Source organism: Brevibacterium sp. UCMA 11754 (assembly GCF_021532275.1).
In the GTDB taxonomy this organism is placed as follows: Bacteria; Actinomycetota; Actinomycetes; order Actinomycetales; family Brevibacteriaceae; genus Brevibacterium.
Genome location: NZ_JACBOT010000023.1, coordinates 1 through 216334 on the forward strand (window position 1 = coordinate 1; position 216334 = coordinate 216334).

The 216334-nt window shown below is 63.3% G+C and carries 190 protein-coding genes and 1 pseudogene; 108 read left to right on the forward strand and 83 right to left on the reverse strand.

From position 1 onward, the window contains the following. Both HX613_RS11145 and HX613_RS11150 read left to right on the forward strand, forming a co-directional pair. A pseudogene (locus HX613_RS11145) lies at nt 1-298 on the forward strand (type 1 glutamine amidotransferase); the annotation flags it as partial. Between the two features lie 160 nt (nt 299-458). After that, nucleotides 459-2189 (forward strand): alanine/glycine:cation symporter family protein, encoded by a 1731-nt coding sequence (locus HX613_RS11150; protein ID WP_235343916.1) that lies wholly within the window; start codon nt 459-461, stop codon nt 2187-2189. Nucleotides 2190-2337: 148 nt separating this feature from the next. On the opposite strand, the gene HX613_RS11155 is transcribed toward HX613_RS11150, so the two are convergent. The 8 genes from HX613_RS11155 to HX613_RS11190 form a co-directional block, all read right to left on the reverse strand. Next, entirely contained in the window at nt 2338-3183 is an 846-nt protein-coding gene (locus HX613_RS11155; protein ID WP_235343917.1) for a hypothetical protein, read from the reverse strand. Then, entirely contained in the window at nt 3180-3845 is a 666-nt protein-coding gene (locus HX613_RS11160) for a DUF6114 domain-containing protein (RefSeq protein WP_235343918.1), read from the reverse strand. Before HX613_RS11160 ends, HX613_RS11155 begins: the two co-directional genes overlap by 4 nt. Continuing rightward, on the reverse strand, nt 3845-4462 hold the full coding sequence (locus HX613_RS11165; protein WP_235343908.1) for a DUF6230 family protein: 618 nt from the start codon (nt 4460-4462) through the stop codon (nt 3845-3847). The genes HX613_RS11160 and HX613_RS11165 overlap by 1 nt, the downstream gene beginning before the upstream one ends. Nucleotides 4463-4723: 261 nt before the next feature. Further along, a complete protein-coding gene (locus HX613_RS11170) occupies nt 4724-6256 on the reverse strand; it encodes an AbgT family transporter (RefSeq protein ID WP_235345388.1) in 1533 nt (510 codons plus the stop codon). A gap of 173 nt (nt 6257-6429) precedes the next feature. Then, nucleotides 6430-7278 carry a creatininase family protein gene (locus HX613_RS11175; RefSeq protein ID WP_235345389.1) on the reverse strand — a complete coding sequence of 283 codons (849 nt, stop codon included), beginning with the start codon at nt 7276-7278 and terminating at the stop codon, nt 6430-6432. Then, nucleotides 7275-8021, reverse strand: coding sequence for a FadR/GntR family transcriptional regulator (locus HX613_RS11180; RefSeq protein ID WP_235345390.1), 747 nt, complete (start codon nt 8019-8021; stop codon nt 7275-7277). The genes HX613_RS11175 and HX613_RS11180 overlap by 4 nt, the downstream gene beginning before the upstream one ends. Before the next feature lie 58 nt (nt 8022-8079). Next, nucleotides 8080-9039 carry an alpha/beta hydrolase family esterase gene (locus HX613_RS11185; RefSeq protein ID WP_235345391.1) on the reverse strand — a complete coding sequence of 320 codons (960 nt, stop codon included), beginning with the start codon at nt 9037-9039 and terminating at the stop codon, nt 8080-8082. 119 nt (nt 9040-9158) lie between these two features. Beyond that, complete coding sequence (locus tag HX613_RS11190) at nt 9159-9812, reverse strand: GntR family transcriptional regulator (protein WP_235345392.1); 654 nt, start codon at nt 9810-9812, stop codon at nt 9159-9161. A 204-nt stretch (nt 9813-10016) separates the two neighbouring features. Here HX613_RS11190 and HX613_RS11195 point away from each other — a divergent pair, with 204 nt between their 5' ends. The 3 genes from HX613_RS11195 (at nt 10017) to HX613_RS11205 (ending at nt 14396) form a co-directional block, all read left to right on the forward strand. After that, nucleotides 10017-11033, forward strand: coding sequence for a 1-aminocyclopropane-1-carboxylate deaminase (locus tag HX613_RS11195; RefSeq protein WP_235345393.1), 1017 nt, complete (start codon nt 10017-10019; stop codon nt 11031-11033). 364 nt (nt 11034-11397) lie between these two features. Continuing rightward, complete coding sequence (locus tag HX613_RS11200; RefSeq protein ID WP_235345394.1) at nt 11398-12792, forward strand: NAD-dependent succinate-semialdehyde dehydrogenase; 1395 nt, start codon at nt 11398-11400, stop codon at nt 12790-12792. Nucleotides 12793-13049: 257 nt separating this feature from the next. After that, entirely contained in the window at nt 13050-14396 is a 1347-nt protein-coding gene (locus HX613_RS11205) for an MFS transporter (RefSeq protein WP_235345395.1), read from the forward strand. A 49-nt stretch (nt 14397-14445) separates the two neighbouring features. Here the strand turns inward: HX613_RS11205 and HX613_RS11210 are convergent, their stop codons facing one another. Next, nucleotides 14446-15858: an MFS transporter gene (locus HX613_RS11210; protein WP_235345396.1), complete on the reverse strand. Its 1413-nt coding sequence runs from the start codon at nt 15856-15858 to the stop codon at nt 14446-14448. A 463-nt stretch (nt 15859-16321) separates the two neighbouring features. Between HX613_RS11210 and HX613_RS11215 the strand changes: the two genes are divergently transcribed. From HX613_RS11215 to HX613_RS11230, 4 genes are all read left to right on the forward strand, one after another. Beyond that, complete coding sequence (locus HX613_RS11215) at nt 16322-17830, forward strand: AMP-binding protein (protein ID WP_235345397.1); 1509 nt, start codon at nt 16322-16324, stop codon at nt 17828-17830. Nucleotides 17831-17895: 65 nt separating this feature from the next. Then, a complete protein-coding gene (locus tag HX613_RS11220; RefSeq protein WP_235345556.1) occupies nt 17896-19191 on the forward strand; it encodes a beta-ketoacyl-[acyl-carrier-protein] synthase family protein in 1296 nt (431 codons plus the stop codon). A gap of 77 nt (nt 19192-19268) precedes the next feature. Next, nucleotides 19269-20474 carry an acyl-CoA dehydrogenase family protein gene (locus tag HX613_RS11225; protein ID WP_235345557.1) on the forward strand — a complete coding sequence of 402 codons (1206 nt, stop codon included), beginning with the start codon at nt 19269-19271 and terminating at the stop codon, nt 20472-20474. 191 nt (nt 20475-20665) lie between these two features. Further along, nucleotides 20666-22279, forward strand: a complete 1614-nt coding sequence (locus HX613_RS11230) for an amidohydrolase (protein WP_235345398.1) — start codon at nt 20666-20668, stop codon at nt 22277-22279. A gap of 39 nt (nt 22280-22318) precedes the next feature. On the opposite strand, the gene HX613_RS11235 is transcribed toward HX613_RS11230, so the two are convergent. Continuing rightward, nucleotides 22319-23821 (reverse strand): sodium:solute symporter family protein, encoded by a 1503-nt coding sequence (locus HX613_RS11235; protein WP_235345399.1) that lies wholly within the window; start codon nt 23819-23821, stop codon nt 22319-22321. Next, nucleotides 23818-24120: a DUF3311 domain-containing protein gene (locus HX613_RS11240; protein WP_235345400.1), complete on the reverse strand. Its 303-nt coding sequence runs from the start codon at nt 24118-24120 to the stop codon at nt 23818-23820. The genes HX613_RS11235 and HX613_RS11240 overlap by 4 nt, the downstream gene beginning before the upstream one ends. Before the next feature lie 338 nt (nt 24121-24458). Between HX613_RS11240 and HX613_RS11245 the strand changes: the two genes are divergently transcribed. Next, nucleotides 24459-26093, forward strand: coding sequence for an ABC-F family ATP-binding cassette domain-containing protein (locus HX613_RS11245; RefSeq protein ID WP_235345401.1), 1635 nt, complete (start codon nt 24459-24461; stop codon nt 26091-26093). A 103-nt stretch (nt 26094-26196) separates the two neighbouring features. On the opposite strand, the gene HX613_RS11250 is transcribed toward HX613_RS11245, so the two are convergent. The 4 genes from HX613_RS11250 to HX613_RS11265 form a co-directional block, all read right to left on the reverse strand. Further along, nucleotides 26197-27735, reverse strand: coding sequence for a dihydrolipoamide acetyltransferase family protein (locus HX613_RS11250; RefSeq protein WP_235345402.1), 1539 nt, complete (start codon nt 27733-27735; stop codon nt 26197-26199). Next, complete coding sequence (locus HX613_RS11255; protein WP_235345403.1) at nt 27735-28754, reverse strand: alpha-ketoacid dehydrogenase subunit beta; 1020 nt, start codon at nt 28752-28754, stop codon at nt 27735-27737. Before HX613_RS11255 ends, HX613_RS11250 begins: the two co-directional genes overlap by 1 nt. Beyond that, on the reverse strand, nt 28751-29863 hold the full coding sequence (gene pdhA / locus HX613_RS11260; RefSeq protein ID WP_235345404.1) for a pyruvate dehydrogenase (acetyl-transferring) E1 component subunit alpha: 1113 nt from the start codon (nt 29861-29863) through the stop codon (nt 28751-28753). The genes HX613_RS11255 and pdhA overlap by 4 nt, the downstream gene beginning before the upstream one ends. Before the next feature lie 133 nt (nt 29864-29996). Beyond that, nucleotides 29997-30572 (reverse strand): YqeB family protein, encoded by a 576-nt coding sequence (locus HX613_RS11265; protein WP_235345405.1) that lies wholly within the window; start codon nt 30570-30572, stop codon nt 29997-29999. Nucleotides 30573-30751: 179 nt separating this feature from the next. Here HX613_RS11265 and HX613_RS11270 point away from each other — a divergent pair, with 179 nt between their 5' ends. The 3 genes from HX613_RS11270 (at nt 30752) to HX613_RS11280 (ending at nt 34645) form a co-directional block, all read left to right on the forward strand. Continuing rightward, nucleotides 30752-31402 carry a TetR/AcrR family transcriptional regulator gene (locus HX613_RS11270; protein WP_235345406.1) on the forward strand — a complete coding sequence of 217 codons (651 nt, stop codon included), beginning with the start codon at nt 30752-30754 and terminating at the stop codon, nt 31400-31402. A 200-nt stretch (nt 31403-31602) separates the two neighbouring features. Beyond that, nucleotides 31603-33531 (forward strand): siderophore-interacting protein, encoded by a 1929-nt coding sequence (locus HX613_RS11275; RefSeq protein WP_235345407.1) that lies wholly within the window; start codon nt 31603-31605, stop codon nt 33529-33531. Between the two features lie 100 nt (nt 33532-33631). Further along, nucleotides 33632-34645 carry an ABC transporter substrate-binding protein gene (locus HX613_RS11280; RefSeq protein ID WP_235345408.1) on the forward strand — a complete coding sequence of 338 codons (1014 nt, stop codon included), beginning with the start codon at nt 33632-33634 and terminating at the stop codon, nt 34643-34645. Nucleotides 34646-34669: 24 nt separating this feature from the next. Here the strand turns inward: HX613_RS11280 and HX613_RS11285 are convergent, their stop codons facing one another. Next, a complete protein-coding gene (locus tag HX613_RS11285; protein ID WP_235345409.1) occupies nt 34670-35128 on the reverse strand; it encodes an Lrp/AsnC family transcriptional regulator in 459 nt (152 codons plus the stop codon). 390 nt (nt 35129-35518) lie between these two features. Here HX613_RS11285 and HX613_RS11290 point away from each other — a divergent pair, with 390 nt between their 5' ends. Genes HX613_RS11290 through HX613_RS11300 form a run of 3 tightly spaced genes read left to right on the forward strand, consistent with a single transcriptional unit; the run spans nt 35519 to nt 39913 of the window. Then, on the forward strand, nt 35519-36295 hold the full coding sequence (locus tag HX613_RS11290; RefSeq protein ID WP_235345410.1) for an electron transfer flavoprotein subunit beta/FixA family protein: 777 nt from the start codon (nt 35519-35521) through the stop codon (nt 36293-36295). An 11-nt stretch (nt 36296-36306) separates the two neighbouring features. After that, complete coding sequence (locus tag HX613_RS11295; protein ID WP_235345411.1) at nt 36307-37293, forward strand: electron transfer flavoprotein subunit alpha/FixB family protein; 987 nt, start codon at nt 36307-36309, stop codon at nt 37291-37293. Between the two features lies 1 nt (nt 37294). Next, nucleotides 37295-39913 carry a cytochrome b/b6 domain-containing protein gene (locus HX613_RS11300; RefSeq protein WP_235345412.1) on the forward strand — a complete coding sequence of 873 codons (2619 nt, stop codon included), beginning with the start codon at nt 37295-37297 and terminating at the stop codon, nt 39911-39913. A 261-nt stretch (nt 39914-40174) separates the two neighbouring features. Here the strand turns inward: HX613_RS11300 and HX613_RS11305 are convergent, their stop codons facing one another. Further along, nucleotides 40175-40837: a GntR family transcriptional regulator gene (locus HX613_RS11305; protein ID WP_235345413.1), complete on the reverse strand. Its 663-nt coding sequence runs from the start codon at nt 40835-40837 to the stop codon at nt 40175-40177. Between the two features lie 106 nt (nt 40838-40943). Between HX613_RS11305 and glyA the strand changes: the two genes are divergently transcribed. The 6 genes from glyA to purU all read left to right on the forward strand — a co-directional run bounded on the left by glyA (nt 40944) and on the right by purU (nt 48467). Continuing rightward, nucleotides 40944-42353: a serine hydroxymethyltransferase gene (gene glyA, locus HX613_RS11310; RefSeq protein ID WP_328284947.1), complete on the forward strand. Its 1410-nt coding sequence runs from the start codon at nt 40944-40946 to the stop codon at nt 42351-42353. After that, entirely contained in the window at nt 42353-43570 is a 1218-nt protein-coding gene (locus HX613_RS11315) for a sarcosine oxidase subunit beta family protein (protein WP_235345414.1), read from the forward strand. Before glyA ends, HX613_RS11315 begins: the two co-directional genes overlap by 1 nt. 26 nt (nt 43571-43596) lie before the next feature. Further along, a complete protein-coding gene (locus HX613_RS11320) occupies nt 43597-43938 on the forward strand; it encodes a sarcosine oxidase subunit delta (protein ID WP_235345415.1) in 342 nt (113 codons plus the stop codon). Continuing rightward, nucleotides 43935-46904: a 2Fe-2S iron-sulfur cluster-binding protein gene (locus tag HX613_RS11325; protein WP_235345416.1), complete on the forward strand. Its 2970-nt coding sequence runs from the start codon at nt 43935-43937 to the stop codon at nt 46902-46904. Before HX613_RS11320 ends, HX613_RS11325 begins: the two co-directional genes overlap by 4 nt. Continuing rightward, nucleotides 46897-47547 carry a sarcosine oxidase subunit gamma gene (locus HX613_RS11330; RefSeq protein ID WP_235345417.1) on the forward strand — a complete coding sequence of 217 codons (651 nt, stop codon included), beginning with the start codon at nt 46897-46899 and terminating at the stop codon, nt 47545-47547. The genes HX613_RS11325 and HX613_RS11330 overlap by 8 nt, the downstream gene beginning before the upstream one ends. Nucleotides 47548-47612: 65 nt before the next feature. Continuing rightward, nucleotides 47613-48467: a formyltetrahydrofolate deformylase gene (gene purU / locus HX613_RS11335; RefSeq protein ID WP_235345559.1), complete on the forward strand. Its 855-nt coding sequence runs from the start codon at nt 47613-47615 to the stop codon at nt 48465-48467. A gap of 159 nt (nt 48468-48626) precedes the next feature. On the opposite strand, the gene HX613_RS11340 is transcribed toward purU, so the two are convergent. Continuing rightward, nucleotides 48627-49616 (reverse strand): Ldh family oxidoreductase, encoded by a 990-nt coding sequence (locus HX613_RS11340; RefSeq protein ID WP_235345418.1) that lies wholly within the window; start codon nt 49614-49616, stop codon nt 48627-48629. A 66-nt stretch (nt 49617-49682) separates the two neighbouring features. Continuing rightward, nucleotides 49683-51209 carry an aminotransferase class I/II-fold pyridoxal phosphate-dependent enzyme gene (locus tag HX613_RS11345; RefSeq protein ID WP_235345419.1) on the reverse strand — a complete coding sequence of 509 codons (1527 nt, stop codon included), beginning with the start codon at nt 51207-51209 and terminating at the stop codon, nt 49683-49685. Between the two features lie 74 nt (nt 51210-51283). Between HX613_RS11345 and HX613_RS11350 the strand changes: the two genes are divergently transcribed. Next, complete coding sequence (locus tag HX613_RS11350; protein ID WP_235345420.1) at nt 51284-52198, forward strand: LysR family transcriptional regulator; 915 nt, start codon at nt 51284-51286, stop codon at nt 52196-52198. A gap of 27 nt (nt 52199-52225) precedes the next feature. Here the strand turns inward: HX613_RS11350 and HX613_RS11355 are convergent, their stop codons facing one another. Continuing rightward, the gene (locus HX613_RS11355; protein ID WP_235345421.1) at nt 52226-53116 is read right to left on the reverse strand and encodes an IclR family transcriptional regulator; all 891 of its coding nucleotides are present in this window, start codon (nt 53114-53116) and stop codon (nt 52226-52228) included. Nucleotides 53117-53223: 107 nt separating this feature from the next. After that, nucleotides 53224-53961: an SDR family oxidoreductase gene (locus HX613_RS11360; protein WP_235345422.1), complete on the reverse strand. Its 738-nt coding sequence runs from the start codon at nt 53959-53961 to the stop codon at nt 53224-53226. Between the two features lie 110 nt (nt 53962-54071). On the opposite strand from HX613_RS11360, the gene HX613_RS11365 reads away from it, so the two are divergent. The 4 genes from HX613_RS11365 (at nt 54072) to HX613_RS11380 (ending at nt 56731) form a co-directional block, all read left to right on the forward strand. After that, nucleotides 54072-54659 (forward strand): TetR/AcrR family transcriptional regulator, encoded by a 588-nt coding sequence (locus tag HX613_RS11365; protein WP_235345423.1) that lies wholly within the window; start codon nt 54072-54074, stop codon nt 54657-54659. Nucleotides 54660-54782: 123 nt separating this feature from the next. After that, nucleotides 54783-55364 (forward strand): dihydrofolate reductase family protein, encoded by a 582-nt coding sequence (locus HX613_RS11370; RefSeq protein ID WP_235345424.1) that lies wholly within the window; start codon nt 54783-54785, stop codon nt 55362-55364. A gap of 300 nt (nt 55365-55664) precedes the next feature. Beyond that, the gene (locus HX613_RS11375; RefSeq protein ID WP_235345425.1) at nt 55665-56495 is read left to right on the forward strand and encodes an ABC transporter ATP-binding protein; all 831 of its coding nucleotides are present in this window, start codon (nt 55665-55667) and stop codon (nt 56493-56495) included. A gap of 56 nt (nt 56496-56551) precedes the next feature. Next, on the forward strand, nt 56552-56731 hold the full coding sequence (locus tag HX613_RS11380) for a hypothetical protein (protein WP_235345426.1): 180 nt from the start codon (nt 56552-56554) through the stop codon (nt 56729-56731). 72 nt (nt 56732-56803) lie between these two features. Here HX613_RS11380 and HX613_RS11385 read toward each other — a convergent pair whose 3' ends face one another. Both HX613_RS11385 and HX613_RS11390 read right to left on the reverse strand, forming a co-directional pair. Further along, a complete protein-coding gene (locus tag HX613_RS11385) occupies nt 56804-57814 on the reverse strand; it encodes a threonine/serine dehydratase (RefSeq protein ID WP_235345427.1) in 1011 nt (336 codons plus the stop codon). Between the two features lie 138 nt (nt 57815-57952). Continuing rightward, entirely contained in the window at nt 57953-59305 is a 1353-nt protein-coding gene (locus tag HX613_RS11390; protein ID WP_235345428.1) for an MFS transporter, read from the reverse strand. A gap of 325 nt (nt 59306-59630) precedes the next feature. On the opposite strand from HX613_RS11390, the gene paaZ reads away from it, so the two are divergent. Further along, nucleotides 59631-61667: a phenylacetic acid degradation bifunctional protein PaaZ gene (gene paaZ, locus HX613_RS11395; RefSeq protein ID WP_235345429.1), complete on the forward strand. Its 2037-nt coding sequence runs from the start codon at nt 59631-59633 to the stop codon at nt 61665-61667. Between the two features lie 166 nt (nt 61668-61833). On the opposite strand, the gene HX613_RS11400 is transcribed toward paaZ, so the two are convergent. From HX613_RS11400 to HX613_RS11410, 3 genes are read right to left on the reverse strand one after another with little or no spacing between them, the layout of a single operon-like run. After that, nucleotides 61834-62745, reverse strand: a complete 912-nt coding sequence (locus HX613_RS11400; protein WP_235345430.1) for a diacylglycerol/lipid kinase family protein — start codon at nt 62743-62745, stop codon at nt 61834-61836. Next, nucleotides 62742-64394 carry an FAD-binding oxidoreductase gene (locus HX613_RS11405; protein WP_235345431.1) on the reverse strand — a complete coding sequence of 551 codons (1653 nt, stop codon included), beginning with the start codon at nt 64392-64394 and terminating at the stop codon, nt 62742-62744. The genes HX613_RS11400 and HX613_RS11405 overlap by 4 nt, the downstream gene beginning before the upstream one ends. A gap of 5 nt (nt 64395-64399) precedes the next feature. Continuing rightward, complete coding sequence (locus tag HX613_RS11410; protein WP_235345432.1) at nt 64400-65965, reverse strand: glycerol-3-phosphate dehydrogenase/oxidase; 1566 nt, start codon at nt 65963-65965, stop codon at nt 64400-64402. A gap of 67 nt (nt 65966-66032) precedes the next feature. Here HX613_RS11410 and HX613_RS11415 point away from each other — a divergent pair, with 67 nt between their 5' ends. The 3 genes from HX613_RS11415 to HX613_RS11425 all read left to right on the forward strand — a co-directional run bounded on the left by HX613_RS11415 (nt 66033) and on the right by HX613_RS11425 (nt 69044). Next, entirely contained in the window at nt 66033-66662 is a 630-nt protein-coding gene (locus HX613_RS11415) for a TetR/AcrR family transcriptional regulator (RefSeq protein WP_235345433.1), read from the forward strand. A 97-nt stretch (nt 66663-66759) separates the two neighbouring features. Then, nucleotides 66760-68205 (forward strand): glucose-6-phosphate dehydrogenase, encoded by a 1446-nt coding sequence (locus HX613_RS22675; protein ID WP_235345434.1) that lies wholly within the window; start codon nt 66760-66762, stop codon nt 68203-68205. Then, nucleotides 68202-69044: an SMP-30/gluconolactonase/LRE family protein gene (locus HX613_RS11425; protein WP_235345435.1), complete on the forward strand. Its 843-nt coding sequence runs from the start codon at nt 68202-68204 to the stop codon at nt 69042-69044. Before HX613_RS22675 ends, HX613_RS11425 begins: the two co-directional genes overlap by 4 nt. A gap of 26 nt (nt 69045-69070) precedes the next feature. On the opposite strand, the gene HX613_RS11430 is transcribed toward HX613_RS11425, so the two are convergent. The 3 genes from HX613_RS11430 to paaI form a co-directional block, all read right to left on the reverse strand. Further along, entirely contained in the window at nt 69071-69781 is a 711-nt protein-coding gene (locus tag HX613_RS11430; protein ID WP_235345436.1) for a TetR/AcrR family transcriptional regulator, read from the reverse strand. 69 nt (nt 69782-69850) lie between these two features. Continuing rightward, nucleotides 69851-71146 carry a phenylacetate--CoA ligase PaaK gene (paaK, locus tag HX613_RS11435; protein WP_235345437.1) on the reverse strand — a complete coding sequence of 432 codons (1296 nt, stop codon included), beginning with the start codon at nt 71144-71146 and terminating at the stop codon, nt 69851-69853. Between the two features lie 65 nt (nt 71147-71211). After that, the gene (gene paaI / locus HX613_RS11440; protein WP_235345438.1) at nt 71212-71709 is read right to left on the reverse strand and encodes a hydroxyphenylacetyl-CoA thioesterase PaaI; all 498 of its coding nucleotides are present in this window, start codon (nt 71707-71709) and stop codon (nt 71212-71214) included. 528 nt (nt 71710-72237) lie between these two features. Here paaI and paaA point away from each other — a divergent pair. The 9 genes from paaA to HX613_RS11485 all read left to right on the forward strand — a co-directional run bounded on the left by paaA (nt 72238) and on the right by HX613_RS11485 (nt 80153). Next, nucleotides 72238-73254 carry a 1,2-phenylacetyl-CoA epoxidase subunit PaaA gene (gene paaA, locus HX613_RS11445; protein WP_235345439.1) on the forward strand — a complete coding sequence of 339 codons (1017 nt, stop codon included), beginning with the start codon at nt 72238-72240 and terminating at the stop codon, nt 73252-73254. Beyond that, on the forward strand, nt 73251-73586 hold the full coding sequence (gene paaB, locus HX613_RS11450; RefSeq protein WP_235345440.1) for a 1,2-phenylacetyl-CoA epoxidase subunit PaaB: 336 nt from the start codon (nt 73251-73253) through the stop codon (nt 73584-73586). Before paaA ends, paaB begins: the two co-directional genes overlap by 4 nt. 13 nt (nt 73587-73599) lie before the next feature. After that, the gene (gene paaC / locus HX613_RS11455; RefSeq protein ID WP_235345441.1) at nt 73600-74568 is read left to right on the forward strand and encodes a 1,2-phenylacetyl-CoA epoxidase subunit PaaC; all 969 of its coding nucleotides are present in this window, start codon (nt 73600-73602) and stop codon (nt 74566-74568) included. Next, the gene (gene paaD / locus HX613_RS11460) at nt 74562-75152 is read left to right on the forward strand and encodes a 1,2-phenylacetyl-CoA epoxidase subunit PaaD (RefSeq protein WP_268826801.1); all 591 of its coding nucleotides are present in this window, start codon (nt 74562-74564) and stop codon (nt 75150-75152) included. Before paaC ends, paaD begins: the two co-directional genes overlap by 7 nt. Before the next feature lies 1 nt (nt 75153). After that, nucleotides 75154-76272: a 1,2-phenylacetyl-CoA epoxidase subunit PaaE gene (gene paaE, locus HX613_RS11465; RefSeq protein WP_235345442.1), complete on the forward strand. Its 1119-nt coding sequence runs from the start codon at nt 75154-75156 to the stop codon at nt 76270-76272. Between the two features lie 102 nt (nt 76273-76374). After that, nucleotides 76375-77541: a thiolase family protein gene (locus HX613_RS11470; protein ID WP_235345443.1), complete on the forward strand. Its 1167-nt coding sequence runs from the start codon at nt 76375-76377 to the stop codon at nt 77539-77541. Further along, nucleotides 77538-78416, forward strand: a complete 879-nt coding sequence (locus tag HX613_RS11475; RefSeq protein ID WP_235345444.1) for an enoyl-CoA hydratase/isomerase family protein — start codon at nt 77538-77540, stop codon at nt 78414-78416. Before HX613_RS11470 ends, HX613_RS11475 begins: the two co-directional genes overlap by 4 nt. Next, on the forward strand, nt 78413-79309 hold the full coding sequence (locus tag HX613_RS11480) for a 3-hydroxyacyl-CoA dehydrogenase family protein (RefSeq protein WP_235345445.1): 897 nt from the start codon (nt 78413-78415) through the stop codon (nt 79307-79309). The genes HX613_RS11475 and HX613_RS11480 overlap by 4 nt, the downstream gene beginning before the upstream one ends. Nucleotides 79310-79376: 67 nt before the next feature. After that, entirely contained in the window at nt 79377-80153 is a 777-nt protein-coding gene (locus HX613_RS11485; RefSeq protein ID WP_235345446.1) for an enoyl-CoA hydratase/isomerase family protein, read from the forward strand. A gap of 33 nt (nt 80154-80186) precedes the next feature. On the opposite strand, the gene HX613_RS11490 is transcribed toward HX613_RS11485, so the two are convergent. After that, entirely contained in the window at nt 80187-80780 is a 594-nt protein-coding gene (locus HX613_RS11490) for a YdhK family protein (RefSeq protein ID WP_235345447.1), read from the reverse strand. A 99-nt stretch (nt 80781-80879) separates the two neighbouring features. Between HX613_RS11490 and HX613_RS11495 the strand changes: the two genes are divergently transcribed. Beyond that, the gene (locus HX613_RS11495) at nt 80880-81452 is read left to right on the forward strand and encodes a CueP family metal-binding protein (protein WP_235345448.1); all 573 of its coding nucleotides are present in this window, start codon (nt 80880-80882) and stop codon (nt 81450-81452) included. 27 nt (nt 81453-81479) lie between these two features. Here HX613_RS11495 and HX613_RS11500 read toward each other — a convergent pair whose 3' ends face one another. The 4 genes from HX613_RS11500 to HX613_RS11515 form a co-directional block, all read right to left on the reverse strand. Further along, nucleotides 81480-82283, reverse strand: a complete 804-nt coding sequence (locus HX613_RS11500) for a TVP38/TMEM64 family protein (protein ID WP_235345449.1) — start codon at nt 82281-82283, stop codon at nt 81480-81482. Nucleotides 82284-82377: 94 nt separating this feature from the next. Further along, nucleotides 82378-82548 (reverse strand): hypothetical protein, encoded by a 171-nt coding sequence (locus HX613_RS11505; protein ID WP_235345450.1) that lies wholly within the window; start codon nt 82546-82548, stop codon nt 82378-82380. A gap of 19 nt (nt 82549-82567) precedes the next feature. Continuing rightward, nucleotides 82568-83941 carry an L-lactate MFS transporter gene (locus HX613_RS11510; protein ID WP_235345451.1) on the reverse strand — a complete coding sequence of 458 codons (1374 nt, stop codon included), beginning with the start codon at nt 83939-83941 and terminating at the stop codon, nt 82568-82570. 224 nt (nt 83942-84165) lie between these two features. Further along, nucleotides 84166-84960 carry a SurA N-terminal domain-containing protein gene (locus HX613_RS11515; protein ID WP_235345452.1) on the reverse strand — a complete coding sequence of 265 codons (795 nt, stop codon included), beginning with the start codon at nt 84958-84960 and terminating at the stop codon, nt 84166-84168. A gap of 253 nt (nt 84961-85213) precedes the next feature. Here HX613_RS11515 and HX613_RS11520 point away from each other — a divergent pair, with 253 nt between their 5' ends. Beyond that, nucleotides 85214-85570 carry a VOC family protein gene (locus HX613_RS11520; RefSeq protein WP_235345453.1) on the forward strand — a complete coding sequence of 119 codons (357 nt, stop codon included), beginning with the start codon at nt 85214-85216 and terminating at the stop codon, nt 85568-85570. Nucleotides 85571-85576: 6 nt separating this feature from the next. Here HX613_RS11520 and HX613_RS11525 read toward each other — a convergent pair whose 3' ends face one another. Continuing rightward, nucleotides 85577-86323 (reverse strand): dihydrofolate reductase family protein, encoded by a 747-nt coding sequence (locus tag HX613_RS11525; RefSeq protein WP_328284948.1) that lies wholly within the window; start codon nt 86321-86323, stop codon nt 85577-85579. Between the two features lie 31 nt (nt 86324-86354). Here HX613_RS11525 and HX613_RS11530 point away from each other — a divergent pair, with 31 nt between their 5' ends. Beyond that, the gene (locus tag HX613_RS11530) at nt 86355-87569 is read left to right on the forward strand and encodes a M20 metallopeptidase family protein (protein ID WP_235345454.1); all 1215 of its coding nucleotides are present in this window, start codon (nt 86355-86357) and stop codon (nt 87567-87569) included. Nucleotides 87570-87826: 257 nt separating this feature from the next. Here HX613_RS11530 and HX613_RS11535 read toward each other — a convergent pair whose 3' ends face one another. Further along, entirely contained in the window at nt 87827-89524 is a 1698-nt protein-coding gene (locus tag HX613_RS11535) for a BCCT family transporter (protein WP_235345455.1), read from the reverse strand. 67 nt (nt 89525-89591) lie between these two features. Then, on the reverse strand, nt 89592-90566 hold the full coding sequence (locus HX613_RS11540) for a flavin reductase (RefSeq protein ID WP_235345456.1): 975 nt from the start codon (nt 90564-90566) through the stop codon (nt 89592-89594). 141 nt (nt 90567-90707) lie between these two features. Here HX613_RS11540 and HX613_RS11545 point away from each other — a divergent pair, with 141 nt between their 5' ends. From HX613_RS11545 to HX613_RS11570, 6 genes are read left to right on the forward strand one after another with little or no spacing between them, the layout of a single operon-like run. Further along, nucleotides 90708-91400 carry an amino acid synthesis family protein gene (locus HX613_RS11545; RefSeq protein ID WP_235345457.1) on the forward strand — a complete coding sequence of 231 codons (693 nt, stop codon included), beginning with the start codon at nt 90708-90710 and terminating at the stop codon, nt 91398-91400. Beyond that, complete coding sequence (locus HX613_RS11550) at nt 91397-91948, forward strand: amino acid synthesis family protein (protein WP_143924698.1); 552 nt, start codon at nt 91397-91399, stop codon at nt 91946-91948. Before HX613_RS11545 ends, HX613_RS11550 begins: the two co-directional genes overlap by 4 nt. 11 nt (nt 91949-91959) lie before the next feature. After that, nucleotides 91960-92709 carry an alpha/beta fold hydrolase gene (locus HX613_RS11555; RefSeq protein ID WP_235345458.1) on the forward strand — a complete coding sequence of 250 codons (750 nt, stop codon included), beginning with the start codon at nt 91960-91962 and terminating at the stop codon, nt 92707-92709. After that, nucleotides 92706-94187: an aldehyde dehydrogenase gene (locus HX613_RS11560; protein WP_235345459.1), complete on the forward strand. Its 1482-nt coding sequence runs from the start codon at nt 92706-92708 to the stop codon at nt 94185-94187. The genes HX613_RS11555 and HX613_RS11560 overlap by 4 nt, the downstream gene beginning before the upstream one ends. A 9-nt stretch (nt 94188-94196) precedes the next feature. Next, entirely contained in the window at nt 94197-94394 is a 198-nt protein-coding gene (locus tag HX613_RS11565; protein WP_235345460.1) for a tautomerase family protein, read from the forward strand. Nucleotides 94395-94435: 41 nt separating this feature from the next. After that, nucleotides 94436-95482, forward strand: a complete 1047-nt coding sequence (locus HX613_RS11570; protein WP_235345461.1) for an LLM class flavin-dependent oxidoreductase — start codon at nt 94436-94438, stop codon at nt 95480-95482. A 178-nt stretch (nt 95483-95660) separates the two neighbouring features. On the opposite strand, the gene HX613_RS11575 is transcribed toward HX613_RS11570, so the two are convergent. The 4 genes from HX613_RS11575 to HX613_RS11590 form a co-directional block, all read right to left on the reverse strand. After that, nucleotides 95661-97091 (reverse strand): glycerophosphodiester phosphodiesterase family protein, encoded by a 1431-nt coding sequence (locus HX613_RS11575; RefSeq protein ID WP_235345462.1) that lies wholly within the window; start codon nt 97089-97091, stop codon nt 95661-95663. A gap of 184 nt (nt 97092-97275) precedes the next feature. Then, on the reverse strand, nt 97276-97956 hold the full coding sequence (locus HX613_RS11580) for a GntR family transcriptional regulator (RefSeq protein ID WP_235345463.1): 681 nt from the start codon (nt 97954-97956) through the stop codon (nt 97276-97278). Between the two features lie 384 nt (nt 97957-98340). After that, the gene (gene fdhA / locus HX613_RS11585) at nt 98341-99555 is read right to left on the reverse strand and encodes a formaldehyde dehydrogenase, glutathione-independent (protein ID WP_235345464.1); all 1215 of its coding nucleotides are present in this window, start codon (nt 99553-99555) and stop codon (nt 98341-98343) included. A gap of 194 nt (nt 99556-99749) precedes the next feature. Next, a complete protein-coding gene (locus tag HX613_RS11590; protein ID WP_235345465.1) occupies nt 99750-100691 on the reverse strand; it encodes a LysR family transcriptional regulator in 942 nt (313 codons plus the stop codon). A gap of 119 nt (nt 100692-100810) precedes the next feature. Here HX613_RS11590 and HX613_RS11595 point away from each other — a divergent pair, with 119 nt between their 5' ends. The 3 genes from HX613_RS11595 to HX613_RS11605 all read left to right on the forward strand — a co-directional run bounded on the left by HX613_RS11595 (nt 100811) and on the right by HX613_RS11605 (nt 106271). Further along, a complete protein-coding gene (locus HX613_RS11595; protein ID WP_235345466.1) occupies nt 100811-102115 on the forward strand; it encodes an aromatic ring-hydroxylating oxygenase subunit alpha in 1305 nt (434 codons plus the stop codon). Next, nucleotides 102112-103653 carry an iron-sulfur cluster-binding domain-containing protein gene (locus HX613_RS11600; protein ID WP_235345467.1) on the forward strand — a complete coding sequence of 514 codons (1542 nt, stop codon included), beginning with the start codon at nt 102112-102114 and terminating at the stop codon, nt 103651-103653. Before HX613_RS11595 ends, HX613_RS11600 begins: the two co-directional genes overlap by 4 nt. A gap of 65 nt (nt 103654-103718) precedes the next feature. Further along, nucleotides 103719-106271, forward strand: a complete 2553-nt coding sequence (locus HX613_RS11605; RefSeq protein ID WP_235345468.1) for a GcvT family protein — start codon at nt 103719-103721, stop codon at nt 106269-106271. Between the two features lie 24 nt (nt 106272-106295). Here the strand turns inward: HX613_RS11605 and HX613_RS11610 are convergent, their stop codons facing one another. After that, nucleotides 106296-107720, reverse strand: coding sequence for an MFS transporter (locus tag HX613_RS11610; protein ID WP_235345469.1), 1425 nt, complete (start codon nt 107718-107720; stop codon nt 106296-106298). Between the two features lie 40 nt (nt 107721-107760). Here HX613_RS11610 and soxR point away from each other — a divergent pair, with 40 nt between their 5' ends. After that, the gene (gene soxR / locus HX613_RS11615; protein WP_235345470.1) at nt 107761-108279 is read left to right on the forward strand and encodes a redox-sensitive transcriptional activator SoxR; all 519 of its coding nucleotides are present in this window, start codon (nt 107761-107763) and stop codon (nt 108277-108279) included. Nucleotides 108280-108342: 63 nt separating this feature from the next. Here the strand turns inward: soxR and HX613_RS11620 are convergent, their stop codons facing one another. After that, on the reverse strand, nt 108343-109215 hold the full coding sequence (locus HX613_RS11620) for a MurR/RpiR family transcriptional regulator (RefSeq protein ID WP_235345471.1): 873 nt from the start codon (nt 109213-109215) through the stop codon (nt 108343-108345). 102 nt (nt 109216-109317) lie between these two features. Between HX613_RS11620 and HX613_RS11625 the strand changes: the two genes are divergently transcribed. From HX613_RS11625 to HX613_RS22680, 10 genes are all read left to right on the forward strand, one after another. Next, entirely contained in the window at nt 109318-110460 is a 1143-nt protein-coding gene (locus tag HX613_RS11625; RefSeq protein ID WP_235345472.1) for an NAD(P)/FAD-dependent oxidoreductase, read from the forward strand. 12 nt (nt 110461-110472) lie between these two features. After that, entirely contained in the window at nt 110473-111861 is a 1389-nt protein-coding gene (locus HX613_RS11630) for a sodium/glutamate symporter (RefSeq protein ID WP_235345473.1), read from the forward strand. A gap of 170 nt (nt 111862-112031) precedes the next feature. Continuing rightward, a complete protein-coding gene (locus HX613_RS11635) occupies nt 112032-113195 on the forward strand; it encodes a thiolase domain-containing protein (protein ID WP_235345474.1) in 1164 nt (387 codons plus the stop codon). Beyond that, nucleotides 113195-115021 (forward strand): AMP-binding protein, encoded by a 1827-nt coding sequence (locus tag HX613_RS11640; RefSeq protein WP_235345475.1) that lies wholly within the window; start codon nt 113195-113197, stop codon nt 115019-115021. Before HX613_RS11635 ends, HX613_RS11640 begins: the two co-directional genes overlap by 1 nt. Then, the gene (locus tag HX613_RS11645; RefSeq protein ID WP_235345476.1) at nt 115018-115830 is read left to right on the forward strand and encodes an SDR family NAD(P)-dependent oxidoreductase; all 813 of its coding nucleotides are present in this window, start codon (nt 115018-115020) and stop codon (nt 115828-115830) included. The genes HX613_RS11640 and HX613_RS11645 overlap by 4 nt, the downstream gene beginning before the upstream one ends. 95 nt (nt 115831-115925) lie before the next feature. After that, nucleotides 115926-116978: a DctP family TRAP transporter solute-binding subunit gene (locus HX613_RS11650; RefSeq protein ID WP_235345477.1), complete on the forward strand. Its 1053-nt coding sequence runs from the start codon at nt 115926-115928 to the stop codon at nt 116976-116978. A gap of 1 nt (nt 116979) precedes the next feature. Beyond that, complete coding sequence (locus tag HX613_RS11655; protein WP_235345478.1) at nt 116980-117543, forward strand: TRAP transporter small permease; 564 nt, start codon at nt 116980-116982, stop codon at nt 117541-117543. Continuing rightward, nucleotides 117540-119117, forward strand: a complete 1578-nt coding sequence (locus tag HX613_RS11660; protein WP_235345479.1) for a TRAP transporter large permease — start codon at nt 117540-117542, stop codon at nt 119115-119117. Before HX613_RS11655 ends, HX613_RS11660 begins: the two co-directional genes overlap by 4 nt. A gap of 53 nt (nt 119118-119170) precedes the next feature. Next, on the forward strand, nt 119171-119938 hold the full coding sequence (locus tag HX613_RS11665) for an SDR family NAD(P)-dependent oxidoreductase (protein ID WP_235345480.1): 768 nt from the start codon (nt 119171-119173) through the stop codon (nt 119936-119938). Continuing rightward, nucleotides 119935-120720, forward strand: a complete 786-nt coding sequence (locus HX613_RS22680; protein WP_235345481.1) for an MOSC domain-containing protein — start codon at nt 119935-119937, stop codon at nt 120718-120720. The genes HX613_RS11665 and HX613_RS22680 overlap by 4 nt, the downstream gene beginning before the upstream one ends. A 42-nt stretch (nt 120721-120762) precedes the next feature. On the opposite strand, the gene HX613_RS11675 is transcribed toward HX613_RS22680, so the two are convergent. The 3 genes from HX613_RS11675 to HX613_RS11685 all read right to left on the reverse strand — a co-directional run bounded on the left by HX613_RS11675 (nt 120763) and on the right by HX613_RS11685 (nt 123567). After that, on the reverse strand, nt 120763-121695 hold the full coding sequence (locus tag HX613_RS11675) for a PCC domain-containing protein (RefSeq protein ID WP_235345482.1): 933 nt from the start codon (nt 121693-121695) through the stop codon (nt 120763-120765). Continuing rightward, on the reverse strand, nt 121692-122585 hold the full coding sequence (locus HX613_RS11680) for an IclR family transcriptional regulator (protein WP_235345483.1): 894 nt from the start codon (nt 122583-122585) through the stop codon (nt 121692-121694). The genes HX613_RS11675 and HX613_RS11680 overlap by 4 nt, the downstream gene beginning before the upstream one ends. A gap of 73 nt (nt 122586-122658) precedes the next feature. Next, entirely contained in the window at nt 122659-123567 is a 909-nt protein-coding gene (locus HX613_RS11685; protein WP_235345484.1) for a LysR family transcriptional regulator, read from the reverse strand. Between the two features lie 165 nt (nt 123568-123732). On the opposite strand from HX613_RS11685, the gene HX613_RS11690 reads away from it, so the two are divergent. Further along, complete coding sequence (locus HX613_RS11690) at nt 123733-125217, forward strand: M20/M25/M40 family metallo-hydrolase (protein WP_235345485.1); 1485 nt, start codon at nt 123733-123735, stop codon at nt 125215-125217. Beyond that, nucleotides 125214-125387 carry a hypothetical protein gene (locus HX613_RS11695; RefSeq protein ID WP_235345486.1) on the forward strand — a complete coding sequence of 58 codons (174 nt, stop codon included), beginning with the start codon at nt 125214-125216 and terminating at the stop codon, nt 125385-125387. The genes HX613_RS11690 and HX613_RS11695 overlap by 4 nt, the downstream gene beginning before the upstream one ends. Nucleotides 125388-125775: 388 nt before the next feature. Here the strand turns inward: HX613_RS11695 and HX613_RS11700 are convergent, their stop codons facing one another. After that, entirely contained in the window at nt 125776-126471 is a 696-nt protein-coding gene (locus HX613_RS11700) for a YoaK family protein (protein ID WP_235345487.1), read from the reverse strand. A 167-nt stretch (nt 126472-126638) separates the two neighbouring features. Here HX613_RS11700 and HX613_RS11705 point away from each other — a divergent pair, with 167 nt between their 5' ends. From HX613_RS11705 to HX613_RS11730, 6 genes are read left to right on the forward strand one after another with little or no spacing between them, the layout of a single operon-like run. Further along, nucleotides 126639-128252 (forward strand): ABC transporter substrate-binding protein, encoded by a 1614-nt coding sequence (locus HX613_RS11705; protein WP_235345488.1) that lies wholly within the window; start codon nt 126639-126641, stop codon nt 128250-128252. Next, a complete protein-coding gene (locus tag HX613_RS11710) occupies nt 128249-129205 on the forward strand; it encodes an ABC transporter permease (RefSeq protein ID WP_235345489.1) in 957 nt (318 codons plus the stop codon). Before HX613_RS11705 ends, HX613_RS11710 begins: the two co-directional genes overlap by 4 nt. Next, complete coding sequence (locus HX613_RS11715) at nt 129202-130116, forward strand: ABC transporter permease (RefSeq protein WP_235345490.1); 915 nt, start codon at nt 129202-129204, stop codon at nt 130114-130116. The genes HX613_RS11710 and HX613_RS11715 overlap by 4 nt, the downstream gene beginning before the upstream one ends. Nucleotide 130117: 1 nt before the next feature. Continuing rightward, nucleotides 130118-131923 (forward strand): gamma-glutamyltransferase family protein, encoded by a 1806-nt coding sequence (locus HX613_RS11720; RefSeq protein WP_235345491.1) that lies wholly within the window; start codon nt 130118-130120, stop codon nt 131921-131923. Further along, nucleotides 131920-133602: a dipeptide ABC transporter ATP-binding protein gene (locus HX613_RS11725; RefSeq protein ID WP_442862600.1), complete on the forward strand. Its 1683-nt coding sequence runs from the start codon at nt 131920-131922 to the stop codon at nt 133600-133602. Before HX613_RS11720 ends, HX613_RS11725 begins: the two co-directional genes overlap by 4 nt. Further along, the gene (locus HX613_RS11730) at nt 133595-134326 is read left to right on the forward strand and encodes a GntR family transcriptional regulator (protein WP_235345493.1); all 732 of its coding nucleotides are present in this window, start codon (nt 133595-133597) and stop codon (nt 134324-134326) included. Before HX613_RS11725 ends, HX613_RS11730 begins: the two co-directional genes overlap by 8 nt. A 6-nt stretch (nt 134327-134332) precedes the next feature. Here the strand turns inward: HX613_RS11730 and HX613_RS11735 are convergent, their stop codons facing one another. The 4 genes from HX613_RS11735 to HX613_RS11750 all read right to left on the reverse strand — a co-directional run bounded on the left by HX613_RS11735 (nt 134333) and on the right by HX613_RS11750 (nt 137770). Continuing rightward, on the reverse strand, nt 134333-135457 hold the full coding sequence (locus HX613_RS11735; protein WP_235345494.1) for a PLP-dependent cysteine synthase family protein: 1125 nt from the start codon (nt 135455-135457) through the stop codon (nt 134333-134335). An 86-nt stretch (nt 135458-135543) separates the two neighbouring features. After that, nucleotides 135544-136041, reverse strand: coding sequence for an SRPBCC family protein (locus tag HX613_RS11740; RefSeq protein WP_235345495.1), 498 nt, complete (start codon nt 136039-136041; stop codon nt 135544-135546). Nucleotide 136042: 1 nt separating this feature from the next. Beyond that, on the reverse strand, nt 136043-136414 hold the full coding sequence (locus tag HX613_RS11745; RefSeq protein WP_235345496.1) for an ArsR/SmtB family transcription factor: 372 nt from the start codon (nt 136412-136414) through the stop codon (nt 136043-136045). A gap of 42 nt (nt 136415-136456) precedes the next feature. Then, entirely contained in the window at nt 136457-137770 is a 1314-nt protein-coding gene (locus HX613_RS11750) for an MFS transporter (protein WP_235345497.1), read from the reverse strand. Nucleotides 137771-137855: 85 nt separating this feature from the next. Here HX613_RS11750 and HX613_RS23050 point away from each other — a divergent pair, with 85 nt between their 5' ends. From HX613_RS23050 to HX613_RS11815, 14 genes are all read left to right on the forward strand, one after another. After that, the gene (locus HX613_RS23050) at nt 137856-138407 is read left to right on the forward strand and encodes a CGNR zinc finger domain-containing protein (protein WP_442862601.1); all 552 of its coding nucleotides are present in this window, start codon (nt 137856-137858) and stop codon (nt 138405-138407) included. A 208-nt stretch (nt 138408-138615) separates the two neighbouring features. Beyond that, entirely contained in the window at nt 138616-140064 is a 1449-nt protein-coding gene (locus HX613_RS11755) for an APC family permease (protein ID WP_235345498.1), read from the forward strand. Continuing rightward, on the forward strand, nt 140061-140975 hold the full coding sequence (locus tag HX613_RS11760) for a universal stress protein (RefSeq protein ID WP_235345499.1): 915 nt from the start codon (nt 140061-140063) through the stop codon (nt 140973-140975). The genes HX613_RS11755 and HX613_RS11760 overlap by 4 nt, the downstream gene beginning before the upstream one ends. Before the next feature lie 280 nt (nt 140976-141255). After that, on the forward strand, nt 141256-142107 hold the full coding sequence (locus HX613_RS11765) for a fumarylacetoacetate hydrolase family protein (protein WP_235345500.1): 852 nt from the start codon (nt 141256-141258) through the stop codon (nt 142105-142107). Nucleotides 142108-142122: 15 nt separating this feature from the next. Then, nucleotides 142123-142692 carry a hypothetical protein gene (locus HX613_RS11770; RefSeq protein ID WP_235345501.1) on the forward strand — a complete coding sequence of 190 codons (570 nt, stop codon included), beginning with the start codon at nt 142123-142125 and terminating at the stop codon, nt 142690-142692. Between the two features lie 418 nt (nt 142693-143110). After that, the gene (locus HX613_RS11775) at nt 143111-144358 is read left to right on the forward strand and encodes a CaiB/BaiF CoA transferase family protein (protein WP_235345502.1); all 1248 of its coding nucleotides are present in this window, start codon (nt 143111-143113) and stop codon (nt 144356-144358) included. 263 nt (nt 144359-144621) lie between these two features. After that, nucleotides 144622-145542, forward strand: coding sequence for a hydroxymethylglutaryl-CoA lyase (locus HX613_RS11780; RefSeq protein ID WP_235345503.1), 921 nt, complete (start codon nt 144622-144624; stop codon nt 145540-145542). Continuing rightward, nucleotides 145535-146788: a CaiB/BaiF CoA transferase family protein gene (locus HX613_RS11785; RefSeq protein ID WP_235345504.1), complete on the forward strand. Its 1254-nt coding sequence runs from the start codon at nt 145535-145537 to the stop codon at nt 146786-146788. Before HX613_RS11780 ends, HX613_RS11785 begins: the two co-directional genes overlap by 8 nt. A 66-nt stretch (nt 146789-146854) precedes the next feature. Continuing rightward, nucleotides 146855-147916: a Bug family tripartite tricarboxylate transporter substrate binding protein gene (locus tag HX613_RS11790; protein ID WP_235345505.1), complete on the forward strand. Its 1062-nt coding sequence runs from the start codon at nt 146855-146857 to the stop codon at nt 147914-147916. Then, the gene (locus tag HX613_RS11795; RefSeq protein WP_235345506.1) at nt 147913-148515 is read left to right on the forward strand and encodes a tripartite tricarboxylate transporter TctB family protein; all 603 of its coding nucleotides are present in this window, start codon (nt 147913-147915) and stop codon (nt 148513-148515) included. Before HX613_RS11790 ends, HX613_RS11795 begins: the two co-directional genes overlap by 4 nt. A 9-nt stretch (nt 148516-148524) precedes the next feature. Next, complete coding sequence (locus HX613_RS11800) at nt 148525-150039, forward strand: tripartite tricarboxylate transporter permease (protein ID WP_235345507.1); 1515 nt, start codon at nt 148525-148527, stop codon at nt 150037-150039. 11 nt (nt 150040-150050) lie between these two features. Next, a complete protein-coding gene (locus tag HX613_RS11805) occupies nt 150051-150803 on the forward strand; it encodes a helix-turn-helix domain-containing protein (protein WP_235345508.1) in 753 nt (250 codons plus the stop codon). A gap of 287 nt (nt 150804-151090) precedes the next feature. Further along, a complete protein-coding gene (locus HX613_RS11810; RefSeq protein WP_235345509.1) occupies nt 151091-153172 on the forward strand; it encodes a hydantoinase/oxoprolinase family protein in 2082 nt (693 codons plus the stop codon). Further along, entirely contained in the window at nt 153169-154974 is a 1806-nt protein-coding gene (locus tag HX613_RS11815) for a hydantoinase B/oxoprolinase family protein (RefSeq protein WP_235345510.1), read from the forward strand. Before HX613_RS11810 ends, HX613_RS11815 begins: the two co-directional genes overlap by 4 nt. 88 nt (nt 154975-155062) lie before the next feature. On the opposite strand, the gene HX613_RS11820 is transcribed toward HX613_RS11815, so the two are convergent. From HX613_RS11820 to HX613_RS11875, 12 genes are all read right to left on the reverse strand, one after another. Then, a complete protein-coding gene (locus HX613_RS11820; RefSeq protein WP_268826804.1) occupies nt 155063-155755 on the reverse strand; it encodes a FadR/GntR family transcriptional regulator in 693 nt (230 codons plus the stop codon). Nucleotide 155756: 1 nt separating this feature from the next. Continuing rightward, a complete protein-coding gene (locus HX613_RS22685; protein ID WP_328284955.1) occupies nt 155757-156074 on the reverse strand; it encodes an acyl-CoA dehydrogenase family protein in 318 nt (105 codons plus the stop codon). Beyond that, nucleotides 156050-156865 (reverse strand): HpcH/HpaI aldolase/citrate lyase family protein, encoded by an 816-nt coding sequence (locus HX613_RS11830; protein ID WP_235345512.1) that lies wholly within the window; start codon nt 156863-156865, stop codon nt 156050-156052. The genes HX613_RS22685 and HX613_RS11830 overlap by 25 nt, the downstream gene beginning before the upstream one ends. Before the next feature lie 33 nt (nt 156866-156898). Continuing rightward, entirely contained in the window at nt 156899-158272 is a 1374-nt protein-coding gene (locus HX613_RS11835; RefSeq protein ID WP_235345513.1) for an MmgE/PrpD family protein, read from the reverse strand. Nucleotides 158273-158286: 14 nt separating this feature from the next. Continuing rightward, entirely contained in the window at nt 158287-159441 is a 1155-nt protein-coding gene (locus tag HX613_RS11840) for an acyl-CoA dehydrogenase family protein (RefSeq protein WP_235345514.1), read from the reverse strand. Between the two features lie 4 nt (nt 159442-159445). Next, a complete protein-coding gene (locus tag HX613_RS11845; RefSeq protein ID WP_235345515.1) occupies nt 159446-160609 on the reverse strand; it encodes a CaiB/BaiF CoA transferase family protein in 1164 nt (387 codons plus the stop codon). Nucleotides 160610-160666: 57 nt separating this feature from the next. Beyond that, entirely contained in the window at nt 160667-161194 is a 528-nt protein-coding gene (locus HX613_RS11850; RefSeq protein WP_235345516.1) for a MaoC family dehydratase, read from the reverse strand. 76 nt (nt 161195-161270) lie between these two features. Further along, complete coding sequence (locus HX613_RS11855) at nt 161271-162560, reverse strand: MFS transporter (RefSeq protein ID WP_235345517.1); 1290 nt, start codon at nt 162558-162560, stop codon at nt 161271-161273. A gap of 74 nt (nt 162561-162634) precedes the next feature. Beyond that, nucleotides 162635-164104, reverse strand: coding sequence for an amidase (locus HX613_RS11860; RefSeq protein ID WP_235345518.1), 1470 nt, complete (start codon nt 164102-164104; stop codon nt 162635-162637). 649 nt (nt 164105-164753) lie between these two features. Further along, nucleotides 164754-165083 carry a putative quinol monooxygenase gene (locus HX613_RS11865; RefSeq protein WP_127361772.1) on the reverse strand — a complete coding sequence of 110 codons (330 nt, stop codon included), beginning with the start codon at nt 165081-165083 and terminating at the stop codon, nt 164754-164756. Nucleotides 165084-165156: 73 nt separating this feature from the next. After that, the gene (locus tag HX613_RS11870) at nt 165157-165942 is read right to left on the reverse strand and encodes an acetoin reductase (RefSeq protein ID WP_235345519.1); all 786 of its coding nucleotides are present in this window, start codon (nt 165940-165942) and stop codon (nt 165157-165159) included. A gap of 109 nt (nt 165943-166051) precedes the next feature. Beyond that, complete coding sequence (locus HX613_RS11875) at nt 166052-166822, reverse strand: IclR family transcriptional regulator (RefSeq protein WP_235345520.1); 771 nt, start codon at nt 166820-166822, stop codon at nt 166052-166054. A gap of 150 nt (nt 166823-166972) precedes the next feature. Between HX613_RS11875 and HX613_RS11880 the strand changes: the two genes are divergently transcribed. The 8 genes from HX613_RS11880 (at nt 166973) to HX613_RS11915 (ending at nt 177647) form a co-directional block, all read left to right on the forward strand. Continuing rightward, nucleotides 166973-167548, forward strand: a complete 576-nt coding sequence (locus HX613_RS11880; protein WP_235345521.1) for a hypothetical protein — start codon at nt 166973-166975, stop codon at nt 167546-167548. Beyond that, the gene (locus HX613_RS11885; protein WP_235345562.1) at nt 167548-169149 is read left to right on the forward strand and encodes a GMC family oxidoreductase; all 1602 of its coding nucleotides are present in this window, start codon (nt 167548-167550) and stop codon (nt 169147-169149) included. The genes HX613_RS11880 and HX613_RS11885 overlap by 1 nt, the downstream gene beginning before the upstream one ends. 11 nt (nt 169150-169160) lie before the next feature. Then, nucleotides 169161-172049 (forward strand): FAD-binding and (Fe-S)-binding domain-containing protein, encoded by a 2889-nt coding sequence (locus HX613_RS11890; protein WP_235345522.1) that lies wholly within the window; start codon nt 169161-169163, stop codon nt 172047-172049. Between the two features lie 70 nt (nt 172050-172119). Then, complete coding sequence (locus HX613_RS11895) at nt 172120-172878, forward strand: HpcH/HpaI aldolase family protein (RefSeq protein WP_235345523.1); 759 nt, start codon at nt 172120-172122, stop codon at nt 172876-172878. Between the two features lie 286 nt (nt 172879-173164). After that, on the forward strand, nt 173165-174022 hold the full coding sequence (locus tag HX613_RS11900; protein WP_235345524.1) for an ABC transporter permease: 858 nt from the start codon (nt 173165-173167) through the stop codon (nt 174020-174022). A 20-nt stretch (nt 174023-174042) separates the two neighbouring features. Further along, nucleotides 174043-175062, forward strand: a complete 1020-nt coding sequence (locus tag HX613_RS11905) for an ABC transporter substrate-binding protein (protein WP_235345525.1) — start codon at nt 174043-174045, stop codon at nt 175060-175062. A gap of 13 nt (nt 175063-175075) precedes the next feature. Further along, complete coding sequence (locus tag HX613_RS11910; RefSeq protein WP_235345526.1) at nt 175076-175855, forward strand: ABC transporter ATP-binding protein; 780 nt, start codon at nt 175076-175078, stop codon at nt 175853-175855. A 142-nt stretch (nt 175856-175997) separates the two neighbouring features. Further along, complete coding sequence (locus tag HX613_RS11915) at nt 175998-177647, forward strand: M24 family metallopeptidase (RefSeq protein WP_235345527.1); 1650 nt, start codon at nt 175998-176000, stop codon at nt 177645-177647. A 159-nt stretch (nt 177648-177806) separates the two neighbouring features. Here HX613_RS11915 and HX613_RS11925 read toward each other — a convergent pair whose 3' ends face one another. From HX613_RS11925 to HX613_RS11965, 9 genes are all read right to left on the reverse strand, one after another. After that, nucleotides 177807-179867 carry an aldehyde dehydrogenase family protein gene (locus HX613_RS11925; RefSeq protein WP_328284956.1) on the reverse strand — a complete coding sequence of 687 codons (2061 nt, stop codon included), beginning with the start codon at nt 179865-179867 and terminating at the stop codon, nt 177807-177809. Nucleotides 179868-180082: 215 nt separating this feature from the next. Then, nucleotides 180083-181030, reverse strand: coding sequence for a 5-dehydro-4-deoxyglucarate dehydratase (gene kdgD, locus HX613_RS11930; RefSeq protein ID WP_235345528.1), 948 nt, complete (start codon nt 181028-181030; stop codon nt 180083-180085). Between the two features lie 106 nt (nt 181031-181136). Continuing rightward, nucleotides 181137-182015 carry a LysR family transcriptional regulator gene (locus tag HX613_RS11935; protein WP_235345529.1) on the reverse strand — a complete coding sequence of 293 codons (879 nt, stop codon included), beginning with the start codon at nt 182013-182015 and terminating at the stop codon, nt 181137-181139. A gap of 92 nt (nt 182016-182107) precedes the next feature. After that, on the reverse strand, nt 182108-183226 hold the full coding sequence (locus tag HX613_RS11940) for an alcohol dehydrogenase catalytic domain-containing protein (protein WP_235345530.1): 1119 nt from the start codon (nt 183224-183226) through the stop codon (nt 182108-182110). After that, nucleotides 183223-183927 (reverse strand): phosphonatase-like hydrolase, encoded by a 705-nt coding sequence (locus tag HX613_RS11945; protein WP_235345531.1) that lies wholly within the window; start codon nt 183925-183927, stop codon nt 183223-183225. The genes HX613_RS11940 and HX613_RS11945 overlap by 4 nt, the downstream gene beginning before the upstream one ends. A gap of 83 nt (nt 183928-184010) precedes the next feature. Then, a complete protein-coding gene (gene phnE / locus HX613_RS11950; RefSeq protein WP_235345532.1) occupies nt 184011-185690 on the reverse strand; it encodes a phosphonate ABC transporter, permease protein PhnE in 1680 nt (559 codons plus the stop codon). Next, nucleotides 185690-186559, reverse strand: coding sequence for a phosphonate ABC transporter ATP-binding protein (gene phnC / locus HX613_RS11955; RefSeq protein WP_235345533.1), 870 nt, complete (start codon nt 186557-186559; stop codon nt 185690-185692). The genes phnE and phnC overlap by 1 nt, the downstream gene beginning before the upstream one ends. Before the next feature lie 11 nt (nt 186560-186570). Continuing rightward, entirely contained in the window at nt 186571-187572 is a 1002-nt protein-coding gene (locus HX613_RS11960) for a phosphate/phosphite/phosphonate ABC transporter substrate-binding protein (RefSeq protein ID WP_235345534.1), read from the reverse strand. Between the two features lie 44 nt (nt 187573-187616). Then, nucleotides 187617-188801, reverse strand: a complete 1185-nt coding sequence (locus HX613_RS11965; RefSeq protein WP_235345535.1) for a TIGR03364 family FAD-dependent oxidoreductase — start codon at nt 188799-188801, stop codon at nt 187617-187619. Between the two features lie 205 nt (nt 188802-189006). Here HX613_RS11965 and HX613_RS11970 point away from each other — a divergent pair, with 205 nt between their 5' ends. Together HX613_RS11970 and HX613_RS11975 are read left to right on the forward strand one after the other, a co-directional pair. After that, nucleotides 189007-189774 carry a GntR family transcriptional regulator gene (locus tag HX613_RS11970; protein ID WP_235345536.1) on the forward strand — a complete coding sequence of 256 codons (768 nt, stop codon included), beginning with the start codon at nt 189007-189009 and terminating at the stop codon, nt 189772-189774. 58 nt (nt 189775-189832) lie between these two features. Next, nucleotides 189833-191230, forward strand: a complete 1398-nt coding sequence (locus tag HX613_RS11975) for an FAD-dependent oxidoreductase (protein WP_235345537.1) — start codon at nt 189833-189835, stop codon at nt 191228-191230. Between the two features lie 35 nt (nt 191231-191265). Here HX613_RS11975 and HX613_RS11980 read toward each other — a convergent pair whose 3' ends face one another. Continuing rightward, nucleotides 191266-192411, reverse strand: coding sequence for an SLC13 family permease (locus HX613_RS11980; RefSeq protein ID WP_235345538.1), 1146 nt, complete (start codon nt 192409-192411; stop codon nt 191266-191268). A gap of 143 nt (nt 192412-192554) precedes the next feature. Then, complete coding sequence (locus tag HX613_RS11985) at nt 192555-193853, reverse strand: Nramp family divalent metal transporter (RefSeq protein ID WP_235345539.1); 1299 nt, start codon at nt 193851-193853, stop codon at nt 192555-192557. Between the two features lie 327 nt (nt 193854-194180). On the opposite strand from HX613_RS11985, the gene HX613_RS11990 reads away from it, so the two are divergent. From HX613_RS11990 to HX613_RS12000, 3 genes are read left to right on the forward strand one after another with little or no spacing between them, the layout of a single operon-like run. Next, on the forward strand, nt 194181-194591 hold the full coding sequence (locus tag HX613_RS11990) for an MmcQ/YjbR family DNA-binding protein (RefSeq protein ID WP_235345540.1): 411 nt from the start codon (nt 194181-194183) through the stop codon (nt 194589-194591). Nucleotides 194592-194605: 14 nt separating this feature from the next. Beyond that, complete coding sequence (locus tag HX613_RS11995; protein WP_235345541.1) at nt 194606-195556, forward strand: phosphoglycerate dehydrogenase; 951 nt, start codon at nt 194606-194608, stop codon at nt 195554-195556. 44 nt (nt 195557-195600) lie between these two features. Next, the gene (locus HX613_RS12000) at nt 195601-196452 is read left to right on the forward strand and encodes an aldo/keto reductase (RefSeq protein ID WP_235345542.1); all 852 of its coding nucleotides are present in this window, start codon (nt 195601-195603) and stop codon (nt 196450-196452) included. Nucleotides 196453-196490: 38 nt separating this feature from the next. On the opposite strand, the gene HX613_RS12005 is transcribed toward HX613_RS12000, so the two are convergent. Continuing rightward, complete coding sequence (locus HX613_RS12005; RefSeq protein ID WP_235345543.1) at nt 196491-197186, reverse strand: TetR/AcrR family transcriptional regulator; 696 nt, start codon at nt 197184-197186, stop codon at nt 196491-196493. A gap of 132 nt (nt 197187-197318) precedes the next feature. Here HX613_RS12005 and HX613_RS12010 point away from each other — a divergent pair, with 132 nt between their 5' ends. Continuing rightward, a complete protein-coding gene (locus tag HX613_RS12010) occupies nt 197319-198266 on the forward strand; it encodes a ketopantoate reductase family protein (RefSeq protein WP_235345544.1) in 948 nt (315 codons plus the stop codon). Between the two features lie 46 nt (nt 198267-198312). On the opposite strand, the gene HX613_RS12015 is transcribed toward HX613_RS12010, so the two are convergent. Both HX613_RS12015 and HX613_RS12020 read right to left on the reverse strand, forming a co-directional pair. Then, nucleotides 198313-199026: a TetR/AcrR family transcriptional regulator gene (locus HX613_RS12015; protein WP_235345545.1), complete on the reverse strand. Its 714-nt coding sequence runs from the start codon at nt 199024-199026 to the stop codon at nt 198313-198315. Continuing rightward, complete coding sequence (locus HX613_RS12020) at nt 199023-200243, reverse strand: cytochrome P450 (RefSeq protein ID WP_235345546.1); 1221 nt, start codon at nt 200241-200243, stop codon at nt 199023-199025. Before HX613_RS12020 ends, HX613_RS12015 begins: the two co-directional genes overlap by 4 nt. A gap of 120 nt (nt 200244-200363) precedes the next feature. Between HX613_RS12020 and HX613_RS12025 the strand changes: the two genes are divergently transcribed. From HX613_RS12025 to HX613_RS12040, 4 genes are all read left to right on the forward strand, one after another. Further along, the gene (locus HX613_RS12025) at nt 200364-200564 is read left to right on the forward strand and encodes a ferredoxin (protein ID WP_235345547.1); all 201 of its coding nucleotides are present in this window, start codon (nt 200364-200366) and stop codon (nt 200562-200564) included. After that, nucleotides 200561-201811, forward strand: coding sequence for an NAD(P)/FAD-dependent oxidoreductase (locus HX613_RS12030; protein ID WP_235345548.1), 1251 nt, complete (start codon nt 200561-200563; stop codon nt 201809-201811). Before HX613_RS12025 ends, HX613_RS12030 begins: the two co-directional genes overlap by 4 nt. Before the next feature lie 82 nt (nt 201812-201893). After that, the gene (locus HX613_RS12035) at nt 201894-202574 is read left to right on the forward strand and encodes a hypothetical protein (RefSeq protein WP_235345549.1); all 681 of its coding nucleotides are present in this window, start codon (nt 201894-201896) and stop codon (nt 202572-202574) included. 100 nt (nt 202575-202674) lie between these two features. After that, entirely contained in the window at nt 202675-204165 is a 1491-nt protein-coding gene (locus HX613_RS12040) for a PepSY-associated TM helix domain-containing protein (protein ID WP_235345550.1), read from the forward strand. Nucleotides 204166-204220: 55 nt separating this feature from the next. Here HX613_RS12040 and HX613_RS12045 read toward each other — a convergent pair whose 3' ends face one another. Next, nucleotides 204221-205624 (reverse strand): SLC13 family permease, encoded by a 1404-nt coding sequence (locus tag HX613_RS12045; protein WP_235345551.1) that lies wholly within the window; start codon nt 205622-205624, stop codon nt 204221-204223. Nucleotides 205625-206097: 473 nt separating this feature from the next. Between HX613_RS12045 and HX613_RS12050 the strand changes: the two genes are divergently transcribed. Next, nucleotides 206098-207261 carry a pyridoxal-phosphate-dependent aminotransferase family protein gene (locus HX613_RS12050; protein ID WP_235345552.1) on the forward strand — a complete coding sequence of 388 codons (1164 nt, stop codon included), beginning with the start codon at nt 206098-206100 and terminating at the stop codon, nt 207259-207261. A 73-nt stretch (nt 207262-207334) separates the two neighbouring features. After that, the gene (locus HX613_RS12055; protein ID WP_235345553.1) at nt 207335-210277 is read left to right on the forward strand and encodes an FAD-binding and (Fe-S)-binding domain-containing protein; all 2943 of its coding nucleotides are present in this window, start codon (nt 207335-207337) and stop codon (nt 210275-210277) included. A gap of 112 nt (nt 210278-210389) precedes the next feature. Here the strand turns inward: HX613_RS12055 and HX613_RS12060 are convergent, their stop codons facing one another. After that, nucleotides 210390-211175, reverse strand: a complete 786-nt coding sequence (locus HX613_RS12060; protein WP_235345554.1) for an SDR family oxidoreductase — start codon at nt 211173-211175, stop codon at nt 210390-210392. 600 nt (nt 211176-211775) lie between these two features. On the opposite strand from HX613_RS12060, the gene HX613_RS12065 reads away from it, so the two are divergent. Continuing rightward, nucleotides 211776-212561 carry an SDR family oxidoreductase gene (locus HX613_RS12065; protein WP_235345554.1) on the forward strand — a complete coding sequence of 262 codons (786 nt, stop codon included), beginning with the start codon at nt 211776-211778 and terminating at the stop codon, nt 212559-212561. A 93-nt stretch (nt 212562-212654) separates the two neighbouring features. On the opposite strand, the gene HX613_RS22690 is transcribed toward HX613_RS12065, so the two are convergent. The 3 genes from HX613_RS22690 to HX613_RS22700 all read right to left on the reverse strand — a co-directional run bounded on the left by HX613_RS22690 (nt 212655) and on the right by HX613_RS22700 (nt 215006). Beyond that, a complete protein-coding gene (locus tag HX613_RS22690; protein WP_328284949.1) occupies nt 212655-213389 on the reverse strand; it encodes a (Fe-S)-binding protein in 735 nt (244 codons plus the stop codon). A 38-nt stretch (nt 213390-213427) separates the two neighbouring features. Beyond that, complete coding sequence (locus tag HX613_RS22695; RefSeq protein ID WP_328284950.1) at nt 213428-214009, reverse strand: (Fe-S)-binding protein; 582 nt, start codon at nt 214007-214009, stop codon at nt 213428-213430. Nucleotides 214010-214277: 268 nt separating this feature from the next. Beyond that, complete coding sequence (locus HX613_RS22700) at nt 214278-215006, reverse strand: hypothetical protein (protein ID WP_328284951.1); 729 nt, start codon at nt 215004-215006, stop codon at nt 214278-214280. Between HX613_RS22700 and HX613_RS22705 the strand changes: the two genes are divergently transcribed. After that, nucleotides 214993-215118 carry a hypothetical protein gene (locus tag HX613_RS22705; protein ID WP_328284952.1) on the forward strand — a complete coding sequence of 42 codons (126 nt, stop codon included), beginning with the start codon at nt 214993-214995 and terminating at the stop codon, nt 215116-215118. The two genes, HX613_RS22700 and HX613_RS22705, sit on opposite strands and share 14 nt — an antisense overlap. Nucleotides 215119-215311: 193 nt before the next feature. Here the strand turns inward: HX613_RS22705 and HX613_RS22710 are convergent, their stop codons facing one another. Then, nucleotides 215312-215482, reverse strand: a complete 171-nt coding sequence (locus HX613_RS22710; RefSeq protein WP_328284954.1) for an FAD-binding protein — start codon at nt 215480-215482, stop codon at nt 215312-215314. Between the two features lie 253 nt (nt 215483-215735). Between HX613_RS22710 and HX613_RS12075 the strand changes: the two genes are divergently transcribed. After that, complete coding sequence (locus HX613_RS12075; RefSeq protein ID WP_235345555.1) at nt 215736-215987, forward strand: hypothetical protein; 252 nt, start codon at nt 215736-215738, stop codon at nt 215985-215987. Nucleotides 215988-216334: the final 347 nt, after the last annotated feature.

Genomic DNA, 216334 nt, shown 5'->3' on the forward strand with positions numbered 1-216334 from the left:
GGTCCTCTTCCACCAGGAGGAGATGGAGCTGCCAGACGGCGGTGAACTCCTGGTCACCGGGTCCGATGCTCCGATCCAGGGTTACGGGTCGGGGAAATTCGCGTGGGGGACACAGTTCCATCCCGAATCCGACGCCGCGCAGGTTCAGCAGTGGCTGAGCTCGGACCCGTTACGGCTGCCCGAGGGCAAAACCAATGAGTCCATCACGACGGAGGCAGCCGAGGCGGACGCCGATCTGATCCGGATCAATCAGGCACTTGCACACAGCTTCGTTCACTTCCTGCGGGGACGGCCGTGAATTGTGGAAGAGCGCGGTGATTTCTGAAACGGCACGGTGGCCCCAGGCATCGTTGAAAGCTGAATATTAGCTGACAGCTTGCGGCGTTCTTGCTAGGTTGTCTTCAGGCGCCGGTGCCGGACCGATCCTCCGGACGAATCGCTAGCAAGCGCCCGTGAGAATGAATCCCATAATTGAAAATTCTGGCCAGATCCACGACATCGCAGTCCTGGATTCCACCCCGATCAGTGCAGATCGGATGACCGCAGCTTCCCAAGCTGTCGATGTTTCGGCAGCCGCAGACATCATCGCTGCTTCAGGCGTCGACCAGGCGATCGAATCGTTCTTCGGTCCGATTGCGCAGGCCTTCAGCAACATCGTCTTCTTCGAGCTCACGATCGGCGACCTAGCCATTCCGCTCATCGTCGTCTGGCTCATGGCCGCCGCCGTCTTCCTCACCGTCTATCTGAGATTTCAGCCGGTCACAGGGTTGAAGTACTCGGTCGGAATCATCCGCGGACGCTTCACCCGCAAGACCGACCCCGGTCAGGTATCGAGCTTCCAGGCGCTCGCCACAGAGCTCTCGGGCACGGTGGGCCTGGGCAATATCGCCGGTGTGGCCGTCGCCATCACCATCGGCGGGCCCGGGGCCGCTCTGTGGATCATCATCTTCGGCTTCTTCGCCATGACCGTGAAGATGGCCGAGGCGACTCTGGGCGTGAAGTACCGAAAGGTCCATGCCGACGGGACAGTCTCCGGCGGCCCCATGTACTACCTGCGTGACGGGCTGGCCGAGATCGGCCGCCCCAAGTTGGGCAAGTTCCTCGCGGTCTTCTACGCTGCCACCACCGTCATCGGCGTGATCGGAGCGGGCAACCTGTTCCAGGCCAACCAGGCCGCCTCGATCCTCGTCAAGGCCACCGGTGGTGAGGGCAGCTTCCTCGACGGAAAATCGTGGCTCATCGGTGTTGTGTTCGCAGCGCTGACCGCATTGGTCATACTCGGCGGAATCAAGAAGATCGGGCAGTGGACCTCGAAACTCACCCCGATGATGGCGATCCTCTACTTCCTCAGCGTCCTCGTCATCCTCATCATGAATGCCAGCGAGATCCCGCACGCATTCGTGCTGATGTTCACCGGGGCATTCAGCCCCGACGGTGTCGCCGGCGGAATCATCGGCGTCGCCATCGTCGGCATCCAGCGTGCCCTGTTCTCAAACGCGGCAGGCGTCGGCTCGGCCGGTATGGCCCATGCCGCATCGAAGACGACGAAGCCGGCAACCGAGGGTTTCGTGGCGATGTGGGAACCGCTCATCGACTCCGTCATCATCTGCACCCTGACCTCCCTGGCCATCATCACCACCGGGCTCTACGGGTCGACGTCCGAAGACGGAATCGGGCTGACCTCCGAAGCCTTCGCGAGCGTCGCCGGATGGTTCCCGTTCCTGCTCACGATCTGCGTCGTCCTCTTCGCGTTCTCGACGATCCTCGCCTACGGGTACTACGGTCAACAGGCCCTGGGGTATCTGACGGGGAACTCGAAGAAGGCCGACAAGGCATATCAGGTCTTCTGGATCCTGGCCGTCATCGTCGGTGCCTCAATGTCGCTGGAGTCCGTCATCGCGTTCTCCGACGCGATCTTCTTCCTCATGGCCTTCCCCAACCTGCTGGGGCTCTACTTCCTGTCCCGGATCCTGCGCCTTGAGATTCTGCGGCTGCGCAAGCGCATCGACGTCGGCATCATGCGTGAGATCACACCCGCCGAGCTGCAGGTCGGCATGGGTGATCATGAGCCGACGATGGAGCAGATCAGAGCCGCGGAGGCGGGCCGTCGTCGTAAGCGCGACAAGCTGCGTGAGGTGCGGGATTCGCTGAAAGCCAAGAAGCTGGCGCGTGCCCAGAAGGACAGCTGAAGAAGGGGGGCTGAAAAGTTCCGCGTATCCCGACACCAATATCCTCACACAGAAGAGGCCCGTCGTTTCCCAGCAGTACGCAATGCTGGGAAACGACGGGCCTCTGTTGGATGACGCGCCTGCGACGAACGAGTCGACGCGGGTGTGATCAGGCTTCCTTGAGCTCCTGGTCTGTGTTCGAGTAGTTGATCGAATCGGCTGTGGAACCGACCAATCCCATCGTGACTCGCAGGAGTCCCGGTTCGACATCGTCCATGGTCGGCGGCGTCTCGGGACCCAGGGTCAGCGAATCGCCGTTCTTCGTCGTGGCGGTGATCGAACCGATGTACACCGTGACATCGCCCTTGAGCGTCATTGTGTCAGCAGTGGTCAACAGTCCTTCCTTCTCCTCCGGCGGGCGCACCGTGAGTGAGAACCCGGAGATTGATATCTCATCGGCCTGGATCTTCAGCGTGGTGATCTTCCCGCCGTCGGCGGTCGGAACAGCTGCGAACGAGATCCCGCTGAGCCCCTTGAAGGACAGTGACTCAGACCCCATTGCCGCGGGAGTCTTCGTGAAGATCGGAGCCTTCTCATCGAGTTGCGCATCCTTCGGGAAGTCGCCGTTGAGCTCTTCATCCGACTTCTCGTCCGGGTCTTTGACTCCCAACCCACCGGGATCAGTGGGATCAGTTGACGGTTCGTCCGTCGGCGTCTCAGTCGGTTCGTCCGTAGGTGTCTCGGACGGTCCGTCTGTGGGTGTCTCCGTCGGTTCGTCCGTGGGCCCCGGCGATTCCGGGGTCTTCGGCTTCACAGGAATCTCCGGAGAGATCGGTGCCTTGGGCTTCGAGTCATCCGAACCCGGCTCAGTCGAATCCGAACTTTCGCATCCGAGCAGCGGAGTGCACAGCGGGGACGACTGAGCGGGTGCTGCCGCTGTCACTCCCACGGCCGAGGGGACGATGAGGACTGCTGCCGCCAAGAGCGACGCCGTGCGGCGGCTGGGCGCCCTCATGCAGTGCCCTCTTCACCTGCGGATTGAGTGTCTTCCCTCCGCCCGGCAGCTGGTGCCTGAGCGTCCGAGCCTTGAGCATCGGACTTCGGCGCCCGAGGTCCCATCCAGGCGACCACGAGGATCGATCCGATGGAGGACAGCAGCATGCCGAGGATGAACCCACCGAGGTTGACCCCGACGAGCGAGTAGACAGCAAGAACGAGGGCGATGATCCCGTAGAACACGTGATGCGTGGGCCTGAAGATCGCCAAGAGCCCGAGCACCACGAGGGCGATCGGAATGACCGTGGCCTGCAACCCCTCGATGCCGAACTGGATCTGCAGGTTGCCGGTGTCGAGCTGCCCGGAGAAGAAGAGCTCGATCCCCCCGAGCGCGGCCAGCACTCCGCCGATGAAGGGGCGCTGCCGACGCCAGTTCCGGAAGCGGTGACGCTTTGGGGCATCCTCACGACCAGCTCCTTCGCGCACGGCATTCTCACGACCGGCATCGTCACGACGGGATGTTGCAGCGTCGAACTCGGCCGTCTCAACGGTCGATTCGGGCTTGGCCTCCTCGCGCTCGCTGTTGCGGCGCGACCGGCGGGACAGCGCGAGCAGGCTCGTTCGCTGCTCGGCGCCCTCCTGCTTGTCGGTCTGCTGATCGTTGATTGCGGCCTCCCTCATCAGAAGCACTTCTCGGATCCGTCAGTGAGCTTCAGCTCCATGTCCTTCAGGGTGAAGACCGATGCTGTGGTGCTCCACGAGTCCTGTTTCAGGTCCTTGATCGACACCGTGTCGGAGTCCTGAGCGAAGTCACCCTTGGAACCCTTTTCCTTGGTGTTGACGTCGGATGCGTCGACGCCGATCCGAATGTTCTTGAATTCGGCGTCGCCCCTGAGCCCGGTCATGCCGATCTGCAGGTTCTTGGCCGATGCCGGCTCGCCTTTTCCGCCAGCCTTGATGAGAACGCCCGCCTTGCCCAGCGGGGTGTCCGCGACTGCAGACTGGCAGAGATTTTCGAGCGTGGCGTTGCCGATGTTGGCGGTCACGACCGAATGTTTTCCGCCCTCTGCGTCCTTGGCGAACCCGCTGTACTGGGAGAAATCTGTTCCCTCGAGCTGTGTGGAGCTGATCTTGAACTGGCTTCCCGATATGGCGAATGAAACAGGTACTGCACCCTGAGCAACCCCACCCATCAGGATGGCGGAGACAACGCCGGTAGGAATCGCTACCAAAGCGATCCGCCCCGCGTGGGATTTGCCGACCGCGCTGATGCTGCTGGCGAGCTTTGGGAACTTCATTGATCCTCCTCCGGATGCCGACAGCTATGTCAGCATCGCATGGTGACGTCTTTCGTCGCATTGTGATGTATGTTACTGCGGGGTATTACCGACGAGTATATCGGTCAAATGTGTCGAGTCAATAACTTTTTCTTCATATAGTTTCACGAGGTTCTGTTGAAAGGGCACTTGAGCTCTAGCCGGTCGGCCCGGATGCAGAACGTCTGTCCAGGGCACGGACCCGTGGCCAATGAGGTGAGTACATTACAGCCTGGGCGAAGTTCACCGCACGGGCGCGTCGGGGCCCAGTGGGATGCCCAGGCCCCACCAGAGGAAGAAGAGCAGGCTCCACATGAGCGTCATGCACACCGCCAGCGGCAGGGTGTGGGAGGCAAGGGTGCCGATGCCGGCGGACTTCTGATAACGCTGCATGAAGCCGAGGGCAAGGATGAAGTAGGGGCTCATCGGAGTGATCGCAGTCGAGCCCGAATCGGCGATGCGGAAGATCGCCTGCGAGGTCTCAGGCGGGACGTCGAGGAGCATGAGCATCGGCACGATGACCGGGGCCATGATCGCCCACATGGCCGATCCGGAAGTGATGAGGACGTTGACGACGGAGAGGACGAGCAGCACGAGGATGAAGATGACCCATGTGGGCAGTCCGAGGCCGGTGAACAGTTCCGAGCTCGACACGGAAACCAGCATGCCGATGTTCGTCCACTCGAAGTACTCGAGGAACTGCGCGATCGCGAAGAACAGGACGAGGACCGGGGCCATGGACACGATGCCCTGGCTCATGAGCTTGGGGACGTCGGCGAACTTCTCGATCGTGCCCTCACGGAACCCGTAGACCATGCCGCCGACACCGAAGAGCATGGCGATGATGAACGCGATGCCGGTCAGGAACGGTGACTCTCCGATTGGTCCGTCTCCGCGCAGGGGAGCATTGTCCGGGACCACCAGGACGACGACGAAGAGGAGCATCGCGATCACTGCGAACATCGAGTACCGCAGGGCCGAGCGTTCCCTGTCGGTGATGACGAGGTCTTCGTGCTCGGCGTCCTCGTCGGCCTCGAGGTTCTGCCGCTTCGTGAGCACGAGCTCGGTGACGATGGTGATGACGATGGCCAACAGGATTGAGCTGGCGATGTTGAAGTACCAGTTGCCGATCGGGGTGACCAGATAGTCGGGATCGATGATGTGGGCCGCCGCCGAGGTGATTCCTGCGAAGATCGCATCATTGGGTGTCGGGATCGGGCTGGCGTCATATCCCGAGGCGATCGAGGTGTACGCGACGATGACGCCGAGGACGGGGGAGCGGCCGACCGCCTTGAACACCATGCCGCCGAGTGGGACGAGGATGACGTAGGCCGCGGCCGAAGCAACGTGGGAGACCGTTCCCATGAACGCGACGGTGAAGACGATGAGGGATGCGGGCACCCGTGCGATCGAGACCTTCATCGCCGTGGAGAGGAGTCCGGTGCGCTCTGCCAGGGCCACGCCCATGATGACGACCATGATCGTGATCAGCGGTGGGAAGGACTGGTAGGCGTCGAGCGAGGTGCTCACCGCCATCGCGATCCCGTCGCCGCTGAGCAGGTTGTTCACCGGCGTCCATTCCCCGGTGCCGGGGTCGTTGACCCCGACTCCCATGACGGAGAGGACGAGGCTGAGGACGGCGAGGATTCCTGCCAGGATCCAGAACAGCCAGAAGGGGTGCGGGAGTCGGTTGCCGACGTTCTCGATGACGTTGAGGAATCGGATAACGCCCGGGAGTCGTTCCTGAGTGGGTTTGTCGGTGGTGGTCGCTTCCATGGCTGGCTCCTGTTTGTCCAGGTGATGAAGGAGCCTTTGGGCACGACTCGGCGCTACCCGTGAACTCCATTGGTCAGAGAGGTGGGACTGAGGTGGGACTGAGGCGGGGAAGACGTGGCGGTGGCGGAAGTCTGTTGGGGCAGACGAGCGCCGAGATCAGGCGGCGAGGACTGTCATAGGCGCAGCATCTCCCGGGAGTAGGCGACAAGTGCAGAGATGACCTCGCCGAGGATGTCCTGCCCGGCCGCGGCCGTGGCGGTAAGTGGATCCCCGAGGACCCCGTTGTCGGAGTATTGGTCGAATGTGACGGCACTCGACGGTGATTTGGTCCGGGTCAGTCGCGCCCGCGGAGACAGTTCGTCTAGTGCTGTGGCTCCGGCGCTCAGATGGGCCGAGTCGACGAGGCGGTCATCGATGGCCAGCATCTGCGAGGTCTCTGATTCCCCGGAGTGTCCGCTGACTTCGGTGCGGGGCAGCGTCGCAGTGGTCTCGGTGGCCAGGCCGCTGACCGGTGAGTAGGCGAAGGCGAGATCCGGATGGGAACTCAGCAGCACCTGTTGGGCGACGCCGAGGGCGGCGATATTGCCCCCGTGGCCGGTGATCACCAGGATGCGGGTGAAACCGGAGTCGCAGAGCTGGCCGGCGACCGTGGTGACGATGTCGACGAAGCTCCGCGGATCGAGGCTGATCGTGCCGGGCAGATTCCCGTGATGAGGTGACACTCCGTAGTCGATGCTCGGGAGTACGAAGGCCCTGCCAGGCACGGTTCTGTCACTGCCGGCCAGATCTTCGGCCACCGCCAGTTCTTCGGCCCCTGCCAGTTCTTCGGCTACCGCCATGGCCACATGGTCGGCTCGGATGCTGTCGGTGCTCAGGGGGAGTCCGTCGCCGTGCTGCTCGCAGGCACCGACCGGCAGGATGAGGAGAGCGTTGTCCCCCTTCGCGACTTCGACCTCGAGCGAGGTCAGCTGCCCGTACTTGCGAACCTGTGGTCGGATCTCGGTCACGCTCTGTCGGGTCACTGCTCGGTTCCTTCGGTGAGTGCGGGTGATTCGGTCGCCGCGAGGGACTCGGCGGCCGTGGCCTCCTCGGCGTCGGTGCGTTCCGACCAATCGGCGAGGACGGCGGCCCTGATGCTCTCGAGGTGCTTACGGGTCCGATGTGACGCCTCGAGTCCGTCGCCGCGTTTGATGGCATCGAGGATGTCGGCGTGCTCATCGTGGTCGCGGAGACGGTCGTAGGTGAACCGAGCCGCCTGCTGAGTGCGGGAGTGGATGGCCAGCAGCGAGACGAGCATCTCGTGCAGGGCCCGGTTCCCCGAGGCCTTGGCCAGCTCCACGTGGAAGTGTCCCGCAGGTACCTCGGTGTGCAGCTGCAGAGCATTGTCGACCGCGGTCTCCATCGTCTGCACGGCATCCTTGCCCTGGACGCTCGCCGCAAGTTCTGCGATGCCGGGTTCGATGGCGATGCGAGCATCGAGCAGCTCGATGGCGGCGGCGAGGTCGACGGGCACATAGTGCGGATTGTCGAGGATCCGACGGTTGATCGCCTCCCGCACATAGGTCCCGGAACCGTGCTTGAGTTCGACCGATCCGGTGGCCTCGAGGCGGCGCAGGGCCTCGCGGACGGTGGGGACTGTGACCTCGAAGCGTTCAGCCAGAGCTTTGGCCGAGGGCAGGGTCTGGCCGGGTTGCAGGTTCTGTGAGCGAATGGTCTCGACGATCTCACGAGTGAGTCGTTCGACGAGTCCGATGGGTGCTGTCATGGCACTCTCCTTCAAGTGTTTAAGTCATCTAATCACTTAGTGAATCGAGTGTCAAGGGTCACTCATCGGTGCGTGGGTGACCCTCGAAGAAGGTCCATATCGTCTCCGTGGCGGAGAAGTGCTCGGTGACATAACCGCCGCCGCTGTACATGGTCTCACCTGGCCACACGTGCCCGCCGTCGGCAACAGAATAGAGTTCGACGTCGGCCCCGTCTTGGCAGTTCTGCCATTGGGTGCGCACGACTTTCTCACCCTTCTTGCCGACTTTCCTGTCCTTCGAGCCCGTGCAGCCTGCGGCCTCTGCCCAAGGCTCCAACCAGGTACGTACTGCCGGATAGATCTCACCCTGGCGCTCGCCTCCCTCATAGTGCATGGTGGCGTCGCCGGTGCCGTGAATGGCGAGCATCGGCGTCGGCTCGGAGTAGTCACATCCCGCGAAGGACTGCGGATAGTAGGCACCCGCGACGGTGGCGAAGGCGGAGAATCTGTCCCGCAGCTGGCAGGCGAGGGCCGAGACCATCCCGCCGCCGTTGGACTTTCCGGTCGCATAGACGCGATCGAGATCGATGCAGTATTCGCTCTCGATCGAGTCGAGCAGATCGGCGACGAAGCGCACGTCGTCGGCTCCGCTGGCGTATGGCGCGCCCTGCCAGGCACGTTTTCCGTCCTCGGCGATGCCGTCGGGGAAGACCGTGATGGCAGGCAGTTCGGGGAGTCCGGTGTAGTTCTGAAACTCCGCTCCGTCGGAGCCCCTGCCATGGAAGCCGAGGATCAGCGGCAGCGGGTCAGTGAAGTCGTAGTCGCGGGGGATGTTGACTCGGTAGGTTCGTTCGGCGCCCGCCGAGGTGATCGTGCCCTGGTCGTTCCCAGGCTTCTTCTCGACACCGCATCCCGTTGAGTGTCGTGTCGCGGCTTGGCCGGGCGGCGAGGCGGCGGCATCGGTTCGCGGTGTGAGTGCAAGTGCCAGGCCGAGCAGGAGGGCCAGGACCAAGCTGACGGGCAGTATGCGTTTCATCATCGAATGCAATGTTCTTCCTTTGATCGTCGGTGATCGTGGGCATTACAATACACGAGTCATCTAATCACTTGATGAATTATTTTGAGCGCGAACTATCTCGGTTGGGTCAGCATGTGGGCTCAGTCGGCCCTATGGCTGGTGAGTGTTGACCAGTTCTCGCATGTCAGTGCGATCGCCAGGTCGGCGTTGCCGGCGCGGACGGCGGCAACGATCTCCGCGTGCTGCTCGGGCGAGGCGGATCCCTTGATGGAGTCGAAATGCAGGTACTCGGCTCGCCGCAGTGTCGCGGTGACGACCTCGAGATGATCGGGAATGAGCGGATTGCCGCTGCGAGCCAGTGCGACTTCATGGAATGCATCATCGGCGGTGATGGCCGCGTCGATGTCGGCATTGCGCAGGGCCGATCTCAGCTGTTCATTGGCGGCTTCCATTTCGGAGACATCGGATGCGTTGAGGTGCGGGAATGCGAGGTTCATGGCTAGAGCGTGCAGCTGAGCTGCGATCTGGCGGGCGTGGATGACTGCCTCGGGATTCTCTGGTGCCACGCGGGTCATGCGCCCCGGCTCGGCGACGACCAATCCGGCCTGCCCCAGGCGCTGAAGAGCCTCGCGGACGGGAGTGCGCGAGACCTGCAGCCATGCGCCCAGCTCCTGGTCACGCAGCTGTTCCCCGGGGGCCAGTTGGCCCCGAACGATGGCATCGCGGATCGAGCGATAGACGTCATCGCGCAGCAGCCTCCGCTGGGGGATCGGCGCATTCGTGGGAATCGGCACTCTCGACCTCTCTTGGTTCTCGCGGCTGGGTTGGCTCACTGGGCAGTCCTGGCATCGCATCCAGTTGTGCTGGCATGTGGGACGTAGCGCTTGTGTCATTGTAGTCCTCACCGGAATGCAATATATTGCATATCGCAGGCGCTTATCAGCAGGCTTGAAGCAACTGCTCTCCAGCTTCCAGCACCACCAGACGAAGAGGACACCATGCCAATCACCGATTTCGAGCGTTACCCACTGACCTTCGGGCCCAGCCCGGTCCACGAGCTGAAGCGACTGAGCGAGCACCTCGGCGGGGCTCGGGTGTGGGCCAAGCGGGAGGACGTGAACTCCGGCCTCGCGTTCGGGGGCAACAAGACCCGCAAGCTCGAATACATCGTTCCCGACATCCTCGACTCCGGGGCGGACACGCTCGTCTCGATCGGCGGCTACCAGTCGAATCACACCCGGCAGGTCGCGGCCGTCGCGGCGCACCTGGGACTGAAGTCGCGCCTCGTGCAGGAGCGCTGGGTCGACTGGGACGACCCGGTCAACGACAAGGTCGGCAACATCGAGCTCTCGCGCATCATGGGTGCCGATGTGCACCTCGACTCCGCCGGATTCGACATCGGCATCCGCTCCAGCTGGGAGAACGCCATCGCCGAGGTCGAAGCCGCGGGCGGCAGGCCCTACCCCATTCCGGCCGGTGCCTCCGAGCACAAGTTCGGTGCACTCGGGTTTGTCAACTGGGCCTATGAGGTCGCAGAGCAGGAGAAGGACCTCGGCGTCTTGTTCGACACGATCATCGTATGCACGGTCACCGGCTCCACCCATGCGGGGATGATCGCAGGCTTCGCAGCGCTCGAGGCGGCCGGAGGTCCAAAGCGCCAGGTCATCGGCATCGACGCCTCTGCAACCCTGGACAAGACCCGTGATCAGGTCAAACGCATCGCGAACAACGCAGCAGGTCTCATCGGGCTCGGTCGGGATATCACCGATGCTGAGGTCGACATCCGCTCCGGCTGGGAAGGCCCGGCCTACGGCATCCCCGACGAATCGACCATCAACGCGATCCGCACAACCGCGGAACTCGAAGGTGTCATCCTCGACCCTGTCTACGAGGGCAAGTCGATGGCCGGCCTCCTCGACCTCGTCGGCAACGGCGCGGTGGGGAAGGATTCGACGGTCCTCTACGCTCACCTCGGCGGACAGCTGGCGCTCAATGCCTACAGCTCGATCTTCTGATCCGTTCCGTCACAACGTAGAGCTGGCCGCGTCGTTCAACGCTGAGTCAGAATTTCACTGTTGCCTTGACGCGAAAACCTGACTCAGCGTTGATTGAGCGCCGCAGTGCGGTGCAGATATCGTGAGTGGGTCTGACCGTGTATGCGGATTTCGTGACATCACCCGCGAAATCCGCACAACCTCGGCGAGGGTGGTCCGGGCTGTCGCGAACTGATGATTCCCCCAGGTTCCGCCACTTGTTGCGCACGTCACGTGTTGATAGCGTGAGAGGCAGGCATACGCGATCCGTCGATTCCGGCGGTGAACAGCGATGCAAACGCCTTATCCGGCGCCACCAGGGCGCCACTAGTCAAAGGAGTCTGGAATGAGCAATGTAGGCAGTGCTGCAGGCGGCTACCGTGTCGAGAACCCGGCCACGGGCGAGGTCGTCGAGAGGTTCGACAACGCCACTGACGCGCAGATCGAGGAGACACTCGACGCGGCTCACAAGGGCTTCCTGAGCTGGCGCGAGAAGACGATCGAAGAGCGCGGTGCGATCGTGAACAAGGTCGCCGCCCTGTTCGGTGAGCGCAAGGAAGAACTCGCGACGGTCATCGCCCTGGAGATGGGCAAGCCCGTCGCCGAAGGCATCGAAGAGGCCGAATTCTGCGAGGCCATCTTCAACTACTACGCGGACAACGGCCCGAAGTTCGCCGCGGACGAGCCGATCGAATCGATGTCGGGCGGCAAGGCATTCATCCAGCGCCGACCCGTCGGAGCACTCCTGGGCATCATGCCCTGGAACTTCCCGTATTACCAGGTCGCCCGCTTCGCTGCGCCCAACCTGGTGCTGGGGAACACGATCATCCTCAAGCATGCGGAGATCTGCCCCCGTTCATCGGCGATCATCGCCGACATCATGAAGGAAGCCGGTATCCCCGAGGGCGTATACAACAACATCTACGCCACGCACGAGCAGATCGAGACCGTCATCGCCGATGACCGGGTCGAAGGCGTATCGCTGACAGGCTCCGAGCGTGCCGGTTCGGCCGTGGCCGCCACTGCAGGCAAGAACCTGAAGAAGGCTGTCCTAGAGCTCGGCGGCTCCGATCCCTACATCGTCCTCGACACTGACAACATGGACGAAGCCGTGGACACCGCATGGGGCACCCGCCTCTACAACACCGGCCAGGTCTGCAACGCGAACAAGCGGATGATCGTCATGAATGACATCTACGATGACTTCGTCTCCGGACTGACCAAGCGCGCCCAGGATTGGACGAAGGGCACCCCCGACGAGGCAGGCGACGGCAAGTATTCGCCCATGTCCTCACGTGGTGCTGCGGAGAACCTGCGCAAGCAGCTCGACCGTGCAGTCGAGCAGGGAGCGAAACTCGTCGGCGGCGAGCTCGCCAGCGACGGTTCCGCCTATGTATCGCCGGCCGTGCTGACCGGGATCACCTCGGACATGGATGCCTACCGCGAGGAGCTCTTCGGACCCGTGGCCACCGTCTACAAGGTGACCAGCGACGACGAAGCGCTCAAGCTGGCCAATGACACGCGCTTCGGTCTCGGCGGCGCCGTGTTCTCGAAGGACGAAGAGCGTGCCGCGAAGCTGGCTCAGCGTCTCGAAGTGGGCATGACGAACGTCAACACACCAGGCGGCGAAGGTGCGGAGATTCCGTTCGGCGGCACCAAGCGTTCAGGCTTCGGCCGCGAGCTGGGCCCCTACGGCATGGACGAGTTCGTCAACAAGCGCATGTACTACGTCGCTGACTGACTCTGCCTGGGCAGTCCCAGCTGGACTCCGAAACACGGTCGTCCTGCCGAGGCACTGCCGCCAAGTCTGAGACGAGATCGAGACGCGGGCGTTGCGTCGAGAATGACGGGGAGAACCCGATTTTTCGGCACAGCGCCCGCGTTTCGCTGTGTCGGGGGCGAGTGTGCAGGTGAGAGCGGGAGCGAAGCGTTTCGCGGGCACGATGTGAGTCTCGTCGGACCCTCGACTCCCAGGCACAGGGTCGATAGCGTCAATGGATGCCGAAACTGCTCGTACTCGGCCTGTGCGCCGGGTACTTCCTCGTCCTCCTCGATGTGACAGTCGTCAACGTCGCACTGCCGCAGATCAACGCTGATCTGCAGGCGGGCCAATCGGGGATGGCAGGAGTCATCAACGCCTACACCTTCGTCCTCGCCGCACTGCTGCTTGCCTTCGGGACGATCGGGGACCGCTGGGGTCATCGCCGGATCGTGGTGTTCGGTTTCCTCTGCTTCTTCCTCGGTTCGCTGGCCTGCTCGCTGTCGCCGACGATCGAGGCTCTCGTTGCCTCACGTGCTCTGCAGGGTGTTGGCGCTGCCGCAACGATGACCGGCACCCTGGCGATGCTCTCGGAGTCGGCTGCCGATGACCGTGAGCGAAATAAGTTCGTCGGGCTGTGGGCGGCGCTGGGTGGGGTCGCACTTCCGGTGGGACCTCTGCTGGGAGGACTGCTTGTCGAGCTGGGCAACTGGAGGGCAGTGTTCTGGTTGAACCTGCCCGTCATTGTCGCCGCACTCATTCCCATCCTGATGCACTCCACGCCGAGGCGGGTGGTGGTCAGAAGCGGTGGGCCAGCCAAGGGCACGGTGCCCGATCAGGTCTCTGGCTCCGTCGGGACTCCGGGGCCCAATGGGTCTCCAAAGTTTCCGGGCTCTACCCGGTTTTCGGACTCATCCCGAGCGAGGCTCCTGCTTGCCTGCATCGTCGCAGCGCTGATGAACTTCTGTGTTCTCGGGTCTCTGTTCCTGCTCACCCAGTTCTTCCAGGACGATCGGGGGCTGAGCCCGCTGCAGGCCGGGCTGGCCACTCTTCCCGCCCTGCTCCCGATGCCGGTCTTCGGGGCATTGTCGGGGCAGGTCAGCAACCGCCTCGGCGTGTGGAGAACGAGTGCAATGGGACTCATCGTGGCTGGTGTGGGACTCGGGCTGATGGGTCTGACTGTGTCAGGGGCGAGCCTGTGGGGCCTGTGGCTCGCACTGTTCGTGTGGGCGATCGGGGTAGGGATCCTCACGCCCGCGATTGTGGCGGCGGCGATGCATGCCCTGCCGCAGCGGCCTGGATTCGCCTCTGGCGCGGGAAGCACCGCCCGCAACGTCGGCGGCGCAACCGGAGTGACGGTCTTCGCCGTTCTGTACACGGTCGACACCGGAATGCTCATGGCAGGGGCCGGGGTCGTGATGCTCGCCGCCTCGTTCATCTGCCTGGAAGTGGGGCGCCGGACACAGGGCAGTCGGACACAGGGCAGTCGGACACAGGGCGGTCAGGCCGCGGTGCGAGCTCCTGCCGTCAACACGCGAGCTCCCGATCCATACTCGGTTGGAGGCACTGGCCGACCCGATCTGTGACCGAGGCGCAATCACAGATCGGATGACTCAGAATCAGACAGACTCCCGATCAGGCCCCGGTTGACTGCGCGGCCTTCGCAGCGGCGCGCTCCTCGGCGGTTGGGATCTGTATGATCGGGCCGAGCACCACTGTGTAGAAGAAGATGCCGATGCCCAGGACGACTCCGCAGACGATGAACGCGGCACCGAATCCGCCGGTCGCCTGGACGACGAAGCCGGTGACGATCGGCGCCGAGACACCGATGAGGTTGTTCACCGAGTTCATGATCGAGCCGGTCGCGCCGACCCCGCCCTCGGGGGCGATGAGCGCAGGCAGGGAGTTGGTGACGCAGAAGGAGACCGTGATCCCGCTGGTGCCCAGGGTGATCCAGAACAGGGCCCAGCCCGGGTCTTCGGTGAAGGCCGCGCCCATCACCGTCATGGCCAGGAGCATCCCCGCAACGATGAAGGTCTTGCGGACAGCCGTGCCCGACTTCCCGATCCGCATCAGGTGGTCAAGCAGCCAGCCGGGGAAGATGAACTCGACGGCCACGGCGACGAGCCAGGGCAGGGCGGTGAAGATGCCCGAGGACATCACGCTCATGCCCATCTCCGACTGCAGGTAGCCGGGCAGCCACGTCAGTAGCATCCACTGCGTATATCCGGCGCATCCGAGGCCCAGGGACATACCCCAGACCTTGCGCTGCTTGAGGATGTAGCCGAGGTTGGCCAGAGGGTTGGGGCGAGGTGCGTCCTCGTCCTGAGCGCCGCCCTCGCGGATGTATTCGAGCTCAGAGTCCTTGAGCTTGCCGAGGCGATTCATCTCCTTGGGGTCGCGGTACTTCCAGAAGAAGACGAACACATAGGCGAGGCTGAGGAGGCCCATGGCCACGAAGGCTCCGCGCCAGCCGAAGGACACAACGGCCATGGCCACGAGTGGGAAGCCGATGACATTGGACAGGCGCTGACCGGAGTCGAAGATCGCTGTCGCCGTTCCGCGTTCGGAGCGCGGGAACCAATAGCCCGTTGCCTTCATCGCGCCGGGGAAGATTGGTGACTCTGCCATGCCGAGGACGATGCGGGCCAGAATGAGCAGACCGGTACCGCTGATGATCGCCGTGATGAAGCAGGAGACGCTCCACATGATCGTTGCGACCCTGAAGACCCACTTGATGCCGATCTTGTCGAGGAGGAGACCGGCAGGAATCTGCATGAGCACGTACGACCAACCGAAACTGGACAGGACGATGCCCATCTGACCGGCACTGAGCCCGAAGTCCTCGCGAATATGGCCCTCTGCCACAGCAATTGAGCTGCGATCGATGTAGTTGATGAGGACACCGAAGAACAGCAGGATCGCAATCGCCCACCGCATCTTGCCGATGCCCGACCGGTTGGGCTTCACCCCCGGAGTGTGGGTTTCCTGGGGGTTGAACTTGAGCTCGTCCGGATCGGCGCCACTCGGCTGGGGCTGAGGCTCCACAGTGAGTCCCTTCGTTGGTATCTCGGTATTGGTGTCTCGGTCGCCGATGATCGAGCGACATGGGAATGGACTCCGGGGCGGCAACACCCACGATTCCACGATATGGAAATGGTATTTCGTCAGAGCCAGGTCAACGTATAACGGCGGTTAGCGGAATGTCAAAGAGTCTGCTTTGCAGAGTTGCTCCGGGTGGTTACCGAAAGCAAGGGAAAATGGATGATACGCCTCGTCTGCGCAGGTGGCGGGGTCGGGACGAAACTTAATCCGATATTTCGGATTGTCGTCTCCGGTTAGACAATTGCGTGTTTTCGCGTCAGTCGTCCGAAGCCCGATAATTGAATGATTACAGATTAAGAATCGAAACCGGCGACTCCTATACTGGGGAAGCGGCCCGAATCGGGCCCCCAGGCAGGCTGAGGACGCACCCGCATCCAGCCGGGCCGCAGCTATCTGGAGGTCACACGTGCCGATCACCTCGACGGTTCTCAACGTCGCTGGGAACAATCCCGAGCAGCTCGCCCTCGTCGGCTCTGACGAGCGGCTGACCTACTCCGAGCTCGTCGAAGACTCTCGCCGGATGTTCGCCGTCGTCGATGAACTCCATCGAGCGCAGACCGACCCGCCGAAGCCCGCGCCGGAGACCGACGGCATCCCTATCACCGCCATCAGCATCAACTCGGCGTTTCACACCTCGCGCATCATCGCCGGGCTTGCCGGGTACCGCGCCGTGTCCGCGACCATCGATCCGCGCTGGCCGCTGACCCACCAGATCGGTGTCATCCGGGTCACCGGAATCGGTGTGATCATCAGCGACTCACCCACCCTCGCCGAGGCGCTCGCCTCCTCCTCCTGGACCGGCACAGTCATCAGCCTCGCCGACTTCCGAGCCCGCGAAGAAGCCGTCGTCGAGCCGGCCCCGCTGCCGAGTGTCCGCGACGAAGCCGAGCCCTTCCTCATGCTCTTCTCCTCGGGCACGACGAGCAACCCGAAGGCCTTCATCAAGACGCGGCAGCAGTATCGCGACAATGTCGCCGTCTCCTCAGCCCACCTCGAACCGCTACCCGGAGTCGCGACACTGGCACCGGGTCCGGTGTCCTACAGCCTCACGCTCTACGCGATCATCGAGAGCCTCGCGACCGGCGGCAGTGTGCACGTCGCCGACGAGTTCGACCCGATCACAATGGGCCGGCGCATCGAAGCCGAGGCCATCTCCCGTGTCGTCGCGGTACCCGCAGTCGTCCGCGCCCTCGCCGAGGCCGCCCGCCGTGACCCCGGACGTTTCACTCACCTCGACCTCGTCGTCACCGGCGGAGCCAATCTGCCGGCGAGCATCCGCGACCGCCTCGGCGAGATCCTCCCGGAAACACGGCTGATCAGCTACTACGGTGCCGCAGAGATCGGTTTCATCGGTGACAGCCGTGATGGTGATGGCACCTGGATTACCGTCTATCCGACCATCGGAGCTCAGATCCGGGACGAGTCCGGCGCCGAGGCTCCCGAGGGAGAACTCGGCACGCTGTGGATCCGGGCCGCTGCCTGCTCATACGGCTACGTCACCGGCACCACCGACGCGGTGCTGGGTGGCGCAGACGGTTGGGCCACAGTCGATGACCAGGGGCGGATCGAGAACGGCAGGCTGCAGTTGGCCGGTCGGGCCGGCGATATCGCCATCACCGGTGGTCACAAGGTCTCATTGCCGGAAGTTGAGCGGGCATTCGAAACGTACGACAACCTCGGCGAGGTATGCGCCATCGCCCTCGAGGACCCGGCGTTGGGCAGCCTCATCGCCCTCGTCATCGAGGCGAGTGCAGACAAGGCTTCCCTGCTCGATCATGCACGTGCCCGCCTGGCGCCGCAGTTCGTTCCCCGTCGCATCTATCGACTCGAGCACCTGCCAAGGACGGTCGGCGGGAAGATTCGGCGCGTCGAAACCGTTGACCTCATCATGGACGGACAAGGACAGCGACTGTGAGCGGACAGGTCTCCACAGGCCGGGGCGCACCGGCCACCGAAGGCAGCCGCGTCGTCATCACCGGAATGGGCGCGATCACGCCGAGTGGCAACGACGTCGACGCACTGTGGGATTCCGTGGTCACCGGCCGCAGCGCGATCGATCGACTCGAGGGGGAGCAGTTCGCGGATCTGGCCGTGCGCATCGGCGGCCAGGTGACAGGCTTCGACGCCGAGGCGGTCCTGCCCCGCTCTCTCGCCCGCCGACTCAGCCCGGTCCAGCACTGGGCCATCGCCGCCGCAGACCAGGCCCTGATGCAGGCCGGGATCGCACGCCCGGACACAGGGGCGAAAACGGATGCAGGAGCGCAGGCCGAAGACGCTGAGGGCCTCCCTTGGGACCGATCCCGCGCAGCCGTCATCGCTGCCACCGGCTCCGGCCCCGTCGATGCCATGCAGAACGCCACACGCTCACTGCTCGACGGGGGCCCCCGCTCGGTTCCCCTGACATTGGCGATCCACGGTGCACCCGACTCGGCCGCGGCGCTGCTGAGCCAGCGCTACGATTTCCGCGGGCCCGGGCAGGGAGTCTCGGCCACCTGCGCCAGCGGGGCCATCGCCCTCGGCGAAGCAATGCGGCGCATCCGTCACGGATACGCCGATGCGGTGCTCGTCGTCGGAATGGAGGACTGCCTCAACGCGGTCAACCTGGCCTCGAACGCGAACATGCGGGCGCTCGCCGCCGGCTTCGAGGACGATCCCACATCCGCCAGCCGACCCTTCGACAGTGCGCGATCCGGGTTCGTGATGAGCCAAGGGGCCGGTGCGATGCTCCTCGAGTCCGAGGCCGGAGCCGCCGTCCGCGGGGCCACCGTGCTCGCCGAGCTGGCAGGATTCGGAGCCGCCAGCGACGCCCACCACCCGACGAACCCGCATCCCGATGGCCGAGGTGCCGCCTCGGCGATGAGTGAGGCCCTGGCCGACGCCGGGCTGGGCCCGGAGGGCATCGACCACATCAACGCCCACGCCACCGGCACCCCCGCCGGCGATGCGGCGGAGCTCAAGGCATTCGACGCCGCACTCGGTGCCACCGCCCGCTCGATTCCGATCAGCGCCACGAAGTCGTCCACGGGCCACCTCCTCGGTGCTTCGGGGGTCGTCGAAGCCATGATCGCCATCCGGACGATGACGGAGCAGACGCTGCCCCCGACTCTCAACCTCGAGACCTGCGAATTCGACGGATGGAACATCGTTTCAGGTCAAGCACGCAACATCGGCCGTGACGGCTCCGACGATGCGCCGATCGACACAGTCCTGTCGACCTCGTTCGGATTCGGCGGGCACAACGGTGCGATTATTCTGCGTCGGCCCCGCACCGACTGACATTCTGCGGTGGTAAGCCGCTGGCCCCGCGAGCAGATGGACCTGTGAGCAACCGATCCCGTGAGCTAGGAGACATGATGACTGACCGTGAGACCCGCCTCGGCGAACTGGCCGAGAAATACCTTCCCGCCGAGGTGCTCGAACGTTTCCGCGAACGTGCGGGCGTCTACGACCGCGAGAACCGCTTCTTCGACGACGACCTCGAGGAGCTCAAGTCTCTGGGCTACCTCACCCTGTTCGTGCCGGACGCCTACGGAGGTCCGGGGCTGAGCCTGCACGAGGTTTCGCGTCTGCAGCAGCGCCTGGCCTCGGCGGCTCCGGCCACGGCATTGGCGATCAATATGCACCTCATGTGCACCGGTGTCGTCAAGGCACTCAACGACCGCGGCGATGCCTCATTGAACTGGGTCTTCGAAGAGACGATGGCCGGAGAGATCTTCGCCTTCGGCATCTCCGAACCCTCCAACGACTGGGTCATGCAGGGGTCGAACACGGTGGCCGAACCGACCTCCGACGGCGGCTACCTGCTCACCGGCGTGAAGATCTTCACCTCGCTCTCACCCGTGTGGACGCGCCTCATCGTCCACGGGGCGATCGCCTCCGATGAGGAGGGAATCGCCGGCCCCGATGCAGACCAGCCAGCCGAGGGTCAGTTGGTCTACGGTTTCATCGAACGCGGCGCCGAGGGCATCACGGTCTCCGACCACTGGGACGTCATGGGCATGCGAGCCTCCCAGTCACGGGCGACGATCCTCGACCAGGTGCCCATGCGCCCCGAACGGGTCTCGCGCACCATCCCGGCAGGCAAGCACCCCGACCCGCTGACCTTCGCGATCACCAGCAACTTCCAGCTGCTCATCGCCTCCGTCTATGCCGGCGTGGCCGCCCGCGCGCTCGAACTCGGCGCCGCGGGACTGAAGAAGCGCAAGTCCGCGAAGTCCGGGACCACCTTCGCCGAGGTGCCCGAGACTCGCGCTCGCCTTGCCGACGCGCATCTTGACTACCTCGCCGTCCCCGCCATGCTCGACGCCTACACCAGGGACTTCGACGCACTGGTCGACCACGGGTCCGGTTGGCCGCTGCGACTGGTGGGAGCCCGGATCAAGGCCTCCGATGCGGCCAGGAACGCGGCTGAGACGGCTCTCATGTGTTCCGGTGGCAGCGGCTTCGACAATAACCACGAAATCTCGCGCCTCTACCGGGATGCGACCGCCGGTCTGTTCCATCCGCCGAGCGCCGACGCCGCCCGCCCCATGTACGCGGCAGCCCTCCTCGACGAGTGAAGGGTAGCCATCGGCCTCTCGTTCGATACGGGCCATTCGTTCAACGTTGAGTCAGGTTTTCGATGTTGCCTCGCGGTGAAAACCTGACTCAACGTTGAACGAGAGTCTCAGGCTCCGAGTCGGCCGGGCGGGCCACGGCCGGACGTGGCACCATGGCCGCAACTATACGAGCTGCAAGGACGGAGCTTCCGATGGAGGAGAGAACACCGACGATCGTGCGCGCGAACTCGATCGTGTCGCAGGCGAGGTCCCCGGCGGGCCCGGAACCTGAGGCGTTCGCGCTCACCGGTGAGACCATCAGCGCGACCGGAACGCTGACTGAACTGCGGGAGCGATTCCCCAGCGCCGAGGTGCTCGACTTCGGTGACTCGACCATCATCCCCGGCCTCAACGACGCCCACATCCACCTGGCTCTGACGGCGGGTGACGCACTCCACCTCGACCTGTCCCATGAAGCGGTGGGAGACGTTCCCACCCTCTTGGGCACGATCGCCACTGAGGTGGGGGCAACCTCGGCGGGGGTGTGGGTCAAGGGCAGCCGCTACGACGATGAGAAGACCGGGGTCGTCCTCCGCGACGAACTCGACCGGATCGCGCCAGAAACCCCGGTACTGGTCAACCACGTCGCCGGGCACTGGGGAGTGGTCAACTCGGCTGGTCTGAGGTGGCTGGGCATCGAGGAGTCCTCAACCGACCCGGACGGCGGTCGCTATGACCGCTACTCTGACGGTCGGCTCAACGGGAAGCTCATCGAACGGGCGTTGATGAACGTCCTCATGCCGGCCACTGCCCGAGGGGACCGTTTCATTCCCGGGGACACGGTCGAGGACCTGCAGCTCGGTGCCGCACGGACGATCGCGAAGTGGAATGCCGCGGGCCTGACCTCGATCTGCGACGCACTCATCAGCCCCCAGGACATCGGGATCTTCTCAGCATTGCGCGCCGACGATGCACTCGGCCTGCGCATCGGCATGCTTCTGTCCATCGACCACTATGACAAGGCCGCCGACCTGGGCGTGGGCAGCGGATTCGGCGACTACAGACTCAAGCTCGTCGGCGTCAAAGCCTTCCTCGATGGGGCGATCGGTGGGCGGACCTGCCTGCTCTCCGAACCGTTCACCGACCCGAACTATCAGGGCGTGCAGACCACCTCGACGACGGAGCTGCGGGCCAATGTCGAACGCGTCCATTCCGACGGCAACCGGATCGGCGTCCACGCCAACGGCGACGCCGCGATCCGCCTCGTCCTCGATGCCTTCGAAGACGTTGCTGCCCGGATCCCGCGCCCTGGCCTGCGGCACCGGATCGAACACTGCAGCCTCATCGACGACAACATCCTGAAGCGGATGAACCGCCTCGGCGCCATTGCTGTCCCTTTCGCCGGATATCCGGGCTATCACGGTGGGGCGCTGAACTCCTGGTACGGCGAGGAGAGGATGGAGAGGATGTTCGCTCACCGCTCGTTCCTCGACGCCGGGGTCACGGTTGCAGGATCATCGGACTATCCGTGCGGGCCCTACCAGCCGCTGTTCGGACTGCAGTCACTGATCACCCGCACCGGTGTCGACGACGGGGTCACCGTCGGCGCCTCGCAGAAGGTCACCGCAGCCGAGGCACTGTCGATCTTCACCCTCGGATCCGCCGAGGCCTCAGGGGAGGAGTCCTACAAGGGCAGACTGGCCCCGGGATACCTCGCCGACTTCACCGTCCTCGGAGACAACCCACTGACCATCGACCCCCACGGAATTGCGGGCATCGACGTGCGCGCGACGTATGTCGGTGGGGATGAGGTGTACGCAGGCTGAGGTTTCCGTCGACCTGCGCGCCGGCGCCGCTGTTCTGCCTCAGGCGTTCACCTTCGCCCGCTCCGCGGTCGGAACCCAGCGTGGGTCCGGCTTGGCGAGGGTGACGATGACGACGATGATGAGGTTGGCCGCGATTGCCCACAGGCCGCCGTTGATGCCCAACAGCGGATCGTGGCCCGTATAGTGCAGGGCCACCATGGTCACCGAGCCGACGATGAGGCCGGCGGCAGCGGCCTGTTTGCTCATCCGCGGCCAGTAGAGGGCGAGCAGTGCGGCGGGAACAACCTGCGCGAGACCTTCGTAGCTGAGCACGGAGAGCTCGACGAGGGCGTCAGGCATGAGCAGGCTCATCACCAGCGCAATCACACCGACGATGAGGCACACCCACTGGGACAGCGTCTTCTGCCGCAGGCCCCGAGCGGCCAGCTGTTCCTTCGTCATCGACGCGGAGTTCTTCGGCCCGGACAGCCCTCCGCCGAGGACCGTGCGACCCCACATAGAGCCGATCGAGAGCATGTACACGCTCATCGGCACGATGGCTGACAGTGCACCGGCGACACCGATGACGGCGACGAGCGGGGCCGGCAGTGAGTCGATGACCACGGAGAACAATGCCAGGTCCGCATCCTTGAGCGCGGGAATGACGAAGAGCGCGGCCACGCCGACCATCATCGGCACGAGGAGCAGCAGCTGATACCAGGGCAGGATGATGGAATTGCGGCGCAGAGTGTTCGCCGAGGTGCCGGATAGGTATCCGGCGATCGACGTGGGGAAGACGGTGATCGTGATTCCGTTGAGGATGATCGTCGAGATGAACCAGGCGCTTCCATACGTTCCTTCGCCGGCACCGGGGAATGTCAGCCATTGGGACTTCTCACTCACGAGTCGGTCGAGCAGTTCGCCCAACCCGTCGAAGTAGTGCAGCGGCACGTAGATGGCGAGGAAGGCGACGGCGAGGATGACGAGGCCGTCCTTGAGGGCGCTGACCCACGCGGATCCGCGCAGACCGGAGAAGAGGATGAACGCCTCGGCGACGATGAAGGAGATGATGGCGGCGACCTTGAGGTCGATCGCCCCGTAGCTCATGGCGTTGACGACGGCACCCATGCCCTGGATCTGCAGCTGGATGTAGGGAACGATGAACACGGTCGCGAGCACGGCGACGAGGATCGCCAGGCCCCGCGAGCGGAAGCGGTGTTCGACGATGTCGGAGAGGCTGACGAGCTTGTGCCTGGCCGCATAGGTCCAGAACAGCGGGCCGACGAGGTAGGCGACGACGAGTCCCACGCTGAGGTAACCGATGAGGTAGAGGATCGGCACACCATAGGAATACGACCAGCCGGCTGTGCCGAGGAACGAGAAGCTCGTATAGGTCTCGCCCGCCATGAGCAGGAGGATGAAGATGAACCCGAGGCCACGGCCGGAGACCGACCATTCGTCGAGCGACTTCTCACGCCCGCGCCCCGACCAGACGCCGATGCCGATGGTCGCGAGCATGGCAATGCCGAAGATGATGCAGGCGATGATTGCTGAGGTGCTCATTTCTCGGCCTCCTCGATCGGGTAATCCTCGCCGAAGGCGACATCCGCCGGGACGTATTCGGCCTTGTCACCGCGGTAGTAGTGATCACCGCGGGCAGCCATCCACACGAAGAACCAGGTGAGGATCGTGACGCCGATCGTGTAGGTGAGGATGAACGGCATCCCGAAGATGCGTGGCTCGATCGAATTCGCGACGAAGGGCGTCAGGACGTAGCCCACGACGGGAACGATGAGGAGCAGCAATGAGTACCGCCGCCGAGGTGGCCTCGACGACGCTGACGATGCGTGGGCCCGTGACATGTTCTTCCTCTTCTCCGTTGAATGATGTTCCGCGCGGACAGCGCCTGTGGACGGACCGAGCCAGGTTAGTGGGGCGAGCTGTCGACGGCGAAGGTCGTTCCGAAGTGTGGAATCCGCCGGCCGTCGCGGCAAGGTGTGATGCTTGATACTTCGACGTGACCGGCACCGATGTGCTTGGTAGAATGGGCGATATGTACCTCGGTATTGCTTCGATGAAGCTGTGGGACCGCCGCTGACGGCGGCGGGATCCTTCTGAAACTCTCGTTCGCCGTCCTGGCTGATATTCGCCGGACGGTCTCTACGTGCTGTCCGGCTCCACGACGAGCTGAGAGAACACAATGCCCATCACTTCATCCCACAGAACCCGATCACTGCCTGCCGGTTCAGCCGCACACATCCGCGGCGAAGACGTCCACATCGCCCTCGGCGGCCGGACTGTCCTCGACGGCGTCGACGTCACGATCTCGGCCGGCTCACGCCTGGCGATCGTCGGTGAGAACGGGCGGGGCAAGACGACCCTGCTCCACATCCTCGCCGGCACGCTCACCCCTGACAGTGGGACCGTCGCTCGCGCCGGGGACCACGCCCTCATCGAACAGGACCTCGACGCCGAGGGCGACAGGAGTGTCGGAGACCTCATCGACGATGCCATCTGCGAAGAACGCGGGATCCTCGATGCACTCGATGCGGCGACAGAGAAGATGGCCCAGGGCGAGGCAGGGGCGGACGAGATCTACGCAGAGGCACTTGATCGCGCGATCCGATTGGATGCCTGGGACGCCGAGAGGCGCATCGACGTCGCACTTGAGGGTCTGCACGCCTGCACGGACCGCGACCGCCGCCTGTCCGAACTGTCCGTCGGGCAACGGTACCGGGTCCGCCTGGCGATGGTGCTCGGTGCGAGCACCGATCTGCTTCTGCTCGACGAGCCGACCAATCACCTCGACGCGGCAGCGCTCGAGTACCTGACCGCGCGGTTGCGCGACCACCCTGGTGGAGTCGCGGTCGTCAGTCACGACCGGGCGCTGCTGCGTGATGTGGCCTCGACCTTCATCGACCTCGATCCCAGCCGTGACGGCTTGCCCCGGACATATGCCGGCGGATACGAAGGATGGCGCGAGGGTCGGCGCAGAGACCGTGAGCGCTGGGAGCAGGACTACGCCGCCGAGGTGGCTGAGCATGCCCGTCTGACACAGGCTGCTGAAGACGCGCGCGGTCGGTTGTCGACCGGTTGGCGCCCACCCAAGGGCACCGGCAAGCATCAGCGTGCGACACGAGCCGACGGGATCGTCCGGGCCTTCAACCGTCGTGTCGAGGACCTCGACGCTCACCCGATCACCGTGCCCGCTCCTCCGATGTCCCTGAAATGGCCGGAATCCCAGACTCGGGCCGGCCGCCCGATCATCGGCGCGGACGATATCGCTGTCTCCGGTCGTTTGTCCGGGCCGGTGTCGGTGACGGTGGGAGGAGGCGACCGACTGGTCCTCGCGGGACCAAACGGTGTCGGAAAGTCGACACTGCTGGGCGTGCTGGACGGCCAAATCGAGCCGAGCACAGGTGCAGTGTCCAGGCATGCGGACGCGCGCATCGTTCTGCTCTCCCAGGAGGTGCCCGACTGGGACTCGGGCGCCCAGGCCCATCGCGTGTTCAGCGAACACCTCACCAGGGGCGGTCGAAGCCATGATGACGCACCATCTCTGTCGAGTCTCGGACTGCTCGGTGCAGCAGCCGCCGGTGCACCGGTCGGCCGACTCTCCCAAGGTCAACAGCGGCGACTGCAGCTGGCGATGTGCCTGGCCGAGAAGCCCGATCTCCTATTGCTCGACGAACCGACGAACCATCTCTCGTCAGCCCTCGTCGACGAACTCACCGAGGCGATGGGAACCACAGCCTCGGCGATCGTCGTCGCCACCCACGATCGGCAGATGCTCAGCGACCTCGAGTCCTGGCCGCGCCTGGAGTTGAGCACCTGAGGGGACGGCGCGCTGAGGCGAGCGGTTGTCGCGGACTGATGCGACTCCGCTAATGGGGTTGCATCAGCCCGTCACAGCGTCACAGCGTCACACTGCCACAGCCTCACAGCTCCGGAAGCAGCGAGATCGGGTTTTCGATGCAGTCGGCGACAAAGGTGAGGAACTGGCTCGGTTCGGCACCGTCGCAGGCGCGGTGGTCGAAGACGAATGACAGGAACATGACCTTGCGAACCGTGAGCTCGCCGTCGACGACCCAGGGGCGGTCTTTGATCCGTCCCAGGCCGAGCATCGCGACCTCAGGCAGGTTGATGATCGGCGCAGAGCCGTCGACTCCGAACACACCGTAGTTGTTGAGCGTGAACGTGCCGCCAGTCAGCTCGGCCGTGTTGAATTTGCCGGTCGACGCCTTGCCGACAGTCTCGGACACCGAATCGCGCAGCTTCCGCAGGCTCATCTGATCGGCGCGGTGGACGACGGGAACCATGAGGCCCCGCGGTGTCTGCGCGGCCAGGCCCAGGTTGATGTCCCCGTGGGTCACAATCTCGTTGGCTTCGGTGTCGATCGAGGAGTTGATGATCGGGAACTTCTTCAGCCCGGCGACGACGAATCTGGACACGAGTGAAAGCAGGGAGTACTTCTCTCCGGTGCGGGCCTCGAGGGCGCGTTTCGTATTGAGCAGTTCGGTGGCGTCGACGTCGAGCCAGATAGTGGCCTCGGGAATCTCCTGCCGCGATTTCGACAGTCGTTCGGACACGACCTTGCGCAGTCCCGTGATAGGGGTCCGGGTATCGCGGCTGGTCGATTCTTCCCCCGCCGAGGTGGTGGTGCTGTCCCGGTCGGCACTGGTCAGGGTCACGTTGTTCGGGACCGAGGCAGTCGTTCCGGTCGTGGGTGCTGGTTCCGGCGAGGTCTTCGTGCCCGACTCGATGGCTTTGAGCACATCTGCCCTGGTGACGATGCCGCCAGGCCCGGTGCCCCGGAGATGTTTGGCACTGAGTCCATTGTCCTTCGCAAGCTTGCGAACGATGGGAGAGGAGACCGGAGAGGCCGGCGCCTCGACTGGGGGTTCGGCAGCAGCGTTGACTGCGGACTCGGAATCGGAGGCCGGGGGAGTGACCGCCGACGGTGGTGTCGTCGGGCCCGGTGAGGGCTGCTTCGCACCGAAGGACCGCTGCTTCGTCGACCGTGCTTTGGGCTCGGACGTTCCGTAGCCGATGAGGTTCGCACCGCCGCTGTTTGTCTCTGCCGCCGAAACTGATGTCTCGCTCGAGACAGGGCCGGCACCGGAATCCACGTCCGCACTCGGCCCGGCACCGGAGTCCGTGTTCGCACTCGAACCAGCACCCACCTCGGCGACGGAGAGCAGGGCCTGACCTGCGGACACGGTGTCACCGGCGTTCGCATGCAGCGCTTCGATCCGACCGGCGAACGGAGACGGCAGCTCGACGACGGACTTGGCGGACTCGACCTCGACGACCATCTGGTCGACGTGGACCTCATCGCCGACATTGACCAGCCAGCTGATGAGCTCGGCCTCGGTCAGTCCCTCGCCCAGGTCGGGGAGGATGAAATTGCGGGCGTTCGTCGTGCGTGCGGAATTCCCAGTGCCGGCGGCACCGGACACACTCGTCTCGGCACTCATCACAGCTCCCAATCCCAGGATTCGAGAGCATCGAGAATGCGTTCGGCGGTCGGCAAGAAGTACTCCTCGAGCTTCGGGGACGGGTAGGGCACATCGAACCCGGTGATCCGCAGGATCGGGGCCGACAGATGGGTGAAGTTGGCTTCGGTGACTCGGGCGGCCACCTCGGCGCCGTAGCCGCCGAACTGGGCGGCCTCATGGATGATCGCGGCACGAGACGTCTTGCGCACCGATGCCGACACGGTCTCATCGTCGAAGGGCGAGAGCGACCGCAGGTCGATGACCTCGATCGACAGTCCGTGCTCGGCGCCTTCCTCGGCCGCGGCCAGGGCGGTGCGCACGGTGGGCCCGTAGGCCAGAAGAGTTACGTCCGACCCAACACGTACAACCTGGGCTCGATCCATCGGTGCGGTCTGCACCGGCAAGCTCAGCTCGTCCTTCATCCAGTACCGCGACTTCGGCTCCATGAAGATCACCGGATCCTCGGAGGCGATGGATTCGCGCAGCAGGGAATAGGCATCGGCCGGATTCGAAGGGGTGACCACTGTCAGGCCCGGGGTCGAACACCAGTAGGCCTCGGACGAGTCCGAGTGGTGCTCGACGCCGCCGATATCGCCCGCATAGGGAATCCGGATCGTCAACGGCAGGCTGACCTTGCCCTTCGTGCGGTTGCGCATCTTCGCCACGTGGGACACGATCTGCTCGAACGCAGGGTAGGCGTAGGCATCGAACTGCATCTCGACGACCGGGCGCATCCCGGCCATCGCCATGCCGATCGCTGTGCCGACGATCCCCGACTCCGCAAGCGGAGAATCCCAGACCCGTTCGGGACCGAATTCCTTCCGCAGGCCCTCGGTGACACGGAATACCCCGCCGAGGCGACCGACGTCCTCACCGAAGACCAGGACGTTCTCGTCGTCGCTCAGGCTGTCGCGCAGAGCCTGGTTGAGCGCCTTCGTCATCGTCACCGAGACCGGCGTCGGAACGTCTTCTGCCGTGGTGGCAGTGGTGACGGTCATGGCTGTGCCGCCGTTGCCAGCTCGGACTCGAGCTTCTCCTGCTGTGTGGCAAGGTTCGCGCGCGGGGTCGCATAGACGTAGGCGAAGAGTTCGCTCGGATCGACCTCGGCATCGGTATTCATGGCGTCACGGACGGAGGTGGCAAGTTCTTCGGCGCTCGCCGTGATCTCTGCGGCGGTCGCGTCATCGAGGACCCCGGCTGTGCGCAGGTGCTTCTCGAGGCGGTCGATGGGATCGAACTGCTTCCAGTGCTCGACCTCCTCGGCGTCACGGTACTTCGTCGGATCGTCGGAGTTCGTGTGCGATTCCATCCGGTAGGTCAGGCACTCGATGAGGGTCGGGCCCTCGCCGTTGCGGGCGCGTTCGAGAGCTGCTGTGACGGCGGCGAACACGGCGGCGATGTCGTTGCCGTCGACCCGGATGCCGGGCATTCCGTATCCGGCGGCGCGGTCGGCGAGCATGGTCGCATTCGACTGTTCACGCAGCGGAGTCGAGATCGCATACTGGTTGTTCGCCAGCACGAAGACGGTCGGGGTCTGCCATACCGAGGCGAAGTTGAAAGCCTCATGGGTGTCACCCTCACTGCTGGCGCCGTCGCCGAGGAAGGTCAGGGTGCAGGCGTCTTCGCCCTTGAGCTTCGCGGCCATGGCGTAGCCGGTCGCGTGCAGCGTCTGCGTTGCCAGCGGTGTTGCCGCGGGTGAGGTGTGATACTCGTTCGGATCGAATCCGCAGTGCCAGTCACCGCGGAAGGCGGAGAGGATCTCGGTCACGGGAACCCCGCGGGTCAGCAGCGAAGCAGAGTCGCGGTAGGTGGGGAACAGCCAATCGCCCGGTGCCAGAGCAGTGGTGGCACCGACCTCGATGGCTTCCTGGCCGGCGGCGGACGGGTAGGTCGCGAGTCGCCCCTGCCTGGTCAGGTGGGTGACCTGAGCCTCGAATCGTCGGACCTGCATCATCTTCTGGTAGAGACCCAGGAGGGTGCGATCGCTCGGGATCGTCAGCCCATCAGTGGGAACATCGGTGGGCTGACCGTCTGCACCGATGAAGCTGACTGGCTGCAGCGGGGGCAATGAACGGTGAGAGCGGGAGGTGGGAACGTCGATGGTCATGACCCCATGGTGGCGTGAGCCGAGTCACCGATCCAGGGTCTGCGAGCAGGCCCGGACGCGGCGTGCGATTGTGTCGCGAAGAGTGGACGAAATGCTCAGTTGCCGCGTGGGCAGAGGGACGTTTGGCCCGGACTCAGATCTCGCCCCACCGGTAGCCGCGTGAGATGAACGCCTCGGCGACCTTGTCCTTCTTCCCTTCGACGTCGCCCTTGTACGCCTGGTGTCCCCCTTCAGTGAGGATGGTCAGCTTGCCGTCGTCGAAATAGGCGGTCGAGAACGAGACCCGGGTGATCCGCAATGGGTGATCATCGGCTCTGCCGACGACGATCTCGTCATCGGCGACGGACAGGGGAGTGGTCGAGACGCTGATGACGACAGTGGCGATCGCGCCGAGGACAGCGCCGATGATCGGTCGGGCGATGACGACCCAAGCCTGATCGAACCTACTCAGCTTCTCGATGACGTCTCCGAACGGGATCGGGAACCTCGCCGCGAAGGCCCCCACTGCCGGGAGGAAGAAGCCGAGGGCAACGCCGATGCCGACACAGACGACGCCGATGACGAGGATGTCGGCCCGACTCAGCGCGAACACCTCGGCGGACTTGTGCGCTGCGGAACTGCTGTTCCTGGTATTCCCTGCGGAGCCGCCATTCGAGGTCGGATCCCTGTGTGTCTCTGTGTGGTCGGTGCCGTGATCGCGCTCTGCCATGGTCCTACTCCGAGCTTTGCTCCAGCGCTCCTTGATGTCGTCGGGTTGAGAGGTGCTGGTGATGTCGAATTCCTATGTGGGATAAAATTGTACCAAAGTGGAACAGGAATGTACCACTATGAATTTGATCGGGCATGATGGGTTGCAGTCGAGGCCAGCCGAAGGGATGAGGGGTGCTGATGAGTTCAGAGGGCAGGGGAATGCGCCGCCTGGGGAAAGATGCCCTGGTCGCAGAGGCGATGTCGGTGCTGGCCGCGAACTCTCAGGCGTCGATGAACGAGATTGCGAATGAGATCGGCGTCGGGCGGACGACGCTCTACCGGCACTTCGGTGACCGCGAGACCCTGATCGCCGAGGTGGCGCGGCAGGGTGCGCGCCAGTTCATTGATGCCTTCGTGAGCGCTCGCCCTCACGTCGGTCCCGGCCTCGAAGCCGTGGAGCGCGTATGTGCACAGCTGTTCACCATCCCCGATGTCCTCACCCTCATGTTTGCCGACAACCCGATCATCACCGACGACTCCTTCGCCGAGGCTGCACCTGAGCGTCAGGCCGAGGCGGACGGCGAGCCGAGCGCCGATGCTGCGGGCTCCGGCGCGTCGACGCCGGGTGAGGGGGACCCCCTGGAGGCGGTGATCGGCAGGGGCCAGGCCGATGGGTCCATCGCCCCTGATCTGCCGGTCGAATGGGCCGCGATGTATGTCTTCCTGACCATCGGCTCGGGGCACCTGTTCGATGTGAGTTCTCGTTCTGGACGTCGTGACCCAGGAAATCGCGCAGTGGCTCTTGACCTGACGATCCGGGCTGTCAGGAAAACGCTGAGCGCAACGTAGGGCCACCTCGGCGACGGACATCGCGGTGTTGGGCGACGAGGGTCGCCAGCGATCAGTTGTAAGCCGCTCCTAACTTAGGTTAGGCTGACCTTTGAGGCTCAGGGAGCATTCGTGTGCCTGAGGGCGGTTGACACTTGCTTGAAGCTGCGAATCCCTGGTCTCGACGTTTCATCCGTCAAGAGACCCTCGGAGTCGAATTCATGCCGCGTACTTCCAGGCCCATGCAGGTATTGCCGATCGTCCTGCGAGAGGTGGAAGTCACCGGCATCGCGGATATCACGCCGAACATGCGGCGCCTGACAGTTGCGGGCGACCAATTGTCGGCAGGTGTGGTGAACGGGATGCCACGGCCGCAATTCCACTCCGAGGGTTTTGATGATCACGTGAAGCTCGTCATACCGACTCCCGAGACCGAATCCGTCGACATCGGTGAGCAGGGGGAATTCCGGTTCAAATGGAACCGAGAAGCTCTCGGTTTCACCCGCGATTACACGGTCAGCAGTGTCGATGCAGATGCGAATTCGTTTACCTTCGATGTCGTCCGTCACGACTCGGGACTTGCCTCTGAGTGGGCCTTCAGCGCCTCCATCGGTGACTCCCTGAAGTTCGCGGGCCCGAAGACCAGCGCCGGCCTCAGCGAAGGCGTCGACTTCCACCTGCTCGTGGCCGATGAAACCGCCCTGCCCGCAGTTCGCCGCTGGCTCGAGACCGCACCTGCCGACACGAGTGGACACATCATCGTCGAGGTCCCGACCGCCGAGGACATCCAGGAGATCTCCACCGCCGCAGACGTCGAGATCAATTGGCTGATCCGCAGCGGCACCTCCCCCGGGGACTCCACCCTCATGTACGAGGCCGTGAAGAACATGGAACTCCCGGCCGGGCGAACCTACGCGTGGTGCGCAGGTGAAGCCCTGACCATCGCGCCCATCCGCCGTCACCTGCGCCGCGAGCTCGGCTTGCCCAAGGAGGACGTCGAAGTGATCGGGTACTGGCGCAAAACTGCGAAGAAGACTGAGGCTGCAGCTGACGAGATTGCTGGAGATGCCACGAGCGAAACCGCCACGCCCCTAGCCGCTGCGTCCCAAGACGCTGCCGCCGACGGTGTGACCACCGCAGGGGTGGATGAGTTCGCGGAAGTGTCCGAAAGCAGCCAGAGCATCGTCAGCAACGTCCACGAGATGACCGAGATCCTGCCCCCGATCATCACTCGGATCGCGGTCACCCTCGGAGTCGGCGATCTCGTGGCAGGAGGAATCACCACCGCCGAGGCGATCGCCGCGGAGGTCGGCATCGATACGGAAGGTGCAGGCGTCGTCCTCACCGCGATGTGTGCCCTCGGACTCCTCGAACGTGACGGTGCAGCGTATCTCAACACCCAGGCCGGCGCGGTGCTCATCGGCGACGGCGCAGGGGACGGACTCAATCTCGACGATCCAGCAATTCGAGATCTGTTCTCGATCGTCAATCTGCTCGACATTCTCAGGAACGGGCATATCGACATGCCCGCCCCCGCCGAGGCTCTGACCTCGGCGGGCGAGGCTCTGACCTCGACGCTGACGGCTCCCACCTGGAGGGCCCAGCGTGCGGTCGATGCCGCCCTCGACACCGCCCACCGATCTCACACCCTCGACCACCTGCGGTACGTCCTCGATATCATCCTCGAGCTCGAACCGATTGCCACAGCTGCAAGCGTTGCCCTGGCGGGTGATGCCGGAGCCGAGGTGTCCGCCGCCCTCACGCGCAAGGCACCGGAGTCCGGCCGGAGCGTCCACATTCCCGGCGCCGCGAGCGTTGCCGGCGAGCAGTCCTGGCCAGCCGTCGACTGCACCCTGATGCTCGCGGGCCTGACCGGACGCTCGCGCCCAGAAGCAAAGGCTCTCCTGGCATGCATCCTCGAATCCAGCGCCAGCCTCGTGGTCGTCGAACCCCTCACCGACGAGGCCGAACTCGACGATCATCAGGCAGAAGAGCTCGTCGCAACTTACGCCATGACAGGCAATGCGTCATGGACGAGCGAGGAGCTGTGCCAATGCCTCAGCGATCTCGGTGCCGTCGCGGTCGAGGTCGTCGACATCGGGTGGGGCTTCGGACGCTTCCGCAGCGCCGTCATCGCCCGAAGACCTTAAGCGCTCACCCCTCACTTGTCCCTCTGACAACCCGCATTCTTCCCTCCGCCCAGGAGGGTTCATCAGTCGCGAGCCGCCGGCTCGACGTTGAAAGGAACACATGAAACTCAATCGCATCGCCACAGCTGTGATCGCCTCAGTGGCAAGTCTCGGACTCTTGGCAGGCTGTGCAGGCGGTGGTGGAGACGCCGAGGACTCGGGTGAGGCCGAGACCCGCACCGTCACGGATTCCAGTGGCGCCGAGGTCGAAGTCCCCGCCGATCCGAAGAACGTCGCGACCCTGCACTATGCCGCCACCGAGACCCTCATGGACCTTGACATGCCTCCCGTCGGGCAGGGCGAATTTCAGGAGCCGGCAGTGCCCGAAGAATGGGTCGACCAGCTCGGCGACGTCCCTGTCGTGGCCCAAGAGGAGCCCGACCTGGAGAAGCTCGCCGAGGTGTCACCCGACCTCATCCTCGCCCCCAACATCTATGAGCCGGACATGATCAAGCAGTTGGAGGAGATCGCGCCGGTCTACCAATTCACACTGCGCGGCGGCGACCGGGCGAACTGGCAGCAGCGAGTCGAGGAAGTCGCCGAGGCGATCAACCAGACCGATGAACTCAAAGAGCTCGACGCCGACTTCCAGGCGGAGCAGAAGGAGATCGCCGAAGAGTACGGCGACGTCACCAAGGGCACGAAGCTCGGAGTCGTCTCCGCCTACGAAGACAACTCCGCCTACCTCTGGGGCAGTGAGAACATGGTCGGAACCCTGTTCACTCCGCTCGGCCTCGATTGGTCGGCTGACGAGGACGCCACTATCAAGAAGTACGCGAAGGCCAGCCAGGGCGGCAACAAGTCGGGCATCAAGGAGCCCGAGGCCCAGATCTCAATGGAGGTCCTCGACAAGAGCCTGTCCGATGCCGACGTCATCTTCGTGACCTCGAACATGCGCGGCGAGTACGACGAGCTGACGAAGACGATGATGGATTCGGCGGTCTTCAAGGACCTGCCCGCGGTCAAGGCCGGACATGTCTACCCGCACGGCAAGGCCACGATCGCCGGATACTCCGACGCGAAGTACGGGGTCGAGATGGCCGAGAAGGCGATCAAGGAATACCAGAAGGGCTGAACGCCGGGAATCTGAGTGAGCCGCTCAGTGGCCTGAGCCGGGCCGGTGTCCTTCCGCCTCATCGAGGATGAGCAGAGAGCGGGAGGACACTACGCCGGGTACTTCGTGGATTCTGCGCAGGATGACCTGGGACAGTGCAGTGTTGTCGGGAGCATTCACGGTCACCAGGGCATCGATGTCACCGCTGACAGCCTGAACCTTCTCGACGAACGGCAGCTCGGCAAGATCGTCCCTGACTTCGGGCCACGGGCGATCGCCGATTTTCACGACGACCACTGCGGTCACGGTCATGCCGAGGGCGCTGCGGTCCACCTCGGCGGTGAATTTCTTGATCGCCCCGGACTCGACGAGAACGGAGAAGCGTTTATGGGCGGCCGACCGGGAGATGTGCACCTGCTCGGCCAGTTGGCGCACGCTCAGGCGTGAGTCGTCGACAAGAGCGGCGATGATGCTGCGGTCGATGTCGTCGAGATCGAATGCCACGTGGCGCTCCTTCAACGTTGATGCGGGCGTCGGACTCACCGGGTCACTTCCGTTCCCAAAGGCGGTCGTTGCCTGGTCACGGTCGGTGGCTCCATTCTAGGGCCCGTTCCCTGGGCGCACTCTCACTCCTTCTGCAATCGCTTGAGTCGCCACGATGAGGTCCGCTTCAGTCGCCACGATGTAGGCGCAATCGGTCTGTGCGGGTAGAATTTGTTCGAACGTTCGTACAATAAGCATGTTAGCTGCAGCACACAGGAAGTAAGATGTCTGACTGAGTACTTTTCCCGGCTTCCTCGCGGACCCGGGTGTCGGACGAGAACGTGCTGACTGTAGATTATGAGGCAGAAGTCTCATTTGCAGATGAATTGCCTCACGGAATAGGAGTCATCCTTGAAGATCGCGGTGTTGGTCAAAGAGGTCCCGGACACATACGGGGATCGGAAACTGAATTTGGAGACCGGCTTGGCGGATCGTTCCGCCTCGGAAGCGGTCCTCGACGAAATCGGCGAGCGTGCCCTCGAAGTCGCGCTTTCCTATAAGGACAGCAGTGACGGAACCGAGGTGACCGTCATTTCGATGGCACCATCGACCGCGACCGCCACGATCCGCAAGGGCCTGGCCATGGGCGCGGACAACGCCGTGCACGTGTCTGACGAGGAGCTCCTCGGCGCCGACCTCGGCCTCACCTCCGAAGTTCTGGCAGCAGCCATTCGCCGTGGCGGCTTCGACCTCGTCGTGACCGGCAACGTTTCCACCGACGGCAACGGCGGCATGATTCCTTCCATGCTCGGTGAGCACCTTGACTTCCCACACGTGACCGGACTGACTTCGGTTGAGATCAGCGACGGCAAGGTCGCAGGAACCCGCGGTGTCGAGGGCGGCAGGCAGGAAGTCAGCGCGGAGCTTCCAGCCGTCATCTCCATCACCGAGGCGCTACCCGAGGCCCGCTTCCCGAATTTCAAGGGCATCATGGCAGCGAAGAAGAAGCCCTTCGAGGTCATCGCGCTGTCCGACCTCGAGGTCGACGCCAACGACCAGTCCACAGCACGATCGATCATGGTCACGGTGGCCGAGAAGCCGCCGCGTGAAGCCGGAGAGAAGATCGTCGACGAAGGAAAAGGCGGAGCAGAGCTCGCCGAATACCTCATCAAGAACCGCTTGGCCTAAGGAGAATCGATATGTCCGAATTCCCACAAGACTCCATTCTCGCCGTCCTCACCGCCGATGCCGAAGGTCAGCTGGAGAAGCCTGCTGCTGAGCTGCTCGGCGGCGCCGGTGAGATCGGTTCGCCCGTCGCCCTGGTCCTCGCACCTGCCGGTCAGGGCGAGGCCGCAGCCGAACAGGCCGCATCATTGGGTGCCGTGCAGGTTCTCACCGCCGAGGTGCCAGAGGGCAACTCTGCTCTCGGAACCTTCGCCGTCGACGCCCTGAGTGCCGCCAGCGATCTCGTCGCCCCCGACGCCGTCCTCCTCTCGCACTCGATCGACGGGCGCGACATCGCCGGACGATTCGCGGTCCGCAGCGGTTCGGCCCTGTCCGTCGATGCCCTGGGTGTCGAGCGTGACAGCGAAGGCGTCGTGGCCAACCACTCCGTCTACGGTGGTGGCTACACCGCATCGTCGGCACCGACCTTCGGAGCCCCGGTCATAACCATTCGCCAGGGATCAATCGAGACCCGCGGGGAAGCCCAGTCGGCGAACTCCCAGGCCCTCGAGGTTGCCGATTCGGGCAAGCGCTCGGCCCAGATCGACTCCTTCGAAGCTGTCGTCGAGACGTCCTCGCGTCCCGAGCTGCGTGGCGCCTCGAAGGTCGTCTCCGGTGGCCGCGGTGTCGGCTCCGAGGAGTCTTTCGAGCTCGTCGGCGAACTCGCCGATGTCCTCGGTGCAGCAGTCGGTGCCTCACGTGCGGCCGTCGACGCCGGATACATCGCCCAGTCTCATCAGGTCGGACAGACCGGTGTCTCCGTGTCGCCGCAGCTCTATGTGGCGCTCGGCATCTCCGGTGCGATCCAGCACAAGGCAGGCATGCAGACCTCGAAGACCATCGTGGCTGTGAACAAAGACGGCGAAGCACCGATCTTCGACATCGCAGATTACGGTGTGGTCGGTGACCTGTTCAAGGTCGTCCCGCAGTCGATCGAGACCTTGAAAGAGAAACAGTCCTGATATGGCCACGTACTCCAGTTCGCTGCGCTCGGGCCTGCCCAGAGTTGAGGGCGGTGATCCATGGCCACCGGAAGGTGTCATCGGTGAGCCGCTCGAGCCGGGCGCCTCAGTTGTGTCGGAAGAGTCCTTCGAGCCGGAAGATTCGGCTGCCCCGGACGAGTCCGTTGAGGCTGAAGAGCCCACCGACGAGTCCGGTTCCGTCGGGACCGGTGCTGCCGTTGGCGCTGGTGCTGCCGTTGGCGCGGCCGGCGTCGCCGCGGGTGCAGCTGCTGGTACGGCCGCCGGTGCCTCCGATTCGGATGCGGAGTCAGTTGATGACTCCGATGAGGGCCTAGGATCCGTTGAGAGCTCAGAGCCCGTTGAGACGCTGGAGCAGCCGTCTGAGTCGTCCGAATCTGTCGCTGAGGCGAGCCGTGAGGTTCCGCTGCGCCGTGGTCTGCCCCGTGTCGACGGCGGCGACCCGTGGCCGCCGGAAGGCCTCGCACCTGCCGGTGTGAAGGCTCCCTCCAGCACCTCTGATGCTTCTGCCTCTGCGGGCTCTACCTCTGTGGACTCTGTCTCCGGGCAGGCTCCAGCTGCTTCGGATGCCGAGAGTGAACCGGAAGCTCAGTCCGACTCCGAGTCCTCTTCTGCTCCGGCCGCCGCTGTCGCGACCGTGGGTGCAGGAGCCGCTGTCGGCACAGCCGCAGTGGCATCAGGCTCCGGTGCTCAGGACGCAGCCGCTTCGGAAGAACCTGCTGCAGCTGAGTCCGCGCCTGCTGGCGACGTTCCTCTGCGTCGGGGACTGCCTCGCGTTTCCGGGGGCGATCCGTGGCCACCAGAAGGTCTGGCTCCGGCTGGTGCGAAAGCCGCCTCGGCCACATCTGCATCCTCATCGGCGCCGCCAGCTGCGGCGGCTCCGGCCGCCGAAGCCTCAAGCGCATCGACAGATCAAGAAGCTCCAACTGCAGGTGAACAGCCTGCTGAGGCGGACAAGTCGTCGGCGGCTCCAGCCGCTGCGGCAACTGCCGGTGTTGCCGGTGCTGCTGTCGGCGCTGGTGCGGCGGTTGCCGCGTCCGGGAAGAAGTCCTCCGGCGAACTCAGCGACACACCACTTCGCCGCGGATTGCCGCGCGTCGCCGGTGGCGACCCATGGCCGCCCGAAGGCTTTGCTCCGGCGAGTGCCGGTGCCACCTCTGCTTCGACAGCTGCTTCGACTTCTGCCTCGACCAGCGCGGACGCTTCACGTGCAGACTCGGCCGACAGCACGTCGACCGGCGCCGCTTCGACGCCCGCTGACGCGGACTCTGCTGCCCAGGCTGAGAAGCCAGCAGCGGACTCCTCCGCACAGGGAGACACCTCGGCACAGGCGGGTTCCGACTCCTCTTCGGCAGCTCCCGCCGCCGCGGGAGCCGCGGCCGTCGGTGCAGGTGCGGCCGGTGCCGTGGCTGCCTCGTCGAGCTCGGACGAGAAGCCAGCAGCCACCTCGGCGGAAGACAAGCCTTCCCGATCCGGACTGCCGAAGTCCACTGGACCGGCGCAGCGGAAGCCGATGGCCAAACCTGCCGCCAAGGCCACGGACAAGCCGACCGCGAAGCCAGCAGCCAAGCAGGCCGACAAGCCAGCAGCCAAGCAGGCCGACAAGCCTGCTGCGAAGGCGAGCTCCGCACCGGCGAAATCGGCCTCTGCCTCGAGCACGGCCACGGCCAAGCCTGCTGCCGCGAAGAAGAAGGAACCGACGATGATCGGTTCGAAGTCCGTGGGTCAGTGGGCGAAGCTCGGTGGCCTCGGACTCGGCGGACTCATCGTGGCTGCAGGGATCATCATCCTCGCGGCTCGTGGAGTCACGACTCTGCCCGGTGTGCCCGAGTTCCTCGAACGCTACCCGGGTGAGTACCACCTGCCGGACGTCGCCGATCCGGGATTCCCCGGATGGGTCCGCTGGACGCACTTCCTCAACATCTTCTTCATGGTCCTCATCATCCGATCCGGTCTGCAGGTGAGGCACCAGCAGAAGCCGCCGGCGTTCTACACCCCGAAGAAGGGTGGCAAGAAGGTCAGCATCAACCTGTGGCTGCACACCGGACTTGATCTGCTGTGGCTGGCCAACGGCGTCGTCTTCGTCGTCTTGCTGTTCATCTCCGGACACTGGGCGCGCATCGTGCCGACGAGCTGGGAAGTCTTCCCGAACGCGATCTCGGCGATGCTGCAGTACATGACCATGGAATGGCCGATGGAAGACGCGTGGGTCAACTACAACGCGCTCCAGCAGCTGATGTACTTCATCGTCGTGTTCATTGCGGCGCCTCTGGCCGCGATTACGGGATTGCGGATGAGCGAGTGGTGGCCGAAGGATGCCGCGAAGCTCAACAAGTTCTACCCGGCGCCGTTGGCTCGGGCGATCCATTTCCCGACGATGCTGTTCTTCGTCTTCTTCATCCTGGTCCACGTGTTCCTCGTGTTCACGACAGGGCTGCGACAGAACCTCGGTTATATGTTCGCCGGCACCGACGTGCTCGGCTGGGCCGGACTCATCTGGTTCCTCGTGGCACTGGTCGTCATCGTCGGTGCCTGGTTCGCCGCCAGGCCGATGCTTCTGGCACCGATCGCAAATATGTTCGGCCGGGTGTCGAGCCGGTAGCGAAGTCGGCTTCGCACCACACTGGCAGGAAAACGCGGCATCGGCGAAGGCCCTGCGGGACGATTGAGTCCCGCAGGGCCTTTTTCGCGCCTTGTGGCCGGGTATTGGTGCAACGGTCGGTAAATTCGAGTCGATCAAGACCCATTTTTCGAGGCCAAGTTACCGACCGTTGGCGCGGGGGCGGTGCACAAGGCAGTTGGCGCGAGGCGCTGGGCTGCAGGGCGGTGCACGAGGCAGTTGGCGCGAGGCGGGTAACGCAACTCAGTGCAGGGCGGCGCGCAGGGTTTTGTCGAACTCGCGGACATGTTCGGCGGCATGGGCTTCGACGAGTGACTCCTTGCCCTCGAGGATCGCTTCGAGGAGATCGATGTGTTCGCGGATGTGGCCGATGAGGTCCGGGATGCGGGGGATGACCAGGCACCAGATCCGAGTCGCCAGGTCATCGAGGCGCACCAGGGTCTCCATCAGATGCGGGTTGTCCACCGAGGAATAGATGAGGCGATGAACCTCGAGGTCGCGCTCCATGAGGGCCCGCGGCGCGTCGGTCTCCTTGAGTGCCCGCAGGTCAGCGATCGTCGCCTCGAACTCGCGACGGCGTTCAGGGGTCAGGCTGTGTGCCGCCTTGCGGGCGGCGATGGGTTCGAGGACCTCTCGCATCTCGGAGATCGTCGACAGGTCTTTGAGGTCGACATTGCTCGCGAAGGTTCCGCGTCGGGAGTAGGAGACGACGAGATGGTCGCTCTCCAGACGCTTGAGCGCTTCCCTGATCGGGGTTCGTCCGACCTCGAGCTCTGCGCTCAGGGCCGCCTCGTTGATGGGGTCACCGGGGGCGATGTCGAGCATGATGAGGCGGTGCCGAAGGATCTCATAGGCACGTTCGGCCAGGGAGACCTTCGGTGAGCTCACGGTAGCCGACGACGACATTATCAATCTCCTGAAATCACCCATTGCACTCTCGTGTTTTCTCGTCATAGACTACAGGAACGCATCTGATATATTAGTTGACGATCAAATGGTCGAAGGAGATCACATGACAGAACAGCTCGTCGAGCCTCTCGAGTCGCCCAGCCAGTCGCAGGCACAGCCGTCTGCTCAGTCGCTCGCGCCCTCGTCCGTGGACTTCTCCAGCCGGGAGCCGGTCGAACTGAGCACCCCCATCGGGCAACTCGACCCCGAGATCGCCGGACTCATCGATGCCGAGCTCGCTCGTCAGCGCGAGGGTCTCGAGATGATCGCCTCGGAGAACCACACCGCCTCCGCCGTCATGGCCGCGCAGGGATCGGTGTTGACCAACAAATACGCAGAGGGCTACCCCGGGCGTCGATACTACGGAGGCTGCGAGCACGTCGACGAGGTCGAGCGCCTCGCCATCGCCCGCGTCAAGTCACTCTTCGGCGCCGAATTCGCCAACGTGCAGCCCCACTCCGGTGCTCAGGCCAACGCCTCTGTCATGCACGCACTCATCAGGCCAGGCGACACCGTGCTCGGTCTCGACCTCGCCGCCGGCGGGCATCTCACCCACGGCATGAAGATCAACTTCTCCGGTCGTCTCTACACCATCGCCGCCTACGGTGTGCGCGAGGACACCAACTGCATCGATATGGCCGAGGTCGATCGCCTCACCCAGGAACACCAGCCCAAACTCATCGTCGCCGGATGGTCGGCCTACTCCCGCCAGCTCGACTTCGCCGAATTCCGTCGTATCGCCGATTCCGTCGGTGCCTACCTCATGGTCGACATGGCTCACTTCGCCGGGCTCGTCGCGGCAGGGCTGCATCCCTCTCCGGTCCCACATGCCCACGTCGTGACCTCGACGACGCACAAGACCCTCGGCGGTCCCCGCGGCGGGATCATCCTCACCAACGACGCTGATATCGCGAAGAAGGTCAACTCCGCAGTCTTCCCCGGTCAGCAGGGTGGCCCGCTTGAGCACGTCATCGCAGGCAAGGCCGTGGCCTTCGGCCTCGCCGCCACCGAGACCTTCGTCGAGAAGCAGCAGCGGACCCTGACCGGTGCCGCGGAACTCGCTCGTCGCCTCGGCGAATCCGATGTCGCCGACCTCGGGATCACCGTCCTCACCGGCGGCACCGACGTCCACCTCGTCCTCGTCGACCTGCGCAACTCCGTCCTCGACGGTGGACAGGCCGAAGACCTTCTCGCCTCGATCGGCATCACCGTCAACCGCAATGCCGTGCCGAACGATCCGCGTCCGCCGATGATCACCTCCGGCCTGCGGATCGGCACCCCGGCCCTGGCCAGCCGTGGATTCGGTTCCGCTGCCTTCGCCGAGGTGGCCGACATCATCGCCGAGGTGCTCAAGGCCGGTGCTGCCGAGGCCGGCGCCGAACCGCAGGTCATCGCCGAGCTCAGCGACCGTGTGTCGGCTCTGGCGACCGCCCACCCGCTCTACCCCACCATGAACGAGATCGGAGCACGCTGATGGCTGATCAACTCCCCGAACACCCCGACTTCCTGTGGCGCAACCCGGAACCGAAGAAGTCCTACGAGGCCGTCATCATCGGCGGCGGCGGACACGGTCTGGCCACTGCCTACTACCTGGCCAAGAACCATGGCATGACCAACATCGCGATCCTCGAACGTGGTTGGCTGGCCGGCGGCAACATGGCTCGCAACACGACCATCATCCGCTCGAACTACCTGTGGGACGAGTCCGCAGCCATGTACGAGAAGTCGCTCAAGCTCTGGGAACAGCTGCCCGAGGAACTCGACTACGACTTCCTCTTCTCCCAGCGCGGCGTGCTCAACCTCGCCCATACACTGCAGGACGTGCGCGAGTCCCAGCGACGGGTGAATGCGAACGCACTCAACGGAGTCGACGCCGAGTGGCTCGATCCCAAGCAGGTCAAGGAAGTCTGCCCGATCATCAACATCGGCGACGACCTGCGCTACCCGGTGATGGGCGCGACCTATCAGCCGCGCGCCGGCATCGCCAAGCACGATCACGTTGCTTGGGCATTCGCCCGCAAGTGCGATGAGATGGGCGTCGATATCATCCAGAACTGCGAGGTCACCGGGATCGAACGCATCGGCGACAAGGTCGTCGGTGTCGAGACCACCCGCGGCCACATCGCTACCGAGAAGGTCGCCATGTGCGTGGCCGGAGATTCCTCGGTGCTGGCGGACATGGCCGGCATCCGCCTGCCGATCCAGTCCCACCCGCTGCAGGCGCTCGTGTCCGAACTCTTCGAACCCGTGCACCCGACCGTGGTCATGTCCAACCATGTCCACGTCTACGTCTCCCAGGCGCACAAGGGCGAACTCGTCATGGGTGCCGGGGTTGATTCCTACAACGGCTATGGCCAACGAGGCGGCTTCCACGTCATCGAGGAGCAGCTGGCCGCCGCTGTCGAACTGTTCCCGATCTTCGCCCGGGCCCACGTGCTGCGCACCTGGGGCGGCATCGTCGACGTCACCCTCGACGCCTCGCCCATCGTGTCGAAGACCGGAGTCCAGGGTCTCTATGCCAACTGCGGCTGGGGCACCGGTGGCTTCAAGGGCACGCCCGCCGCCGGACTGACCTTCGCCCACACCATCGCCAACGATGAACCCCACCCGCTCAACGCCCCCTATGCCCTCGACCGGTTCGAAACCGGTCACCTCATCGACGAGCACGGCGCCGCAGCCGTGGCGCACTGAGCGAACACGAGACAGAAGGACCTGCCATGCTTCTCATCAGCTGCCCGCACTGCGGGCCACGCGACGAAACCGAATTCCACTACGGCGGCCAGGCACACGTCGCCTACCCGGCCGACCCCCACGCGCTCAGCGACAAAGAGTGGGCGGAATTCCTCTTCTATCGCGACAACGACCGCGGCGCCTACGCCGAACGGTGGAGTCACAGCCTCGGGTGCCGCAAATGGTTCAACGCCATCCGCGACACCGTGACCTATGACTTCAAAGCCATCTACCCCATGGGCGAGGCCCGCCCTCCAGCAGCGGACGCTGCGACGAAGCAACTGGCGACCGCGGAACCGACTCCAGCAGAAGGCGAGGGTGCACGATGACCACCGCAGATACGAACACTCGCCTCGAGAACGCGAACGGCATCGACCGAACGCGTCCCATCCGCTTCAGCGTCGACGGTCGGCAGTACTCAGGTTTCGCCGGTGACACGATCGCCAGTGCCCTCATCGCCGCCGGACGCATCGACTGCGGCAACTCGACCTACCTGGGCCGGGCCCGCGGCATCCTCGGCGCCGGAATCGAGGAGTCGAACGCCCTCGTCCGAGTCAAGGGTCGCATCCCCGGCGACGTCAGCGAATCCATGCTGCCCGCCACCCGTGTGCCGATCACCGAAGGACTCGAAGCCGACTACCTCTCCGGTCTCGGCATCCTCGATCCCGGCCAGGACGAACTCGTCTACGAACACAAGCACGTCCACACCGATGTGCTCATCATCGGCGCCGGTCCCGCCGGGCTCGCCGCCGCCCGTGAAGCAGGAAAGTCGGGAGCCAGAACGCTGCTGCTCGACGACAGGTCCGCTCCCGGTGGGTCGCTGCTGTCGAGTTCGGCAGACAGCATCGACAAGGTACCCGCAGCCGAGTGGATCGAGTCCACCGTCGCATCGTTCGCCGAGGCGGAGGAGCTGACCTACCGAGCGAACACGACCGTCTTCGGCAGCTACGACTCGAACTACTTCGTCGCCCTCGAAGACCGCACTCTTGAGCTTGTTGAAAACGGGGGAGCGGGTGCACGGGGCAGCGAAAGTGCCAACGGTGCGTCCGCAGTCAGCGGCGCTCCTTCCCGTCCAGGTACCCGCCAGCGGGTCTGGCACATCCGTGCCCAGCAGGTCGTGCTGGCCACCGGAGCCCATGAACGCCCGATCGTCTTCGCCAACAACGACCGTCCGGGCATCATGCTCGCCTCGGCCGTGCGCACCTACCTCAACCGCTACGGCGTCGCCGCCGGACAGTCCGTCGCGATCGCCGCTACGAACGACTCGGCATACGAACTGCTCGCCGATCTTCACACGGCCGGAATAGAAGTGCCGGCGATCATCGACTCCCGGGCGACCGCCTCGGCGATGGCAGAATACGTTGCCCGGGAAACCGGAACCCGGCTCATCCTCGGTTCCGCGGTCAGCGACACCGCAGGGGACGGTCCTGCCGGACGCATCAGTGCGATCACGGTCTCGGGCCTCGACGAAGACGGTGTGGCCACCGGTGACTCCGAGGTCATCGACGTGGACCTGCTGGCCGTGGCGGGCGGATTCTCTCCCGTCATCCACCTGCACGGGCAACGCAAGGGGTCGATCGTCTGGAGGAGCGACATCGCTGCCTTCGTTCCGACAGCACCCGTGCGCGATCAGTTCACAGTCGGTGCGATCAACGGCGACTACTCGCTGGATGCAGCCCTCCAGCAGGGCGCCGAAGCCGGCAATGCGGCCGCTGAGCACACCGGATTCCCTGCCGTGCTCGACCTCCCGACCTCAGCGTCGGTGCCCTGTGCCGAGACCCGCCCACTGTGGTTGGTCACCTCGGCCAGCGCCGATCACACCGAACTGACCACGCACTTCATCGACTTCCAGCGCGACCAGTCCGTTGCCGATGTGCAGCGGGCGATGAACGCGGGCATGCGCTCGGTCGAGCACATCAAGCGCTACACCTCGATCTCGACGGCCAATGATCAGGGCAAGACGAGCGCGGTCAACGCCATCGGTGCCATCGCGCGGGTGCTGGGCGAGTCCGACCTGGGCTCGGTCGGCCACACGACCTTCCGTGCGCCCTTCGCTCCAGTGCCCTTCGCGGCACTGGCCGGCAGGCGCAAGGGCGAGCTCTTCGACCCGGCGCGGGTCACCTCGATCCACCCCTGGCACATCGCCCACGGTGCCGAATTCGAAGACGTCGGTCAGTGGAAGCGTCCCTGGTACTACCCGGCCGACGGGGAGGACATGGACGCGGCGGTGCTGCGCGAATGCAAGGCTGTGCGCGAATCGGTCGGCTTCCAAGATGCCTCAACCCTGGGCAAGATCGAGATCCGCGGCACCGACGCCGGTGCGTTCCTCGGCCAGATCTACACCAACGGCTTCACCAAGCTCAAAGTCGGCAAGGGCCGCTACGGACTCATGTGCAAGCCCGACGGGATGGTCTTCGACGATGGTGTGACCCTGCGCGTGGCCGAGGACCGCTACTACATGACCACGACCACCGGCGGCGCAGCGACCGTGCTGGAATGGCTCGAGGAATGGCACCAGACCGAATGGCCCGAACTCGACGTCGTCTTCACCTCGGTGACGGAAGAATGGTCGACCGTTGCGGTCGCCGGCCCGAAGTCCCGCGAGGTCATCGCCAAACTCGCACCGCACCTGGACGTGTCCAATGAGGCCTTCGAATTCATGGGATTCAGGGAGACCACCCTGGCCAACGGGATCCCGGCTCGCATCTGCCGGATCTCGTTCTCCGGGGAGCTCGCCTTCGAGATCAACGTCGAGAACTTCTACGGGCTCACCGTCTGGGAAGCCGTCGCCGAGGCGGGTGCCGAGTTCGGCATCACCCCCTACGGCACAGAGACCATGCATGTTCTGCGTGCCGAGAAGGGGTTCATCATCGTCGGCCAGGACACCGACGGGACCGTCACCCCACAGGACGCGGGCATGGACTGGATCGTCTCGAAGCTCAAGGACTTCATCGGCAAACGTTCCTACTCACGGGTCGATACATCCCGCGAGGACCGCAAGCACCTCGTCGGAGTGCTCCCGGTCGACGGCACGACACGACTGGCCGAGGGCGCGCAGCTCATCACCTCCGGCACCCCGGTGACCCCCGAGGCGGGGCCGGTCCCGATGATCGGTCATGTCACCTCCTCCTACATCTCCCCGAGCATGGACCGACCCTTCGGCCTCGCGCTCGTCGAGAACGGCCGGAACCGGTTGGGCGAGATCGCCCAGTCTCCGGTCGGCGGCGAACTCGTCGACGTCGAGATCACCTCACCCGTCTTCTACGATCCAGAAGGGAACCGCCGCGATGGCTGAAACCACCCAGAGCACCCAGCAGAACTTCGACACCCCCGCCGAGGTGCTCGATGCACTCCGCGTCTCACCGGCAGCCCACCTCGCCGAAGTCATGGCCACCTCCACTGCCAATGGCGGACAGGCCGTTGGCCTGCGAGAACGGTGCTTCGCTGTCCAGCTCGGATTGCGCGCCACCCCCGGAACCGCCTCGGCGGAGGCGCTCGAATCTGCGCTCGGAATCACCTTGCCGCAGCAGGTGGGCGAGGTCACCGGCGACGCCGCGAGCCTGCACACGCTGTGGCTGAGCCCCGATGAATGCCTCACCGTCGACGTCTCCCGACAGCAGCGGCCCGGGGAGACCCTCGTCGCCGAGGCAGCCCTCGAAGGTCTGCCAGGACAGGCCGTGGATCTCTCGGCCAACCGCACGATCCTCGAACTGACCGGGACGAAGGCAAGAGAGGTCCTTGAAAAGAGCGTCCGCGCCGATCTGCACCCGCGTGCCTTCGGCATCGGCACAGCGATCTCGACCCAGATGGGCCCGGTTCCGGTCATCGTGCACCACTCATCGGAACTCGAATATCGGGTCTACCCGCGGGCTAGCTTCGCGGACTTCGCGGTCCGCTGGCTGCTCGACGGCATGGCGGAATTCCTCACCGACGTCTGAAATTGACCAAGGTGAGCATCTCACCCAATGATTGAGTACACCCATCGAGCAAGGAAGCAGTGGATATGCAGGATTACGTCTTCACCCTGGAATGCGACGAACGGCCGGGCATTCTCCATTCCGTCACCGGAGCCCTCCTCACTCACGGCGGTGACATCAAGGAGCTCAAGCAGTTCGACGACCAATTCGCCGAGCGCCTGTTCCTCAGGATCGACTTCAGTCTCCAGGACGAGTCAAGTGCCTCGATCGATGCTCTGCGCACGGACTTCGAAGGCATCGGCTCCGAGTTCGAGGCGACGTGGAAGCTGTGGCCGCAGGGGGAGAAGCGTCGGGTCCTCATCATGGTCTCGAAGTTCGAGCACTGCCTCAACGACCTGCTGTTCCGGTCCCAGATCGGTGAGCTGCCCATCGAGATCGCGGCCGTGGTGTCCAATCACCCCGACCACCGTGAGCTCGTCGAATGGCACCACATCCCGTTCTTCCGCATCCCGGTGACCAAGGAGACGAAGCCGGAGGCAGAGGCGAAGCTGCTCGATCTCGTCGACCGCTTCGAGATCGACCTCGTCGTCCTTGCCCGCTACATGCAGGTCCTCTCCGATGACCTGGCGCGTGAGCTGACGGGCAAGGCCATCAACATCCACCACTCGTTCCTGCCCTCGTTCAAGGGCGCCAAGCCCTACCACCAGGCATGGGAGCGGGGAGTCAAGACGGTCGGGGCGACCGCACACTTCGTCGACAGCGAACTCGACGAAGGCCCGATCATCGCCCAGCAGGTCGTCGACGTCGACCACTCCTTCGGGCCCAAAGACCTCGTCGCCGCTGGCCGTGATGCCGAATGCAAGGCGCTGTCCAATGCCGTGAAGTGGCACTGCGACGGCCGCGTGTTCCTGTCGGGCAAGCGCACCGTCGTCCTGCGGTGAGTTTGTGGGGCCGGGGCGCATCGCCGGGGCGCAGCGCCGCTGCGTTTCATCGCGGAGCGACCTTAGCTTCGAGAGCAGACTCCAGGGAGTGTGCTCTCGAAGCTAACCTGTGCCCTCGACGTTATGTGATCCCCTCGGTGCTTGACTGTCCTCAGTGATTCAGCGACGTCCGCGTTCGATGAGAGCCGCGTGGATGGTCTGGGGCAGGTCGATGACCGCGTCATCACGCTTGCGCCCGAAGTCGATTCCGAACTCGCGATCAAGTCTCGCCAGATGCTCTTCGACCCGGTGCGTGTACTCCGGGTCGAAGGCATCAGCGCTGATCGCGATGACGAAGAGTCCGGTCCCGGGGCTTTGGTCTCCGTCGTCAATGGGTGGGGCGTCGACCGAGAAGTTCGCGCCCCCATGGGCTGCGAGGAGCTCGATCATGAGGGCGAGATTGCTGCCCTTGACCCCGCCGAAGGGAAGCAGTGAGCCGGCAAGTCCCTGCTCAGCATCGGCCGTCGCAGTCCCATCTGGTGCCTGCGCCCAACCCTCGGGGATCGACTCCCCACGTTCGGCAGCCTCGCGGACATTCACCCAGGCCGTGGCGCTGCTGGCTTGATCGAACATGCGCGGGCCCTGCGGGTGAGGGAGCGCGAAGGAGAACGGGTTCGTCCCGGCGACCGTGTCGCGACTGCCGAAGAGTGACATGAGGGCCGGCGAATTCGCTCCGGCCAGGGCGATGAGTCCGCGATCGGCCAAGCGCATCGTGTAGTAACCGAGCTCTCCGGCGGGAAATGCATTCATGACGTTGAGGATCGAGATGCCCAGGCTGGCGGCTGAATCCGCGAAACGATCGAACACTTCGTCGAAGGCGAGCTGGGTGATGCCTCCATCCGCGTCGACGAGGTGGGTCGCCGGGAGTCTGTTGACCGGCTTCGGAGTGGCGGCACCGTTGATCCGACCGGACTCGAGACCGTCGAGGTAGTCGAAGAGGTGTGCCGTCCCGACCTGGGTCTTGCCACGGCGATCGGCCGCCACCGTCGCAGTCGCCAGAGATGTTGCCAGACGGTCCGAACCTCCCGCGGCGAGGATCGCGGATTCGCAGAGGCTCTCGAGCTCGGTCGCGGGCAGGGAGACAGTCGGGGAAACGTCGGCAACGGGCATGCTCCTCACGCTACAGCAGGAGGAACAGCCGAGCTCGGCAGGAGGAGCGGCCGGGTTCGGCAGGTCTCAGCTCGTCTCCGCCACGACGTTGAAGGTGTTCATCCTCGAATCCTGGGCTCCGCGGACATAGCCGGAGGGAGCCGCGGCCGTGGCACGAAGGAAGTCGACGACCTCGGCACTGAGCACCTCACCAGGCAGAACATTGGGCACACCGGGCGGGTACGCGGCCAGAGCATCGGCCGAGACCCTGCCGACAGCCTCGGCGAAGGGAACGGTCTGCGGCGCCGCGAAGTAGGCATCGCTGATCTCCAGTCGCTTCTCGCAGCTGCCGGGCAGAACGATGGGACGCTCCGGCTCGGACTCAGAGCGCGGCAGTTGCTGCAGCGCGGTCCAGAACCGTTCGACGTCGACGGGAGATGTCGCACCGACGAGCAGCAGCAGCGCCGAGGGCGTCGCCAGCTCGCAATAGATCCGGTGGTCGCGGATGAGCTGGTACTGGGCATCGGCGCCGGTGATCCCGGCACCGCGGGTGTCGATGACGACCTTGAACGGATCGTTGGCGATCGCATCATGGCCACCGAGGATGTCCGGGGTCGCATCGCGGAACCGCGAGTCGTTCTGAACTCGAGTTCGGATCGCCTCGGCGGTGGCCAGTGCTTCGTCGATCGCTTCCGGGCGGGTGACGAGATGACGGCGTGCCTCGTCGAGAGAGGACAGGAGGATGCCACTGGACGAGGTCGACTGATAGGACTTCACGACCCGATCGACCAGGGTCTCGATGCGCTGTGCCTGCCGTCCGTGGCCGAGGTGGACCATCGCTGACTGCGCCAAAGATCCGGCGCCCTTGTGGGTGCTGGAGATGACGAGATCGGCACCGAGGCGCACCGCGTTGACGGGCAGCTGCGGGTGCATGCCGAAATGGGAGCCCCAGGCCTCATCGACGATGAGGGGAACATCGTGACGGTGCGCCACCTCGGCGATGGCGCCGATATCGGCCACAGCGCCGAAGTAGCTGGGGGAGACGAGGTAGACGGCGGCGGACTCCGGGTGCTCGGTCAGGGCGTACTCGACCTGGGCCGGAGTCACGCCGTGGGAGGAGCCGAGGCCAGGATCGACGCGACCGTGGATGAAGTGCGGGCGCAGTTCGGCGTGAGTGACCCCGTCGATGACCGAAGAGTGGACGCTGCGCTGGAGGACGAATTCGCGTCCCAAGCCGCGCACAACGGTCGTCGCGATATGGTTGCCTCCGGAGGCGCCATTGGTGATGAACCAGGTGCGGGCTGCGCCCCAGGCTTCGGCGGCGAGCTGCTGGGCGGCCATGATCGGAGTCACGCGTTCGTGGTTGATCATCCGCCAGTTCTCCTGGTCCACACCGCTGAAGAGCATGGGGAAGTCGATGCTCATTCCGGCCTCGCCGACGACTTCGGCCAGTCCCGGTGCATGGTCGCGACTGCCCTGATGGGCGGGCACGTGCAGGCGCTGCCAGTCCTCGGCGGCCAAGGAGCGCAGCGCCTCGGCATACGGCGCGGTGTGCTGGCGAGGGTCGATGGCGGTGGCCGCGGTGTCCGGGTGCAGATGAGTTTCGGCGAGCATGGGACCCACACTAGGCTTCGAGCGCTGTCTAGGATATAGCAAGAAATCGTTCACGGTGGCATAGTGTCTATGCCATGATGAATCTGCAGCAGTTTCGGGTGCTCTTAGCGATCAGGGACGAGGGAAGTCTCAATCGGGCCGCCGAGGTGCTCGAACACGGAGTCCCGACCGTGACCCATCACCTGCGCACCCTCGAATCCCATCTGCGGGTCAAGCTCGTCGACCGGGCACGGAACGGAACTCGACTCACGCCCTTGGGCGAGTCCTTCGCCGAGGAGATCGAACCGGTCCTGGCCCGCATCGATCGGGCCGAACAGCTCGTCACCGCACAACGCGATGCCGGAGTGGTGTCCCTGCGCGTCGGGTCGTTCTCCTCGATCGGCTCACGGCTGCTCCCCGCCGCAATCGCTGAGCTCCAGCAGCGGACGTCCGTGCACGTCGAGGTCGTCGAAGCCGAACCCAGCGAGGTCGTGCGGATGCTCCACAGCGGTGAGGTCCACGCCGGCCTCATCTACGACATCCCCGAACTGCCCGAGTTCGCGGGCCCCGAGCTGCGGCTGCGCACACTTCTCGACGAGCCCTACCGGGTCATGGTCGCCAGCGGCGGAGAGTTGGCGGGGCACGAGATCCTCGACTTCGCGACGATGAGCGACGTCGACTGGGTGCTCAGCCACAACGAATCGGAAGCCTCGGTGCGAGTGCTGCGGCGGATCTCCCGGGGACTGGGATATGAGCTGCGCGAACTCATGCGCAGCGACGACCTCTACATGATCCACGGGCTCGTGGCCGAGGGACTCGGATGCGCATTGACCACCGAGGTGGCTGTGGACACCGACTTCGACGTCGTGCTGCGGCCAGCCGAGCAGGATCTGGGTCAGCGTCGGGTCTCGTTCGTGACCCGTTCGGGCCCGAATCCTGCGGCCGTGGGTTGGCTGGGCGAGATCCTGGGCGCGGTGGCCGCGCGACTGGGGGCTGCCTCGGCGGGATGAGTGGTGGTGTCGGTGCGAGGGCGGTGATCAGGGATCGGCCTGCGTGCCCAGCGCCTCGGCGATGGCCTTGGCCTCGCGACGGAGCAGGGCGACGAGGCGTTCGACGCGGGGTCCGGTGACGCGGTCGGCGATGCTCGCGATCGACAGGGCCGCGCGGGGGCGGCTGCCGCGGATTCGCAGCGGCACGCCCACGGCCCACGACCCCTGGGCGAAGAGGCCGGGATTGTGGACGAAGCCGTCGACTCGGGCCCGGTCGATGATGTCGCGCAGCTGCGTGACCGAGACCTTGGGATACCGTTCGGCGTAGATCTGCGCATTGGCCTCGAACTGGGCGTCCACCTCGGCGGGGGAGAGTTCGGAGAGAATCGCGAGACTGCCCGCGCCGATGCCCAGCGGGTGGCGATCACCCACGGACAGGGCGTTGTTCAGAATCTCGCCGAAGCCCTCCTCGCGGCGGGCGCAGATCGAGTAGCTGCCGGTGCGCAGGGTCAGAAAGGCTGTGTCCCGGCTCAGCTCGGCCAGGCGCAGCAGGCTCGACTCCGACTCCGTGACCAGCGGATCGACAGATTTCTGAGCAAGCTGGCCGAGGATCTGCGACTGCACGCCGAGGCGGTAGCCGCCCTCCTCGAAGCGTTCGACGTACCCCATGGCGATGAGTGCTTGGAGCATTCGGTGGACGCTGGCCTTGGGGCGGCCGCTGATCGAGGCGACCTCGGACAGGCTGGCCCCGCTGCTGCGCTCGCCGGCGATGAGCCCGACGAGGTTGAGCAGCGAAAGAGCCCGTTGGATGCTCTGGGCGCCGGTGCCGGGTTCCAGATCGTCGACGGCATGGGCGACGTTGAATGACGCGGACCGTCGCAGGATCTTCCCGCGTATCTTCGTGCGGTGTTCGTCATTGGGGTCGGCGCCGTTGTGCATACTTCCATTATGGTCGTCTTGCGCCCGCTCCCGGTACCCGCCGTATCGGTGCCGGTTGACGGATGCTCATTGGATCGGAGGGCCGATCCTTACTGTGGGGCCGATCGCTACCAGGGCACGGGGCCGTCGCTGTCGGTGAGTGTTCCGGTCGGGCCGTCGCTGGGGATGGTTGCCATCCGGACTGCTTGGGCGGCTCCCTGCGCTGGGGTGAGCTGGCCGCGGAATCCGTTGAGGTCGGTCGCGACGAATCCCGGGCACACGGCGTTGACTAGGATCTTCTCCGGGGCCAGTCCTCGCGCGTACTGGATTGTCAGCGAGGTGAGCGCCGTTTTGGAGGGGACATATCCGAGCGCGATCGGATCCGGTTGGTTGAAATCCGAAGTCAGGGTCAGCGATCCGGCGCTGCTGGAGACGTTGACGATGCGCGGACTCTCGGACAGGCGCAGGAGCGGAAGGAATGCGGTTGTCACAGTGACGACTCCGAAGACGTTCGTCTCGAAGATGAAGCGGATGTCGTCGACGTTCGCGGAGGCAGGTGACTGTCCTGCGAAGTCCGCGCCCGGCCGTCCACTGATCCCGGCATTGTTGACCAGCGCATCCAGGCGTCCGAACCTGTCCTTGACGGTGTCGGCCGCCGCAGCAGCCGATGCGGCGTCGGTGACGTCGAGGGTCACCGACGTGACGTCTCCGCCAGCCGCTCGCAGCTCGGCGGCCGTCTCTTCGCCGTTGGCGGCACTTCTGGTGCCGATCACAACGGTGTGCCCGAGGTCGGCGAGCTGGCGTGCTATCTCGCGACCGATTCCCTTGTTGCTTCCCGTGACGAGCGCAATCATTGTCTCTGGCATGGAGCTCCTTCGGTGGGGCCACCCGAGGGTGGCGAATCTCGGATAGACTTCAAGGCAAGTGGATAACTTGTCCACTTAACTTTACCGGAGAGCCTATCCACTTGGAAGAGATGTCACTGAAATCTTCGTCACCGAGTCCGAAGCGCTCCGATGCCAAGCGCAATAGGGACAAGATTCTCACTGCGGCGCGAGCAGCGTTCGCAGAATCCGACGGAACCGTGTCGCTGGCCGAGGTGTCGCGGCGTGCCGGTGTCGGTATGGCCACCCTGTATCGGAATTTCCCAAGTCGCCTCGACCTCCTGGAAGCGCTCTACGCCAATGAGGCCGACATCGCCTTCGCCCCACCCGAGTCCCTGCCGAGCTCCGATCCGGGGGCAGCATTTCGGACGTGGCTGCGCCAGTTCTACTTATTTGCTGCCGGCAAGAAGCAATTTGCCGCGGAATTGCTGACTCAGCTCAGCCGAGACAGTCCGATCTTCGATGACACGAAGTCGCGAGTCATCGCTGTGGGCCGACCGCTGTTCGACGCCGCGCTGAGTGCCCGTCAGCTGCGTGAGGGCGTTCAACTCGAACAGATATTGGAGATGTTGGTCGCGCTTTCGGCCATTGCAGGCGACGCTGAGTATCGTGAAGCGATGCTCGACGTCGTTCTCGACGGCCTCACTCCCACACCGGAACGCGGAGGCTCTCTCGGCTGACCGTGCCTGGTCAACAGCCCTGGCCTGGTCGGCAGCCCTGACCCAGTCAACGGTCTGGACCTGGTCAACTGTCTGGGGAGGGCGCACACTGAAGGCACCGCATCCGCTCTGGGAGGAGCAATCATGAGTGCCACATACACCTTCGATGTGTTCTCGAGCCTCGACGGGTTCGCCTCGGTCAGTCCCGACGGTGATTGGGGAGGCTACTGGGGCAAGCAGGGACCTGAACTCCTCGACCACCGACTCGAGCTCTACAGCGGACCCAAGCGGCTCGTCCTCGGCGCAACGACGTTCCGCGAGTTCGCCGCCATGCTCGCAAACGCCGAGGACTTTCCTGATGTTCTCGATCCCTGGGTCAGTGCAATGCGCAATCTGCCGACAACCGTCGTCTCAACCTCGCTGAGCGGACCGCTCGACTGGCCGCATGCCACCGTGGCAGACGGTGATGCGCTCGAGGTGGTGGCACAGATGAAAGAGGAGTCTGATGTGCCGATTCGTTCGCACGGAAGTCTGTCTATGAATCGTGCGCTGATGGGCGCCGGCCTCGTCGACCGGCTGCAGGTGACGATCTATCCGGTGATCACCGGACGCACCGGAACCCAGCCGATCTTCGCCGGATCGCAGGACTTCGATCTCGAACTCCTTGACCGCACGTCGCTGGGAGGCGGCGTCGAGGAGCTCGTCTACCGGCCGACGCTGCACTGACCACGGGCACCGTGGACACCGACAGCGGCGCACCGTGGACACCGACAGCGGCGCACCGTGGACACCGACAGCGGCGCACCGTGGACACCAACAGCGGCGCACCGTGGCTCCAACAGCGGCGCATCGTGGGCGCTGGACTCGGACCCGCGGTGGACTGCTGCAGCCGAGCTATCCATGATGTGGAACATCGTCCTGCCCGGGAACGCCCACCTCAGCGAGCGATCGACCTAGAATCGGATCGGCCCCAACTGGGAGCCGGCCACGACTGGCGCAGGTGGTTCCTGCTGCAGCGACGCGATCATGACGAGGAAAGTGAGTGTGGACAAGGTGGGCGCGACGGTCCTTGAACTCAGCGATGTGACCTTCCGACGCGGTGAGACGAAGATCCTCCACGGCATCGATCTGACGATCGGGCAAGGCGAGCATTGGGTCCTCATCGGCCCCAACGGAGCCGGGAAGTCGACGATTCTCAGCTTCGCCTCGGCGCAGGTCTTCCCGACCTCCGGAACGGTCGACATCCTCGGGCAGCGCATGGGGCGAGTCGAGCTCCAGGCTCTGCGCCGCCACATCGGACACGTCAATCCGCGCCACCCTCTGCGCTCGAATCTGTCCGTGCGCGAGGTCGTCCTCACCGGCCTGACCGGCACGATCGAACGGCCGCTCAGATGGGAGCCCATGCCCGATGAGATCGCCAAGGCCGATGACCTCATCGCCGAGGTGGGGCTGAGCGCCCGTGCGGACGCGGGTTGGAAAGTGCTGTCCCAGGGGGAGCGGGGACGTGCACTGGTCGCCCGGTCCCTCATCGCCGAGCCCCAGCTCCTCCTCTTCGACGAACCGACCACCGGCCTCGACGTGGCCGCCCGCGAACAGCTGCTGGAGACCATCGATTCGCTGTCCGTGACCTCGCCGGAGCTCACGACGCTGCTGGTGACCCACCATCTCGAGGAGATCCCGGAGTCCACGTCCCACGCGATGCTGATCTCCCACGGGCGGCTCACCGCTGCAGGTGAGATCGCCGAGGTGCTCAGCACCGACCAGGTCAGCGCGGCCTTCGAGCACCCGATCGACGTCGGTTTCGCCGACGGACGCTGGTCGGCTCGGGCGATCCGGCAACGAGCCGTTGCTGTGTGAGCTGCTCCGTGTCTTGCGTCGTTGCGCGCTCACACCGCGCCGCCTAATCTTGAGACATGAAGATGAGTACCGTATGGAGCATCGTCGGCGCGATCATCGCGATCATCATCGCGTGGTGGGTCGTCAACGTCGCGTTCTCAATCGCGTGGTTCCTCGTCAAAGCGATCATCGCCGTCGTCGTCGCGGCCGCCATCTTCGCGCTGATCAAACAGGCCCTCCGGTCCAAGGACAAGTAGGGCCAGCACTGACTGACTAGGAGCGCCGGTGCGCCTGAAATGGCGCGCCCGTGCACATGGCTAGCAGACTCTTCAGAGATCGCCGAGGCTGGTGTTCGCCCCGCACAGAACGATGCAGACCTTCTCATCGGCTGCCGGAACATAGCTTCCGGAGTCGTCGGAACCGTGGATTCCCGCCAGCGCCGTTGCCGCCGCATGCTCGACTGCCAGGCGGTGTTCGCCCCACAGATGCCGGCGTGCGGAGATGATCTGTTCGTCATCGACCAGCACCGAGGTGACCAGGTCGTTCTGCGCCGCCGCGACAGCCAGGGGAGTGGCCCGCCTGGCGCCCAGCGAATCTGCGGCCACCGAATCGACCGGGACGTCGACAGGATTCCCCGCCTCCAAAGCCGCATTCAGCGCCCGACAGCTCTTCGGCTCCACAGCGACGGTGCGCACCCCGTGGAACGTGGCGGCCGTGGCCACACCCGCGAACAGGCCGCCCCCGCCGACGGAGACGACGACCGTGTCGAGGTCGGGGATCTGCGAGAGGATCTCGGTCATCATCGTGCCGGCACCGGCGGCGATGAGCGGATGGTCATAGGCATGTGAGGCCAAGGCACCGGATGACTCGACGAATTCCTCGCAGGCCAGGGCCGCCTCGGCAAATTCCGATCCGCTCAGACGCACCTCGGCACCGTAGCTGCGCAGGCGCTCGACCTTGACCGCGGGAGCATCGGCAGGCAGGAACACGGCCGCTGGAACCCCGGCGTCCCGCGCAGCCCAGGCGCAGGCCAGACCCGCGTTGCCGCCCGAGGCGATCGTGACTCCAGCCTCGGGGAACGTACCCTGGGCCAGATGGGCCTGGATGAAGTTCTGCGCCCCGCGGGCCTTGAAGGTGCCCGTGTACTGCATGAATTCCAAAGCGAAGTGCACGCCCGAACCAGTCGGGTCGCTGCTCGGCGGGGCACTCCACGTCGCGGCCGTGGGAGTCGGAGCTGCAGGCGCATTCCCGGGCTGAGCGGAGGCCACCGTGACCGGTCGTACCCGTCCGGAGATCCTGGCGGCGGCTGCTTCGATATCGGGATAGGACAACTGCGTCATCGGTGTCTCCTCGAATTGTGCACTCTCAGTTGTTGAGAATGGACAGGTTGATCACCTTTGATGCAACGAGCCAGTCTGCAGACTGGCCTGCTGCACCAAAAGTGATCGGTTCCGACTCCACCCTACGGGCATGCGCGTTCAGTTCGTGAGCTTGACGACGCCCAGAGGCGCGCCCTTGGGCTCCTTGACCAGGCTGACGGCGACCAGCGAGATGATGCAGACGATGATCATGTAGGCCGCGATCGACAGTGATGAGTCCGTGCGTGCCAGCAGGGTCTCGGCGATCGTCGGGGCAAAGGCGCCGCCGAGGATCGCGCCCAGGGCGTAGCCGATGGACACGCCGGAGTAGCGGACCTGCGGTGGGAACATCTCCGCATACATCGCCGACATCGGACCATAGGACAGGCCCATGCCGACGGTAAGGATGAAGATGCCGATGCCGTACATCCAAATGTTGGCCTGATCGATCATGATGAACGTCGGTACCAGCCACAGAATGAGGAGGATGTAGCCGATCTGGAAGGTGCGCACGCGACCCAGCTTGTCCGACAGCGCCCCGCCCCACATGGTGAAGACCAGCCAGCCGAAGCTGGCCAAGGTGGTGGCCAAGAGGACGGGAGCTCGGTCGAGGCCGACGCTGCCGCCTTGGTCCAGTGGCCGGGAGGCGTAGGCGGCGAAGAACGCGATGATCATGTAGCCCACGGCGTTGTTGCCGATGAAGATGAGGGCGGAGAGGACGACTTCCTTCGTGTTCTTCCGAAACAGTGTCGACAGCGGAGCCGAGGACTCGGCCCGGCGTTCGGCGAGTTCCGTGAAGACGGGGGACTCCTCGACTTGGCGGCGAATGTAGTAGCCGACAAGGACGAGGACGACGGAGAACAGGAACGGGATTCTCCAGCCGAAGCTCGCGAACTGTTCGGGGGTGAGCACGGTGGTGAGGATCCAGATAACGCCGGTGGCGAGGATCATGCCCACGGGCACACCGATCTGCGGGTAGGCACCGAAGAGCCCGCGCTTATTCACCGGCGCGTGCTCGACCGAGAGCAGTGCGGCACCGCCCCATTCGCCGCCGGCAGAGAAGCCCTGCAGGATCCGCAGCAGCGTCAGCAGGATGGGTGCTCCGATTCCGATGGCCGCATAGTTCGGCAGCAGCCCGATGAGCGAGGTCGCGGCACCCATGAGGATGAGCGTGAGGACGAGCATCTTCTTGCGTCCGATGCGGTCGCCGAGGTGGCCGGCGATGATCGCGCCCAGTGGCCTGAACAGGAAGGAGATCCCGAGAGAGGCCCAGGCCATGATCTGCCCGAGCGCCGGGTTGTCCGACGCCAGGGGCCCGAAGTACTGGACCGAGAGGATGAGCCCCGCGGCCTGTGCGTAGATGAAGAAGTCATACCACTCGATGGTGGTGCCGACGAGCGTTCCGGCCAGAACCTTGCGTTCCTCGCGAGTGATCGAGGCGGGAGCTGCGGCCGCGGGTGAAGATGTGGACATGAGAGAACTTTCCCTGGGTGATGTGCCGGGTTGTGCGCTGCGAAGCGGCGGTCCTCGACTCTGAGTGATCGCCGACGCTTCCGCGCGAGTGACTGAATGGTCAGTAATTGTTCTCGATCATAGTGCAGGTGGTGATCGGTGTCACTTGCCCATCTCGCACCCTGCCTGTGTGAGCGGCGGCAGGGGCGGGTGGAGGTGACTGGGCGGGTCAGGCGAAGACGGCCACGCAATGACAATAACCGACCGATTGGTTAGTATTACAGTCAGGAATCGGCAGCGGTGCCGACGTCGGCCGCCGTGCAATCGTTGAACAGGGAGAGCAGACATGACCGAAATTCTCAGTTCGTATGTGGCAGGCGACTGGCACACCCCCAGTGGGAGCACTGACGGCACCCGAGCCGTCCACGACGCGACCAACGGGCAGCTGACCCACCATGTCTCCTCTGCGGGCGTCGACTTCGCCGCCGTCGACGAGTACGCACGGAGCACAGGGGTCGCCGAACTGCAGAAGCTGACCTTCCACCAGCGTGGCGTCATCCTCAAGAAGCTCGGCGCCTACCTCATGGAACGCGCGAAGAACTACCACGAGATCTCCTTCTCCACAGGAACCACCAAGCGCGACGGATTCGTCGACATCGAAGGCGGCATCGGCACTCTCTTCACCTACTCCGGCGTCGCCCGTCGCCAGATGCCCAACTCCACCGTCCACCTCGACGGAGGAATCGAGCGCCTGTCGAAGAACGGCACCTTCGTCGGCCGCCATATCCTGACCTCCCGGCAGGGCTTGGCAGTCCAGATCAACGCCTTCAACTTCCCCGTCTGGGGCATGCTCGAGAAGTTCGGCCCCATGTTCACAGCCGGTGTCCCCGTCATCGTCAAACCCGCCACCGACACCGCCCACCTGACCCGTGCAGTGGTGGCCGACATGATCGAATCCGGTCTGCTGCCGGCCGGTTCCATCCAGCTCATCGCCGGTGACGTCACCCCGCTCTTCGACCATCTGGCCGAACAGGATGCGATCGCCTTCACCGGGTCCGCGACTACGGCGAAGCACCTCGGCGGCCTGGACTGCGTGCGCGATCGCGGCACGCGCTTCTTCGCCGAGGCGGATTCCCTGAACTTCTCCCTGCTCGGCCCCGATGCCGGACCGGGTACCGAGGAATTCGACCTCTTCGTCTCCGGCGTCGTCGCCGAGATGACGATCAAGGCCGGCCAGAAGTGCACGGCGATCCGCCGCGCCTTCATCCCCGAACAGCACAAAGAGGCCGTCGCCGAGGCGCTCATCGCAAAGCTGGAGACTCAGGGCGTCGGCGACCCACGTGAGAAGTCCACCCGGTTGGGGCCGGTCGTGTCTGACAAGCAGCGGACCGACGTTCTCGATGCCATCGATGAGATCACCTCGGCGGGGGCGCATGTCCTCACCGGTGGTCGCGAGGACTCTGATGAACTGGCGAAGAACCTCGGCGGGGCCTACGTCGCGGCCACCGTGCTCCAGGCCGACGACCCCTGGGTCGACGCCGTCCACGATATCGAGGCCTTCGGTCCGGTGACCTCGCTCATCACCTATTCCTCCACCGAGGAGGCTGTGCGTTTGGCCGCTCGCGGGCGCGGTTCCCTGGTCGGCTCAGTCGTCACCCACGATGCTGAGTTCGCCACCGAATTCGTCCGCCAGGTCGCGCCCTGGCACGGACGCATCCTCGTCCTCGACCGCGATGATGCCGAAGAATCGACCGGGCACGGCTCGCCGCTGCCCACCCTCATCCACGGCGGTCCCGGACGCGCCGGCGGCGGCGAGGAGATGGGCGGACTGCGCGGTGTCGAGCACTTCATGCAGCGCACCGCGATCCAGGCCTCCCCGGACATGCTCACCGCCATCGGCGGCGAATGGGTCGCCGGAGCGCAGCGCCGTACCGGAGTGCACCCGTTCACGAAAACCCTGTCCGATCTGCGCGTGGGTGACGCCCTCGAATCCGAGTGGCGTGAAGTCACTCTCGAAGACATCGCACACTTCGCAGAGTTCACCGGTGACACCTTCTACGCCCACACCGATGAGGAGGCTGCGGCCGCAAACCCGTTCTTCCCGGGACGAGTGGCGCACGGCTACCTCATCGTGTCCTTCGCCGCAGGCCTCTTCGTCCAGCCGGACCCCGGCCCAGTCCTCGCGAACTACGGCCTCGAGGGACTGACCTTCATCACACCGGTCTCACCAGGAGATTCGCTCAAGGTCACGCTGACAGCCAAGCGCATCACTCCGCGCGAGACCGACGAGTACGGCGAGGTCCGCTGGGACGCCGCGATCGTCAACCAGAACGACGAGCCCGTCGCGAACTACGACGTGCTCACGCTCGTCGCGAAGGAGTAGAGTCCGCCCAAGTTGCGCGTTCGGACCCGAGTTCCACAGTCGGACGCCAACGGTTGGTACCTTCGTGTCGAAACTTTGCGGAGTATCGAGACGGTAGTGACAACCGTTTGTGCTGGTTTCGCACCGCCACAGCCGGAACCCCCGCGTCGTCGGCAGCGGTGATCGACTATTTCGCGTGTTCTGCCAAGACTCGGACCTTCAGCGACTCAGGCCGAATCGTGACCCGCGCCGGGGTGTGCGCTATCGCATCACCATCGGCGTGGATCTCGACCGGCTCTGCGCCCTCGGGTGTGGCGATGTGGATCTCGCGGGCATGACTGAAGTGAATGTTCGGGTGGCTGCTGTGGCGTCCCAGGGTGAATGGCACCAGCTCCGCGCCCAGCTTCGGCAGAAACGTGTCCTTGAGCAGGACCACATCGATGAGACCGTCGTCGAGTTCGGCCTCGGGTGAGAGTTTCAGGCCGCCTCCGTAACGACCGGAATTGGCGAAGCCGGCTGACAGACCACGGAATTCGAGGCGTTCACCATCGACGGTGAGCTCCAGCTCGATCCGCCTGGGTTGCATGATCGCCCGTGCCACCCCGTAGAGATACACCCAGTGGCCCTTGATGCGCCGGACCTTGTTGGCGTAGTTGTGGACAGCGGTGTCCAGGCCGAGACTGACATTGCCGACGCAGATCTGGCCATCGAGGTCGAGGACGTCGATCGAGCGGTCGTGACCGCCGGCGATGATCGCAGCGGCCTCAGCGATGTCCTTGGGGATGCCGACCTTGCCGATGAAGTCGTTGCCGCGACCGCCGGCGATGATGCCCAAGGAGGTTGTCGACCCCACCAGGCCGGCCGCGACCGAGCGGACCATCCCGTCGCCGCCGAGGGAGACGACGACGGGCTCGTTTCGGGCTGCGAACTCGGCGGCGAGGTCGGTCGCATTCTGCTCGCTGGTGCTCTCGATCAGCACGGCCTCCAGACCGTTGGCCGCGAAGGCGCTCTGCAGCGGGCCGATCCGCTTCGCGACGGCGCCGTTGCGTGCCGCCGGGTTGAGGATGACCGGGACGGGTGTCAGTGACGCGCTGCTCACAGTGTCCTCGGCCCATTCATGAGCTTCCCGGGGTTCATGATTCCGACCGGGTCGACCTCGCCCTTTGCCGCACGCAGCATGCGCATCCACAGTTCACCGTGCTCCTTCGGGAGCCAGGGGGCATGGTCCGCGCCGGCCGAATGGTGGTGAGTGATCGTTCCGCCGCCTGCGACTATGGCGTTGCTGGCCGCGGTCTTCAGCGCCTTCCACTGCTCCATCTCCCGTCCCTCCTGCTGCTGGGCGAAGACCGTGTAGTAGAGCGAGCAGCCAGCGGTGTAGAGATGCGATACGTGGCAGAGCACGAATGCAGGGGTCCCGCGATCGGCCATCGCCTCCTCGATATCGGACTTGATCGTGTCGTGCAGCTCCTCGATGGTGCTCCAGGGTGCGGAGGTCTCCATAGTCTCGACCACGACGCCCCCAGTCAGCAGCTGGTCACGCAGATACGGTGTCGAGAAGCGGTGCTTCTCCCACATGGTCTCCGGGGAACCGCCGATGCTCACGCCCTTGTGCTTCCTGGCGATCGTGCGTCCGGCGGCCCGCCGCGCCCTGACGTCGGCCTTGTGCCCGTCGTAGCGCAGAACCAGCAGGCACGGGGTCGTGACTTTCCGTGCCCGCAGATAGGTCAGGAGGCCCCTGCGCTGAGTGTCGCTGCCGAGCTGCGCCAGACCGAAGGCGGTCTCATTGACGTCGGAGAGTCGTGCGATGTCTGGCCGCAGACCGTTCTGCTCAAGCTCGCGCAGGGCGACCGCGCCCGAGTGGAAGTCGGGGAAGAACCAGGCGTCGGGCAGTGCCTCCTCGGGCAGGCGTTTGATGCGCAGCGTGGCCTGCGTGATGATGCCCAGCGTGCCCTCGGAGCCGACGAACATCTGGCGCGGGTTGGGCCCGGCCGCCGAGGCTGGAGACGTTCGCAGCTCGACCGGACCGCTCGGAGTGGAGCAGCGCAGACCGAAGACGTTCTCGTCGACCCGTCCGTATCCGGTCGACTGCTGTCCGGCCGACCGTGTGGCCACCCAGCCGCCGACGGTGCTGAACTCGAACGACTGCGGGTAGTGTCCGAGGGTGAAGCCTACAGCCTGCAGCTTCTTCTCCAGGTCCGGTCCGAAGACACCGGCCTGAGCGGTCACCGTGAGTGACTCCTCGTCGAGGTCGAGGATCTCATCGAGACGGGCCAGGCTGATGCACACACAGCTGCTGAAGTCGCGGCGGAAGGCATCGAGGCCGGCGACGACGCTGGTTCCTCCGCCGAAGGGAACGACCGCGATGCGATCTTGCTGGCAGATGGCCAGCAGCTCATCGACCTCGGCGTCCGAACTCGGGTAGAGGACGACGTCGGGAGCGAAGGGCACCTCTCCGCTGCGCAGTCGGATCAGGTCGGGCACACTGCGCCCGGCGGCGTGAGAGACACGTGTGGCGTGGTCGCCGCGGACGAATTCGGCACCCAGCAGCTGCTCGAAGCGGGCACGCGAGCTCTCCGGAAGGACGACCTCGGGCAAGGACACGGCCTCGAGGTCGACCGGCGGACGGTTGACGCCCCTGGGCCAGCCGCACGTCTTCGTCAGCATCTTCTTGGCACCGGGTTTGACCGGACCGTCGTTGCCGTCCTCGCCCCAACCCCACCAGCGCATGCGCGGTTGTGTGTTGTCCATGTGGGTCAGCCTTCTTCCTGTGTGTATGGGTTCTCGATCAGTTCCGGAGCATGCTTGCGCACGGCAACGGCCAGGTCCTCACGGTCGGCGTCGACGAGGCCCCAGCGGGTGCGGCGGTCGACCACGTCGTCAACGGTCACGGCGAGTTCGTGCTCGACGGCGAAGCGTATCTCCGCACCGCTCAAGGGAATTCCCGCCCTCACCGATTCATTCAGCTCGGGATCGTCGGCACCATATGCTGCGACCGTGGCCGCGTCGGTGCCGTAGCGCTGGACCAGGTGCTCCGAGAGTCCGGGTTCCGGGGTTCCGGCACCGACGAGGCTGAGCGAAGTGGTGAGGCACGGCCCTGCCGTCAGCTCGCCCGCCTTGACCACCTCGTCGACGGCGTCTTCGGCCATCCGACGGTATCCCGTGAGCTTGCCGCCGACGATCGTGAGGACGTCGTTGTGTGGGTCGCGCAGCAATGCGTGCTTGCGTGAGAGGTCTGCGCTGGCGTCGCCCTTGCTCTTGAGCAGCGGCCGGAAGCCGGCGTAGCTGCCCACTACGTCCTCCGGCGTGAGGGGCTTCTCCAGCACGGCGTTGATGATCTTCAGCAGAAATGTGCGCTCGTCCTCGTCCGGTCGGGCCCGATTCGGGATCGGTCCGGAGTGCGGGTCATCGGTGAGGCCGATCATGACGAGTCCGTCGGGCCACGGCACTGCGAAGACGAACCGACCGAAGTGGCCGGGCACGGGCGCTGTGACAGCTGCGGACGGGCGGCCGATGCTCTCGGCCCTGACCAACAGGTGCGAACCCTTGCTCGGGGCGAGCTCGACATCGTCTGACAGGGTGTCGGCCCAGACGCCGGCGGCATTGACGACCTGCTTGGCCCGGATCGTATGGCGGTCGCCGGTGAGCTCATCGGTGAACTGAACCTGTCCCGGTTCGATACTGGTGGCGGAGGCGTAGGTGAGGATGCGCGCCCCGTGGGACGCTGCGGTGCGGGCGATGGCGACGACCAGACGGGCATCGTCGACGAGCTGTCCGTCCCAGCTGAGCAGTCCGCCGCGCAATCCGGACTTGGCGGTGGCGGGCGCCAGCTGATTGACGTCGGCGGTGGATATCCGGCTGGGGTGCGGAAGCAGCGATTTGGGTGTCTTCGCGAACATCCGCAGGACGTCTCCAGCGAGGAAGCCGGTGCCGGTCAGGGCCGCGTCGAAGCGGCTGACGCCGCTGTGCAGCGGAAAGACCATCTGCATCGGGCGGATGAGGTGGGGCGCAATCCGACTCATCAGGTGGTCGCGTTCGACTGCTGACTCCCACGCGATCGGGAAGTCGAGTTTGGCCAAGTAGCGCAGACCCCCGTGGGCGAGCTTCGAGCTCCAACTGCTGGTGCCCGAGGCGAGGTCCCTGCGTTCGATGAGGACGACGCTGAGTCCACGGGCCGCCGCGTCGAGGGCGACGCCGACACCGGTGAACCCGCCGCCGATGACGGCGAGATCGACGGGTTCGTCCCCGGCGACTGCCTCGGCGAGGTCTTGGGTGCGTCGTGCGACATTGAGCGCGGCGTGGCCTGAAGAGCTGGATTTCATCAGCGACCTTTCTGGTACGAGTTCGTACCAGTTTGCATTTGCGGTCCGATGTTGTCAAGATCACACTGTGACTGATCAGGGACGTCCGTATGCCGGTGCCAGCCGCGAAGAGCGCCAGAGCGCCCGCCGCGAGCAGGTCATCGCTGCCGGAATCTCACTCTTCGGCACCGTGGGCTATCGAGCCACGACGGTCGGGGCGATCTGCGATTCTGCGGGACTCAACAAGCGCTACTTCTACGAATCGTTCGCCACCTTGGAGGACCTCCTCTGCGAGGTCTACGGGAGGGTGGTCGCCGATCTGCGCGCCTCGGTCCTCGCCGGTGGCGGTGATGATGCTGCCGCGGTGCTGCGCGGATTCATATCAGGCTTCCTGACCTGGGCGCAGTCCAACCCGGTGATGGCCAGAGTCCATCTGTTCGAAGTCCTCGGGGTCAGTCCGCGCGTCGACGAACTGTACCGCCGGCACGGTCGAGCGATCGGCGACGAGCTGTCGAGCCGCCTGTCGGAGTCGATCGTCGGTCCTCGACTCACCGCGGGCCAGCAGCGTGTCATGGGCAACGCGCTCGTCGGGGCCGGTCTGCAGATCGTCGTCGACTGGGTCATCAGCGACTATCAGCCGCCGCGCGAGAAGTTGCTCGATGAGATGGACGCGACGCTGGGGTGGATCCTGGTCGCCGGCTTGGCGGCGCTCGGCTGAGGAGTGACGTCTGCACCGACGCGGTAGCGTGGACCATGTCCCTCGGTGATGGGCTTGGCCATGCCGAAGACCTGAAGCCCGTCGACAGGAGAGCACAGTGAACGCCAACCTCATCATCTTCGGAGCCACCGGTGACCTGGCGGGACGGTTCCTGCTGCCGGCTCTGGCGGAGCTCGCCGCCGTCGATGCGCTGCCACAGGACTTCTCACTCATGGCTTCGGCCACTCGGGACATGAGCGACGAAGACTACCGCGACCATGCCGAGGAGAAGCTGAACGAGCACGGTGCCGAACACCCGGAGACTGCTCGCAGCAGGATCCTCGACCGCACGGGGTACAGGAGCGCCGACGTCACCGACCCTGCCGATATGGCCGACCTCATCGCAGCAACCGGCAATTCGACGGCAGGCGGCGGAGAGAAATCCCCGGTGACCGTCTACCTCGCACTGCCCACCGGGCTCATGCCCGATGCGCTGCGAGCCCTGGCCGCAGCGGACCTTCCGGCAGGCAGTCGGATAGCGATGGAGAAGCCCTTCGGAGCGGACCTCAACGGTGCCGGAGAACTGGACGACCTCCTCGGCGAGCTCTTCGGTGACGATGCCGCGGAGATCATCTTCAACGTCGACCACGCGCTCGGGATGGCTCCGCTGCAGGCAATGCTGCCGCTGCGGTTCTCCAATCCGCTGCCCGAGGCCGTGTGGAACGGTGAGCATATCGACGAGTTCCGGGTGCTGTGGGAGGAATCGATCGCGCTTGAGGGTCGCGCTCGCTTCTACGACAGCACGGGGGCGCTCAAGGACGTCCTGCAGAATCACCTGATGCAGGTGCTCACGATGAGTGCCATGGAGCGGCCCGAAGGAATCGAATCGGGGTGGCCGAGCGCCGCCGCTCTGCGAGCTCGCAAGACCGAGCTCCTGTCCGCCGTTCGGCCGCTGTCCGACGACGATGTCCTGACCTCGACCCGCCGAGCCCGCTACACCGCCGGGACACTCGCGAACGATCCGGAGGCCGCAGGGAAGACGGTGTCCGACTACATCGACGAGGACGGTGTCGATGGGAAACGCGATACCGAGACCTTCGCCGAGGTGGTCCTGTACATCGATTCGCCCCGCTGGGAGGGCACTCGGTTCCGTCTGCGTACGGGAAAGGCGATCGCCCGCGCACGCAAGGGCATCGAGATCCTCTTCCGCCCCGTCGGTGCCGCACAGCAGGGTGCGCGCTTGTGGGTCGGTCTCGACGGACCCTTCGATGTCGAGCTCGCTCTCAATACGAGCAGCTCCCGGGACCGGCAGGCGACGATGAGTCTGATCGGTGACCAGCCGAGGCCTGCATTCTCCCCATACGGACACGTGCTCAAGAACGTTCTCGAAGGAGAGTCGGATCTGTCCGCCGGACCGGAAGAGTCGACCCTGGCCTGGCAGATCCTCACCCCGGTTCTCAAAGCGTGGGAGGCGGGATCTGTGCCGATGGAGGACTATCGGGCAGGCAGCCTCGGACCCGACGAGGGACTGCCGTCAGCCGCAGAGAAGGAGGAGCGCTCATGAGAGCCGAGCAGATCACCGATCCCCTCGCCTATCACGGCGAAGGCCCGGCATGGTCACCGTCATGGGGCGGTCTGCGCTGGGTCGACATGCTCGCCGGTGACATCCTGACGCTGCGTGATGACCGGGTCGACCGCAGACATGTCACCGAGGTCGTCGCAGCCCTCCGCCCTCGCCGAGGCGGTGGCGCGGTCATCGGAATCGAGCGCGGATTCGCCCTCGAGGACCCGGATGGGCACATCACCGCCCTGCCCGAGGTGTGGACCCAGTCGGACATCCGCATGAACGAGGGCGGCTGTGATCCGCAGGGAAACTTCTGGTGCGGATCGATGGCCTACGACCAGAGCCCAGGTGCGGCCTCGCTCTATCGGCTCAGCCCCGAGGGGCGCGTCGAAGTCATGCTCGAGGGCGTGACCATATCCAACGGCCTCGAATGGAGTCCCGACGGTTCGCTGACCTACTACAACGACACACCTACGGGCCAGATTGCCGTCTTCGACTTCGATCCCGATGGGGGATTGCGCAACCGTCGGGCCCTCGTCGAACTCCCCGACGGCGGACGTCCAGATGGGCTCACCGTCGACAGCGAAGGCTGCGTGTGGGTGGCTGTGGTCAACAGGGGAGCGGTTCACCGCTACCGACCCGACGGCACCCTGGACGGAACCGTCGAGGTCGGCGCCGGCAAAGTCACTGCCTGCGCCTTCGGTGGAGACAACCTCGATCGGCTCTTCATCACCACGTCGCAGGAGAACGTGGACACCGCGGCAGATCCGTTGGCGGGTGCCCTGTTCGTCGCCGAGGTGGGCGTGACCGGAATGCCGCTGCGCGAGTTCGCGGGCTAGGGGCTGCGGCCGCGGGATAGGGGCTGTCAGGCCTCGAGGCCGTTGAAGGCCATCGAGGTGACGGCGTCGGCGATGGTTTCAGGGTCGACGGGGTAGCTGGGGCGATACCACTCGGTGATGGAGTTGACCATGCCGAAGAGCAGACGGGTGATCAGGCCCGGGGTGAAGTCCGAGCGCAGGCCGCCGTCCTCGATCGCCGCGGCGACGAGGATGCGTATCTTGTCGTCGATCTTCCGGCGCTGCTCGAGGGCTTCGCGCTCGACGTCCGAATTTCCGCGCACTCGCAGCAGCAGGGTCACGGAGTGGTGGTATTCGATGAGGATGACGACGCTGGCGTGAACGGCGGCACGCAGGCGCTCGAGCGCGGTGAGGCCGGTGCGCTGGCGTTCGTCCTCGACCGCGGAGTCCAGGGCGCTGATGCCGCGGTTGATCGCCAGGTGCAGCAGCTCTTCCTTCGACTTCACGTGATGGTAGATCGCTGACTTGGTGATCCCGAGTTCGCGCGCCACGGTGTCCATGGACGTGCCGTCATAGCCGCGCGAGACGAAGACCTCGGTGGCCTTGTTGATCAGGGTCTCCCGGTCATAGCCGGGCCGCCCACGACGCGTGCGCTTGGGTGCTGCAGTCTCGGACCCAGCCCCCGCCTCGGCGCCGGTGGGCTCCGTCTGTGCGTCCACGGCAGCATCGACTCCTGACTCAAGGTCAGGTGTCGGCGCAGGTGAAGTCGTTTTCGGCATGCGCACCAGTCTAACCAGCCCGGACCGCGGCTGCCGCGTACAGCACCGCAGCCCACCGCCCGCGGACGATCACCTGAGACCTTCGCGGCGGTCGATGATGCGCTTGAGCTTGCCGACCGAACGGGGCAGTTCGCCCGGTTGGAGCACCGATACGGTCGAGGAGACGCCGAGGCGCTCCTTGATCCGCGCGGCGACCAGGCCGTTCAGACCGTCGAGTTCGACGGCTCCGACGCCTTCGCGGGACTCGACCTCGACGGTGACCTCGTCCATGCGACCGGGACGGGTGAGCACCAGCTGGAAGTGGGGGCTGAGGTGTTCGAACTCAAAGAGCACTGATTCGACGTTGGCCGGGTAGACGTTGACGCCGCGGATGATGATGAGGTCATCTGAGCGGCCGGTGATGCGCGAGATGCGACGGAAGTTCGGGTTCGCGGTGCCCGGCAGAAGGCTCGCCAGATCATGCGTGCGGTAGCGGATGATCGGCAGCGCCTCCTTCGTCAGCGAGGTGAAGACCAGTTCGCCCTCCTCGCCGTCGGGCAGGGCCTCGCCGGTGTAGGGATCGACGATCTCCGGGTAGAAGTGGTCCTCCCAGATCGTCGGGCCGTCCTTGGTCACTGCGGATTCGCATGCCACGCCGGGGCCCATAACCTCGGACAGTCCATAGATGTCGACGGCATTGACGTTGAAGGACTTCTCGATCTCCTTGCGCATCTCGTCAGTCCACGGTTCGGCGCCGCAGATCGCGGTCTTCAGGCTCGTCGACGTGGGGTCAATGCCCTGCTTGTGGAACTCGTCGAGGATTGTCAGCAGGTAGGTTGGGGTCGCCGTGATGATGTCGGGCTTGAAGTCCTGGATCAGTTGCACCTGGCGCTGAGTCTGCCCACCGGAGATCGGGATGACGGTGAACCCGTGCCGCTCCGCACCATGGACTCCCAGCCCACCGGTGAACAGGCCGTAGCCGTAGGCGTTGTGCATCATCTGCCCGCGCTTGCCGCCTGCGCCGAGGATGGAACGAGCGATGAGACTGCCCCATTTGTCGAGGTCACCCAGCGTGTAACCGACGACGGTCGGCAGCCCTGTCGTGCCCGAGGACGCGTGGATGCGTGCGACGTCTTCGCGCGGAACGGCGAACATTCCGAACGGGTAGTTGTCGCGCAGGTCCTGCTTGTTCGTGAACGGCAGCTTCGCAATGTCGTCGAGGCTGGTGATGTCCGCCGGTGTGACGCCGAGCTCGTCGAAGGCCTGCCGGTAGAACGGTACCTTCTCATAGACCTTCGTAACGGTGGACTTGAGGTTGGCGAGCTGATCGGCCCGCAGCTCGTCGAGGCTCATGCGCTGGCCGGCGTCGAGATCGTTGGCAGTCATCGTTGTCTCCTTGGTCAATCCTGTTGTGCTTTGCAATTCGTGAGGCGCCGAGGTGGGGCGTCGGATCAGGTGGACGCGGGCTTCTGCGGGGGCAGGGTGCGGGAGCGGCCGCGGTAGGTCGCCACGATCTCGTCTCCGCGAGTGACTTCGATGTCGTAGATGCCTGAGCGGCCCTGTCTGACGATCTCTTTGCCGCGGGCGATGAGTTCGTCGCCCACGTAGGTGGGTTTGAGGAAGTCGATGTCCCCGCCCGAGGCGACCGTGGTGGAGCCGGGATAGTTGCAGGCCATCGCAAAGGTGGTGTCGGCGAAGAGGAAGATATAGCCGCCGTGGGTGATCTCGTGCCCATTGGCCATGATGTCGGTGATCGTCATCGAGCACTGTGCCCAGCCGGGGCCGTGATCATCGACGGTGATGCCCAGATGCTGGGAGGCACGATCGTTGGCGAACATCGCCGCAGCACCGGTCAGCGGTTCGCTGTCCGTGCCCGGTTCGCCGTTCGCGCTGTCCGCAGACGCCGCCGTGCGAGCGGTTGTCGTTGCCTCGGGACTGGGCTCTCCCATGTCAGGCTCCTCTTCGAGTCGCTGATTGCTGTGGCGATCACTTGCCGGGCAGTGGTGAGCGCATGTGGACGATGGCTGTCAGCAGCCCGAAGCTCCCGGTCGCGGCACCTTCGAAGAATAAACGACCATCTGGTCAATAAATATCGTTGTGATCGGCGTCGCTGTCAAGTCGGACCACGGTATCCCGTCGCCTGCGGCCCGGTGGTGGCATGTCAGTCTGGCCTCGCCGCGGACCGCGCGTTGCACCGAGATTCGGGGGCGCGCGGGAGTGTCTCGGGGCAGCGTCCGGTTCTCGGTGAGGCCGCTGCGAGGCGAGGCGAGTCTCGACGCGCGGCCCGAGTGCCGATGGGTCATCCGCGGCCCGGCGACGACCTGGTGCTGTGCGTTGCACCTCGGCGTGCGGTGTGCCACACTGATAGTGAACAATACAGAACAAATGGTCAGTAAATGGTTTCGCCGGTGCGTCGGACATACGATGGGCGGACCGAACGCAGAAGCCGGAAGGGCACATCCAAGGGTGGAGTGGTCATGACAACGCAGATCAATGAGAATCAGTTCGACGCGACGGAGCTTGAAGCGCAGTTCGCGGCGACGATCGAGTCCAAGGATCGGATCGAGCCGCGTGACTGGATGCCGGAGAAGTACCGCAAGACTCTCGTGCGTCAGGTGGCTCAGCACGCGCACTCGGAGATCATCGGCATGCAGCCCGAAGGCAACTGGATCTCCCGCGCGCCTTCGCTGCGACGCAAGGCGATCCTGCTGGCGAAGGTCCAGGACGAGGCTGGTCACGGTCTCTACCTGTACTCCGCCGCCGAGACCCTTGGTGCGACTCGCAACGAGCTCACCGAGAAGCTCATCGCCGGCAAGCAGAAATACTCCTCGATCTTCAACTACCCGACGCTGGCCTACACCGACGTCGGCACGATCGGCTGGCTCGTCGACGGCGCCGCGATCTGCAACCAGGTGCCCCTGTGCCGAACCTCCTTCGGCCCCTACGGTCGTGCGATGATCCGCGTCTGCAAGGAAGAGTCCTTCCACCAGCGCCAGGGCTACGAACTGCTGATGACCATGATGCGCGGCACCGAAGAGCAGCGAGCCTCGGTCCAGGAATCGGTCAATCGCTTCTGGTGGCCCTCGCTCATGATGTTCGGCCCGCCCGATGACGACTCCCCGAACACCGAGCAGTCGATGGAGTGGGGCATCAAGACCCACACCAACGACGAGCTGCGCCAGAAGTTCGTCGACATGTCCGTCCCGCAGGCCGAGGCCCTGGGCGTGACCTTCCCCGATGAGGGCCTGAAGTGGAACGAGGAACGCGGCCACTACGACTTCTCGACCCCGGACTGGGACGAGTTCTGGGCCGTCGTCAAGGGCAACGGCCCGTGCAACGAACAGCGTGTGGCCCACCGCAAGCGCGCATGGGACGAGGGAGCCTGGGTGCGTGAAGCCGCGCTCGCCTTCGCCGAGAACACCGCCGCGGACGCAGCTGACACTGACACCACCGCTGACACCACGAACACCACCGCCCAGGAGGCCGCCAAATGAGCGCAGAGACCAGCCCCGGATCCGCCGCGGCAGGCAAGACACCAGCGACTCGCGGCGAATGGCCCCTCTACGAGGTCTTCGTGCGCGGCAAGCGCGGACTCAACCACGTCCACGTCGGATCGCTGCATGCAGCTGATGACCAGATGGCGATCCACCATGCCCGCGACGTCTACACCCGCCGCAATGAAGGCGTGAGCCTGTGGGTTGTCCGCTCCTCGTCGATCACGGCCTCGAGCCCCGACGAGAAGGACCCCATGTTCGCCCCCAGCGGTGACAAGGTCTACCGCCACCCCACCTTCTACGACATCCCCGACGATGTCCCCCACATGTGAGGAGGGCCTGACGATGACCAACGAACCCTCCATCCACGTCGACCACGACGAAGCCGGAGCCAACATCGAGCACGGCGACCACGAAAACGCCTATTCGGGGCTGCTCGTCAATGATGCGCACTGGGCCTTCGGCACAGACTTCGAAGATCCCCTGGCCGGAGTCGACACCACCGTCCCCTCCGGCGTCGACCCGAAGGATCTCGCGGCCTACTGCCTCATGCTCGGCGACGATGCTCTCGTCTTCTCCCAGCGGACCTCCGAATGGTGCTCCAGCGCGCCCGACCTCGAAGAGGACATCGCGCTGGCCAATATCGCCCTGGACCTGCTGGGCCAGTCCCGGCTCCTGCTCGCCCGGAGCGCAGCCGCAGATCCGAGCCTCGTGCCGCAGCTGCCCGAGGGCTCACCGGTGCCTGACGAGGACCGTCTCGCGTTCTTCCGAGAGGACCTGGCGTTCCGCAACGTCCGCCTGGCCGAGGTCCCCAACGGCGATTTCGCCGAGGCGGTCGCGAAGATCCTCATCTACTCCACCTGGCGCCTCGCGATCTTCGAACGACTCCAGTCCAGCAGGGACTCCGTGCTCTCGGCCATCGCCGTCAAGGGAGTCAAGGAGATGTCCTACCACCGTGACTTCGCCGGCCGCTGGGTCCTCACGCTTGCCCGCGGCACCGAGGAATCCAAGACTCGACTGCTCACCGCACTCGAGGGACTCTGGCCGCTGTGGGACGAACTCTTCGAGACCCACCCTGTCGAAGCCTCGGTGGCGGCTGCCGGAATCGGGGTCGATCCCGCCGAGGTGGCCGATGAGGCAGGCGTCATCCTCGACCAGGTCTTGGCCGCAGCCGGCATCGAGCGCCCCGTTCGGGGCGCGCTGGCCGGAGTGCGAGGCCAGAAGGGCCGCGACGGACTGCACACCGAAGCACTGTCGAAGATGCTCGCCGACATGCAGGTCGTCGCCCGCCAATACCCGGAAGGACAATGGTGACCGCAACACTTCAGACCCCCGCGTCCACCGTCCGCGGAGACAATGACGACCACCGCACGCAGGTGCCCGCGTCCGAGAACCGCACCGCAGAGGCGCTCGATCGTGCCCGGGCCGCCGCAGCTCGCGTCACGGACCCGGAGATGCCGATGCTCACGCTCGTCGACCTCGGCGTGCTCCGCGATGTCGCGATCGAAGACGGACGCGTCGTCACGACCATCACCCCCACCTACTCGGGATGCCCGGCGATGGCGACGATGCGCGATGATCTGCAGCGCGAACTCCAGGACGCAGGTTTCGAAGGCGCCGAGGTGCGGGTGTCCCTGACACCGGCCTGGACCAGTGATTGGATCACCGAAGAAGGACGGAAGGCCCTGAAGGGTGCTGGCATCTCCCCGCCCGGGCAGGCACCTCGGCACACGGGACCTGTGGCTCTGACCCTGATGCCCACGAAGCGCGCCCTGAGCTGCACTTTGTGCGGATCGGCCAATGTGAAGCTGTCCTCGGAATTCGGTCCCACGGCGTGCAAGGCGATGTACCAGTGCCTCGACTGCCTCGAACCGTTCGAACACGTGAAAGAGATCTGAGATGACCGAGACGATCAATCAGAGCGCCGAGCCGACTGAGCCGACCGTTTCAGGTGCGGGCGCCCCCAGGTCGAGCTTCTACCCGCTGACCGTGAAGTCCGTCGACCACCTCACCGAAGACTCGGCGGCAGTGACCTTCGACGTCCCGGCCGAGTACGCGGAGCTCTTCGACTTCGCCGCAGGGCAGTCCCTGACTCTGCGCCGGATGATCGACGGTGCCGAGCACCGCCGCTCCTACTCCATCTGCGCCCCGGCCGGAACGGACCCGCGCATCGGTGTCCGTGAGATCCCCGACGGGCTCTTCTCCAAATGGCTCGTCCGTGACGTCCGCCCTGGTGAGACCATCGAGGTCCAGCCACCGAGCGGTAGCTTCCAGGCCGACCCTGACCTCGGCGGACGGCACCTGTGCATCGCCGCAGGTTCGGGCATCACCCCGATGCTCTCGATCGCCACGACCGTGTTGTCCAACCCCGAGGCTTCGGTGACGATGCTCTACGGCAACCGCACCACGAATACCGTGATGTTCGCCGAGGAGCTCGCCGACCTCAAGGACTCCCGCAACCAGCAGCTCGACCTCATCCACATCCTCTCCCGCGAACCCCGGGAGGTCGAACTCTTCTCCGGCAGACTTGATGAGGAGAAGCTGCGCGCGCTGCTGACGAACCTGGTGCCCATCGGCGATATGGACCACGTGTGGCTGTGCGGTCCCTTCGGCATGCTCAGCGATGCTCGGGCCGTGCTCGCCGAATTCGGTGTGCCCAAGGACAAGATCCACTTCGAACTCTTCTACGTCGACGAACCGCCACCAGAGGTCGTCCACGCGGACAAGGTCGTCGAGGGCGCCACCAGCGACGTCACGATCGTCCTCGACGGACGACGGACCACCTCGGCGATGTCGCAGGGCCAGACGATCCTCGACTCCGCACAGGAATCGCGCTCGGATCTCCCCTTTGCCTGCAAGGGCGGAGTCTGCGGTACCTGCCGGGCCAAGGTCTGCGGCGGCGAGGTCGACATGGTGCGCAACTATGCCCTTGAAGACGCCGAGGTGGAGGCGAACTTCGTCCTCACCTGCCAGACCTTCCCCGTCAGCGACGAGGTCACGGTCGACTACGACTCGTGAATGAAGTTGCGCGAGCGCCGAGACTTCCGAGCGTCCGGCGCTTTCGGTCGCTAGGCTTGAGGGCCAGCGTCGCTGCACCACACATCACACTTGAGGAGACCCATGCCCGAGGCATTCATCCTGGACGGACTGCGCACACCCATCGGCCGCTACGGCGGAGTCCTCGCTGATCAGCGACCCGACGATCTGGTCGCGACCACGCTCAAGGCCGTTGTGGACCGGTCGGGAATCGACCCGTCCGACATCGACGAGGTGATCCTCGGCTCGGCCAACCAGGCCGGTGAGGACAACCGCAACGTCGCCCGCATGGCCGTGCTGCTGGCCGGTCTGCCCGAGTCCATTCCCGGATTCACCGTCAACCGCCTGTGCGCCTCGGGGCTGACTGCAATCACGACGGCACGGCAGATGATCGCCGCGGGTGACGCCGATGTGGTTGTGGCCGGCGGAGTCGAATCGATGACCCGCGCACCCTGGGTGACGGAGAAGCCCTCACGTCCCTGGGCGAAACCCGGCAAGTCCTGGGACACCTCGATCGGCTGGCGCTTCACCAACCCCGCGTTCGGTGAGGACACGACCCTGTCGATGCCTCAGACCGCCGAGCGTGTGGCCGAACAGTGGAAGCTGAGCCGCGAAGCCCTCGACGAATTCGCCTACGCCTCTCACCAGAAGGCACTCGCGGCACAGGAGGCCGGCAAGTTCGATCCCGAAATCCTGCCCATCGGCGACATCAGCGCCGATGAGGGACCCCGGGCAGACACCACCGTGGAGAAGCTCGCCAAACTGCGCGCGATCCACGGACCCGGCGGCGTCATCACCGCCGGCAACTCCTCCTCCCTCAACGACGGTGCCGCTGTCACGATTCTCGTGAGTGAACGCTACGCGGAGAAGCACGGTCTGAGCCCCAGAGCACGAGTCGTCACGGGTGCCAGTGCCGGCGTCTCCCCGGAGATCATGGGCATCGGGCCAGTTCCGGCCACTCGCAAGGTCCTCGACCGTGTCGGCTGGAGCGTCGGCGACCTCGAGGCCGTGGAACTCAACGAGGCCTTCGCCTCACAGTCCCTGGCCTGCATCGGCGACCTGGGGCTGGACCCGGAGACCGTGAACGCCTTCGGCGGAGCGATCGCGCTGGGACACCCACTGGGCTGCTCGGGCGCTCGGATCACCCTGACTCTGCTCAACCGCCTCGAAGAGGCCGATGCCAAGCGCGGACTGGCGACGATGTGCGTCGGCGTCGGCCAGGGCTCGGCACTGCTGTTGGAGCGGGCATGAGCGCGGGCGGCAGCGCCGAGAGCGCGGGCGGCAGCGCCGAGAGCGCAGGGTCGAACTCCCCGCTGCTCATCGAGCGCCTCGAGGATCGGACGATCATCCGGCTCAATCGGCCCAAGGTGCGCAACGCCATCGACCTCGACATGGTCGAAGCCCTCCACTCGGTGTGCGCCGAACTCGAGGCCAAACCGAAGGTCGCAATCATCACTGGTTCCGACGGCGTCTTCGCCGCCGGAGCAGACATCGGGCAGATGCGCAATCGTGGCCGCGAGGAGGCCTTGGCCGGGATCAACTCGAAGGTATTCTCTCGCATCCAGGAACTGCCGATGCCCGTCATCGCCCTCGTTGAGGGCTACGCTTTGGGCGGCGGGGCGGAACTCGCGTTCGCGTGTGACTTCCGCATTGGCACTCCCACGACCAAGATCGGCAATCCCGAGCCCGGACTCGGCATCATCGCCTCGGCCGGGGCCGCCTGGCGATTGCGCGAACTCGTGGGAGAACCACGAGCCAAGGAGATTCTCCTGGCCGGTCGTACCCTCCAGGCCGACGAGGCGAAGTCGGTCGGACTGCTCAATGACGTCGTCGACCCCGAGGACCTCGAACTCGCCGGTGAGGCACTTGCCGACAGGATCGTGAGCTTTGCTCCATTGGCCGTGAGACTGAGCAAATCCGCATTCCACGCACCCCGTGAGGCCCACCCGCTCATCGATAACGTGGCCCAGGCAGTGCTGTTCGAGACCGAGGAGAAGTACGCGCGGATGGATGCGTTCCTCGCGAAACGAGAAGCCAAGAAGCGGAAGAAGGCCGGAGCGGTGGCGACGGAAGCCATCGACGAACAGCCCGTGCCGCGAACCGAACAGAAGGGCGACACCGAATGAGCGAGCAGGCCGCGCACGAACCTGACGCAGTTCACACCCCGAACTCGACAACGGACTCAAGCAGCGGTCCCCTGGTCCCAGAGGCCGTCGGCGTCTACGGCGGCGGTCGGATGGGTGCAGGTATTGCCCACGCCTTCGCCAGCGCCGGAGCACGCGTCATCATCATCGAGAACACCGATGAGACCGTGGCCGCGGCCCAGGAGCGCGTGGACGCCTCGATCGAGAAGTCGAAGTCCAAGGGCCTCGACGTCAAGGGCAGCGTCGAGGTCGTACGCGATCCCACCCTGCTTGACCAGGCTCTTCTCGTCGTCGAAGCCGTCCCGGAGATCGTCGAACTCAAGCAGGAGATCCTGGCGGCCATCGCGAAGTACGCGCCGGCCGCGAGCATCGCCACGAACACCTCGGCCCTGTCGATCGATGAGCTCGCCGCCGCACTGCCACGGCCACACGCCCTCATCGGACTTCACTTCTTCAACCCTGTCCCCGTCAGCGACCTCGTCGAGGTCGTCGTCGGCACCCATACGCAGCCAGCGCTCGTTGAGGTCGCGAAGTCCTGGGTTGCGGGTCTGGGGAAGACGGCGATCACGGTCAAGGACTCACCGGGATTCGCCTCCAGCCGCCTCGGCGTGGCCCTGGCCCTCGAAGCGATGCGGATGGTCGAGGAAGGAGTCGCGAGTGCCGAGGACATCGACAACGCGATGACCCTGGGCTACCGCCACCCGGCGGGACCGCTGAAGACCACGGACATCGTCGGCCTCGACGTCCGCCTCGGCATCGCCGAGCATCTGGAAGCAGAGCTGGGGCCCAGGTTTGCACCGCCACAGCTGCTCAAAGACAAGGTCGCAGCAGGTCAACTGGGTCGAAAGTCCGGTCAGGGCTTCTATACTTGGTGACCAGGCAGGCAACAAGCCTGCTTGCTACGCCGTCATCTGCAACACCGTCAGCTGCAAGGGAGCACACGTGACCGAGATCCAACTGTCCAACCGGGGAAACATCGCAGAGATCGTCCTCGACGGCCCCGATTCCCGCAACGCCCTGGACGCTGACAACCTCCGCGACCTCGCGGCGGCAGTGGCCAAGGTCGCCGAGGCGATCCCGAGCGTTCGTGTGCTCCTGATCAGGGGAGAGGGCAGGGTCTTCAGCTCCGGCCGTGACATCTCGGCCGTCGACGTCGAGACCGATGACGCCCACGCCTTCCTTGCCGAGGCGTTCACTCCTGTCTTCCAAGCCATCCGAGCACTGCCGATCCCCGTGATCTCGCAGGTCCAGGGTGCCGCTCTCGGCCTGGGCTTCGGGGTTGCAGCGGCCGCTGACATCATCATCGCCGCCGATGATGCGAAGTTCGGCTCACCGTTCGCTGCGATCGGCGCGATGCTCGACTCGGGCGCCCACCATGTGTTCCTCGATCGGGTGGGCTATCACCGGACGATGGACCTCATCATCACCGGTGACTTCATGACCGGCGCCGAGGCTGCCGCTGCGGGCATCGTGTCCCGTGTGGTCCCAGCCGATGAGCTCTCCGAGTTCGTCGAGTCGAAGCTGGCCAAGATCGTGACCGGCCCAGCCGACGCGTTCGCGATGGAGAAGGGCTTCGTGCAGAAACTCGCCGACGACCGCCCACCCCTGGCGCAGGTGCTTGCGGAAGAGGCCAACCTCCAGGAGACCGCGCGTCAGACTCCGGACTATGCCGAGGGATTCAAGGCCTTCCAGGAGCGCCGCGCGCCGCAGTTCGACTGAGCCGCCGTTGGGCCTCGATCTCCGACGCTGAGATCACCTGACTGGCTGGACCTCGTCCTCGGTGACCCACTTGTGGTTCGTCATCGTCATGTCATCCGTGTCGATATCGACCATGTAGACGGTGTTCTCAGTCGAACTGTCGATTGTTGCTTCGGCGCCCTTCATCCCGGGCATATGGTCAGCGTTGAGAGTCGCCTTTGCGCCGTCCTTGAGAGGAGCCTTGCCGGGGTTCTTCAGTTCTTCGTGGACGACCCATCTGTGGTCCTTGACCGGGTCGCCGCCATCGGTGGGTGAGTAGCTGACCGAATACGTGGTGGTGTCGAAGGCACCGGAGATCGTCGCCTTCGCCCCTTTCATTCCGGGCATATGGTCAGCGGTGAGAGCGACCTCATCACCGACGGCGTAATTCGGGTCTGAAGCCTTTTCGATGCCCTTGGGCGGCTGGCCGCCGTCCGCGGCGTGCTCGTGGCTTTCGCCGTGGTCCTCACTCGATGCCGACTCCGACTGTTTCTCATGCTGTGGGTGCTGAGCAGCCTCGTCACCTTCAGAGCTGGCGCATCCCGACAGCAGCAGCGCTGATGCGGCTGCGACCGCAGCGATGGTCGTCAATGGAGTGGATGTCTTCATTTTCTCTCCCGGAGTATCCCTGGCAACGGCGGTCCGATCGCGGGCTGCACGAAGGCGCCCGATGTCGACGCTATACCTACAGGGGGTATAGTTGTCAACGTGATTCAGACTCGGACGACGCCTGCGGCGAAGCTTTGGCGAACCATCTCGATTGTGGCCCTGACCTTGGTGTTGGCAGGTTGTGGAACCGCGGAATCGGGTTCCGGGCCAGGCAGCGATCAGGTATCGACGGAGGAGTTCCTCTCCGAGCACGGACTCGATCGAATGGCAGTGACTGATCGCCCGAATGATCTCATGGCATCGGTCTACCCCGATGAACTTGTGCTGGCCGGTGAAGCGCAGGAAGTGACTATCGATCTGCCGGAGGAGAAGGCATATGTCTCGATTGCTCCCTACGTGGATACCACCCACGACTGCTTCTATTACAGTCTGACAACCTGTCGCGGAGAGCTCGGCAACGAGGAGCTTGACGTGAAGATCACCGACAGCGCCACCGGCGAACTTGTCGTCGACGATCGGGTGACTGCGTTCGACAACGGCTTCGCCGGCTTCTGGGTCCCAAGCGACATCGAAGGAACCATCGACATCACTCACGAGGGGAAGTCCGGATCTGTTGACTTCTCGACCGGGGAAGACGGTGCGACGTGCATCACCGGCCTGCGTCTCGCCTGATCTGAAGCCTCGGCTATCCGGGTCTGATCAGTTCTCTGGCTTCGCCTCAGGCTCGCTCTCCGGCTCGGGCCGCCCCTCGGCCTCAGCGTTCTGACCTTCGCTCTCGGGTCCGTCTTCGCTCTCTGTCGTGGCGGGGTTCTTCTGCTCCGACTTCCACCGGCGGAAGGTGAGGATCGTCAGCACGATGACCAGCGCCCACGAGATGCCGACGGCGGCGCCCGTCATGATGCCGGGACTGCCGATGAAGGCACCGACCGCGACAAGGGACAGCTGACCCGGCAGGGCCGAGATCACGGTGGCGATGAGGAACGTGCGGCTCCTGATCCCCAGCGCCCCGCTGCCGTAGTTCACCGGCCAGTATGGAAATCCTGGCATGAGGCGAAGGATGCACACCGCATAGAACCCGCCGTTGGTCAGCCGGGACTCGATCGCCTCTGCGTGAGAGCCCAACAGCTTCATCACGGTGTCGCGACCAAGCCCGCGTGCGACCCAGTAACCACCGACGCAGCCGACTACAACTCCGATCATCGACAGGATCGTGCCGAAGATGAGGCCGAAGGCGAGACCGCCGGCTACGGCCATGATGGTCACCGGGATCGGCGTTGCCGCAACGAGCGCATAGACAATGATGAAGATGCCGAAGCCCCAGAAACCGGCATCGGCAATCTGCTTCTGGATTCCGTCTAGAGAGGGCAGGTGCACGTTGAACACCAGCCACAATCCGGCGAGCACAGCCAGTGCCAATGCCACATTGCGCAGGATCGATCCCCACGGCACTCGAGATTCGCCGTGAGAGCTCGGTTGCGGTGCGGAGTTCTCATCATTCGGCATGGAACGATCCTACGTCTCGGTCCCGGCTGGTGATGAATCGACGAGACCCGCCGAGGTGAAGTCGACGGGCCGCCTCGGCGAGGTTCGGCTGACCTCAGCCGGTGAAGATCGCGACGGCCTTGATCACGGTCAGGGTCAGGCCCCAGAGAAGGCCGCCGACCACGACGACCGTCAGGGTCGAACCGACCGCCTTATAGGTGCCTCCGACAGGGGACTGAGGTGAGCCCTCGGGCGGGACGTGTGCTGTTGGAGTGGAGCTGCTCATGAGATGCCCTTCCCTGCTTTCAATTGTCGTCTTCGAGGGCGGCGGCTTGCTCGGCCTTGACGTCGGCTTCCCGTTCGAAGAATTTCTCCTTGACGGGGCGGACGAGGATGTTGGCGATGAAGCCGATGGCGAGTGCACCGACCATGATGTACATGCCCGGAGTGTAGAGCTCGGGGCCTGTCTTTCCGGCCTTCTCGCCCGCCTCGACGACGGAGTTGACGATGAGGGGGCCCGCGACACCCGCCGCTGACCATGCGGTGAGCAGGGCACCGTGGATGGCCCCGACCTGATAGACGCCGAAGAGATCTTTCAGGTACGCCGGGATGGTGGCGAATCCGCCGCCGTAGAACGAGATGATGACCAGCGTCGCGAGAATGAACAGGACGATGGAGCTGCCACCGAAGAGTGCCACGACCAGGTAGAGCAGCAGTCCGACGCCGAGGTACATCATGTAGTTGTTCTTCCGGCCCAGGTAGTCCGAGGTCGTCGACCAGATGAAGCGGCCGCCCATATTGCCGATCGACAACAGCCCCACGAAGCCCGCGGCAGCTGCGGCCGTGATGCCGAAGTAGGACTGAATCATCGGAGCGGCGTTTTCGAGGATGCCGATGCCGGCAGTGACGTTGAGGAAGAGGACCACCCACAGCAGCCAGAACTGCGGTGTGCGGATCGCATTGCGCACCGAGACATTGCCCGTGGTCTGCATGGGCTTGGTCGTCGCTTTGGCGGGGTCGAAGTTCTTGGGCGTCCACTCGGGGTGGGGCACGCGGATGACGAAAGCGCCGGCAGCGATGACCACGGCGTAGACGATGCCGAGGGTGACGAAGGTCGGAGTCAGCCCGGCAACGAGGTTCTCCGGTTCTGGACCGCCTCCGTAGAGGCTCATCAGCTGGTTCGACATCGGGCTGGCGATGAGTGCGCCGCCGCCGAAGCCCATGATGGCCAGGCCTGTGGCCAGGCCCGGGCGGTCCGGGAACCATTTCATCAGGGTCGAGACCGGGGAGATGTAGCCGATGCCCAAGCCGATGCCGCCGATGACGCCGTACCCGAGGTAGACGAGCCAGAGCTGACCGGTCATGATTCCCAGTGATGCGATGAAGAAGCCGACCACCCAGCAGGTGCCCGCTGCGACCATTGATGCGCGCGGGCCGTTCTTCTCCACCCAGGGGCCGAAGATGGCCGAGGAGATGCCGAGCATGAGGATCGCGAGCGAGAAGATCCAGCCGATTGAGACTTCACCGGCATCGAAGTGCGTCATGAAGGGGATCTTGAACACGCTGAACGCGTAGACCTGTCCGATGCACAGATGGATGGCTAGCGCGGCCGGCGGGATCAGCCATCGGTTGAAGTTCTTCGGCGCGACGATCGCTGATCGCGTGAGGACGGAAGCCATAGAGGGATCCTTAGATTGGTGTGCTCTGCGTGCAACCGTCATCGGTCGCACGTGCTGTGAGGACGAGCGTGTCAGGATGACACGTTTCTGTTCTCCTACAGGTTAGAGCGCACGCAAGGATTTTGCGAGGAACACTCAGGAATTCCCCAAGAATGAGACTCGGGCCTGTGCGGCCCGAGTCTCTGGCAGTCAGAGCCCGTTGGCCGGTGCCTGTGGCGTTCCGGTCAGAGGTTGATCGTGACGTCGCCCTGTTTGCGAAGCTTCTTGGCGTATTTCTGAGTCGCCTCGGTCGATTTCTGGCTCTTGACCTGCTCCTCGAGCTGAGGACGCATCTCCTCAAGAGGTGGGACTTCCTGAGCCTGCTGGCCGCCCTGCTGCGCCATCTGCTCCTGCTGAGTCTTGGCCTGTTCGTAGGCCTGGCCGATCTCTTCTCCGCTGGCCTTGAACTCGCCGTACTCGTCCTTGATGAGATCTTCGATCGACAGCTGAGTCTGCAGCTCGGAATGGACCTTCTTCTCGTCCATGCCCTGCTTTTTCATAGCGGCGAGGAAGTCCTTCTTGCTCATCTGGCTGGACTTGGCGGACTCGCCCAGAGCCTTGTCGACGTCCTTGTCGGAGATCTTGATGTCGCGCTTCTCGGCTTCCTGGCTGAGCAGCTCGGTGCTCACCAGGTTCTCGGCCGTCTGCGTCTTGAGCTGCTTCTCATCGACCTGCTCACCCGACTGCTGAGACTGCATCTGCATCTGCTGGTACTGAGTTTCGTAAAGGGGGACGAAGTCGTCCTTCGTGATCTTCTTGCCGTTGACCTCGGCGACGACCTTGGGGATGCCATCAGTGTTCGGCTTGCCTTCTTGGCTCTTGCCCTGTTCCTGTCCCTGGGCCTGGTCTTGCCCCTGCTTCTGCTCAGCCGCGGCGGATGTCTGCTCGTCCGCTGGTTTGTCCTCGGCTGAACCGCAAGCGGCGAAGGACACCACGGATACGGACAAGGCGAGGCCCAGCAGCCACTTGCTCTTCTGCACATTCACTCCTGAAATCGGGATCAGCCTGTCAGGCTAACAGTCGCGATTCACCGAAGTATGTGTGGAGTATGAATGTCGCTTGGCAAGCCGGATTGCGGCGGTTGGGCATGGAGGCGCCCATGGGGGCGCTCAACGCCACGGGCCTTGTCCGTGCTGCCTCTATGTCGAGTCAGCGACGGCAGATAGACTCGGGATGAATTGGATGTGCGGTCGGCCGCAACGGAGGCCGGGCTGCGGACGGAGGTGTCCACAGATGCAATCGAAATTTCGCGGAGTGTTCCTGACCTGCCAGAACGCCGAGGTGACAGCTGACTTCTACAGGGACGTTGCCGGGGTGCCGTTGGAAACGGTCAGCAGCGACGAGTACACCTATTGGATGTTGGATATCGACGGTGTCCAGATTGCGCTTCATGACGCGAAGGCCTTCGCCGACTACAGCTATCCGCCCAACCCGTCGTCCAATCTCACCCACCTCTATTTCCGGATCCCCGATCTGGAGGCGTTCCTTGATCATGTGCAGAGCGTTGGTGCGCCACTCATCGAGGTCGATGACGTCGTCGTCACCCTCGAAGACCCCGACGGGCGAAAGGTCATGTTCGGCACGGCCTGAGTCGCTTCACTGCTGTGGGCTGTAAGCCGAATAGACGACGCCGCTGACGAATGACTTCGAGTCGAGCAGCTGCAGTCGAGGCCGGGTGTCTTCGGGGAAGAAGCCGCGGCCACGTCCCTGCCACACCGGATAGGTGAACATCCGGTACTCATCGACGAGGTCGGCGCCGATCAGTGCATGCGCCAGGGTGATGCTTCCGGTGAGGATGACGTCGCGACCTGGCTCCTCGCGCAGCGCTTCGACGGCGCGCAGAGGGTCCTGACTGATGACGGTTGAGTTCTGCCAGTCCGGTTCGGTCAGCGTCGTCGACACCACCCGCTTGTCGACCTGGTTGAGGTGCTCGGCGACCCCTGTGGTGTCATCGGTCTGCAGCGGCCAGTAGCCGCGGAAGTCCTCGAACGTCTGCCGACCCAGCAGCAGTACATCCTCGTTGGCCGACTGACGCATGAGCTCGGCGGACAGCTCCTCATCTTGGGCCTGCGGGTCGAACCAGTCGTCGAGCATTTCGATTCGACCGTCAAGAGTCGTGTTCTGAGTGATGATGATGCGCACGGTGGGCTCCTCGTCGAGTGGTGGCGTCACCGTCCACGGTACGCACGACGCGGCCCGAGATCCATAGTTGGGACGACCGCCTTCACCTCCGGCCTCGACGCGCTCGGGGACCGGGTCGATGACTTCCCTGCGGACTTCACCTGATTCGTCGCAGCCTATGACAGCGCGGTCGGGCCGGAATCTCAGTAGAGTCGGATTCACAGCTCATTCGGCCCGAAGGAGAACCGCGTACATGTCCGCATCACCATCCTCATCCATTCCAGATTTCCGCACCGAGGCCAAGGGGCTGCACGACGATCTTGTGAGACTGCGTCGTACCCTGCACGCCAATCCCGAGCTTGGGTACCAGCTGCCGTTCACCCAGAAGACCGTCCTCGAGGAGATCGCCGATCTGGGCCTCGATATCAGCACAGGGGAGTCTCTGACCTCGATCGTGGCAGTGCTCAAGGGCGGACGTCCCGGGCCTGCAGTTCTGCTGCGTGGGGACATGGATGCCCTGCCGGTGGCCGAGGATACCGGGCTCGACTACGCCTCGACGAACGGCAACATGCACGCCTGTGGCCATGACATGCATACCGCTGGTCTCGTCGGCGCCGCTCGTCTGCTTGCCGCGCACCGAGACGAGCTGCCCGGGTCTATCGTATTCATGTTCCAGCCCGCCGAGGAGGTCGAAGGAGGCGCCGAGCCGATGATCGCCGAGGGCCTCCTCGAAGCGGCAGACGTGCCACTTGTCGCGGCTTACGGAATTCACGTCGAGGCTGATGTGCGCGGACGGTACACCACCAAGGGTGGGCCGCTTATGGCGGGGTTCGCCGATCTCAATCTGAAGGTCCACGGCGCCGGTGGCCACAGCTCCCAACCGCAGGCCACTCGCGACCCAGTGCCTGCCGTCGCCGAGATCGCGCTCGCCCTCAACACGATGGTGTCGCGGTCATTCGGCATCTTCGACCCGGTCGTCGTGTCCGTGACCCAGCTGGAAGGCTCGCAGGCCAGCAACATCATTCCTGACACCGCGAAGCTCACCGCCTCGGTCCGCTATCTCTCAGCCGATTCGATCGCTCTGCTGCAGGAACGTGTGCCTGAGATCGCTGAGAACATTGCCCGGGCACACCGGTGCACCGCCGAGGTGGACTTCCGGATCGGCTTCCCCGTGACCGTGAACAACCCGGCGGAGACTCAGTTGGCCATCGACCGCCTCGGCGAGGTCTTCGGTTCGGACCATGTTCAGGAGATGGCTGCCCCGCGGATGGGGTCCGAGGACTTCTCCTATGTGCTGCAGAATGTGCCGGGTACGTTCGTGTTCCTCGGAGCCACTCCAGAGGGGGTGGACCCGAGCGCGGAGACGAATCATTCGCCCAGGGTCGTCTTCGACGACGGGCTGCTTGGGGACCAGGCAGCAGCCCTGGCCCACCTCGCGTTCACACGTCTGCTCGACGAGGTGGGTTGAGGGGCAGAGCTGCCTCGGGCCTTGATATGGCTTGGCACCGAGACACCGGTGGAGCGCAGAGTCGCGGGCACACCCTTGTTTCAACGCTCCACCGGTTTGTCGGTGAAGAGCTGCTGGCTTTCAGCCCGAACTCAGAATTCGGTGATGGTCTCTGAGCTACCTATGCGATCGGTGCCGAACCTTAACCTACGGTTCAATGGTCGAGATGAGGCGTGGCAATGGTTGTGTTTGCTCGATATGCTTTTGCGAACCGTTGTTCAGAGTCCGAGGACTCGTCGCTCGCGAGCGATCTCTTCGACCACTTGATGATCATTGCGCAGCTCTTTGATCAGTGCGATTCCGAGAACGATGACGATGACTGTGAAGGGTACTGCTGATAGCATCGCCGCTTGTTGCAGGGCTTGAAGTCCGCCGAGCAGCAACAGAACGACGGCGCAAGCACCGGTGAGGATTCCCCACGTCGCGATTACTGGTCGGCGAGGTTCGAATGATCCTCGCGATGAGAGTGAACTGAGGACGAAGGTGTTCGAGTCGGCAGAGGAGACGAAAAACAGAATGACCATCAGAATTGTGAAGATCGAGGACAGCAGCGATATCGGCAGATGGTCGAGAAGGCTGAAGAATGCTGTGTCCATATTGTTTTGAGTTGCATGTCCGATGGAGCCTCCGTCCATGTCGAGTTTGATCGCAGAGCCTCCCATGATAGTGAACCACAGAAAGAACACAGTGCTCGGAACGAGGAGAACGCCGGCGACGAACTGGCGAATTGTGCGGCCTTTGGAGATCTTGGCTAAGAAGATGCCGACGAAGGCACTCCAGGACAGCCACCAAGCCATCATGAAGTAGGTCCAGCCGAGCATCCATTCGCTGTCTTCGGGGCTGGACGGAGTCATGAAACTGAGCTGCAGAAAGTCTCCGGCGAACGAACCGATGGAGCGGACGAGTAAATTTGAAACGAAGCCGCTTGGTCCAGTGATGAAGACGAACAACCCTAATATTGTCGCCATAGTCAACGTGATCTGAGAGACGTATTTGATACCTCGGCTTACTCCCGTCAGCGCTGACCCGGTAAAGAGCATCGTCAGGACTGCGATGACAATGATCTGTAAGACGATTGTGGAATCAATGCCGAAGACAGTGTTGAGTCCTTCTCCGATCTGTGACGCTCCGAGCCCGAGTGATGTCGTCGTGCCGAATAGAGTGGCAATGATGGTGAGGACGTCGATGAAGTTTCCCACCCAGCCATCGACGAAGCGACCGACTACCGGACGCAGCATCGTAGAGACAAGGGCCGGTCGCCCCTTGCGGTGAGTCGAGTAGCCAATAGCCAAGCCGAACACGCCGAAGATCGCCCAGGCTTGGAAACCCCAATCGAGATAAGAGAATTGCATCGCTCGGATTGCCGCATTCATCGTTTCAGGCTCTGCCAAGCCATGAGGTGGCACCATGAAATGCGACATCGGTTCAGCAACTCCATAGCTGACGAGGCCAATCCCCATAACTGCCGCCAGGATCATGGCCAGCCAAGAGAAGGTGCTGTACTCAGGTCGAGAGTCTTCTGAACCTAGGCGAATGCGGCCGAATCGACTTGCGGCGAAGCATACGAGCATGACGATAGCCGCGAATGGAACAACCAGATAGATCCAACCGATTCCCGAGGCCACGGAATCCATCGCAGAAGTCATGGCGACGCTGAGACTTTCAGGAGACAGCGCCGCCCACAGCACGAATGCAATCACAAACCCGACCGACCAAAGGAAGACTCTCCCTATTGAACGGTTCGAGCGGCCGCCTTTGACCTGCTTAGTGGCGCCCTCGTCGGGCGACGAATCGCTCGGCGGCACGTCTTGGTCTTCTAACATTGACATCGTTGTCTCCAGATATGGGTGGGTACACCTTGACGCAGTAAATGCGGACGGTAGGGAGAGAATTCTTCGGCAGAAGTAGTTCAGCAAGTAACTGAGGCCGGTGGTTCATAGCGAACGAGGCTCCGCGAACTAGGGCGTACTTGGAGCCTCGCGGTCACAATGAGGTGAGGTCCTGGCTGTCGAAGAACTTGCCGGCTTTGTAGATCATCGGCTCGTCCTCGGAGGCCTCCGCGCTGCGCACCCGACCAACGAATATCGTATGGGTCAGGGCCTGGAAGCGTTCCTTGATCTCGACTTCGATTGCGGCTGCCGAACCGTCGATAAGTGGTGATCCATGGGGTCCGGAATGCCAGTCGAGCTCAGCGAACTTGTCTGTCGCCTTCGATGCGAAGGTGCCTATGGTTCCTCGCTGGTTGCGGCTCATGATGTTGATCCCCATGTGGGTGGAGCGGAAGAGTGCGGGGTAGGTCGAGGATGTCTTCTGCACGCAGACGAGGACCAGCGGCGGGTCGAGTGAGATCGAATTGTAGGAATTCACCGCAAGGCCACGAGGCTTTCCGTCTTCGTCCGTGGTCGTCACGACTGTCACTCCGGTGATGAACTGCCTGTTGAAGGACTTGAGCGACGCCGAAGACGGTTCGCCGGAGAAGTCATCGGTGACTACGTCACCTGCGTAGGATTCGAATGCTGAGGACAGGGACTTGAGTCCGAGGTCGGCTAGCAGCGCGTGCGCATCCCAGGTGACCTCTTCCCGGCTGATGACGCCCTGATTAAAGGTGATGAGGTTCGAACCGTGGGTCGTCACCTGCTGCCCGGTGGGAGGGACATCATTGAGCGGCCGGGTGAAGGTGCCGGTGGAGTGCCAGTAGATGGCTCCCTGATCGCCTTCGATGAGGATACGGTCGATCGTGGTGGTGAGGTCTGGGAAAGCTGCGCGGATCTCACTGATCTCTGCCTTGGTCTCCTCAACGCTTTTCTCCTTGCCGGAGTTCGCGGAGACGCGCACGTAGTCGTCGGTGAAGAGTGAATCGAGAGCATCGGTGTTTCCGATGTCCCATGCTTCGCGCCAGGTTCCGATGATGGTCGTCTTAACGTCGTCGTAAGGACGTGCTTCTTTGCTCTGTTGCATACTAGAGATCGTAGAATCACTGTGATGTATTAGTCAATAGGTTTTTGAAACCCTGATTTATCGGGATCTGTATGGGCTATTGACTTTCATCTTTGCATGCAAGTAGATTTCTTGTATGCAACAGACTGGAGTTTTGACACGATGAGCACGACGACCGCACGCGAGCAGGATGAGAGCATCGGCCGCCTCGGCGAGCACGAGGAGCTTCCGGCGAATTTCGATGAACTGGCACAGCGACTTGGTGTCCGTTCGATCACCATTCAGCGAGAGGAGATCCTCGCTGAGGCTGGTGTCGGCCTCAGCAAACCGCTGCAGCAGGCGGCCGCGGTGGCCGTGCTGAGGAACCCGTGGATCGACAGCATCGATCCACACAGTGATCTGGGTCCGGCGACCGAGAGGATCGCTCCGGTGCTGGCGAAGGTGCTGACCGATCGACTTCTGTCGATCCTCGGATCCGCCGAGAACGTCGAAGCTTTCGGCAAGGGCGCAGTGGTCGGGGTCGATGGCGAGATCGAACATGCCGGTGCACTCATCCACACTCCCTATTTCGGCAATATCCTGCGCGAAATGCTCGAAGGCACCTCGGTCATCTGCTTCGCCGACGGCCGATCGGGCCCATCGTCGACGATTCGGGTGCCGATGTGGCACAAGGCCCACGCCACCTCACGTGACCACTACCAGACAATCGACATCCACCTCTCGGACTCACCACGAGCCGATGAGATCTGCGTGATCGCCGCAGCCTCGACCGGCCCCCGGCCGTTCGCCCGCATAGGCGACCGCAGAACCGATGGCACAGTCACCACAGAGATCCTGAAAGGACTCGTCAAATGAAGATCCGCAAACTCACCACCGTCGTCGAAGAGATCCTCTCCGAAGGCGGCCGCGAGACCAGCCCCGTCATCACCGTCGCTGCAGTTGCCGCAGTGATCGAGAACCCCTGGCGCGGTCAGGGATTCGTCGAGGACCTCAACCCAGGCATCGACGCCACCGCCAGCGCCCTCGGCGCTGAGCTTGCTCCCCGGGTCATGGAAGCACTCGGCGGCAGCCTCGAAGCCTACGGCAAGGCCGCAATCATCGGCCTCAACGGTGAGATCGAGCACGGCTCCGCACTCATCCACACACTGAAGTTCGGCAACCACTTCCGTGATGCTGCTCAGGCGTCCACCCTGCTTCCAGCCGTCGAGAAACGCGGCGAGGCGGGAGCGGTCTTCGACATTCCGCTCAAGCACTTCACTGACGCAACGATCCGCTCGCACCACCAGACCTTCGAATGGAGGGTTGCGGACGCACCTCATGCCGATGAGATCCTCATTGCGCTCGCGGGATCGACGGGCGGACGTCCGCAGCAGCGGCTCGCGCCGCTATCGGCCGACAAGTAGGGTGCCGAATCATGCGGGATGACAATGACGTCCCCGTCGTCCTGCTCCATGGGGTCGGACTCGACAGGAACGTTTGGCAACGGGTGGAACGACTGCTGAGGTCTCCGAGTGTTGCGCTCGATCTTCCAGGACATGGAACTCGGCCACCACTGCAGGAGCCGACCTCGGTGACAGAGATGACCGCGGATGTGGCGGCCCGGATGCCGTCCGGGCCGGTCCACCTCGTTGGATTCTCCCTGGGATCGCTCATCGCCCAACAGATCGCCCTCGACCATCTCGAACGTGTGCGCACTCTCACCTGCGTGAGTTCGGTGTGCGCTCGGACCGAGGACGAATCGGCCGCTGTGGCCACCCGGCTGCGGAACGCGCGCCGGGATCTGCCTGCCAGCATGGAAACCGCTCTGCAACGCTGGTTCCCCGACGATGACGGAACCGACTGGCAAGCCCAGCGGGAGGAGACGCGCCCAGTTCTCATGGCCAACGATCCGGCCTCCTATGCGCATGCCTACGCCGTCTTCGCCACAGCTGACAGGGAACTCGCCGACAGGCTGCCTGCGATTGCAGCCCCGACCCTTGCGATGACCGGAGAATCCGATCCCGGTTCCACACCGGAGATGAGCCACCGGATCGCGGCCCGGGTTCCCGACACCGAAGTCGTCATCGTCCCCGGGGCCCGGCACATGCTGCCAGTGACCCATCCCGAGGTGCTCGTCGGCCATCTCGACCACCTCATCCATCAGTCAGAAAGGAATCAGCCGTGACTCTCAGACTCGAGCACTTCATCGGAGGCACCCACAGTGCTCCAGCCGATGGAGGATACCTGGACAGTACCAATCCGGCCACGCTGGAAACTCTCTACGAGTTCGCCCGTGGGGCCGCCGCTGACGTCGATCACGCCGTCGAGGCTGCGCGCCGGACATTCGAATCGGCGGCGTGGCAGAGAACGACACCGACACAGCGAGGTCACCTGCTGCGCAGGTTCGGCGATCTCATCGGGCAGAACGCCGACGACCTCGCTCGCTTCGAGAGTGAAGACAACGGCAAACTCCTGCGCGAGATGAAGGGGCAGCTCAAGGGCCTCCCCGAATACCTCTACTACTATGGCGGCCTGGCCGACAAAGTCCAGGGTTCGCAGATTCCGACGAACTCGCCTGAGGTCATCAACTTCACCCAGCGAGAGGCTCTTGGCGTCGTCGGGCTCATTACCCCGTGGAACTCGCCCATGACTCTCACGATCTCCAAATTGGCACCAGCCCTGGCCGCCGGCAACACTGCCGTCATCAAGCCGAGTGAGTACACATCACGGACGATCCTGCGCTTGGCCGAACTCGCTCATGAGGCAGGCTTCCCCGACGGCGCGGTCAACGTCGTCACCGGAATCGGCGCCGAGGCGGGTCAGGCTCTCGTGGATTCGCCGAAACTCGCGAAGATCTCATTCACCGGATCGACTGGAACGGGTTCTGCGATCGCCGGTGCCGCGGCCTCACGATTCATCGGCTGCACCCTCGAGCTGGGAGGCAAGAGCCCGAACATCGTCTTCGATGACGCGAATGTGTCGAATGCCGCCATGGGCGTCATCGCAGGCATCTTTGCAGCGGGCGGTCAGACCTGCATCGCCGGCAGCAGGGTCTTCGTTCAGCGGGGCGTCTACGACGAACTGCTCGAAAAGGTCACCCAGCGGGCTTCGTCGATCATCATCGGCGATCCGATGGATCCGAAGACCGAACTCGGCCCATTGGCATTCGAAAGCCAACTGAACAAGGTCGCAGAGTACGTCGACATCGGAGTGTCCGAAGGAGGCAGCATCGCCTACGGCGGGCAGCGTCCCGAGGTTGACCTCCCCGGCTACTTCTTCCAACCGACGGTGCTCACGGATACGACAAACGATATGCGGATCTGCCGTGAGGAGATCTTCGGGCCAGTTGCCGCGATTATGCCCTTCGACACCGAAGACGAAGTACTGGGCCTGGCCAACGACACAGACTACGGTTTGGCTGCGGGCGTCTGGACTTCGAACCTTCAGCGGGCGATGCGGATGTCGCAGAGCATCGACGCAGGCACCGTGTGGATCAACATGTACCGGGCGATGTCTCCGATGTCACCGCGTCAGGGATTCAAGAACTCGGGAGTCGGCATCGAACACGGAATCGAGTCGATGCACGAGTACACGAGGCTCAAGAGCATCTGGATCAATACCGACGAAGGCGCCATGGCCGACCCGTTCGTTCTGGGGCGGTGACCGGCTCACATGCCTCTCATCGACATCTCAATCGCCAAGGGCCGAGATCCGCAACAGCTGCGTGACCTCATCGCAGGAGTGCACCGGGTGGCCGAAGAGACCACCGGAGCCGCAGCAGAGAACATCACGGTGATCGTGCGCGAAGTGGAGAAGGACCTCTGGTCGCGCACGAACACGACGATCGGCGAACGTGAAGCCACGAAATAGAGCACACAAAGCAAGAACGCTTGAGATCTAAGGAGCACATCATGCGCTTTTCACTCTTCCTGCACATGGAACGCTGGGACGACTCGATCAGTCCGGAACAGCATTGGAAGAACCTCGTCGAGCTGGTGAAACTAGCTGAAGCCGGCGGATTCGGGACGGTGTGGATCGGCGAGCACCATTCCATGGAGTTCGTCTCCTCTCCGAGTCCGATGCCACAGCTGGCATACCTGGCCTCCCAGACCTCGACGATCAGGCTCGGATCCGGAACGATCATCGCTCCGTTCTGGCATCCGCTCCGCGCCGCCGGAGAAGTCGCACTGCTCGATGTCATCAGCGGCGGACGCGCCGAGGTGGGAATCGCTCGCGGGGCCTATCAGTTCGAGTTCAACCGCCTGGCCGACGGCATGGCCGCAGCGGACGGCGGGGAGTACTTGCGAGAGCTGGTTCCGGCCGTCCAGAAGCTGTTGCAGGGCGACTACGCTCATGAGGGCAAGCACTGGCAGTTTCCGCTCTCGACGGCTGTACCCAAGCCGATCCAGCAGCCGACCCCGCCGATCTGGTTGGCCGCGCGGAGTCCGGAGACTCATGATTTCGCCGTCGCGAACGGATGCAACGTCCAGGTCACGCCGCTGATGAAGGACGACCGTGAGGTCGAGGACCTGATGGAGAAGTTCAACACTGCGATCGCCGCGCACCCGGAGGTCGAGAAACGTCCCGAGATCATGGTCCTGCGGCACACCTACGTTCACTCGCCTCAGGATCCGGAAGGCTGGAAGGTCGGCGCGGCCGGCGTCAACAAGTACTACCGCACCTTCTCCTCTTGGGCATTCGGGAAGAAGGATCACGAGAACGGTTTCCTCGATCCGACTCCGGCGGAGAACTTCGCTGATCGCCCCGAATTCGAGCTCGAAGCGCTGCATAAGTCTGCGATGATCGGCACGCCTGATGAGGTGACCAAGCGGATCCGCCACTACGAGGACCTCGGCTACGACGAATACAGCTTCTGGTCCGACAATGCACTGACTCACGAAGAGAAGAAGGCCTCACTGCAGCTCTTCATCAACGAGGTCGTCCCCAACTTCCGCTGATACGTCGTCGAGTCGCCCGGTCCCGGAGGCCGGGCACATCGAGCCGCCGATCACCGGGGTTGCGCCAGACCGGCAGGGATGTGTCAGGCCTGCAGGGATGCGAAAGAAGGCGGGTCTCAGATTCGATAGGAGTCTGATGCCCGCCTTCGTGGGCGACACAGTTTGGACCTGCAGAGATCTATCGTGCGGCGATGCGCATATTCATAAGGTCCCGATCGGCACGCTGGCCGCGGTCGAGTTGGAGCCAGTCGACGCTCATATAGTCAGGGTGGGTGAAAGATAGCTTGATCCGGTTGGTGCCCTTGTCGAACTTGTATTTGCCCAGGTCGGTGACCGTGAAGGCTCGGTTGTGTGTGGTGTTCGGAAGGGCAACCGGGGTGCTGTGCTCGGCCTCGGTATCCACGGTGACGGTGCCACCGGGTTCTTTGTCTCCCGAGTGACGCAGGCTCAGGGTGTACATGCCGGGGCGGTCGACCTCAACTTCGAGGGTGAAATGTTCACCGTCCTGAATGTATTGGACGATGTGCGAACCATCGAGGTCGCACACGTCCACCGGGGACTGTGGGTTTCGGATTGCCTTGCCGGACACGCAGTCGTTGTGGTCATTGCTGTCCGCGTAGTGCGCCGGGTCATCGAGGAAGTCTTCGGCCTGGGCTCGGATGCTGGAGGGCTTCATTCCGGCGGTGGTCACATCGCGGCCATCACGCCAGGCATCGATCATGCGCACGTTGTCGGTCTGGATGACATCAGCGCCGAGGTCCACCATCGCCTGCCAGCCGAGGTTAGGATCGCGCAGGGAAGCCTCATCGGTGTAGCCACCGCCGACGGAGTCCCACATCGAGTTCAGCCACAGATCGGTTCGAGCGTCGATTGCGGCCAGATACTCGGGCTGAGCCTGGGTATCTTCGAGGGTGTCGAAGGCAACTTCGATTGCGTCGGGCATGTTCGTGGTGAACTCGGCGAAGTCGTCGACTTGGTCATCGTCGATGATGTGCATGTACTGAGCTCGCGGATTGGCCGCCATGAACTCGTTGGCCTCCTCGGCATTCGGTGCGCCCTTGAACAGCCCGTAGTCGAGCATCCCGGCAGCGTCGAGCTCCGCGATCAGTTGATCCCGGTACTCCCACCCCTTGTCGAGGTTAAGGAGGATATTCTGTCCCCTGGTTGCTTCCAAGATCTCACTGAACGTGGGTACGTGCAGATCCGTCAGGGGAGACGGTCCGTTCCCCTGCCCCTGGCGAAGGCGAAGTTCTTTGACCTGGGCCAGAGTGAGGTCTTCGACGCGACCCCTGCCATTGGTGGTGCGGTTGACGGTGTCGTCATGATTCAACACCAAGTGCCCATCCTTCGTTTTTTTGAAGTCGATCTCGATCACCTCAGCTCCGTCGTCGACGGCCTGCAGAATGCCGGGCACCGAGTTCTCAGGGTGGTCACGCCACTGTCCCCGGTGGGCGCCCACCCACGTTTGCGGTTCATCTGCCAAAGGCAGGGATAGCGAAGCTGGTTGATCAGCGGTTTTGGTGGGAGAACCGATCGCGGGTGCCAAGGTTCCGAAAGTCAGGGCGCTGATAACGGTGCTGGTGAGGATGACTCGAGACAAAGTGTGCATTCTCAGAAACATACAAGCGGAATCGGGCGCGCTCTCCCCTTGTCTGTAACCTTCACCTTGCCGATATCTGAACGCCTGGTACGTTGACACGTGCAGAAACAAGTGCACCTTCATCGAGCGCGATGCGCCTGTTTCGACATTGACGACCGGCGGTCGGACAGCGAACTGGGCCGGCCGACCGGCTTCAGGGCTCCCGGTCTATCGACAGAGTCGTGCGAGTGCGGGGGACCAGCAGTTCTTGGGTCGAAGCGAAGACGTGCGACCGCATCGTGGTCTCGGCGCCGAAGGGGTCCTTGTCCTGGATCATGGTGAGTACCTGGCGGTGTTCGCCGCTCGAGCTCACCGCGCGACCTGGGTGGTCCAACGTCCTGCGCACGAGTCTGTAGAAGGACAGTTGATTCATCAGCCGACCGTACTGTTCGACGAGTTTGTTGTTGTCGGCGCCTTCGACAAGCGTCTGGTGGAATCCCTGCACCTGGCCGGCATAGGTGTCCGTGTCGCCGGCCTGCGATGTGACCTCCGAGGCGGCGACGTTGTCTTCAAGCATATCGAGTTGGAGGCAGGGGCCTCGCCGAGCCATGAGAGCCGCTGCCAAGCCCTCAAGTACCTCTTTGAGTTGGAACATTTCGACGATCTCCCGACGGGTCGGCTCTCGGATGAACGTGCCGACCTTGGGCCGGATCTCGATGAGTCCCTCGAGCTGCAGCTGCTTGAGCACCTCCCTGATGGGGGTTCGGGAGACGTCGAACTCCTGGGCCAGTGAGACCTCGGAGAGCGGACTCCCGGGCTCGAGGTCGCCGCGTGTGATCTTCGCGCGAAGCCGTTCCAGAAGAGTCGACGCTGGACCAGTAGGGTCTGTATGCATGCTTCAGATCGTATGTTGCATACATGTGAGAGGTCAAGGATGGCTGTGGCGAACGCGACTTGCGATCATAGGTTCTGTAGCTTCGCCGACGCGTCAAGGGAATGCGTAGAAGCTATGGGTTCGCAGCCTTTCAGCATCTGCCATGCAACAAAAGCAAAACACGTAGGTGGCAGGCCGCTCGGCATCGAGAAACGGGTGCTGCGTCGGCGCACGGGTGTGTACCCAGATGTCTCTACGCAGCACCCGTTTCTCGATGTGGTGGCACGTGATGGCAGCGAACGGTTGGTGACTTCTGGTCGAAAAATTGCAATTCATCGACCAGAAGTTACCAACCGTTGCCGAGCGGAAGGCCGTGCCCGCGGCCCGCGGCCCGCGGTACTGGGCTCAGGCCTTGATCAGGCCGTGGGGGTCGAGGACGAACTTCTTTGCGACACCTGAGTCGAAGTCGGCGTAGCCCTGTGGGGCGTCGTCGAGGGCGATCGGGGTGGCGTTGACGTTCTTCGCGATCGTCACCTTGTCATTGAGGATCGCGTGCATCAGCCCGCGGTTGTACTTCATGACCGGGCACTGGCCGGTGACGAAGACATGGGACTTCGCGAAGCCGAGCCCGAAGCGCATCGACAGCGATCCCTCTTGGGCCGCCTTGTCGGCAGCTCCCGGGTCGCCGGTGACGTAGAGCCCGGGAATGCCCAGGCTGCCGCCGGCGCGAGTGATGTCCATGAGCGAGTTGAGCACGGTAGCCGGAGCCTCGGTGGCTGCATCCTTGCCGTGTCCACGGGCTTCGAAGCCCACGGCATCGATGCCGCAGTCGACCTCGGGAGTGCCGAGGATCTGCTCGATCTGATCCTTCGGATCCCCCTTGGAGACATCGACGGTCTCGCAGCCAAATGCACGTGCCTGTGCCAAGCGGTCCTCGTTGAGGTCGCCGACGATGACGACCGATGCACCGAGGAGCTGCGCCGAGGTGGCCGCAGCGATTCCGACCGGACCCGCGCCGGCGACGTAGACCGTCGAACCGATGGTGACGCCGGCCCCTACTGCACCGTGGAAGCCGGTGGGGAAGATGTCGGAGAGCATGGCCAGATCGAGGATCTTCTCCATTGCCTGGTCCTTGTCCGGGAACTTCAGGACATTCCAATCGGCGTAGGGGACGAGGACGTATTCGGCCTGTCCGCCGACCCATCCGCCCATGTCGACATAGCCGTAGGCAGAGCCTGGGCGGTCGGGATTGACGTTGAGGCAGATGCCGGTCTGGCGTTCGATGCAGTTCCGGCAGCGTCCGCAGGAGATGTTGAACGGCACGGAGACGAGATCGCCGACCTTGACGAATTCGACATCACGACCGACTTCGACCACCTCGCCGGTGATCTCGTGGCCGAGGACGAGCCCCTCTGGCGCGGTGGTGCGACCACGGACCATGTGCTGGTCGGAGCCGCAGATATTCGTGGCCACGGTCTTGAGGATGACGCCGTGATCGACCTTGCGGCCGACATTGGCAGGATGGACGCCGGGGCCGTCCTTGAGGACGAACTCGGGATATTCGGTGTCGACGACCTCGACCTTGCCGGGACCTGCGTAGCTGATTGCCTTGTTACTCATCGTTGAGTCTCCATTCGTATCGCACCACTGTTGATTCTCAGGAAGCGCCGGTGAACTGTGATCGGTAGGCGAAGGGTGTTCAGGAAGCGCCGCCGGTTCCTGAAATATCAGTCTGCTGTCAGACTTACGAGCAGTCTCGCCGTCACGGAAGACTTCTGTCAATAGCCCAGGTCCGACCGCTGAGACCGCAGTCATCATGCTGATGACGGAACCTCGCCGAGGCGGGTGGACAGTATGTGACGTGCCGTCGTTCGCAGGTGGGCCAGTGACTCCCGGATGAGCGGGGAATCCCTGCTGCCGGCCCGCACAGCCGCGATGATCTTCCGGCTCAGACGACCGGATCCACTCAGTCTGACCCTGGTCACGTTCGCTTCGCCCAGCGAGCTCGCCAGGCGGGGGATTAGGCTGACTCCGACTCCGGCTCCGACGAGGGCCGCCGAGGTCTCCCACTCGATGGTCTCGTGTGAGACCGTCGGGGTTACTCCGGCGGCGGTGAACGCCGCGACGAAGAGCGCGTGATACGGCGAGCCCGGCCCGGCGCTGATCCATTCCTCACCGGCGAGTTCTGCCAGTGAGACCGACTCCCGCTCAGCCACTTCGTGGTCGGAGGGGACCATGACGTCGAGCGGATCGTCGAGCAGATCGATCCTCTCGAACCGGGGATCCTCCTCGACCTGGACCTCACCCTGCATCGCGACGACCACGGCGAGGTCGATGCGTTCGGCGACAAGAAGCTCGAAGCACCGCGAAGGGCTCGCCTCGATGACGTGGACACCGACGTCTGGGTGCTCACCACGCAGCTTCGCCGCCAAGGGGGCGAGGAGGTTCGACGATGCGGTGGAGAATCCGCCGATGCCGAACTGAGACGGAGCCTGGTCTCCCGCAGTCAGAGACGCCGCCCGAATGTCCTCCCATTCGGCCATAAGCGCGTCCGAGCGTCGCACCAGATAGCGCCCACTCGAGGTTAGTCGCAGCCCACGCCCGTCCTTGACGAGCAGTGTCATTCCCAGTGAGTGCTGGAGTTCTCGAAGCTGCCCGGACACCGCGGAGGGGGAATATCCGGTGAGCTCGGCAGTAGCGGCAACGGTGCCGCAGGCGGCGAAGGTTCGCAGCGTGATGATGCGCGGATCGATCATGGCACCATTGTGCCTCGGATCATGCGGTTATTCCGTACATATCCAGTTGGAATCTCGCGCTTTTCCTGCAGTGTTGTTCTCGCTAATGTCGTCTGTGACAGCAGCAGACATCAAGGGAGATGGAATTGACCGCAGTGAATCTGGCGCCGACGAAGAAGGGTTTCCCTGCCGGCTTCAGCGCAGAGAGACTCGATGAGATCCGTCAACTGCTCGACACGCGACGTACCGGCTTCTCACTCGAGGCTCCCTTCTACACCGACGACCATCTCTTCAATCTCGATATGCAGGCCATCTTCGGGCAGAACTGGGTCTTCGCCTGCAGCGTTGCAGAGATTCCCGAGCCCGGGGACTACGTCACCCTCGACTTCGGTCCCTATTCCCTTCTCGTGCTGCGCACCGACGACGGCGGAGTCAACGTTCTGCACAATGTGTGCCGCCACCGCGGCGCCCGCGTCCTCACCGAGGCCGCAGGCACCACAGGCAATCTGGTCTGCGGGTACCACTCGTGGACGTATTCGCCCGATGGCCAGCTCATCCACGCCTCGGCGCCGGGTGAGATGGAATTCGACAAGGCCTGCTACTCGCTCAAGCGCGCGCACGGGAAGATCGTCGCGGGTCTCGTCTTCCTCTGCTTGGCAGAGGAACCACCCACCGACTTCGACGACACCGCGGCGATCTTCGCCCCCTACGTCGGACCGCACGAACTTGCGAAGACCAAGGTGGCCTATCAGCAGAACATCGTGGAGGAGGCCAACTGGAAGCTCGTGATGGAGAACAACCGCGAGTGCTATCACTGCGATGGCCACCCGGAGCTTGCCTGCGCCCTGTTCCCGACCTGGGGACTGACCGATGAGACGATCCCGCCTCACCTCGAAGACGTCTGGGACCGCAATCAGCAGGCGCAGGCCGCACTGGAATACCGGTGCCGTCGCTACGGACTGCCCTATGAAGTCGTCGAGGAACTCGACACACGCATCGCCGGAATCCGGATCTCACGCGAATCCCTGGACGGGCAGGGGGAGTCGTTCTCGGCCGACGGCCGACGTCTGGTGAAGAAGCTCCTCGGGGATCTTCCCGATTTCCGATTGGGTCGCTGCTCGATGCACCTGCAGCCCAACAGCTGGTTCCACCTCCTCGGGGATCATGTGGTGACCTTCACCGTGCTCCCGATCAACGCGCATCAGACGCTCGTGCGCACCACCTGGCTCGTCGCCGACGATGCCGTCGAAGGTGTCGACTACGATCTCGAGACGCTGACGCACACGTGGAAGCAGACGAACCTGCAGGACAAGAATTTCGTCGAGCTCTGCCAGCAGGGAGCGACGAGTCCGTTCTACGAGCAGGGCCCGTATATGAAGAGCGAATATCAGGTCGAGGCCTTCATCAACTGGTACGTGACTCGGATGCGGGAGCACGTGGAATGAAGCGCCTCGCCGACCCCACGACTCCGCTGGCGCAGCGGACCCGGGGCCTCGAGATGCCATGGAACCGGGTCCTCTCCAGCACGACGGGACCTGCCGGTGCCGCCACGGCTCTGGGCCCTTGGCATCCGCAGGAGTTCTCCGCCGAGTGCGTGGAGACCATCCCCGAGGCGGGCGACATGATGGTCTTCGTCTTCCGGCGCATGGACGGTGCTCCACTGGCATTCCGGTCCGGTCAGTACATCAACATCGACTTCCCCGTGCATGGTCCGGATGCCGAGCCGGTGTCGAGGAGCTACTCGATCTCGAGTGCCCCGACGGAACCGTGGACGTTCTCCATCACGATCAAACGTGACCCGAAGGGACTCGTCTCGCCGTGGGCGCACGAGTCCCTTCGGGTCGGCACCACGCTTGAGATGCTGGGCCCGGTGGGTGCGTTCCACCTCGCTGACTACGATCGGCGAGCCCGTTACCTCCTGCTGGCAGCGGGTGCGGGGATCACTCCGCTGATGTCGATGGTGCGTACGATCCATTCACTGCCGGGGCAGGCCGATGTCGTCCTTCTCTATCACGGCTCTGCCCCGGATCGCTTCGCCTTCGCCGAGGAGCTGAACTTCCTGCAGAAGGCCGACTTTCGCATTGAGGTCATATATACCCTCGGTGATCGGGAGCAGGACGAGGATTCTGCTGGCGCTGGAAGCGTCTGGGTCGGAAAGACCGGCCGTCTCTCGACCGCGCTCCTCGAAGAAGTCGTCCCCGATGCCAATGGGCGGCAGGTGTTCGCATGCGGTCCCGAGGGATATCTCAACACGGCGACGGACTGCTTGCGCGAGGTCGGAGTGGACGACACCTCGGTGTTCATGGAGTTCTTCTCCGGCGACCGGGAGACCCGTGCCGAATACGCCGAGGAAGTAGCGATCGCAGGCGAGATCGCCGAAGAGATCGCCTCGGCCAGCGAGGAATACTACGAAGCGCAGCCCGCCGCCTTGGAGATGTACGAACCCGAATATACGGCCGACGGGCCCGTCGAGGCCACAGGTCCGACGCTCGAGGCCGTCGACGCCTTGGCCGAAGTTCCGGTCGAGCCGGAGGCCGAGGTGGTCGTGGCGGGGATCGAGCCTGGGACGGCCGCCGAGGCGGGCGATGAGCCGGTGCTGGACACCAGATCAGACTCCGCTGTCGGAACCACCCCGGCGACCGCCTCGGCGACGGACGGTGAGGCACCAGGTGACGAAGTCACGGTTGTCGATCCGACGACCTTCGCTACCGTGGGCGAAGGCGAGCACCTGATGTCCTTTGTGCGCACCGGACTCAACGTTCGCGTAGATTCGAAGGAATTCGTCCTCGACGCCGCTCGTCGTGCCGGTGTGAAGATCGGTGCGAACTGCCAAGAAGGCATGTGCGGTTCGTGCAAGGTCGTCAAACTCGACGGGGAGGTCGACATGAATCACCAGGGCGGCATCCGCGCCAGAGAGATCGATGCCGGGAAGTTCCTTCCCTGCTGCTCGACGGCGACGAGCGATCTGGTCATCGACGCCTGAGCGATCGCAGCAACTCAACTTTTCGCACCATCTGATTTTCCCACTGCACCACAAAGGAGTACACAGTGCCGATTTCCTCACCATCTTCACCTCGCGTGGTCATCATCGGAGCCGGCATCGTCGGAGCCAACCTCGCGGACGAACTCGCCCAGCTCGGCTGGACCAACACCCTCGTGCTCGAACAGGGGCCCTTGAATATCCCCGGTGGTTCGACCTCGCATGCTCCCGGACTGGTGTTCTCCTCGAACGGGTCGAAGTCGATGACCGAGTTCGCGCAGTACACGATTGAGAAGCTCACCTCGCTGACCGGTCCCGATGGTCGCGGTTCGTTCCTGCCCGTCGGCGGACTTGAGATCGCCACCCAGGACGACCGACTCCAGGACCTGCACCGTCGTGCCGGTTGGAATCGGTCCTGGGGTGTCGACGCCGAGGTGGTTGATGCGCAGGAGTGCCTGCGGCTGTTCCCTATGCTCAATCCGGACAAGGTCCTCGGCGGGCTTCTGACTCCGGGTGATGGGCTGGCGCTCGCCGCTCGTGGCACCCAGCTGGTGATGGATCGCGCTCGGGCCGCTGGTGTCGAGTTCCGCGACCGCACCACCGTCACCGGTATTGAACAGTCCGGTGGCAAGGTCACCGCAGTGCTGGCCGGCGACGACAGGTTCCCGGCGGACATCGTCGTCTCCTGCGCCGGATTCTGGGGGCCGAAGATCGGTGAGATGGTCGGCACGACGATCCCGCTGCTGCCTCTGGGGCACCAGTTTGCCTGGACGACAGAGGTGCCCAGCCTCGTCGGCAAGAACGAGCAGCCGGCAGGAGCCTCGGCGCCCATTCTTCGCTACCAGGACAAGGACCTCTACTACCGCGAATGGGGTGAACGCATCGGGATCGGCTCCTATGCTCACCGGCCGATGCCAGTCGACCTCGACACGCTGCGCACCTATTCGCCCGATGAGATCACCGACGAGGTCATGCCCTCAAGTCTCGAGTTCACTCCCGAGGACTTCGCCCGAGAGTGGGAGGCCACCAAGGAACTGCTGCCCGAACTGCGCCAGACTCAGGTCCAGCGCGGCTTCAACGGCATCTTCTCCTTCACTCCCGACGGAGGATCGCTCGTGGGGCAGTCCCGAGAGGTCGATGGTTTCTTCGTCGCCGAGGCGGTCTGGGTCACCCACGGAGCCGGGATCGCGAAGGCCGTTGCCGAACTCATCTCACTTGGTCGTTCGAACTCGGACCTGTCGGGCATCGACCTCAACCGCTTCGAGGACGCACTCACGACCCCCGAATACGTCAGCGAGACCTCTCAGCAGAACTTCGTCGAGATCTACGACGTCATCCACCCGCTGCAGCCACGGGTCTCGCCGCGGGACGTGCGGCTCAGTCCCTTCAACGACCGGCAGAAGGAGCTCGGGGCATTCTTCCTCGAGACGAACGGGTGGGAGCGCCCGCACTGGTATGAAGCCAACGCTGCGTTGCTCAACGAACTGCCTGAGGAATGGAAGGCTCCTGAGCGTGAGGGCTGGGCGGACATGTTCCACTCGCCGATCGCGGCGGTCGAGGCATGGAAGACGCGGACGAATGTGGCCATGTATGACATGACCGCTCTCAAGCGCTTCGAGGTCAAGGGCCCGGGTGCCGGCGAGCTGCTGCACGGGCTGACCACCTCGTCGATGCTGCGCAAGCCGGGAGCTGTCAGCTACACCCTTCTGCTTGATGACGAAGGCGGCATCACCAGCGACATCACCGTCGCGATCCTCGACGAGCAGACCTACCAGGTGGGCGCGAACTCGAATATCGACTTCGCCACCATCACCCGCGCGGCACGGGAACAGTCGGCGGCAGATCCGAGCAAGTGGGCTACAGTGCGCGAGACGACGCAGGGAACCTGCTGCATCGGCCTCTGGGGTCCGCTCGCCCGTGAGGTCATCGGCCAGGTCAGCAACGACGACCTCAGCAACGACGGGCTCAAATACTTCCGTACCAAGCAGATCACCATCGGCGGCATTCCAGTCACGGCGATGCGCCTGTCCTATGTCGGTGAGTTGGGCTGGGAACTCTACACCTCGATGGATCTGGGACACCGTCTCTGGGACGTGCTGTGGGAGGCCGGTCGGGAATTCGGACTCATCGCCGGAGGTCGTGAAGCCTTCAATTCGATGCGCCTGGAGAAGGGGTTCCGCTCCTTTGGCTCCGATATGACCAGCGAGCACGAGCCCGTCCAGGCGGGACTCGGCTTCGCGGTCAAGGCCTCGAAGACCGATGACTTCCGCGGCAAAGCCGCGCTCGAGACGCGGGCGGCGGCAACGACGACGAAGCTGACGTGTTTGACGCTCGACCGGCGGGAGGACGTCGTGTTGGGGAGCGAGCCGGTGTATGTGGCTGGAGGCGCTGGATCCGGGACAAGTGTCGACGGCGCCGGCAACGGTGCGGGCAAGGCCGACGGCTACGTCACCTCGGCGTCCTATGGGTACTCGATCGGGCAGACCATCGCCTACGCCTGGCTGCCGAACACGCTGGGTGTCGGAGACGGCGTCGAGATCGAATACCTGGGACGCAGACTGCCAGCGACTGTCACCGCTGAGCCGATCTTCGACCCGGAGATGACGCGACTCAAAGGGTGAAGGCTGGGCACTGCTTTACGAGAGTCAGCGCAGGGAGATCCTGCGGACGATCATCACCGCGAAGACGATGCCGATGGCACCAAGGACGGCAAGGCCTGCCCCCAGTGTTGCCGAGCCGGTGGCGCCCAGCCCGCCGACGGCGACGAGAACTCCAGCGAGCGCCGAAGCGATCGTGTTGGCGATGAGTTCTGCTGTTCCCAGACCGGCGGCCGCCTTCGACCCTTGGACGGGATCGTCGCTGCTGCTCATCGCCGCCACATTGAGGTGAGGGAAGGCTAGGCCGATGCCCGCTCCGGCGAGGACGAGACTGCCCACCCAGATCCAGATGACCCAACTGCCATCTAGATGCTGTGTGGCGGCGAATGCTGCGATTCCTGCCGTGACGAGTACGGGACCGATTAGCATGAGGCGCCTGCGGGTGCGCGGATCGTCGACGCTGGCGCTGAAAAGCTGCACAAAGCTCCAGCCGGCTGAAACCGTGACACCGAACATGCCTGCCAGCAGGGGAGACAGCCCTACGAGCTCCTGGCCGAACTTGGGCAGGAAGATTTCAACCATTGCCGCCGAGCTGAGGATTCCGAGCAGTAGGTAGATCCACTTCAAGGGACTGCCGCGGCGATAAGTGAAATGTGGGAGCACGGGTGACGCTGTTGCCTTGTCGACGATCACGAAGCAGATGACGAGAACCACGCCGATCGAAAGCGCGATGCCAGTCGGCCAGCCGATACGGGTCACGGAAGCGGTGCTGAATGCGCCGGAGGCGAGAACGAGAAGCCCCAGCGACGCCCATGGCAGCGGCCCGGCCTCGACGCGGTGACTGGCTCGGCGGGGCAATCCACGCAAGGAGGCGAAGCCCAACACCAGGGGAACGATGGTCAGCAGCCAGAAAGCTCCCCGCCATGCCTGGGTTTGGGCGAAGAGTCCGCCGATCGCCGGACCGACCAAGGTGCCGAAGCCCCACATAGCTGATACCAGCCCGGTGGCGCGGGTCCACAGGTGGCGGGGAAGCACATTGGGGATGACCGAATAACCGAGCCCGGCCAGCAGGCCGCCGCCAAATCCCTGCATGACGCGAGCAGCGATGAGGACTTCCATCGTCGGCGACAGTGCGGCGCCAAGGGAGCCGAGGCCGAAGAGCGCGAAGGCCAGCATGTACGCGCGTGCTGCACCCCATGTTGCGAGGACTCGGGCGACAAGCATCGAGGTGAGCACCGAGGCGACGAGGAATGCCGTGGTCACCCAGGCGAAATATTGCTCACCGCCGATGTCGGCAACGGTCGAGGGCAGAAGGGCCGCCGTGATGAACATATTCATCGCATAGATGGCGATCCCGCCAGCCAGTACAAGTGAGGCGGCCGCGTAGTCCTTACTGAAGAGTTCTCGCCAATGGCCTTCGGCCACCGGCAGTGCGGCGCCAGATTCGTCTGTGTCCACGTTGTCGTCGCTCATATCGGCTACGCTAGAACCTCAACCATTGTTGAGGTCAAGGATGAATGACAGCACACCTAGTCCAACCGATCTGCTCTCTGTCGGCGATGTCGCTGAGCGCACCGGAGTCGCCGTCTCAGCACTGCATTTCTACGAGCGGCAGGGGCTCATCTCTGCCACTCGCACGGCCGGCGGCCAGCGGCGCTTCGCCCGGCACGTGATCCGTCGAGTCACCGTCATCCAAGTTGCCAAGCGGATGGGGATTCCGCTGGTCGAGGTCTCCGAGGTCTTCTCCGACCTGCCTAAGGATCGGATGCCCGGGAAATCGGATTGGCGGCGCATCAGCGAGCGCTGGCGCGGTCGGCTTGAAGCCAGGCGCAAGGAGATCCAACGGATGGAGGAAGAGCTCGTCGAATGCATCGGCTGCGGTTGCGTGTCGTTGCGTAGTTGTCGAGTGCTCAATCCGGATGACGAACTCGGCTCCGACGGTTCCGGTCCGCGCTTGCTGCCGGAATTTCCCGTCGCGTCGAGTGATTCGGCCGCTTGCGCCAGTGGAATCGGTCACGCCCAAGCTACCTAGAAGTATTGACCACGGAGGGTAGTGACATTCGGCGTGGCCTCAAGTACGAGGTACTGCCATCCGCTATGTTCGGCGAGACCTGTTCACCCTATTGCGGATCTTCTGGACTTCAGCGCTTTGCTCGACTGCGCGAGCTGGAGCGAGCCGGGCGAGTTCATAGGCGAGCACGTCGATCAAAGCGAAGGTGCAGATCATTCTATTCATCGATGCGTCCTCTCCACTGGGCAGTGAGAGGTGCTTCAAGTCCCTCGCAAGTTCACGTGGTGGAGATTCTGAAGAGATCAGTACGGTCGCGTGGCATCGCTTGAGAGACTCTTCCGTGTGCCAGAGAATATCCGGGGTCAGCAGTCGAGGGGCGACGATGACACTGACGTCGTCGTGCCGTAGGCGAGGAAACACGTCTGCGAGCATGTGGCCACTTCCCGTGGTCGCTCGCGAGCGGATTCCAGTTCGTTCCAGGCTGAGGCTCAAATACTCGGCGGCGTGAAACCCTGTGCCCAGACCGAAGGTCGTTGCGGTACCCGCCTCTGAGATTGCGCTAACGGCCTCGGCAAAGGTCTCGGTGTCGAGCTGGTCTCCAAGATCGATAAGGGATCGAGCCGACGTCGAAAGAATCCGCTTGATTGCTATTGCCTGCCCTCCCTCCTCATCGCGTTCAGGCAGACGTGAGAGTTGAGTTCGGAGATTGGAATCCAGGCCGATGGCGCGATCGACGCTGTCGGCGCAGAGACGCTTCCACTCTCGGATCCCCGCGTGCCCGAGCTTTCGTGCTGTCCGTGCGACCGTCGCATCGCTTGTCATCGTCTGAGCGGCGATCTCGGCTGCCGTGATCGTGGCAAACCGCAGCGGGTCACGCTGCGCGAAGTCGGCAACTCTCTCCTCGCTCGGGGTCAATGGCTCACGCTGTGCGTCGCCAGTCATCTCTTTAGAGGTCACGATCCCATTCTCCCATGTAGATTTTCCTACCTATTGACGTTTAATGAAGGAAAATCTACACTCGAACGTGATCTGAGTCGCATCGTTAAGGGGGTTGATCTCGTGGTCTACGAGTTCGTCATTGTCGGAGCCGGCGCCTATGGATGCGCTGTTGCGTATCACCTGGCCAAGAGCGGACACAGCGTCCGCGTCCTGGAAGCCGGCGAGATCGCCGCAGAAGCTTCAGGCGGAGGTGGCAAGCGCGGTGTGCGGGGGAACCGTCGTGATCTCCGTGAACTGCCCTTGATCAGTGAGGCGTATCAGCTGTGGCCGAGCTTGGCCGAGGAGCTGGGCGCTCCGACGGGCTATGTGCGGACAGGGGGTGTGAATCTGATCGAAAAGGAATCCGTCGGTATGCGCGGAGGCATGGTGGCAGCGGAGGCGATTCGTGCGACACAGACCGATCTGGGAGTGCCCACGGAATTCTGGACCGGAGAGAAGCTGAGGGAAAGACTCCCTCAGGCAAGCACAGCGATTCAAGGTGCGTTGTACGCGCCGTTGGACGGTGTCGCCGGCCATCAGGACACCACTCTTGCATATGCCGCTGCAGCCAGAAGATCAGGGGCGGAGATCACCGAGCGCGATCCGGTCGTGCGCATCTTCGACCGGGGCAGCGGGGCTCGCCATGCAGTCGAGACTGCCCATTCGGGGCTCGTCGAGGCGAGTCAAGCGATCCTGATCGCCAGCAATGCCACTGCACGATCTCTTGCCGCCGAGAACTTCGGGTGCAGGCTTCCTACATGGACGGCATATCCGCAAGCGGTCTGGTTGCGACCCGAGAACGTGTTTCAGTGTCCGTACCTGGTTGGACACGACAGTCGAACTCTGTCGGTGAAGGTCGACAACGAGGGTGTCATCCAACTCAGCGGCGGGTGGCGGGGACGTTTCGACCCGGCAACCGATTCCGGCACACCGGTGGAAGGAAATGTGGCCGGAAGCATCCGCGAACTGGAGGCGACGTTCCCTAGCTTGGGGTCTCTGACACGCCTCGGAGTCGACACGTCCCGTGCAGAATCCGGTTCGGTCGACCAGCTTCCCATCATCGACACGATCCCAGGTACTCAAGGTGTCGTCGTCGCCACCGGATGGAGCGGGCACGGTTGGGCATTGCTTCCCGCGATGTCAGCCCATATCGCGGACTTCCTGGCGACAGGACGCCGACCGCGTCAGATCGACCACACCGCCATTGAACGTTTGAGGGGCTGAAGACACATGGAAATGATGGAATTCGACAGCGATGGGCTCACTGTGCTGCTGATAGCAGTGGCTGGTTTGGGGGTCCTGCTCATTCTGGGCGTTCTCCTCCGGATCTGGGTGCCGCTGCTGCGGAGGATCTTCCTCCCCGCCTCGCTTGTCGGCGGTGTGATCGGGCTCCTCCTCGGCCCCAATGTCGTGGGTTTGGTGCCCGAGGGGATTTCGGCGACTTGGAGTGGTTTGGCCGGCGTCCTGATATCGGTCGTGTTCGCACCGATGCTGCTTGGTCAGAAGCTGCCTCGCATCAAGGAAGTCGCCGAGGATGCTGGGCCTCATGTCTGGATGGCGTGGTTCAGCACAGCGGCGCAAGTCGCGATTCCGTGTCTTCTGCTCTTCCTTCTCTTCGAGAAGGGAACAGGGACAAATCCGCTGTTCTCGACCATTTTCGAAGCCTCATGGTCGGGAGGCCACGGGACGGCGGCCGGTATGGAGCAAGCATGGTCGGCATTGGGGTGGGAAGAAGGATCGTCCTTGGCTCTGGGCGCTGCCACGATCAGCCTCATCTTCGGCATTCTCGTGGGAACCATCCTGATCAATATCGGGGCTCGACGAGGGCACCTCAAGTATTTGGGTGAGAAGTCGGATGCAAACGAGTCCGATGTGCTCGGCAAAGAGGCAGGCGAAGGTCACATGGTGACGCGGTTGAGCCCTCAGTCATTGAGTACTTTGGGTTTCCACTTTGCCCTGATCCTCGTGGCGATCCTCATCGGATTCGGTCTCAAGATGGTGCTCGACCCGATCATCACGGGAATGCCGCTGTTCCCTCTGGCGATGATCGGTGGACTCGTCGTCCACGTGGCCATCTGCCGCACGAGCCTCTATCGACTTGTCGACAAGGCGACGCTTGATGCGATTGCAGCTGTGTTCCTTGACCTCCTCGTCGTATCGGCGGTTGCGAGCCTGTCGATACCTGTGATTGTCGAGAACTGGATTGCGCTCACAGTCATTTCGCTGACCATGGCGGTTCTCAGCCTGTGCATCTTCTATTATCTCGCGCCGCGGATCTTCAAGCGGGACTGGTTTGAGAATGGTCTCGTGCAGTTCGGCACTCAGACCGGAGTGGTGGCGACCGCCCTTCTGCTGCTTCGCACGGCCGATCCGAATATGCGGTCCAACGGCTACCGGGGGCTTGCCCTCAGCCGACCGTTCATCAGCCCTTTCATCGGCGGAGGTTTGGTCACAGCGCTGTTTCCGATACTAGTCATGGAATACGGCAACCTGTGGGTGGGGCTGGGATGTCTGGCGTTCTGTGTTGCGCTCATGCCTCTTGCCAAGATATTCGGCCTCTGGGTGCCGTCGAGTTCGCGGAGGCGTGAGAGCTCGGCGAGCGTGGAGGCAGGGCGCGGCTTTTGACGTCCCAGCGGCGGGGCAATTCCAGCAACGCAGCGCCGCCGACTGCGGCCGACGCACTCCTTGTTCCATATGGTGGATTCGTATTGACCGATTACTGGGACTGACGAAAGTATGACAGCAAGAGTTACTGTCGACTGCCCCACCTCGGTGGCGGACCCAAAGGAGTGTCCATGCCCAAGCCTGCGATCATCGGTTGGTCCCACGGAAAGTTCGGACGCTCCGAATCGCCTCTTCCCGAGATGATGGCCGAGGTCGCCAAAGGGGCCATTGCCGATGCGGGACTCGAGCCGGCCGACATCGACGTCATCCACGTCGGCGTCTACAACAACGGTCTGTCGAAGCAGGGCTTCGAGGCAGCGCTTCCCGGGGTGGTCTTCCCCGAACTGGCCCTCACACCAGCGCACCGGCATGAGAATGCCTGTGCCACGGGCTCGACTGCGGTCTTCGCCGCCCATGATTCCATTGCCGCCGGCCGACATAAGACTGCCCTGGTCATCGGGGCAGAACGTATGACCCAGGCATCGGGTCATGACGTCAACGAGGTCCTGCTCAGTGCCAGCTACCGGGAAGAAGAGGAGCACTTCAAGTCCTTCGCCGGTGTCTTCGGAGAGATCGCCCGCCAGTACTTCGAACGCTACGGCGATCACTCACAGGCCCTGGCGGCAATCGCCGCGAAGAACCACGCCAACGGTGCCCGCAATCCGCTTGCCCACATGCAGAAGGACCTCGGCTTCGAGTTCTGCAACACGGTCTCAGAGAAGAACCCCTACGTCGCGGAACCGCTGCGCCGCACCGACTGCTCGATGGTCTCCGACGGGGCTGTTGCACTCGTCATGGCCGCCGAGGATGTCGCCGCCTCGGCCCCACAAGCGGTGACTTGGCGCGGCATGGGCAATGCCAATGATGTCCTTCCCCTGTCCCAGCGCGACCCCTTGGAGATGGCCGGAGCCCGCCGCGCCATGGCCCAGGCGCTCGACGCCGCTGGAATCGGCATCTTCGACCTCGACCTGCTCGAGACCCACGACTGCTTCACCATTGCCGAACTCCTCGAATACGAGGCCTTCGGACTCGCCGAACCCGGCCAGGGCCACCGCCTCATCGACGACGGAACCACCGCTGTCGGCGGGCGCCTGCCGGTCAACCCCTCCGGCGGACTCAAGGCCAAGGGCCACCCGATCGGCGCCACCGGCGTCTCCATGCACGCGCTCGCCGCATCCCAGCTCACGGGCCGCTCGCCAGGCATTCAGATTCAGGATCCAGAACTGGCCGGAGTCTTCAACATGGGCGGAGCCGCCGTATCCAACTTCGCCTCGATCCTCGAGCGCGCACGCTGATGCGCGCCATCTCTCAGACCTCGCCGGCCAAGGACTTCACGCCCGCACCTCGGCGCGGGGTCAACGTCTCCCGCTTCCTCACTCAGACTGCTCGTCGGATACCCGACCACACCGCCGTCATCGACGACGACCACTCAGTGCGCTGGACCTGGAGCGAACTCGACGATCGCGCCGAGGCACTCGCTCGAAGCCTCCAAAACGGGGGAGTGGGCAGGCGTGACACCGTCCTCCTCGTCTCGGCCAACCACGCCGAGGTGATCCAATCCTTCTGGGGCATCATCCGTGCCGGTGCCGTCATCGCCCCACCCAACGCTGCCCTGTCGACCGAAGAGCTGTTGAGCATCTGCGCCGATGTCGCGCCTGCTGCCGTCATCGTCGACCGCGCCCATGCCGACTTCGTCGAGGCCCTGAAGCAGACAGGCTTCACCGGTGCCGTGCTGTGGATCGGTGAGCTGCCAGATGGATCACCCTCATCGAGCGGACCACTTAGCGGCGATGGCGCAGCCTATAAAGGGTCCTCTCGACGCGAAGTGGTCCGCTCGACGGAAGCGGACGGCGAAGTGGTGCGTTCGAGCACGGATGTCGCAGTCGATGTGTCGTCGCAGACGGATGCGGCAGATGGCGCCGAGGATGGCATTGGAGACTTCGCGGTCGAGGAGGATGACCCCTGCTGGTACTTCTTCACCTCCGGTTCGACGGGCAAACCGAAAGCGGCGACGTTCACGCACCGCCACCTCGGCGCGGTGCTTATGAATCATCGCTGCGATCTCTTCCCCGTCGAGGACGAGAACGGGGCCTCACTCGTACTCGCGCCGCTCTCGCACGGGGCAGGCATCCATATGCTCGCGCAGGTCTTCGGCGGGACTCCTTCGGTCATCCATCCTGGGGGGAAGGTCGATCCGGGCACTCTGTGGGACTCGATCGACGGCTATGAGATCACCAACGCCTTCACGGTCCCGACCATCCTCAACCGCATCGTCGCCGGTTACTCCGCAGACCGGGGGCCGGGCGATCACAGCCTCAATCGGGTCATCTATGCGGGTGCTCCGATGCTCGCGGCCGACCAATCACGTGCCCTAGAACGCCTCGGTCCCTGCCTGGTGCAGTACTTCGGCCTCGCCGAGGTGACCGGTGCGATCACGGTCCTGCGCCCCGAGGAGCACGGGACGATTCCCGTCGACTCCGCCGGCATCGGTACCTGCGGACGAGCCCGCACCGGAGTCGACATCATCATCCTCGACGAGTCGGGCGCCGAGTTGCCAGCTGGGGAGCAGGGCGAGGTCTGCGTGGGCGGACCCACCGTGTGCGCCGGCTACCTGGGACGCGCCGATGCCAACGCCGAGTCCTTCGCCCACGGCGTCTTCCACACCGGCGACGTCGGCTACCTCGACGAGTCGGGCTTCCTGTTCCTCACCGGTCGCAAATCCGATATGTACATCTCCGGCGGGTCGAACGTCTACCCGCGAGAGATCGAGGAACTCCTCCTCACCGACGCCGAGGTGGCCCAGGCCGTAGTCGTGGGAGTGCCCGACGCACAGTGGGGAGAGATCGGAATCGCGATCATCGAACCAGCGTCGAGTGATGCGGCTAATGCCAGCGCAGAATTGAGCGCCGACTCAGGTGCGAGCGCTGACCCAGCTGCCGACGCGAGCGCGGGAACTGACCCGAGCGAACGCCTGCGCACCCTGTGCAAGTCAGCGCTCGCACCGTACAAGGTGCCCAAGGAGATCCACTTCGTCGAGGCGATGCCTGTCACGGCGTACGGGAAGCTGGCGCGCAAGGAACTCAAGGCCGAATACTCTCAAGGGCGGGGAAGCGCACGATGAGCGATCTCAACGGAAAGATCGTCATGGCCATCGGCTGCGGCACCCCGGATGGGCAGGTCAACAATGGGTTCGCTGCAGCGAAGGCGTTCCTCGCTGCAGGCGCGAAAGTGTGCATCGTCGACCGCGACCGGGCGGCCCTCAACCACGCACGGGCGGCACTCGGCGAGGGTGCTGACCTGGATTCACGGCTGACCACGGTTCTCGCCGACGTCGGGGACGAGGACTCCCTGTCTGCGGCCTTCGACCACTGCGCGGGCAGCCTCGGCGAACCCACGGTGCTGCACTTCAACGTCGGCATCGTCGTCAACGGCGGACTCGACACCCTGGAGACGACTGCCTTCGCCAAGGCCCTCGATATCAACCTCACGGGAGCATTCGCGGCGATGAAGCAGGCGCTGCCGTACATGCGCAGGGCCGGCGGCGGATCGATCATCACGGTCTCCTCGGTGGGCGGAATGCGCTACATGGGCTACGACTACCCTGCCTATGCCGCATCGAAGGCCGGACTGATCGAACTCACGAAGGTCGTCGGCGCTCAGTACGCGTCCGAGGGGATACGGGCGAACTCCATCGCACCGGGACTCATCGAGACACCACTCATCCACAACTCGATCAGCGGCCACTACGCCTCGGTCGAGGACATGCTCGCGGCCAGACATGCACTGTCCCCGACTGGGAAGATGGGTCAGCCGGAGGACATTGCTAAGCTCGCTGTGTTCCTCGCCTCGGACGACTCGAGCTATATCAACTCCACACTCATCCCGGTCGACGGCGGACTCGTCCACTTCGCCGGAACCCCGAAGACCTGACCCCAAAGACCTGATCAGATCCCGGGCCTGAACAGACCCACAGAACCAGCCGTGACGAAGCAGTCGCGACGATGAAGACAGACAGGAACAACTCAATGATGGAGGCAAGGGTGCCGACAACACCGACGAAGAGGACCATGCTCGCCTGGTTCGCCGTGCTGGTGACGCTCGTCCTGCTCGTCAGCGGGTGCGGAACGAACTTCGGCACGACCGACGACGGGAAGCAGAAGTACCGGTGGAAGATGACGGTCACGACCGGCTCGACGAGCACCTGGTACATCGCGGCTGAGAAGTTCGCGAAGGACCTCGAAGAGGAGACGAACGGGCGCATCACGCTCAAGGTCTTCGGCAACGAACGACTCTCGGCCGGTGAGGCCACCGCAGGCGTCGAACAGCTCATGGACGGAGCGAAGGACTTCTCCTACAACTCGCCGATCATCTACTCGGCCGTCGACCCGCGCTTCGGCACCGTCACCGCTCCCTTCATCTTCGACAGCGTCGAAGATGGCCAGAAAGCACTGAAGGGCAAGGGCGGAGACGTCTACGCCGACTACCTGTCCGAACACGGCGTCCACCTCCTGGGATTCGGCGAATCGGGGATGCGTCAGCTCACGAACACCCACCACCCGATCCACACCCCGGAGGACCTGCACGGACTCAAATTCCGCATCCCCGGATTCGGCCTCTACACCGACCTGTACCGGTCGCTGGGTTCCAACCCGACGACCATGCCCTTCGGCGAGGTGTTCACCGCACTGCAGCAGGGCGCGATCGACGGACAGGAAAACCCGATCGACGTCATCTACTCCTCGAACCTGCAGGAGGTCCAGCCCTACCTGACTCTGTGGAACTACTCCTATGACCCGCTGGTCTTCGGCGTCAACGAGGACCTCTTCGATTCTCTCGATGCAGAGGATCAGGAACTCGTGAGCCGCCTGGCCAAGGAGACCAATGAGTTCCAGATCAAGAAGAACCGTGATGGCGAGGAGAAGCTGATCAAGGAGCTCAAGGACAGCGGCATGGAGGTCAACGAACTCACCGATTCCGAGAAGGACGAGTTCCGCATCACCCTGGAGCCGCTGTACGCCCAATACCGCAAGATCTGGGGCCAGGACATGTCCGAAGCGTTCATTCCGGAAGGACTCTGAGATGAAAATCGTCAAATGGTTCGAAGACTGGGTCGTCATCGCCTCGTTCATGATGATCGTCCTCGTCACCTTCGTCAACGTCGTCTCCCGTTACACATTCCAAGCCTCGCTGGCCTTCAGCGAAGAGATCACGATCAACCTCCTCGTCGTGCTCACGATGATGGGCGCGGTCGTCGGCATCCGCCTCGGCGCGCACCTGGGATTCACCTACCTGGTGGAGAACGCGAAGCCGAAGATCCGTAGATCCCTCATCATCATCGGCGCGGCTCTGATGATCGTCTTCCTCGCCGTGCTCCTCTTCTGGGGCAGCGAAATGATGATCCACCAGGCCATCCGCGGTCGTGCGACCCCGTCCCTGGGCATCCCGCAATGGCTGTTCACGCTGTCCATTCCGCTGGCCGGCCTCCTTGGAATCGTCCGCACGCTGCAGGCAGCCCGGGTGTCGCTGCATGAGGACACCTCCGCCGAGGCGGTCGCGCAGCGCATGGCACAGGAAGCCGCACCCGTCATCGACGACACGGAACTGAGAACCCACACCACCGACCGTCAAGGAGGCCGCAAATGATCACGCTGCTGCTGTTCGGAAGCTTCTTCCTGTTCCTCGCCCTGGGGATCCCGGTGGCGTTCGCACTCGGCCTGTCCGCCGTCACCGTCCTCATCACCACCGATGGACTTCAGGTCTTGGACGTGGTGCCCTCGGTGATGTTCCCGTCGATGAGTTCGGGGACGCTGCTGGCGATCCCGTTCTTCGTCCTCGCCGGCATCGTCATGCAGTACACGGGCATCTCCCAGCGCCTCGTCGACCTCGCGTTCCTGGTCTTCGGCCGCTTCAGCCACGGTCTCGCCGCGGTCACGATCATCTCCGCGTTCTTCTTCTCCGCGATCTCCGGATCCGGACCGGCCACGGTAGCCGCGATCGGCGCGATCCTCATCCCCGCCCTGATCCGCAACGGTTACCAGAAGAAGCACGCCGTCTCCCTCGTCGCGGCCTCGGGCTCGATGGGCATCGTCGTGCCACCGTCGATCGCGTTCATCATCTTCGCCGTCGTCGCCTCCGAGTTCGGCTCGATCTCGATCACCCGCCTGTTCATCGCCGGCATCGTGCCTGGCGTGATCATGGCCGTGGCGTTCTTCATCGCCGCGCTCTTCGTCCCCCGCGTTCGTGAGCTCGCGGGCCTGCCCGTGAAATCGGGCAAGGGGCTGCTGGCTGCAGGCCGTGAGCCCGCAACCACCACCGGCGCCGAGGCGGCCGTGTCCTCGGACTCGACCGCATCGTCGACGACAGCATCGTCCTCGGCGGCAGGGACCGGTGGCACCGGTGCGACGAAGACTCGTCTGTTGAAAGCCGACAAGGCTGGAGGGCCCGTGTCGACGAGCGGCTCGGCCACCTCGGCGGGCACCGGTGTGACCACCGGCTCCGGGAACGGAACCGGCGACGTGACCGGCACAGCCGCGCCTGCCGAGGGCAGCTTCGGCGAGTTCCTCGCAGCTCTCGTCAAGGCCATTCCTGGTCTGCTCATCCCCGTCATCATCCTCGGCGGCATCTACGGCGGCATCTTCACCCCCACCGAAGCGGGTGCCGTGGCATCGGTATTCGCACTGTTGGTCGGTGTCTTCGTCTACCGCGAGCTGAAGTGGCCGGATCTGCCGAAGGTGTTCCTGGAGTCGGGAGTCTCGACGGCCGTCATCATGTTCATCGTCGGTGTGGCCAGTCTCTTCTCCTACGTCATCACGGTCGAAGGCATCGCCGAGACGGTGTCATCGGCGGTGCTGGGGGTCACAGACAACAAGTTCCTCATCCTCGCAGTGATCACGATCATCCTGCTCATCGTCGGTGCCTTCGTCGACGCGATCAGCGCGTTCTACCTGTTCATCCCGATTCTCGTGCCCATTCTGCTGGCGGTCGGTGTGGACATGACGACGATCGGCGTGTTCATGACCGTCAACCTCGCGATCGGCCTGTTCACCCCACCCGTGGGACTCAACCTCTACGTCGGTGCCGGTATCGGCAAGGTCAGACTCGAAGAAGTGGTGCGCGGCATCATGCCGTTCCTCATCGCAGCGATCATCGCCCTGCTGCTCATCACCTACATCCCGGCGATCTCGAACTGGCTGCCCGACCTCCTCGGCGTCGGATAGATCCTCGATCCACGACACCACCCGCACTGTCTCTCGAATCTTCAAGGAGAACCATGGAACCTTATCTGCTGACGAACAAATCGGCACTGGTCACAGGTGCCGCCCAGGGCATCGGCATGGCCATCGCGACCTCACTGGCCAAACGCGGAGCCTCGATCGGGATCGTCGATCTCAAGGGTGCCGAAGCGGCTGCCGAGAGTCTGTCGAAGCAGTTCCCCGAACAGACATTCACCGGGTACGAACTCGATGTCCGCGACGCCGAGGCGGTCACCGCCGCCGTCGGATCCTTCGTCGAGGCGTCCGGTGGGATCGACATCCTCGTCAACAATGCGGGGACGGCGGCACGCATCGGGATCGACGAGATCACGGCCGAACAGTGGCAGCGTGACCTGGACACCAACCTCGGCGGGACGTTCAACTTCATCAAGGCCGCCGTCCACCCGCACATGATCAAAGCCGGGACGGGATCGATCATCAACATCTCCTCGATCTCGGGCATCAACGGCGGCGCTATGTCAGACGGTGAAGCCGGGGCGCGTTCGGGTCCGGCGTATGCGGCGAGCAAGGGCGGGATCATCGCGCTCACGAAGTGGGTCGCCAAGGAGTACGGGCGGCAGGGAATCCGCTGCAACTCGGTGGCACCAGGTCCAGTGGAGTCCGCACTCACCGCAGGTCAGTACTACGACACCTCGAACCAGGCCCTGGATCGCATGGGCACACCCGCTGAGATCGCCGAGGCGGTCGCCTACCTCGCAAGCGATGGCGCGGCCTTCACGACCGGCCAGATCCTGCGCATCGACGGCGGAGCTGTGATGTCGTGAGCTCACCAGCTTCACCATCGTCAGCGGCCTCGCTCCCGGACGAGGTTCTCGACGTCTGCTCCATCGGATTCACCCCGATCAAGGGGACTCGGCACCAGTCGCAGCCCGAGGCTTCGTTCGACGAGCACGGACCCGTGGGGGATCGGCGCTACTGCCTCGTCGACACCGACACACGGCGGGTCCTGCGGACCGTGCAGAACCCGTCGCTGGTCGCGGTCGCTGCGGAGTTTCACGGTGCCCAGCTGGAGACCTCGCTGCCCGACGGGCGGTCGGTCTGCTCTGCACCGAAAACCTCGGGTGAGGTGCTGACCTGCGATTACTGGGGCAGGCCCGTCGCAGCTGAACTGATGCAGGGTCCACATGATGCGCTGCTGTCCTCGTGGCTGGGCAAGCCTGTGCGTCTGGCTCATGTTCCACGCGGAGACGTCGTATTCGGGGAGCCGATCACGATCGTGACCACAGCCTCCATTCGCGATCTCGGCGAGAGACTCGGGCATCCCGATCTCCTTTCCGAAGCGGCTCGATTCAGGGCGACACTGCTCGTCGAGACCCACGACCCCTATATAGAGGAGACGTGGAACGGCCGCGAGATGGTTTGCGGCGAGATTCGCATTCGGGTCGGAGGGCCGATCCCACGCTGTGCGGTCATGGATCTGCATCCCGTCACCGGTGCGCGCGGCTCGCGGCTGCTGAAGTCACTTGCCGCCTACCGACCCAGAAACGACGCTGGTGAACCCCATTTCGGGGTCTATGGGCAGGTCATTGACGCATCCAGAGGCTGATCGCAGAACGAGTGTGCCTGCGGAGTGTGTGAGGAGTGCCTTTCACATCGACAGCACGAGGAGTTCGAAGGTCACGGCCACAGGGTTCGCCCCGAGGGCCAACTGTCCTGCGTGAACCTCGCCGGCGACATCGACGACTTCGCCCTCGAGGCTGACCTGCGGGTTGTCACCCAGGGCGCCACTGACTGAACCCGTCAGGTGAGTGAACTCCACGGCCGGCCATGGGGCGGAACTGTCGGTGAATACGGCACCGGTGGTGCTGCCGAGACTGGCCCGCACCTCGGCGGTGTCGAAGCCGGCGGCGCGGCAGATGGTCACGATCGCGTCATCGATGAGTTCCCCGGGACGGACACGGGAGATGACCGCGCTGCTTGGAGCAGACTCCGAGGCGGGGGAGCGCATCGCAGTCGGCGCGAACGCGAAGAACCCAGTCTCCGGGTCGGCTTCGCTGAGCTGCTGCGCATCGGCGAGGGCGAAGACGCGCAGGCGCATACCCTTCGGTCCGACGAGTGTGCCGGGCAGCAGATGACCGCCCTTGGCCAGGCCCCCCTCGGTCAACCAGGAAGCGTGGATATGGGTGAACGGAACACCGTCCTTCTTACCCACCGTCGCCGAGGCATGCCGCAACTCTGCTGGCCCATCGTGTTGGAAATCGGAGGTGAAGGACATCGGGTGCTCGGCATCGGGGCCATAGGCCGGATAGACGTAGTCGATCCGACCGAACTCACCGTCCGTGAACTCCACCATGAGTCCGGAGACGTCGAGTGATTCCAGGAGGCTGGTCACGGCGGCGAAGAGATCATCGCCGGCGGCGAGATCGATGAGATGCTCGCTCTGACGGGTCGGCACCGAGACGATTCTCGGACTCTGCCGGGGCCCTGCATGGATGACGACGTCACCGGGCTCGCCGAAGCGGTAGCCGGGAGGCTCGTGTGCGCTGGTGTTGCCGTGTGGCTGAACAGTGTTGTCGGTCATGCCTGGTCCTCCATGCTGCTCACAGCCTCGGCGATCTGGCGAGCTTCGTGTTGGAGAAGCTCGGCCAGTTCGAATACACGGGCCCCGGTCATGCGCTCCTCGATGCTGGCGATCGACAGTGCCGCGCGCGGCTTTCTGCCCTTGACTCTGACCGGCACGCCGATCGCCCACGATCCCTGGGCGAAGAGCCCTGGGTTGTGGACGAACCCGTCGTGACGACCGCGGCGGATGATCTCCTTGAGTCTGGGCACAGAGACTTCGGGGTAGCGGTCGGCAAATATTCTTGAGTTGGCCTCGAAGGAGGCGTCCACCTTGGCATCGGAGAATTGAGTCATGATGGCAAGGCTTCCTGCGCCGATGCCCAAGGGATGGCGATCGCCCACAGCCAGGGCGTTGTTGAAGATCGGGCCGAAGCCGTCCTCGCGGCGGGCGCAGATCGAGTAGCTGCCGGTGCGCATCGTGAGGAACGCAGTGTCCTGAGTGAGCTCGGCGAGCCTGAGCAGACTCGACTCGGATTCTTCAATCGCGGGGTCGGCGGACTTCTGGGCCAGCTGTCCCATGATCTGGGACTGCACGCCGAGGCGGTAGCCGCCGTCCTCGCATCGTTCGACGTATCCCATGGCGATGAGGGCGTTGAGCATGCGATGCACGCTGGCCTTGGGGCGACCGCTGATGGCCACGATCTCGCTGAGAGGCGCGCCGTTGGGGTTCTCGCTGCTGATGATGCCGACGAGCCCCAGCAGGGACAGGGCACGCTGGATGCTCTGGGCTCCAGTGCCCGGCCCCAGGTCGTCGACGGCGTGAGCGACGTTGAATGATGCGGAACGGCGCACGATCCGCCCGCGCATCTTCATCCGGTCGAGATCATGTGTCTGCGCTTCATTGCCCATGCTGACGATTATCGGCGTTTGCGGGTCATGGGCAGAAGTCGGATCCATGATGTGGACCGCGGATGAGGATGGGTTATCTCGTCGCCAGACTCCTGCGCAGGGAATCGATCATCAGGTCGAGACCGTCTGACTCCCGCAGTGGATCGGCGGCAAGGATCTGGATCGAACGGTCATCGAGGCCAGGATCGTCGAGTTCCACGGCAGCGCACCCCGCCTCGGCGAGGTTGTCCGGGATCGTCCGCTCAGCCATCATCGCGACCATCGTGGTTCCGGCGATGGCTCTCATCGTGAGCACGGGACAAGTGGCTTCGATCGTCGGGGAGAACACCTGTCCCTGAGCGCGGACAGCCTGTTCGATCCTCATCCGAGCGGTATTTCCCGACGGCAGCGTGGCGATCGGAAAGTCGACCAGGTCACGAATGCGGACAGTGGCTCTCTGAGCAAGAGGGTGCTTCTTGTCGAAGACCGCAAAATTCCGAGCCGGGGTCTGATCGATCCGCCGGACGCCGGGAACCGAGACGAGATCATGGCCGTATACGGAGAAGTTCACGCACAAGTCTGCTTGCCGGTTCTTCAGCACCTGAACAGCCTCGAGTGACGTGGTGTCGATGATCGAGACCTGCACCCGGTCAGTGGTGGTCATGACATCGTTGATGGCGTCGGCGACGACGGTCTGGCCGAGCCCGGTGCTGGTGACGACTGTGATGGTCTCGACCTCGCGGGAGTAGCTGCCGAACGAGTCGGAGAGGAGCTCGGATTCGGCGATCATCCGCCGTGCGAAGTCTGCGAGAGCCAGGCCCTGTCCAGTGGGAACGACTCCGCTCGCCGAGCGATCGAACAGCGTCGTGCCGTAATGCTCCTCAAATGTTTTGATCTGGCGACTGGCGGTCGAATGGGAGACAAACAGAGCTCGCGCGGCGAGGTGGATGGAGCCGTATTCGACGACTGCCAGCAGGGTCTTCAGGCTGCGCAGGTCGGTCATGCCATTATGCTACTAGGGGTGGTGCATATTATGCACAGTCACCTTGCGAGAAACGAACCGGCATATGGACAGATCGGTCTTCCAATCTGAGCCGGACTGCGACAGTCTGAACACATGAGACCAGATCACAGCCCCGGCCAAGGCGAAACAGCACCGAGACGAACAGTGCCGAATGAAATCCGCGAAGTTGTCACTCGAGAGTCCGCCACTCGAGAGTCCGTCACTCGGGAGTCCGTCACCCGGGCCGCGGGCGAATTCGTCCGCAGCCAAGCCTTCTTCGACCTGTTGGCCACGCGCGTCGCGAAACGCACCGAGAGTCAGGCACCGGGCAACGGCCTCGCCGCTCATGCCTACCTCGCCGAGGAGATCGCCCCAGAGCTCACGGCCCTGGGCTTCGCGACGACGATCCACGACAATCCCGAATCCGATGAGCACCCGCTGCTCATCGCGGCACGCATCGAGGACCCGCAGCTGCCGACCGTCCTCCTCTACGGTCACGGCGACGTGCAGTTCGCCCACGACTCGCAATGGTCTGACGGTCTCGACCCGTGGGTGCTCACCCGCGACGGCGACCGTCTCTACGGTCGAGGCAGCGCCGACAACAAGGGCCAGCACACCGTGAACTCCCTCGCCCTGAAGACTGTCCTCGAATCACTCGACGCTCCCGGTGCAGCCGCTCTGGGCTACAACGTCAAGGTCCTCATGGAAACAGCCGAGGAGACCGGTTCGCTCGGCCTCAAGGCATTCGCCGCCGCACACAGGGCCGAACTCGACGCCGATCTCTTCCTCGCCTCCGACGGTCCCCGGATCGCCGCCGAATACCCGACGCTGTTCCTCGGTTCCCGTGGGGCGTTGGGGTTCAAGCTCGTCGTCCACGATCGCGACGGCGACCATCATTCGGGCAATTGGGGCGGGAAGCTGCGCAACTCCGCGACCGTCCTCGCCGCCGCCATCAACTCCCTCGTCGATGGAAACGGCGTCATCGGGATTCCCGCGCTGCGCCCCGAAGACCCGCCCACCTCGGTGCTCGATGCCGTTGCGAAGCTGCCCGAGTTGGTCGAAGCCGGATCACCCGAAGTCGATTTCGATTGGGGAGAGCCAGGGCTCACCTCGGCGGAGAAGGTCTTCGCCTTCAATGTCATCGAGGTCCTCGCCCTCGACGCCGGGAATCCTGCCCAGGTGGTCAACGCGATCCCAGGAAGGGCCGAAGCGCACATGCAGCTGCGATACGTCGTCGGCACCGACGTCGACGACTTCGAGGGCAAGGTGCGGGCCCATCTGGAAGGCGAAGGGATCCACGGAGTCGATGTCGTCTTCGAGCACTGCATGCCGGCGACTCGACTCGACCCGAACGCCCGCGTCGTCGCGGCCGCCGCTGAGTCGATCAGGACGACGACCGGGCTCGATGCCGCGATCGAACCGAACCTGGGCGGCACCATCCCCAACGACGTATTCGCCGAGGTGCTGGGCCTGCCGACCGTGTGGGTGCCGCATTCCTATCCCGGATGCAATCAGCACGCCCCCGACGAACATGCCCTGACCTCGATCCTTCAGCAGGGTGCCGAGATCATGGCCGGAATGTTCTGGGACATGGGGCAGAACCCCGACGACTGGTTCACCTCGAAAGCGGCGACTCCGGATGCGTATTGAGACCACATCGGGCACAGGAGCCGGAAGCCGGCACTGACTCTCACCATCTGGCTGATGTTCCTGGGCACCTTGATGATCGTGATCATGCCCCGGCTCATGCCATCGGCCTGGCCACTCCGCTCAGTGTGGCTGCGATCCTCGTGGTGTGGAAGAAGCTCGGCGTGCGCTGATCCCACGCACGCCGTGAGACGCATGCTGGGAGACGTATGCTGCGAGACGCAGCTCGTCGAAAAACGGGGCGCGCGTCGAGACCCTAATGCGCATTTGCGTGTCTCGACGTGAACCCCGTTATTCGATTCGCGGACGTCCTCTGACTGCGGCCATCTTGGCCTCTCTTCTACATCTTCGCGTTCATGGCTACCGCCTCGGTCCCCTTCGCAGGGCAGCTCTGGGAGGCAACGGGCGCAGGCACCACACGCCAGCGTCGGGCGCGGGAACGGGAATGGGCCACAAACCCCAGTCGACCAGAGTTCTCAGTCGCCCAGAGTTCTCAGTCGCCCTGAGTTCCCAGTCGACCAGAGTTCTCAGTCGACCAGAGTTCTCAGTCGACCTGATTGATCAGGCGTGCACGGACTCCTCGGCAGCCGCGGCGAGGGCGCGCTTCTTCGAGCCACGGTGACCGATGACGGTTACGACGGCGATCGCCGCAGCGACGAAGGCGATGCCGATCCACTGATTGATCATCAGTGTCGCGGCACCGGCGATCGCGCCGATGAGGATGAGAAGGACGGCCAGAGCTCGGCGGATCCAGCGGACGCTGTCGCCACCGGCCAGCCGCGAATCAGATGCCAGACCGACGATCGTCGAGGTGACGACGACGGTGGTGACGTCGGCGATCTTCATCCTCCGTGCCGCAGCGGCCTGTGCGCCCATCAGGGCCGAGAGTGCCGAGGTGAAGATGGTTCCGGCCAGCCCCACCTCAGGGTTGGGCATGAGTGCGACATAGACGGCCAGGCCCGCGCAGCCGACGGCCACTCCGGCGTAGATGATCGTGGTGCGCACGTGCCAGTCCTCGCCGATTCGGCCGAGGATGCGCCCGCCCAGGGCCGCTCCCACCATGAAGAACGCGAGGGCCAAGGCAGGGCGCAGGACCGGAGTGTCCTCAGCTCCGGCCAGGCCCATGCCCAGGATGACGACATTGCCCGTCATGTTTCCGGTGAAGACCTTATCGAAGCCCAGGTAGCCGATCGCATCGACCATTCCGGTTGAGAATGTCAGTACGAGCAGCATGGCCAAGTCGAGCCGACGTGTCATTGCGTCCCTTTCGCAGAGCCTGCAGGCGAGCTCCCTCAATCCCAGAATTCGGGAACTTCACAGTATTTGTATACAAAACGTTAATCAACCATTAGATTGTATGCAAATAAGAGGGTCGGGCGGCTATCCGGCCAGCCTCTGAGATGGATACCCACACAGGAGTGCGCGTGAAGAAACGGATAATGGCGGTGCTTGCCAGCGTCGTCCTGCTGGCCGGGTGCACGCCGGTCCAACCGCTCGGCGAACCACCCGAGCGACCCGACGTGAAGTCGGTCGATGCCGACGCCGGAGCCTTCGAAGAAGGCGGAGATCTCGTCATGGCGCTGTCCTCCGAACCGGATCGCCTCGACCCGACGACATCCTCCTCTCTCTACACCCGATATGTCATGCAGACGATGTGCCAGAAGCTCTACGACATCGATGCGAACGGTGAGATCACACCGATGCTCGCAACCTCGCTGCCGGATGTCTCCGAAGACGGAAAGACCGTGCGCATCCCGGTCAAGAACGGTGTGCGATTCGCCGACGGCACCGACTTCGACGCCGAGGCGGTCAAGACGACCATCGAACGCGGGCTCAACCTCGAAGAGTCGTCCCGCTCTGCAGAACTCGGCCCGATCAGTGATGTGACCGCCATTGACGATCACACCCTCGAGGTCACCTTCGACGAGCCCTTCGCGCCATTCACCGCGGCCCTGGCCGATCGTGCCGGGATGATCATGTCGCCGGCGGCCCTGGACGAGGCGGGTGAGGACTTCGGCGACCACCCGGTGTGCGTAGGGCCGTTCAAGTTTGAGAAGCGCATTGCGCAGACGTCGATCAAGGTCGTCAAGGACCCCAACTACTACGACGCCGACAAGGTTCACCTCGACTCGATCACCTATCAGATCATGTCGGATGCAAACATTCGTGCCGCGAACATCCGCTCCGGCGATGTGCAGGTCGCGGACACGATCTCCCCGCAGGACGTCGACGCTCTCAAAGAGGAATCCGGAATCGGACTCCTGCAGTCGAACTCTCTGGGATATCAAGGACTGACCGTGAACATGGGCTTCGGCGACAATCCGGAGAACTTCGAAACGCCGCTGGGCCAGGACCCGAAGGTGCGCAAGGCACTGTCGATGGCCTTCGATCGCAAGGCGTTGGTCAACACCGTATTCAACGGGTGGTTCTCACCGGCCTGCTCTGGCATCTCTCCGGACAGTCCCTTCGCAACCAAGGCGAGCAACGAGTGCGTCGACTACGATCCAGCTGGCGCGAAGAAGCTTCTCGAGGATGCCGGAGTCGAACTTCCGCTCAAGGTGAACATGAAGGTTTCGAACACTCAGGACACACTTCGCTTCGCTCAGGCCGTCCAGGCCGCCACCAAGGAAGCAGGCTTCGACATCAAGGTCCAGCCGATGGAATACACGGCCCTGCTCGATGCCCAGGACCGCGGCGACTACGAGCTCCTCCAACTGGGCTGGTCCGGACGCGTCGATCCGCACGGAAACCTCTACACCTTCCACTACCCAGGCGCCGGCAACAACGTCACAGGAGTCGACGACGACAAACTCAGCAATCTGCTCACCCGAGCCAGTGAAGCCACAGATATGGATGAGCGCAAGAAGCTCTACGGCGAAGCCTCACAGCGGACCGGCGAACTCAACTCGATCATCTATCTCTACCGACAGAAGAACCTCACGGCCCACACCGATGATGTGTCAGGCATCGATGTGTTCTCCGACGGCGTCGTCCATCTCTCCGAAGCCGGATTTCTGAAGAAGGACGCTCAGCGATGACTCGATTCGTGCTCACCAAGATCTTCCACGCCATCATCACCTTCGTGCTCTCAGGCATCGTCATCTTCTTCGGTGTGCGCATGCTTCCCGGCGACCCGGCTCTGGCCATGGCCGGTGAAGAGGCGACCCCTGAACGACTCGACTCGATCCGCGCCGACCTCGGGCTCGACCAGCCTCTGCTCGTCCAGTTCGTCAAGTTCTTGGGCGATATCGTCACCGGCGACCTCGGCGAATCCACGCGGACAGGCTTGGCCGTTACCGAGATGATTGCGACCACCTTGCCAGTGACCCTGTGGCTGTCGCTGTATGCGATCGTGGTCGCCGTCATCGTGGGCATCACCCTGGGCATGGTCGCAGAACGCTTCCGCGGAAAGTGGCCGGAGCTGGGCAGCAACTTCCTCGCTCTCCTCGGCCTTTCGGTTCCGAACTTCTGGCTCGGACTCCTCGCGATCTTGGTGCTGGCCGTCACTCTCGGTTGGTTCCCTGCCTCGGGGTACGTCGACGTCCTCTCGGACCCGGTCCGCGGCATCTACTACCTCACCCTGCCGGCCGTGATCCTGGGCACCAGCCTGGCCGCGGTCATCACCAGGCAGACCAGGGCCTCGATGATCGAGAGCATGGGCACTGACTATGTGCGCATGGCTCGAGCCAAGGGACTGTCCAGGCCACGGGTCCTCTTTCGATACGGACTGCGAAACTCGCTCATCGTCTTAGTCACGATCATCGGTCTGCAGCTGGGTGGCCTGATCTCGGGTGCAGTGGTCACGGAGAGGATCTTCGCCCTGCCCGGAATCGGCAAACTCACCCTCGATGCGGTCTTCTCCCGCGACTATCCGGTCATCCAAGCGGTTGTCCTCGTGATCACGGCCTCCTACATTCTCATCAACTTGGCCGTCGACATCCTCTATTCGGTCATCAACCCACAGATCCGAGTCAGCGAGGACGCCTCATGACCACCCCAATCGTCACGAACACCGACAAGAACACGCAGGGACTCGATCCCGAATTCCACGCCTCGAACAACCGGGCCTGGTGGCTGCTGCGCTCCATCCTGTCCAACCCGATGGGGCTCATCGGATCCGTCATGGTCGCCATCGTGGTGCTCGTCGGACTCTTCGCACCGCTCATCGCCCCCTATGGATTCGCCCAGACGAACTTCCAAGCTCCATTTCAAGTGCCGGGCACGATCGGCTTCGTCCTCGGCACCGACGACCTCGGCAGAGACGTTCTCTCCAGGCTCGCATTCGGTGTTCGCGCCTCGCTCCAGGTGGGGCTCCTGGCAGTCGCGCTGGCCGTCATCGTCGGCACACCTCTGGGCCTCTTGGCCGGATACTTCCGGGGCCTCGACGCGGTCATCTCCCGACTGACAGATGTCACCCTGGCCTTTCCGTTCCTCATCATCGCCGTCGGGTTGGCAGCCATTTCCGGGCCCAGCCTGGCCAATGCCGCGATCGCATTGGGCATCTCCCAGGTGCCCACGATGACCCGCGTCGTCAGAGGTGAGACGATGCGGCTGAAATCGGCCGATTTCGTCAAAGCCGCGATCGCCACTGACGCGTCGAAGACACGTATTCTGGGCATGCATATCCTGCCGAACATCGCTTCGGCCATCATCGTGCAGGCCACCGTCATCATTCCCACCGCAGTGATCGGAGAATCGATCCTCTCCTTCCTCGGCCTGGGTATCCAGCCGCCCTCACCCAGCCTGGGCATCATGCTCTCCGACGCGCAGCAGTACATCTTCCGTGCACCGTCGACCGCGCTGTTCCCCGGGCTGGCGATCCTGCTCATCTGCTTGGCCTTCAACCTCTTCGGGGACGCCCTGCGCGACGCCCTCGACCCCAATTCGAAGAAGGGACACTGATATGTCATTCACCCCACCCGCAGCTTTCACCACTCGGCCCACCCTGGAGGGCCATTTCGGTATGGCCGCCTCCACCCACTGGCTGGCCACTGCTGCTTCACAGGCTGTGCTCGAACGGGGCGGCAACGCCTTCGATGCGGCCGTGGCCGGAGCCTTTCTCCTCCACGTGGTCGAACCCCATCTCAACGGTCCCGGTGGTGACATGACAGGGGTCTTCGCCACCGCCGAGGACCCGGCGAACCCGCAGATCATGATGGGGCAGGGGCCGGCGCCGGCAGCTGCAACCATCGGGCACTACCGCAATGAGGGACTCGACATGGTCCCCGGCGCCGGGGCACTCGCCTCTGCTGTGCCCGGAGCCGTCGACTCCTGGCTCAATCTGCTCGAGCACCACGGCTCTTGGGAGCTCGCCGACGTCCTCGATTTCGCCATCGACTACGCCGAGCACGGGCACCCCGTCCTCGGTCGAGTCGTGGGCACCATCGAACGCGTTCAGGAGCTCTTCACCGAACATTGGCCCACGTCTGCAGCCCAGTGGATGCCAGAGGGTCAGATCCCGAAAATCGGTGATCTCATCTATAACCGCCCCTATGCCGAGGTCCTGAGGAAGCTCATCGCTGCAGGTGACGGTGTGGAAGGGCGCGCTGCCAGAGTGGCTGCGGCACGTGAGGAATGGAAGTCCGGCTTCGTCGCCGAGGCGGTCGAGAAGTTCATCTCCACCCCGCACCGGCACTCGACTGGAGGTGACCACGCCGGAGTGATGACGGCCGCCGACTTCGCCGGATTCGACGCACATTTCGAGACACCTGTGTCCGTCGATTTCCGCGGCTACTCGATTGCGAAGATCGGAGCCTGGGGGCAGGGCCCGGTGCTGCTCCAGACACTGAAGATCCTCGAGGGCTTCGACGACGACCGGCTCGATCCCTCGACCGAGCTCGGTGCGCATACGATCCTCGAGGCACTCAAACTCGCGATGGCCGACCGCGACACCTACTACGGGGATGCCGATGTCGACCTCGACTGGCTGCTCAGTGAAGAGTACGCCGCAAGCCGCCGGGACCTCATCGCAGATGATGCCTCACTCGAATTCCGAGCCGGCACCGACAGGACAGGTTCTGTCTCGGCCTTCACGCCGCCGCTCGTGCTCGAGGGCGCGGACAAGGAAGCCATGGCCAAGGCGGGCATCGGCGAGCCGACTGTGCAGAAGAACGGCGTCAACAACGGCGATACCTGCCACATCGACGTCGTCGACCGTTGGGGCAACATCATCTCAGCCACACCCTCCGGTGGATGGCTGCAGTCTTCGCCGGTCGTCCCCGAGCTCGGATTCTGCCTGGGAACTCGGCTGCAGATGATGTGGCTTGACGAAACAGCTCCCTCGGCGCTGACCCCCGGGAAACGCCCGCGCACCACGCTGACTCCGACTCTGATCTCCAAAGACGGCCAGCCGATCATCGCGCTCGGCTCACCCGGCGGTGACCAGCAGGAACAGTGGCAGCTGCTGATGATTCTGCGCATGCTCATCGGCGGCTACGCACCCCAGCAGGCGATCGATGCTCCCGCACTGCACACAACCTCGTTGGCGGGATCGTTCTGGCCGCGCACCTGGGTTCCCGGCGGAGCTGTGGTCGAGGACCGCCTCGGCGAGGAAGTCATCAACGGGCTGATCGCACGCGGCCACGTCGTGACCAGGGCCGGCGACTGGGAACTGGGCAGGCTATCCTGCGTGACCCGGGACCCTGCAACCGGTCGCGTCACCGCAGGGGCGAACCCGCGCGGTGCCCAGGGATACGCGGCAGGCAGATGATGAGTACTGCGAGCAGCGGCGGTGTGGAAACGTCAGAATTCGTCCTCGAGGTCTCCGGACTCGAAGTCTCCTACGAGAACCCGGTGCTCCACGATGTGGGCTTCACGTTGGCACCGGGGGAGCGTTTGGCTCTCGTCGGTCAGTCAGGGTCCGGTAAGTCGACGACGATTAGCGCAGTCCTCGGACTCCTTCCGGGGGCAGGCCATGTCAGCTCCGGCAGCGTGAAGTACCGCGGTGAGGACCTTGTCCACGCCGATCGTCAGCGACTCCAAACTCTTCGGGGCCGTTCGATTGCCTTGGTACCGCAGGATCCCATGGCCAGTCTCAATCCGAGCATGCGCGTGGGCGACCAGATCGCCGACGCTCTGCGGACATACGGGATGTCGAAATCCGCCGAGGTGACCCGCAATGTTGTGCGGCTGATGACGGAAGCGGGAATCCCTGACGCGGAGAACCGGCGACGGTCTTATCCGCACGAATTCTCCGGTGGTATGCGGCAGAGGATCCTCATCGCAATCGCCCTGTCCGGCGAACCGGACCTCATCATCGCCGACGAACCGACCTCCGCTCTGGACGTGACGGTGCAGAAGCAGATCCTCGATCATCTGCAGAAACTCGTCACCGAGCGAGGAACCTCGCTGCTCTTCGTCACTCACGACCTCGGCGTCGCGGGGGAGCGGACGGACACCATCCTCGTCATGAACGAAGGCCGCGTCGTCGAACGCGGGACACCGCAGCAGGTGCTCGGCAGTCCTCAGGACGAATACACGAAAGCCCTGGTCAAAGCCGCACCCAGCATTGTGGTGGAGCGGGACCCGCAGCAGAGGAATCCGGCCGATGCCGTGGCCGAAGGTCCCCGGGAGGGCAACGACCGCAGCGTCGGCGGGACCGCCTCGGCGAACGTGCTCGAGGTCGAAGATCTGCACAAGGTCTACAAGCTGCGTGGCCGCAGCAAAGAGGTCCACGCACTCAAGGGCGTGAGCTTCAGCGCAAAGCGGGGGCAGACGACGGCGGTGATCGGTGAATCCGGTTCCGGAAAGTCGACGATTGCGAAGATCGTCTTGGGATTGGAAAAGGCCACGAGCGGCACAGTTCTCACCGGAGGGCGCAACGTCGATGCCACCTCGCGGGCTGAACGCAGCATCCTGCGGCGGTTCAGTCAGCCGGTGTTCCAGGACCCGTTCTCCTCGCTCAACCCGATGTGGGGCATCGAGCGGATCATCGCTGAACCCCTCGACGTATTCAAGATCGGCACACGAGCCGAGAGGAAGAAAAAGGTCGCCGAGGTGCTCGACCAAGTGGCTCTGCCCACCTCGATGCTCGAGCGTCGACCCGCCGATCTCTCCGGTGGACAGCGCCAGAGGGTTGCGATCGCGCGAGCGCTGATCAGCGAACCGGAGCTGCTCATCTGCGATGAGGCGGTGTCGGCACTCGACGTTTTGGTCCAGGAGCAGATTCTCGACCTGCTGCGTCGGCTGCAGTCGGAGCTCGGCGTGAGCTGCCTGTTCATCACGCACGATCTTGCAGTTGTCGCGAACTTGGCAGACGATGTTGTAGTGATGAAGAACGGAGAGGTCGTCGAGGCGGGCGCGACGAGAGATGTCATCGATCGTCCAGCCGCGGAGTACACGCAGAAGCTGTTGGCCGCTGTGCCAGGATCCGGTCTGCTCAATGCCTGAGCCCGGTTCTCTTTCGCGGTCGAGTTCGGCCGCGAAGCCGAGTGCGGCTTCGACCTCGAACAGCATCGCGGTCGGGGCGAAGATCCGCCACGACATCATCAAGGGCGTGCATCCGCCCGGCGGGAAGCTCCGCGAGGCGGCCCTGGCGAAGCAGTACGACGTCTCGCGGATCCCGATTCGAGAGGCGCTGCGCTCTCTCGAGTCTGAGGGGCTCGTCGAGTCTCGGCCCTACAGCGGCAGCATGGTCGCCCCGTCACCGATCGAGGACGCTGAGGATCTGTTCGAGATCCGTATCGTCCTAGAATCCGCGACCGCCAAAAGAGCCGCGAAGCGCGCAGCGCAGCAGAGCAGCGGAGGGGCCCCGGACGAGCGTTGGCGGATGATTCGCAAGGAGATCAACGAGATCCTCACCGCCGGCGACATCGTCATCGGAGAGAAACGCTACGAAGACCTCGCGGTGCTCAATATGCGCTTCCACTTCGCCATCGCCGAACTCAGCGGCAGCCTCTCCTTCGTCAGCCTCCTGCGCCAGATCTCAGGGAAGATCGAATGGCTCTACTCCCTCAACGTCACCCGTCGAGGACCGCAGGCGTGGCCCGAGCACCGCGACATCATCGCAGCCATCGATGCCGGGCAGGAGGCGAAGGCCGCCGAGGTGATGGGACAGCACGTCCGTCGCAGCCGGGATTCGTACTTTGCCATGATGGCCGACAGGCCTGCCTAGCCGAGTTCAGCCAAGGTGACCGCTGGCAATGAATTCTGTGAGGCGTTCCCGGTAGGGAATCGTGTCGATCCCTGCCTCTGCGAGCCAGTCCGGCGAATAGTACTTGTCGAGGTAGCGCTCGCCGGGGTCGCAGATCAGCGACACCAGACTTCCCCTCTGCCCGGCCGCCTTCATCTGCGACACGATGCGGAATGCGGCCCACAGGCCGGTGCCGGTCGACGCCCCGGCGCGACGCCCCATCAGTTTCTCGAGCAGCTGGATGGAGGCGATGGCGGCAGCATCGGGAACATGCATCATCCGATCGATGCTCGAGGGGATGAAGCTCGCCTCGACCCGCTGTCGTCCGATGCCCTCGATCCGGGATCCCTGATCGGTCGTCGCTGCCGGATCATGGTCGCGCCATCCTGCGAAGAAGGCTGAATTGTCAGGATCGGCTACACAGATGCCGGTGGCCCGACCGGTGTAGCGAACGTATCTGGCCAGGGTCGCCGAGGTGCCGCCAGTGCCGGCGGTGGCGATGATCCAGGACGGTTCGGGGTAGGTCTCACTCGACATCTGATCGAAGATCGACTCGGCGATGTTGTTGTTGCCGCGCCAGTCCGTGGCTCGTTCGGCATAGGTGAATTGGTCCATGTAGTGACCGCCGGACTCCGCAGCCAGATCAGCTGCGACTTTGTAGACCTCGTTGGCGTTGTCGACGAAATGGCAGGTGCCGCCGTAGAACTCGATGAGGGAGATCTTCTGGGCGCTCGTCGACCGAGCCATGACTGCAATGAACGGGACGCCGATGAGCTGGGCGAAATACGCCTCGGAGACCGCGGTCGATCCGCTCGAGGCCTCTACGACCGGGCGACCGGGGCGAATCCATCCGTTGCACAGTGCGTGGAGGAAGAGCGAGCGGGCCAAGCGGTGTTTGAGTGACCCGGTGGGATGGCTGGACTCGTCCTTGAGATAGAGGTCGATTCCCCAGGCAGAAGGCAGCGGCACGTGCAGCAGGTGCGTGTCCGAGGATCTGTTGGCATCTGACTTCACCGCTCCGATGGCTCCGGCCAGCCACTGGCGGGCCTCGGGATCGTAGCGGTCGATATCCTCTTCGGCAGGCACGCTCGTGTGATCGTGAGAGTCAGTCATGTCCTCGAGCTTATGGGATACCCGAGACGATGCGACAGCGCCGGCGCTGAATGGGCCGGCGCTGAATGGGCCGGCGCTGTCAGCGCTCATTCACCTTCTGCGAGCATCTTCTCGAGTTTGTCGTAGCCTTCGCGAATTCCGTGCTCCATGCCGGAGGCGACCATTCCGTCGCGAGATTCGAGGGAGTCGAAGACCGATGTCGACTGCAGGCGGGTCCGCCCATCGCCGAGGGAGGTGAGCGTGAGGATCTCGAGGTTCACGGCATCAGGGAAGCCTTCGAAGGTGAAGGTCTGGACGATGCGCTCGTTCTCCCTCACCTCGTGGAAGGATCCGAAGAAGCCGTACTCACCGTTGTCATCGGTCGAGACGTAGCTCCATTTCCCGCCGGTCTGCGCGTCCCATTCGCGGATCGTGTTCGTGATCGTGTCGGGCCCACACCATCTGACGAAGAGTTCTGGGTCGGTGTGTGCCCGGAACACCTTGTCCGGGGTGGCTGCGAAATCGCGAGTGATCGACAGTGCCTGGCTTCCGTCGGGGACGTCGAGATTCAGAGTCGAGTAGTCGGTGTCATTCGTGGTGGTCATGTCATGCTCCCTTGCGTGATGTGTCTCTGTGGTCTGAGGTGGGGGAGTCCTCGTCCGCGTCCATAGTTTCCAGAACTGCGTCGAGGCGTTGGTAGCGTTCTTCGGCCTGGCGCTGGTATCTCTCGATCCATTTCGTCATCAGATCGAACACATTGTCTTCGAGGTGGACTGGTCTGCGCTGGGCCTCACGGGTCCGAGTGACCAGTCCTGAATCCTCGAGCACCTTGAGATGTTTCGACACGGCCTGGACGCTGACCTCATAGGGTTCGGCGAGTTCGTTGACCGTGGCGTCGGCGATGGACAGCCTGGCAACCATGTCTCGTCGAGTCGGGTCGGCCAAGGCTGCGAACACCTTTGTCAGTTGGTCTGCCACTGAACCTCCATCCTGTATTCAACCGCCGGGTTGATTAATAAGTTAGCCCTCCGCATCCTCGTTGTCAACCTTATGATTGAATAACATTTCTCCGGGTGCCGGAGCGGCCGCCTCGTCCATGCGAGACCTGAGTGTGGGCATTCTGATGGCGAACCAGGTGGAGATCCCTGCCGCGAGCGCGCTCTCGATCCAAAACATCGAGGTCAGCCCCAAGGGTCCGACTCCCATCGCGGCAAGTGTGGCGCCCAGGGGGAGTGCTCCCCAGCTGATGACGCGGGAAGCAGAGTAGACCCTGCCGATGAGGTGCAGTGGAGTCGACTTTTGGCGGACGACGGCGACGATGATCCGCCACACGGTCGAACCACTGCCGGCGAGCACGATTCCGGCTGCCACGACTGCCAGGGGTGCATTGAGTGCGGCTGGGAGGACGAGGCCGATCGTACCGATCGTGTCGATGAAGAGCAGTGACGTGGGCGAGATTCTGGTCTGAAGTCGTTCGGTGAGCATCGACGCGATGATGCCTCCGAGTGCCATTGTGGTCAGCAGCAGTCCGTAGCCGGCGGGATCTAGGCCGAGGGGACCTGGGGCGACGGCGTGCAACACGAAGGTCGCCGTCCAAGCGCCCCAGATTACGCTCATTGCTGCCGTCATGAGCGTCAACTCTCGCTGGAGACGATGTCGCCAGAGGAGCCGGATGCCGTCGCGAACTCGAATCTCTGCGCGGCCCTTTCCGGCTGAGTTGTCGATTTCGGCTGCGGCAGGGATTCCCGTGGTGAAGTACTCGGAGTGGGAGCGTCGCATTGAATGCATGAGGCCGAGTGCCGCGACTCCGGCCAGGAGGTAAAGTGCCGCACCGGTGGTGGCGGCAAGTAGACCGGCACTTCCGACGAGTAGTCCGGCGAGCGGCGGTCCGGCGAGTTGATTGTTGATGTTGACAGTGGCCTCGATCCTTGCGTTGGCGCCGACGAGGCGATTGCGACTGACCGTGCGTGGGATGCCTGCGATGAGTGCGGTGTCGACCAGGGTCTCGGCGAACCCGAAGATGAGAGCTGAGGCGAGCGTCACGACAAGTACCCCGGTCTCGAATGCGATGGACAGGCTCAGTCCGATAAGCGCTAGCGTCCTCGCGCTGTTGACGAGCGCGAGTAGGCGGTGAGGAGGGATCTTGTCGACGACCCACCCTGCATGAAGGCCCGCTATCGGCCACGCGATGGTCGCCGCGGTGGTGACCAGGGCAACCTCGCTCGGCTGGCCACCTGCGGCGATTGAGATAAGGGGGAGCGCGGTGATGATGATTCCATCGCCGAGGTTGGCCAAGCCCGCACTGGCCCACAGCCACCGGAACATCGCATTCATTATAACCACCTAAATAGTTGTTACTGGTAAAGTCTTACCCTGAGGACTTGACCTGTCAAGAGTCATTAGGTGGTAAAATCAGAATATGGAGTTCGAACATGTGGGCAACGCACTGTGCCTTGAGCTGAGCAATTCGGTCCCCGACCGGAGCGAAGATTCAGGGGAACGTGACTGGTTGCGCTCGTCGAATGTGGCTGCAGAGTGGGTGGAGTCCCTGGGGCTGACGATGGCGCGGGGTGCGTCGGCCGATGACCGTGCTGCGTTGAAGGGCTTGCGGGAATCCATCTTCACGGTGTTCACTGCTTTGGCCGATGGTTCGCAACCGGACGACCGTGAGCTGCAGTCGATCACGGAAGCGCACGCCGAGGGTCTGAGGCGATACGGTTACACATCGCTGGGAGATCGTATTGTGAGGAAATGGCCTCAACAATGGGACGACTCGGCACTGCTTGCTGTCTTCGCGGACTCCGCAATAACGGAACTGACTGGTGAGCGCTTGGATCGAATCAGGTCCTGCCCGAGCTGTGCATGGCTGTTCTTTGATACGTCGCGCAACCGGAGCCGGCGGTGGTGTTCGATGCAGACCTGCGGTGGCAGAGACAAAGCGCTCAGGCACTATCGGAAACAGCGAAGCTGACGCTAACACGCGGCCGATCTTGTTGTGCTTATGACATCATGCGAGCCGCGATTGTCTTGCGCAGGGGACACAGCGCGCATCTCGAAGTCTCGGCAACGGTGTCGGTATTGTCGTAAAGTCGCCACTAGCAATGAGTGCAGTGTTGCGAGCGGGGTCTTCGCGCTCGTGGTATTGCCTGCACCACGACGACGACGTCTGGGGAACGACAATGGCAACTTTGCGACAGCAGCTGTTCCGAGTGAAACCGGTCCCACAGCAGGGCGAGGAGAAGGAGAGCGATCTCAAGCGCACGATCGGGCTGTTTTCACTGACCATGATCGGCGTCGGATCGACCATCGGCACCGGCATCTTCTTCATTCTGTCGGAATCCGTGCCCGTCGCCGGGCCCGCCGTCATCTGGTCCTTCGTCATCGCCGGCCTCGTCGCCGGCCTCGCGGTCATCTGCTATGCGGAGTTGGCCGGCAGCGTGCCCGTGTCCGGTTCCTCCTATTCCTACGCCTATGCCACGCTCGGCGAGCTGCCGGCGATGGGCGTCGCGGCCTGTCTGCTCCTCGAATACGGCGTCGCGGGAGCCGCGGTCGCCGTGGGCTGGTCGCAGTACGTCAACCAACTGCTGTTCAACATCTTCGGGTTCGAAATCCCGCACGCCCTGGCCTACGCCCCAGAAGAGGGCGGGATCGTCAACCTGCCCGCGATTCTGCTGTTGGCCATGTGCTGCTTCCTCCTGGTGCGCGGGACGGGCGAATCGGTCGTCATCAACACCGTCATGGTGTGCACGAAGATCGGCGTGCTCCTGTTCTTCGTCTGCGTGGGAGTCACCGGCTGGAACGTCGACAACTTCGCCGACTTCGCGCCCTTCGGATTCTCCGGAGTGGTGGCAGGCTCCGGTCTGATCTTCTTCAGCTACGTCGGCATGGACGCCGTGGCTACGGCCGGCGATGAGACGAAGAACCCGAAGAGGACCATGCCCCGGGCGCTCATCGCCGCTCTCATCATCGTCACCACTGTCTACGTGCTGGTGGCCGTCGCCGCCCTGTCTGCTCAGCCCTGGCAGGAGTTCGAAGGACAGACCGCCGGGCTGTCGGCGATTCTCGAGAACATCGTCGGCGCCCAGTGGCCCGGCACCGTTGTCGCCGCCGGTGCCGTGATCTCGATCTTCTCCGTCACCCTCGTCTCGATCTACGGCCAGACCCGCATCCTGTTCACGATGTCGCGCGATGGGATGATGCCCAAGCTCTTCGGCGAGGTCAATCCTCGCACGCTCACCCCGGTCAAGGGCACGATCGTCGTGACCGTGGTCATCGCCATCCTGGCCGGCTTCATCCCACTGAACTTCCTGGCCGAGATGACGAGCATCGGCACCCTCGTCGCCTTCGTCGTCGTCTCCCTGGCCGTCATCATCCTGCGCGTGCGCGAACCCAACCTCGAGCGCGGCTTCAAGGTGCCCTTCTACCCGGTCCTGCCGGTGCTCGCGATCATCGGCTGCCTGTGGATCATCAGCAACCTGCAGCCCATCACGATCGTCGTCTTCCTCATCTGGACCGCGGTCGTCCTCGGGCTGTACTTGATCTTCGGTCGCAAGAATTCGGTGCTCGGCAAGCAGCGAGCAGCACATGACAGCATTGACGGAACTGGTTCCACAGGAGGGACGCAATGAGCATCGTCGTCGGCATCGCACCAGGACAGGACAACCGACCAGCAGTTGAGTTGGGAATCGTGCTCGCCCGGTCCTACGGGCACCGGCTCGTCGCAGCGGCCATCGATTCCGCCGCCTGGCCGATGAGCCCCGTGCTTTTCGAAAGCGAATACCAGAAGAAACTCCGCAGCGTCGCCGAGGCTGCCCTGGACGAGGTTCGGGTGCTCCTTCCCGATGACATTGAGTCCGAATGCCTCATCCACAGTGCCCGTTCATCGCGACGTGGACTGCTTGAGATGTGCCAGAAGGAGAACGCCTTCCGCCTCGTCGTCGGCCCCGCGGACGATGGGAAGCCGGGGCGGATCGCGCTGGGGTCCGTCTCCACCGGACTGCTGCACAGTGCCGGCCTGCCGGTGGCACTGGCCCCGGTCGGATACCGGGCCGCACCGGGCGCTCGCCTGCGGAGGATCACTGCCGCATACAGCGGTTCGTCCACCTCGGCGGATCTCATCCTCGGGGCCGCAGTGGTCTCTGCCGAGTCTGGCGTCCCCTTCCGCATCGCCTCGTTCGCTCCCCGATCGAGGGTGATCTCAGCGGCCGGCGTGGGACTCGACGTCGAATCCAGCGTCATCGACGAATGGGCCAACGTGATCCGGAGAGACACCGACGAGATACTGTGCTCGATCGATCATCTCCACATCAAACCCGGCGAGACCGACGTGGCCATCGGGACAGGACCCGACTGGGCCAGTGCGCTGACTGCAGTGGAGTGGGAAGATCCCGAAGCCATGATGCTCGGCTCCTCCGGTCTCGGTGCGATCAAGCGCGTATCGCTGGGCAGTCACGCCATGCGGATCCTGCAGCACTCCCCAGTGCCCATCGTCGTCGTCCCCCGGAGGGCAAAATCCGACTACACGGCAGCGGTCGTCTGACGGTCGGGGAGTAGTGCGCCCTCTGTCTGCGCACCGATATTGAGTGGTCTGAGTCAGGATAGACCGGTTGCAACCTATCTATCCTGACTCAGGCTGTATGTGTTTGGCGCGTGGAGCGCCTGGCCCGAGGCGTGTACATCAGCGACAAAGAATCCGTCCAATACTTGAACGATTCCAACTTAGGATGCGAGACGTCGCTACCGTGGTTCCACAGGTTTACATAGCGCGTCCGTCCAACGACGGCCGGATGCGGGAGCCTGGCGAACAAGGAAGGAACCGTATGGAATTGCTGCGTTTGGGCCCCATCGGCCACGAGATCCCGGTAGTGCGTGACGACGACGTCCACTACGATCTGCGCCCCCTGACCACCGACATTAACCCAGAGTTCTTCGCCGAGGACGGCATCGGCAGGGTGCGCACCGCACTGGACGAAGGCAGCCTCGAACCCCTCGATGGAGCGGAGGGCCTGCGCATCGGAGCGCCCGTCGCTCGCCCCTCGGCAGTGGTGTGCGTGGGTATGAATTACGCGGCGCATGCTCGAGAGGCTGGGGCGGAGCCGCCGGAGGCGCCCGTCGTCTTCTTCAAGATGCCATCGACGATTGCCGGCCCCTACGACCGACTTGAGCTGCCGCCCTACGCCACGAAGGCCGACTGGGAGGTCGAGTTGGGACTGGTCATCGGCACCCGGGCGTTCAGGGTCGCCTCGGCTGAGGAAGCATATTCGCACGTGGCCGGCTATGTGCTGGCCAACGACCTGTCCGAACGCAGGTTCCAGATCGAGGAATCCGGCGGCCAGTGGTCGAAGGGGAAGAACCTTCCCGGCTTCACTCCACTGGGTCCCTGGATCAGGCCCGCCGCCGAGGTGGACCCCGGGTCCCTGCAGCTGCGCAGCTGGGTCAATGGCGAGGTTCGTCAGGATTCGTCGACGAGCGACCTGATCTTCGACGTCGGGCAGATCATCTATCAGCTCAGCCAGACGATGCCCTTCGAGCCCGGAGACGTGATCCTGACCGGCACACCTCAGGGCGTGGCGATGTCGGGGAAGTTCCCGTTCTTGACCGATGGCGATGTCGTTGAGATGGAGATCGACGGCCTCGGTCGCCACCGCCAGGCGGTGGCCGTCACGCAGTGACGACAGCCTAGAAGCATGAAAGAGGGGCGGCACTCCCGATCGGGAGTACCGCCCCTCTTCAGTTACTGCGTAAAGCTGTGGGGATCAGCGCTGCTGGTCGAAGCCGCCCTGTTCCTGGCCGCCTTCGTTTCCGCCACCGAAGCCGCCCTGCTGCTGGCCACCCTGCTCGTTGTCGCCGCCGAAGCCGCCACCCTGCTGGCCGCCGCCACCCTGGTTGCCTTCGTTGCCGCCGAAGCCGCCCTGTTCCTGGCCACCGGACTGCTGTCCGCCCTGGCCGCCTTCGTTGCCGCCGCCGAAGCCGCCGGACTGCTGGCCTCCCTGGGACTGGCCGCTCTGCTCGTTGCCGCCGCCGAAGCCGCCCTGCTCGGACTGCTGTCCGCCCTGGCCGCCTTCGCTGCGCTCGTTGTCGCCGCCGCCGAAGCCGCCCTGGTCGCCACCCTGCTGCTGGTTACCCTGCTGCTGGCCGCCGCCGAAGCCGCCGCCCTGCTGCTCCTGGTCGCCGCCGCCGAAGCCGCCGCCCTGCTGCTCCTGGTCGCCGCCGCCGAAGTTCTCGTTGTCCTGTCCAAAGTTTTCCGACATGTTTAGCTCCTTGGTTGGTGGCATACGGCCGCGTCTTGCGGCTTGGTTGCCAGTCTTAAACATCAACAGTCCTGCCACAAGGGGGAACAAGGGAAATTGCGTGAAATTGGCTCAAGTCTCAGAGGCTGTTCATTTCCCGCCGATCTTCACAGGAAGCTCGGAGATAACCGTCGCGGTGAATGACGTTTCAACAAGATAGGGTCATCGATTCCACCTCCCGTCAGTCCTCCCGTCACTACTCCCCGTCAGTGGATGGACGCTGGATTCGTCGACCCGAGGGCGTCCTGAATTTCGAAATGTCGCTGTTGATCTTGCTGACCTGGCACCATTGCAGAAAGACAGAAACCGGAACAGACCGGTACGGCATCGACCGGCGCAGTCCGGTAGACAGATCCGAGCCCGATCGACGAACAGGAGCATCGACATGACAGCACGTCGTCTTCCACTCAGCGGTGTGCGAGTCCTCGAACTCGGCAACTACATCGCGGCACCCACCACCGGGCGCATGCTTGCCGACTTCGGTGCAGAGGTCATCAAGATCGAGCGCCCCGGCACGGGTGACGAGCTCCGCAACTGGCGCCTCAAGCAGGGCACCACCTCAATGCTCTACCGGACCATCAACCGCAACAAGAAGTCCGTCGTCCTCGACCTTCGCTCAGAGGAAGGCAGGGCCTCGGCTCTCGAGCTCGTGCGTCGCAGCGACATCGTGCTGGAGAACTTCCGCCCCGGAACCATCGAGAAGTGGGGTCTCGGACCCGATGTCCTCGAAGAAGCCAACCCCGACATCATCCTCGTGCGCATCTCCGCCTTCGGCCAGACCGGGCCCATGTCCGAGCGTCCCGGATTCGCCGCCGTCGCCGAAGGCTATTCCGGATTCCGCGAACTCGTCGGCGACCCCGACCGGCCGCCGGTGCGCGTGGGCATCTCGATCGGCGACTCCATCGCCGGTATGCAGGCCGCATTCGGTGCGGTGATGATGCTCTTCGATCGACAGCGCCAGAAGATCGCCGGTGCCGCCGAGGCTGTTACCGGCTCCGATCACAGCTTCGAAGGCAGGGCGTCCCTGGCCGATCGCACCGTCGACGTCGCACTGAACGAAGCCATGTTCTCCGTCATGGAATCCCTCGTCCCCGACTACTCCGCATTCGGTGAGACGCGCACTCGCACCGGCGGCCGGATGGAGGGCATCGCCCCGTCGAACGGCTACCTCTGCGCCGGCGGAAAATCCGTGGTCATCGCCGGCAACGGCGACGGAATCTACAAGCGACTCATGGAGGCCGTTGACCGTCCGGACCTGGGCGAGGATCCCGATCTGCAGACCAACGCCGGTCGCTGGGATCGGCGTGAGGAACTCGACGAAGCCATCGGCGCCTGGTGTGCGAAGCGCGATGTCACCGAGGTTGTCGACAGTTTGGAGACCGCCGGAGTTCCCGCCGGGCCGATCTACACCGCAGAGGATCTTGTGGCCGACGAGCAGCTCGCCGCACGCGGCATGATCCAACATCTCGATGTCTCGACCGGTGAAGAGACGCTGCCCGACGTGGCCTTCCCGGGAATCACCCCGGTCATCGGCGGCTCCTCGATCCCGATCGACCACCTCGGCCCGGACCTGGGTGAGCACACCGACGAGGTGCTCGAGCAGCTCGGCGGACAGCTGCCCGAGCGCGACTGAACAAACACGACAGCATTGGGCGGCGCCTCAAGCCGGAACCGAGCACCCACGTCCGAACTGTCGAGATCCTTCGTCCCATTTAATGGGAGTGATTGTCTTCACTTCTTTGCCGCTTCTCATATAGCGAGCATTTCGCGTCCGCGCTCACCGCAGGGATGTGGGGAACGGCTATGTTGGGTGCAGACGGCAACACGCAAAGGAGCGTGGTGCCGCTCTCGTCCCGGTCTCCGGGAATGAGGCAGATCAATGAAGGAGCTCTCACCATGGTTCGGCCAACATCGGTCACGATTCTCGACACCACGCTGCGTGACGGTCTGCAGATCGAAGACGCCATCGTGCCCACCGACGCCAAGGTCGCTCTGGGCCAGCAGCTCATCGCCGCGGGGCTGAAGGAGATCGAGGTCGGATCGTTCGTCAATCCGAAGAAGGTCCCGCAGATGGCCGACACCGGCGAGGTCCTGCAGCGCCTCCAGCCGTATGAGGCCGAGGGCATCGACTTCTTCACCCTGGTGTTCAACCTCAAGGGCGCCCAACGCGCCGTCGACGCCGGAGCGAAGAACATCAAGCTCGTCCTCTCCGCCTCCGAGGGCCATTCCCAGGCGAACTCCGATGCCCCGATCGCCCAGGCCACGCAGCGTCTCCTCGAGGCCGCGACCTTCGCCCGTGACAACGGTGTGCGCTTCGACATCACCACCGCGGTCAGCTTCATCTGCCCCTTCGACGGCATCACCGACGCCGGCCACCTCGTCGAGGTTCTGCGTCCCTTCGTCGAAGCCGGGGCACACGGCATCGGGGTCGCCGACACGATCGGAAACGCCAACCCATCGTTGGTGTCCAGGAACACCTCGGCGGTCTTGGAGGCCTTCCCGGACAGACCGGTGAGCCTGCATCTGCACGACACGTACAACTTCGGAATGGCCAATGTCATCGCGGCCCTCGACCTGGGAATCTCGAATTTCGATGCGGCCATGGGCGGCCTGGGCGGCTGTCCCTTTGCCCCGGGTGCGGCCGGCAACATCGGCACCGACGACCTTGTTCACCTCCTGCACCGTGAAGGCGTGGCCACCGGAGTCGACGTTGACGCTCTCTCGGCAGTCAGGGAACCGCTGACGGCAGCGGTCGGCCACGAGCTGACGTCGAGTCTGTCTGCGATCCCCGCTGTTCCGGCGGCCTACCATGCTTGAGCAGGGCGAATCCTCGACCGTGGGCGCGGAGGAACTGCCGCTGGCGGGCATCCGCGTCATCGAGTTCTCCCATATGGTCATGGGTCCCAGCTGCGGGATGATCCTCGCCGATCTGGGCGCCGAGGTGATCAAGGTCGAACCGCGCGGCGCCGGGGACAAGACCCGTTACCTGCCCGGCTCGGGGTCCGGGCTGTTCCCCGCCTTCAACCGCAACAAGCAGTCCGTCCAGCTCGACATCGCCGAGGCGGCCGACCGTGACGTCGCTCTGTCCCTCATCGATTCCGCCGATGTTCTCCTCGAGAACTTTCGGGTCGGGAAGATGGAATACATGGGCTACGGCTACGAGGAACTCGCCAAGCGCAATCCGCGCCTCATCTACTGCTCGCTCAAGGGGTTCCTGGCCGGACCCTACGGCCAGCGCACCGCCCTCGACGAGGTTGTGCAGATGCTCGGCGGCCTTGCCTATATGACCGGCCCGCCCGGACAGCCGCTGCGCGCCGGAGCCAGCGTCAACGACATCATGGGCGGAATGTTCGGGGTCATCGGCGTGCTCTCGGCACTGCGCGTGCGTGAACGCACAGGCGAGGGACAGGTCATCAACTCCGCCCTGTTCGAGAACAACGCCTTCCTCGTCGGCACACACATGGCCCAGGCTCAACTCAGCGGGGAACCGCTGCGTCCGATGCCCACTCGTCGAGCCACCTGGGCCGTCTACGACATCTTCCGCGACAGGCACGATGACCAGATCTTCGTCGCAGCCGTCAGCGATGGTCAATGGCATGACCTCTGCGACGAGTTCGACCTGACACAGCTGGCCGGTGATCAGGACCTCGAGACGAACCAGGGACGCGTCGATCAACGCGATCGCATCCACCGCGAGCTGCAGGCAGCCTTGTCCCAGCTCGACCTCGCTCAGATCGAGGAGAAGTGCACCCGGCGCGGACTGCCGGTCGCCCCGGTGAATACCCCCGCCGACCTCACCACCGACGCCCACCTCGTCGCCTCCGGGGCTCTGGCCAGCACCGGCCTGCCCAGCGGAGACCAAGTCGATGTTCCCCTGCTGCCGCTGACCTTCGGCGGTCGGCGATTGGGGCTGCGCAGCGATGTGCCCACACCCGGTGAGCACAACACCCGCTACCGGGATGGTCCAGCCGAAGCCTCGGCGCGGGAGGCCGGCCTCGAGTCGGATCCGAGAGTCGAACCCGTCGACGCCGATGTCGGCGAATCGAAGACACAGTCTCAGTAACACCCCGGGACCACCGGCACAGACAATCCACAACAGCAGATATCAGTTGCATTCGAAGGAGAAGCAATGCGGTCAACGGCGATCACAGGACAAGGACGGGCCACCTCGGCGAGTCGGAAGAATCGGGCGGTGAAGCCCGCACTCACAGTCGGTGCGGTGCTTGCCTCACTGGCACTCGTCGCCACGGGGTGCGGTAACAAGGCACAGGCGCCGGGGGAGGGCAGCGACTACCCGAAGGGCCCGGTCACGGTCAACGTCCCATCTGAACCCGGCTCCGGGTGGGACACCACCGCGCGTGCCCTGGTGGAAGCTCTGCAGAAGGAGAAGATCGTCTCCTCACCGCTGCCGGTCCAGAACAAGCCCGGCGGTACGGGCTGCATGTGGATGACATCGATGATGCAGCAGGAGAAGGGCAAGGACGACCAGATCGCGATCACCTCGCTGGCCAGCCAGACGATGAAGGCTCGCGGACTCTGCGAATTCGGCCCTGCGGACACCACCCTCATCGCCACCATGTACGTTGAGGACTTCATGGTCGTCTCCCCGGACAAGGGTGACATCAAATCGGTCGAGGACCTGGTCAAGGCGCTGAAGAAGGACCCACAGAAGGTCACTGTGGCCGCATCCGGCGATGACACGCTGCCGTTCGCACTGTTCGCCAAGGAAGCCGGAGTCGACCCGGCCGATATCAACTTCGTCAACTACGAAGGCGGCGGCGAGCAGACCACCGCCATGCTCAATGGTGATGCGAAGGTCGCCGTCGCCGGGCTGAGCGAGTTCCGCTCCGTGCTGGAATCCGGTGACATCAAACCACTTGTGACCTTCGCAAAGGAGCCGCTGCAGGCCCCATACGACTCGGTTCCCACGGCTGCGGATTCCGGTTACGACGTGACCCTTGGCAACTGGCGCGGAGTCTACGGCCCGGCCGACATGCCACAGGAAGCCGTCGACTACTGGGCCAAGATGCTTGAAGAGGTCAGCGAGACGAAGACCTGGAAGGACACCTTGGACAAGAACCAGTGGGCGCCCGAATTCCTCACCGGCGAGGAAGCCAAGAAGTATGCCGAAGACACAGCCGCCACCGTTGAGGAGGGCGTCAAAGAGACCGATCTGGGCAACAGCAAATGAGCACGCTGACTCCGGCACTGAGGGGTGATGTCATCACCGGCATCGCCGTCACGCTCGTGGGCGCGGTCTACTACACTGCGACCTTCTGGATCCAGGGCACGAAGAACATCGTCACGCCGGCGACCTTCCCCGCGATCGTGGGCATCGCGCTCATCGTGCTCGGCCTCTTCCTTCTCGGACAGGCTCTGTACCGGAGTCGGAAGCTCGCCGAGGTGGTCCCAGCTGGGGCCGCCTCGGCTGGCAGTGCCTCGGTCAGCGGCGGGGCCGCCTCTGCTGGCATCGCCAACGGCGAGGCCAGCACTGACGCGTCCGAGGGGGTGGTGGACGTCGAGCCTGAGGGCATCGTCATCGATGCTCCCGATGAACCGAAGTCGAAGCAGGTCGTGCTGCAGTTCGCGCTCTTCTTCATCTACCTCGGAATCCTCATCCCGGTCGGCTTCCTGCTCGCCACGGCGGCCTTCCTGATGACGATGACCAGCATCTATGCCCCGCACCGATGGGTACGCAACCTCATCTTCTCGGTACTCTTCGCCGTCATCATCTACGTCGCATTCGTCTACGGGCTGGGCGTGTACCTGCCCGTCGGAATCCTGGGATAGGGGGCGGGCATGGACACACTCATCGATCTGGGCGGCGGCTTCGCCTCGGCACTCGAACCCTTAAGCCTCGCTTTCGCCCTCCTCGGCGTCTTGTTGGGCACCGTCGTCGGCGTGCTGCCGGGCATCGGCCCGATCTCTGCCATCGCCATTCTCATCCCGGTGTCCTTCGGGATGGAGCCGGTGCACGGCCTCATCCTGCTCTGCGGCATCTACTACGGGTCCATGTACGGCGGCTCGATCACCGCCACACTCATCAAAACCCCTGGTGAGGTCGCCAGTGCGGTGACCGCCATCGAAGGCTATGAAATGGCTCGCCGAGGTCGGGGCAAGGCCGCGCTCGCGACCGCCGCAATCGGATCCTTCCTCGCCGGGACCCTGGCGATCATCGGGCTGACGTTCCTGTCTCCCGTGCTCGTGAAGCTGGCGAACGTCTTCGGCTCCACCGAATACTTCCTGCTCATGGCCACAGCACTCCTGCTGGCCTCGACGATGTCGTCCGGCTCGCGGGCGAAGGCCCTGATCTCGATCTTCATCGGCCTGGCCGTCGGCCTCGTCGGTCTCGACTTCCAGACGGGCCTGCCGCGCCAGACCTTCGGCATGAGCCTGCTCTCCGACGGCATCGACTTCACGATCTTCGCCATGGCCCTCTTCGCCATCCCCGAGGCGATCCGCAACCTCGCATCGGGGCGCGGAGCCAAAGACGTGATTCAGAGCTTCGGAGACGACAAATGGATGACGAAGCAGGACTGGCAGCGCTCGGCCATGCCCTGGGCCCGCGGCTCGGTGCTCGGCTTCATCATCGGCATCCTGCCCGGAGTCGGCCCGTCCCTGGCCTCGTTCATGTCCTACATCATGGAGAAGCGGATCTCGAAGCGGAAGTCCGAGTTCGGCCACGGTGCCATCGAAGGCGTCGCCGGTCCCGAGGCCGCGAACAACGCCGGAGTCGGCGGTGCCATGATTCCGCTCTTCAGCCTCGGCATCCCGGGATCGGCGACCACGGCCCTGCTGCTCTTCGTCTTCACCATGTACGGACTGCAGCCGGGACCGCTGATCTTCCGCGACGAGTCGGGCCTGATCTGGACGATCATCGCCAGCATGTACATCGGCAACGTGGCCCTGATCATCCTCAACCTGCCGCTCGTGGGTGTCTTCGTCAAACTGCTGAAGATGCCCAAGGAGATCCTGTTCTCCTCAATCCTCGTCCTCGTGGCCATCGGCGCCTACGCGATCGAATTCAGCCTGTTCGGACTGATGCTGCTCGGCATCTTCGGCGTCATCGGCTATCTCATGGACAAGGGCGGAATCCCACTGGCACCGTCCATCCTGGCCCTCGTCCTGGTGCCGCTGCTGGAGGACAACTTCCGGCGCATGCTCCAGATCTCGGGCGGATCGTTCATGCCGTTGCTGACCCGACCAGTGTCACTGTCGATCATCGTGCTCATGATCCTGGGCATCGTCGGACCCATCATCTTCCGCTGGTGGGTGCGCCGCCGCCAGCTGTTGGCCGATGTGAGCGTGGCATGAAAGAGAACCCCATGACTGATAACTCCTCGACCACTGGCAGCTCCGAGGTCTCTTCCGTTGCGTCTGCCTCGTCTGGTGGCACCGCCTCGTCGAAGGAGATCGGCGTCATCGACCGCAGTGCCGCGATCCTCACAGCACTGCAGGACTCACCGATGACCGCCGCCGAGGTGTGCCGTCGTCTGGGGTATTCGAAGTCCACGACCTACCGGCTGCTGGCAGATCTGCGCACTCACCGCTTCATCGTCCGCGACAACAACGGGCTGCTGCGCCTGGGGCCGTTCCCGGGCAGACGCAGCATCGCAACGACGAACTCGGTGCTCGAGCATCTGCGAACTCTGACCAGTGAGTCGGTGCAGCTGTGGGTCCGTGTCGGTGAGGACCGGGTGTGCGTGCGCAACGTCGAAGCCGACCACGAACTCCGCGTCTCCCGCAGCGTCGGCACCGTCCTCTCTCTCGTCGACGGCGGCTCTGCCGCACTGGCGTTGTGCGGCCCGGGCAACCCACAGGAGTTCTACGCCACGAAACAGGCACGGGTGAAGGGAACCGCCTCGGCGAGCGTGGCCTTCACTGTCGGAGGAGCCATCCTCGCACTGTGCGTGTCCTACCCGCTGACCCGGGAGCCGGACAATGTCGCCGGCGCCTACCGGACCGTGCTGGGTCAGGCCGCGGTCGAGCTCAAAGGGCTGCTCGATGACAGTGAGGAGCTGGCCGTTCTGCGCGACATCGCGCGGTTGGCGCTGGGTGCGAAGAAGAAGGAAAGCTGAGAAGGACTCATCTTCTGTCTTTTTCGGCCGAGGCGTCTCGGGTGCTGTAAAGGGTAATGGGGCCTTTCCACCCGGTGAGTGCCAGAAGCAGAGGATTCCTTCCCGTTAGTTAAACATCAGCTATTTAGAGTCATGGCGAGCCGAAATTGTCGAACTCCTTGATTGAATCGAAGGATTCTGGGTCTGTTCAGCCTAAAAGATCTGATGTATATTCGGTAGCGTGAGGCACACCACAAAGCAGTGGCAGGCAATATTCTGGCCCTGCCCCACCCTACGAATGGACTTCCATGAAGCGACTCGGAGTTGACGTCGGCGGAACTTTCACTGATTTGGTTCTGTGGGACGACGACGGCACAATTACAATTCACAAGACGCCCTCAACCAACGAAGACCCTTCCGTTGGCACTATGGACGGTATCGAGAGACTTGCGCAGAAAGCGGAGGTTGAACCGGCAAGCATTGAGATGTTCTTCCACGGAACAACCGTGGCGACGAATATCGTTCTTGAGCACAACGGCGATGACGTCGGACTGATCACTACAGAGGGTTTTCGCGACATTCTCCACATCGCGAGGAAGAAGCGACCTCTCAACTATTCGAATTATCAGGAACTTCCCTGGCAGAAATGGCAACTCGTGCCACGCCGGAACAGGCGCACAGTTCCAGAACGCATCGATGCCTCCGGGACGATTCTCGCCCAGCTCGATGAAGGCGCCGTTCGAAACGAGGTTCGACTCCTGCGCGAGCGCGGTGTTGCCGCAATCGCCGTCGCATTTCTGCATGCCTACCGAAACCCTGTCCATGAGCAGCGGGTGAAAGCGATCATCGAGGAGGAATTTCCTGATGCATTCATCTCGCTGTCAAGCGAAGTAGCCAGCCAGTATCGCGAATACGAACGCTTCTCAACGACGGCTCTCAACGCGTTCGTCGGACCGAAGACTTCGAACTACATTGCCCGCCTTGTCGATAAGGCATCCGCGGCTGGCGTGAGCGACGACGTGCATCTGATGACCTCGGCAGGCGGCCTGGTCACGGCAAGGAGCGCGCGGGAGACGCCAGTCTCTCTGCTGACGAGCGGAGTCGTAGCAGGACTCATCGGTGGATGCGCGATCGGAAAAGCCTCCGGGTACCCAAGCGTCATCACTCTGGATGTCGGTGGGACATCGGCCGACGTCGGCGTTGCACCGGATGGGCGGTTGCGCATGAAGCACCTGCTCGATACACAGATCGGTGACTACCACGCCATGGTTCCGATGGCCGAGGTCGATACGATCGGCGCAGGTGGCGGGTCCATTGCATCAATCGATGAGGGCGGCATGTTCCATGTCGGTCCCCGCAGCGCCGGAGCGATACCAGGCCCGGCATGCTTCGGTCGCGGTGGCTCTGATCCGACATCAACGGATGCGATGGTAGTCCTTGGGTGGCTCCGTGAGGAGAGCTTCCTGTCGGGTTCCATGACTGTCCAACCTGCTCTAGCAGAAGAGGCTGTAAGAGAACAGATCGCTGAACGCCTCGGTTCGAGCCTGGAGAAGGCAGCCATGGGCATTTTCACTGTGCTCGCACATTCGATGACCGAAGCCATCGGGCTGCACTCCGTGAGAAAAGGCTACGATCCACGTGACTTCTCGCTCGTCGCGGAAGGCGGTGCGGGACCACTCTTCGCTTGGCACATTGCGAAGCAGCTCGGGATTCCCCGCATCATTGTGCCTACCTACCCGGGGATAACTTCAGCAGTCGGACTTTTGGCGACCGACATCAGGTACGAAGTGCCGACCACGGTGTGGACCTCGTCCGACGATGCAGACATTGAATTGCTTGCACATGAAGTCGAGCGATTGTCCGCAGATGCCGTTGCTCAGCTCAAGAGGGACGGAATGCCTGAAGAGCAGATCAGTCTGGAACGCAGCGTTGATTGCCGATACGTCGGTCAGGGCTATGAATTGCGAGTCGAAGCTCCAGATGGTGAAGTCGACGTGGATTGGGTGAAGGCAGTGTCGGAGGCATTTCACGAACTGCACGGGCGCATGTACTCTCAGCGCTTCGATGAAAAACCTGTTCAGCTCGTCAACGTGCGAGTCACCGGTGTTGGAGCCGTGCCTCAGATCGAGCTTCCTCGAATCGCAGTCGGGACTGCCGATGCTGGTGTGGCCTTGATCACAACGACACGGGCGCTCATGTGGACAGACGATACCGCCGAGCCCGAATGGACCGATACACGTGTCTATTCTCGCGAGCTGCTTCAAGCGGGCAACGTCTTCACCGGGCCAGCCATCGTCGAACAGTTCGACTCGACGACCATCGTCGGTATCGGCCAGCGAGCAACGGTGGACGAGCTCGGGCACATCATCATCGAAAGGAGCGAGGTATGAGCAAGGTTGCAATGCCGAAGACGGGAGTCTCACTGGCGCCCGAAGCACAGCGTAACTGGAACACAGTCGAGGTCGATCCCATCACCTTGAGAGTGATCGGCGGAGCTCTCGACTCCATGGCAAAGGAGATGGCGCAGGTCCTCTACCGCATGGCGTACTCGAGTCTCATTCGTGAGTCCGAGGACCTGGGTGCCGGGATCTTCGATGTCAGCGGCAGAGAATTGTGCGAATCTGATTCGACACCGATGCACTGTGGATCCATCCCTGCCTATATCAAGGGGATCAATCGCAAGCTTGCCGGCACGTACAAGCCGGGTGACGTCATCTTGCACAATCATCCCTATCACGGGGCTGCGCACTCACCTGACTATGGGATCATCATTCCGATCTTCTGGAACGAACAGCACATTGGTTTTGCTGGGTGCACGGGACATGTCTCCGATATCGGCGGCAACTTCCCCGGTCTCTGCATGGATGTCGTGGATGTCTGGGCTGAGGGGAAGCTCATGGACTCCATGAAGATATACGACGGCGGCGTCCGCAACGATATGCTCATTCAGCACATCCTGGACAATGTTCGGACACCGGAGCAGAATCGCGGAGATCTTGAAGCGCTGGTGTCATGCGCTCGCATCGGCGAGAAGAGATATCTCGAGCTCCTCGAGTCCTACGGTCTCGACACCGTCATGAGCGCAAGCGAGATGTGGATGGACTACTCCGAAACCATGTTGCGCAACAAGATCAGAGAGCTGCCGGACGGCAGCTATGAAGCGCCGATCGGCTATTTGGACGACGATGGTAAGAACAGGGGCGTGCCCATCAAGGTGGCGGTTCGTGTCGAGATCGACGACGATGAGGTGCTCATCGACCTCACTGGTTCGAACGAGCAGGTGCCGACAGCCTTCAACGTTCCCTTCGAAGGATCGGTATTGCCGGTCGCTGTCAGTGCCATTCGGACAATACTCCTCGATGAGGTGACCACCACAGAATACGTTCCACAGAATGATGGCTGTTTCAGGCCGGTGAGAGCATATGCTCCGGAAGGCACTATCTTCAATCCCGACTTTCCCGCCTCGTGCTTCGCCAGATTCTCTCAGGTCAACCGCGTCTTCGACTCGATCAATCTGGCATTGGCGCCGATCCTGCCCGACCATGCCATTGCCGGATCGTCGTCGGCGCTGTGTGCCATCGCCTATTCGGGGGTGGCCGAGGACGGCGAAAGCTACTGGGTGTACATCGAGATCAACGAAGGTTCGTATGGTGGTCGCAACGGTCGAGACGGAATGGATGCTGTCGACGCTCTGATGGCTAATACGCGGAACAACCCGATCGAAGAACTCGAGCTCAACCACGCCATGAGAGCCGAACGCTACGAACTTCGCGATGAATCGCCTGCCCCGGGCCGTTGGCGCGGTGGCATCGGCAGCGTGAGGCGATGGCTGATGATGACTGACACATTCCTCGGTTCAGAAGCTGACAATCGAAGCGATCCGCCAGCCGGGGCACTTGGCGGAGCCAGTGGAGTCTCAGGCTCATTCGTGCGCAACCCGGGCACCGATCGCGAAGAAGTGCTTCACTCGAAAGTCACGCAGGAGGTCGTCAATGCTGGAGACACCTTGGAGATCAGAATGCCATCGGGAGGTGGATTCGGCAATCCATTCGAGCGGGACCCATTCGCCGTGCTGCATGACGTGTGGGATGAATATCTGAGCGCAGAGGAAGCCAGCCGCGACTACGGAGTCGTTGTTGACACCGAGAACTGGGTCGTCGACGATGAAGCAACTGCAGTTCTTCGGTCCTGATCACAGGGTCTGCTAATCCAGCTGCGCGAACTCAACCTCGTCGCCGCCGCGAACTCACACTCGTGGCGGCGGCGAGGTTTCGCGCTTCTCAGGGCCTGTCGAAGCTCTGGTAGTAAGCGGAAACCGTGTCGAGGTGCCGGCGCATGAGCGTCATCGCAGCCATCGAGTCCCGATCGACTATTGCCTCAAAGAGCGCCGAATGGTCGTGACTGACCGTGGTGCCGATGTTTGCAGCGGCATTGGCATCTCCGACGACGTTCTGCAGAGCGTTGAAGAGGGGAATTGTGACGACCTCGAGCAGAGGATTGTGCGAAGCTTCAACGATCTGCTGGTGGAAGGTCGAGTGGCTGGAGAATGACGACTCCTCGCTGCGCAGGCTCGGATCCGAATTCCTCAGCCTTTCGAGGTCCTCATCCGTCCTACGGGAGGCTGCGAAGCCGACCGCGGGAACCTCAGTGATGTGCCGGATCTCCATGAGATTATCGATCGAGATCGAATCGGCAGACGCCAGCAAGGTGACTCCGATCTCCAGCTGCGAACCCAAATGGCCGACGGTGGGGATCGTGACGAATGTTCCCCCATTGACTCCCCGCACGCTTCGGACCAGGTGCTCGCTCGATAACGTCCGCAGGGCTTCACGGATCGTGCTCTGCCCGACAGAAAAAGTCTCCCGAAGCTGCCCATCTGAGGGCAACCGTGACCCAGGGCTGAACGTGCCATCTAAAATCTGGCGTCGCAGCTCGGCTGCAACCACCGAGTAGGCGGTTCTCGATTCGACCATGTCAGGCCGGAACAATCGTCGTCATATCAGTCCACGTCCTTGTCATTATCCTGGCTCTTAGCACGTCGATGTCGGCGATGATGAATTCAATCCCCTGGAACTCGGCAATCCGATGACCAAACTGTTCCTGCTCCTTCAGATATCCGATCGCAGAGTTCAAGGCACCCTGGGCGACCCCGACAGCCTGTAATGCCATCGTAATGCGAGTATGGTCAAGATTCCGCACAGCGGTCTTCAGGCCGTGTCCTTGGCACCGAGGCCGAACCCGGGGCCACCGTCCTCGCCGACGAACGCTCAGCCGCCGTGAGCTAGGAGCAATTCGGCACGGCGGATGATGACTTCATCGACGAGCTCGCCGTTGAGGACGAAGGCCCCTGTGCTGCGCGATCGGGCTTCGGACATGACCGACCGCGCCCAGTCGAGATCTTGCGCAGTTGGTGCGAACGCCAAGCGGATGGGGTCGATTTGCCGGGGATGAATGGCCAGCTTTCCATCGAATCCCTGGGCTGCTGCGGCATCAGCCTCCCCCCGCAGCCCGAAATCATCGTCGACAGCAGTGTGAACCGAGTCGATGACTAAGCGTCCATACGCGCGTGCGGCGTAGAGGACTCGAGTCCTCGCATAGGCGATGGGGTCGGAAGCGGGCACAGTCGAATTCTCCGTGCTCCGGGTCCGCAGATTCAGCGCCAGGTCCGCCGAGCCGAGAGCTAATGCACCGACTTGCTGATGTGCGGCGATCCGGTCGACCTCGATCACGCCCCTTGCTGTCTCAATAAGGGCGATGACCTCAAGCCCGGTCAGTGATTCGAATGGATGGTCCGCCTCTGCCATCGGAATCATGACTCGTGTGATGGCGCACTCTCGGACAGCGTCGAGGTCGGGGGCCGCGAGGGTCGTTCCGAAGCCATTGATGCGAACGCAGACTCGTTCGGGATCGAGGGTCGAAGAGAGCAGCAGTTCCCGCGCTGAGTCCTTGTCCTCGGGTCGCACGGCGTCCTCAAGGTCAATGATCGTCAGGTCGGCAGCCGCGATCGCCTTTCCATAGCGCTCAGGTCTGTCCGCTGGAACGAAGAGCCAGCCAGGGCCCGCAGCTGTTACTGATGTGGTCATTTCGGCGTCTTCGCGTCTGTGGTCTCGGCGTGATCAGCCACAGAAGCCGCCGATGATCTCTGTCGCCGGTCGACTGCCCTGTGCTTCGGTGATCGCCGATTGAATTCTGCCTGCTCTTTCGGCACCGACAACGGGCAGGGCGCAATCGGAGAACTTCACAGCCACCTCGGCGTTGGTCAACGGTCGTGATTCATGACCGCGATTGATCTTCTCGGACTCGTGCAGAGTCGTTCCGTCTTTGAGGGTGACGGCGAGATCTCCGGAGAAGGCCTTCGGGTACAGACTGGCATCATCGTGTTCGATCGTGAGCAGAGCCGCGGCCGCGAGGACGTCCTTCTCGCCGCGCGCTGACTCAGTGAGCTCGTCGAATGTGATCTTTCCATGGCGCAGGGCCGCGGCAGTGAGGAAGGGCAGACTGAACTTCGCGTCGTACTCGCCTCGTGGTCGCAGTTTGTCTTCGACAGGCTCACACACGACCCTTGCCGGCACCTCGTGGATCCTCGCTGTCATGCGTTCGATCTGGGAGTACTTGAAGGCAGGATCTTCGCGCAGACGCAGGGCGATGTCGATGAAGGAATGTGTGAAATGGCAGGTCGGGAACGGTTTGACCGCAACGTTGTCGACTTCCCATACCTCGCCGAGGTTGTCGAAGAGTTCCGGACCCGGTGCTTCGCTGTCCTGGATGTGGGTGCGGTAGAGACCGAAACGTCCTTCATAGATTCCGGTCGGGCCGTCGAAGCCGGCGGCCGCCAGGCTCACTGCATGCAAGCCGGCGTTGGCCGCCCAGCCTGGGTGGAGGCGTTTCGTTCCAGATCCTTCGTCGAGGAATTGGAGCACTCCAGAGGAGAACGATCCGACGATGCCCTGAGCGGCGACGAGTTGCTCGGCGGTGAGCTTGTGGATGATCCCCGCGCCGATCGCTGAGCCGTAGGCGCCGAGCACTCCGGTGGGGTGGAACCCTTTGTCGTGGAACCGTCCGTCGGCCGCCATTCCCAGGCGGGCGTTGACCTCGATGGCGAGGATGTAGCCGAGCAGCACGTCGTCGAACGTGATCGACTCATTGCCTGCACTTGCACTGATGACAGCTGCCAGCGATGACGCGCTGACATGGGAGACGGCAGCGATATGCGTATCGTCGAAGTCGTGCCCGTGGATCATTAGTCCATTGGCGATGGCAGCGCCGGACTTGGACAGGGTTTCAGTTCGACCGATGACGGGGACTTCACCGGGATCCAAGCGTGAGAGTCCGTCCAGGGTAACCTCGGCGAAATCGGTTGTGCTTGCCGCGATGCCGACGCCGATCGAGTCGAGCATGAGGTGACGAGCACGCAGTTTCACCGCTTCGGGGATATCCGCAATGGTGATGGACGAGACCTTGGTTGCAATTGTTTCTGAAATGCTTGGCATGATGTCTCCTGAAATCAGATGTGGGTTCGACCGGCGAAGATGGATTTGGCGATGACAGTGTTGAGGACGTCGTTGGTGCCCTCGCCGATGCTCATGAGCGGAGCATCTCGGTAGAGTCGCTCGATTTCGTATTCCTTCGAATAGCCGTAGCCTCCGTGGATGGACATGGCCTCGATGGCCGATTCCAGAGCGACTTCGGAGCAGAAGACTTTGGCCATTCCGGTCTCCGCGTCGGCGCGACCCTTAACGAGGGACTGGGCGGACCAATACATCAATTGTCGTGCGGCCTGCACACGTGTTGCCATTCTGCCGATCCGCAGCTGGATAGCCTGGAAATTGGAGATCGCCTGTCCGAACGATTCGCGCTCTTGGGCATAGGAGACCGACTCTTCGAGCGCGCGCTGTGCGATACCGACCGAGCGGCCCGCGATATTCACCCGGCCCCACTGCAGTGCTGAGAGCACCTGCTGCATTCCGCGTCCCTCGACCCCTCCGAGCAGTGCACTCTCGTCGACCTCGCAGTTGTCGAAGAGGATCTCACAGCTCTCGGGGCCCTTGTATCCGAGCTTCGGTATGTCCTTGGTGACTTCGAATCCGGGGGTGCTGGCCTCGACGAGGAGGATGCTCATTCCACGGTGCGCGGGAGTCGTGTCGGTGTCGGTCTTGACGAGGACGGGAAGTGGATCGGCATGTCGTGCGTTGGTGATCCACATTTTGGACCCGTTGATGATGTACTTTCCGTCGACTTTCTTGGCTGTGGTCTTGATGCCCTGCAGATCAGTGCCGGCATCCGGCTCGGTAAGTGCGAGAGCCGTCCGTCTTTCTCCCGAGGCCAGCGACGACAGATACGTGGACTTCTGTTCCTCGGTTCCGTGTTCGGCGATCATCTTCGACGCCATGGTGTGGCTGCCGAGAACACCTGCGATTCCCATCCACCCGCGAGCCAGTTCTTCGAAGACGATTCCGAAGGAAATAGGGTCGATGCCCAAACCATCGTGTTCTTCGGGAATCGTCAGCCCAAAGAGGCCCATCTCCTTGAGCTTGTCGACGATGTCGGTCGGGTACTCACCCGAAGCCTCCATCTCCCTGGCGACGGGGATGATCTCCTTATCGACGAACGATCGCAGGGACGTCTTGAAGTCATTTTGTTCCTCGGTGAGTTCGAACATGGTTTCAGGCTCCTTTGCTGTTGGTAGACGTGTCGAGTTCGGCCAAAAGTTCGGCTCGATGCTCGTCGATCTGCGGTGCTGCTCGGTTGGCATCGAGACGGGGGCCGACACGGGGCGCAGTGGCGATATTGCTGATCGAACCCCATCGCTGGTGATCGGTATCGAAGACAAGTCCGCGTTGAGCAACAAGGGGGTCCTGCAGGGCCTCGGCCACGCTTTTGACCTTGGCGACCGGAACGCCTGCGGCCTCAAGCCGGTCCACCCATTCGTCGGCCGTGCGCTCGATGAACGCCGCTTCGAGAATTGAGAGCAGCTCGGTCTTGTTCTCGATTCGGCGGTCGAAGCTGGAGAATCGTTCTTCTGCCAGCCTGTCGTCTCCGACCACTTCGGTCAGTCGGCGGTAGAACTTCTCTTTGGCACAGCCGACGGTCAACCATCCATCACTTGCTTCGAACGCCTGGAACGGAACGAGGGAGGGGTGCGATGATTTCGTCGTCCTCTGAGGTTCGAACCCTTCATTGAGGTGCCAGTTGCCGACATAGGACAGCATTGACACGGCGGTATCGAAGAGGCTGAGATCGCAGTCTGTCCCCACCCCGTCACGACGGGCCGCGTGCACTCCGGCCAGCATCGAGATCGCTGCGACCAGTCCGCCGCTGAAGTCGACGAGGGACAAGCCTGATTTGGTCGGTGGCCCTTGAGGTTCCCCGGTGATGTCCATCCACCCGGCGGCTGCTTGGAGCATATAGTCATATCCCGGCCTCTTCGCGGCGTCGCCATCGCTGCCGTATCCCGACAGCGTGCAGCAGACGACCTGAGGGTTGATATGGCGCAGGGAATCGTAGGTGATGCCGAGCTTGGCGGGGACATCGCCGCGCAGGTTCGAGTACACGACGTCTGCCGTGGCGACGAGGCGGGTGAAGACCTCACGGTCGTCATCATCGTTCAGGCTCAGCGCGATGCTGCGTTTGTTGCGATTGAAGGACTCGTAGAAGAGTGAATCAGTGCCTTCGCGGTACGGAGGCACATAGCGTCCGATGTCGCCACCTGAGTTCGGGTCTTCGATCTTGATGACGTCCGCCCCGAGGTCGGCGAGCTGCATTGACCCCCAGGGGCCAGCTCCGTATTGTTCGACGGCGATGATGCGAATGTCTTCGAGCGGTTTCATCTGTCTGCACCTATTCCCTGTGAGTTCGTGTGTATTGGAGAAGTGATCACCGTGTGCTCAGCTGTAATCGGTGACTGCATCGGTCGATTTGGGGAAGTAGTCTTGGCCGATTCCGCTCTCTTTTGTGGCGACCATGACCGAGCGCTTCCACGTGACGACAGTTGTTCCCTCCTGATTGAGTCCTCTGGTGGTCATCGAGATGATCCCGGCGTATTCCCGTGACTTCGAGCGGCGAGCTTCTGTGCAGACGCTCTCGGCGTACAGAGTGTCGCCGACGTAGACGGGATGACGGAACATGATGTCGGTGAACGCGAGGTTCGAGATCGCGTTCTGACTCATGTCGTACACGGTCAGTCCGAGGACGAGTGCAACGGTCAGTCCGGAGTTGACGATGACCTTGCCGTCGGTGATCGGGTTCTGAGCCGCGAAGTGTTCGTTGAAGTGGTTCTGGTTCGTATTCATCGTCAGATTGGTCAGCCAGACGTTGTCGGCATCGGTGATGGTCCGGCCGAAGGGGTGCTGGTACTCGTCTCCGACGATGTAGTCCTCGAAGAAGCGACCGATGATGGCGTCGTGAGTGGTCATGTGGTGATGTCTCCTATTTCGAGTGTGCGTCTGGGTTCGTTGGGCTGAGTGAGTCGGATTCGATGGTTGCCGGCCCTCAGGCGATGTCCTCGAGGCTGCGTCCACGGGTCTCGACTGGGATGAGGAGGACTACGACGATCATGCAGACCGCCATGGAGCAGACGAAGCTGATCGGACCGAAGATCCCGAATGTGACGAAGAGTCCGGACATGACGAAGGGCACGATGATTGAGGCCCCGCGAGCGAAGGTGTAGGAGATGCCGGTTCCGCGCAGCCGATACCGTGTCGGATAGAGCTCGGGCATGTAGGAATAGAGCACGAAGGTCACGAGAGTGTAGATCGCGGTGACGAGCAGGAGGCCGATGATGACGATCAACACGATCGACTGAGCAGCGGCGTAGGCCAGTCCCAGGGGAATGACGATGATCGAGAAGGCGATGATCGCGGTGCGCCTGTTCATTCGGTTGATAAGCAGGAGACAGACGAGTCCTCCTCCCGGGGCGCCGAGCGCCATGGCCGTGGTGTAGCCGAGCGAGTGTGAAACGTCGATGCCCTGCTCGACGAAGAAGGTCGGCATCCAGGAGATGAACCCGTAGACGAACATATTCACGCCGACCGCGACGACCGTACCGAGGATCGCCAGTTGCCAGAAGGGGCGTCTGGCGGTCACCTTCGACTGTGTCTGTTCGGCCGTGGGAGCATGAGGATTGTTCTTCAGCGTCGTCGGTGACAATTTCTCGAACTGTTCGACGACCGCCTGTGCTTCTTTCAGACGGCCCTTGACGACCAACCAGCGTGGAGATTCGGGGCATCGCTTCCTGGCGATCCAGACGATGACAGCGAGGACCGCGCCGATGATGAACATCCACCTCCACCCGAAGTTGGAGATGACCACTGCGCCGATAGCCGAGGCGAAAAGAAGCCCGGAATTGACGAGGATTCCCAGAAAAGCAGTCCACCGACCTCGGCTGTGAGGGGGAACGAACTCGCCGAGGATGGCCGCAGCAAGGACGAGTTCTGCCCCGAGTCCGATGCCCATGATGAATCTGGTGCCGACGAGGAACTCGAAGGTCGGCGCAAATGCGGCGGCGAATCCGGCGATGGCGAAGATGAGCAGATTGAGTTGGTAGCTCATTCGGCGTCCGAATCTGTCGCCAATGAATCCAGCTGTCGCGGCGCCGAGGAGCATACCGAAGAACGTCATGGACATGAAGATCGCGATTTCGTGTACGCCGGCGAACCCAGTTGAGATCAGTGCCGCTGACACACCGGCCGCGACATAGACGTCGTAGGCATCGATCATCGCCCCGGCGCCGATATATGCGAAGAGCTTTTTGTGTTCCCGGTTCGTTGTGAGCGCGTCCATTCGCGCTCCGATCTTCATTTCTTCGAGATTGGTGTCCACAGACATCGTTGTCGTGCCTTTCGAAAGGGGGTGTGTTATCTGACTATTTGTGAGATCGCTTGTGCGCGATCGAGCAGCTCCCGATCGTCGAATGGTCTGCCGATGATCTGCAATCCCGGCGAGAGTGAATCGGCAGCTTCGGGGAGGGGGATCGTGATTGCTGGAAGTCCGAGGTAGTTGATGACTCGTGTGAAGCGGCTGGCTCGCATGTAGTCATCTCTGCACTGCTGGCTCGACATGTCACCGTTGTCCGGCGCTTTCGGGGCCAGGATCGGACTGGTGGGAGTCAGGAGGAAACGTGAGCCCGCCATGACAGTCTCGACGAATTCGTCCTGCGCATCCGCCTGGCAAGCGATCGCATCCGCATACTCAATGGCGGAAATTGCGGTTCCGCGGATTGCTCGCGACAGCACCTGATCTCCGAGGAGACTCCAGTCCCAGTCGAGGATTCTGCCGATGTTGCGTGCCGCCTCGACGCTGACGATGGCCACGGATCTGCGGTTGAGTTCGGTGTCGTCGAAATCGACGCTGGGCGCGGTTCCTTGTTCAATCGCCTGAAGTGCAGCCGAATAGGCCCGGGTCACGTCCATGTCGCAGACGCGTGAGGCTGTTTCGGCCGACAGATGAGAGACCTGAGATTCGTTCGCCGGATGATTCGCGTCGAGCCTGTGGCGCGACTCCGGGGCAACGGTGTCGGCATCGTCGAAGAGAACATTCGCTGTCGTACGCACGGTGTCAACGTCGGGGGCTATGAGTCCGATCGTGTCCAGTGATTCGGAGAGGGGCAGGAGGCCTACGTGGGAGAAGAGTCCATTGCTGGGTTTGTAGCCGACCAGTCCGCAGAAGGCTGCTGGAAGTCGGACAGATCCACCGGTATCGGTGCCCAGGGACACATCGCTGGCGCCCGTTGCGACGGCGATGGCCGAACCACTCGAGGACCCACCTGATAGGTACCGTCCATTGCGAGGATTGATCCCGTCGCCAAGCCAATGATTGTGTCCCGTCGGGCTCATGGCGAATTCGGCCATGTGATTGGCTCCGACGAGTGTGCCACCGGCGGATTCGATCGCGAGCAGCAGCGGTGAGGTGCAGTCCGACTCTCTCCTATTCAACGATGGGCTCCCCGCTGTGAGAGGGAAGCCCATGATGCCGATATTGTCCTTGTGAGTGAACCGAATGCCTTCGAGCGCTTTGCTGGTGGCCTCTTCTGCGATGACCGGACTCGTGGTGTACCTGCGCAGGATTCCAGTAAGCGTGGAATCATGCGAGGTTTCAACCCATTGGGTCCATTGCTCGTCGGTGTCGCTGTTGTCCTGACCGGTGAGGTCCTGGCGCAGCCACATGAGAGGCTTCGGGCGAGAGAACGAGTTGTCGATTTCGTCGGCGGACTCTGACAGAAGACGGGTCGCCCGCTCTGTGCCGTTTGATTCGAGGAGTTCATTGACTGCGGTGCTGATGCGCACCGACGAGTGTGCCGCCACATGAGTCCTGGCGTTGGTGTTCAAGTCTCACCGTCCTGTTCGTAAACATCAGCACTCCGCAGCATTGCGATTGCTGGTCCAGTTCCGAGTTCTCGTCGGCGAGTACCCGAACCATCTGACAGATTAGAGCTTAAACCTATGATGTATTGCCGTCAATGGTCAGAATTAGCGCGATGGTGGCAAGAAGGTGAAGTGATACATCAGATCAATAATAGATATTGCGGGAATCTGCCGAGTGTTGGGGCCACGGCACAGCAACTCACAGGAGGGCGCGATGGCTGCAAGGAAATTTCTGCCGAACCCGAGAGGAAAGCTGCGTTGACCACTGTCTTCGTCTGAGCTCCTGCCCCGATTCGCAGACAAGGAGGCTCGCGGGCTTACGCGCTCGCAGTCGAGGTCACGTTGTGTCAGCTGCCCTTCGAGCGCGGTGCCTGTGTGCCCAGCAGGTGCCTGTATTTTCCGATTGCGAAGTTCGCTGCGCCCGAAGGCGTTCTGGACGAATGGGTCGAGATGCAGGGGGCGTGCCTTCCATCCCTTTCGGTGATTGCAGCTCCGCCGGCAGAATGGTCGCAGGGTTGCATCCTTTTGAAGCACAAAGTGATGCAGGAAGCGGACCCTCCGAACTGCTCGGAGGGTCCGCTTCGTCACGGAAATTCAGCTGAGGTTCAGCAGGTCAGCCGACCTGAAGCTCTCCCATCTCGTCCCAGCCCTCACCGTCGATCTGGCGAGAGATGATCTTCGGAGTGGACACGAGGGCGCTGTTCATCGGTCCGCCGTCTGCGGTCGCCTTCTGGAAGTGGTCGGACTTCACGTGCGCTTCGGCAGCGTCGTCATCGAAGGCTTCGACGAGCACGTACTCATTGGGGTCGTCGAGGCTGCGTGACCAGTCGAACCATTTGTTTCCCGGCTCGGCTCGTGTCGCCTCGGTGAACTCCTTGGTGATCTGCGGCCATTCCTCGGCCTTCTCGGGCTTGACCTGGAACTTGACGACGATGAAAATCATTTGGATCCTTTCGTAGCTGATTGGGTTGGCGGGGTCTTCGCCAACTCTGGTGCTGGTGTAGGCGCGGTGTGTCTCAGGAGAACTGCATGCCGCCGTCGACGAGCACGGTCTGGCCGGTGATGTAGTCCGAGTCCTCGCTGGAGAGGAACGATACGAGGTTCGCGACATCCTCAGGAACCGATACACGTCCGAGGAGGATGTCTCCCGCGTACTTCTTGATCGCTTCCCCCTTGGCCAATCCCTCCTGTTCTCCGAGCTTCTCATCGATGAGATCCCACATCGAGGTTCCCACAATGCCTGGTCCGTAGGCGTTGACGGTGATCCCGTGTTTCGCCCATTCCATCGCGGCGCCCTGCGTCAGTCCGCGCACAGCCCACTTCGTGGCCGAATAGGGTGAGAGCAGTGCGAACGGGCGGAAGGCGACGATCGACGCCGCGCCGATGATCTTTCCGCCGTTGCCCTGTTCGATCATCTGCTTGGCAGCGGCCTGGTAGGACAGGAATACGCCGGTGATGTTGACGTTGAGGATCTTCTCGAAATCCTCTTTCGAGTAATCGATGAGGGGTTCGACCTGAGCGATGCCGGCATTGGCCACGAAGACGTCGAGCTTTCCGCCGACCTCGACGGCGGTGGCCACGAGTGCTTCCACCGAGGCCTGATCGGTGACGTCGACCTCGGCTCCGGTGGCTTTGCCGCCGGCGGCTTCGATGGTCGATACCGTCTCCTGTACTCCCTCCTGCATTGTGGGAAGGTCGGCCACGATGACGTGATGTCCGTCGGCACCGAGGCGCTGCGCGATGCCCTGTCCGATTCCTCGTGCTGATCCTGTGACGACGGCGATGCTGTTGGTTGTGCTCATAGTTGTACCCCTTCGTGTCTCGTCCTTGAGTGAGCACGATCAGTCTGTGTGGGAACGGACCGAAGAGAATACAGGCGTTCTCATGTGACGAGAAACTGAAATGGGCGCCTCAGGAGGCCTCTCGACGGGTGCCGCCGCGCAGATACCTCGAACACAGCCCGGCATGCTGACGCAGGGTCGACTCGAGTACCTTCATCCGTCCGTTCGCCTTGCTCGACGGGGTGCTCACAGCGATCGCCCCGACCTGCATGCCGGTGCCGTTGCGGACGGGAACCGCGGCGCAGGTCTGCCGTGGCAGGAACTCGTCGTGTTCCCACGCGATGCCTCTGGTGGCCACCTCTTCCAGATGGATGTCGAGAAGATCTCGCCGCACGATCGTATGTGGAGTGAGCACCTGCATCCCACGCGCGTCCAGGTACTCGGTGCGCTGAGCCTCGGGCATGGCCGAGAGCAGAATCTTGCCGAAGGCAGTCGCGTGGGCAGCCTCATGGAAGCCGAAGCGCAAGGGACGGAGCCGCGGATGCTTCTCGCAGTCGGAGGAGTAGGTGAGCAGAATGTCCGACCCACGATAGATCGCGAAATAGGCGGCCGTGCCAAGACTGCGATGAAGCTCATCGGTGATCTGGCGGATGGGGTGCGGTGCAACGAGACGCTGCTGGAAGGAGAGCCCGAGTTCAAAGCACTTCGGCCCGAGCTCGAAGCACTTGTCTTCCTTGAGATAGACGAGGTAGTTGCAGTCTTCGAGTTCGTGGAGCAGGCGATACACCGTGGGAAGAGGGATCTCCAGACGGTTGGCCACGGTCTTCGCCGAGGCGCTGCCGGAAGCGGACACCGCCTCGAGCACGGAGAAGGTCCGATGGATGACAGCACTGTTCGACATTTGCGCTCCTATGATTATCGCCTCGCGAGAATAAGGATAGCGGCTGGTGTTACGGATCACATAGGTTGCTTGTGACCGGTTCGGCAAAGGTGCCCGGGACCAGCGAGACATCAGCACCGGGACACCAGAAGAGGAGCAAAGGAGCACCAGATGGCATTCCCCGCCAAATTTCCGTCGCTGAATGCGATGGAGATGACCGATGAGGCCCGACAGACTCTTGTCAGAGTTCTGCGTGTGGCGTTTCCACATGAGAATTTTCCCGATGGCCCGTACGAACGGACTGCCGACAAGATCCTTGTCGAAGCCGATGCCGAGACCTGGTTTCGGGTCGCGCTCATCCAAGGACTGCAGTCACTTGACCAGCTCTCCGACAAGAGCTTCTGCTCACTCAATGACGATGAAGCACTGCGGGTGCTGCGCCGCGTCGAAGGCACGGAGTTCTTCGGGTTCGTCCGCCGCACCGCAGCGCTTGGCCTTTACGACGATGAAGAAGTGTGGGAGATCCTGGGGTACCAAGGGCCGTCGTTCGACCTCGGCGGCTATGTCCATCGAGGATTCAACGATCTGGACTGGCTGCCCGAACCACGCATCCTCTATCCGGAGGGCGAGGACCTGCCGGAACTCGGCCCAGGTGCACACCTGGGACCGCAGACAGTCAACGTGGCAGACGAATCGACGAATCAGCCGAGCGCTGAGCAGGCCGAAATGGGCGAGGTGAAGAAATGATGGCAGCGAAACCAGCGTCCGGCGGCAGTGTCACCGGCTACAGCATCGACCAGAACGACGAGGCAGTCGTCATCATCGGATCCGGCGCCGGAGGCGGCACACTCGCGTATGAGCTGACGGCCAAGGGAATTCCCGTCGTCGTCCTCGAAGCAGGTCCCCATCTGGGACATGACGATTACGTCAACAACGAATGGGAAGCGTTCAACCAGATGGCCTGGCTGGATCCACGGACGACGACAGGATCGTGGCGAATCGCGCAGGACTTCCCCAACCTGCCGGCATGGATCGTCAAAGCCGTCGGAGGCACGACGACCCACTGGTCCGGAGCCACCCCGCGTTTCAAAAATCATGAGTTCCGTGCCCGCAGTGCCTACGGACGCATCGAGGGAGCCAATCTCCTCGACTGGCCGATCACGCTCGAAGAGATGGCTCCGTACTACGACCGAGCCGAGAAATCGATGGGTTCGACTCACGTCCACGGACGTCCGCCCCTGCCAGCGAACAACAACTACAAGGTCTTCGCCAACGGCGCCAAGGAGGTCGGGTACCGCTACTACGCCACTGGCCCCTATGCCACCAATGCCGAGGAATACGATGGCCGTCCCGCTTCGATCCAGGATGGCTTCAACTTCCAGGGAGACAAGAACAAGTCGAAATGGTCGACCCTGGTCAGAGAGATCCCACGAGCAGCGGAGACGGGCCTGCTCGATCTCCGTCCCGATTCTCAAGCTGTCCAGATCACCCATGATTCAGAAGGGAACGCCGACGCCGTCCTCTACCTCGACGGGGAAGGAAATCTGCAGCGTCAGGCCGCCAAGCTGGTGTGCGTGGCCGGAAACTCGATCGAAACGCCCAGGCTGCTGCTCCTCTCGGGCACACCGAGCTTCCCCGACGGGCTCGCGAACTCCTCGGGACAGGTGGGGCGAAACTACATGCGCCACCTCACCGGGACAGTGTGGGGGCACTTCGACAAGCCCGTGCGAATGTACCGGGGCGAGACCATGGCCGGCGTCATCGCCGATGAGTCGATCCACGATCCCGACCGCGGATTCGCAGGAGGCTACTACATGGAGACGATCGCACTGGGCCCGGCCTTCATGTCGGCATTCGTCGAGCCCGGCGCCTGGGGCCCCGACTTCGCCGCGCTCATGGATCGCTACCTCAACACGGCTGGCATGTGGATCGTCGGAGAGGACCTGCCGCAAGAGTCCAACCGGATCACACTGAACACCACGGTCAAGGATCAGTACGGTCTTCCCGTACCGAACGTCCACTACGACGATCACGCGAATGACCTGGCAATGCGCGAACACGGCTACGCTGCAGGCGAGAGCGTCTACAGGGCGGTCGGGGCACAGACCTCGCATCGGACACCGCCGTATCCGTCGACGCACAATCTGGGCACCGCGAGAATGAGCGAACGACCTGAGGACGGCGTAGTCGACAAATGGGGTCGCTCCCATGATGTGAAGAACCTCTTCATCTCCGACGGTTCGGTCTTCACCTCAAGCGCGGCGGCCAATCCGACTCTGACCATCGTCGCACTGGCGATCCGGCAGGCCGAATACATCGCCGAACAGCTGCGGACTCAGCAGCTTTAGGAAGGAACCACATGTCCCTGCTTTCTCCCGCCGACACGGGACTCATCGATCATCTGCGGGCCGCAGCTGATGAGGTCGGCACCCGTGCCAGCGACCGGCTGGCCACCGCACACGACGCTTCCCACTACCTGCTGACACCGCAGGCCGTGGTGAAGCCGCGGAACCGCGAGGAGGTGACGGCACTGTTCTCGGCCTCACGGCAGAGCAGAGTGCCGATGACCTTCCGCTCCGGTGGGACCAGCCTGTCCGGGCAGTCCGTCTCGGGCGGGGTGCTCGTCGACACGAGAAGGCATTTCAGGGACATCGACGTCCTCGACGACGGTGCCCGGGTCCGCTGCGGGCCCGGGGCCGTGGTCAGGGCTGTGAACGCGCGGCTGCTGCGGCATGGGCGCAAACTGGGGCCGGACCCGGCCAGCGAGATTGCCTGCACCATCGGCGGAGTCGTCGCCAACAACTCATCCGGCATGGCCTGCGGGATCGAAGCGAACACCTATCAGACGCTTGACTCGCTCGTGCTCGTCCTTCCCAGCGGAACCGTTCTCGACACCTCGGCGGCAGACGCTGATGAGCAGCTGCGGCGACGGGAACCAGCAATTCACGCGGGTCTGGCCGAACTCCGAGATCGGATCCGGACCGACGTCGAGGCGGTCGCGCGGATCACGCAGCTCCACTCCATCAAGAACACCATGGGCTACGGCCTCAACTCGTTCCTCGACCACGATGACCCGGTGCGCATCCTCGAACATCTGGTCATCGGCAGCGAGGGGACACTCGCCTTCGTCGCCGAGGCGACCTTCCGCACCGTGCCGCTGATGGCCCACGCCTCGACAGGTCTGCTCGTCTTCGCCGATCTGCCCACGGCCACCTCGGTGCTCCCGGAGATCATCGCCACCGGTGCTGCCACCGTTGAGCTCCTCGACGCCACGAGTCTGCGGGTCGCCCAACGAGACGAGAAATGTCCGGAAGAGATCCGGGACCTCAACGTGGACTCGCACTGCGCCCTGCTCGTCGAATTCCAGGAGGAGACTGAGGAAGGCCTCGGCCGGGTCGTGTCTGCGGCGCTGCCGGTCTTCGACACATTCTCACTGAGCCGACCAGCCGAGCTCACGATCGATCCGCGGCGGCGATCGGCGCTGTGGCACACCCGCAAAGGGCTGTTCACAGCCGTCGCCGGCAACCGTCCCTCGGGCACCGCGGCACTGCTTGAGGACATCGCGGTTCCGGTCGACCGCCTCGGCGAGACCTGCACTGCTCTGAGCGAGTTGTTCGAGCACTACGACTACGCCGATGCCGTGATCTTCGGGCACGCGAAGGACGGCAACATCCACTTCATGATCACCGAGGAATTCGGTAGTGGAACCGACGGCGAGGACTTCGACCTCGACCGGTACGCGGCATTCACCGAGGAGATGGTCGATCTTGTCCTCTCACGTGGGGGAACGCTCAAGGCCGAACACGGCACGGGGCGGATCATGGCACCGTTCGTCAGGCGCCAGGTCGGTGACGATCTCTACGCAGTGATGACACGGGTCAAGGAACTGGTCGATCCGCAGTCCCTGCTCAACCCGGGTGTCCTGCTCAGCGACGACCCGAAGGCGCATCTGCGCGATCTCAAGACCACCCCGACCACAGAGGAGGAGGTCGACCGCTGCGTCGAATGCGGGTACTGCGAGCCGGTGTGTCCGAGCCGCGATCTCACCCTGACCCCGCGCGAACGCATCGTTCTGCGACGCGAGATCGCCCGCGCCGAGGCGGCAGGGGACGAGGAGCTGACCCGGACCCTGCGCAGTGAGTACGACTACGACGGGATCGACACCTGCGCCGTCGACGGCATGTGCCAGACGGCGTGCCCGGTCTTCATCAACACCGGGGATCTTGTGCGCAGGCTGCGGCAGGAGAACACGAACGCGATCGAAGAGACCGGCTGGAACACTGCTGCCAAGACGTGGGGGCTGGTCAGCTCGGTTGGGGGAGCGGCATTGAGCTCGGCGAAGGCGATGCCTACGCGGCTGCCCGCGGCGGCCACGGGCATCGGTCGCAGGCTTCTGGGTGATGACACTGTACCCAGCTACTCCGCTGATCTTCCGGCCGGAGGGTCTAAGCGTGTGGCCGTCTCGGCGTCGAATCCGGACGTCGTGTGGTTCTCCAGCTGCACGAACACGATGTTCGGTCCCGAAGACGGCGGCAGCGGTGATGGGGTGGCCGGTGCCTTCCGTCGCCTGTGCGAACGAGCCGGGATCTCGCTGCGCACGCCGCGGGGCATTCCCTCCTTGTGCTGCGGCACCCCGTGGAAGTCGAAGGGGATGGCCGAAGGATTTGCCACGATGCGCAAGTATGTCCGCAGAGAACTGTGGAAGGCCACCGATGGCGGACGAATCGCCGTCGTCTGCGATGCGTCCTCATGCACAGAGGGGCTGCGCGTGCTCCTCGGTGACACGAAGGACGGGGCCGACGCAGGGGACGGGGCCGACGCAGCGGAGGAATTCGAGATCATCGATGCAGTGGCCTTCGCCAAGCAGACGCTGCTCCCCGCACTGCAGGACCGAGGTGTGCTCTCGACCGAGCATCGTCTGCCGTCGATCACCCTCCACCCGACATGCTCGTCGACCCAACTTGGAATCAACGAGGATCTGAGCGCGCTCGCCGGATCCGTCGCCGATGAGGTCAGCGTGCCCGATTCCTGGGGGTGCTGTGCCTTCGCTGGGGACCGGGGCATGCTCCATCCCGAACTCACCGCCTCGGCGACGAAGGACGAAGCGGCCGAGGTCGAATCGATCAGCGCGGACGTTCACGCCTCGACGAATCGGACGTGCGAGATCGGGATGACACGGGCGACGGGGAAGCCGTATCGCCACATCCTCGAAGCACTCGACGATCTCGTGGGACAGTCGAGTATTTGATGCAGTACTGGGATGATCCGGATGCCGGGCATCCCTGGCAACTGCGAGCCGCGTGTGATTCGATGCACATATGACTGAAGCATTGAAAACACATCGCGCTCGCCTCGCCGCTGGAGAGGTCTACAACGGACTGTGGATGATGTCGACGAGTCAGGAACTCGCGAAGATCGGATCGGCCGCAGGGTATGACTACGTGTGTCTCGACATGCAGCACGGCTTCACTCGTCCCACAGATATTCTGCGGCTCACAGATGCCATCCGTGCCAGCGGATCCGCCCTGGTCACTGCCCGGGTTGCGGCGAACCGCTTCACAGAGATCGGCATGCTCGCCGATGCCGGAGTTGAAGCCGTCATTGTCCCGTTGGTCTCCTCCGTCGCTGACGCCGAGGCGGCAGCCGCTGCACTCGACTACCCGAGCCGAGGCGGCGACCGCTCTTGGGGCCCGACCGCCGAACTCATGCACAATGCGGTGCAGGACACTCGCGACGAGCGCCCACTGCTCTTCGTCATGATCGAGAACAAGGAGGGCCTGGCCAGCGTCGAGAAGATCTGTGAGGTTCCCGGAATCGACGGCGTCTATGTCGGCCCCGCAGACCTCGCGTTCGCCGTCGATGCTCTGCCCGGTCAGCCCAATGACGCCCACGCCGAGGCGGTCGCCCGGATCCGCACGGCAGCTGACAAAGCCGGCATCATCCCAGGCATCCACTGCGGTGATGGTGCGGAGGCCAGGACTCGCAAGGAACAGGGCTTCCGATTCATCACCTCGGCGGGGGATATCGGTGCTGCCGGACGTGCCTTCCGGGAGGAGCTGGCGACAGCGCGGGGCTGAGCGTGTCCGTGCTTCTTGCGTAACAAATGCTGGCGGTCGGGGATTTCGGAATTGCGATCCGGGGCCCCGACCTCCTTCTGTCATCTCGGAAATGCATGATGATCCATGCAGAAGCGACGCCAGGAGACTCAATGCTCAGCCATTCCTTCAGGGTATTGAAAAATGCGAAAACAATCTTGGACATGCATCGTTACGTCACGAATACTGGAATGCATCACAGTAGTTCCACGTCACAAATGCACTGCCAATGTCGTTCATGGACCAGGACCCAATGGAGGGATCGCCGATGACAACCACACCTCGCATCGAAGCCGATGCAGTTCAACACGTGGAAGCCGGCCCACCACCGGTGAGTCCGCCGAAACCGCCGAAGCAGTCCCTGATCAAGTCTGAGTCAGTCTCTGCAGGCATCAAAGCAGTCGTGGGGCTCGCCGCGTTGTTCGCGCTCTGGGAGCTTGTGGTCGTCATCTTTGACTTCCCGAAGTATCTGCTGGTCGGTCCGCTCTCTGCATTCGAGGAGCTTTTCACCAATCCTGGCTATTTCGCGCTCAATGCTCTGACCACCTTGCAAGAAGGCCTCGCGGGCTTCGCCCTCGGTACAGCGCTGGGTGTTCTGTGCGGGGCGCTGCTCTACTATGCCTCGTTCCTTCGGCCCTTCCTCTACCCGGCACTCATCGCCATCGATACGATTCCGAAGGTCGCGCTGGCGCCCCTATTCATCGTGTGGTTCGGCTTCGGCTTCGAATCGAAGGCCTTTGTGGCCATGGCCATCGCATTCTTCCCGCTCGTCATCAATACATTCGACGGGCTCAACTCGGTGCCCCACGAACTTCAGGATCTGGCGCGTATCAACCGTGCATCGAAGCTGAAGAAGATGATGAAGATCGACTTCATCTATGCGCTTCCCTCGATCTTCACCGGCGCGAAGATCTCAATCTCGCTTGCCGTCGGCGGTGCAGTCGTCGGTGAGTTCATTGCGGGCTCCAAGGGACTCGGCTACGTCATTCTGCTGGCCAACGCCCAGGTGGACCTGCCGTCGATGTTCGCAGCCTTCATTGTTCTTGCAGCCATTGCTCTTCTGCTCTTCTTCATCATCGACCTGGTGTCGAAGAAGTTGCTGCCGTGGAAGAACTACACGAAATGAGGCGCGGAACGATGCATATCATGAAGAAGCTTCTTGTCGCTCCGCTCCTCCTTTCCGTCGTGGGTCTGGCAGGTTGTGCGCCCGAGGACGGTCTCGATGACTTCAACCTCATGGTCGACGTCGCCTATCTGCCCAAGCACGCACCGTTCTTCGCCGCCGAGGCGCAGGGGTTCTTTGAAGAAGAAGGCTTCGACGTCTCGCTCATGCCCGGGTCGGGTTCGACGAACACGGTGACCTCGGTCGAGACGGGACGAGTCGATGCCGGTTGGGCCGACTTCGGCGCAACGATCCTCAGCCAGGGCAAAGGAGCACACGTCAAACAGGTGAACCTGCTCCAGGCGCGCTCGGCATACGCGACGATTGCCCTCGAAAGCTCAGGTATCGAATCCTGGGAGGACATGAAGGGCAAAACCGTCGCCACCGAAGGCGCCGGAGCCATGACGGCCATGTGGCCACTCGCAATCGAACGGAGCGGACTCAAAGAGGAAGACGTCAACGTAGTCCACGCGACAGGTGAGTCGAAGATACCCGGACTTCTGGCAGACCGGTGGGATGCAAACCTTGCCCTCTACGTGTCGGATGAGCCAGCGCTCATGGCGTTGGGTGAGAAGGCGAACATACTCAAATGGTCCGATGTGGGAATCGACCTCTACGGCAACGGAATCGTGGTCTCAGACGACTCTCTCGCCAACGAGCCTGAACGAGTCAAGAAATTCAACAGGGCCATGCAGAAGGGTTTCCTCTGGGCATGTGAGAATCCAGACCAGACCGCCGAAGACTTCACAAAGGAAGTCCAGGGCTATGAAGCAGACACCGTGACCTATGCTCTCAAGTCTCAGTGCGAACTCAACTGGGCCACCGGAGATGCCGATGATCAGTTCGGCACGATGAGTGACGACGGCGTTCAGCAGATGCTCACCGTGGCCAGCGACTTCCTGGGCCTCGGAGATTCGACCGAGCTCACGGTCGATGACATCTATTCCAATGACTACATCGATCCGATTCGCCACGACGAAGACGTAGCGGCGCCCACCAAGTGAATGGAGAATGACCATGACCGCTGATTACGCGATTTCAGTCAACAACGTCGGCAAGACCTACACCTCCCGAGACGGTCAGGAGAACGTGGTCCTCAAAGATCTCGATTTCCACGTCAACCCCGGAGAGTTCGTCTCGATCGTCGGGCAGTCAGGCAGTGGAAAGACCACACTGCTCAACACCATCTCCGGACTCCAAGACGCCACGGAGGGAGAGATCCTCATCCGTGGTCGCGAGATCAGCGAGGCTCTCAAGGATATCGGCATGGTGTTTCAGAGCCCGGTGCTCCTGCCCTGGCGCAACAACCTTGACAACGTGCTGTTGCCCCTGGAGTTTCGTGATGCCGTCACTCCGGATTCCAAGGACTATGCCATGGAACTGCTGCACATGGTCGGACTTGGGGAGAAGGCGACCCGATACTCCTATGAACTCAGTGGTGGCATGCAGCAGCGAGTCGCCATCTGCCGGGCATTGGTTTCGCGTCCGGAGATCCTGCTCATGGACGAGCCCTTCGGTGCCCTCGACGCCATGACACGAGATTCGATGAATTTCGAGATCCAACGCATTTGGCGCCGTACGGGCTGCAGTGTCCTCTTCGTCACCCACAGCATCTCCGAAGCGGTGTGGTTGGGGGACCGCGTTGTGGTAGTCGGCGACCGTCCCGGACGCATCATCGCCGACGTCAAGATCGACATCGAACGTCCGCGCGCGAAGGAGCACAAGTTCTCGGAGGACTTCGCCCACTATGTCGCGGAAATCGAATCACACATCGGAGTGACGGCAGGAATCAGCTGAGCGGGCTGCCCGCTCAGCCGTCTCGGCCCTACGAACACACCTGACGAATGGCCGACCGTCCGAAATCCATTCGACTTCGGATGCCATCCGCACCGCAAGAGACGAACGAGTCTCACGAAACACATATGGAGTTGGATACACAATGATCAAACTGACAACAGACAAGACGCGACTGGCGGATTCCTTCGGACTGAATGCCCAGAAGAGTCTGCTGTTCTCTGCGATTCGGCTTGATTCGAGCCCTCTGGTCGCCCCGATCGTCGCTGATACCTCCGAAGGTGAGGTTCTGCTCGTACGTCAGCAGGAACAGGGAAACGCGCTGTCCGCCGGCGTTCCGAAGGATCGCATGAGGTTCTATGCGCCGTGGGTGACGATCGACCCTCGGATCGTCGCCGACACCCCCGCATCTGCATCACTGACAACTCTGGTGGGCGAGCTGGCTGATGGCGAACAGGTCGGTCTCGCATCCGATGTCGTCATGAAGCACTACTCGGCCCTATCGAAGAGCCTCGACGTCGTTGCCGACAAGCAGCCGACCACTCCGGTCATGGCCTACGAGGTTGACACCGAGGCTGTGCTCGACCGGTTCGCACAGTGGCGCAGACTCGGAGCGGAGACGGCCAAGAGGCTCATTCAGGATGTCGACCATCTTTCGGGTCTCGACAAGGAGATCCAATCAGAGACCGATACCCGCTATGAGGCATTGCAGTCTCTGGCGAAGCGTGAGAGTCTCGACGCCGTCCTCATCTCCGCGCCCCCGAACTTCAGCGAAGTCGTCGGGGCTCGGCAGGGCGGGGACCAGCTGGCCCTATGGTCTGCACGCGATGAGAAGCTCTATGTGCTCGCACCGGAAACCGCTCATGGCGTGGGAGGTACTCCGGTTGGTCGGTTCGCCGGGTACGGCGCCGGCGCCGTGGCACTTGCACACGGCACTCAGATCGGCGTCGAGGAAGAATGGATCCCGACCGGACTGGTGCTGGAACTGGAATCCGAAGGTGCCAACGTGAGCGAGCTGTCGACTCCGCTCGGACACTGGCGGGACATCCGTGATCACGAAGATCTGGGATTCCAGGTCGTCGCTGCCAGGTGCAGCGTCTTCGCCATCGAGGAGGCGCTGAGTTGGGCCAAAGACTCTTTGGCAGCAGGCGAGGAATTCACCGAGCTGGACATCTATGCGCGTTACGTCGATAAGATCGTCGAGTTCCGGGCGGACAATGCGATTCCCTTCGCGATCGAGCCCTATTTCACGAATCTGCACTCATCGAACCGGATGCTCTTCCCTGGGCCTCCGGTCGATTTCCCGATCAACGACGACACCAAGTGCATTCAGCTCGACGCCGGTGTGCGCATCACCTTCGACGGTGTCACCGTTGCGACATCTGACATGGCACGCTCGCTGCCGCGCACCGAGGGTGCGATACGGGCCTATGAGTTCTTCTTCGATGTCGTCCGTGAGGGCATCATCGGTCAGCTGAAGCCCGGGGTGGTCTGCGAAGACGTCCACGAAGGGACCTTGGACTACCTGGCACCTCACCTCGAGCGCATGGTCGAAATCGGCATGCTCGGAGAGGATGTGGACTTCAATACGGAGTACCGCAAGCGCAATGTCGGACACCTCATGGGCAAGCAGGAATCGTTCGCCAATGAACTGCGGCCCGGGTACAAGCACGTGCTGCAGGTCGGATCCTTCGGAGCAGCGGAGATTCCATGGCGCTATGGCGACGTCGCAATCGGCACAGAGGATCTCTGGTACGTCGGCAGCGATCGCACGTATATTCTCTCGAAGCGCTGAGACAGGCTCCTCGCAGACGCACTAGGGCGGGCACTTCCGAATAGGAAGTGCCCGCCCATTGCGTTGAAAGTATGCAGGGGAGAACCTGTCACCAGGTACCAAGGCACAAATGAAGCGGCCCGGACGCGATATCGACCGGGCCGCTGTGCTGTTGTGCTCTCAGCCTCTGAGTTTGATGACTGCTTCGATCTCGACCGGTGAGTTCGCAGGGAGGCGGGGAACTCCCAGTGCGGTCCTTGCATGCCGGCCAGCTTCACCGAGTGCGTCGACGAGGAGCTTCGACGCACCCTCCGCGACGATCGGATGCTTGCTGAAGTCGGCTGGGCTGGCGACATAGACGTTGAGTTTGGCGATGCTCTCGACGCTCTCAAGACCGAGGTTCGTTTCCAGTTGAGCGATGAGGTTGACCGCGCACAGCTGAGCCGCTGCGATACCGTCCTCGACGCTCAGGTCGTCACCGACGACACCTTGGACCGGGACCACGCCGCCCTGTTTGGCGATCTGTCCCGAAACGAAGGCGAGATCTCCCGCGACGGTGACCGTCTTGTAGCTGTAGCTGGCCGGATTCGCCTCGGGAAGGTCGAAACCGAGATCGCCGAGGCGACGACGTACTCCGTCGGAGATCGACTCCCTCGCAGCGTTCGCAGGAGAGTTCCCTTTTTGGTCCCCACCCTGCCCGGGGGTGTACTTGCCGTCGACGGCACGGCCGATTCTCAAGGGATTCGACTGCTGGAGAACTGACGGCAGAATCGCATCGGGAATGTTCTGATAAGCAACAGGCCGAAGGAAGCGCTCGATCGCGGTGGCACCCACCGAGGTGGTCTGGGGAGCCGAAGTCGCAGGGAACGGTCCGCCGTGGATCATCGCATGACCCACATCGACCCCGGTCGGCCAGCCATTGACGATGATCCGACCGACTTTGAGCTCGAGCTCTGACACCAACGCGTTCGCGGTTGCGCTGTCCTGTTCGCTCATCTGGAGCGTCGCGGTCAGCTGTCCTTCGAGTTCCGTGACGACAGGTGCCAACTGGTCGGTGGTCTCGTAGCGCACGATGAGAGCGGCCGATCCGAAGATCTCATTCTGCAGCTCTGCGTTCGAGGCGAAGTCCTTGACCGAGACGGTGAATACGGCGGGGCCCGGGGCGTTGAGAGTCTTGCCGTCAGCCCCCTGTGCTAAGGCCGTGACGCCAGGTTGAGCCGCAAGCTGATCGACACCTCGCTGCCAAGCTTCGGCGATGGACGGGGTGAGCATCGTCTGCCCCGTTGCCTCTGAGAAGTCCTTCGCAATGTGCGCGGTCAGCGCATCTCCACGAGCGCCAGTGGGGACGAAGAGAATCCCTGGGGAGGTGCACAACTGACCCGAAGAACCGGTCACGGCTGTGAAGAACCCCCGGGCCACCTCGGCGACGTCATCGGCGATTGCACCGGGGAGCACGAAGACGGGGTTTATCGAGCTCATCTCCGCATGCACGGGGACCGGCACTGCCCGTGCGGCAGCGGTGGCGGACAGGGCCAGGCCCGCAGTTCTGGAGCCGGTGAATCCCACTGCAGCGATTCGAGGATCGGCTGCCAGCTGCTGGCCGACTTGTGCGCCGGAACCGTAGACAAGCGAGAAGACACCGGGGTTGAGATCATTGTCGGCAACGGCGCGGGAGATCGCTGCTCCGACCAGTTCGTTGGTGCCGGGGTGAGCGTTGTGTGCCTTGACGATGACCGGGCAGCCGGCGGCCAGTGCTGAAGCGGTGTCGCCGCCTGCCGTGGAGAACGCGAGTGGGAAGTTGCTGGCTCCGAAGACGGCAACCGGACCCAGCGGCACCTGACGCTGACGGATATCGGGTCGAGGCAGCGGTGCGCGATCCGGAAGTGCAGGATCAATGCGCACACCGTGTGCATCGCCGAGGAGGACGACCGATGCGAAGAGGCGCAGCTGATTGGCCGTTCTGGTGATTTCTCCGTTCAATCGTCCGACGGGAAGTCCGGTCTCCTGGGCTGCCCGTTCGACGATGACGTCTGCGGCGGCTTCGATGTTCACCGCAATGTCAGTGAGGAACTTCGCGCGAAGTGTGGGGGAGATGCTCCGGTAGGAGGAGAAGGCTGCGTGTGCCTCGGCGATGGCGGCAGAGACCTGCTCCTCGCTCAGAAGCGTGAACGCGGGTTCCAGCTCCTCACCGGTCGCAGGATTGACCGCGTGTGCGGTCCCGCCCTCTCCAGGTGTCTTCATGCCGGCGACGATCGAGGAGCCGGAGATCGGCGGGGTTGAGGTAGGGGTATCGGTGTTCGTTGTGGTCTTCGTGTCGGTGAGCTGAGTCGTCATGAGTGACCTCTTTTCGGTTGAGCGATGTCGGCGCCGACCGGCTCAAGCCGATCGGCGCCGATCTGTGGTTGTGCAGCTGTATCGGTGGTCTTGGTGCGTTGGTGCCTGCAGTCTGGCGCAGGTCAGGCGACCGCGGAGGTGGTGCGGTCGAGTTGAATTACGGCAGCAGCCATCACCTGTTCGAGATCCCGCAGGTCGGTCTGTGTGAGGTTCTGCAGGGGAGGTCGGACCGGGCCGCAGTCTCGACCGATGACCTTGAGGCCGCCCTTGACGATGGAGACGCCGTAGCCCGCGACACGATCTCGGATCTTCGAGTAGGGAAGCACGAATGAATTGAGCTTCTCCGTGACTGCAGCACGATCCTGGCGGCGGACCGCAGAGTAGAAGTCGAGGGCGAACTCAGGCGCGAAGTTGAACATCGCCGACGAGTAGGTGCTCATCCCGAGTTGGAGCAGAGGCAAAGCGTAGACCTCGGCTGTGGGCAGACCTCCGAGGTAGAAGAGGCGGTCGCCGGTGCGGGCGTAGACCTTGGTCAGCTGTTCGATGTCACCGATGGCGTCCTTGAAGCCGATGAAGTTCTCATGGGTGTCTGCGAGTCGTTCGACGGTCTCGGGTGAGTAGATGGCGTTGGCTCGGTTGTAGACGATGACGCCGATCTTCGTGGCAGCACAGATGGCTGACACATGTTCGAAGAGGCCATCTTGACTGCACTCGGTGAGGTACGGCGGGAGGACGAGGAGGCCTTCGGCACCCACCGCCTCAGCGTCGATCGCATTCTGCACAGCTTGAGCGGTGGCCCCGCCGGCAGAGGCGAGCACCGGCACCTCCTGGCGGGAGGTCGAGACGGCCAAGCTGACAACGTCCTTGGCTTCAGCAGGGGTGAGACTGAAGCCCTCCCCGGTACCGCCGGCCGCGAAGAGCCCGGCGACGTCGAAACTTGACTGCCAGGCGATGTGGTCGGTGTAGGCATCGGCATCGATCGTCAGGTCGGATGTGAAGGCGGTTGCAGGGAAGGAGAGGAGACCGTCCTTGAGGTGGTCGGCGAGTTCTTGAGGCAGGTAGTTGGCCACGGAATGACGTCCTTGTTAGTCGGGATGATGATCCCACTGTAGGAACGCCGAGTGATTCCTGTCCAAGATTATTTATATATGCATTGATGCTCCAAAAGTATTGCTTCTACTCGTCGCGGATGAGGCTGAGGACTTCCTTCAGTGCGGGGTTGCGCGACTCGGGATTCCAGATCGCGTGCAGCTCCACGACATCACGCGGGGCGCCTCGCAGCGGCACGTATTTCACGCCTTCCACGCCGAGGCGCGCAGCGGATTCGGAGACGACGGCGATACCTCGGCCAGCGGCCACGAGGTTGACGATGGTGAGAATCTGGCTGAGGGAATGGGCGACCTCATTGGCCTCGACATCAATGTAGCGAACGGTGAGGTCGTAGAAGTATCGAGCTTTCGTGGCATCGTGCATGAGCAGCCTCTGCCCGGAGATGTCCTTCGTCGCAATCGACTCCCGTGTGGCGAATTCGTGGTCCGATGGGACTGCGAGGACCAGCTGTTCCGAGAGCACAAGGGCAGCGTCGATGGTCTCCGGTATTCTGCCCACCCGGCCCAGGCCGATGTCGATCCGCCCTTCCGACAGTGCCTTGATCTGCTCGGCCGTGACCATTTCGGCGATCTCGACGCTGACGCCTGGAAGTCGCTGCGCCAGTGTTGACACCAAACTGCCGAGGACGCCGAAGGTCGAGACTGCTGTGCAGCCGATGGTGATCTGCCCCCACGATCCCTCGGCGATCTTCTGTGCGCGCCGAGGTGCGCGTTCGACAGAGGCAAGCAGGCCGTAGGCTTCTGCGAGGAAGGCCTCCCCCGCTGGCGTCAGGGTCACCGTGCGGTTGTTGCGTTCGAAGAGATGGACACCGATGGACTTCTCGAGCTTCTGTATCTGCCGACTCAGCGGCGGCTGAGTCATATTGAGTTCCTCAGCGGCGCGTCCGAAGTGGAGATTTTCGGCCACAGCGATGAAGCCGGTGACCTGGGCTAGGGTGAACTGCATTGCTCGCTCGATTTCTTTCGGGGTCTCGTGCCGCTGCTGTTCTGCAGTGTATCCGCTGACCCCACCTCTCACCTTGCTGAGAGCACAGCCTCTCACCCGTCGATGTGCACCACGGTTCGCAGCCCCGGACTCGGCTCTGCAAACTCCTGAGCCAGTTCGGCCAGTTCGATCGGGCCGCCGAGGATGTTCTCCCACGGCATATCACCGCCATCAGTCGCCAGGAAGTCGACGGCTTCCTGCAGGTGGTGGGGTTCGAAGTTGTGCACGCCCGTGATGGTGCGCCAGGCTCGCACGAACTGTTCGGGGCTGATCTCGATGTTCGGTCCCGGGCTCACGCTTCCGGCGAGAACTGCGGTACCGCCGATTCCCAGGCTGGCAACACAGGTCTCTACGCCCGAGGTGGTGCCGGAGAGTTCGAGTGCAACATCGACATCTGCGGGCATTTCGTCTTCCATGATCGTGCTCGCCCCGGCGAACAGGGCCATATCCTGGCGCCGCGGCGTCGGGTCGAAGGCGAGCACCTCGGCGGCGCCGCGGGACTGGGCGGCGGCCACTGCTGTGAGCCCCAGCATTCCGAGTCCGTTGACGAAGACCCGGCGGCCTCGCAGATCACCGGCGGCCTCCAACATCGCCATGACGGTGGCGACGGCACACCCTGCTGTGGAGGCCACGGCGTCGGGCACCGAATCCGGCACCGGGACGGCTGCCACGCCCCTGGGCAGGTGGATGTGTGAGGCGTAGGTGCCGGAAAGCGTCCAGCCGCTGTCGGTGGATTCGTGACCGACCTTGGCCACCGACCCGCATTTTGTGCTGAGCCCGCGCCTGCAGTTCTCGCATTCCCCGCACACCGAGGTGACAGAGAAGACCACGCGCTGGCCGAGCGGGAAGCCCGCCCGCGAATCTTCGACCACGCCGACGCCCTCGTGGCCGAGCACGGAGGGGCATGCTCCGGGGCGACGCCCGCGCACGGTGTGCCGGTCTGAGCCGCAGACGGTGGCAGTGGTCAGGCGGATGAGACTCTCGCCCACAGCAAGTTCGGGGCGGTCGAAGGACTGAATCTCGAATTGATCCCCGCCGAGCCAGACGACTGCCTGGACCGTGTCCGCGACGACCTCAACACCCGCCGAGGCCTCCGCCTTCACTGAGGTGTCGGCCGGGGAGGCCTGAACCGGAGACTGTGACTGAACCCGCGGTTGAACCTGCGCCGTCACTGGTTCACCCCGGCTGAGGTTGCTGAAGTCGACAGGTCGGCCAGAGCGTCGGGAAGCTCCGCAGCGGAATCGAGAACGAGGTGGGCACCTTCGGCGGCGAAGTCCTTCCGGCTCAGGTGGCCGGTGAGCACACCGACCGAGGTGACTCCGGCGCGCAGGGCCGACTGCACATCCGCCGAGGTGTCACCGACGCTGACGACCGCTGCCGTGTCCTCCACGCCGAGTTCCTTCAAGACCCTCTCGATCATGTCGGGAGCCGGCCGGCCGGCCTCGACCTCGTCGCCGCAGGCGGACGCGTCGAAGGTCTCGCCCTGCTCCCATCCCATGGAGGCGAAGATGAGATCAGCGATCTCCCGAGCGAACCCGGTCGTCAGGGCGACCTTGATGCCTTGCTCGCGTAGAGTCGTCAGTGCTTCCTCGATCCCGGGCAGCGGCTTCGGCGGATTGTCGGTATAGGTGCGGCGCAGTTCCTGTCGGAACCATTCCCAGGTCTTCTCGTGGAGTTCGTCATCGACGTCGACCCCGCCGAGGCGGAGCAGATTTTCGATCGCCCATCTCTTCTCAGTGCCCATCCACTTCTGGAACACCTCGTCCGTGTAGTTCGCACCTTCGCGTTCAGTGGCCTCCCGCAGAACACGGTAGACCTCGTCGCGGTCGTCGATGGTGGTGCCGGCCATGTCGAATACGGCGAGTTCAATCATGGTGTTTCTCCTTCTGTGTTGGATCAATGCGTGCCTGTGTTGGATCAATGCGTGCAGGTGGGACGTGTGAAATGACGGGAGAGTCAGCGAACGGCCTGGCGCAGCCACATCGACAGTGCTTCGACTGCGAGGACGACAGCGACCATGAGGATGAGCACCATGGTGACAACATCGAACTGGTTGACCCGCGAAGCGTTGAGCAGCAGGAATCCGATGCCTCCGGCCCCGACGACTCCGAGGAGTGTGGCTGAGCGGATGTTGTTGTCGAGTAGGTACATCGCGTGAGCGACGAAAGCCGGTGCCGCCTGGCGCAGTGTGGCTGAGAAGAACACCTGTGCCTCGCTGGCACCGGTGGCGCGCATCGCTTCTTGCACCTGGGTGTCCGTCTCCTCGAGCGAATCGGCGATGAGCTTCGAGAGCAGGCCGATCGCGCCGATGGACAGAGCCAGGGTTCCGGCGACCTCCCCCAGGCCGGAGATGACGACGAAGATGATCGCGAGAATCAGCTCGGGAATGCCGCGCACTATCACGATGATCACCCTGAATGTCTGGTGCACATAGACATTCGCCACGGCGTTGCGGGCGGCGAGGATGCCGATCGGTATCGCGAGGACGGCGCCGATGAGGGTTGCCGCGAGCGAGATCTGGATAGTCACCAGCAGCGCCTCGACGAGGTTGGACATGGTCCCGCCGGTCGATGGCGGGAAGAACAGCGCCAGAGTCTTCGGTAAGTCGAGAAGCCCATGCAGGAGTGCTGACCAGGACACATCCACGCGCCACAGGGCCGCAACAGTGAAGATCACAATCAGCGCAATCGAGAGGAAGCGCTTGAACCGGGCCGAACTCCACGGCGGTGTCAGATGGAGATCGTTGACACCCGATTCGCGACCGCGGTTGAACAGGCGATCGACCCAGGTGCCGCCGGTGATCCTCTGTCCAGCCGATCTCATCAGCGCTGCCCGGATCGCTCCCGAGAGCAGCTCGACGCCGATGCACAGCAGCAGGACCAGCACGGCCAGGGCCATGCCTCGCTGATAGTCAAGCGTCCGCAGGGAATCGGCAATCGCCAACCCGATGCCGCCCACGCCGACGTAGCCCAGAAGCACCGAGGTACGCAGATTGATGTCGAACCGGTGCAGCGCCGTCGCGATGAGCTGCGGCATCAGCGTCTGTGGAATGGCCGCCATGATCTGCTGCCCACGGCCAGCGCCGAGGGACTCCATCGACTCACGTGGGCCATCGTCGAGTTCCTCGATTGCATCGGCATAGAGCTTGGCAATCATGCAGACCGAGTGGATGCCCATGGCGATGATTCCGGCGGTGGCTCCGAGGCCGAACATGCGCAGGAAGATGATCGCGAGCACCAGATCGGGGATTGCCCGAGCCAGCACGGTCAGAGCGCGCGCGACCCACTGCGAGGTGACTCCCCAGCGGGTCGGCCCGGCGGCGGCCAGAGCCACCGGAATGGAGAGCGCGACCGAAAGCAGCGTGGCGAGGAAGACGATGGCCAAGGTCTCGAACACCAGCGAAAGAGTCTCTGACACAGGCGGGAAGTCGAGAGGGAACACGCGAGCAAGGAAGCGTCCCGCATTGTCGACGGAGTCGACGATGGTGCCCAGATCGATGCCGAGAGAACCGATCGACCACACGCCTCCGATGACCAGGACGATCATCACGATGACGGCGGCGATGCTGTGCCCGGTCGGACGCGGACGCGCCGGCGGCGTCGGAGCCTCGCGCGGGGCCTCGACGAGCGTGGGCATCAGCGAGTCACACCTGACGCGGCTGCTCGGGGACCGACCGCAGCCTCGGCGAGGTCCATTCCGGAGACGCTCGAATAGATCGTCGACGCCTCGTCGGCGCTCAGACCCTGCGTCGCGCGATCGAGCACCGCCTGCCCGGTGCGCAGACCGATGATCCGATCGGCGAACTCGATGGCCAGCTGGACCTGGTGGAGCGAGGCGATGACGGTGAGCTTGTCTTCTTCGGCGATCTGCCGCAGCAGGTTGATCACGTCGAGGGCCGAGACCGGATCCAGTGAGGCCACCGGTTCATCGGCCAACAGCACTGTGGGGTGCTGCATGAGTGCGCGGGCGATGGCCACGCGCTGCTGCTGACCTCCGGAGAGAGTGTCCGAGCGCTGGTAGGCACGATCGGCAAGACCGACACGGTCGAGCTTGTCGATGGCCTCTCGGCGCACGGACTTCGGGTACATCATCAGCGAGATGCGCGGCCCCTTGAGCGAGCCGAGCTGCCCGGCGCAGACGTTCTCCAACACGGACATCGGACCGACGAGGTTGAAGGACTGGAAGATCACGCCGATGTTCCGGCGCAGCTCCCGCAGACTGCGCTTACCTGCTGAGCTCACGTCCTGACCCAGGACGCGCACCGTTCCCGAGGTGGGGGTGTGCAGGCCGTTGATGTGACGCAGGAGCGTCGACTTCCCCGATCCGGACAGCCCGAGCAGGACTGTGACCCTGCCGGCACGGAATCCGATGTTGACGTCGTCAAGTCCGAGGACTCCACCGCCGAAGTCCTTGGTCACGTGGTCGAGCTGGACGGCGTAGATATCGTCGATCTCTCGCTGAAGTTCAGCGGTCTTAGCGCTGCTGGCATTTCGATGATTGCTCATGGGTGTCTCTCCTAGCCGACGTTCTTGCAGGCGTCTGCCTGGGTGGCGTCGCAGATGTCGCGGATGGAGTCGAAGTCAGAGTCGTCGACAGGCTTATAGCCGTATTCGATCTCCTCGGGCAGGACGCAGTCGTCCTCGGAGGAGCAGACGCCGGCATCAACCATGGCCGGAATGTTTGCCTTCTCGCGCAGGACGGTCGTGATCTGCTTGGTCAGTTCAGGATCGAGGGATTCGTTGTTGACTGCGATCGGGTCCTCCGTGATGGGATCGGACTCCCACACCGGCTCCAGGCTGCCCGCCTTCACCTGCTCGGACTCTTCGAGGGTGCCCAGCATAGTGTCGTGGGCGAAGGCCGCATCGCATTCTCCGGAGTCCAGGGACAGCAGCGAGGCGTCATGACCGCCGGTCAGAATCTGCTTCATGTCCTGCTCCATGTCGAGGCCCTCGTCCATGATCACCTTCATCGGGACGAGGTAGCCGGAGGTGGAGGCCTTGTCGACGAAGCAGACGTTCTTGCCCTTGAGGTCCTTCAGGCCCTTGATGTCCGAGCCCTTCTTGACGTAGGCCAGAGACGTGTAGGCCGGAGCCTTGTCTGCGTCGTGGGTCGGAGCGGCTGCCGGTTCCATGTCGATGCCGGAGTCCTTGGCGATGACATAGGCGAACGGGCCGAATGAGGCGGCATCGATCTGGCCTGCGCGCATCCCCTCGATCACGGCCGCGTAGTCGGAGGCATTCTGGAACTCGACCTTCTTGCCGGTCTCCTCCTCGAGCAGAGCGGTGACGTTTTCGAAGGTCGACTCCAGCGTGGAGGAGGATTCGGCTGGGACTGCTGCGAACGTGATGGTGTCGCCGTCGTCGCCGGAGGGGCCGCAGGCGGCGAGCAGCGGGAGAGCGAGTGCTGCGGCCGTGAGAGAGCGGATGGTGCGGGATCGAGCAGTGCGAGAACGGAAGCGTGGGAACAGGGCCATGGGTGGCCTGCCTTTCGAGTGGTCGGGGTGATCGCTTGGTGCCATTCTTCGACAACTCGAAACAACATGTCTATACAATTCTTGCCTGTTCACCGATCGGACATGACAACTTCATCGGCGGTTGGGGTGAGGGGAGATGAATGCGACGCAGGTCTCGTTCTCATCGCGGCTGTTTCCCCGCCGAGGATGCGGTCCGCGATCCCGAAGGACAGGGTCATCCCGATGCCCGAGGTGACCACAGCGACCGTCGTCTGCTCATCGGGGTGTTCGAGGATCAGGTTAGTCTCGGCGCTGTCCGCATACTGGCCAAGCCACCGTTGGCGAACGACGGGTTCAGCGATGCCGAGCATGCTGGTGGCGCGCTCGAGCAGCAGGTTGCCGACGTGTTCGTCGATGAAGGGCTCAGGGCTGAGGGCATAGGCGTGGGAGTCGCCGATGAGCAGTCCGTCGGCGATATCGGTGACCATGAGGTTGGCGATGACATCGACGAGCTCGGGCTCCCGCAGGGCGAGATCCTCGCGCAGAGCCGATGCCCCGGGCATGGCAGCGAAACCGTCGTAGCGGGCCAGCGAGGTGCCCGTGAGCATGGCGAACCCGGTGGGCGTCTGCGGCGGTCGCTCGATCAGGGACATGACGAGCGTGCAGATGCGCACCCCATATGTCTCGGCGATCCTGGGGAACAGGGAGGTGAGCTGGTAGCCGGGGCAGACGACGACCTGCTCACCGTGGACATCGCCCCGGTTGGTGGACACGGTGCCGCCGGCCACCTCGGTGACGGTGGTGTTCCAGGTGAAATCGACACCTTCACCGGCCAGCCAGTCGGCAATTGCGGCGGCAGCCTCACGCGGGTCGACCCGTATGTCCAGGGGCAGGTGGGCCCCGCCGATCGCGCCCAGACTCGGGTTCCCGACAGCTGCTGCAATCTCCTCGGCGCTGAGCATCGTTGCCTGATCCGGACCCCGGTGATCGGCGAACTCCTGGAGGACCAGGAGCTCTGGTTCGGTCATGGCGGGGATGAAGGAACCGGTCTCTGCGGCCCAGATTCCCGTCGCGGCGGCGACCTCTCGCCAGCCGGCACGAGACTTCATGGCCAGGTCCTGGGCTGTGTCTGCCTGACCGGTGAAGCACGCGTGTCCGAAGTTCTGGATGGATGAGCCCACAGGGCGGGCGGAGCGGTCGATGACATGGACCCTGCGGCCCTGCTGGTGTGCGCGGAATGCGGTGGCCAGGCCCAGGATTCCGGAGCCTACGATGATGAGATCTGATTTCGACATTCCCCAATCTTGGTCGCTTTCTGCCGTACGATGACTACATGTATGTACAAGTTTGATGATTGTTCATCTGAACGTGATGTCCAAGATCCCGAGGAGCACTCTCGGTTCATTCGGCAGGAATAGGAAGTAGAGGAGAGCCCCGCTCGAACAGCAGCACCCTTGGAAGCACGTGTCCCTATCCCTAACCCCGACGAGACCAGCACACATGACTCAGCAGCGCACGCGACAGCAGCACGACGAGATCGCACATTACCTGCGAACGGCGATTCGTGAGGGCTATTTTCAGCCCGGGGACGAACTTCCCTCCGAGGCAGAGCTCACCCGGAAGTTCACCAGCTCCCGCGGCCCGGTTCGACAAGCGATGTCGACCCTGCGGACCGAAGGACTGATCTCCTCCGGGAGAGGGCGCCGGACGGTTGTCCTCGACAATGTGCCCACCCAGTCCTTCGACGACATCATCTCGTTCTCCCAGTGGTGCCACAACGCCGACATCGTCCCGGGTCAGCGCACCCAGTGGGTCACTCGCAGGCCCGCCGAGAAGTCCTTGGCGGCGAGCCTGCTCATCCCCGACGGTGATCCGGTCGTCTCCGTGTTCCGGCTCCGCCTCATGGATGATGTGCCCACCATGGTCGAGCGTTTGAACTATCCCCTCGAGGTCGGGCGCCACGTGCTTGCCTTCGACACCGACTCAGGTTCGATCTACCAGGAACTCATCGACCAGGGCGTCGACATCAGCCGAACCTCACGGACCATCGATGCGATCGGAGCCAACGAGGACGATGCCGCTCTGCTCGAGGTTCCGGTCGGCACCCCGCTGCTGCGGGTTCGCCGGCGCGCGTTCACGAGCGCCGGCGAACTGATCGAGTCCTCGGACGACCGCTATCTTCCGTGGAAGGCCAGCTTCACGATGAACTCCACCAGGGGCAACCCCAGCTCGATGGCCCTGACGTCGACCCACCTCGGCGACGTCTGATGGTGAGGTCCTCGGAGTAGGCTGGCAGGACCGAACTGTCAGCTGGAAGGAACCCATCATGGCCGAGCACAGCAGTGAAGTCGATCAGAGCGAACACGTGGACCTCCTCGTCATCGGATGGGGCAAGGGCGGAAAGACGCTTGCGGGAACCATGGCCAGAGCGGGCAAGCGTGTCGCCGTCGTTGAGCGCTCCGATGCCATGATCGGTGGGTCCTGCATCAACATCGCCTGCATCCCGACGAAGATCCTCGTCCACGACGCAGAGAACAAGCGCGAATCCGATGACGTCGCCGAGTACTTCGCCAAGGCCGTGAAGCGTCGCGATACCCTGACCGGGGCGATGCGGAAGAAGAACCTCTCGATGCTCGACGATCTTGACTCGGTCCTCCTGGTCTCCGGCCGCGCCGAGTTCACAGGCGAACGCGAAGTCCGCGTCACCGGCGGCACCGACACCATGACGATCACTGCCGACACCGTCGTCGTCAACACCGGCTCGGTTGCGAACATCCCGCCGATCGACGGAGCCAAGCTGGGCGGGCGCATCCACGATTCCGAGTCGCTACAGCACGTCACCCCATTCCCCAAGCGCCTCGTCATCGTCGGCGGCGGCTACATCGGCCTCGAATTCGGCTCGATGTTCACCCACTTCGGGTCACAGGTCACTGTGCTCGACCACGGGCCCCGCCCACTGGCCAACGAGGACGACGACGTCGCCGAGGTAGTCGCCGCAGCGCTGGCTGATGATGGCATCACCATCATCAACAATGTCTCAGTGACCGCAGTCAGCGACGGTGCCGACGCCGCGACCGTCAGCTACGAGATCGATGGAGAGACGACGACCATCGACGCCGAGGCTGTGCTCCTGGCCGTCGGTCGCAAGCCCGCCACCACAGACCTGGGCCTCGACAAGGCCGGTATCGAGACGAACGAACGCGGTTTCATCACCGTAGACGAGCACCTGCGAGCCTCAGCCGAGGGTGTGTACGCGTTCGGCGATGTCAACGGCGGGCCGATGTTCACCTACATCTCCCTCGACGACAACCGCATCCTGGCCGACCAGCTGCTCGGTGAGGGCCAGCGGTCGACGAGGGACCGCGGATCCGTGCCGTACACGATGTTCCTCACCCCACCCGTGGCCCGTGTCGGACTGAGTGAGAAGGATGCGCGCGAACAGGGTTATGAGATCAAGGTCGGAGCGAAGGCGATGGCCGATATCGCAGCAGCACCACGTGCGAAGATCGAGGGCGACCCCCGCGGCATCGTCAAGTTCGTCGTCGACGGGGCGACGGACCTCATCCTCGGTGCCGCACTCGTGCACGTGCACTCACAAGAGGTCATCAACACCGTGGCCCTGGCGATGCGCCACGACGTCACCGCCACCGAGCTGCGCGACACGATCTACACCCACCCTTCGGCGACGGAGGCACTCAACGAGGTGCTCGGAGTGGTGAAGTAGGAGCTGTCAGGGCGACGCGATCGCGAGCGCCCGATTCACGAGATCCTCAGCGCCAGCGCCGTCGCCGGAACGATGAGCACGACGAGCAGCAGCCCCAGCAGCATGAACCTGCGCCAGGAGATCTCTACGCCCATGCGACTGAGCCGCTGATGCCACAGCAAGGTGGCCAGTGACGCCCACGGTGAGACCAGGGGTGCGAGGTTGACCCCGATGAGCAGCGCACCCATCCGCAGCGGAGTCTCAGCGGCCGTCGACAACGCCAGGAACGCAGGGAGATTGTTCACAGCATTGGCGCCGAGAGCACCGAACGCCGCCAGCCGCAGCAGAGCCCAGAAGTCCTCGCCGGAACCCGAAGCTGCGGTCAGAGCAGAAGTGAGCCCGTGGACCTCGGCCGCCGTGACGAGCACGAAGAGGCTGCCTGCGAAGACGACCGTGCGCCACGGCACCAATCCGAATCCGAGTACATCCCTGTTTCTGACGGCGAATGCCGCGACCAGGACCAGGGCTGCGCCGCAGGCCACGACCGCGACCGGGAGCCCGGACACGAGCAGCGGCAGCATCACTGCAACGACGATCAAGCCCACCACCAGCAGAGGGCGGTCCGAAATCCGGGTCCGCTCCGATAGTTCGAATCGGCCGGTGAGGGAGCCTCGGTGGATGAGAGTGAGCATCCCGATGGTCATGACCACGGCTACGAGAGCGGGTACCCACAGTGCGCGAACGAAGGCGAACGGAGTGCTGCCGAAGGTATCGGCGGCGAGCAGATTGGTCAGGTTCGACACCGGCAGGAAGAGGGAGGCAGTGTTGGCCAGCCACACCGTCGCCAGGGCGAACGGCAGTGGCGAGCGCCCGACATGTCTGGCCAGCACCACGATGATCGGAGTGATGAGCACCGCTGTGGTGTCCAGTGACATGAAGGCCGTAGTCAGGGTGATCATGATGAGGACGAAGATCCAGAGCAGCATCACCCGGCCGCGGCCCCAGGCGGCCAGCTGTTCGGCGATGACGGTGAAGACGCCGGCGGTGCTGGCGAGCTCGGCGACGATGGTCATGGCGACGACGAAGATCAGTACGGGGCCGGTCGTCGTGGCCAATTCGGCGGCGTCGGCGAAGGGCAGCAGGCCAGTGGCGACGACGACAACGGCCGCGCCCAAGAAGACCCAGGGCACGATCCTGGTCAAACGCTGAGGGGAAGGGGCTGAACTCGCTTCGCTCACATCTGCACAGTAGTCCGCAGGAGCCCGTCAGAGCGAGATCTCTGACATCTCGGCTCAACCCGGGAGGCGGTGTCCGACCACCCAGCGGGCGTCCGTGACCGCTGGGCTCAACCGGCGAACCAGCCGATGAACACCTGAATGGTCACCCAGATGGTGAGAAGTGTCGTCGCCACCAGGATGATGTTCTCGAACAGATTGGCCTTGTGCTTGCCGAAATGGCTCGTCTTGTTCGCCAGGATCAGCAGCCCGATGGCCACGAGCGGGACGATGATGGCCTGCAGTCCGGTGACGAACACAGCCATTTCCACAAATCCCGGCATCCCAGGCACGGACCACAGGATGGGGGAGATGAGGATGAAGAGGCTGAACCATTTGAACAGAGGATCATCTTCGAACTTGGTGCCGTACTGTTCGCGCCTTGAAGGAAGGATGATGTGCAGGCAGTCGATGATCACCTTCGGGAAGCCATTGGCGAAGCCGATGACGCTGCTGTAGAGAATGCCGAAAGCACCCAAGTAGAAGATGACTCCGCCGAAGGTGCCGAGATGAATGGTCAGAGCTTGAGAGATGTCATCCAGGCTTGAGACCTGGATTCCCTGGGGTCTGAGGATCTCGGCACCCACCACCCAGATGGAGAGGCTGATGACGATGGCGGCGGAGATGCCGAAGAGGATGTCATTGCGCTGCAGCTTCTTGAATGCAATGCCCTTCCATCCTTTGTCCCGAACGTAATAGGGATAGAGGAAGTTCGCCATCGAACCCGCTACTGCACCGATGAGGGACAAGGCCACGGCGAAGACGCCGAACGCGCCGGTGTTGGCCGGGATTCCGAAGCCGATGGTTCCCTGGATGAGCTCGCCGACATCGGGGACCGAGTAGATTGCCAGCCCGAGGAAGACCACCGTCATCATTGCCAGCAGGAGCTTCATGCCCTTTTCGATGGTGTTGTAGACGTTGCGGCCGATGACGAAGATGCTTGCCACGACCAGAATGCACGACCAGAGGAACGGATTGCCGACAGTGACGATTTTGGCGACTGCCTCACCAGCGCCCTTGATCATGTAGCCATTGAGAAGGTGACCGCTGATGAGTGCTGCAATGCCGATCGCCCATGGATAGAACCTCGACACATCGTTATAGCCTTCGACGATCGTCTGGTTCTTGATGTTGAGCACCTGATATCTGCCCATGATGTTGACGATGACGAACCTGATGAGAAGAGAGGCGACCAGCAGCCACATCAGGCTGTAGCCGTAATTCGAGCCCGACACGGAGGCTGTGACCAGGTCACCGGCTCCCATCATGGCGAGGACGGCGATGATTCCGGGACCGAACTCTCGGAGGCCGCCTAAGAACCTTCGCCGCGTGGGCGGAGCTGTGGTGTGGTTTTCGCTGTTCACTGTCATCGTTTCCTCTTTCGGAATGTCTTCGTAGTGCAGAAGGCCGCTGCGGTGCGTATCTGAATCTGGTGTGAAGGCGGAGGGGGAACGCTCAAATCAGGCATGGCCGGTGAGCAGTCCTTCTTCGCAATGCCCCCTGATTCGTCATTTCCCGCGCACCTCCGTGTGCTCGGTGAAATGGGTGGCTTTCAGCCTATGGAGGGGTTCGTAGTGCTGTCCAAGGTTTTATAGGCATGTAACAATGCGTGGAGGGTATTGGACCCACAATCGTGGTCATGCGCAGCAAGGAATTCTGCTCTAGCCAGTGACTGAAACCATGAATAGGGTGGGCCCATGGCGCATCCACAGATGTTCGATGATGGCGACCCTCAGCTGGCGCGCCTTCGAGAGGTCGCTTTGAGCCTTCCCGAGGTGCAGGAGAAGGTCTCGCATGGGCGACCCGCGTTCTTCACGAAGAAGATCTTCGCTCACTTCGGAGGCACACGGAAGCTCGTCACGGGTGGCATGGAACAGCATCCGCAGGCGCTGCTCATCTTGCCTGATCCGATGGACGCCGAGGTGCTGATGGAGCGACCGGATGCCTTCGTTCCCATGTACCTGGGTCCGACCGGCTGGATCGGTCTCGAAATGGAGAGCCTCAATGAGGACGAGGTTCGTGAGCTGCTGACCGATTCCTATCGGAATACCGCTCCGGCAAGTCTGGTCCGCCAGTTGGCTTCGGAGACGCCGCCTTCGCAGACGTAGCTATCCTCGAACACATGAGCAATCGCATCGTCATCACCACCGACTATCTTCACCCAGGCGACACCGTCGACGCGATGTTGCGCGAGCGCGGTCTCGAACCGGTCTACTCGCCGGCAGGTGGGCATCGCGCGGATGAAGAGAAGCTCGCCCTGTTCGCCGGTGCCGTCGGCGCGATCGCCGCGAGTGAACCGGTCACGGCTCAGATGCTTGCGGCCGCTCCCACCTTGAAGGTCCTCGCCCGTGCCGGAGTCGGCTACGACAATGTCGACATCGACGCGGCGGGCGAACTCGGCATCCGTGTCTGCAACACACCAGGAGTCAACCACCACGCGGTCGCCGAGATGACGCTTGCCCTCATGCTCTCCTGCGCCCGGCGTCTCAGCTCTGTGTTCGAGGGCCTGGGCAAGGGTGTTTGGCCACGTGAGGCGGGAACAGAGCTGCGAGGAAAGACGCTGGGCGTCATCGGCTACGGGCCCAGCGGCCGAGCGATAGCAGTTCTCGGTGCGGCCCTGGGCATGCGAGTCCTCGTCTCCACTGGCCACCCCGACGCAAGCTCCCACGTATCGCCGAGCGTCGAGTTCGCCGACTTCGACTCGACGATCGGCTCCGCCGACTACCTGACTCTCCACAGTCGGGCGGGCAAGGGCGATCCGATCATCGGCGCCGAAACGTTTACGGCAATGAAGGATTCTGCGATCCTCATCAACACGGCTCGCGGGTCACTCGTCGATGAAGAAGCGCTGGTCACCGCGCTCGAAGCTGGAGAGATTGCTAGTGCAGGGCTCGACGTATTCCAGCGCGAACCCCTCGTGGGGGACAATCCGCTGCGAACAATGAGCAACGTCGTCATCACCTCGCACCTCGCCGGGCAGACGCTGGAAGCCAGGGAACGCGCCGGGGTCGCGGCAGCTCAGGCCGTCATCGACGTGCTCGACGGGAAGGTTCCGAACGGACTCGTCGTCTGATCACCCTCTGGCACGAACCACCTCGGCGGTCATAGGGTTGGGGCATGTCCACTTCAGAGCACAGCTCAGCGATTCCGACCCTTGAACTCAACGACGGGGCGACCATCCCCCAGATCGGCCTCGGCACCTACGCCATGCGCGACGCCGAGGGGGTCGGCGCGATCGTTGCCGGCATCGACAACGGGTACCGACTCCTCGACACCGCGGTCAACTACGAGAATGAGCGCGAAGTCGGTCGGGCCGTCATCGATTCCAAGGTCAGTCGGGACGAACTCTTCATCACGAGCAAGGTTCCGGGTCGTCACCACGGCTTCGACGAAACGATCGCCAGCACCGAGGAATCCCTGGCCAGGCTCGAACTCGAGCGCCTCGACCTCCACATCATCCACTGGCCCAACCCCAGTGTGGGCAAGTACGTCGAGACCTGGCGCGGCCTCATCGAACTGCGCGAACGCGGCCTGGTGACCTCGATCGGTGTCTCGAACTTCACCGAATCAATGCTCCAGGAGCTCATCGACGAGACCGGAGTGACTCCGGCCGTCAACCAGGTCGAACTCCACCCCTACTTCCCGCAGAGCAAACTCATCGCCTTCCACCAGTCGATCGGCGTCCAAACAGAATCCTGGTCACCGCTGTACCGCGACCAGGGCCTGTTCGACGAGGCTCCCATCGCCGAGGCGGCTCAGGCTCATGGGGTCGAGCCGGCTCAGGTGGTTCTGCGCTGGCACCTCGAGGTCGGCAGCCTACCGATCCCGAAGTCGGCCAATCCCGACCGGCAGAGACTCAACGCCGACATCTTCGACTTCACCCTCACCTCCGCCGAGGTGGCTGCCATCTCCGCACTCGAGCGCGGTCGCATGAAGGATCGTGATCCACTGACCCACGAAGAGATGTGAGCAGTCGCCTCGGCTGAACGGTCACCGAGGTTGAACGCTCACTGTGGCGCGGCGAAGACTTCGCCGAGCCCCATGCGGCTTGGTCCAGGAAGTGATCGTCCGGCCTGCTGCCCATTCGCCTCGAAACTCTGCAGCAGATAGGCGATGAGCCGTCGCGAGAGGTCGTGAGCATGCTCGGGCGGAGCCTCGCTGATGCCGCCGTTGGCCAGGAAGATCAGCATGAGGTCGCTGGGGCTGAAATCGGGTCTGAGCCCGCCTGAATTCTGCGCACGTTCGACCAGGTCTGCGAAGGCGGCTTCCGCGCGCAGGCGCTTCTCATCGATTCCCGCGTCCTCGGAGAACGCTGAGAGAAACGCCTCGGTGAACCCGCGATCCTCGATCTGCATCCGGCCCAGGTCTTCGACGAACGTGCAGAAGCCGTGCCAGGGGTCCGGATCTGCAGCGGCTTCTTCGAGGACCGATTCGCAATGCGTGAGCTGAGTGGTGAACACCTCGGCGATGAGCGATCGGCGGTTGGGGAAGCGCCGGAAGAGCGTTGCAGCACCCACGCCGGCCCGGCGGGCAATCGCCGTCATGGGCACATCGATGCCACGCTCGGTGAAGAGGTCGCGCGCCGCTGCGAGAATGCGCGCTCTGTTGTCCGCGGCATCCGCACGCAGCTTCGGACGGTCGAAGTCTGCACCGCCGGCATCGTTTGGCGAGTGCTGCGCATCGATCTGAGTCGTCTCAGCCATTTCTTCTCTCACTTCCGGAAAATCGGAATGCTTCGATGGATTCACCGCTTAGTCTATACGTAAGTGGAAACCATCTTCCACATATTGTGGAGATCTGAAGAGCGCCGACCGGCGCAGTGGAAAGGCGCAGATATGAAGATTCTGATGTTCGGCCGCGGAGTCATTTCGACACTGTACGGATGGGCCCTGGAGAAGGCGGGAAATGAGGTCGACTTCTATGTCCGCCCAGGTCGTTCCGCTGACTTCGGGTCCTCGGTCGACCTGGACATCAGGGACGGCCGGACCTCTAGGAAAGGGAAGCCAGTTCACGAAGAGTGGCCCATCACGTTGCGCGAAGACCTCGAGCCGGACCACGATTACGACCTCATCGTCGTCAGCGTCAACCACGATCAGCTGGACGCCGTGGTCGACTTCCTCAGCAGCCGAGTCGGCCGAGCCACCATCCTCGTCTTCAACAACATCTGGGCCGAGCCTGCAGCCGCCGTGGCTGGTCTGCCCCGCGAGCAGATCGTCTGGGGGTTCCCGGGCGGAGGAGGTGGGTATTCCGGCAACTCCCTGCACGGCGGATTCGTCAAGAGCATATTCCTCGGCGACATCGATGGTTCGAGCCGCACCGACAGACACCGAGCCGTCCGGGACCTCTTCACCACGGCCGGGTTCTCAATCTCCGAGGTGAAAGACTTCCGCAGCTGGCTGTGGTTCCACTTCATCCTCGACGCGGGAATCATGGTCGGCTGGCTGCGGATGGGAAGCTTCGACGCGCTCGTCCGCTCGCGCCCCGCACTGCAGGAAGTTGTGCGACTTGTGCGGGAGATGATCCCGGTGCTCACAGCGAAGGGCGGAACCTCGAGGCTCGGTGCCGCAGCGGCACGGTTCATCCCCGCCGGCATCTTCGGATTCACTATGCAGAAGCTGCTGGCGGGCGACAATGTGCTCACCGACATCATGGTTCAGGCACAAGCCACCGGACACATCGACTTCGAGGCACAGGCAATCTATCCGCGCGACGTCCTCGCCGACGCAAGGCAACTGGGCGTAAAGGTGCCCCGGCTGGAAGGAAACGAGCCGGCCTTCCGGTGAGGCTGGAGCGCTATCACCAACCACGACGCCGTGCGAATTTGGCTGGTCACGAGCCGGAGTTAGTGTCACCGGACTGGCTCGGGACATGGGTGAGTACTGCAGTGATGGAGTTGATGAGGACTTCGCTGACCAGAGGCCAGTCAGCAGGGATCCCAGCGAGGTGAGCTTTGCGCTCCTGCTCGGCGCAGGTGTGAAGGACCATGTTGCGCAGCACCTGTTGTCGCATCTCGATCGTGTCCTGGGGTGCGTCGGCGATCTGGGACCACATCGGCGCGAACGCCTCGCGCAATGTCTGCCCGAGCGTCGAATCGAAGACACGGTTGTGCAGCAGCGTCGGATCGGTCACCACCTGCGAGATGACCCGCGCAAGCCCGCTCGGGCGGGGGAGCTGGGCGAGGTGGTCTGTGTACGGGCGGACGAGGCACTCGACGTAGTCGCGCAGGTCCGGTGAACTGACAACCTGGTCGATTCTCCCCTTCATGTTCCGCGCGATCGGCTCATTATGTGATCGCAGTATCGCTTCGAGCAGATCCGTCTTCGTGCCGATGTAGTAGCCGACGGCGGAATTGTTGGCAGAGCTGGCCGCCTCGGCGACCTGCCGGTTCGACACCTCGGAGATCCCGTGGATTGCATAGAGGCGTTCCGCCGCGAGCAGCAGCTGGGATCGCGTCGCGCCAGCCTGGGCTTGACGACGTGACGGCGCCGGTCCGCCAGCCGGGGACTGTTCTGACACGGGGATCTCCGGGGCGTCGGTGTTCACCAGCGCACCGGTACTTCTTCCAGCCCACCCACCAGAAGACCCTGTCGCCGTTCGAGTTCGTCTTCACCGACGGCCAGATCGAGGGTGGGCAGTCGTTCCAGAAGTGCCGACAGCACTGTTGCCAGTTCGACGCGTGCCAGGCTCTGGCCAAGGCATGAATGCGGTCCCGCTCCGAAGGTCAGATGTGGGTTAGGCCCTCGCGAAAAGTCCATCTCGTCGGCGTTCTCGAACGCGCGTTCGTCACGATTCGCTGCAGGGATCGCCGAGAGCACCATGGAGTTCGGTTTAATCGTAGTATCGCTGATCTGGATCTCCTCCGAGACCCACCGGTGCATGGCGAACCCGAGATTGGCGTCGAAGCGAAGAGATTCTTCGACGGCAGCGGGGACCAGGCTGGGATCGGCGAGAAGCTCTTCCCATCGTTCTCGACGACTGAGCAGCATGGCCGCCATCTTGCCGATCATGTTCGCTGTGGTTTCGTGCCCGGCGATGAGAAGTCCCTTACCGGTGTCGACAAGTTCCTGCTGGGACAGGCGTCCGTCGTCTTCGTCTGCGATGCTGGTGAGCTCGGACAGCAGGTCGTCGCCGGGCTGTTCACGCTTGAGCTGCACATGGGCGCTCAGATAGTCGTCGAGTTCGCTCATCGCCTGCTCGACGTCGGACTGCTCGTAGCGTGTGAGATTCAGGAAGTGATCCGACCAGTGGGCGAACTTATCGCGGTCCTCGGCCGGAACGCCGAGCAGGTCGCAGATGACGTATACGGGCAAGGGGAATCCCAGCGCCGTGCGAAGGTCCGCGGAGTTTCCGTCGGCGATCATGTCATCGATCAGCTCATCGGTGAGCTGGCGGATGTGGGGTCGCATCGCCTGCATGCGCTTGGCCGTAAAGGATTTGCTGAGCAGTCGGCGCCAGCGCATGTGCTCCGCGCCGATCATGTTGATCGAAGAGCCCGATCCGGGGCTGCTGCCGGCCTTTGCCGTCTCCTCATCTTGAGGAGAACGTGGGAAGCGAGGGTCAGAGAGGAGCGTCTTCACATCCTCATAGCGGGTCAATAGCAGTGCGTCTTCCTGCGGGGTGCGTACATATGCCACAGGGCATTGCTCGCGCAGCTGGGTCCATTCCTCCGGTGGGGCGATGGCAGTCGGCGGGTCGAATGGGAAAGGCAGAGGATCCTCAGCAGAGGCGCCGGTGATGGGGCAGGTATTCGATGTTGTCATGGACGGTTCCTCTCCGCTGCCACGCTGATCGTGGCGTAGCGTTGTGGGTGTTACGCTAACATTAAGTCACGTGACTTACGAATATTCGAATGACTGCAGAGCGTCGCAGCAGAGGAGGCAGTGTTGAAGGTCGAGCTTGAAGAAGATAACTGCATTTCCGCAGGCCAGTGTGTATTCACCGCTCCGGACGTGTTCGACCAGCGAGATGAGGACGGGGTTGCTGTGATCCTCGAGGAGTACCCGAGCGGTGAGCATGAAGAGTCCGCCCGATCTGCTGCTGCCCTGTGCCCGGCGGCCGCGATCCGCATACTTGAGCAGTGACGACGAATTCCACGGATGGGTCGTCGACCTCTCGCATCGTCATCGTCGGTGCGGGTCCGGCGGGTATCGCCGCGGCTGACGCGCTCCGCGGGGCAGGACACGTCGGCGAGATCCTGATCTTCGGCGAGGAAGCCCATCCGCCGTACGACCGACCGCCGCTGTCGAAGCAGATCCTAGCCGGGACGTGGCCGTTGGAGAAGGCGCGCCTGCGTACGCGGGAGGAACTCACCGCCGCCGGGACGAAACTGCAGCTTTCGACTCGAGCAACGGCTCTCGACGTCCAGGCGCACCGCCTCGAACTCGATTCAGGACAGAGCGTGTTCTACGACGCTCTGATCATTGCGACCGGAGTTCGTGCCCGCAGGCTTTCGGCGGCGCAAGGACTGCGCGGTGTTCATCTGCTGCGGGGGCTCGATGACGCGGTGGCCCTGCGCACTGAATTGGACGGCGTGCAGAAGATAGCAGTCGTCGGCTCCGGTTTCCTCGGAGCAGAAGTCGCTGCGGTCTGTCGTGACCAGGGCAAGGACGTCACTTTGATCGGTTCCCGCGAGCTCCCGATGCAGGAGCAGGTTGGGGACGAAATAGGAACCATGCTCGCCGATTTACACCGCAGTCACGGCGTGCACCTCGAGCTCGGAGTCTCCGCCGCTGCATTCACACACACGGGCCATCACGTCACCGGGGTCAGCCTCATTGATGGACGAACAGTACCTGCAGATCTGGTCGTCGTGGCCATCGGATCAGAGCCGAGCGTGGATTGGCTCGGAGGCAGCGAGGTGCCGTTGGCTGCGTTCGACGACGACGGTGCCGGCGGTGTGCGCTGCGATTCGACAGGTCGAGCTGCGAAGGATGTCTGGGCGATCGGCGATGTGGCCGCCTGGTGGGATCCGGATCGTCGTCAGTATGTCCGTGTGGAGCATCGCCAGGCGGCCAATGAGCACGCTCTCCGGAGCGCACAGGACATCCTCGGGCGTCCGGCTGAGCATGCTCCGTTGGTACCGTACTTCTGGTCCGACCAATACGACCTGAAGATCCAGAGCTTCGGCCAGCAATCGCGGCAACACCGATTCCAGGTGGTCGACGGGAGCGTCGATGAGCGCCGCTTTGTGGCAGTAAGCACGGACCAATCAGGCCGAGTCCTCGGCGTCATCGGTGCCGGGATGTTCAAATCTCTGCGCCGCTGGAGGCAGGCTCTCGTCGATGGAAACACGGTGGAAGAGATGCTCACCTCGGCGTTCGTGACCTGACAAGTCAGCCCTGTGGGACGGCATCTTCTGACGAGCGCTGCCGACAAGTCTTTCTCTGATCGGTGGGTCGAACTGTGTGAGAATGGTTCGCGTGAAGAAGAAGCACAGGCATCGACGTGCCCTGCACGGCAGTCTTGCCGCGTCCTTCGCCACCTTCGTTGCTCTGACCTCGCACGTGATCGGCGGCGGCGGACTGCCGACGGTGATGGGCATCGTGGTGCCCCTGGCCTTATCGACCCTGGTCTGTGTTCTGCTTGCGGGCCGCAGGCTGTCGTTGCCGCGGCTGTCACTATCGGTGCTGACCAGCCAATCACTGTTCCACCTGCTCTTCTCCGTATTCACACCGAGGACCGGAAACCACGGTCCGGCGAACGCACTTGAGCGGCTTGCGATGCACCATGCGGGTGCTGCGGATTCGATGGCCGGGATGTCCGGCTCCATGCCGCACGCCATGTCCGGCGCAGAGCCGATGTCGGACGCCGGCGCGAGCATGCATGCGCACACATCACCAGCAATGCTGCTGGCTCACCTGATGGCGGCTGTCCTCACGATCGCCATGATCTATTGGTCGGAGACGCTGCCGGCGAAGATCGGCAGCTTCCTCCGGCTCGTCATCCACGCGCTCCTGCCCACTGCGGTGCGGCCGATACCGGTTCCGACCGGACCCAGGCCCCACCTCGGCGTCGCCCGGATCCTGCCTCGCCGCCTCGGCGTTCTGCGCTCTCCTGTCCTCACCAGAGGACCACCCGTGGAAGCTTTCTGACCTCAAGATCTCTGACCTCAGCGCCGGCGGACTTCCGCTGGCGCGCGCTCGCCTGACCGCCTGTCAGCGCGGTCGAGCGCACTCCACAGAAAGCTTCACCATGACCACACCTGTTTCATCCCTGCCCGAAACCGGGCGGACCAATCCACGAACACCCAGCCGAGGCTGGTTCGGCCAAATCCTGCGCCGTCTCCACTTCTACGCAGGAATCTTCGTCGGTCCCTTCATCCTCATCGCCGCACTCAGCGGCGCCCTGTATGCGATCAGCCCGCAGATCGAAAAGGTCGTCTACGCAGATGAGCTGACCACTCAGGCGACAGGTCCCGCCCTGCCGCTGGCCGACCAGGTCGCGGCCGCGACAACCTACACCGGGGGAGGCGAGACCATCAGCGCTGTGCGTCCGGCACCGGAACCCGGAACCACGACCCGGGTGATGTTCGAGGACCCGAACCTGGACGAGAGCGAATCCCGGGCGATCTTCATCGATCCCACCACCGCCGAGGTGAAGGGCGACCTGACCGTGTACGGGTCCTCGGGGTCCCTGCCGTTGAGAACCTGGGTCGATCAGCTGCACCGCAGCCTTCACCTCGGCGATGTCGGGCGGTACTACAGTGAACTCGCCGCGTCCTGGCTGGGCATCATCGCGGTTGCGGGATTGTGCCTGTGGGTGTTGCGCGCCCGTAGAGCTCGGAATGCTTCAGCGATGCTGCGGCCGAACATGAAGCACAAGGGTCTTCGCCGCACCTTCTCATGGCACGCCTCTGTTGGAGTTTGGGCGGCGATCGGGATGCTGTTCCTGTCAGCCACCGGCATCACCTGGTCCCAGCTGGGCGGAGACAATGTGACGAAGCTGCGGGCGGCGCTGGACTGGTCGACGCCTGCGGTCTCCACGGATCTCGATCGAGAATCGGCAGTGGGGGAGTCGGGCGCTGGAGGGCAGGCAGGCCACGAGGGCCATGCAGGTCACGAGGGCCACGAGGGCCACGACGACGGCGCTCACATGGGACAATCTGGTGCGGCCGATACCGGCGGAATCGACCCGGGCGATTTCGACATGACACTGGCCATGGCCCGCGATATCAACGTCAACACCGGACTCGTCGAAATTCTGCCGCCGGCCGATGCTGATTCCGCGTGGGTCGTCCAAGAGATCCAACGCAGCTTCCCCACCGAAGTCGATGCCGTGGCGATCGATGCCTACACCATGGAGATCACCGATCGTGTCGACTTCTCCGACTACGGGTTCGCGTCGAAGCTTGCGCGGTGGGGCATCGACATGCACATGGGAACCATGTTCGGCCTGGCCAACCAGATCGTCCTCGTCGTCCTCGCAATTGCAATCGCGTCCATGGTCGTGTGGGGCTATGTGATGTGGTGGCAGCGCCGACCCAAGCATGATCCGAGCAAGAAATTCGGCGTCACACCTGTCCGTGGTGCGCTGACGAAGGCATCCTGGTGGTCGGTGGCTGCAGTCGCGCTCGTTGCGGTGGGGATCGGGGTATTCCTGCCGATGGTGGGGATCAGCCTTGTTGGGTTCCTCATTGTTGACGGTGTGCTGGCGATGTGGGCGAGGAGGCGAAGCCGCAGGTGAGACCAGAACGCCGGGCCGAGTGATCTCGGTCCGGCGTTCATTTCCTGCTTGCAGATCAGCCCCAACCGGGGACGACGAAGATGAGCCAGGTGACGATCGGCGCGATGAGGACCATCGAGAAACCCCACCTCATGAGCTGCTTGAAGACCTGATCACGCTGCTCCTCCGGCGAGTTCGCGACGACCAGTGCGCCCGATGTGGAGAAGGGGCTCGAGTCGACCACCGAGGACGAGATCGCCAGGGCGATGATCATCCCGATCTCTCCGATGGTACCGGTGAGCAGGAACGGCACGGCCAGTGGGATGAGAGCCCCGAGGATGCCGGTTGTCGAGGCGAAGGCCGAGACGACGGCACCGATGAAGCAGATGAGCAGCGCCGCGAAGAGCGGAGCTCCCATGCCGGCAACGAGGTTGCCCAGCCAGTCGATGGTGCCCAAGCGCTCCATGAGTTCGACGTAGGTGACGATGCCGCAGATGAGGAGCACCGTGGGCCAGGCGATCTTGCTGACCGCACCCTTGCTCACCTTCGGTGAGAAGAACGAGATGATGACGGCGATGCAGATCGCGGTGAAGCCGACATCCTGGTTCAGCGGCGGAACCACCATGACAGCCAGGACGATGAGGCCGATGAGAGTAACGATGCGATTGCGATCCAACGTGGTCACCGGTTCATCAATGTCATCGTCCTTGACCATGGTCGTCTGCACCGACCTGCGTGCAGCGCGACGCTGCGGATCATTTCGGGGGATCTTCGGCTGGGCGCCGGAGCCAGTGCCGCCGCTGTCACGTGCCCCATCGTCAGCATCGGCGTCGGTGCCGTGCACGTCCTCCAGGCCGTGGCCCAGATCTCGCTTGCCCAGCAGGTCACGTCCGCCGAAGAGGAAGAAGCAGATGAGGCCAAGCAGGAAGTTGAAGACGAAGGAAGCGAGGAACAGGAGTACAGGACTGCCAGGCAGGTCATTGCGTTCGACGACCTGGTTGGTGATGGTGCCGAAGATGCTCAGCGGTGAGAAGCCGCCGGCAGTGGCCCCGTTGATGATCATGAGTCCCATCAGCAGCGGACGAATGTCGTAGCGCCGGGCGAAGCCCATCCCGATCGGAGCGATGATCGCGATGGCGGCGGGAACGACGGAGCCGAAACCAGAGAGGAGCGCGGTGACGACGAAGAACACCCACGGGATCAGGGCGATCCTGCCTCCCACCGCTTTGACGAGGACATGAACCAGCCAGTCGACCGTTCCATTGTCCTTTGCCAAGGCGAACAGATACGTCACCCCCACGAGGATGAGGAAGAGATCTGCTGGGAACCCGGACAGGAGGGTGTCGGCGTCTTCTCCGAGGGCGAGGGTGCCGAAGAGGAAGGTCGCCATGAGTGCAAGCGCACCCATATGGACCGAGACGAAGGTGGCGATGACGAACAGGGCCACGAGGACGAGGATGGACGCTAATTCAAGAGACACAATTCGCTCCAATGCGATGTGTAGAGTCACCGAGACAGCCTCTTTGCCGCCTCGTACTTTCCATGATGCGGAATCTCGAAGTACCTTTTGTGAAAGCCTGCCCCTATCGGAGGACCGAGTCAAGGGTTTCCTGGCAATTGGGAAAAGTTGAGTCTCCTTGCCCGCGGTTCGCGCATCTGCGCTGGTGGCAGGGTCGAGTCCACCCTGCGAATGACCCATTTTCTGATCGTCGCTCGTGTGGTAGCGTAAAATGAAACCTTTGTATCGCATCGTGGAATCAGAGAGGATTCTCCGACGATGAACCCGGCAGCAGAAGTCATCAGACACCGTTTCACCAACTCGGTCGTGACGAGCCTCGCCACTCTGCGTCCGGCTCTCACCCATCCGTACTCTGCTCCTCGGCACCTCCTGGCCGCTCGGCCGAACTCGACTCACACTCAGTGCCGATCGGCACGCGAAAGGGATGGAAGATCATGACTCACAGCGGACGGCACTTTCTGCAGATCCCAGGGCCCAGCAACGTCCCCGACTCCGTGCTGCGAGCCATGTCCATGCCCACGATCGATCATCGGGGACCGGACTTCCAGGAGCTCTTCTCCCAGGTCCTGACCGGAGTCGCCGATATCTTCGGCACCTCCAACCAGGTCATCATCTACCCCGCTACCGGCACCGGAGCCTGGGAAGCCGCGCTGGTCAACACGTTGAGCCCAGGCGATGAGATCCTCTGCTACGAGACCGGCCACTTCTCCAGTCTGTGGAAGGCCATGGCCGAGAAGTGGGGCCTCAAACCCACAATGATCCAAGGTGACTGGCGCACAGGAGCCGATCCGGGGAAGATCCGCGCGGCTCTGGCCGAGGACACTGCCCACCGGTTCAAGGCAGTCTGCGTCGTCCACAACGAAACTTCGACCGGCGTGACGAGCCGCATTCCCGAGATCCGCCGCTCCATCGATGCTGCAGATCATCCCGCACTGCTCATGGTCGACACGATCTCCTCGCTGGGATCCGTTGACTATCGTCACGACGAATGGGGCGTCGATGTCACAGTGTCCGGTTCCCAGAAGGGGCTGATGCTGCCACCGGGAATGTCCTTCAACGCTGTCAGCGACAAGGCTCTCGAAGCTCACGAACGCTCAACTCTGCCCAAGTCCTTCTGGAACTGGACCGAGATGCTTGCATCCGGGAAGAACGGACAGACCCCCTACACCCCGAACACGAACCTCCTCTACGGACTCAAGGAAGCTCTGCGCATTCTCAACGAGGAGGGAATGGACAACGTCTTCGCCCGCCATATCCGCTTCGGCGAGGCAACCCGGGCAGCGGTAGAAGCGTGGGGGCTCGAGGTGCTGTGCACGAACGAGAACGAACACTCACCGGTCCTCACCGCCGTGCTCATGCCCGAGGGCTTCGACGCCGACGAACTGAGGGGAATCATCCTTGAGAGGTTCAACATGTCTCTGGGTGCGGGACTGTCGAAACTCAAGGGAAAGATCTTCCGGATCGGCCACCTCGGCGATCTCAGCGATCTGACTCTGGCCGGAACCCTCTCCGGCGTGCAGATGGGCCTGCAGCTGGCAGGCATCAAGGTCGATCCTTCGGGCGTGGAGGCCGTGCTCGACATCCTCCGGGACACGTGAGGGGCGGCCCCACCTGCACAGCAACGCTTCACTCAATGAGTCAGCCTCCGCACGATCGATTGGTGAGAAGACAATGGGCGACTTCATCGCAGACCTGACCCACAGCATTGCAGGCACGGTCGACACCTCGGCGCGCAGGCGAGCCGAATACGCGGTCGACGCCTCGAACTACCGCGTGCCGCCGCGGGCCGTCGTCTTCCCGACGACGACGGCCGATGTCGCTGCCATCCTCGACGTGGCACGGTCCCATAGCGTGCCGATCACCTCCCGCGGTGGAGGCACGTCTCAGGCAGGCAATGCCATCGGAACCGGAGTCGTCATCGACTTCTCCCGGCACCTCAATCGGGTCCTCGACATCGACCCCGTCGCCAAGACCGCACGTGTTGAGCCCGGTGTTCTCATGAGCGATCTGCAGAAGGCCGGTGCCCCGCACGGTCTGCGCTTCGGACCCGATCCGTCGACGAAGAACCGGGCCACGATCGCGGGCATGATCGGCAACAACTCCTGCGGACCACACGCGATCTCCGCGGGACGCACCGTTGACAACGTCGTCGAACTCGACGTCATCGATGGGCTGGGACGACGCTTCACCGCTGGAGAAGGACTCGACCCAGTACCCGGGCTGTCCGATCTTGCGTCGAGCCACCTCGGCGTCATCCGCACCGAATTCGGCCGCTTCAGCCGACAGGCCTCGGCCTATGCGCTGGAACACCTGCTGCCGGAGAACGGGCCCAATCTCGCGCGGTTCCTCGTCGGCAGCGAGGGCACTCTGACGACGACGATGGAAGCCGTGGTGTCCCTCGGGGACGTGCCGAACTCACCGACCGTCCTGGCCCTGGGCTACCCGGACATGTTCGTCGCCGCCGACGCGGTCCCACGAGTCCTGCCCCACGGACCACTTGCCGTCGAAGGCATCGACTCCCGCCTCATGGACATGGTCCGCGCCCACAAGGGCAAGGACGCGGTACCGGAACTGCCCGCTGGTTCCGGGTGGCTGCTCATCGAGGTCGCCGGAGCCACCGCCGCCGAGGCTGTTGCGAACGCCCAGGTCATCGCCGACGATTCGGGCACAGATTCCTACCGGATCATTCCCGCCGGCCCAGAGGCCTCGACTCTGTGGGGCATCCGGGCCGACGCCGGGGGACTGGCCGGCCGCACCGAGAAGGGCGACCCGGCCTGGACAGGATGGGAAGATGCCGCGGTTCCCCCGGACGTCCTCGGCGACTACCTGCGTGAGCAGGACGAGCTGATGAACAGCTACGGGGTCGTCGGACTGCCCTATGGCCATTTCGGCGACGGGTGCGTGCACATGCGCACGAACTTCCCCTTCGACCAGCCGGAGGGCACCGAGATCTTCCGCAGCTTCCTCATGGACGCCGGTCGCCTGGTCACCAAGTTCGGAGGATCTGCCTCCGGTGAACACGGTGACGGTCGCGCCCGCTCCGAACTGCTGGCTCTGCAGCACTCCACCGAAGCCGTCACCGCATTGGAACAGGTCAAGCGCCTTTTCGACCCGGAGGCGCTGCTCAACCCCGGCGTCATCGTCGATCCGCTGCCACTCGACCAGGATCTGCGCCGGCCGCAGGCGATCTCGATCCAGGCGGCAGGCGGGTTCTCCTTCTCCCATGACAAGGGAAGCTTCACCGATGCGGTGCACCGCTGTGTGGGGGTCGGCAAGTGCCGTGCGGATACCACTGGTTCCGGTGGTTTCATGTGCCCGTCCTATCTGGCCACGCGCGATGAGAAGGACAGCACTCGGGGACGCGCCCGCGTGCTTCAGGAGGTCACCAACGGCGGCCTCATCAACGACTGGAACTCCGCAGCCGTGCACGAATCGCTGGACCTGTGCCTGAGCTGCAAGGCGTGTGGCAGCGACTGCCCTGCCGGTGTCGACATGGCCCAATACAAGTCGGAAGTCCTCCACCGCACGTACAAGGGAAAGGTCCGACCGCTCTCGCATTACTCGCTGGGTTGGCTGCCCATCTGGGGCAAGGCCCTGACCGCGGTTCCGGGCGTCAGTGCAATCGCGAACGCGGCACTGTCGCTGAGGCCGTTGGCCAAACTCGTGCTGGCAGGTGGCGGGATGGACACCCGGCGCGGCATGGTCAGCTTCAACACTCAGCGCTTCTCCCGCTGGGCGAAGAAGAACGTCACGGAGGCCCAGGCCCGCGACGAACTGGTGGGAGAACACTATGTGCGCAGCTCAACGGTGCAACGCGGACACCGGCCGCAGGTCCTGCTCTGGGCGGACTCATTCTCTGAGTACCTCTCGGATGCCGGGGCCCGAGCGACCGTCGCAGTGCTGGAGGCCGCCGGATTCGAGGTCCTGCTGCCGGAGTCACAGGCATGCTGCGGCCTGACTCTGATCTCCACCGGTCAGCTTGATGCGGCACGGGCCCGGCTGACCCACACCATGGAGGTGCTGGTCCCGTATGCGCAGAAGGGGGTCCCCATCGTCGGCATCGAGCCGAGCTGCACAGCCGTACTGCGTAGCGACCTGAAGGATCTGTTCCCCGATGACACACGGGCCAGCCTGATCGCGGCGCGCACCTCCACCATCGCCGAGGTGCTGGTGGAGTCGGACATCGACGTGCCCGATCTGTCCGGCCGGACCATCGTCGTCCAGCCGCACTGCCATCAGCATTCGGTCATGGGCTTCGCCGCGGATCGAAAGATCCTCGAACGCACCGGGGCCACCATTCGCGAACTGGCAGGGTGCTGCGGGCTGGCAGGCAACTTCGGAATGGAGGCCGGTCACTACGAAGTCTCCGTCGCTGTGGCCGAGAACGCGCTGCTGCCGGGACTGCGTGACGCACCGGAGAACTCGATCTTCCTGGCCGATGGCTACTCGTGCAGAACCCAGGCGAATGATCTGGCCGAGGTGCAGGGCATGACCCTGTCCCAACTGCTGACAGGTGGGGCGGCCAGCGTCGAATATTCCGCTCGAGCGAAGCGATTGCCGGTCGCGAGGACAGAGGCGGGCGCGCCTGCATCGATGATCGGGCGCGCCATGTGAGAAGTGCGCGTGTACTTAGAGCAACATGAGCGTGGAGCTCCTGGTTTCGTGCAGCGCTGAACCAGGTAGCTCGACATCACACCAGAACATCCCACCCTTCAAACATTCTTTTTCATTCCTGTGTCGTGTCGCTGAGGCGGCGGAGGTCCTCGACGACATCTGCGGGCTCGTCCTCGAGAGGCATATCGGCTCTGTCGCCGACGCTGTCGAGGCCGTGCGGGGTATCCGCAAGTGCGCCATCGAAGAGCGCATTGAGATCGATCGTCGCAGGACCGTGCTCCGCAACGAGTTCGAAGGTCTTGCCTGCTGCTTCCGGTGCCGTCACAGCCGAGACGAGCACCTGGGCGAGCTGTTCGCGGGAGACTGTTCCATCAGAAGGGCCACCTGCATACTGGCGGTCATCCTGGCGGAGGACGAGCTGCTGCTCGTCCGGGCCGTTCTCATCGAACCAGCCGGGTCGCACGATGGTGTATGGCTGGCCGCTGGAGCGGACCAAGCGCTCAGCACGTCGTTTCCAATCGGCTATGTGTGAGGTGTTGTACCAACTGGTTCGTGCAGTGACACCGACTCCGGTCGTCAGCACGATCCGCACCTCACTATGAGCGATCAGGTCCAGCACGTTGCGAACACCGTTGTATTCGACTTGCCGGATCGTCTCCTCGCTCCCCTCAGCGCCATGCGCGAAAATCACCGCGTCCGCGCCCTCGAGAGCCGCACGCATACTCTCGCGATCGGTGAGATCACCCCGAACAGGCTCTACCCCCTCCGGCAGTACAGAAGCTCGAGACGGGGTACGAACAAGTGCCAGTGTGCGATAGCCCTGCCGGAGAGCTTCGGCAGCAACCAGGCGGCCCATGCTGCCGGTCGCTCCGATGATCAGAACAGACGAGATATTCAATGTGTACTCCTTCTCAGTGTGACGGTACTGGTGTCGGCGAAGTTGGCGAGGAGGTCTATGCGCTTCTCGTTCGCTCAACCGGGGCGATCAGTTTACAGGCGAATCTGCGATCTGTATGAATGTTAACATTCATACATCGATGAGACATCGGGGTCTGGGCACAGGGACCGAATTGCTCCATCCTCAAGTCCACAAGAGTCAAGAAAGAGGTCGTCAATGGCTACTTCCACGAGCGAGAGAGGGTTTCGACCCGCCTCGCGACTAAGTGAGATACGTCCCTCACCAATCAAGCCGCCTTGTCAAAGATGGCTCTGATTGGTGAGGGACGTATCTCACTTAGTCGCGAGGCGGGTCGAAACCCTCCTCGCTCGTGGAAGTAGCCATTGACGACCTCTTTCTTGACTCTTGTGGACTTGAGGATGGAGCAATTCGGTCCCTGTGCCCAGACCCCGATGTCTCATCGATGTATGAATGTTAACATTCATACAGATCGCAGATTCGCCTGTAAACTGATCGCCCCGGTTGAGCGAACGAGAAGCGCATAGACCTCCTCGCCAACTTCGCCGACACCAGTACCGTCACACTGAGAAGGAGTACACATTGAATATCTCGTCTGTTCTGATCATCGGAGCGACCGGCAGCATGGGCCGCCTGGTTGCTGCCGAAGCTCTCCGGCAGGGCTATCGCACACTGGCACTTGTTCGTACCCCGTCTCGAGCTTCTGTACTGCCGGAGGGGGTAGAGCCTGTTCGGGGTGATCTCACCGATCGCGAGAGTATGCGTGCGGCTCTCGAGGGCGCGGACGCGGTGATTTTCGCGCATGGCGCTGAGGGGAGCGAGGAGACGATCCGGCAAGTCGAATACAACGGTGTTCGCAACGTGCTGGACCTGATCGCTCATAGTGAGGTGCGGATCGTGCTGACGACCGGAGTCGGTGTCACTGCACGAACCAGTTGGTACAACACCTCACACATAGCCGATTGGAAACGACGTGCTGAGCGCTTGGTCCGCTCCAGCGGCCAGCCATACACCATCGTGCGACCCGGCTGGTTCGATGAGAACGGCCCGGACGAGCAGCAGCTCGTCCTCCGCCAGGATGACCGCCAGTATGCAGGTGGCCCTTCTGATGGAACAGTCTCCCGCGAACAGCTCGCCCAGGTGCTCGTCTCGGCTGTGACGGCACCGGAAGCAGCAGGCAAGACCTTCGAACTCGTTGCGGAGCACGGTCCTGCGACGATCGATCTCAATGCGCTCTTCGATGGCGCACTTGCGGATACCCCGCACGGCCTCGACAGCGTCGGCGACAGAGCCGATATGCCTCTCGAGGACGAGCCCGCAGATGTCGTCGAGGACCTCCGCCGCCTCAGCGACACGACACAGGAATGAAAAAGAATGTTTGAAGGGTGGGATGTTCTGGTGTGATGTCGAGCTACCTGGTTCAGCGCTGCACGAAACCAGGAGCTCCACGCTCATGTTGCTCTAAGTACACGCGCACTTCTCACATGGCGCGCCGATCATCGATGCAGGCGCGCCCGCCTCTGTCCTCGCGACCGGCAATCGCTTCGCTCGAGCGGAATATTCGACGCTGGCCGCCCCACCTGTCAGCAGTTGGGACAGGGTCATGCCCTGCACCTCGGCCAGATCATTCGCCTGGGTTCTGCACGAGTAGCCATCGGCCAGGAAGATCGAGTTCTCCGGTGCGTCACGCAGTCCCGGCAGCAGCGCGTTCTCGGCCACAGCGACGGAGACTTCGTAGTGACCGGCCTCCATTCCGAAGTTGCCTGCCAGCCCGCAGCACCCTGCCAGTTCGCGAATGGTGGCCCCGGTGCGTTCGAGGATCTTTCGATCCGCGGCGAAGCCCATGACCGAATGCTGATGGCAGTGCGGCTGGACGACGATGGTCCGGCCGGACAGATCGGGCACGTCGATGTCCGACTCCACCAGCACCTCGGCGATGGTGGAGGTGCGCGCCGCGATCAGGCTGGCCCGTGTGTCATCGGGGAACAGATCCTTCAGGTCGCTACGCAGTACGGCTGTGCAGCTCGGCTCGATGCCGACGATGGGGACCCCCTTCTGCGCATACGGGACCAGCACCTCCATGGTGTGGGTCAGCCGGGCCCGTGCCGCATCAAGCTGACCGGTGGAGATCAGAGTCAGGCCGCAGCATGCCTGTGACTCCGGCAGCAGGACCTCGAATCCGGCGGCCTCCAGCACTGCGGACGGTCGCTCGGGCCCCGGCATCCGAGAGGTACTCAGAGAATGAGTCCGCCCAGAGCAGGACCTGCGGCCGTGTCCGCGTTGCACCGTTGAGCTGCGCACATAGTGTTCTCCCACCAGTTCGTCGCGGGCCTGGGCCTCCGTGACGTTCTTCTTCGCCAGCGGGAGAAGCGCTGAGTGTTGAAGCTGACCATGCCGCGCCGGGTGTCCATCCCGCCACCTGCCAGCACGAGTTTGGCCAACGGCCTCAGCGGACAGTGGCCGCTTCGCGGGATTGCACTGACGCCCGAAACCGCGGTCAGGGCCTTGCCCCAGATGGGCAGCCAACCCAGCGAGTAATGCGAGAGCGGTCGGACCTTTCCCTTGTACGTGCGGTGGAGGACTTCCGACTTGTATTGGGCCATGTCGACACCGGCAGGGCAGTCGCTGCCACACGCCTTGCAGCTCAGGCACAGGTCCAGCGATTCGTGCACGGCTGCGGAGTTCCAGTCGTTGATGAGGCCCGCCGTTGGTGACCTCCTGAAGCACGCGGGCGCGTCCCGAGTGCTGTCCTTCTCATCGCGCGTGGCCAGATAGGACGGGCACATGAAACCACCGGAACCAGTGGTATCCGCCACGGCACTTGCCGACCCCCACACAGCGCGTGCACCGCATCGGTGAAGCTTCCCTTGTCATGGGAGAAGGAGAACCCGCCTGCCGCCGGATCGAGATCGCCTGCGGCCGGCGCAGATCCTGGTCGAGTGGCAGCGGATCGACGATGACGCCGGGGTTGAGCAGCGCCTCCGGGTCGAAAAGGCGCTTGACCTGTTCCAATGCGGTGACGGCTTCGGTGGAGTACGCTGCACTGGAGTGCTGCAGAGCCAGCAGTTCGGAGCGGGCGGACCGTCACCGTGTTTCACCGGAGGCAGATCCTCCGAACTTGGGACCAGGCGACGGCGTCCATGAGGAAAGCTGCGGAAGATCTCGGTGCCCTCCGGCTGGTCGAAGGGGAAGTTCGTGCGCATGTGCACGCACCCGTCGCCGAAAATGGCCATAGGGCAGTCCGACGAACCCGTAGCTGTTCATCAGCTCGTCCTGCTCACGCAGGTAGTCGCCGAGGACGTCGGGGGAACCGCGGCATCTTCCCATCCTGTCCAGGCCGGGTCGCCCTTCTCCGGTGCGGCCGGCCAGTCCCCGGCCGTCGGCCGATGCCCCACAGAGTCGAGGCCCTGGGCCGGGGGAATGATCCGGTAGGAATCTGTGCCCGAATCGTCGGCGATGACCTGGGCGTTCGCAACAGCCTCGGCGGCGGTCGGGCTCGGCGACCTCGATGAGCAGCCACCCGGAACCAGCGGGCAGTTCCGGTACCGCGTCCTTGCCCTTGTGGGCGCGGACCATGTCCATGAGGCGGGAGTCGATGCCTTCGACGGCAAGTGGTCCGTGGGGCAGGACTCGTGGGGACCGCGTCGGCGGCGACGAACATGTCCGGGTAGCCCAGGGCCAGGACGGTCGGTGATTCGGCACGTCCCCGAGGGACACCACGGCTTCCATCGTCGTCGTCAGAGTGCCCTCGCTGCCGACGAGGAACCGCGCGAGATTGGGCCCGTTCCTCCGGCAGCAGGTGTTCCAGCGCATAGCCGAGGCCTGTCGGCTGAAGCTGGCCGAATTCGGTGCGGATGACGCCGAGGTGGCTCGACGCAAGATCGGACAGCCCGGGTACTGGGTCGAGTCCTTCTCCAGCGGGTGAAGCGTCGTCCCAGCCCATCGATGACGTCGAGTTCGACGACGTTGTCAACGGTGCGTCTCCGCGGAGATCGCGTGTGGTCCGCAGGAGTTGTTTGCCGATTCATGCCCGCGATCGTGGCCCGGTTCTTTCGTCGACGGATCGGGTCCGAAGCGCAGACAGAACGTGCGGGGCACCGGCCTTCTGCAGATCGCTCTCATGAGAACACCGGGCTCAACCACGTGCGGTCTTGGCGACGGGGTCGATGTCGAGGGACCCGATTGAGGTGCCGGGAGAAGTCGATGACGACTCCGGTTCCGATGGCATTGCCTGCCTGAGACGTGCCTCCACCGCGGGAGGTGATCGGCACGCTATGGGACCGTGCCACGTCGAGGATGGCAGCGACATCGGCCGTCGTCGTCGGGACAAGACGGACGGCCGCGGCGGCACGCGGTAGTTCGAGGCGTCGACCGCGTATTCGGCTCGCCTGCGCGCCGAGGTGTCGACCGTGCCTGCAATGCTGTGGGTCAGGTCTGCGATGAAGTCGCCCATTGTCTCATTCACCAATCGATCGTGCGGAGGCGACTCATTGAGTGAAAGCGTTGCTGTGCAGGGGGCCCGCCCCTCACGTGTCCCGGAGGATGTCGAGCACGGCCTCCACGCCCGAAGGATCGACCCTTGATGCCTGCCAGCTGCAGGCCCATCTGCACGCCGGAGAGGGTTCCGGCCAGAGTCAGATCGCTGAGATCGCCGAGGTGGCCGATCCGGAAGATCTTTCCCTTGAGTTCGACAGTCCCGCACCCAAGAGACATGTTGAACCTCTCAAGGATGATTCCCCTCAGTTCGTCGCGTCGAAGCCCTCGGGCGATGAGCACGGCGGTGAGGACGGGTGAGTGTTCGTTCTCGTTCGTGCACAGCACTCGAGCCCCCACGCTTCTACCGCTGCCCGGGTTGCCTCGCCGAAGCGGATATGGCGGGCGAAGACGTTGTCCATTCCCCTCCTCGTTGAGAATGCGCAGAGCTTCCTTGAGTCCGTAGAGGAGGTTCGGTTTCGGGGTGTATGGGGGTCTGTCCGTTCTTCCCGGATGCAAGCATCTCGGTCCAGTTCCAGAAGGACTTGGGGCAGAGTTGAGCGTTCGTGAGCTTCGAGAGCCTTGTCGCTGACAGCGTTGAAGGACATTCCCGCGGTGGCAGCATCAGCCCCTTCTGGGAACCGGACACTGTGACATCGACGCCCCAT

What these genes read in the sequence shown, in the direction of transcription:
- HX613_RS11150 (WP_235343916.1), top strand. Translation starts at nt 459, where the DNA reads ATGAATCCCATAATTGAAAATTCTGGCCAGATCCACGACATCGCAGTC.
- HX613_RS11155 (WP_235343917.1), bottom strand. Translation starts at nt 3,183, where the DNA reads ATGAGGGCGCCCAGCCGCCGCACGGCGTCGCTCTTGGCGGCAGCAGTC.
- HX613_RS11160 (WP_235343918.1), bottom strand. Translation starts at nt 3,845, where the DNA reads ATGAGGGAGGCCGCAATCAACGATCAGCAGACCGACAAGCAGGAGGGC.
- HX613_RS11165 (WP_235343908.1), bottom strand. Translation starts at nt 4,462, where the DNA reads ATGAAGTTCCCAAAGCTCGCCAGCAGCATCAGCGCGGTCGGCAAATCC.
- HX613_RS11170 (WP_235345388.1), bottom strand. Translation starts at nt 6,256, where the DNA reads ATGGAAGCGACCACCACCGACAAACCCACTCAGGAACGACTCCCGGGC.
- HX613_RS11180 (WP_235345390.1), bottom strand. Translation starts at nt 8,021, where the DNA reads ATGACAGCACCCATCGGACTCGTCGAACGACTCACTCGTGAGATCGTC.
- HX613_RS11185 (WP_235345391.1), bottom strand. Translation starts at nt 9,039, where the DNA reads ATGATGAAACGCATACTGCCCGTCAGCTTGGTCCTGGCCCTCCTGCTC.
- HX613_RS11195 (WP_235345393.1), top strand. Translation starts at nt 10,017, where the DNA reads ATGCCAATCACCGATTTCGAGCGTTACCCACTGACCTTCGGGCCCAGC.
- HX613_RS11200 (WP_235345394.1), top strand. Translation starts at nt 11,398, where the DNA reads ATGAGCAATGTAGGCAGTGCTGCAGGCGGCTACCGTGTCGAGAACCCG.
- HX613_RS11205 (WP_235345395.1), top strand. Translation starts at nt 13,050, where the DNA reads ATGCCGAAACTGCTCGTACTCGGCCTGTGCGCCGGGTACTTCCTCGTC.
- HX613_RS11220 (WP_235345556.1), top strand. Translation starts at nt 17,896, where the DNA reads ATGGGCGCGATCACGCCGAGTGGCAACGACGTCGACGCACTGTGGGAT.
- HX613_RS11225 (WP_235345557.1), top strand. Translation starts at nt 19,269, where the DNA reads ATGACTGACCGTGAGACCCGCCTCGGCGAACTGGCCGAGAAATACCTT.
- HX613_RS11230 (WP_235345398.1), top strand. Translation starts at nt 20,666, where the DNA reads ATGGAGGAGAGAACACCGACGATCGTGCGCGCGAACTCGATCGTGTCG.
- HX613_RS11235 (WP_235345399.1), bottom strand. Translation starts at nt 23,821, where the DNA reads ATGAGCACCTCAGCAATCATCGCCTGCATCATCTTCGGCATTGCCATG.
- HX613_RS11240 (WP_235345400.1), bottom strand. Translation starts at nt 24,120, where the DNA reads ATGTCACGGGCCCACGCATCGTCAGCGTCGTCGAGGCCACCTCGGCGG.
- HX613_RS11245 (WP_235345401.1), top strand. Translation starts at nt 24,459, where the DNA reads ATGCCCATCACTTCATCCCACAGAACCCGATCACTGCCTGCCGGTTCA.
- HX613_RS11250 (WP_235345402.1), bottom strand. Translation starts at nt 27,735, where the DNA reads ATGAGTGCCGAGACGAGTGTGTCCGGTGCCGCCGGCACTGGGAATTCC.
- HX613_RS11255 (WP_235345403.1), bottom strand. Translation starts at nt 28,754, where the DNA reads ATGACCGTCACCACTGCCACCACGGCAGAAGACGTTCCGACGCCGGTC.
- pdhA (WP_235345404.1), bottom strand. Translation starts at nt 29,863, where the DNA reads ATGACCATCGACGTTCCCACCTCCCGCTCTCACCGTTCATTGCCCCCG.
- HX613_RS11265 (WP_235345405.1), bottom strand. Translation starts at nt 30,572, where the DNA reads ATGGCAGAGCGCGATCACGGCACCGACCACACAGAGACACACAGGGAT.
- HX613_RS11270 (WP_235345406.1), top strand. Translation starts at nt 30,752, where the DNA reads ATGAGTTCAGAGGGCAGGGGAATGCGCCGCCTGGGGAAAGATGCCCTG.
- HX613_RS11275 (WP_235345407.1), top strand. Translation starts at nt 31,603, where the DNA reads ATGCCGCGTACTTCCAGGCCCATGCAGGTATTGCCGATCGTCCTGCGA.
- HX613_RS11280 (WP_235345408.1), top strand. Translation starts at nt 33,632, where the DNA reads ATGAAACTCAATCGCATCGCCACAGCTGTGATCGCCTCAGTGGCAAGT.
- HX613_RS11295 (WP_235345411.1), top strand. Translation starts at nt 36,307, where the DNA reads ATGTCCGAATTCCCACAAGACTCCATTCTCGCCGTCCTCACCGCCGAT.
- HX613_RS11300 (WP_235345412.1), top strand. Translation starts at nt 37,295, where the DNA reads ATGGCCACGTACTCCAGTTCGCTGCGCTCGGGCCTGCCCAGAGTTGAG.
- HX613_RS11305 (WP_235345413.1), bottom strand. Translation starts at nt 40,837, where the DNA reads ATGTCGTCGTCGGCTACCGTGAGCTCACCGAAGGTCTCCCTGGCCGAA.
- glyA (WP_328284947.1), top strand. Translation starts at nt 40,944, where the DNA reads ATGACAGAACAGCTCGTCGAGCCTCTCGAGTCGCCCAGCCAGTCGCAG.
- HX613_RS11315 (WP_235345414.1), top strand. Translation starts at nt 42,353, where the DNA reads ATGGCTGATCAACTCCCCGAACACCCCGACTTCCTGTGGCGCAACCCG.
- HX613_RS11320 (WP_235345415.1), top strand. Translation starts at nt 43,597, where the DNA reads ATGCTTCTCATCAGCTGCCCGCACTGCGGGCCACGCGACGAAACCGAA.
- HX613_RS11325 (WP_235345416.1), top strand. Translation starts at nt 43,935, where the DNA reads ATGACCACCGCAGATACGAACACTCGCCTCGAGAACGCGAACGGCATC.
- HX613_RS11330 (WP_235345417.1), top strand. Translation starts at nt 46,897, where the DNA reads ATGGCTGAAACCACCCAGAGCACCCAGCAGAACTTCGACACCCCCGCC.
- purU (WP_235345559.1), top strand. Translation starts at nt 47,613, where the DNA reads ATGCAGGATTACGTCTTCACCCTGGAATGCGACGAACGGCCGGGCATT.
- HX613_RS11340 (WP_235345418.1), bottom strand. Translation starts at nt 49,616, where the DNA reads ATGCCCGTTGCCGACGTTTCCCCGACTGTCTCCCTGCCCGCGACCGAG.
- HX613_RS11345 (WP_235345419.1), bottom strand. Translation starts at nt 51,209, where the DNA reads ATGCTCGCCGAAACTCATCTGCACCCGGACACCGCGGCCACCGCCATC.
- HX613_RS11350 (WP_235345420.1), top strand. Translation starts at nt 51,284, where the DNA reads ATGATGAATCTGCAGCAGTTTCGGGTGCTCTTAGCGATCAGGGACGAG.
- HX613_RS11355 (WP_235345421.1), bottom strand. Translation starts at nt 53,116, where the DNA reads ATGCACAACGGCGCCGACCCCAATGACGAACACCGCACGAAGATACGC.
- HX613_RS11360 (WP_235345422.1), bottom strand. Translation starts at nt 53,961, where the DNA reads ATGCCAGAGACAATGATTGCGCTCGTCACGGGAAGCAACAAGGGAATC.
- HX613_RS11365 (WP_235345423.1), top strand. Translation starts at nt 54,072, where the DNA reads ATGTCACTGAAATCTTCGTCACCGAGTCCGAAGCGCTCCGATGCCAAG.
- HX613_RS11370 (WP_235345424.1), top strand. Translation starts at nt 54,783, where the DNA reads ATGAGTGCCACATACACCTTCGATGTGTTCTCGAGCCTCGACGGGTTC.
- HX613_RS11375 (WP_235345425.1), top strand. Translation starts at nt 55,665, where the DNA reads ATGACGAGGAAAGTGAGTGTGGACAAGGTGGGCGCGACGGTCCTTGAA.
- HX613_RS11380 (WP_235345426.1), top strand. Translation starts at nt 56,552, where the DNA reads ATGAAGATGAGTACCGTATGGAGCATCGTCGGCGCGATCATCGCGATC.
- HX613_RS11385 (WP_235345427.1), bottom strand. Translation starts at nt 57,814, where the DNA reads ATGACGCAGTTGTCCTATCCCGATATCGAAGCAGCCGCCGCCAGGATC.
- HX613_RS11390 (WP_235345428.1), bottom strand. Translation starts at nt 59,305, where the DNA reads ATGTCCACATCTTCACCCGCGGCCGCAGCTCCCGCCTCGATCACTCGC.
- paaZ (WP_235345429.1), top strand. Translation starts at nt 59,631, where the DNA reads ATGACCGAAATTCTCAGTTCGTATGTGGCAGGCGACTGGCACACCCCC.
- HX613_RS11405 (WP_235345431.1), bottom strand. Translation starts at nt 64,394, where the DNA reads ATGGACAACACACAACCGCGCATGCGCTGGTGGGGTTGGGGCGAGGAC.
- HX613_RS11410 (WP_235345432.1), bottom strand. Translation starts at nt 65,965, where the DNA reads ATGAAATCCAGCTCTTCAGGCCACGCCGCGCTCAATGTCGCACGACGC.
- HX613_RS11425 (WP_235345435.1), top strand. Translation starts at nt 68,202, where the DNA reads ATGAGAGCCGAGCAGATCACCGATCCCCTCGCCTATCACGGCGAAGGC.
- HX613_RS11430 (WP_235345436.1), bottom strand. Translation starts at nt 69,781, where the DNA reads ATGCCGAAAACGACTTCACCTGCGCCGACACCTGACCTTGAGTCAGGA.
- paaK (WP_235345437.1), bottom strand. Translation starts at nt 71,146, where the DNA reads ATGACTGCCAACGATCTCGACGCCGGCCAGCGCATGAGCCTCGACGAG.
- paaI (WP_235345438.1), bottom strand. Translation starts at nt 71,709, where the DNA reads ATGGGAGAGCCCAGTCCCGAGGCAACGACAACCGCTCGCACGGCGGCG.
- paaA (WP_235345439.1), top strand. Translation starts at nt 72,238, where the DNA reads ATGACAACGCAGATCAATGAGAATCAGTTCGACGCGACGGAGCTTGAA.
- paaB (WP_235345440.1), top strand. Translation starts at nt 73,251, where the DNA reads ATGAGCGCAGAGACCAGCCCCGGATCCGCCGCGGCAGGCAAGACACCA.
- paaC (WP_235345441.1), top strand. Translation starts at nt 73,600, where the DNA reads ATGACCAACGAACCCTCCATCCACGTCGACCACGACGAAGCCGGAGCC.
- paaD (WP_268826801.1), top strand. Translation starts at nt 74,562, where the DNA reads ATGGTGACCGCAACACTTCAGACCCCCGCGTCCACCGTCCGCGGAGAC.
- paaE (WP_235345442.1), top strand. Translation starts at nt 75,154, where the DNA reads ATGACCGAGACGATCAATCAGAGCGCCGAGCCGACTGAGCCGACCGTT.
- HX613_RS11470 (WP_235345443.1), top strand. Translation starts at nt 76,375, where the DNA reads ATGCCCGAGGCATTCATCCTGGACGGACTGCGCACACCCATCGGCCGC.
- HX613_RS11475 (WP_235345444.1), top strand. Translation starts at nt 77,538, where the DNA reads ATGAGCGCGGGCGGCAGCGCCGAGAGCGCGGGCGGCAGCGCCGAGAGC.
- HX613_RS11480 (WP_235345445.1), top strand. Translation starts at nt 78,413, where the DNA reads ATGAGCGAGCAGGCCGCGCACGAACCTGACGCAGTTCACACCCCGAAC.
- HX613_RS11490 (WP_235345447.1), bottom strand. Translation starts at nt 80,780, where the DNA reads ATGAAGACATCCACTCCATTGACGACCATCGCTGCGGTCGCAGCCGCA.
- HX613_RS11500 (WP_235345449.1), bottom strand. Translation starts at nt 82,283, where the DNA reads ATGCCGAATGATGAGAACTCCGCACCGCAACCGAGCTCTCACGGCGAA.
- HX613_RS11505 (WP_235345450.1), bottom strand. Translation starts at nt 82,548, where the DNA reads ATGAGCAGCTCCACTCCAACAGCACACGTCCCGCCCGAGGGCTCACCT.
- HX613_RS11510 (WP_235345451.1), bottom strand. Translation starts at nt 83,941, where the DNA reads ATGGCTTCCGTCCTCACGCGATCAGCGATCGTCGCGCCGAAGAACTTC.
- HX613_RS11520 (WP_235345453.1), top strand. Translation starts at nt 85,214, where the DNA reads ATGCAATCGAAATTTCGCGGAGTGTTCCTGACCTGCCAGAACGCCGAG.
- HX613_RS11530 (WP_235345454.1), top strand. Translation starts at nt 86,355, where the DNA reads ATGTCCGCATCACCATCCTCATCCATTCCAGATTTCCGCACCGAGGCC.
- HX613_RS11540 (WP_235345456.1), bottom strand. Translation starts at nt 90,566, where the DNA reads ATGCAACAGAGCAAAGAAGCACGTCCTTACGACGACGTTAAGACGACC.
- HX613_RS11545 (WP_235345457.1), top strand. Translation starts at nt 90,708, where the DNA reads ATGAGCACGACGACCGCACGCGAGCAGGATGAGAGCATCGGCCGCCTC.
- HX613_RS11550 (WP_143924698.1), top strand. Translation starts at nt 91,397, where the DNA reads ATGAAGATCCGCAAACTCACCACCGTCGTCGAAGAGATCCTCTCCGAA.
- HX613_RS11555 (WP_235345458.1), top strand. Translation starts at nt 91,960, where the DNA reads ATGCGGGATGACAATGACGTCCCCGTCGTCCTGCTCCATGGGGTCGGA.
- HX613_RS11565 (WP_235345460.1), top strand. Translation starts at nt 94,197, where the DNA reads ATGCCTCTCATCGACATCTCAATCGCCAAGGGCCGAGATCCGCAACAG.
- HX613_RS11570 (WP_235345461.1), top strand. Translation starts at nt 94,436, where the DNA reads ATGCGCTTTTCACTCTTCCTGCACATGGAACGCTGGGACGACTCGATC.
- HX613_RS11575 (WP_235345462.1), bottom strand. Translation starts at nt 97,091, where the DNA reads ATGCACACTTTGTCTCGAGTCATCCTCACCAGCACCGTTATCAGCGCC.
- HX613_RS11580 (WP_235345463.1), bottom strand. Translation starts at nt 97,956, where the DNA reads ATGCATACAGACCCTACTGGTCCAGCGTCGACTCTTCTGGAACGGCTT.
- fdhA (WP_235345464.1), bottom strand. Translation starts at nt 99,555, where the DNA reads ATGAGTAACAAGGCAATCAGCTACGCAGGTCCCGGCAAGGTCGAGGTC.
- HX613_RS11590 (WP_235345465.1), bottom strand. Translation starts at nt 100,691, where the DNA reads ATGATCGATCCGCGCATCATCACGCTGCGAACCTTCGCCGCCTGCGGC.
- HX613_RS11595 (WP_235345466.1), top strand. Translation starts at nt 100,811, where the DNA reads ATGGAATTGACCGCAGTGAATCTGGCGCCGACGAAGAAGGGTTTCCCT.
- HX613_RS11600 (WP_235345467.1), top strand. Translation starts at nt 102,112, where the DNA reads ATGAAGCGCCTCGCCGACCCCACGACTCCGCTGGCGCAGCGGACCCGG.
- HX613_RS11610 (WP_235345469.1), bottom strand. Translation starts at nt 107,720, where the DNA reads ATGAGCGACGACAACGTGGACACAGACGAATCTGGCGCCGCACTGCCG.
- soxR (WP_235345470.1), top strand. Translation starts at nt 107,761, where the DNA reads ATGAATGACAGCACACCTAGTCCAACCGATCTGCTCTCTGTCGGCGAT.
- HX613_RS11630 (WP_235345473.1), top strand. Translation starts at nt 110,473, where the DNA reads ATGATGGAATTCGACAGCGATGGGCTCACTGTGCTGCTGATAGCAGTG.
- HX613_RS11635 (WP_235345474.1), top strand. Translation starts at nt 112,032, where the DNA reads ATGCCCAAGCCTGCGATCATCGGTTGGTCCCACGGAAAGTTCGGACGC.
- HX613_RS11640 (WP_235345475.1), top strand. Translation starts at nt 113,195, where the DNA reads ATGCGCGCCATCTCTCAGACCTCGCCGGCCAAGGACTTCACGCCCGCA.
- HX613_RS11645 (WP_235345476.1), top strand. Translation starts at nt 115,018, where the DNA reads ATGAGCGATCTCAACGGAAAGATCGTCATGGCCATCGGCTGCGGCACC.
- HX613_RS11650 (WP_235345477.1), top strand. Translation starts at nt 115,926, where the DNA reads ATGATGGAGGCAAGGGTGCCGACAACACCGACGAAGAGGACCATGCTC.
- HX613_RS11655 (WP_235345478.1), top strand. Translation starts at nt 116,980, where the DNA reads ATGAAAATCGTCAAATGGTTCGAAGACTGGGTCGTCATCGCCTCGTTC.
- HX613_RS11660 (WP_235345479.1), top strand. Translation starts at nt 117,540, where the DNA reads ATGATCACGCTGCTGCTGTTCGGAAGCTTCTTCCTGTTCCTCGCCCTG.
- HX613_RS11665 (WP_235345480.1), top strand. Translation starts at nt 119,171, where the DNA reads ATGGAACCTTATCTGCTGACGAACAAATCGGCACTGGTCACAGGTGCC.
- HX613_RS11675 (WP_235345482.1), bottom strand. Translation starts at nt 121,695, where the DNA reads ATGACCGACAACACTGTTCAGCCACACGGCAACACCAGCGCACACGAG.
- HX613_RS11680 (WP_235345483.1), bottom strand. Translation starts at nt 122,585, where the DNA reads ATGGGCAATGAAGCGCAGACACATGATCTCGACCGGATGAAGATGCGC.
- HX613_RS11685 (WP_235345484.1), bottom strand. Translation starts at nt 123,567, where the DNA reads ATGACCGACCTGCGCAGCCTGAAGACCCTGCTGGCAGTCGTCGAATAC.
- HX613_RS11700 (WP_235345487.1), bottom strand. Translation starts at nt 126,471, where the DNA reads ATGACACGTCGGCTCGACTTGGCCATGCTGCTCGTACTGACATTCTCA.
- HX613_RS11710 (WP_235345489.1), top strand. Translation starts at nt 128,249, where the DNA reads ATGACTCGATTCGTGCTCACCAAGATCTTCCACGCCATCATCACCTTC.
- HX613_RS11715 (WP_235345490.1), top strand. Translation starts at nt 129,202, where the DNA reads ATGACCACCCCAATCGTCACGAACACCGACAAGAACACGCAGGGACTC.
- HX613_RS11720 (WP_235345491.1), top strand. Translation starts at nt 130,118, where the DNA reads ATGTCATTCACCCCACCCGCAGCTTTCACCACTCGGCCCACCCTGGAG.
- HX613_RS11725 (WP_442862600.1), top strand. Translation starts at nt 131,920, where the DNA reads ATGATGAGTACTGCGAGCAGCGGCGGTGTGGAAACGTCAGAATTCGTC.
- HX613_RS11730 (WP_235345493.1), top strand. Translation starts at nt 133,595, where the DNA reads ATGCCTGAGCCCGGTTCTCTTTCGCGGTCGAGTTCGGCCGCGAAGCCG.
- HX613_RS11735 (WP_235345494.1), bottom strand. Translation starts at nt 135,457, where the DNA reads ATGACTGACTCTCACGATCACACGAGCGTGCCTGCCGAAGAGGATATC.
- HX613_RS11740 (WP_235345495.1), bottom strand. Translation starts at nt 136,041, where the DNA reads ATGACCACCACGAATGACACCGACTACTCGACTCTGAATCTCGACGTC.
- HX613_RS11750 (WP_235345497.1), bottom strand. Translation starts at nt 137,770, where the DNA reads ATGAATGCGATGTTCCGGTGGCTGTGGGCCAGTGCGGGCTTGGCCAAC.
- HX613_RS23050 (WP_442862601.1), top strand. Translation starts at nt 137,856, where the DNA reads ATGGAGTTCGAACATGTGGGCAACGCACTGTGCCTTGAGCTGAGCAAT.
- HX613_RS11755 (WP_235345498.1), top strand. Translation starts at nt 138,616, where the DNA reads ATGGCAACTTTGCGACAGCAGCTGTTCCGAGTGAAACCGGTCCCACAG.
- HX613_RS11760 (WP_235345499.1), top strand. Translation starts at nt 140,061, where the DNA reads ATGAGCATCGTCGTCGGCATCGCACCAGGACAGGACAACCGACCAGCA.
- HX613_RS11765 (WP_235345500.1), top strand. Translation starts at nt 141,256, where the DNA reads ATGGAATTGCTGCGTTTGGGCCCCATCGGCCACGAGATCCCGGTAGTG.
- HX613_RS11770 (WP_235345501.1), top strand. Translation starts at nt 142,123, where the DNA reads ATGAAAGAGGGGCGGCACTCCCGATCGGGAGTACCGCCCCTCTTCAGT.
- HX613_RS11775 (WP_235345502.1), top strand. Translation starts at nt 143,111, where the DNA reads ATGACAGCACGTCGTCTTCCACTCAGCGGTGTGCGAGTCCTCGAACTC.
- HX613_RS11780 (WP_235345503.1), top strand. Translation starts at nt 144,622, where the DNA reads ATGGTTCGGCCAACATCGGTCACGATTCTCGACACCACGCTGCGTGAC.
- HX613_RS11785 (WP_235345504.1), top strand. Translation starts at nt 145,535, where the DNA reads ATGCTTGAGCAGGGCGAATCCTCGACCGTGGGCGCGGAGGAACTGCCG.
- HX613_RS11790 (WP_235345505.1), top strand. Translation starts at nt 146,855, where the DNA reads ATGCGGTCAACGGCGATCACAGGACAAGGACGGGCCACCTCGGCGAGT.
- HX613_RS11795 (WP_235345506.1), top strand. Translation starts at nt 147,913, where the DNA reads ATGAGCACGCTGACTCCGGCACTGAGGGGTGATGTCATCACCGGCATC.
- HX613_RS11800 (WP_235345507.1), top strand. Translation starts at nt 148,525, where the DNA reads ATGGACACACTCATCGATCTGGGCGGCGGCTTCGCCTCGGCACTCGAA.
- HX613_RS11805 (WP_235345508.1), top strand. Translation starts at nt 150,051, where the DNA reads ATGACTGATAACTCCTCGACCACTGGCAGCTCCGAGGTCTCTTCCGTT.
- HX613_RS11810 (WP_235345509.1), top strand. Translation starts at nt 151,091, where the DNA reads ATGAAGCGACTCGGAGTTGACGTCGGCGGAACTTTCACTGATTTGGTT.
- HX613_RS11815 (WP_235345510.1), top strand. Translation starts at nt 153,169, where the DNA reads ATGAGCAAGGTTGCAATGCCGAAGACGGGAGTCTCACTGGCGCCCGAA.
- HX613_RS11820 (WP_268826804.1), bottom strand. Translation starts at nt 155,755, where the DNA reads ATGGTCGAATCGAGAACCGCCTACTCGGTGGTTGCAGCCGAGCTGCGA.
- HX613_RS11830 (WP_235345512.1), bottom strand. Translation starts at nt 156,865, where the DNA reads ATGACCACATCAGTAACAGCTGCGGGCCCTGGCTGGCTCTTCGTTCCA.
- HX613_RS11835 (WP_235345513.1), bottom strand. Translation starts at nt 158,272, where the DNA reads ATGCCAAGCATTTCAGAAACAATTGCAACCAAGGTCTCGTCCATCACC.
- HX613_RS11840 (WP_235345514.1), bottom strand. Translation starts at nt 159,441, where the DNA reads ATGTTCGAACTCACCGAGGAACAAAATGACTTCAAGACGTCCCTGCGA.
- HX613_RS11845 (WP_235345515.1), bottom strand. Translation starts at nt 160,609, where the DNA reads ATGAAACCGCTCGAAGACATTCGCATCATCGCCGTCGAACAATACGGA.
- HX613_RS11850 (WP_235345516.1), bottom strand. Translation starts at nt 161,194, where the DNA reads ATGACCACTCACGACGCCATCATCGGTCGCTTCTTCGAGGACTACATC.
- HX613_RS11855 (WP_235345517.1), bottom strand. Translation starts at nt 162,560, where the DNA reads ATGGACGCGCTCACAACGAACCGGGAACACAAAAAGCTCTTCGCATAT.
- HX613_RS11865 (WP_127361772.1), bottom strand. Translation starts at nt 165,083, where the DNA reads ATGATTTTCATCGTCGTCAAGTTCCAGGTCAAGCCCGAGAAGGCCGAG.
- HX613_RS11870 (WP_235345519.1), bottom strand. Translation starts at nt 165,942, where the DNA reads ATGAGCACAACCAACAGCATCGCCGTCGTCACAGGATCAGCACGAGGA.
- HX613_RS11875 (WP_235345520.1), bottom strand. Translation starts at nt 166,822, where the DNA reads ATGTCGAACAGTGCTGTCATCCATCGGACCTTCTCCGTGCTCGAGGCG.
- HX613_RS11880 (WP_235345521.1), top strand. Translation starts at nt 166,973, where the DNA reads ATGGCATTCCCCGCCAAATTTCCGTCGCTGAATGCGATGGAGATGACC.
- HX613_RS11885 (WP_235345562.1), top strand. Translation starts at nt 167,548, where the DNA reads ATGGCAGCGAAACCAGCGTCCGGCGGCAGTGTCACCGGCTACAGCATC.
- HX613_RS11890 (WP_235345522.1), top strand. Translation starts at nt 169,161, where the DNA reads ATGTCCCTGCTTTCTCCCGCCGACACGGGACTCATCGATCATCTGCGG.
- HX613_RS11895 (WP_235345523.1), top strand. Translation starts at nt 172,120, where the DNA reads ATGACTGAAGCATTGAAAACACATCGCGCTCGCCTCGCCGCTGGAGAG.
- HX613_RS11900 (WP_235345524.1), top strand. Translation starts at nt 173,165, where the DNA reads ATGACAACCACACCTCGCATCGAAGCCGATGCAGTTCAACACGTGGAA.
- HX613_RS11905 (WP_235345525.1), top strand. Translation starts at nt 174,043, where the DNA reads ATGAAGAAGCTTCTTGTCGCTCCGCTCCTCCTTTCCGTCGTGGGTCTG.
- HX613_RS11910 (WP_235345526.1), top strand. Translation starts at nt 175,076, where the DNA reads ATGACCGCTGATTACGCGATTTCAGTCAACAACGTCGGCAAGACCTAC.
- HX613_RS11915 (WP_235345527.1), top strand. Translation starts at nt 175,998, where the DNA reads ATGATCAAACTGACAACAGACAAGACGCGACTGGCGGATTCCTTCGGA.
- HX613_RS11925 (WP_328284956.1), bottom strand. Translation starts at nt 179,867, where the DNA reads ATGAAGACACCTGGAGAGGGCGGGACCGCACACGCGGTCAATCCTGCG.
- HX613_RS11935 (WP_235345529.1), bottom strand. Translation starts at nt 182,015, where the DNA reads ATGCAGTTCACCCTAGCCCAGGTCACCGGCTTCATCGCTGTGGCCGAA.
- HX613_RS11945 (WP_235345531.1), bottom strand. Translation starts at nt 183,927, where the DNA reads ATGATTGAACTCGCCGTATTCGACATGGCCGGCACCACCATCGACGAC.
- phnE (WP_235345532.1), bottom strand. Translation starts at nt 185,690, where the DNA reads ATGCCCACGCTCGTCGAGGCCCCGCGCGAGGCTCCGACGCCGCCGGCG.
- phnC (WP_235345533.1), bottom strand. Translation starts at nt 186,559, where the DNA reads ATGAGCAATCATCGAAATGCCAGCAGCGCTAAGACCGCTGAACTTCAG.
- HX613_RS11960 (WP_235345534.1), bottom strand. Translation starts at nt 187,572, where the DNA reads ATGGCACCAAGCGATCACCCCGACCACTCGAAAGGCAGGCCACCCATG.
- HX613_RS11965 (WP_235345535.1), bottom strand. Translation starts at nt 188,801, where the DNA reads ATGTCGAAATCAGATCTCATCATCGTAGGCTCCGGAATCCTGGGCCTG.
- HX613_RS11970 (WP_235345536.1), top strand. Translation starts at nt 189,007, where the DNA reads ATGACTCAGCAGCGCACGCGACAGCAGCACGACGAGATCGCACATTAC.
- HX613_RS11975 (WP_235345537.1), top strand. Translation starts at nt 189,833, where the DNA reads ATGGCCGAGCACAGCAGTGAAGTCGATCAGAGCGAACACGTGGACCTC.
- HX613_RS11985 (WP_235345539.1), bottom strand. Translation starts at nt 193,853, where the DNA reads ATGACAGTGAACAGCGAAAACCACACCACAGCTCCGCCCACGCGGCGA.
- HX613_RS11990 (WP_235345540.1), top strand. Translation starts at nt 194,181, where the DNA reads ATGGCGCATCCACAGATGTTCGATGATGGCGACCCTCAGCTGGCGCGC.
- HX613_RS11995 (WP_235345541.1), top strand. Translation starts at nt 194,606, where the DNA reads ATGAGCAATCGCATCGTCATCACCACCGACTATCTTCACCCAGGCGAC.
- HX613_RS12000 (WP_235345542.1), top strand. Translation starts at nt 195,601, where the DNA reads ATGTCCACTTCAGAGCACAGCTCAGCGATTCCGACCCTTGAACTCAAC.
- HX613_RS12005 (WP_235345543.1), bottom strand. Translation starts at nt 197,186, where the DNA reads ATGGCTGAGACGACTCAGATCGATGCGCAGCACTCGCCAAACGATGCC.
- HX613_RS12010 (WP_235345544.1), top strand. Translation starts at nt 197,319, where the DNA reads ATGAAGATTCTGATGTTCGGCCGCGGAGTCATTTCGACACTGTACGGA.
- HX613_RS12020 (WP_235345546.1), bottom strand. Translation starts at nt 200,243, where the DNA reads ATGACAACATCGAATACCTGCCCCATCACCGGCGCCTCTGCTGAGGAT.
- HX613_RS12035 (WP_235345549.1), top strand. Translation starts at nt 201,894, where the DNA reads ATGGTTCGCGTGAAGAAGAAGCACAGGCATCGACGTGCCCTGCACGGC.
- HX613_RS12040 (WP_235345550.1), top strand. Translation starts at nt 202,675, where the DNA reads ATGACCACACCTGTTTCATCCCTGCCCGAAACCGGGCGGACCAATCCA.
- HX613_RS12050 (WP_235345552.1), top strand. Translation starts at nt 206,098, where the DNA reads ATGACTCACAGCGGACGGCACTTTCTGCAGATCCCAGGGCCCAGCAAC.
- HX613_RS12055 (WP_235345553.1), top strand. Translation starts at nt 207,335, where the DNA reads ATGGGCGACTTCATCGCAGACCTGACCCACAGCATTGCAGGCACGGTC.
- HX613_RS22700 (WP_328284951.1), bottom strand. Translation starts at nt 215,006, where the DNA reads ATGCGCTGGAACACCTGCTGCCGGAGGAACGGGCCCAATCTCGCGCGG.
- HX613_RS12075 (WP_235345555.1), top strand. Translation starts at nt 215,736, where the DNA reads ATGTCGAGCACGGCCTCCACGCCCGAAGGATCGACCCTTGATGCCTGC.